The organism is Paenibacillus sp. sgz302114, from assembly GCF_056120345.1.
In genome coordinates, this window is record NZ_JBVYOI010000001.1 from 805,787 (window position 1) to 1,036,472 (window position 230,686).

Consider the following 230,686-nt stretch of genomic DNA (forward strand, 5'->3'; position numbering starts at 1 on the left):
GAAGATTTCGTCGACCATACACAGACGCTGTTTAAGAAGAAAGAGAGCTTTGCGGCAGCACAGGGCAAGGATGATAAACGGAACCCGGACGAAGGAATTAGAATTGATTTTCAACAGATCGCTAATTCTAAGCTTGGTTTAGATAAAGAAGCTTTCCAGGAGGCACTTGAAGCGGGTAAGTCGTTAGCTGACATTGCGAAAGAGAAGGGTATTGCGCTTCAGCCTTTGGTTGATGGGTTAACAAAGGAAATTAGTTATGAAATTCTAGCGAAAAACTCTAAAGATCTTACAGCTGATGAAAAGGAGAATGTGAAGAAAAAGGCCTCGATGGAAGCAGAGCGCGTCTTCACTACTCCGCTTAATAAAGAGCAAGAAGGAAAAAAACAGGGGATTGGCGAATTTAACATGCATGCTGCTTTAGAATTGATCGGCATAGACAAAGCAACTTTCTCTGAACAGGTTCAAGGTGGCAAGTCGTTTGCGGACATCGCAAAGGATCATGGCGTATCCCGTCAGCAGCTAATCGATACGCTAATATCAGACTTCACCGCCAAAATTGATTCAGTAAAAGCAGAAGGTGAAATTACACAAGAACAAGCAGATCAGAAGAAGCAAGCTGTACGGAAGGAAGTTGAAGATTTCGTTGATCATACACAGACGATGTTTAAAATAAAAGAAGAGAAGAAATAGTTTGGAACAAAGGCTGCCGGTGACGATCGCGATACTCTGGAGACATAAACTTCGTTGACCATCTGCCACCGCCATCGCCCGAGAAATTCGCCTTTTCACCTCCAAGAGATGAAAAGCCTCTCTCGGCACCCTGTTCCCACGCTGCAGCAATCACATAAGCCGCAAGAAGAAGCCGAGAGATCAACCCCTGATCTCTCGGCTTCTTCTCTTTAACGTCGTTTGCGAAGGACCTTCTTGTTCACCCAAGCGCTGCTGCTGCCAGGCTGCGGATTCCGCTCGCCCGCTTGATCGTTGATGCTGCGGTTGACAGCGATCTGTCCGCCTTGGGTCGCTGCGAATCCGACGTGGCGGTTGATCATGCCGCCGCTTTCCGCTTTTTGAATGATTTTGATCCGATGCCCGTAGTGAATCGAAATGTTATAGGTGATGTTGACTACTTTTTTGCAGAAACAACGGTGTGCTCTGCCCATCTCTCATCCTCCAATCCTATTTGCTCTACGATATGAATCTATGAGAGGAGGGACTTGTGCGCATGTCCGGCAAATAAAAAAGGACAGCCAGTTGCTGGCTTGTCCTCTTCGTCCAAATACTAAACTTCCATGTTAAACTGCCACAAAATGCCGAACTTATCTGTTGCTTGTCCATAAAGCTTGCTCCAGAAAGTCTCCTGCAGCGGCATAGTAGCTGTGCCATCGCCACTAATGCGATTGTAAACACGCGTAAGCTCTTCTGCGTCATTGATGACGAGTGCAAGCGTGATGTTATTGCCCATCGTGAGCGGCATTCCCGGGAAAGTATCAGAGAACATGAGGTCGCTGCCATAAGCATGGATGCGAGCGTGCATGATATGCTTTTCAGTTCCTGGTGGAAGCGGGTAATCCGGATGAGCCGGCACACTGTCGAAAGTTGCGAGGTTCGTTACTTCGACATTGAACACTTCAGCGTAGTATTCTACAGCTTCACGTGTGTTGCCTGGGAAATTGAGGTATGCACTGATTGCCATTACGATCACGCCTCCAAGGGTTAGTAGAATTTGGTACAGAAGTACCTCCAATAGTTTATCATGTCCGAAGCCAAAAGCAAATTTGGAATCAACAGGAAATCCCTCTTTCAGTTAGCTCTCCGCGGTTTCATCCAAGTCTTCATTGTAAGCAAGTATGCCACGTTTAAAATAATGCAGCTTCTCATCGTCGGTCGTTTCCATCAGGTTCTGAATGAGCAGCTCCACGCTCTCTTTGTAGCTATTGCTGTTATATAGCGCCATGGCGAGAAACACTTGGATCGCACGGTTATCCGGGAATTCCTGCCTTCCTAGTCGCAGCGTCTCGACCGCTTTATCGTACTGCCCCCAATACCGATAAGTGCTGCCGAGCCCCATCAGACACCGTTCCCGATCTGCACCGGATAGACCAAGTCGAAGCGCGGACTCGTAATAAGGAATGGCTGCTTTGCCAAGGCCGGAATTGTCATGCGCGATGCCAATCTGATAGTTGATTTCAGCATCCTCTGGATATTCGGCTAATAATGACATTAATTGCGTCCGAACTTCGCTTAGCAGCGCCTGATCCTGTTTTGCACGGCCTTCCTCACGCATTTCGATCCATTTAGCAAGCTCTACACTTCTCATACCTGCACCATCCTAAAGTTGATAAATAGACAACAAAGATGGACTCATTTTATCATAGCGCTTGGTATCCTTTGTATAAGTTTCCAGTAGAAATTCGTAAAGGGCTGGCAACATATTTTACAATCATTTTCGAAACGATATAATCATGATAGAATTACGTGAAAATCGCGCAAGCTGAGGGAGCCTATATGAAGAAGCCCATTTTTTATTCCATCATCGGAATTAGCTTGGCCGCCTTGGCCGTTACGCTCTATTCCATGTTTACGCTATATTCCAATGACCTTGGCATGTCGAACATTGCGGAGCCTGTGCTGACGTCATCCAAGCCGCATATCGTCATCATTTCTCAGGAGCAGGGCAGCTATATGATGAACGAAATCCAGCGTGGGGCTCGCGATGCAGCGGCGTCGCACGGCATGGCAATCGAATTCTGGGGAGTCTATCGCTCGAATGTGGAAGAGCTTATTAAGCAGGTCGATATTGCAATCGCTTCCAAAGTCGACGGCATTATTATCGAGGGCGCAGATCGGCCGGATTTTGTCCAGATGGTCAATAAGGCGATATTCAGCGGAATTCCTGTCGTGACGATCAATTCAGATTCGCCGGGGTCCTTACGCAAGTCGTATGTCGGCTCGGACCATTATCAAGAAGGCATTCTGATGGGGAAGCATATTGCTCAGAAGCTGGGCGGGCAAGGGACGGTAGGCATCATTACGAACACGGAAGCGTCGGATACGGATAAGCTGCGCCAGAGAGGCTTGCATGAAGCGTTGAAGAGCTATCCAGCCATCAAGCTCGTTACTTCTTCGAAGGACAATGAGAATGCGGCTGCGAATATGCAAACCTTTGATATCCTGAATCATTATCCGGCTGCAAAAGCATTCATTGGCTTGAAGGCGGAGTCAGGCAGAAGCATTGTGCAAGCAGGAGGGACCCGCTCGCGGTCAAGCCATTATCAAGTGTTTATGTTTGATGATTCGCCGCAGACGATGAAGTTGATTCAGGATAATATCGTCGAATCTGGCTTGTCGCAGCATTATGAAGAAATGGGCAAAATGAGCGTCGATCTCATTAAGCGCTGGCTCGACAGCGATCAGCTGCCGCTAAACAACAGTTATTTTACTCCAATCAGCGTCGTCGATTCGGCGGATGAAGGAGGCAGCAGATAGCTTATGAAGACGATCCGCAGCAAAATGATGCTTTTGTCGATTCTCATATGGATCATTATGGCGCTTATCTGGCTGTCTATGAGTGCATTCAACCAGAAGACTGTCGAGCAGTACAACCAGATTCTGCAGCGCTACTTGCTTATGAATCAAGCTTCCCAGCAGAGCCAGCAGACGCTCACTTCGTTGAACAATTACCGCATTACCCCGACAGAGGCCAATCTCAAGAGGTACGTGGACGATAATAATACATTATTTCATACCAAGTCCGAGCTGAGCTGGCTTCGCAATCCGAACAATGAGATGCAGCTGGATAACTTTCAGAATATGATCGAGAGCCAGTCTGAATCGATGGATCTCGTCGTTCGGTTCCAGAAAGATAATGACGAAGACTCGGTTGCCAAGAAATTCGATGAAGCATCGAACATTTCCAAATACATTTCCGAGACCACGCTGACGCTAATCAGCGGCGAGCAGAAGACCTATGATGCGTTTTACCGCAAAATCATTAAGCGCAGTAATGACTTGTTCCGAATGGGCTTTTGGACTCTCGCCCTCGTATCATTATTGCTGCTGCTGTTCTCTTTCCGATTCGTCAACAGCGTGACCCAACCGATTTTGAAGCTGACGCAGGCGTCGCGTGAGCTCTCTCGAGGCAATTTCCAGAAGCCAATTGAGATCAGCAATAACGACGATATGGCTTTTCTAGCCAGAACACTCGACAATATGCGGCTTAACATCGGTAATCTATTCGATGAAATCCAGAGCAAGGCGCAGCTGGAGTATGATCTGCACAAGCATAAGCTGATGCTGAAGGAAAGTGAATTGAAGAGTTTGCAGAGCCAGATTAATCCGCATTTTCTGTTCAATACGCTGAATATGCTTTCGAAGGAAGCATTTCTGGCAGGTGCAGACAAAACGAGTGAGCTGATCAGCTCGGTTGCCGGCATGCTTCGTTACAATTTGCGCAGAATGGACAGCAGGGTGTCGCTGCGCGATGAGGTTGAAGTGCTAGAGGAGTACTTGACGATTCAGAAAGCGCGATTCGATGACAGGCTGACGGTCATACGCGAGATCGATGAGGATGCGCTTGATATCGAGGTGCCAATCTTGATTTTGCAGCCGCTGGCGGAGAACGTATTTATATATGTAATTGAACCATCTGAGGAAGGCGGAACGTTGACACTGCGCGTGAAGCAGGAGCAGGATCAAGTCATCGTTCAAGTTGAAGATACCGGACAAGGCATGAGCTTGGAGCAAATTGAGAAGCTGCTATCGGAAGCGGAGAGCACCACTTACAAAGGGCACTCAACAGGGATCGGCATTCGCAACGTCCTGCATCGACTTCAGCTGTTCTATGGCGTTGATGATATTATTACGATTGAATCGAAGATCGGCGAAGGAACATGCATTACGCTTACGCTTCCGAGGGGGAAACAACAATGATACGCGTACTAATTGTAGATGATGAGCCGATTGAGCGAATTGCATTGCAAAAAATAATAACCGATGGACTCGCAGAGGTAGAGGTCGTTGGACAAGCTTCTAATGGCAGGGAAGCAATCGAGCAAACGAAGCTGCTAAAGCCTGACCTCATTACAATGGACATTAAGATGCCAGGATTAAGCGGGCTTGAAGCGATTCAGGGCATTAAAGCAGCTGGCATTCGCGCCAAATTCATAATGGTGACTGCATTCGATACGTTTGAGTTTGCCAGAGCCGCGCTGCAGCTCGGCGTTAGTGATTACTTGCTTAAGCCAAGCAAGAAAGCCGTCATTCTTGAAACGATCGGCAAAGTCGTTGACGAGATTAATGACGAGCGCAAGGAGCAGGAGCGCCAGCGACTAGAGTCGGAGCGATTGCGCAAAATGCTGCCGATTGTGGAGGCTGATATCGTATCTCAGCTATTGTTCGATGATGTGCAATCGGTTCATCTTCGCGAGAATATAGAGCTGCTTGGCGTGCCAGGATCAAAAGGCGGTTTCGTCGTCAATCTGCTGCTCTCGGATACGAAGAAGGGTGAAGGAGGGCCAGGCGATCTTGAGCAGTTATACGACACGATCATCGCTCAGCTGAATGATGCTTCGGTTCATTATTGGATCGGCAAGCTATCCGGTAAGCAAGTACCGATTATCGTGTTCGTGTCCGGCGAACTGTCTTACCGCAATCATGCGGTTGGAATTGGCCGGAAATTGGTGCAGCTCGTCCAGCGGCATAGCGACTTTGAGCCATTCGCCGGAATTGGCGGACTATGCATAGACATTGGCGACGCGATGCGCAAGTCGTATCATGAAGCGCTGCTTGCATCCGTTGATCTCGCCATGCCTGCGCGTTATTGTTTGTATGAGGATTTGCCTCAGCATGAAGAAGCCCCTGCCCGGATCGAGACGCTCGAGATGGAGAAGAATGTGCTGGAAGAAGTTCGGCGCGGCAGCTGGGAAGCAGCGGCTGACCAAGCCCTTCAAATGATCGATGCCTACGAAGGAGCTGGTGAGCAGCTCGGCATGGCACAGCAGCGCATCTTTGAGGTGCTGATCATCGTAACGCGGATGCTGCTTGAGATGGGCGTCGGTGTGGATACGCCCTATTATCCTAACCAAGCGGCAAGCTATGTGCAGTTGAAAGGCGAGACGCGGGCCATCATTAACCGGCTCGCCCAAACAGCCGCATCGCTGGAGGGCGAGATGGAGTCTGATCTCTTGCTTTCGCTGAAGCGCTACATTAAGGAGCATGCACACGAGGAATTATCGCTTGAGCGCATAGCGGCACATGTGGACCGTAATCCGTTCTACGTCAGCAAGCTGTTCAAAGAATATTTCGGCATGAATTATATTGATTATTTGACCGAATGCCGTGTAGAGACAGCGAAGCAATTGATGCAGGAAACAGATAAGAGCTTGAAGGAAATTACGTTCGACATCGGCTATAATGACCCGAATTATTTCAGCCGCGTATTCAGGAAGATCGTTGGCAGTACGCCAACCGATTACCGGAAGCAGCTGCTGCGGCCGGCCGCGAAGAAACAGAGCTAAGGAGCGATGATGCGTGTTGCCTAAACAGAAACTTCATAAAGTGATTGGCGCGGCTTCGATCATCGCGGCACTTGTGTTCCTTTCATCCTGCTCGCTGCTGAATTCGGATAATGGGAAGATCGGCGCAGCACTTAAACAGCCGGAGCGGCTGGAACATGTACGCACCTCAGGAGCTGACGATCAGCTCGTGATCGGGTTATCTATAGATACGCTTGAAGAGGAGCGGTGGGTGAAGGACCGCGACTTGTTCAAGTCTGCCGTTGAGGAGCTTGGCGCCAAGATCGATGTACGGGCGGCAAACGGGGACGACGCGAAGCAAATCGCGCAAGCGGAAAGCATGATCTCAAGCGGCGTCGACGTGCTCGTCGTTGTGCCGCATAATGCTGAAGCATGTGCCGCCATAGTTGCGAAGGCGCATCAAGCTGGCATCAAGGTCATTTCATACGACCGGCTTATACTGGATTCTGACGTCGACCTGTACATTTCCTTCGACAATGAGAAGGCGGGGGAATTGCAGGCCGAGGCCATCGTGAAGCAGGTGCCGAGGGGCAACTATGTCTTGATTGAAGGCGCGGATACGGACAATAACGCGCATATGTTCAAGCAAGGTCAGATGAACATCATTAAGCCGCTCGTCGAAAAAGGCGACATTAAGATCGTATATGACCAGTTCACGAAGGAATGGATTCCGGCGAATGCGAGAGCCAATATGGAGGTTGCGCTGACTGCGAATCAAGGCCATGTTGACGCGGTAATTGCAGCCAATGACGGCACGGCTGGCGGAGTCATTAACGCGCTCGCAGATCACCATCTAGCCGGCATGATCCCGGTTTCAGGGCAGGATGCCGAGCTTGCAGCAGCCCAGCGAATTGTGGAAGGGACGCAGACGATGACCGTTTACAAGCCGATACCGAAGCTGGCGGAAGCGGCAGCTGAGCTCGCGGTCAAGATGGCGAAGGGCGAGGAAGTGAACACCGATAGGAAGGTGTTTAACAAGAAGATTGACGTACCGGCCATTCTGCTCGAACCGATCGCGGTCGATTCGAACAACATGGAGGAGACGATCATTGCTGATGGCTTTCATAAGAAAGCAGACATTTACCGCAATGTGAAATAGATGCATCCAAAGACGCTTCAGCTTATTGCTGAGGCGTTTTTCTTTGCTGTTTATCCAATATCCGCTCTGCTCGTCCCAGAATCACAAAATAGTGTAGATAGACTAAAAAATGTGCTATTGTATAGCGCTTTCAACATGTTTAGCCGGTGCTATAGTTGGTTTGTAAGCGTTTTAGAAAAACCGAGAGGGGAAACAAACATGAAAAAAGGGTTCAAAGCAGTAGCGCTTCTAGTCGTTATCATGCTGTTCGCAGCAATTGTATCGGCATGTGGCAAAGACAACAAAGTAAGCGTAGGTATCGTACTTCCGACGAAGGATGAGCCGCGTTGGGTACAAGATGAGCAGCGCTTCAAAGACGCGCTCAAGGGCACGGATTACACAACTGACATTTTGTTCAGTCAAGGTTCCTCGGCGAAAGAGAAAGAAAACGTTGAGACACTTATCAATAAAGGCATTCAAGTATTGATCATTTGTCCTCAAGATGGCGACGCAGCAGCAGCAGCTGTAGAATCCGCGAAGAAAGCCGGCGTTAAAGTTATCTCCTACGACCGTTTGATCACAAAAACAGATGCTGTAGACTACTACGTTACATTCGATAGCGTTGCAGTAGGTAAAGCACAAGCGCAATACCTCGTTGACCACGCTAAAGGCAGCGGCGAGCCATTGTACCTGTACGCTGGCGCAGCTTCTGACAACAACGCATTCTTGTTCTTCCAAGGCGCATGGGAAGTTCTTCAACCGAAAATCGCTGACGGCACATTCAAAATCGCTAACTCCAGCGAAGCCGAAGCTCTGAAAGGCAACGCAACTCTGGAGCGCGACCAAATGAGCAAAATCATCGGTCAAATCACGACGAACTGGGATGCAAACGAAGCGAAGAACAAAGCACAAACTCACTTGACTGCAGCAGCAGCTGACATGAAAGGCGACGTTGCTATCCTTGCTCCTAACGATGGCACAGCTCGTTCGATCGCAGACGTATTCGGTTCCGACAAAGACGTGAAGAGCTTCGTCGTTTCTGGTCAAGATGCTGAGCAAGCTTCCATCCAATACGTAATCGACGGCAAACAATCGATGACAGTATTCAAAGATGTTCGTAACCTCGTTAAAGACGCAATGGGTATGGCGCTTTCGATCCTCGACGACAAAGCACCAGAAACAACAGGCGAATACGATAACGGCAAAATCAAAGTGCCAGCGAAACAAACAGATGTAATCGTTGTTGACAAAGACAACGTGAAATCGGCTCTGATTGATTCCGGCTACTACAAAGCTAGCGACTTCCAAGGTCTGTAATCCATAAAAGGCATTTCGGGGAATAGTGATAGGTCATCTATCACTATTCTTCGATTAATCATTCAGCAATGCCTAGCGACAGCGATGCCAAGTTCAAGCCTGAATGATTTAGTTAAGGAGTGCGAGAACATGAGTGACTATATATTAGAGATGAGAGGCATTTCCAAAGAATTTCCCGGCGTTAAAGCTCTTTCGAACGTAAGCTTCAAAGTGAAGAAGGGCGAAATTCATTTTTTGGTCGGCGAGAACGGTGCAGGTAAATCGACGCTGATGAAGGTGCTCTCGGGCGTATATCCGCACGGATCTTACGACGGAGATATCGTATTCGAAGGAAATGTACAAAGTTTTGCCAAGATCAACGATAGCGTAAAAACAGGTATTGCCATCATTTATCAAGAGCTTGCGCTTTTCCCTGATTTGACGGTATACGAGAATATTTTTGCAGGCAACGAAATTAAACGCGGTTCGTTCGTGGATTGGAATCACACCATTATGCGGGCGAAGGAAATGCTGCAAATGGTGAAGCTGGATGTGAACCCGGAGACGCTAATTAAGGATCTGGGCGTCGGCAAGCAGCAGCTTGTCGAAATTGCGAAGGCATTAACGAAAGATGTGAAGCTGCTCATCCTGGATGAGCCGACCGCAGCACTTAATGAAGATGACAGTGAAAACTTGCTGGAGCTTCTAAGGGAGCTTCGTAATCAAGGCATTACATGCATAATGATTTCGCACAAGCTGAAGGAAGTCATTGCGATTGCCGATAGTGCAACCGTACTGCGTGACGGACAAACGATCTGTACGCTTGACGCCTCCAAAGGCGAAATTACCGAAAATGCCATTATCAAAAACATGGTCGGTCGCGAGATCGAGGATATTTATCCGAAGCGGGCAAACAAGTTGTTTGGCAATCCAATTCTGGAGCTTCAGAATTGGTCGGCATACGATCCGAATCTCGGTCGCAGCGTCGTCAAAAACGTCAATTTGCATGTTAAACAAGGCGAAATCGTCGGTATTGCCGGCTTAATGGGCTCTGGAAGAACAGAACTTGCACAAAGTATCTTTGGTAATCCGAAGTCTTATAAATTGCAGGGAGACTTGCAGCTTGACGGCAAGAAGCGTACGTTCAAGCATCCGCAGGATGCAATCTCCGCAGGCATTGCTTATGTAACGGAAGACCGGAAGGGCGATGGCCTCTTCCTCATTCAAGACATTAAGAGCAACATCGTGGCAGCGAACCTGCATGGCATCGCTAAGAACGGCTTCATTAACCAGAATGAAGAAGTAAAGATTTCGAATGCATATAAACAATCGCTAAACATTAAGACGCCTTCGGTCGAACAGCTTGTCGGCAAGCTGAGCGGCGGTAACCAGCAGAAGGTATCGCTCGGCAAATGGCTGTTCGTCGGACCGAAGCTGCTTATCTTGGATGAGCCGACCCGCGGTATCGACGTAGGGGCAAAGTTCGAGATTTATACACTTATGAACAAGCTGATCGCAGAAGGCATGAGCATCATTATGATCTCGTCGGAGCTTGGCGAGGTGCTCGGAATGAGCGACCGGATCTACGTGATGGCGGAAGGCCGCATGACGGGCGAGCTGTCCATGGAAGAAGCGGATCAAGAGAAAATTATGCAACTTGCAACGCAATAGGGGGAACACACTGTGAATTTCTTTAACGAAGGAAAATCGTTGATCAAAGTAAATATTCGCGAATACGGCATGTATATCGCATTGTTCGTCATTATGCTGACGTTCTCCATTATGACGGACGGCTTGTTCATGTCATCACGGAACATCAGTAACCTGCTCGATGCGACCGGCTATATCGCGGTGCTTGCAGTCGGCATGACGCTCGTCATTGTCATTCGTCACATAGATTTATCGGTCGGGTTCATGGCGGGCTTTCTGGGCGCAATCGCTGCGATCTTCTTGACGCAGCTGGGTGTACCGTTCTACATTACGATTCCGATCATTCTCGTATTTGGCATTATTGTAGGCTTGTTAAACGGCTTCCTGGTCGCCCAGATCGGTATTCCATCCTTCGTTGCATCGCTCGCAGGGATGTTGATCTTCAGAGGCGCGCTGCTTATGGTGACAGAGAAAACAGGTACGATCATTATTAAAGACGATCACTTCAACGCGATCGGGAACGGCTTTATCCCATCGCTCGGCAAAGTGGCCGGACTGAACGTGCTCTCCTTGATCCTTGGCGCTGCGGCTATTCTGCTTTACATTTTCGTAGAAATTTCGAATCGGAAAAAGAAGCAGCAGTACAATTTCGAAGTCACATCGAACAATATTTTTGCTGTTAAGCTTGTATTTGTTTCCGCTATTATCGCTTATATCACATGGATTATCGCAGGCTACAACGGCTTCTCCTGGACAGTCGTTATTATGGTGCTCGTCGTTGTTGTTTATCAGATTCTATCCACGAAGACAGTGCTTGGGCGTCATATCTATGCGGTTGGCAGCAACCCGGAAGCGGCTCACCTGAGCGGTATCAGCGTTAAGAAAATTACGTACATCGTATTCGGTTCGATGGGTATGCTGTCTGCGCTTTCCGGTATTCTGTTTACGGCGCGTTTGCAATCTGCGACTACAACAGCAGGTACGCTGTTCGAGCTTGATGCGATTGCAGCAGCTTATGTCGGCGGTGTATCCGCGGCAGGCGGCGTTGGTAAAGTAACAGGCTCGATCATCGGTGCGATCGTTATGGCCTCGCTCTCCAGCGGTATGAACCTGCTCGGCGTTGGCATCTCTTATCAGTACATGATTCGTGGCGCGGTGCTTGCTGCCGCGGTTATTTTCGACGTCATGACGCGCAAAAAGAGAGGTTAATTCTTCACTTGTTCAATAGTTGCTTCAAACTGCCAGGAACCTCACGTTCCTGGCTTTTTTTGACCGTAAAATCGAATCCTCCTCATGCCGATATAGTAAGAATGAGCAATAACATATAACAGGATGCTATTGTCCGAACCTATAGGAGGATTAAATAAGAGCAATGAGGACGTTAGTACCGGATTATTACGAGAAATTTACGTGTATTGGTTCAGCCTGCGAGGATACCTGCTGCTCGGGGTGGAGTATTGCAATCGATGAGCAGACATTAAAAAAATATAAGCGCGTACCGAAGCAGCAAATAGATATTATGTCAGGCGTGAATGGGAAATCATTCAAGACCATTGAAGCGAACTGCCACTTCCTAACGGAAGAGAAGCTTTGCCGGATTCAAGCTACACTTGGCGAATCGTTTCTGTCGCATACCTGTGACAAGTTTCCAAGATCAGTCAATGTGGTTGAAGGTGTAAAAGAAGCTTCCGCAACGCTCGCTTGTCCGGAAATTGCACGGCTAGTGCTCTTTAACCCGAATGGTATCGATGTGAACTATACCGAAGAAGAGATTGCGCTTCCCATTGATAAACGATTCAAACCGGATCCCTATATGAACATCGTACGAGACCTCGTTCTAGGCATCTTGCAGGACCGTCGATATTCACTCGATGACCGGATGGTCATTCTTGCGATGTATTTCAATGATCTTGTGAAATATAAAGGACTCGAGGATGAGTTCTTGCATGGCGATTTCCGTGATGTGCTGCGTGATGTGAGCGGGGAACCGGCAAGCCAGTTCCAAATTGTCCGTGACATTCTTCACATCCTGAAGGACGAACAGAAGGAAGCTGCGCGATATAAAGCGTTGATCGCTTCGGTAGACGGATATTTAGGCGGCTCCAGCAGCAACTACGCAGAAGCCTATGCGGTGCACTACAAGCCATTCATGGAGTCTAATGCGCATATCCTTGAGAACTTCCTTGTCAATTATGCTTATCGCACAGTCGATTTCTCTAAGTCAATCGAATCGTTCTTCTTGATGACCGTCCTTTACGCGATGCTGAAATATCATCTCATTGGCAATGCTGGCGCTCACAAAGGGCTGACGAAAGAGCTTGTCGTCGAGACGATCCAGCCGTTCATGAAACGGTTCGAGCACCACCCGGGTACTGCGATGATTACAAGCTTCTTCAAGGAGAACGGTTACTTCTCGCTTGCTGACTTTATTCGATTAATTAAGAATGAAGGCGCCCGCGCCTAATTGAATTTGCATCGCCAGCTCCTTGAATAGAAGGGGCTGGCGTTTTTTTCATGGGGCTTGCAGCATTGACAATTTCTTCGGCTCTCAGTTACTGTAAAACGTGGAACGAATTCGGGTTGAGAGGGTGTAGTTGATCTTGGATAATGGCATAGCTGTCATTGTAGTTGAGAAAGAGACGGACGGGCAGTTGCGGCATATTGATGAGCGGATTTGGTCGACAGCGATGATTACATCTCTTGAGCATATCAATTTCATAACGATCGGCAATCAGGAATATAAGACGATTGAAGGCCGATTGAACTTGGATGTTGGAAAACTTGAAATTTTAGTCGTTGCTGTACGTAATGAATAGAGGCTATGGATTGCAACATGAGGAGGGGTAGTATTGAAATGGGATGAAGGTCAGGCCGAGTCGCTGCGGTCTAAGCTGTTTACGAGAGATGGCAAGCCGCTCCGGATCTTATCGACATCGCTTGGTCTTGCACTAATCGCAAATGCAGCATTCGGTGCGATGGCCTATGCAGAGGGGACTACGGCGGCAGAGCAGCCGAAGCTGGTGGAATTCTCAAATGAAGCCGTGAAGCAATATTTTGACCCGGCAGTGGATTGGAATTTGCCTATGCTTGAGGATGAGAACGCCGAGGAGCAGGGTGCCGATACTGCAACAGGAAGCGGCGGCAGTGGCGGAGTTGTGAGCGACGGAGGCGGAGGTGCTTCGAGCTCCGGGGATACGATTATTATTAACAACGGTTCACACTCGAGCTTCGGCTGGGACGATCTTATGTTATATCATTTGCTGTTCAACCAAGGTTCGTCGTATTCGACGTCGCGTTATTATACGACTCATACCACCTATACATCGGGTACGCACCAGCCTTACAAGCCGAAGACCTCTTATTCGAGCGACAGCTTTCAAAATAAACCGGTTTCCGGTTCCAGTGTGCGTCCGGTCACATCGAACAAGAGCGGTTCGGTTACGCGCCGGTCGAAGTCAACCTCGTCTTCGCCAGGCGGGATCGGCGGCAAGTCCAGTTCGATGAGCTCATCCGGCAGCAGCAGTTCTTCAAAAAGTTCTTCGCATTCTATTTTTGGAGGATTCGGTGGTTGATGACGGCTGCGAATCGGTTTGAAATTGTTGGTGTGCCGCATCCGGACCGCGCGTCTCGCGTCGCACAGCTGCGTGAGCTAGGGTTCAGTTGGGCGGACCTGGCGGAGGAGCCGTACTGGATTGATCAGATCGTCACGATGCCGCGTCCGTTGTTTGAAGAATTGGAGACAGCATCTGCGAAGCTGTGGCTGATTCTGGATAAGACCGCTCGCTATATTCATGGCAAGCCGGAATTTTATGAGCTGCTCGGCATTCCCGAGGTGTTATGGGATGCGCTGGATCTTCTTCCGATGCCGCAAGAAGGGTTCATTAGCCGGTATGCTCGGTTTGATTTTGCCATCTCGAATGAGGGAGCCATTAAACTGCTCGAACTGAACGCCGACACACCGACTGGTTATGTCGAAGCTTCAATTGCGACGCCTTGGCTCTGTGACGAAGCGGGCATCGCCTCACCGAATGTCGGAATGGCGCAGCGAGTGGCTGAGGCATGGGGCTTCGAACGCCCTGAAGCGGCAGCATGTGTAGGGTACGGAGAGCATATGGAGGATTCAGGCACCATCGAGGCACTTGTGAAGCATAGCGGCTTGTCGATGCGCTGCGTGGATTGTCTTGAGCTATGGGTAGACGAAGGTGTGCTGAAGGATGGCGAAGGTCGGGCGATTCGCAGCCTGTTCGCATTGTACCCGAAGGAATGGATGGCTGTGGACGATGGCGGAGAAGCGCTCGCGTACGCGATAGAGAGCGGCAAAGTGACTTTATATAACGGCATTCATAGCATATTGCTGCAATCAAAAGGGCTGCTTGCCACTGTTTGGGGTTTGTACGAATTAGGGCTTCTGTTCGACCATAAGGAGCGACAGGCTATTAGCCGATATATGCTGCCTGCTTATAACAATCCGGTCTTCGAAGGCAGCTTCGTCTCGAAGTCCATGTTCGGACGCGAGGGCGGTTCTGTCCGTCTGTTTAATCAAACAGGCGAGCTGGAGCTTGCAGATGTGGACGGTTACGATACGAGCGAGCTGTTCCCACTGATGTATCAGAAGCGGGCGGAGCTTGCACGCATCGAGACGGCAGTCGGCGAGCTGCATCTGCTTACTGGCATGTTTGTGATCAACGGAGTTCCTTGCGGTGTGCTTGGCCGTGCAGGCGGTCCGATAACGGGTAATACGAGTCATTTTGTGGCAATAGGGGTGAGGGAAGAATGAAGAAGGCTCGAAGGTTTGGGCTACGGCTATATGGGCTGACGCTGCTCGTGCTGCTTGCAGGGCTGCTGCTTGACGCATGTGCATCGGATCAGCAGTCTGTATTCAACGTTAGCGCTGATGATATGGCTACAGAGGATTCGGCTGCAACTGGCGCTATTCCATGGGATTATCGCATCGTGCAGGGCAAGGTTGGCGATTTGGTAGGCAGCGATATGGTTATTCTGCCGGATAATACATTGATGGCGAACGATAGCAACTATGGGACGGGCGATGATATTTGGACACTGCAGTATATGACCGCTGAAATGTCCTCAGGCGCGAGCGGAAGCAATTCGATTAAGCTGTCGGCGTGGAATCCGATCAAGTCGTTCAAGAGCGAAGCTAGCGCGAAGGAGGATCTCGCGAAGCTGAAGCTGTCTTTGCAGACTGAAGTACCGCTTGTAGGCGTATATAAGACGTCCTATCAAGGAAAAACGAGGGATTTTGCCGTCATTACGCTGCCTTCGGGCAATCAGCTCAAGCAGCCGATTGATGATAAACGATATGAGAAGCTGAAGAGCTTGAAGAATGTGATGATCAACGTTGAAGAAGTTCACGACTACCTCAATTATGATCTTGCATATGCCAAATTCAGGGGGTGGGCGTAATGACCGTCGTTATTAATCTTGTCGTAAGCGTAATTGCAATTATAGGGCTTCAGCTGGCGGGCATGCTGATCTTCAGCTGGATGACGCCGTTTAAGGATATGGACGAGCTGCGCAAGGGCAATGTGGCCGTCGGTCTTGCGCTTGGCGGCAAGTTCTTGGCAACAGCGATCATTCTTGGTGTCGCTGCCTACACGAACACGTCGATCTGGCATGTGATCATGTGGTTCGGGGTTGGATATGTTTGCCTTGTCGCAGCCTACTGGATATTCGAGCTGGTAACGCCGAACTTAAACATTGCCGAGCATTTGCAAAAAGGCAACGTAGCGGTTGGGACACTCTTGTTCTGCGTGTTCCTTGGCACGAGCTTTGCTGTGAGCAGCCTAATTATTTAGTTCGATCTTGGCGTAGAGTGGTACATAGCCGCCGGTTCCTTCGTGGAGCCGGCGGTTTGTCGTTGTGTATTTTTGGTGAAAGAGAGGCTTCCGTACAAGCGCACATCGTGGAATGCCATTTACTAGTAGGAGATGACATGTAAGGGATGGCTGCTTGGGTAACGGGAGGTGAGCGGCATGGGCGACAACGGCTCGATGAAAAATGAAGTGTTTCTGGATGCTTCATTTCACCATCGCAATTATAATTTCAAATGCTCCTGGACAGGTTCGTTAAGCTGTGATGGTTGCAGAGGCGTGACTGGTGCGACAGGGGCTACAGGGGAGACTGGTGGGACTGGTGCGACAGGAGCAACGGGACCGACAGGATCTACAGGTGCGACAGGAGCTACAGGTGCGACAGGAGCTACAGGGGGGACGGGCGCTACGGGAGCGACTGGACCGACCGGAGCAACAGGTGCAACAGGTGTGACAGGTATGACAGGTGCGACAGGAGCTACAGGAGCTACAGGAGCTACAGGAGTGACTGGACCGACCGGTGCCACGGGAGCGACAGGAAATACAGGTGTAACTGGACCGACCGGTGCAACGGGTCCGACTGGAGCAACAGGTGCAACGGGTGCAACAGGAGCAACAGGAGCAACGGGTACAACAGGTCCGACCGGACCAACCGGACCAACCGGATCGACAGGTGAAACTGGCGCGACTGGGCCGAATTTTGCGGCGACGGGGTTCTCTGCTTTCTTGTCGACGCTATCTATCTCAGCAAGCACACAGCTGACGAACTGGTCCGTTGCTAGCCCATACTACGGGCACGCGAACTTCAATGCAACGACTGGCAACTTCACCGTGCCCGCGACAGGCAGGTACACGATTCTCGCCACGATTAACTACGCGACTACAGCTGCGCTCTCTGTAAGCCTTGGCGCAGGTGTCAATCCAGCGTTTGCTGTGCAGCGGACATCACCCACGGCTACGACCTTGGTGAGCGGTCTTTTTCCAATTCTGAATGTGAACATCGTACTCTTGCTTACTCTTCGAGCGGTTCTCGGGAGCGGTGTCGTCACGTTGGCAGGCGAAGTCACGTTGAATGCCGGTGATGTCGTTGGGTTGTTCTATAACGCGAACGGGCTGACGGTAGCCATTAACATCGGAACCGGCGCAACGAATGGAGTGGTTTGGTCCATGCATGAGATCACTTGAGTGAAGTTGTGCCCATTTGCCTACAAAATCTTTTTTTCAACTGACCATGCTGGAGGCTGAGGCATTTAATATACTGACCATCATTACAAGGCTGCCGCGACAAGAGGGGGGAATTCTACACGATGCCATCGCCATACTAATCCATGAATCTGTTCATCAAACTTCCTGATCCTTCATATCCCCCAAAAACCAAAGAACCGACATGTGCCAAACCAAAGAAACCAAAATGCGTCAAGCCAAAGAAGCCATGCCAACTTCATCCGAGGAAACGGCGACTTCGCCCTGTTTTCCCCTGTCCCCCAAAAAATCCTCATCACTGCGTGCCCGTAAAGGAGATGCGTTCCATCTCCTATTGCCCGTCACCACCCCTACCACCAATCGTGCCTATTGATCCGGATCCGGTAAAGCCGGTGAACAACATTATCATCGACAAGGAGTGCTGCGGTTCAATTTTGATCCAAGGAATCCAGCCTGATTTTCAAATTTGGGAAAATGACTTAATAGCGATGATCAATCTCGTCCAAATTAGCTTTAGCTCCAGCGCTAGCAGCACACAGCCGCTCGAAGTGCTCATTGAAGGCAGCGAACAGAAAAAATTGACTGTTCCGCCAGGCAGTACAATCAACTATATTGGGCAGCGAGTCCACGCGGTTAATATCCCGTCGCAGGGCGATGATTTCACCTATGTAGAAGGGCGTTATGCCATCTCGATAAGCATTAAGCTATCGGTTTGAGAACATACGCCTTCTTTATTAGATTGTATAACGAACGGTAATGCAAAACTCTCCTTGAACCGGGTCAGTAGCCACTAGGTTAATTGTATTGAAGCGGCTCACGGTAAAGGTCGTGCTTCCATTGGGAGGGACGATAATCGTTTGAACAGGCGTGACTACACCAGTCAGCAAGAAGTTTATCGTCACCCCCACAGTGCCTGTTACGATTTTGACATAGCCGGTGCCTTTAATAATTTGGGCCAAGTTGTCGGAGTAGATGGTTTGAGTGCCAGCTGCTGCAAACTGCCAGTTAATACATACTTTGTCTTGAACAGCGATGCTCTCTGAACAGCAGCTAAGCGCAGAACTTGAATCACACATGGACGGATGCCTCCTTCATGAGCGTATTAGGTAATCGGGTAGCGTGCGGTAATGCAAAATTCACCCTGATAGGTCCCGGCATCCGTACCGGGTAGCGTCAATGTGATGGAAGCGAAACGCCGATAAGTAAAAGCGAGACTCGTTCCAGGCTCAATGGTAATCGGAGTAATCATCGGAGCGCCAGCACTGTTAAGTAGATTGAGCGTTATTGCTGCAGGGCCAACATCGTATTGCACATAGCCGGTTCCTATGAGGTTCTGATTCAAATTATTCGTGAAGACGATAACGGTAACATCAGCTGCAACGACTGTGCCGCTCCAAGGTGAGCAAACTTTATCTTGAACATAGTTCTTGTCGGAACAGCAGGTTAGTGCGCTTGCGCTGTTGGAACAGGACATAGTCAGATAACCTCCTATTTAGGTTCTGCACTATTTAATGCAAGACGTTGAGGGCTCGTATGGACAGTTGCCTTTTTGCAACCGAAATAATCGAAGTAAGTTCGTTCGCTCCTAGTTATTGGGGATAGAAGCTGCCTCGTCAAACCATGCTAAGAATAGTCTCTTGAACCAATTCTGCGCAAGAAGCGTGCGGTTATCATTAAGGGGGAGCTAGCTTGACTATGACGACAGAGCAGCGCATCACGCTGCATGGCTTTAACAATTTGACCAAGTCGCTCAGTTTCAATATGTACGATATTTGCTTTACAAAGACAAAGGAAGAGCGCGAGGCCTACATCAAGTACATTGACCAGCAATACAACGCGGATCGGCTAACTGCCATTCTCAAGTCTGTTGCGGATATTATCGGAGCTCATGTGCTCAATATCGCGAAGCAGGATTACGAACCGCAAGGCGCAAGCGTGACGATGCTCGTCTCGGAAGGGCCGATCGAGCAGGCGCCGGATGAATCGTTCGAAGAGTCGCCTGGCCCTTTGCCGAAGGCCGTTGCCATGCATCTGAACACAAGCCACATTACGGTACATACGTACCCGGAATACCATCCGGACGAAGGCATCAGTACCTTCCGTGCAGATATCGACGTATCCACTTGCGGGGAGATTTCGCCGCTTAAAGCGCTCAATTACCTCATTCACTCGTTCGACAATGATATCTTGACGATGGATTACCGAGTGCGCGGATTTACGCGCGATATTAATGGGTACAAGCTGTTTATCGATCACGATATCAGCTCGATCCAGAACTATATCCCGCATGAGATTCAAGATCTGTACCATATGATTGATGTCAACGTATATCAGGAAAATATTTTCCATACCAAATGCAAGCTCCGCGAATTCGATCTGAACAATTATTTGTTCGGGTATACGAAGGATACGCTCAGTAAGGAGGAGCAGCTGGAGATTGAGAAGAGCGTGAAGTGGGAGATGGATGAAATCTTCTATGGCAAAAATATGGTGTTCACCTAAAAAGCAAAAAGACCGTCAGCAAGGAGTTTGGTTAACTCCAATGCTGGCGGTCTCTTCTTGTTATGTTATGAAGCAGATTACTTCATAACTGCGCTCATGTGCGCTTCTGTAATGGACCAGTGAGAAGCTGTCCAATATTTGGCCTTATCCTTGATGAGGATAATTTGCGGAGACTCGTGCTTCACTGAGGTATCTTCAGCGATTTGGTTAGAAACCGGTCTTGACTCGATCACTTTAACGAGCACGAAATCAGTGTCGTCTTGTTCTGGGTTGTTGTTCAAGTAGTTCGAGAACTCGGTGAATGCATTCGCACTTACCGGGCAAGTTGTACTGTGCTTGAACACAACGAGCGGGCGCGAGCTAGAGCCTTCCAAAGCTGCGTCCCATTCTTCGACGGATGTCAGTTCTTTTAATGCTGGCATAGTGAGCAGTCTCCTAACTGTTATGAAATGAGTTACAGAATAACCATCCTTAACATCATATCATAACGGGGAGCTGCCAATCCACTTTGCACGGTGCAAGAAAGTCTTATTTCTGCTGAAGCAGCATCGTCCACAAGGACGCCTGTTCATAGCCAAGGCGCCATGCAGCGACACCTGCCAGATCATATTTCTTAGCGATGGCTAAGCGAACTTTGACCGAGTCTGCTGTCTCTGCCCAGAATACATGCGTGTAGCCGTCAGCGCCAGTGTACTTGTACTTACGCTGGCCTGAGATCGGATCGTAAGTGCCAACAGCGCCTGTTTCTTGAATTAGGCTTGGCAGATCTCCCATAAGCAGCGCGCGATTGCCTACCAGGTTGCCGCTCGCGTCAATGCTCCATTCACGCACGTAGAACGGTACGCCGAGCATCAGCTTGCTGCGCGGAACGCCATATGCGAGGAACTGTTTCACGCCTTCCTCAACCCAAGACAGTTCAGCGACTGAGCCGGCTTCACTGCTGCCTTTCCAGTGCTGATCATAGGCCATAATCATAATCATATCGACGATGCCTGCAAGTGCATTATGATCGTAGGCGGTCTTAGCATCCCATGCCAAGTCGCCGCGAGGAAGGTCGATCGAGACTGTAAGTCCTGCCGTGTGAGCCGCTTTCGTAAGAGAACGAATGAATTCGGTATACAGGGTGCGGTCACTGCCGGCCATCATTTCAAAATCAACGTTGACGCCAGAGACATGGAGAGACTTCAGCTTGTTAACGAGCGTGTTAATGAAATTGGCCTTCGCCGCTTCATTACGCAAGAATGCGCTGGTCAGCTTGCTGTCGAATTGGTTGCTGACGAGAGGAGTCACCTTAATGCCGGACGATGCTAATGAGGTCATTAGCGCTGGATCGGAGTAATCGCTCAGCGTGCCGTCTGCGCTAGCAAGCTCGAACCAAGAAGGAGAATCATAATCGAGCCCTTGCGTTTGGCTGATTTGATTCATAATGCTGTCTGTACGCGCTGTGCCGTTCCAGCCAAGAAGCTTCAGCTTCTTCGTATTGTCCCAGACGACGCGGGCATCGGCAGTGGTTACTTCCGTATTCGCATATTGGCTGGCGAATTGTACGGCTCCTTTACGCGTGTGGAAGGATCGGAGCAGCTTGTCGCCTTGTATGACACTCAGGTAAGGGATGTTCGTCCACCAAGTGAGACCGTCCTTAACGACTGATGCGCCGGACAAGGAATTCGCGACAGCGATTGCTTTCGTAATGCTGTAATAGGAACCGACGACACGACCCGATTGAGTCACATCAAAGCTCGGTTTATTCGTTTGGACGATTTGTCCCGTCTGCGTGTTAACGACGTTGCTGCCCGGAAGTGCAAGCGAAGCACGGATCGCATCTAGCAGGAAGCTGTATGTTTTGTCGGTGAGCGAAGCGCCGTCTTCGGCTTCAATGCTGTATACGGGAGCCGAGGAGCGCTGAACATTTTCTTGATAAACGGTTATATTGTCCCATACCCACTGATTGGTTGATAAATCGATAATATGTATGTTGCCGAATGCTTTAGCCGCTTTCTTGGCTTCAGCGAGCGTAGCGAAAGACCAGTTTGCTAATGTTTTGTCCCCTTGGTATAAACGGTAGGCAGGGTATTCACTTTGTACGAAGCCAGGCTTCTCCAAATCGCGGATCTGGGCGAACGGAACTTTGCTAGCAAACTGCTTCGCTTCAGTAAGAGTGGCAAACTCGCATCCTGGTGAGGAAACGCCGTTCTCGTACACTTTGTAATGGGGGAAGTTGTCCCAGATCCATTCACGGCCAATAATTTTCTCGACATGCGTATACGTGAATTTCTTGGCATACGCAACAGCACTTGCGCTCGTCGTAAACTCTTTGATCGCGATCTCGTTGTGATAGACGCGATACTTCGTCGTCTGATCGCTTGATGAGGCGGCGTCGACAGTAACAGCTGTCGTTGCAAGACCGGCCTGCAGCGCGATGACCAGCGCGAATACGAGCGGTTTCTTGATTCGAATAAGCATGGTAAAACGTAACACTCCTCTCTATTATCTATTCTATTAGACGTAGAAGAGAGAGAGAGGTTGCGCGGATTTCGACAAATCCCGATATTTTCCATAGAAAAAGCGGGTACAGAGTTCGCTCTGTACCCGCTTCAACCTAACATTGTGTGCGACTAGTCTTCGATATCCGCCCAGAATTCTTCATCTGCATCCAGTGTGATCTGGGAGCGGAACTTACGTATTTGATACTGCTTCCACAAATACTGCTCAATCGCTTCGAGCAAGTTTGCCTCAATTAAATATTGGCTTCGGCCATGTATCCAAACTTCCGCTGTATATCCGTATTGCTCTTCCCATGAAAGCTGTACTTCGACGTCTGTCGGCGAGACTCCGCGACGTTCAGCCATATGGAGGCAAACGGCATTAATGATCTCGTCCGTAAAGATTCTCATTCTTAGTACGGTCTCCTATGTTGTTCAGGATTCGTAGGTTTGCGGCGATTCTTGAAGTAATGGAATATGCCGCGTATCGCGACGATTAAGATATAGATCGCCAGCACGTTAATGATTAAGCCGAAGAAATCGCCTAGGAAGCCCATTCCTCCAAACATGCCGCCGAACAGCATACCCGCCAATCCGCCGATCATAAGACCCTTCATAAAGCTGCCGCCGCTGAAGAAACCGCGTTTCGCCGTCGTATTTGCTGCTGCGCCGGACTTCGTCGTGCCTGTTGTGCTTTTGTTCACATTATCTGCAGGCTTAGATGGGGTTTGCGTGTAGCTCTTCTTTGGTGACTTGAAGCCGCCGCCCCGTGGCTTAGCGTCTGCCGATCCTACGCTGAACGCAAAGAACAGTGCAAAAGCCATCAATAATAAAATCCCTTTTTTCATCTGTAGTTCTCCTCCTGGTAGTTTGCGATAGCTGAATATATTACCTTTCAGTTCAATTACGAATAATATAGTCAATGGTTTCAGAAATATGTCGCGAAGATTATCCGGAGATCGGCCACAGCTTCAGCAAGCATACTTATATGTATATGGTTTAAAGTATGGGGAATAACATGCTCTTTAATTCCTTTTACTTCACCAGGCGCTGAAATAATTGTAAAGCGAAAAAAGGAGGAACGCGAGGTTCCTCCTTTCTCTTAGCGCATAAGAATAGGGGTTACAGCACGCCGAAGGCAAATTCCGCATCAGGGTCCGGCGAGAAGCTATTGTAATCCCGGATTGAGTCGGCGCCTTTGCTCGTGTACGAGATCGTTCCGATCTTGCCCGAAACGAGTGACGGCACTTTCAACACGATCGTTTGCCCATCAAGGAAGCCATCCGTTGGGGTGATTGGTTTGCCATCCACTACGATGCTGAAGAAATTTGTTTCATCCGCATAGCCCTTGATTGGCTCGCTGAACGTAATCTTGATCGCCGTTCCTTGTGCAGCTACTTTCGTAATAGAAGGAATGGCATTATTCGCACTTGAAACAGTAAAGTTATAGACGCTGCTGCTGTCAAAGTCCTTTAGCGAGGCCCCTTGATCGTCCACGATCCGTCCATGATTCGAATCGTACTCCAACCGGTATCGCTGATTCGACTTCAAAGGATCCAGTCGGTCTGCGTTCAGGTATACTGTGATTGCCTTACGGTCAGGGGAAAGGAGGTAGCTCGCATTACCCTTTGCTTGAATGTCGATCTCATCTCCGCCGGATCCGCTGTACAGTGAGAAGCCTCCCGCGTCTTCAAGCTTAACGGGCTCGCCAAATTGAATCTCGAACGTGTAGCGGTCCGTCGATACGATCTTCGTGACAGCAGGGGCTTGATTGGACGTCGACGTTCCCGCAAACACAACTTGATAAGGATTGGAGCCGTCCTGCGTGCGGATGGCATTCCATCCTGCCGCGTCCTTGATGCTGTCCTTGAAGCGCAGGCGATACGTTTTGCCGGACTTCACTTCATCGTCTAGATAAAGCGTAATTTCGGTCATGATGCTGTTTGTGTCGTGTAGGCTATCCGAGATGACGTCGATCGTCGAACCGTCATCGCGAAGCAGAGTGAAGCCGGATGCGCTGACGTTGCGAACGGGTTCGCTGAAAGTGACCTTGATTGCCGTGCTGTTCACAGCCGACACTTGCGTAACGTAAGGTTCGTCGTTTCTTTTCTCCGTACCTGGGAATACTTTCTGATCCGCACCATCCTTGGTGACCAAACCAGGCAAATCAGAGATGCGGCCGGTATAGACATGCCCCGCGACGAACAGGGAAGGATTGCCCGATTGCTGAGTCCTCAGCTGAACCACAACCACGTTATCCGTACCGGACTTGCGGATAACGTATTCGCTCCACCCGCTCGCGTCAACAGTTCTGTTGTTGTCCTTCAGAATCGTCAAGTCGAGAGAGGAAACTTCAGAGTTGGATAGCGCACGGCTGAACGTCGCTTGAACGGTGTTCTGATTGACAATGTCGAGCTTCTGCAGCTCGATCGTTCCGGTCGTTTCGACATCGCTGCCGACGAATTGAATGCGAGTATCCGTGGCGATCGAGTTGCCGCTCAGATCCTTCACTTGATTGATGGTGACAGAATAGACCCCGCCTGGGGTCTGGGCGTTGGTCGTGAGCGTGACCGTCTTCTTCGCGTCGTCGTACACAGCGCTCTTGACAGTGCCGAGATTGCCGCTCAGCTTGTAGTTGCCCACACGGGTTGCCGTGTTTGCATCCAGACGCTCGCTAAACGTTAAGACCGCTTGGCGCGCTGCCGATTGAATACCGACAACGGTTGGAGGAGTTCGGTCGACATAACCGCCAAAGTACAGGTTCGTCGCTTTATCCATCACGTTGCCCGCCAGGTCTGAGACCCCTTGAATCGCCAAGGTATACAGCACGGCGTCCGTCTGCTTCGTCGTCGTGAGAATAACCTTATCGCCGTCAGGATCGGCAATGACGTTGGTTACTTTGAGATTATTGTTGATCGTGTAATTCGATACTTTCTTCGCCTGATCCGCGTTGACCTGCTCGCTGAACTGCACTTCGACGGTCGAATTGCTAAGCACGGTTACGGATTGGACAAATGGCTTATTGTGATCGTTCGTACCTTTGAAAACAATATCGCGCCGCGTGTTCATGACGTTGCCGGCCAAATCGGCGATATTGCGAATCGTCAGCGTGTATTCCTTGCCGTTCTCTTGTTCACCCGTGTATAGCGTTACTGTTTTGCCATCGCTGCCAAGAGTCGCGCGGGTGACGTGCAGATCGTTATTGATGCTGTAGTTGTTCAAGTTGCGAGCGTCGCTGGCATCGATCTTCTCGCTGAAGACAACCTGGACTGTCGAATTGTTCTGCCCAGCGACGGACACGACGGTCGGTTTCGAGCCGTCGAGATCATAGATGCCGTTGAAGTACAAGTCGCTCCGGGAAGTCATCGTGTTGCCCGATAGATCCTTCACGCCGGAAACAGACAGCCGGTAACGATAACCATCCTCTTGCGTGCTCGTCGTGATCGTGACCGTGCGGCGATCGTCAGATAATACATAGCTATAGAGATTAAGGTCGCCGGAAACGATGTCGTAGTTGTCCGAATCCTCTGCCGTGGAGCGGCTAACCTGCTCAGAGAACGTCAGCCGAATCGTCCGATCTCCCAAGCTCTCGACCTTGGTGATGGTAGGACGAGTGGTGTCGCCTGTGCCGCCCGTGCCGCCCGTGCCGCCGTTGTTATTCCAAATAGAGGAATAAAGCCAGCTCGTTCCGTCCACCGTTAGCGTGTAAATGACGTTCCCGTCTTGCGGCCCTGTCGAGATAATTACGATATTGCCATTCGAGGACAGAGTCGCTGTTTTGATTGCGATAACCGTGCCTTGATTGTCCTTTAGCGAGAAGCTGGACAGATTAACCGAGGTGACGGATTCCTTCAGGGTGACTTGAATAATATTGTTCGCCAGCGGTTGAACGGTACTCACTTGAAGTTTTTGTTGGTTTGACTGCTGATAAACGGCATAAGCGGCATCGACGAGCTGTCCGCGGGTAGCGGCTGCTTTGTAATTGCTCTGGTAGGAGATAAAGCCATGATCAAGCGCGCTTCTTACCGAACCCCTTGCCCAATCGGATACGATGCCAGTCACCTGAGAGCTGTCGCTTACGTAGCCATAGGCTCGAACCAGCACGACAGCCAGCTGCTCCACCGTTACGTTTGTTGCGGGAGAGAACTTGCGCGCAGCGGTTCCCGTCATGAGCCCCGCATTGTTCACAGCCTCGACTTCGTGATAGGACCATCTCGTCTTCAATACGTCGTCAAAGCTCGCCTTTACCGGATTGGTGTCCGATAGACCCCAGAGCCGATACAATACGGCAGCGAACTGCTCACGCGTCATCGATTGGTTTAGCCCAGCGCTTCCGTCCCCGAGTCCCATGAAGATTCCTTTGTCCTTCAGCACCTCGAACTTCTCTTGCGTGGAAAGCGACTCTGCACTTGCAGTGAATGCCGGAATCGCCAGCGCCAACAGCAGCCATACAATCAGTACTTTCCGTACTAGAGTCATTACTTAACCTCCTTTTTCGCGAGCTATGAAGACCCGCTGCGTTGAATAGTTAGACGCGGGGAGGTTACATATTGTTGCGACGACAAAATCTATTAGAAAATCTGTCGAAACTTGTGAATAAGCGCGTATTTACTAGAAATAGCAAAGAAAAAACCTTTTGCAAAGCGGTTTCAAATCTATTGTCTATTCATTTTATGAAACATTATGTATCGATTTGTTGAGATTTAGAGATTATGAATTTTTTTTTATTTTTTTAAAGTGAAGAAAGCGGTCTGAGCCTTCTCATGGTAGACAAGGATTTGGCTATTCTTGTTCTCAGCAACTAATCGACATATAATGAAGTGAATTGGAATGAGCAGCCTATCAGGAGGAATTCATTCTCTTTTTTCGGAAAGCGGGGAATAACGGTGGAGAAGAACTATCCAGCGGCGTACGAAGCGTATTTATACGAATTTCATGCAACGAGAGATTATTTCGAATGCCATGAGATTCTGGAAGAATATTGGAAGTCACTTCCCGGTGATCCGCTATGTGAAACGTGGGTCGGACTCATTCAGCTCGCGGTCGGCTCGTATCATCATCGAAGGAACAATTTTCGCGGTGCAATGCTCATGATGCGACAATCCGGGCTGCGACTCACGGCAGAGCGGCTTGATGCGCTTGGACTTCATGGCGATGCCGTGCGCGCGCTTATTATGAAGAGGATGACTGCAATTGAAGCTGGAGAGCCGTTCGCGGATATCAATTTACCTATAATAGATGAAATGCTTCTAACGAGATGCTTGCAAAAGGCTGAGCACGAAGGAGATCAATGGGCAGCTCCCAGCCGGGAAGCAGACGAGCTTATTCACCGCCACACGCTTCGCGACCGCAGCGATGTGATTGCAGCAAGAGCGGAGGCAGCAAGCCGAAGAAGGAAGCAGCCGCCGGCGAAATAATAAAAGCTTAGCTCCATTAAGAGGGAATCCTCTTGAGAAGCTAAGCTTTTTTAATGAGTTATTTCGTTTCTGCTGCTGTTTCGTAACCGTCCACGATAAGATCGAGCTTGCCGGTTCCCGGGTCAATAATGAGACCGTGTACCGGTGTGTTGACCGGTAGGAGCGGGTGATTCTTAATGATGCCGACGCTTCGCTCAACGCTATCCTGCACGTTGTCGAAGCCTGTCAGCCAGCGCTCAAGGTGCATGCCGGAGTTCGTCAGCGTACGAATCGTTTCATCCGTAACGCCACCTTCGTACATATGCTGAATGACCACGTCAGGATTGAGGCCAGTCATGCCGCAGCCATGGTGGCCGATGACGACAACTTCCTCAGCGCCGAGCTCATATACAGCGATCAGAATGCTCCGCATAATGTTGCCGAACGGCTGCGTCACGATTGCGCCTGCATTCTTAATGATTTTGGCATCGCCGTTCTTCAAATTGAGTGCCTTAGGCAGCAGCTCGATCAGACGCGTGTCCATACAAGTAACGATAACCATTTTCTTCTCAGGAAAACGACTCGTGCTGTATTTCTCATACTCGCGGTTCTCTACAAACTGTTCATTGAACTCCATTATCTCTTTAATATTGTTCACAGTAGTTCCTCCTCACTCATGTCCGAGTATCTAGTGATGTTAGTATGACTTTATTAACCGCATATTAGCGGTATAAATCTGACTGTCGCTCTTCAAGCTGAACGCATTTCTGTCCTCGTTGTAATCGACCTTTAATTTCGGCTCGAAAAACACTTCATAACGAGGCTCGTACCAAACGGAATATGGCGTGCCTTCGCCGAGAGTATCATCTGCAAGCGGAGTTTCAAGTACTTGCAGGGCAGGGACGCCGCTAACGACGCAGCCGCAGCCTTCCGTATCGTACAACAGCTTCAGATGCTTGGTGCCATCCCGCATGATCGGTTCAAGCTTAGCTGCAGCGGAAGGTGTAAATGTAATATGCAAGGGTAGGACTCCTTTCGCCAATGCTTGTATACTAAAGTGAAGATGATTAGGTTGATTATAAGGGTTGCAAAAAGTATGATCAAGTAGAAGCTGGTAAACGTTATGGAAAGGTGATGACAGTTTAATGACAATTTCGAACAAAGCGCTGGACTTATTCGTTGAACGAATCGCGCTCATTAAGAGTTATGAAGAGTCGCTGGGACTGCTTTATTGGGATTTGCGTACAGGAGCGCCGCGCAAGGGGATGGATGTCCGTTCGGAGGCGATCGGCAATTTGTCAGGTCAAATGTTCAAGCTTGCGACTGCGCCAGAGCTTGGCGAATGGCTGACAGAGCTGGAACAGCCGGCTGCATATGAAGGATTAAGCGAAATTCATCAGCGTCTGGTGAAAGAGACACGTAAGGATTACGACCGCAGCGTGAAGATCCCGCCGAAGCTGTACCAAGAATATGTCGTGCTTACTTCGCAAGCAGAGTCGATGTGGGAAGATGCGAAAGCAAACAGCGATTACGCGTCGTTCGAGCCGTACCTCGACAAAATCATTACATACACGAACCGATTCATCGACCTGTGGGGCGTGAAAGGCACTCGTTATGACACGCTGCTTGATATGTATGAGCCGGGAATGACTACGGAAGAGCTTGACCGAGTATTTGGCGGCTTGCGTGAGAAGCTTGTTCCTCTATCAGCTGCGATCGCGAATTCGCCACACCAGCCAGAGACAGGGTTCTTGAAGCAGCAGTATGCGAAGGAATCACAGAAGAAGTTCAGCCTGTTCATCCTCGAGCAGATGGGCTTCGACTTTACAGGCGGCCGGCTTGATGAGAGCGCGCATCCTTTTGCAACGGGCCTTAACCCAGGCGACGTGCGAATTACGACACGCTACTTGGCGGATGATGTGACGAGCGCATTGTTCGGTACGATCCACGAAGGCGGTCATGCGTTGTATGAGCAGAATATCAGCAAGGACCTGATTGGCACAACGCTTTGCACAGGGACGTCGATGGGTATCCATGAGTCACAATCTCGTTTCTGGGAAAATGTCATTGGACGCAGCACGGGCTTCTGGAAAAGGTACTTCGGAGATTTGCAGCAGCACTTCCCGAACCAGCTGGACGTGTCGGTTGAAGATTTCTACCGCGCAACGAATGTGGTACAGCCTTCCTTGATTCGTATCGAAGCAGATGAGCTGACATACAACCTGCACATTATCATTCGCTATGAGATTGAGAAGCTGATCTTTAATGAAGGTGTGAAAGCGTCCGAGCTGCCTGCGCTTTGGAATGCGAAGTATAAGGAATACCTTGGGATTGAGCCAGAGAACGACGGTGAAGGCGTACTCCAGGATGTGCACTGGTCGGGCGGTTCGTTCGGTTACTTCCCGTCGTATTCGCTTGGCAATATGTACGCTGCACAAATGACAGATACGCTGGAGCGTGAAATGCCGAACTTCTGGGAGCTCGTCGAGAGCGGCAACCTCATTCCGATCAAAGAATGGCTGACGGATAAGGTTTACCAATACGGCAAGCTGAGAACGCCATCGGAGCTCATTACGGGCATTACAGGCAAGCCGCTTGATCCGGATTATCTGTTCCGCTACCTGCAGAAGAAATATACCGACATCTATAAGTTGTAGAACCATCCATTGGCCGCCCCCCTCGTCGCAAGACGCAGGGGCGGTTTTGTTAACATATAAGAACATACGCTTGAGGAGTCGAATATGGGTATACGTGTAATCAAAACCGCTATCGCTGCACTTGCAGCACTTTATACAGGGCACTATCTGGGGCTTCAGCCACCGCTTGCTGCTGGCTTGCTTGCCATCATCGGCGTAGAAGTGACCGTAATGCGCGGTCTTCGCAATGCTTTGGCGAGGTTCTTGGCCTCCGTACTTGGACTATTTTTTGCTTCATTACTATTCGTGCTGCTCGGCTTTCACCTGTGGACAATCTCCATCTTCATTCTGGTCGCGTTTCCGATTCTTACGAGGTCTCGGCTGCTGAAGGAAGGCATCGTGACGAGCGCGGTCATCGTCTTCCACGTGTATGCGAAGGAAGAAGTGACGACGCATCTGATCGCAAATGAGATTATGCTGCTCATCACTGGGCTTGGCTGGGCACTCGTCGTGAACCTGCTCTATATGCCGAAAGAGGAGCATAAGTTAATAGAGCTTCGGCATGAGACAGAAGAGAAGTTCGGCGCAATCTTTATGAAAATGGCACAGACGTTGCGTCAACCGACGCTGATTTGGGACGGGGAAGAGCTGCTTGATGCCGGGAAAGCGATAGAAGAAGGTATTTATCGGGCGGACGTGAGCCGGGAGAATTTGATCTGGCGCGGTCTTCGAGGCGACTATGGCGTGAAGATGCATTGGTCGAATTACTTCGAGATGCGTCAGCAACAGCTCGATTCCGTCAGCCTCATGCTGACTCAGCTGGCTCATGTTTATGAGACATTGCCGCAAGGCGAGCTGGCAGCCGAGCTGTTCGAGGATCTAGCCGGCGATCTGAAATCAGATGTGTACGAAGGCAAGGTGGAAACGAAGCGGAAGCTGCTCGGGGAAAGGTTTCGCAGCATGCCGCTGCCAACAACCCGCGAAGAGTTCGAGATTCGGGCGGCAATCTGGCATCTGCTGCATGAGCTGGAGCACTATCTCTCCATTGCGAAGAGGCTGAAAAAGCAAAAAAACAGCCTCGAAGCTGCTGTGGTGGCCGATTAAGGCAGGATGCGGCAGAGCTGTGTGACTATGAAATCAACCTTTTAAAATATAGAAAGTAAAAATTTGTACATGTCAAAAAGAAATAGTCACCGTAGACGAATGTCCTGCATACACTTTAATTGAATGATTGTATGGAGGAGGTTAGATCGATGGCTTATGCAGATAAACAGCTTAAGGCTAGAGAAATTATTACCAAAGCTGTCTGCGGCAAAGGTCGTAAGTTTTCCACAGTAACTCATAACGTTACGCCGCCTCATCACCCAACGAGCATTTTGGGCGCATGGATTATAAACCATCAATATGAGGCGGTCCGCTCAGGAGACGGGATCGAAGTTATCGGTACTTACGATATCAACATTTGGTATTCTTACAACAAAAACTCGCAAACAGATGTAGCAAAAGAGACGCTCTCTTACGTGGAACACGTGCCGCTCTCCTATCTGGATCCGAAGCATCGGGCTTCGACCGAGGAAGTATCTGCGGAGTCAACGCAAGAGCCAAATTGCATCGAGGCGAATATTTCGTCTAGCGGCAATGGTGTCGTCATTCGCGTGGAGCGCGAATTCGCGGTCATTCTTGTTGCAGAGACGAAAGTATGGGTAGCCACTTTGCCAGGCGGATCGGATGACGGTAAGGATTATGAGTATGGCGATGACGGTGATTTTGAAGATTTGGATCCGGAGCTGCTCGACGACGAGCTGTAATTAGGCGATTACAGCGGTTGTAATGTAATGTATGCGAGGGCAGTGAAAGATTCGAGGGCGAGAGCCCTCTTTTTTTTCGAAAAATATGAGCTGCAGCGCTTGTTTGCAGGTGCTGCAGTGAAATGGAGTGGCTGCGCGTGGGAGGCAGCGTATGGGTTGTTAACGGGGCGGAGCGAATGCGGATCAGCGTTTCGGGTATGCTCGAGCAGGACAAGGGTGGGGACAGGAGCGAGGACAAGTTCGGCGACCAGGACAAAGGCAAGTATGAGGACAAGTTAAGGGGCAAGGTGCGAGTTAGTAACGGTAGCTCGCATGTTCCTGTTCATGGCGATGTCATCATAGTTGGCGAGAAAGGCAATGTGGGAGTTGGGAGCAAACAACGGCTTCATGTGCTGAACGAAGGCGCAAGCGAGTTTACAGCGGAATCGGATGATTCGGTACGCAGGCGGCTGAGGCGTGCAGGTGTTTCTGTGTGGAGCGCAAGTGCAAGTGAGAGCTGGCGTGCACGCAAAAGCAGAGGTACGAGCCCCAGCACAAGCGCGAATGCGTTCGAACAGCCGGTTGTGGCGCTCAGAAGCTTTCTTGTGTCATTGTTTCAGCTGCTGCCGATTGAGGCTCGGCGGCTCCCTTTACACGGAAGCAATGTCTTGATACGGGGGAGCGGGAGGAGTGAGCAGCTGAAAGAAGAGGATTCGCGATATCGTCCTCTAACCCGGCTTGCTGCTCGGGCGCTCTACGCTTGCGGGCTTGATTGCGGTTCGGTGCTCATCCATGCGGATGAGCATGGTCGATGTTATGTTGCTTCTGTGAGTCTCCCGCCTTCTCAGCAACTTCTAGATGCTGAGAGCATCTGGGGTAGAGCGGTTACAAAGCTAGCACAGCAGCTAGGAGCTGCTGGAACTGCCGGAACTGGAAGCGAGCAGGTGCAACAGGTGCTGCTTGGCGCTGATCCTGAATTTCTGCTGCTCTCGGAGAGCGGCAAAGTCGTCTCCGCCGCCCGATATCTGGAAGGCGGGCATGGTGCTGGCTGCGATTCGGTTCTCATCGGCGGGCAGATCAAGTACCCTGTCGCGGAGCTGCGCCCTGCGCCGGCGGATTCGCCGGCTGAGCTCGCACGGAACATTCAGAAGCTGCTGCAGCAGGCTGCAAAGCGCATACCAGATCAGCCCCCGCTGCGCTGGGCCGCAGGCGGAATGCCCGCCGCAGGCTTCTCGCTTGGCGGACATTTGCATTTGAGCGGCGTGCCGCTTACTGGTCGGCTGCTCCGCTTGCTGGACAGCTATATCGCATTTCCGCTTGCGATGATTGAATCGCCAGCGGAGCATGAGCGACGTCCGCGTTATGGCAGCCTTGGCGATTTCCGCCTGCAGCCGCATGGCGGCTTCGAGTACCGGACATTGCCGAGCTGGCTCGTGTCGCCACTTGCCGCGAAAGCCGCCTTCGCGCTGGCGCTGCTCTGCGCGCGAGAGAGCGATGCGCTCGAGGCATGCCCTGCGGCGGAGGAGCGGTACATCGACGCCTACTATGCAGGCGACCGCGGCGCGCTGCGCGGCTGCCTGAATGATCTCGCCGCGTCGATGGCGCAGACGGAGTCGTATCGCGACCTCGCTGTATGGATCGAGCCGCTTCTGGCTGCGATTCGATCGGGGAGAACGTGGGACACAGGGGCAGACATCCGTGTGAAATGGGGGATTTTGCGCGCCGAAGCTCACTGACCGTAACAATGCGAACAACCCGCATCCGGATGGATACGGGTTGTTCAGGTTATTCAGGTTGTCCGTATATGACGAGAAAGCAGGGGAGTAAGCTTCAAATATAGAAAATGAAACTTTGCTCGCAATCGTGGAAAGTGCAGAATGTTATGGATAAGATTGATGATCCGTATCGCGAATCCGATACAAGCTCATTAACCTGTCGATAGGCAGAGACACCGGCAGAGCGGCGGCGCGGTCCTGATACCAGTATGCCGTTGATGCGTACCAGTAGGGCTTGAGATGCTTTGCCTCCCAAGGATTTACGAAGGAGATTCTAAGATTCTCCTTGAAGGCGATTGCGTCGCGTTCGTGGAACCGGTACATGCTGATCATGGAACGAAGCGTGTCTTTGAGCGGTACGCCATGTAGCTCGCTGTGGAACTCGCCGTCGCGGAAGTACCATCCCCCATTAAAATAATCCTCAAGCCCCGTCCCCACAATCGTCGGCTTGCTGCTCTCCGTGTCAATAAAGATGTACTCGGGTGCCTCTAAGTAAGATAAGTAGTTTAGCTCCTCGCCTTGCATGGACAACGAGCAGCCGACATAATGGCCGTTACCTTTGATGTCGAGTATCGGCAGCGGATCGGGTCCGTTCAGACGGTTCGTCTGGAACAGGCAATGGAACCGGCCTTGTCCGGCTTGCGGCTCATCGTACTCCTCATAATTGGCGTTAAAGAAGACGTCGCACGGAATGCTCTCATGCAAATTTTCAAGCTCGATCCGAACTTTATTGTAGGGCATCGGGAAGTAGCAGTAGAAGCCGCCGCTCGACATCCCCAAGTAACGGGAAACATAATGGCGGAACTCGCAGTGGCCGATGCCGAAGAAATCACCGACTGGAGCTTCTACGGATGGATGCGGCTCGCCGTCCCAGTATATGCGTAGAATAAGCTTTTTTAGCGTGGACGGATCGTTCTCGGCAGACGTGTCCCAGTGCCTCCAGAACCAGCCCGGAAAAGTAAGCCACATTCGCGTAATCATCCCCGGTTTATCACTTTCGACCAGCGTCGCAGCTGGTGCGCCAGGCTCGATCCGTTTGGTCTTGCTCTTCGTATGCGGGTCGAATGTCGTGAACTGCGCAGCTCGGATATGGTGTTCAGCACAGATATTCCACTCCTTAATGGGTTCTAATTTAATGAAAGAAAAGATGAAACCGCTTACGATTGGCTTGATTATATAATGTGATGTATAAGTTGTAAACTGATAATCAGTAAACAAAATGATGCAAATAACTATTTTTGTATTTTTTGTTTAATTACACTCTGTGATGGCTGAGTATTCTCCAAGCGGTGGTGCTTTTCTGCTATAATAAAGGTCTGTTGTTTATCGCTCATATCTATAGGAGGATCGACATGACTGCATATACCCCCATGATTCAACAATATTTAGGCATAAAAGAGGGCGCGCAGGACGCGATTCTTTTTTTTCGCTTAGGTGATTTCTACGAGATGTTCTTTGACGATGCGATTAATGCGTCGCGAGAGCTTGAAATTACATTAACGGGCCGTGAAGGCGGCGGGGATAAGAAGATCCCAATGTGCGGCGTTCCCTATCATTCCGCTGACAATTACATTGCTCGATTAATTGAGAAAGGCTTTAAAGTCGCGATCTGCGAGCAAGTCGAAGACCCTTCGGCTGCAAAAGGCGTCGTCCGCCGCGAAATCATACGCGTCGTAACCCCTGGTACGGTTATGGAGACGAAGTCGCTCGCGGATAAAGCGAATAACTTCATTGTTGCTGCTGCGATTCAGGACGGCGTTTTTGGCGTGGCAGCCTGTGACCTTACGACAGGGGAGCTGTACGTGACTTCGTTCGCTGCAACGGCTGAGTCGCTCTACGATGAGGTGAATGTGTATCATCCGTCTGAGCTCGTCGGCGATGCGGAAGCGCTAGAGATGCTTCGACCGGCTGCTTCAGCATGGAATCGACCTGTATTGTTTACGGAACGGGTACCGATGGACAAAGCTAGACTCACCGAGCAGTTCAGCCAGCTTGCGCTGGACGCTCTAGCACCAGCAAGACATCGTGCCGTCAGCCTATTGATCGGATATCTCGATGAGACGCAGAAGCGCTCGCTCGGACATGTTCGGCGCATCTCGGTCTACGAACCGAATCAATATATGATTCTCGATCCGTTCACAAGACGGAATCTTGAGCTGACGGAAACTGTGCGTGACCGCAATAAGAAAGGCTCGCTCCTGTGGCTGCTTGATCGTACACGAACTTCGATGGGTGCACGGCTGCTTCGCCGCTGGATTGATAAGCCGCTCCTGTCAAAGGCTGCTATTGATGAACGGCTGGAAGCGGTGGACAAGCTGTACCACAGCTTTATTTTGCGCGAAGAGCTTCGCCATGAATTGAATGAAATCTATGACCTAGAACGGCTAGTTGGCCGGGTCGCATATGGCAGTGCGAATGGACGCGATCTTAATGCGCTTAAATCTTCGCTTCAGCATGTCCCAGCTCTGACGGCGCTTTGTAAGGATTCCGAGTCGGAAACACTGCGTAAGCTGGTCGAAGGCGTAGATGCTTGTGCTGATCTCGCAGAGATGATCGAGACTGTAATCGTTGAAGAGCCGCCGGTTTCCGTAAGAGAAGGCGGGCTGATCCGCGCTGGCTATGACAGCTACTTGGATGAGCTGCGCGAAGCGAGCGTGAATGGGAAGAAGTGGCTGGCGGAGCTGGAGCGGCGTGAGCGCGAGGCGACTGGCATCAAGTCGCTGAAGATTGGCTATAACAAGGTGTTTGGTTATTATCTCGAAGTGTCGAAGGCGAATATCGGGATGCTGCCGGAGGGCCGATATGAGCGGAAGCAGACGTTAACGAATGCAGAGCGCTACGTAACGCCGGAGCTGAAAGCGAAAGAGACGCTCATTCTCGAAGCAGAGGACAAAATGGTCGATCTCGAGTATGCCAAGTTCGTCGAGCTTCGCGAGCATCTGACCGCGCATCTGCACAGGCTTCAGAAGCTGGCGGAAGTTATCGCAGCACTTGACGTCTATCAGTCGCATGCAACAGTCAGCGGCGAGCAGCGCTATGTAAAGCCGAATGTGACCGAGGACTACAACTTCGTTGTGCGTGAAGGTCGCCATCCGGTTGTTGAAGCGGTGATGGAAGGCTCGGCATTTATTGCGAACGATACGACGCTCGTGAAGGATGATGGACGAGCTTCAATGCTTCTTATTACCGGCCCGAATATGGCGGGAAAGAGCACCTACATGCGCCAAGTGGCTTTAATCAGCATTATGGCGCAGATTGGCTGCTTCGTTCCTGCGAAGCATGCGGAGGTGCCGCTGATTGACCGCATCTTTACGCGGATCGGCGCAGCTGATGATCTCATCGGCGGGCAAAGCACGTTTATGGTTGAGATGAAAGACATTCAAGTGATGACGGAGAAAGCAACTGCACAAAGCTTGGTCATCATCGACGAGCTGGGCCGCGGTACATCGACCGGAGAAGGTATGGCGATTGCGCAAGCAGTCATCGAATTCGTCCATCACGAGGTTGGCTGTAAAGCACTTGTGTCGACGCATTTCCATGAGCTCTCTCATCTCAGCGAAACGCTGCCGCATCTGGCGAATGCCTGCATGGCGGTGCAGGAAACTGGCGACAATGTCACATTCCTGCGCAAGCTCGTTCCAGGAGCAGCGGGTAGCAGTTATGGTATCTACTGCGCGCAGCTCGCCGGTTTGCCTGGCAGCATTATCGATCGCGCCTATTCGCTTCTCGAACTGCACACTTCGCAGGAGGATGCGGCAGCGGTTGCGGCGGCAGCAGTTGCTTGGAAATCTCCTTCGCAGGCGCCGCACCAAGCTGCTGAGTCGGCTGCGAAGTATGTAGCGCCAACACTGGAGGAGGTACTTGCGACACCTGCAGCTGTATATGTAGTTGCACCTGAGCCTGTACCTGTACCACAAGAACCTGCCGAGCTGCCATCGTCGCTCCGTGCTGGCGGCGTCGTTCAGCTCTCGATCTTCGAAGAGCCTGTTGCGAGCGCTGACACCGGCAAGAACCGCAAAGGCAGCACTCGCGCAGAGCAAATTGCCGATCAGCTGCGCAAGCTCGATTTGTTTAATATGACACCCATGCAGGCGATGCAATTGTTGAATGATATGAAATTAAAGCTTCACGAGGACAAGTAGGAGGTGCTTCTTAGATGAGCAAAATCCGCATATTGGACGAGCAGCTTGCCAACCAGATCGCCGCTGGCGAGGTAGTGGAACGGCCGTCATCTGTAGTGAAGGAGCTTGTCGAGAACGCAGTCGATGCGGGGAGTACGACGATTGATATCGTCATTGAAGACGGCGGACTTGCACTCGTGCGCGTCACGGATAACGGCTCTGGCATTGAAGGAGACGATATCGAGACCGCGTTCTACCGTCACGCGACGAGCAAGCTCTCGTCCAGTAAAGATTTGTTCCGAATCGCGAGCCTCGGCTTCCGAGGCGAGGCTCTGCCGAGTATCGCGGCAGTTGCGCGAGTGGAATGCATATCCTCGCCGGATCAATCAGGACTTGGGCGCAAGCTGGTCATCGAAGGCGGAACGATTACCGCGAACGAGGAAACGAACGCGCCGCAAGGAACGGATATTAGTGTCCGCGAGCTGTTTTATAATACGCCTGCCAGGCTTAAGTATATGAAGACGATTCAGACGGAGATCGGGCACATCGCCGATTACGTCAACCGGCTGGCGCTTGCTCATCCTGGCATCGCATTCACGCTGAAGCATAACGGCAGCTTGCTGCTGCGTACGCTTGGGAGCGGAGATCGGCTTCAAGCTTTTGCTGCGATCTATGGTACAGCAACGGCGAAGGCGATGCTCCCAGTTGAAGGCGAGCATCCAGATTATGAGCTGCGCGGCTATATCTCGAAGCCGGAGCAGACGCGCTCGAACCGTAACGGCATCACGATTGTGGTCAATGGCCGCTACATCAAGAGCTTTATCATTAATCAAGCGATCATGCAGGCCTATCATACGTTGCTGCCGATCAACCGGTTCCCTCTCATCGTGTTGGAGCTGGGCATGCACCCGAGCTTGCTGGATGTGAACGTTCATCCCTCGAAGATGGAGGTCCGTTTCAGCAAGGAAGCGGAGCTGCGAGAGTTTATCGAAGAATGCGTGAAGCGCGCCCTCGGTAAGCAGCGCCACATCCCAGGTCCTGCGCAGCCTGCCGACCGTTCAAAGCCGGTCTATATACAGGACCGGATTTCATTCCATCAGCCTGAAGCGGGCTTTGGCAGCGGCGGAGCTGGTTCGGAGTCGGCAATAGTGACGCCAATGCAGCAGCCAGCACAATCGGTGCTGTCTTCGTCGCATTCAACTCCTTCATCTGCGAACGAGATTGCAGCGTCGGTACAACCTTCGTCGTCAACGCGACCAGCTGCTTCCGTCTCCGCGAGCGATATCGCAGCAGCGCTCCAAACCGCTGAGCAATCTTTTTCAGCACAGACGGATGAAGCGGCAAGCCGCCAAAGCCATACCGCTGCTCCTCAGCGTCCATCAACCGATTATTCGCCGCCAGCGCTAACGCCAACGCCAGCACGAGGTTCTTCGTACACGATCGGCAATGCTGCAGCAAGCAGCCGTGTAACGGCGAACGATTGGCAAACGCAATTGATGAACCGTCCCGCGGTACCTCGGGACGCAACAGAGCGGCTCTACGCGCCGCCTAGCGTTCAGCGCGAGGAGCCTGTCCTGCGGGAACCATCTGCTGCGCCAGTCTATTCGGCCGACAGCAGCAACAGCAGCAGTGGGACGCAGATGAATGACCGCGGTGACGCGCCAGTGTTCCCGGAGCTTTACTGGATCGGACAGCTGCACGGCACGTACATCATTGCGCAGAATGAGGAAGGGCTGTTCCTCATTGACCAGCATGCTGCGCATGAGCGAATTAATTACGAGTACTATTTTGACAAATTCTCAAGACCGGAGCAGGCTAGCCAGCAGCTGCTCGTACCGCTGACATTGGAATTTACAGCCGCCGAAGCGAATGCGCTGAAGAACAAATTGCATCACTTGGTTGAGGCGGGAGTAGAGCTCGAGCCGTTCGGCGCCCACACGTTCCTTGTGCGCTCTTATCCAGAGTGGCTGCCTGCGGGTGAAGAGCATAATGTCATCGAAGAGATGGCAGAATGGCTAATCAGTGAACGCGGTGCGGTCGATATCGGCAAGATGCGCGAGAAATCCGCCATTATGTGCTCCTGCAAAGCGTCTATCAAAGCGAATGACAGGCTAACGCGCGAGGAAGGCGAAGGGCTGTTGAAGCGGCTCGCTGCCTGCATTCAGCCTTATACATGTCCCCACGGCAGGCCGATCGTTGTCCATATGACAACCTATCAGCTGGAAAAAATGTTTAAGCGGGTGATGTCATGATCGTCACTACCCCGCACAAACCATCTCAAGAGCAGCTTGCCTACGCAGAGCGGATAGCAGCAGAACTAGGCGGTAGACTCGTTCCTCGCAAGCAAGATTCACTCACGCTCCTTCGGGAGAAGTATGGCGATAACCGCCTCCTTGTTGCAGATGAGAGTGGCTTGCGCTATTATGAGGAATCGGAGGAGCCGCTGTATTTTCATCCCAGTATGGCTTATGTTCGGGTGAAAAGAATGCGCAAGGGCGAGAGTGATCCACTCATGACGCTCACTGGCTGCGAGCCTGGCGATGCCGTTGTCGATTGTACGGCAGGACTTGGATCGGATTCAATCGTATTCTCTTATGCGGTTGGCGCAGAAGGAGCGGTTACAGCAATTGAGAGCGAGCCCATTCTGTACACCGTCGTTCGAGAAGGGCTGCAATCCTACCATACGGAGCACGCGGATGTGAACGAAGCATTCCGCCGAATCCAGCTTCGTAACATGAACCATCTCGAATATCTAAAGCAGCTGCCGGACAAGAGCGTCGATATCGTATATTTCGACCCGATGTTCCGCAAGCCGATGCACGATTCATCCGCACTTCAGCCGCTGCGAGGTCTCGCGAATAACGAGGCGCTCAGCGGACAATCGGTGCAGGAAGCGGTGCGCGTTGCTCGCAAAGCCGTCGTGCTCAAGGAGCATGCAGCAAGCAGTGAATTCGAGCGGCTGGGATTCAAACGCCAGCATATAAACAAAATTGCTTACGGAGTGATCCTGCCAACATGATTTCAGCATCAAATGAGAGCGGCAAACAAAGACTGCTCGTGCTCATCGGACCGACTGCGGTTGGTAAGACGAGAATGAGTCTTGATATTGCGAAAGCATGGAACGCCGAGATTATCTCAGGCGATTCCATTCAAGTGTACAAAGGAATGGATATCGGCACGGCGAAGATCAAGCCAGAGGAGCGGGAAGGCATTCCCCATCATCTAATTGATATTTGCGATCCTGAGCATCCGTTCTCGGTCGCGGAATTTCAAGAGCGCTGCGCGACTCTTATTCCGGACATTTCGAGCCGCGGCAAGCTGCCATTCATCGTTGGCGGTACTGGTCTCTATGTCGAGTCGGTCGCTTTCGGGTACGATTTCGCCGAGGTCGGCGGAGACGACGAATTCCGCGAGGAGATGCGCCTGTACGCTTTGTCCCATGGGGCAGAAGCGCTTCATGAGCGGCTTCGCGCGGTCGATCCGATAGCGGCGCACCGGCTTCATCCGAACGATCAGCGCCGTGTTATCCGAGCGCTCGAAGTACATCATCTAACTGGCGGTACCGTATCTGAGCAGCTAGAGGGACAGAAAAAAGAATCTCCTTTCGAACTGTGTATTATTGGTCTTACTATGGACCGCGCGGTTCTGTATGAGCGGATCAATCAGCGCGTCGATGCGATGATAGAAGAAGGGCTGGTTGATGAGGTGCGTGGGCTTCTCTCCAGAGGTGTTCCTTCGAATGCGGTATCCATGCATGGGCTCGGTTACAAAGAAATCGCTCTCTATTTGGAAGGGCATCTGACTCTTGAGGAAGCGGTTGAGATGCTGAAGCGGGACACGCGCAGGTTCGCTAAGCGGCAGCTATCGTGGTTCCGGCATATGAAAGATATCCATTGGATTGATAGTTCGGAAAACTTTAACAAGAATTTGAACTTGATTCATGCTATAATAGCAGGAAAGTTTAGGATGAATCTTGAATATACTTTTAACCAACCTTTTGACGATGGGGGTAAAATACAATGAACAAATCAATCAACATTCAGGATACATTTCTGAATCAACTTCGCAAAGACAGCGTGCCGGTAACTGTTTACCTGACGAATGGCTTCCAAATCCGCGGTGTCATTAAGGCGTTCGACAACTTTACGATCGTCATTGACAGCGAAGGCCGTCAGCAAATGGTGTACAAGCATGCGATCTCGACCTTTACCCCACAACGTAACGTTTCGCTCATGCAGATTCAAGACAACAACGAAGCTTAATAAGCTGTAAGTACGTTTTGAAACCTTTTTAAACCATGTTACGTTTAATTGGATAGCGGCAAGAAAGAGCAACCCTTGCGCTCATGCGGGGTTGTTTCTTTTTGTTACGGTTAGCGCTGTCGTAGTTTCAATCAGGACCGTTGCCGTTTACACATATAGGGTATAAATAGAGAGAGAGGATATCTCACGGATGAACTGGAGGGGACCTTACAGATGACTGAAGGACCACGCAGCACGAGGAGTAGTAAGGCGGAGAAGACCGGGAAGCCCGGCAAGAAAGGCAAGAAGCGCATCAATCGGCGCAAAGCAGCGATTTGGTTGTTCTTTACTGGCGCAATTGCTATTGTCTGTGGCATTATCGGGTATTTGTTAATTATTTTGAACGGTGAACGCATTCTCTCTGAGAATCAAGATAAATTCGTTCTTCCTGAAGCGTCCACGATTTATGATTCGCAAGGCAAAGAGGTAACGAAGCTCTATCAGGCAGGCGGCAATCGCGAGAACGTCGAGTTCGCGGAAATTCCAGAGCTGATGCGCGATGCTGTAATTGCGACAGAGGATAGGCGGTTCGAGGAGCACTCCGGTATCGATTTATATTCGATTGGCCGTGCCATTGTAAGAGATGTCGTAGCGCGCAGCGCTGTTGAAGGCGGCAGTACGATTACGCAGCAGCTTGCGAAGAACTTATTCCTGACGCAGGACAAAACCTTCTTCCGAAAAGCGACAGAAGCATCGATTGCAGTCGCGCTCGAGCATAAGAAGACGAAAGATGAGATTATTACGATGTACCTGAACCGGATTTATTTCGGCAAAGGGGTATACGGGATTAAATCTGCTGCAAAGTACTATTTTAATACTGATTTGAAAGACCTGCAGCTATGGCAAATGGCGACACTTGCGGGTATCCCGAAGGCACCGGGCAATTACAATCCGATTAACAACCCGGATAACTCGATGGAGCGTCGCGGCGTTGTTCTTCAGCTGATGCAAGACCAGGGCTATATTACGCAAGCGCAGATGGATGAAGCGAAGGCGGTTAAGTATGTGCCTGTAGAGCATGAGAAGACGGCGAGCGATACGTATCCGGCGTTCCTCGACTTCGTCATTAACGAAGCCGAGCGCGTCAGCGGGTTGACGGAAGAACAGCTGCGCAGCGGCGGTTATAACATCTATACGACGCTGAACACGCAGGCTCAATCCGCTGCTGAGAAGCAGTTCGAGGATGACGACAACTTCGAGAAGAGCGTCGATGATCAGCAAGAGCAGGCCGCGATGATTATTGTCGACCACCGAAATGGTGCGATACAAGGGCTTGTCGGCGGTCGGGATTATGTGAAGAAAGGGCTGAACCGTGTACTTGTGCCGCGTCAGCCAGGCTCTTCTTTTAAGCCAATCACGGTCTATGGCCCGGCTATTGATTCGGGTGACTGGTATCCGTGGTCAATCTTGCAGGATACGAAGACTTGCTATGGTTCGTACTGTCCGACAGATTCGAATAAAGTCAAATATGTCGGTCCGATCCAAATGAAGCAGTCGCTTAAGGAATCGCGTAACGCATCTGCAGTATGGCTGCTCAATGAAATCGGAGTGAAGACTGGACTGAGATTCGCGGAAAAAATGGGCTTTACTCTCGACAGCACGGAGGACCGCAACTTGGCGATTGGCCTCGGCGGTTTGACGCATGGGGTAACGCCATTCGAGATGGCGAAGGCCTACAGCGCTTTTGCGAACGATGGCAAGTCGGTTGATCCGCATTCCTTAATTAAGATTACGGATAAGGAGGGCGATTCGCTATACGAGTATAGCGAGCCGAAGTCGGAGCAGCTCATGAAGACGGAGACTGCCACCTACATGACGCAAATGATGCAGGCTGTTCTCGAAAAGGGCGGAACGGGCGTGAATGCCCGAATTGACCGTCCAGTAGCAGGTAAGACCGGTACGACGCAGAACGGTATCCCAGGTCTCGTAAATGGATATAACCGTGATGCCTGGTTCGCTGGTTATACGCCAGAATGGACGGCCGTCGTCTGGATGGGCTATGATCATACCGATAAGGATCATATGATCAAGAAGAGCAGCTCCCAAGCCGCAGCATTGTTCGGCAAAGTTATGCGGGATGCGATGAAGGGCGTGCCAAAAGGAAGCTTCGCGAAGCCAAGTGAAGATCAAGCGGAGAAGCCGCCGGTTGGCATTACGAACTTTAACGCCATCTACGACGAGCAAGCGGCCATCGTGAAGCTGGCTTGGTCACCGGTTGAAGGCACAGGCATGACGTACCGTATCTATCGCAAAGAAGCGAACGAGGCAGAATTCACGAAGCTGATGGATGCGCTTGATGCGACTGGTGTAGACGATATGAGCGTAATGCCAGGGATGAGCTATCAGTACTATGTCACAGCGTACGATCCTCAGAAGGAGATGGAAGGTACGCCATCTGAGACGCTCAAGGTCGATATTCCCGAGGTGGAGATTACCCCTCCTCCTGCGGAAGAAACGCCAGGCAATGGCAACGAAGGCAATCCAGGCAATGGCAACGGGGGAACACAGCCTGGTGAGACTCCTGGTAACGGAACCGAAACGCCGGGGAACGGCGGAGTGGAAACACCAGGAAATGGTGGGACGGAAACGCCTGGCAGTGGCGGTACAACGCCTGGCGGCGGTGGAAACAATGGACAGACGCCTGGCAATGGCGGACAGCCGGCTGAGCCAGGAACTGGAAGCGGCGGTGCTACCGGTACTAACAATGGTACGGGAACGGCTCCAGGCGCGAGTACGGATAACGGTGGCGGCAACACGACAGGCGGCGATCAGACTCAGCCTACGAATGACGGCACATTACCGGTTGACAGCCAACAAGGCCAGAACGTACAGAACGGCCAGAGCAGCGGCACGACCAATCAAACAACGACTACTAACCCTTAATAAGTGGGATATTTGGAGGCAATTCCGAACATGATGAACCGAACTGCGCTAGTACTCATTCTGTCAGCTATGCTAATTGTGGTAGCTGGATGCGGCAGTAAATCCGAAAATAACACGATTCAGAACAATCAAGGCACGGTTAGCGATACGACGAACAATTCGGCTGGAAATACTACCACAGGCGGATCTTCGAACTCGAATACAACAACACCGAAGCAATGGAAAAAGATGCCGGAGATGTCCATTGATACTGCGAAAACGTACAGTGCTGTATTCAAGACGAACAAAGGCGAGTTTACGGTCGACTTGTACGCGAAGGATGCGCCGCAAACCGTTAACAGCTTCGTCTTCCTATCTAAGGAAAAGTACTATGACGGCGTTCCGTTCCACCGCATCATTCAGAACTTCATGATTCAGAGCGGCGATCCAACGGGCACTGGAATGGGCGGTCCGGGCTATAACGTTCCAGACGAGTTCAATAACGGCTATAAGTTCGAGGATGGCACTCTTGCTATGGCGAACACAGGCCAGAAGAACACAGGCGGCAGCCAATTCTTTATCTGTACCGGGGCAGACGCAGATTTCTTGAATAAGCAGCCGAACTACACGATATTCGGTAAAGTAACCAAGGGGATGGATGTCGTGAAAGAAATCGCGGCGACGCCGGTTGGACCTGGTAATGGCGAGCAGACAGACAGCAAGCCGACAGAGGATGTCCATATCGAGACGATTTCCATTACGGAGAAATAAGCTTGAATCTAAGAGGGGGCAGCGGTTGCTGCTCTCCTTTTGCATTTTGAGGCAAGCAGGGCTTGGTTTATTTTACAGGTTCGCTGGAATATGGACGTTAAGTTGTGGTAAGCTTTTTTTAATAAGGGAAATCTACCCTTCTGCAGCGTTCTGACTAAGGTGTCAGTTCTGCAGGTGTGCTTCCGCGCCGAAAGTTTTGGCGCGATCCTAACGGAAAGGTCGTTCCGTATGAAACGAAAATTTTCTGACCGAGCCAATTGGCGCCGCATTTTGCGAAGAAGCTATACGTGCCTTGCGATGGACGCAGACGAGTTTAGAGGACTTGTAACGTTCTACCGCATTCATGAATTGCGTGAACCGCTTTGGAAAGAATACAACGGGCGCAGATTATGCCTCGCTGACCGCGGATATTTATGGATGCAGCACTTTCCCCGTGGCGAACATTTTGTAGTGACGACGATGTTTGATGATAAGAACCGGGTCGTTCAATGGTACATCGATATCTGTAAGACGCAAGGACTGACGGACCAACAGGTGCCGTGGTTTGACGATTTGTATCTGGATGTCGTAGTACTGCCGAGCGGAGAAGTGTTCCTGCTTGATGAGGATGAGCTTGAGGAAGCTGTAAGTCAAGGTACCGTAACGAACAAGGACGCTGCCCTAGCTCGCAAGACGGCGGGGAGGCTGTTGTCTACGATACGCAACGGACGATTCCGATACTTCACGCTCAGTCTCAAGCATCGCAAAGCACTTGCACAGAATGGAGAACTTAGCGAATCATGAAATCAGTCCCAGCTACAAAGAAGCCCAATAAGCGCAAAGTCCGCAGTCGGTACCGGATTATTCGGCTCCTGCTGCGGATTACCGCTTTCGGTGCAGCATTCGGTGTATTCTGGTGTGCCTATTTGCTTTACCTCATTAACAGCTACGATGCCCCGAAGACCATTCCGCAGGCTGACGCTGCTATCATTCTCGGCGCGGCATTGTGGTCTGACAAACCAAGCCCTGGACTTAAAGAACGGCTCGATTATGGCCTCGGTTTGTACAAGCAGGGGAAGGTCGCGCATTTTATATTGTCGGGTGGACATGATCATAACGGCTCTGCCTTATCGGAAGCGGAAGGGATGCGCGAGTATCTGACGGCGAAAGGCGTTCCGGTGGAAGCGATGGTGCTTGAAGAGGATTCACGCAGTACATACGAGAATTTGCTGTTCAGCAAACCGCTTGCGCGTAAGCAGGGGTGGAACCATTTGTTTATCGTGACGAATGACTTCCATGCGCCGCGTGCTCTGGACATTGCGCAGTACCTTGATTATCCGAGCGATGCGATGGCGCTTGGTTTCAAGTCGCAAGTGCTGTCAATCAGTTACAATTACTCGCGCGAGGTGCTTGCTTTCACGAAGTGGAAGCTTGATGAACTGCTGCTGCGAATGGGCGTCCAGTTGCCGAATTCCTTCTGACACAGACTCTGTAAGCCTGGCTTCGAAAACTGTTAATATGGCAGATATCACTAGAATACAATGGATTATACGTGCAGCTGATGCCGATGATCCAGCGAAGGATAGGTGATGAAGCAGATGGACGATCGAGTCGTATCAACAGGAGGGGGCGGCAGCGGCAGACCTTCGCGGCAAATTAATGTGGTGCTTCGCAGCAGTGAATCTTTTGCAGCATCGACGAGCAGCTCGGCGCAAGCGCTTGACAGCGAGCCGGTAACTGCGGCAAGACCATTGTCCGCGAATGATCCATACCTCGAAATCCAGCGGGAGCTTGACCCGATGGTCGGTTTGGACAATGTCAAACTGCTCATTTATGAGATTTATGCGCTGCTGCAGATTAGCCGAATGCGCTCAGACGCAGGGCTGTCAGGCGGCTCGCATGTGTACCATATGATTTTCACAGGCAATCCGGGGACAGGCAAGACTTCAATCGCGCGGATTGTAGCGAAGCTGTTTAACAAGATGGGCGTCCTCTCGAAAGGTCACATGATTGAAGTCGAACGAGCTGATCTGGTTGGCGAGTATATCGGTCATACCGCTCAGAAGACGCGTGATCTCGTGCGCAAAGCGCTTGGCGGCGTTCTGTTTGTGGACGAAGCGTACAGCTTGGCTAGAGGCGGCGAGAAGGATTTTGGCAAGGAAGCGATTGATACGCTTGTAAAGGCGATGGAGGATTATCGGAATCAGTTCGTTCTTATTTTGGCGGGTTACCCGCTTGAGATTGAGAATTTTCTAATGACGAATCCAGGCCTTCCTTCCAGGTTCCCGATCCAGATTGATTTTCCCGATTACTCCATTGACCAGCTCATTCAGATCGCGGAGCTCATGGCGAAGGATCGAGACTACACGCTTATGCCGCAGACGATATTCAAGCTGAGGCAGCATCTTATGCAAGAGAAAGCGATGTCGATGTTTTCTTTCAGCAACGCACGGTATGTGCGCAATATTATAGAGAAAGCGTTCAGGCATCAAGCCGTTCGCCTCTTGAATCAATACTCGAGCAGTTCCCCTGGGAAGCAGGAGCTGATGACTGTTCGACCGGAAGATTTGAAATGGGATAAGTAATAGGCATGTATAGAAGGAGTTGCATGGCAAGTATGCGGCAAAGTACGTACGATACAGAAAATGAGCTGAAGGATCGCGCGGTCCTCGTCAGTCTGATAACGCCAAATATAAAACGGGGTACTGGCGATCCTGAGCATTCCTTACAAGAGCTTGTCAGCTTGGCTGAGACGGCAGGCGTTGAAGTGCTCTCCACGTTGACGCAGAATAAAGAGTCGGTTGATACCAAATGGTTTATTGGCAAAGGGAAAGTCGAGGAGCTGCGAGCAGTCGCTGAAGAGCTAGGCGCAACGACGGCAATCTTCGATCAGGAGCTCTCTGGTGCGCAGGTGCGCAATCTGGAAGCGACGCTAGATCTGAAGATTATTGATCGGACGCAGCTCATCCTCGATATCTTCGCGCAGCGGGCTAAGACACGCGAGGGTATTATTCAAGTTGAGCTGGCACAGCTGAGCTATTTGCTCCCGAGGCTGTCTGGCCACGGCAAGAATCTGTCCCGTCTAGGCGGAGGGATCGGAACGAGAGGTCCCGGTGAAACGAAGCTGGAGACGGACCGCCGTCATATCCGCGATAGAATCTCTGATCTGAAGCATGTCCTCGACGAAGTTGTCCGCCATCGGACGCTGCACCGTGAACGCAGACGGAAGTCGGGCGTGCAGCAGGTTGCTCTGGTTGGCTATACGAATGCAGGCAAGTCAACATTGCTTCGCGAGCTCACAGCCGCGGACGTCTATGTCGAGAACCAATTGTTCGCAACGCTCGACCCGACATCAAGAACGCTGGAGCTGCCGAGCGGTAAAGAAGTAATACTTACGGATACGGTTGGATTTATTCAGAACTTGCCACATGACTTGGTAGCGGCTTTCCGGGCAACACTGGAAGAGGTGAACGAAGCAGATCTCGTTCTGCATGTCATCGATAGCTCATCCATTATGCGTGAGGAGCAAATTCGCGTTGTTGAGCGGATTCTCAGCGAGCTTGGGGCAGCAGGCAAGCCGACGCTAATGATCTATAACAAGATCGATATGTGCGAGGATGTTGACTCTGAGCTAATACCGGCGAACGGACAAGATACGCTCGTCATGAGCGCGTACAACACAGACGATTTGCTCCGTTTGAGACAGGCGATCCAAGATCGGATGACGGGGGATACGAAAACTTTTATGCTGCCGGCTGAACGCGGTGATTTGATCGCTCTTGCGTACCGAACAGGTGATGTCATCGAACAGACCGTTGATGGCGATTATATGCGACTGACCGTGCAGCTGAGCAAGCAAGAATACGAATTGCACGGGTATAAACTAGAAGCATTCGTAGAAATGGCATAACGAAGGAACTATTGAGGAGAGACATCTATCGTGAGGCAGCATGAAAGTGAAAGTTGGCTGGAATTAACCAAGTGGGCGGAGGCTGCGGAGACGCAGGCCGCCCCTGTTTTTCGTTCTATCGATGGGATCGCGGAGCGCAATCAGTGGAAAGTTATCGCTGCATTTCAGAAGCACAAAGTAAGTGATTTTCATTTTAATGGCTCGACTGGATATGGATACAATGATACAGGTAGAGAAGTTCTCGACCTCGTCTATGCGGATGTGATGGGGGCGGAAGCTGCATTAGTGCGTCCTCATTTTGTGTCAGGTACTCATACAATTAGCTGCGCTTTGTTCGGCTTGCTGCGCCCAGGGGACGAGCTTCTCTACATCACTGGCAAACCTTACGACACGCTGCATAAGGTCATTGGCAAGCCTGGTGACGGGCAAGGCTCACTGCAGGATTTTGGCATTCAGTATGGGGAAGTTGCGCCGCTATCGGATGGCTCGATTGATTGGGAGACGGTAGGGGCTCGCATAAATGAACGCACGAAGGTCATTGGTATTCAACGCTCTCGCGGCTATGACTGGCGTTCCTCGTACACGGTTGCTCAAATCGGAGACATGGTTAAGCGTGTCAAAGCGTTGAAACCGGATGTGTATGTGTTCGTCGATAACTGCTATGGGGAATTTACAGAGGAGCTTGAACCGACGGAAGTGGGCGTAGACTTAATGGCTGGCTCGCTGATCAAGAATCCAGGCGGTGGCTTGGCGCCAACAGGCGGTTATGTAGCCGGCACTCAGAAAGCGGTAGACTTAACCGCTTATCGGCTTACAGCGCCTGGTATTGGAGGCGAAGTTGGTGCAACGCTCGGTACGCTTCGGGCGATGTATCAAGGGTTGTTCTTGGCACCGCATCTTGTGGGACAAGCGCTTAAAGGAAGCGTGTTCGGCGCAGCGATGTTCGAGCTGCTAGGGTTCGAGAGTAATCCGCGCTATGATGCGCCGCGCACGGACCTCATTCAAGCGATCCGTTTCGACCGCGCGGAGCAACTGATCGCTTTCGTACAAGGCGTGCAGCGCGCTTCGGCGGTAGATGCGCATGTCGTGCCTGAGCCGTGGGACATGCCTGGTTATGAGCATCCTGTCATCATGGCGGCAGGTACGTTCATGCAAGGCGGCAGCTTGGAGTTATCTGCGGATGCGCCGATTCGTGAGCCTTACATTGCTTATATGCAAGGCGGTCTCACGTATGCCCATGTCAAATATGGTGTTCTGAATGCTTTAACTGTACTCGCTGAACGAGAATTAGTTGTAATTAAACCTCACACAACTTGACACGTTTTTGGCATGGCGGTACAATGTAAGTATATATCAGATACTGGAAGGTTGATGCGACATGGGTGACGAAATACGCAGAAATATGGCGCTTTTTCCAATCGGCATCGTGATGAAGTTGACCGACTTGACCGCTAGGCAAATCCGTTATTATGAGCAGCATGAATTGATTGTTCCGGCTCGGACAAGCGGGAACCAACGGCTATTCTCTTTCAACGACGTAGAGCGGCTGCTGGAGATCAAATCATTGATTGAGAAGGGCGTCAACATTGCAGGCATTAAGCAAGTGATGAATCCTGTTTCGAAGGAATCCGAAGACGCGACAGTCGTCAGCGAGCTGTCTGAAGTGAAGAGGCGCGAGCTGTCGGACGCGCAGCTGCACCGTTTGCTGAAGCAACAGCTGCTTGAGAAGAGACCGGGCAAAGCTTCGATGATTCAAGGTCAGCTGTCCCGTTTCTATAACAAGAAATAAAACAAACATTCGTCTAAGGAGATGATTTTGAGTGAGTTACACAAAAGATGACATCAGACGTATCACCCAGGAACAGAATGTCCGTTTTATTCGTCTTCAGTTTACCGACTTGCTTGGAACAATTAAGAATGTGGAAATTCCAGTCAGTCAGTTGGAAAAAGCACTCGATAACAAAATGATGTTCGACGGTTCTTCGATCGAAGGCTATGTACGGATTGAAGAATCCGATATGTACCTATACCCGGACCTTGACACTTGGGTTGTATTCCCTTGGGTAGCGGAAGATCGCATTGCTCGTTTGATCTGTGATGTATATATGCCAGACGGTACACCGTTCGCGGGCGATCCGCGCGGTATCTTGAAACGTTCGCTTAAAGAAGCTGAAGAGCTTGGCTTCACAGCGATGAATGTTGGTCCCGAGCCTGAGTTCTTCCTGTTCAAGACAGACGCGAAAGGCAATCCGACGACAGAACTGAACGACCAAGGCGGTTACTTCGACCTTGCTCCAATGGATCTTGGCGAGAACTGCCGCCGCGAGATCGTACTGACTCTGGAAGAGATGGGCTTCGAGATTGAAGCATCTCACCATGAAGTGGCGCCAGGCCAGCACGAAATCGACTTCAAATATGCGGATGCGATCAAAGCAGCTGACCAAATCCAGACGTTCAAGCTCGTCGTTAAGACGATTGCACGTCAGCATGGTTTGCATGCGACATTCATGCCTAAGCCGTTGTTCGGCGTAAACGGTTCCGGTATGCACTGTCACCAATCGCTGTTCCGTGGCAACGTGAACGCATTCTACGATGAGAGCGATAAGCTTGGTCTTAGCCAAACTGCTCGTTATTACATGGCTGGCGTACTTCGCCACGCTCGTGCGTTCGCAGCGATTACGAACCCTACCGTTAACTCGTACAAGCGTCTCGTACCTGGTTACGAAGCACCTTGTTATGTAGCTTGGTCTGCAAGTAACCGCAGCCCGATGATTCGTATTCCTGCTTCCCGCGGCCTAAGCACACGCATCGAAGTGCGCAGCCCGGATCCTGCAGCGAATCCTTACCTCGCGCTTGCTGTTATGTTGAAAGCCGGCCTTGATGGCATCAAGAATAAGATTGCTCTTCCAGCTCCTACAGACCGTAACATCTATGTGATGACGGACGAAGAGCGTATCGACGAAGGTATCCCAAGCTTGCCGGGCGATCTGAAAGAAGCATTGACGGAGCTGCTTCGCAGTGAAGTCATCTGTGATGCTCTTGGCGATCACGCGCTTGCACACTTCTATGAATTGAAAGAAATCGAGTGGGACATGTACCGCACGCAGATCCACGAGTGGGAACGCGATCAGTATTTGACACTGTTCTAGGAAACGCTATATACCCCTTGTTGCCTTTTGGCAGCAAGGGGTTTTTATTGTTGAGCGGGTATGCTTCGATCCGCTTCTCACCCGTGACCTCTGTCCCGCATACACTATATGTTAAGAGGGTATAGGAGAGAGAAGGCGACAGTGATGAACGGAAAAGCGGGAACGGACGCGCAATTTCGGTTAACAGGAGCGATACTTCGAAAGGTTGCGGGGATCATGATTCCGTTCTATCGCAAGATCGCGTGCAATTATTCATTCGCGCTGAGATGGTCGAAGGCTGTTCGTACGACGGATATTGATACGTTAGCGAAGATGTTCAAGTCAGTTGCGCCATCGGCAAAGCTGAGCAGCTTGTCATCCAACGGAATCGGGTATTTCTTTGATTTTGAATATCCGGATCCGATTATCCAATACTCATGCGGATTAACGATTCCGCCAGGCACAACGCAGTTTACGTTCTCTACGCCGGTTCATCGAATGATAGCTCGAGCGATTCTGCCATTCTATCGATCACTTCGTTCATCGAGCGCCTATGCTGCAGCCGTCGCGAGAGCGGTCAATAATCGTAACATCAAACGGCTGAGAAGGCTGGTTCGCCGGAAAGTGACGACTATAGCGCTCAAGCGAATTCTGATCGCATTCTCAGGCGTGGCATTGAACTTTAAGTACAAACGAAGTAAGTTTATGTATCAAAGCTTGTTATTTCGGGAGCTTGTAGGTTAACTGACATCCTACGGCAGAAAGAACAAGGTTGAAGTCCGAGTGCGAAGGCGAACGTTACCGCTCAAATTGTTAACGCGAATGGCCTGCCTCCAGCAGGCACGAGAACTCGAGGGAAAATAGAGAGTGTTGATTCAATCTGCCATTGTATTCTTGTTCTCTCAGCTCCGCCAAGCGCCGATTCCGGCAGTTTCCATAACTGAGTGTGCTGAATCTGCACTCTCATGACTTCAATCGGCCGATTTCCTTGCTGAGAGTGCGTATTACGCACTCTCAGCATCGCCAAGCTGCCAGTTGCGGCAGTTTCCTTACCTGAGAGTGCTGAATCCGCACTCTCAGAGCTTCAATCGACCCATTTTCATGCTGAGAGTGCGTATTACGCTCTCTCAGCATCGCCATTTGCCTAAGATCCTGAACAAAAAGAAAGGGCCATCCGAGGCGATGCTGCAGCACCTCGGATGGCCCTTTGTAATAAATAGAATTAGTGAATGTCCCTGAACAAGCCGATGACCTTGCCGAGAATGGATACGTTGCGAAGACGGATCGGTTCCATCGTTGAGTTCTCCGGTTGGAGGCGGATGTGATCCTTCTCCTTGTAGAACGTCTTCACCGTTGCTTCATCTTCTTCAGTCATTGCGACGACGATATCGCCGTTGTTAGCTGTTTGCTGTTGGCGCACGATGACATAGTCACCATTGTGGATGCCTGCTTCAATCATACTCTCACCAATAACATTAAGAATAAAGACAGTATCATCGCCGACTTTATCCGCTGGAAGAGGGAAATAGTCTTCGATGTTCTCAGTTGCGGTAATCGGGACGCCTGCGGTTACTTTACCGATGACAGGCACTTTGGATACTGCGAGCGGGAAAGGGATAATGTCGGCGTCGTCGCCGTCCAAAATCTCAATGGCGCGAGGCTTCGTCGGGTCGCGGCGAATAAGGCCTTTCTTCTCAAGACGGTCCAGATGACCGTGAACGGTCGAGCTGGAAGCAAGTCCAACAGCTTCGCCGATCTCACGTACAGAAGGCGGATAGCCTTTCTCGCGCACTTCTGTCTTAATGAATTCTAGTATCGCCTGTTGGCGGTTTGAAAGTTTCGACACCGGAATCACCCCAAAGTTTCATTTGTGTCAAATTATAGCACAGAACCGGAGTTCGTACAAACATAAGTTCTTGAAAACACAGGTTCGCGTATTTGTGCGAACAAATGTTCCAAAAACGCTTGACCACAAACAAACGTTCGTGTTATTCTTATTTCAACGACAACAGAACAAACGTTTGGGGTGCTGGAGAATGATGACAACGATATCTTCTTACTCAACTACTTATAAAGGAAACACGAGAAACAACCATGCAACAAAGCGTGTTTTGAATGATTCTTATAAGCAACGTCTTCTATTAAGACTAGCAGTTGCAGGATTACTGTTCGTACTGCTGTTCACTGGGCTGACATTGATGACGAGCTACGCTGGCAGCGAGCATCCTGCTGAACCGACTGCAATGGAGCAAGTGGTTGTGGTCGGAGCGGGCGACACGCTTTGGGAAATTGCTGGCAGAGTGCGCGAGGCGGGACAAGATATTCGTGAAGTGGTGTACAGCTTGAAGAAGCGGAACAATTTAACGAACAGCACACTGCAAGCTGGGCAGTCTTTAATTGTTCCTGCTGAATAACACTTATAATGGAATATATGAACTAGGTAGTTAAGCCTGAGCGCATGATTCGCTCAGGCTTCTTCTATCTCTGAAAGGACCTGTGTTACCTTGACAATGGCTCCTTATTAATGTCAAAGTAAAGGGTGACATGTTGACCTTAGGCAGGGAAAGGAGTGCAGTAGAAATGAACGCTATAGACAAAGTCATAGCCCGTATTAACGAGCTCTCTCGCAAAAACAAAACCATCGGTTTAACACCGGAGGAGCTTGTTGAACGAGACGAGCTACGCCGTCAATATCTAGACAACTTCAAAAGCAATTTCCGCAATCAACTGGATACCATTAAATGGGCGGAAGATGAAGAGGACGGAGAGAACGGCGGAGGTTCCATTAAGCACTAATGACTTCTATCATGTAGGAGGGGACGAGCATGGAATATCGGTTACTAGGCAGAAGCGGCCTAGCTGTGTCTGAGCTTTGTTTGGGAACGATGACGTTTGGCAATACAACTAGCGAGACAGATTCCATCAGTATGGTTCACCGGTTCATGGAGCAAGGCGGTAATTTCCTGGATACAGCCAATGTATATGTAGGCGGAATTTCAGAGGAGATTGTCGGACGAGCGATTAAGGACCGTCGTTCGGATGTTGTTCTGGCGACAAAGGTCAGATTCGCTACCTCTACCAATGCGAACGGCGTCGGAGTATCGAGAAAACATATTATGGATGCCGTCGAAGCAAGCTTGAAACGGCTCGATACTGACTACATAGATCTCTATCAAGTGCATGTATGGGATCATGCGACTCCAATAGAAGAAACATTGCGTGCGCTTGATGATCTTGTAACAGCAGGCAAGGTCCGATATATCGGTTGTTCGAACTTCTTTGCATGGCAGCTGATGAAGTCGCTTGCGGTTAGTGACTGGAACCGCTATGTTCGTTTTATCTCTATTCAACCACAATACAGTCTAGTCAGCCGTGAGATGGATCGCGAGATGATCTCTCTATGCCTCGAAGAGAATGTTGGTATTATTCCTTGGGCACCGCTTGGTGGCGGATTCTTAACCGGCCGCTATGGGGCAGAAGAGCCGACCAGCGGACGTCTGACATCCAAAGTAGGCGAGAGCTCTTGGGGGAATCGCGCGAACTCGAACAACTTCGCAGTGCTTGAAGCAGTTAAGCAGGCTGCGAAAGAGCTGGATAAGACACCTGCACAGGTCGCGCTTGCATGGCTGCTTCGTAGGGAAGGTATCACGTCGCCGATCTTCGGTGCGAGCACGCTTGCCCAATACGAAGAGAATATGGGTGCGATTGGCTGGTCGATGCCAGAGGCGGTATGGAAGCAGCTTGATGAGGTTAGTGCTTTGCCAAGCGAATATCCGAACCGCTTTATTGCAAAGTTCGCACGGCCGCTGTAACGAAAGAACAACATTAATTTGTGAATATGTTTTGTAGGAGGAGCATCCTTGTCAAGATCGTGGGAACGTAAAGTTCAGAAGAACCAAGCTCAAATTAACAAACAGCGGAAGAAGCGCGGTCAAAAACCACTTTTGTCCGCGACATCCAGCGTAGAAATGCTCGATACATTCAGAGGTCGCAGCTATCTAATGCCTGCGTTCCTGCTGCTGTTCATTTTATTCTATATCATCGTGACGATAACATCGGAGAACTTCAAGGATACAGGCTCTATGTTCTGGGTAACAATCGGCTGTTACGTCCTATTGGCGCTGCTCTTCATGTTCCGTCGTCCTTACCTAGCGATTGGCAAAGATTTTGTTCGTTCCCGCCGGTTTACAGGGGATCGTTCGATCTATGTGAACAACATTAAAGCGATCAATGTCCAGAAGGGCTATATCGTGATCGAGCAGCTCAAGGGCGGCAACTGGGTGTTCTCCCGTCTTATTAACCGATATCCAACTGAGCAGATGGCAGACCGCTTGCGTTCGTTTGCCGGACAGCATGAAATTCCTTTTACAGATAAATAAATAAACGAGAGTGGAGTGCAAATCATGGCTAAGCAAGCAGTTCTATTTGATCTAGATGATACGCTATTGTGGGATGACCGCAGCGTGCAAGAAGCGTTCGACGCAACTTGCGAGGCAGGAGCTGCCCAAAGCGGCGTAGATGCGAAGGCGCTTGAAGAAGCTGTGCGCCGCGAAGCGCGTGCGCTCTATGAATCGTATGAGACGTTCGCATTCACGAAAATGATCGGGATTAATCCGTTCGAAGGACTGTGGGCGAACTTCCTCGAAGGCGAGCAGAAGGAATTCCGCATGCTGCAGGAGCTCGCTCCAGGATACCGCCGCGATGCTTGGACGCGCGGACTTAAGTCACTCGGTATTGATAATCCGGAGCTCGGCGCACAGCTCGCAGAGCAATTCCCAGCGGAGCGCCGCAAGCGTCCTTACGTATACGAGGAGACGTTCGCGGTACTCGATCAGTTGAAAGGCAAATATAAGCTGCTGCTGCTAACGAACGGTTCTCCTGACCTGCAGCGCGAGAAGCTGGCCGGCGTACCTGCGATTGTTCCGTATTTCGACCACATCATCATCTCTGGCGAATTCGGCAAAGGGAAGCCTGCCGCAGAGATCTTCCACCATGCGCTTGAGCGTCTCGGCATCGAGCCGGAGAACGGCATTATGGTTGGAGATAAGCTGACGACAGATATTCTCGGCTCCAATACGATTGGCATGACATCCGTTTGGATCAACCGCCATGGCATGACTCGTACAGACGAAATCATTCCAGCTCATGAAATCAAACATCTCGAAGAATTGCTGCCGCTGCTTGTGTAATGAAGCTGCAGCCACCAAAAAAGAAGACCCGCCATCATGGCAGGTCTTCTTCTTTTCTTCGTTCATCATCCAACTGTTATGCAAAAGCAGGATCTTCGATATTCGTTGCAATCCAGCCATCTTTCTCGATAAAGAGGCGAACTGCGATAATTTCGCGGTTGTCCATAAGCGTGAAGAAATGCGCTCTGTTCTCAGGAACGGAGATGACGTCGCCAGCTTCCAGCTCAACGTCGAAGTAGCCTGTTTCTTCGTCACCTTTAATTATGAAGATGCCACGGCCGGATACAATACCGCGAATCTCATCTTCTGTATGCGTGTGGATCTGCTCGAATTTCTTCAGCAGCTCCTCGATGTTTGGAGTCGCGTCCGAGAGGGAGATGACATCCCAAATTTGGTAGCCGCGGCGTGCAGCGAGTTCGCGGATCTCTTCATCGTACGTAGACAGAATCGTTTGCTTCTCTTCGTCGGATAGTACGAATTTGTTATGAAGTTCAGCTGGCAGCTTGCTTGCTTCCCAATGCTCATACAACACTTCTTGGTTGTCTAGAAACGCACGGACGTTCTCTTCGCCGGAGATGCGTTCGTTCGTGTTGCGAATTCGAATTTCAGCCATCGCAATAATCCCTCTTTTCACAGTATCATACTTGCCAATACGATTAAGTATAGAACAATTTGGTTGCCCTGTCGACAGCGCGGACCCCATGCTTGCAAAAGGTTCTTTGCACTTACGGTGAATTCTGGTAGAGTAAAGGGAAATGATTTTTTTGGCGGAAAGGAAGACATCAATGACGAAACCGACGATTGAGGAAATGCTCGAAAGACGCATTCTTATACTAGATGGTGCAATGGGTACGATGATTCAACAGGCTGATCTCGGGCCGGATGATTTTGGCGGCGATGAGCTTGAAGGTTGTAACGAAATTCTCGTTCTCACGCGTCCTGATGTCATTCAAGGCATTCATGAGGCGTATTTGGAAGCTGGCGCGGATATTCTTGAAACAAACACGTTCGGTGCGACGGCTGTCGTACTGGCGGAATATGATATTCCGGAAAAAGCGCGGGAAATCAACCTTGCCGCTGCTAAGATCGCTCGTGCTGCAGCGGATAAGTTTACGACGGTGGACAAGCCTCGCTATGTTGCAGGCGCACTTGGTCCGACGACGAAGACGTTGTCTGTTACAGGCGGAGTTACGTTCGATCAGCTCGTAGAGGACTATTTTGAGCAATCTGTTGCACTTATTGAGGGCGGCGTTGATGCGCTTCTTCTTGAGACATCCCAAGATACGCTTAACGTAAAGGCGGGTACAATCGGCATTCATAAAGCGTTCGAAGCGACAGGCATTACGCTCCCGCTCATGATTTCGGGTACTATCGAACCGATGGGAACAACGCTTGCCGGCCAAAATATCGAGTCGTTCTACATCTCGCTGGAGCATATGAACCCGATCTCGATCGGTCTGAACTGTGCGACAGGTCCAGAGTTTATGCGCGATCATATCCGTTCACTCGCAGGCATTGCTCGTTCGGCAGTCAGCTGCTACCCGAATGCAGGCTTGCCGGATGAGAACGGCAATTACCATGAGTCGCCGGCTTCGCTCGCGAAGAAGATTGCTGACTTTGCTGAGCAAGGCTGGCTGAATATTGCCGGCGGCTGCTGCGGCACGACACCTGCACATATTCGCGCACTCGCGGAGACTCTCTCGAACTATGCGCCGCGTACGAAGATGGGCGAGCATCCACCTGCAGTTTCCGGTATTGAGACGGTATATATCGAAGAAGATAACCGTCCGATTATGATCGGTGAGCGGACGAATATTTCCGGTTCGCGTAAATTCAAACGTCTCATCAAAGAAGAGAAATTCGATGAAGCGTCTGAAATTGCTCGCGCGCAAGTGAAGAACGGCGCGCATGTCATCGACATCAATTTACAAGATACTGATATTGATGAAGCATATGCGGTTCATAAGTTCATTCCGGAAGTGGTAAAAAAGATTAAAGTGCCGCTCATGCTCGACTCCACATACGACCACATTATCGAGCTGGGCCTCAAATATTCGCAAGGTAAAGCGATCATTAACTCCATTAACCTTGAAGATGGCGAAACGAAGTTCGAGAAGATTTTGCCGCTCATTCATCGCTATGGCGCAGCGGTCGTCTGTATCCTGATTGACGAGCGCGGCCAAGCAGTATCGCGTGAAGCGAAGATGGAAGTGGCGTCTCGCTCGTATGAGCTGCTCACGGAGAAGTACGGGATGAACCCGGAAGATATTATTTTTGACCCGAATATGTTCCCGGTCGGCTCCGGCGATCCGCAGTACATCGGTTCTGCGGTTGAGACGATTGAAGGCATCAAGATGATCAAGGCGAAATATCCGAAGGCGAAGACAATTCTTGGCCTAAGCAACATCTCCTTTGGCTTGCCGGATGCAGGCCGCGAGGTGCTGAACTCCGTCTATTTGTACCACACGACCAAAGCAGGCCTTGATTACGCCATCGTAAACACAGAGAAGCTGGAGCGTTATGCATCCATTCCTGAGGAAGAGCGCCGTCTCGCGGAAGATCTCATTTTCAATACGAATGATGATACGCTCTCGGCATTCGTCGCAGCGTTCCGTGAGAAGAAGGTCGAGAAGAAGGAGAAAATATCCAATCTATCGCTCGAGGAGCGGCTTGCCTCTTATATCGTAGAAGGCACGAAGGAAGGGCTCTACCCGGATCTCGACGAAGCGCTGACCAAGTACGCGCCGCTTGATATTATTAACGGTCCGCTGATGCAAGGGATGAGTGAGGTCGGCCGTTTGTTCAATAATAATGAGCTGATCGTAGCTGAGGTGCTTCAGAGCGCCGAAGTCATGAAAGCTTCGGTTACGTATCTAGAGCCGCATATGGAGAAGGCTGATTCTGCTGTCAAAGGGAAGATTATTCTTGCGACGGTAAAAGGCGACGTGCATGATATCGGCAAAAACTTGGTTGAAATCATCTTGTCCAATAATGGCTATAAGATTATTAACCTTGGCATTAAAGTTGCTCCAGAGCAGCTCATCGAGGCTTACCGTAAGGAGCCAGCAGATGCGATTGGCTTGTCGGGTCTTCTTGTAAAATCGGCTCAGCAGATGGTGTTGACGGCACAGGATTTGCGCAATGCTGGCATCGATGCACCTATTCTTGTAGGTGGTGCAGCGCTCACGCGTAAATTCACCAAGAACCGAATTGGTCCTGAATATGATGGTCTTGTGCTGTACGCGAAGGATGCGATGGATGGACTTGATATCGCGAACAAGCTGATGAATCCAGATTCTCGCCGTGTTTATCAAGAAGAGATGGAAGCATTCAAAGCTTCCGGCGGTGCCGAAGAAGAAGAGAAGAAGCCGCTGCCTGAGCTGACACGTGCGGTGAAGTCTTCGATTAACCAGGATGCGCCAGTGTACATCCCGCCGGATACTGACCGTCATGTACTCCGAAACGTGCCTATTCCGCATATCGTGCCATACATCAATATGCAGATGCTGTTAGGTCACCATCTCGGATTAAAGGGCAATGTCGATCAATTGCTCGCTGAAGGCAATGAGAAGGCAGTTAACTTGAAGGAAACGGTTGACGGTTTGCTGGCAGACGCAGCGAAAGGGCTGCTTCAAGCTCACGGCATGTATCGCTTCTACCCGGCGCAGTCGTCGGGCAATGATATTATTATCTATGATCCGAAGCAGCCTGGCGTGGAGATTAAGCGCTTCTCGTTCCCAAGACAGCAGGTTGAGCCATACCTGTGTCTGGCGGATTACTTGAAATCGGTTGAGAGCGGCGTGATGGATTACGTCGGCTTCCTCGTCGTTACTGCCGGTGAAGGAGTCCGTGAGAAAGCAACGGAGCTGAAGGATAACGGCGACTACTTGCGTTCGCACGCACTGCAGTCCGTTGCGCTTGAAGTTGCGGAAGCGATGGCAGAGCGTGTCCATCATCTGATGCGTGATACCTGGGGCTACCCGGATCACCCGGAAATGACGATGAAGCAGCGCCACGGTGCCCGTTACCAAGGCATTCGCGTCTCGTTCGGCTATCCGGCTTGTCCGAACCTCGAAGATCAGCAGCCGCTGTTCGAGCTGATGCAGCCGGAAGATATCGGTATACAGCTGACGGAAGGCTTCATGATGGAGCCTGAAGCATCGGTATCGGCGATGGTGTTCGCACATCCGCAAGCTCAGTACTTCAACGTTGATAAAGCATAACGAATAGGAACGCATACCCACCCTCCGAAAAGCACGGTTGAATACCGTATTTCCGGAGGGTATTGTTATAGGTGATGATTGGAGGGATAGATAAGTGAAGCTTACGTTTCTCGGAACGAGTGCGGGTAGGCCGACAAAGTCACGCAATGTGACGTCGATCGCATTGTCGCTGCCCGAGCCGTTCTGCGGATTTTGGCTGTTTGATACAGGTGAAGGGACGCAGCATCGACTGCTAGCGAGCGGGCTGAAGCTGAACAAGCTGGAGCGGATCTTCATCACGCATCTGCATGGAGACCATCTATATGGCTTGCCGGGACTTCTTAGCAGTCGCTCCTATTTCGAAGGCGCGGGACCGCTGCAGGTGTATGGGCCGAAGGGTCTGAAGGCATATTTGGACGTTATCTTTCATCATAGTGGTGTGCATTTGGGCTATGAGCTTGAAGTTATTGAAGTACAGGAAGGTGTCGTCGCCGAGGATAGTCGCTTCATTATTGAAGCTGCCGCGCTCGAGCATCGCATGCCTTGCTTTGGCTATCGGATCACGGAGAAGTCGCAGCAGGGTCAGCTTAATCTGAGCTTGCTCGCTGAGCTTGGAGTGAAGCCTGGTCCAGAGTACGGCAAATTGAAGCGCGGTGAGGACATCATGCTTGAGGATGGACGTCATGTCTGTTCGGCAGAAGTGGTCGGACCGCCAATTGCCGGTCGGGTCATTACGATTCTTGGCGATACGAAGCCATGCGACAATGCGGTCGTACTGGCGCGCGGTGCTGATTTGCTCGTGCATGAGGCGACGTTTGCCGGCGGTATGGAAGAGAAGGCGGAGGCGTACGGGCACTCGACGATTCGCCAAGCAGCTGAGATTGCACAGAAGGCTGGCGCGAAGCGGCTTATCGTGACTCATTTCAGCTCGCGATTCGACGATGAAGCGGTTGCGGAGATGGTCGATGACGCGAAGCAGCTGTTCCTGAACATCGAGCCTGCGGCTGATTTTGCTGAGTTTATCGTGAAACGATAGCCGACTGCTGGGCACCACTGAGGCCATACTTACAAAATCATCATCATTCTCAAATCATCTCTTTACAGTCCGCTGTTACTCTAATTGCGATAGAGCATTATAGCGCAGACACGCGAAGGGATGATGGTGGATGGATACAGGAAGTCACCTCTTGTTTGGCGCCACATTGGCAGGACTTTCGCTCGTTGATCCGACAGTTGGTTCACATCCTGATCTGTTGTATGCGGTATTAGCCGCGACGCTGCTTGGCAGTCATGCTCCTGATTTTGATGCGGTAATGCGCTTAAAGGGCGGGTCGGCTTACATTCGCAACCATCGTGGATTGACCCATTCGCTTCCTGCACCTCTCGTCTGGGCGCCGTTCATCGGCTTACCCATTGCATGGCTCTTCGGGGTTCAGGAATGGAGCAGGATTGTCATCCTATGGGCGTTCATCGCAGTCTGCTTCCATATTACGCTCGATCTGTTTAACGCATATGGCGTGCAATGCCTGCGGCCATTCACCAGGCGATGGCTGCATCTCGATGTTCTCTGTCTATTCGATCCTTATCTATTCGGGATGCATACAGCCGCTGTGCTGCTCTGGATCACCGGCGCGACGCCGAATCCGGTGAGGATGTTTCTGCTCGTAAATGCCTTGACGCTGATTTACATGCTATGGCGGCTTCTGGTATCTCGTTCGGTAATCAGGAGCCTATGCGGAGCTTACCAAGTAAACCCGGAGCAAATCACATTAACACCAACTTTGTTCGGACTGTCATGGCAGTTTGTCATCGACAACAGTGATGATTTCATCAAAGGTAATCTGAACCGGAGCGCCATCCATGAAGAAGCGAGATTGTCCAAAAGAAGCCCAGAGAGACTTGCCGCTGCCGCTGAAGCGACAATCGACGTAGACGGCGTGCAAGCCTTTCATCATCTTGCCGCATGTATTCATGTGGACGTTGAGGAGCAAGCGGACGGCTACTTGGTGACCTGGAGCGATGTCCGTTTCTGGCACAAGAAGCATACGCCATTCACCGCCGCGGTGAGACTTGATCGTAATTTTAAGGTCATTCATGAACGAGTCGGATGGAACAAGAAGTTGTGGGAGCCGCCGTTTGTTTAATAGGAGAGCCGTCTTTGTTTGCCCGGAAGGGCAGTCGAGGACGGTTTTTTTGCTTTTTTTGCGAGACCGATTATATGAATTACTTCTATGCCCTTTTTTGGGGCTTTTACTGATAGGTATTGAAGGAGTATAATTACGAGAACAACCGTTCTATAGAAAAGAGTTGAAATTATGACCTTTAAAAAGAAAAACTTGACCGAGGTTATCCAAGAACTTAGGACAAATGAAAATATAGTAAATTGGCACGAAATCGAACCGCAGGAAGCGCGTTACAGGGAAATGCCAGAAGCTGTAGACCCCCGAATTAAAGCCGCTTTTGCCAAAAGAGGGATCGAACAGTTGTATTCCCACCAGTACACATCCTTTCAAGCAGTCGCAAAAGGCGAAAACATCGTAGCGGTCACGCCGACGGCTTCAGGCAAAACGATGTGCTACAACTTGCCCGTTCTGCAAGCGATCGCAAAGGACGAAACGAGCAGGGCGCTCTATCTCTTTCCGACCAAGGCACTTTCTCAGGATCAAAAAAGCGAACTAAATGAAATCATCGACGAAATAGGAATCGACATCAAAAGCTTCACCTATGACGGCGATACTTCGCCTGCTATTCGTCAGATCGTACGCAAGGCTGGACATATTGTCATCACAAACCCGGACATGCTGCATTCTGGGATATTGCCGCACCATACCAAATGGGTTAGCTTGTTTGAGAATCTAAAGTATGTCGTGATCGACGAGCTGCATACGTATAGAGGCGTTTTCGGGAGTCACGTTGCGAACGTGCTGCGCCGTCTTAAACGAATTTGCAGCTTTTATGGCAGCCATCCTACATTTATTTGTACATCTGCCACAATCGCGAACCCAAAGGAATTAGCGGAACAATTGACTGGGCAGCCAATGCGCCTAATTGACGATAACGGGGCGCCTAGAGGCAGGAAACATTTTGTTTTCTATAACCCGCCGATCGTAAATAAGGCACTTAACATTAGAAAAAGCGCGTCCGTTGAAGTGAATCATTTGGCGACGGAGTTTCTTAAAAACAAGATTCAAACGATCGTCTTTGCGAGGAGCCGCGTTCGCGTAGAGTTGATTCTCAGTCATCTGCAGGAATTGGTTAAAAATCAGATCGCATCTAAATCTATTCGAGGATATCGGGGCGGTTACTTGCCGAATCAGCGCAGAGAAATTGAGAAGGGATTAAGGGCCGGGGAAATCTTGGGCGTAGTAAGCACGAACGCATTAGAACTTGGTGTAGATATCGGCCAACTGCAGGTGTGCGTTATGAACGGCTACCCTGGAAGCGTGGCAAGCACTTGGCAGCAGGCAGGCCGAGCCGGGCGCCGTCACGGTGAAGCACTCATCATCATGGTAGCTAGTTCGACGCCGATAGACCAATATATCGTGAACAATCCAGATTACTTCTTCGAACGCAACCCGGAATCAGCTCGAATCAACCCCGAGAATCTTATCATCCTTGTGGATCATTTGCGGTGCGCCGCGTATGAATTGCCGTTCAAGCACAGCGAACAATTTGGGACGCTTGACGTAACGGACATCATGGACTATTTGGTAGAGGATCGGATCCTGCACAAGAACGGCGACACGTATTACTGGGCTAATCAATCTTTCCCGGCAAATAATATTGGCCTGCGTTCTGCTTCTCAGGAAAATGTAGTCATTGTAGACCAATCGAATGTAGCAGATGTGAAAATAATCGGAGAAATGGACCGCTTTAGCGCCATGACCTTGCTGCACGACGAGGCCATCTATTTGCACGAAGGGGTCCAATTCCAGGTCGAGAAGCTCGACTGGGACCACAAGAAAGCTTACGTTCGCGAAGTGGATGTAGAGTATTATACCGACGCTAACCTGGCTGTACAGCTTAAGGTACTGGAGATAGACCGAACCGCCAATCGGAATAAAGCCGCGCTTAATTATGGTGATGTTTCCATTAACGCCATACCTACTATATTTAAGAAAATCAAACTGACGACCGGAGAGAACATTGGGAGTGGTCCAATTCATCTTCCAGAAGAAGAATTGCATACGAGCGCAGCCTGGATGGAGCTTAAAGAAGTAGACCCTGAAATAGGGGTGAAGACTTTGGAACAGTTATTGCTAGGAATTGCAAACGTGCTGCGGCATATCGTGCCTGTAATGGTCATGTGCGATCGCAATGACATCCATGTCGTATCGCAAATTAAGGCGTCGCATTCCGGGCTTCCTACCGTGTTTCTTTACGATCATTACCCTGGTGGTATCGGACTGGCAGAAGAAGTGTATAAGCGCTTCGACGAAATTAAAGAAGCTGCAAAAAACCTTATCGGAAAATGCATATGTGAGGACGGGTGCCCGGCATGTATTGGAACGGAAATAAATGGAATCAATGGCAAGCGAAGAAGCATCCAGCTGCTAGCGCAGCTTTAAATCGTGCGTTTGCCATAAAGAAGAATACGAAGGGCCGTTACTGTCTAAGCGGCTGTCCGGCATGTGCCGGCTTACCAACATGAGCGGGCTGCGCGATAAGCTGCTGAGGATGCGCAGCAGTGCGGCTGCCCAAGCGGAACGGCTTGCGGGGATGGTCACGGAAGAGACGGTAAATTCGATTAATTCGATTAATTCGATTGAGTCGATGGAGTCGAATGTGAGTGAAGAGCTGCCGTCCTCCGTCCCTGCAGTTGATGAAGCAGCAACTGAGCTATCCGCTGACTGGGATGAGCTGAACGTTCGCATTGTCGAGTCGACCGAGGGAACCTTCCTTGTACGGGAGAGCCGTTACCCGCTGATGCACCGGCATGGCATTCATCAGCTCTCGGAGCTGGAGGAAACGCAGCTGCATCTGGACGTTTTCCGTAAGGAAGAGCAGCCGCAGCATGACTACACCAACCTGCTATTTCTCGACCTTGAGACGACGGGGCTAGGCGTGGGCACGGGGAATGTGCCCTTCATGGTTGGTCTGGCTTATTTGCAGGAAGATGTATTCGTCGTTGAGCAGATGTTGATTCGTCATCCCGCTGAGGAGCGGGCAATGATTGGCTACTTGTGCAATTTGCTGCCGAGCTTCACGCATCTCGTTACGTATAACGGCCGTACCTTCGATTGGCCTGTCCTTCATAATCGGTTCATATTAAACGGCTTCCGAACCTTCAAGTGGGAACCGATTCATGTTGATCTGCTGCATCCATCACGATCCATCTGGCGCAATACGCTCGTTTCCTGCAGGCTAAGCCATGTTGAAGAAGAGCGCCTTGGCATTACGCGTGAGGATGACGTGCCTGGATCGCAGGCACCGGCAATCTATTTTCAGTATCTCGCGGATGGGAAGCCGCAGCCGCTGCTTGGCGTATTCGAGCACAATGAATGCGATATGCTCTCGCTCGCCGTTCTCGCCATCCGGTTCGGACATTTGCTAAGCGGTGGACTAGGCAAGCAGGTCGCGCTGCCGAGTGAAGCCGAGGAGCTTCTTCGCACAGGACTTTGGCTCGAGCGGATGGGGAAGACAGAGCTTGCAGAGCCGTTATATGCATTGATGACCGATCATCCTCGAATCTCGCAAAAATGCTTGTGTATGCTGGCGGAGCGGGACAAGAAATGTGGAAATTGGGAGCGTGCTGTGTTATTGTGGCAGAAGGCTGTGCAAGATGCAGAAGCTGCCAATTGGCCGGATTATGAGGCTCATATCGAGCTAGCGATGTATTATGAGCATCGGACCAAGGAACTGCAGGCGGCGCTCTCGCTAGCAGAGGAAGCGCATTCGATCGCACTGCGTCGGCACGCTGTGCGTCGAGTTCAGAATAAGCAAAGAACGGAGCTTGAGCTGATTCGCAAGCGGATCGACCGATTACGCGGTAAACTGCTGAAATGGAACCGAATAGAACAAGCAGAATAGGAGTGGACGATTATGGGTGCTACGCACGCACTTCGCGGTCTGCTCATTGATTTGGACGGAACGCTTTATCATGGCGGCATTATGATTCCTGGTGCTGATGAGCTTATACAGATGCTCCGAGAGCAGGAGCTGAGCTATTTATTTGTAACGAATAATTCAACTGCAACGCCTGAGGTCGTTGCAGAGCGGCTGCAAGCGATGGGGATTCCCGCAAGTGCTGATGAGGTGTGCACCTCCGCGCAAGGGGCAGCAGCCTACATTGCGCAGCAGCAGCCGAATGCACGCGTACATGTCATTGGCGAATCGGGCTTGCGTGCAGCGCTCGAAGCTGCCGGATTGCAGCTTGTCGAAGACGAACCAGACATTGTCGTGCAAGGAATCGACCGGGAGCTGACATACGATAAGCTTGCCAAAGCGGTGCAATTCATTCGCAGCGGTGCGCAGTATATTCTTACGAACCCAGACCTGCTGCTTCCTTCCGAGCATGGTCTCATTCCAGGGGCAGGCTCCATATCTGCGCTCCTTCGCACTGCGACTGGCGTCACACCAACTGTGATCGGCAAGCCATCGTCGATATTGATGGATTTTGCTTTGCAGCGCATGGGGCTGGAGTCTGGAGAAGCGTGGGTAATCGGCGATAACCCGGCAACCGATATCGCTGCAGGGCATGCCGCAGGTTGCAGGTCGATCCTTGTTTTAACCGGGCTCGCAACTGGCGACAATTATAAAGAGCTGCTGACCGCAGCAGGCTGCGAAGCAGATGTCATCATTCATGACTTATATCAACTAAAGCAGTACATTCGTGATCAGCTGGCGAGTTCTTAATCGCCGATAGGAAGGAAGTTGTACGATGCCGGAATATCCGGAAATGGAACATTACCGCTCCATGCTGGCGGAACGCATATCAGGCCAGCCAATTTTGAAGGTCGCCGTCACCAGGGAAAAGTCGATTAACGTCCCCGTGGAGACATTCGAAGCGGAGCTGGTCGGCCGAACGGTGTGGTTCGTCGAGCGCCGCGGTAAGATGCTTCTCTTCCATCTCGATAACGGGAAACGGTTGCTCCTTCATCTCATGCTTGGCGGATTAATCCGTTATGAATCGAATATTCCGAATGATGATGGTACGATGCCAGAACGATCAGACCGCTCCGTTCAGGTCGCGATTAGCTTCCCGTTAGGCGATCTGTGCTTCAGCGGTCTCCGTCTCGGTTATTTGCATCTTCTCTCCGTGAAGGAAGCCAGCGCGAAGCTTGCTGATCTTGGGCCGGAGCCGTTCGACAAATGGCTTACATTGCCGAAGTTCGTCGAGCGATTCAAAGGCAAGCGCGGATCGCTGAAGACGGCGTTCGTCGAGCAGCGCGTCATTGCGGGAATCGGCAACTGCTATGCCGATGAGATCGCTTTTGTAGCTGGTGTTAAGCCATCTGCGCGCATTTCGGATATCGAGTCCGAAACTTGGGAGCGCATCTACAACGCCATGCATAGCACGCTTGAGCGGGCAGTAGGTTATGGCGGTTATATGGAGCTGCCGCTTACGAACAATGATACCGTGACTGGCGGCTATAATGAGCATTGCCTCGTCTATGATCGCGGCGGCGAGCCATGCGTCAACTGTGGAACGCCCATTACACAAGAAGAGCTAAATTCACGCAAAGTGTTCTATTGCAGCCAATGTCAGAAGGACAGGTGAGCAAGACGTATGCGACTCGGCTTTCATGTATCGACGAGGGGCGGTTACGTGCAGGCGGCGCGCAAAGTAAAACAGCTTGGCGCGAACGCATTTCAATATTTTCCGAAAAACCCGCGAAGTCTTGCTCTTAAGACGCCTGATTTGAACGATGCGCAGCGGTGTGCTGCATATTGCCGAGAACAAGGAATCGTCTCCATCGCGCACTCGCCATACTTGACGAACGTTGCGTCAGAAGACGCGGAGCTTCGAGCGAGGACGGTGCTGTCGCTGCTGAACGATCTCGAGATCGCGGAGGCATGCGGGTCGCTGGGAGTCGTCGTTCATTTCGGCGTGTACAAAGGTGCAGACCCATTGGAGGGTTATCGTAACGCAGTGCTGGCGCTTAGTGCAGTCACGTCACAATGGCAAGGCAGCGCGAAGCTGCTCATTGAGAACCAAGCTGGCGATTCGACATTCATGGGGACGACGATGGAGGAGCTGGCGCAAATCCGCAGCCTATCTATTGATTCGCACAAAATCGGCTTTTGCCTCGATACTTGTCATCTGTTCGCAAGCGGCGTTTGGGATGGGAGTCCGGATGCCGAATGGTTTCATAAAGCGAAGGAGCTTGGTGTGCTCGAGCATCTGACAGCTGTTCATCTGAACGATTCGGTCTATCCGAGCGGTGAGAAAAGAGATCGCCATGCGCGCATAGGTGAAGGTTATATCGGCGAAGCAGGGCTTGGTTGGCTTCTGAGGCATCCGCTTATGGCAGAGGTGCCTTTCGTGCTTGAGACACCAGCGGATTCTGATGGTACACATCGTCAGCAGCTTGAACGTATTCGGCGTCTGAGGGGAGTCGAGCAGGTTGATTAACGTTTATTTAGATGATTTTCGGCCGTGTCCAAAAGGATTCGTCCTTGCTAAGACGGCAGAGGAATGCAAGCTGCTGCTGGAGCATGAAGAAGTAGATATGCTAACGCTGGATTTCGATCTCGGATGGGGACAGCCAACCGGTTTAAGCGTCGTACAGTATATCGTCGACAGCGGCCGGTATCCGCGCTCTTGTTATTTTCATACTTCAAGTCCTGCTGGTCGTATGCAGATGATACATTTACTGACGCAGCATGCGCCATTACATATCCGTATTCATCACGGCCCGATGCCGGGGTGAGCGCGGCTCGAACATATGGGAGGGTAAATAGTGATTACGTTAAAAGACATAACGTTCCGTCGTGAGGAGCGTCAAATACTTAGTGGCATTAATCTTCAAGTGAATAAAGGCGAGCATTGGGTCATTCTCGGCCGCAATGGCTGCGGGAAGACGACGCTGCTTGAGATGATGACTGGCTATCAGTTCCCATCCTCGGGTACTGTAGATGTGCTTGGCAATCGCTTCGGCGAATGCGATGTACGGGAAGTGCGCAAGGAAATTGGCTACATTAGCCAATCCGTTCTAGAGAAGCTGACAATGCGTGACCCGGTATGGGAAGTAGTCGCAACAGGCGAGTACGCTTTCCTGCGTTTCTACCAAACAATCGACGAGGAGGTTCGTCAGAAGGCTCTTCGCCTACTGGATGAGGTTGGGATCCTGTATACGGCAGAGCAAACGCTGGCGACACTATCTCAAGGCGAACGCAAAAAAGTGCTGCTTGCTCGCGCGCTCATGTCGAATCCGAAGATTCTCATTATGGACGAGCCTTGCGCGGGACTTGATCTCTATGAACGCGAGAAGCTGTTGATTGATCTTGGCCATTTGAGCAAGCGTGACATTACTGTCGTTTATGTTACGCATCATATGGAGGAAATTATCCCGCTATTCACGCATGTTGCGCTCGTGCAGGACGGGAAGATTCTATCAGCGGGGCCGAAGAAAGAAGTGCTAAGTCCAGAATGGCTCAGCCGTGCATACGACTGGCCAGTTGAAGTAGAATGGGCGGATGACCGCCCGTGGATCCGGGCATTACCAGGAGGCATAATAAAGTGAGTCATTGGATAGGGACAGCGAACCACGGCTTTGCATCGCTTGCGATGGAAGAGCTGCGCCGGTTCGTTAATGGCATTAAATTCACCCAGCTAATCGCGGGGGAAGTATTCAAGATGGAAGTACCGCTTAGCCGCGAAGAGCTGCTCGACCTGCTGCAGAAGAATGAACCAGTCTTCCTGCGCCACATTCAGCACATCGAGCGCGCTCTGCCGATTCAAGGCAGTGCAGACGATCTGCAGGCGCTGTCTGAGCTGGTTCGCCACGCACGCTCGCGCGTAGCTGATCAAACTGTAGCGGTTCATCTCCGCCGCGTGGAGAAAACGCCGTTCATGTATTCCGCTGCCGATACGAAGTCGGTGCTGGATGCGGTCTTAATGGAAGTCGGCGCTGAGACAGTCATGCAGTCGCCTGACGTGATCCTGTCGATCTTTGCAGGAGCGGAGGAGCTCTATGTTGGCTGGGGTACACCGGCTGAACAGTTGTCTGATTGGCCTGGAGGCGCAGTGCGCTTTCAACGCGAAGAAGGGCAAATTTCCCGGGCGAAATTTAAGCTGCTCGAAGCAGAGCGTGCTTTCAAGCTATACTTTGAAACCTATAAGCAAGCTGTGGACATCGGCGCTGCACCTGGCGGCTGGACACAGCTGCTGCTTGAGCGTGGACTGCGCGTAACGTCCATCGACCCGGCTAATTTGCATCCGTCGCTTTCGGCTTACCCGAGGCTGACGGTGATGAAGAAGAATGCGTCGGATGTCAATTTTCCATCGGGAACGTTCGATCTTCTCGTCTGCGATATGAGCTGGAGCCCGATGCAAATGGCGAAGCTCGTACTTGAGAAGACAGACGCACTCTCGGATGGCGCGACAGCGATCATCACGCTGAAGCTGATGCATAAGAAGCCGCTGCAGACGATCCGTGATGTCGTTGCGAAGCTGGAAAGTGCGTTCGAGCTGAAGAAGGCGAAGCAATTGTTCCACAACCGCGACGAAATTACGTTATACTTGGTGAAGAAGTAGAAATAGAAGTAGCGTTACCATATGAAAATGGGAAAGCATCCCGATTGAACCGACTGCTCAGCAGTTGCTCTTTCGGGGTGCTTTTTTTGGTTAGTAATTTTTTTATGAATCAGGAGGGGTCGATATGGATCGGAATAAGCAAGTAACTCATAGTTATGAGCCTGGCGACATCATAGGAGGGCGCTACCTTGTAATTGGTCGTATTGGACGCGGAGGTATGGGGGAGGTGTATGCTGCTGAGGATATCCGTCTGCAGGGCAAGCTTCGAGCTGTGAAAATGAACCTTGTGAACCAAGATCATGCATCACGCAGTGCTGAAGAAGCAGGACTTCTCATGCGGCTGAACCATCCACATCTGCCGCTTATTATTGATTATTTTCCGCCAGATCAGCAAGGTCATGAGCTGTTAGTCATGGATTATATCGACGGCATGACCTTACAAGCTTATATGACTGAGCACGAAGGCATTATCCCTGCTGCCCGTGCTGCCGATATCGGCATCCAGCTGGCAGATGCGCTGCATTACCTGCATACTCGAAACCCGGCCATTATTCATCGTGACTTGAAGCCTACGAACGTTATGATAGATCGGAGCGGTTTCGTGCGTCTGATTGACTTTGGCATTGCGCGGGAATACAAGCCTGGGAAGGAACAGGACACTGTTCGGCTTGGAACGCCGGGCTTTGCCGCGCCTGAGCAGGAAGGAGAGCAGCAGAGTGATGTTCGGACGGACGTATTCGGCTTAGGAGCACTTCTTTATTACTTACTTAGTGGGGGGAGGAAAGTGGCAGTTGATGATGGTACGCGGAATTCAGGACCTCATCTGCTCCCTCATGTGCCGCAAGAACTAGCAGCAGTCATAAGCCGTATGATCGACCCGAATCCGAGCTTCCGGTACAGCAATGTCATGGAGGCGCAAAACGCGCTTACGAAATGTCTTCACGGACTGCCCGCAATAAGCGATGATGTCCACCATGAGAAGAGTAGGTCTTACCGGAAACAAAGCATCATGATTGCTTCGTTATCGCCTGGAGCAGGCGGGACCTTCATCGCATTGACACTTGCACACTTGCTTCAGGCACGCCAAATCCCATGTGCAGCGATTGAGCATCCCGAGCTCGAGCCAGAATGGCATGCGCTTCTAGCACAGCCTGCCAAGCAGCATCCTGTTGCGCTCACAGTACCCATATATCGCAGCTTCTACTCGTCAAGCTCGCGACTACTTCAATGGTTCATGCTTGAGCCAGCCATCATGCAGTCAAGTCTCGACTCTGCGATGCAATACAAGCTGCTAAGCGCCTCCATTTCAGCGCCAATTCGGATTACGGATGTCTCTAGTAGATGGACTTCACAATCATCGCGGACATCTGAGATGGAGCTCCAGTTGATCCAATGCGAGCTGCTTGTGTTCGTAGTTGATCCCGCGGTGTCCAAATGGACGCCTCATCGTATGAAAGCGGCCGAACGCATCAGCTATGAGCGTGATCAGGCAGGCAAAGAGACATACTGGCTTGCGAACAAAACGATGAAGTTCCGATATCGCGGCGAATGGATCAGCGCAATTCCGAAGAAGCCGCTCTGCGAAATCCCGCTGCTGCCAGCTGAAGAATGGGTGCAGCAGCAATGGTCAGGGTCATGGGCGACAGCGAATAGAAGCTGGCTTCCCAAGCTGGAACGTGCTTTAAACCCGCTCATAGCACGGATCGACAAGGCTCGCTAATGCTTGCAATGGCTCATCTGCTTCTTTATGATAGTGAAGAAGTCTACTACGAAGTGGGTGCGAACCAAGAATGAACGAACGCATTCTAGTCATCGAAGATGAGGACGGTATTGCCAGGGTCCTCCAATTAGAGCTGGAACATGAAGGTTATATAGTCGGTCGCGCTGCTAACGGCAGGAGTGGCTTGGAGCAAGCGACGAACGGCGAATGGGATATGCTGCTGCTTGATGTCATGCTGCCAGAGCTGAACGGTATTGAAGTGCTGCGCCGAATTCGCCAGTCCGGCAATCCGATTCCGATTATTTTGCTGACTGCGCGCGATACGATTCCTGATAAAGTAAGCGGCTTTGAGCATGGAGCTAACGATTATATTACGAAGCCATTCGCGATGGAGGAGCTGCTGGCGCGTGTCCGCAATCTGCTGCGAATTTTCCAAGCACAGCCGAAGGAAGCGGAGAGCCCCGATGTGCTTAAAGTGGCTGATCTGTCGATTGAGCTGCGCACACGCAAAGTGTATCGCAAAGATGTGCTGATCGAGCTCACCCCGCGGGAATTTGAGCTGCTCGTCTACTTGGCGGAGCATCGGAACGAGGAGAAGTCACGGGAAGATATTTTGTCCGAAGTATGGGGCTATGATTTCATCGGCGAGACCAATCTGGTTGACGTGTACATTCGATATTTGCGGCAGAAGATTGATAAAGGCTATCGACATAAGCTTATTCATACCGTGCGCGGCGTCGGCTACATGCTGAAGGAGCCGGATGCATGACGCTGCGAAGAAGGTTCACGTTCTTTACGATCTTTTGGCTTATTTTCATTCTGATCTTGTTTAATATTTTCGTTTATTTATTTGTGATCAAAATCACGATGAGAAGCGAAGATCAGCTGCTTACGAATAAAGTGAATATTCTGCTTGAGGATAGGCGAATTAGCGAACCGTCGCAGCTGTCGAACGCGGATCTGCTCAGAGATTACTACAATGTCGACGAGCTGATGCGCATCGTAAACAGCAGCGGCAAGATACTCAATTCGCAAGGGTCAGACCCTGAGCTGCTCGCGCTTAAGCCAGTGTTTACAAACAAGCATGATACGGGCATGTTCTTCATCGAAGGACGCAGAGTGCTCTATATGAAGGTGCCGCTCTACAAGAACAATGAAGTGATCGGTACGCTAGAGATTTACCGCAAGCTGCAGCTGCTAGACAGCTACTTGCAAGTGCTTGTTATCGCGCTGACGATTACGAGTATCGGCGCCATTCTATTCGCTATCTTCGGTACCTATTGGTTCACCTCCAGGCTCACGTCGCCAATACAGCATATGGTGCAGACGATGAGGGAGATCGACAGAAGCGGGAAGCTGCGGCAGATCGAGCTTGCGCAGCGCGATCAGTCTGCTGAGCTGCTGCAGCTGGCGCGGGCGTTTAATCAGATGATTAATCGCCTCGATCGGCAGTTTGAGCGGCAGAAGCAGTTCGTCGCAGACGCATCGCATGAGCTGAAGACGCCGCTTACGGTCATAAGCAGCTATGCCGGCATGTTGAAGCGATGGGGGCGCGATGACGCGAATATTCGCGATGAAGCGATTGAAGCGATCAGCAAGGAATCGCAGCGGCTGCAAAATTTGACGAAGTCCATGCTGCAGCTGGCTCACGCAGAGCAGGAAGATTGGCTAAACATCGAGAGCTTCAATCTCGTACAATTAGCGGACGAGACGGCAGATATGCTGCATTTGACGTTCCAGCGAATGATTCGTGTACATACGGGCAAGCAGGATGTCAGGCTGAATGGAGACAAGGACAAGATCCGCCAGCTCCTCGTCATTCTGCTCGATAATGCCATTAAATACAGTAAAGACGCGATCGATATTACGTTATCCGTGAACAAAGGTATCGTACGTTTGTCCGTATCGGACAAAGGGATTGGCATCCCTGAGGACGAAATATCGAATCTGTTCGAGCGTTTCTACCGCGTCGACGGCGCGAGAAGCCGGGCTACCGGGGGAGCAGGTCTTGGCTTATCTATCGCCAAACGCATTGTCGATATGCATGAAGGCAAGATCGACGTGTTCAGCAAGCCAGATCAAGGGACGACGATTTCGGTAGCGCTGCCGCAAAAGAAATAAACGAATAGGAGATGCGAAATGAGCAGTTTACGAGTATGTGCCGTGCAATACAAGCTTGCGGATATCGCCAGCTTCGATGAATTTGCCGCGCAATCTACACACTATGTGAGGAACGCATCCGAGTATGGCGTTCAGTTTGTTTTATTTCCGGAATTTTTCACGACGCAGCTTCTGTCTATTGGAGATGAACAAGGACGTCCGCTCCCGATCGAGCGGCTGCCAGAATTTACAGACCGCTATATCGCGCTGTTTCAGTCACTCGCAGCCGAATACAGCATGCATATCATTGGCGGTACTCATGTCATTGATGTTGGCGGCGGCAAGCTGAATAACTCTGCGCATCTATTCTATCCAAGCGGTCGCGTTGAGCGGCAAGCGAAGCTGCATATGACGCCGACCGAGCGTGATGAATGGAATATGCAACCCGGCGATGGGCTGCAAGTGTTTGATACGGAGTTTGGCACAATCGCGATGCTGACCTGTTATGATATCGAGTTTCCGGAGATCGTTCGGATGGCGAGAGCCAAAGGCGCGGACATTATTTTCTGCCCATCCTGTACGGATGACCGTCATGGCTTCTATCGTGTTCGCTACTGCTGCCATGCAAGAGCGGTTGAGAATCAAGTATACATCGTGACGACAGGTACAGTCGGCTCGCTGCGCAAAGTCGATTTCATGCGCGCGAACTTCGGACAAGCAGCCGTTATATCGCCTAATGACATTCCGTTCCCACCTGCAGGCATCATGACGGAAGGCATTATTAACGATGATATGCTCGTTGTCGCTGATCTCAATGTCCAGCTGCTTCACGATGTTCGCGCAGCCGGTTCTGTTACGACTTGGCGTGACCGCCGAATAGATCTGTACGGCGATTGGAAGTGAGCCTTAAAAGGGGGATTCATTCGCGAGATGCGTAAATCGTTAATCGTCTACTTGAACGGCAAGCCCATCGAGATTGTAATTCGCAATTACACGGCTGCCGATATGGAAGGCATGATTGAGATCCAGCGGGTCAGCTTCCCGCCGCCATTCCCATCCGAGCTGTGGTGGAATGAGGAGCAGCTCATGCAGCATATTGCGTTGTTTCCGGAAGGGGCAATATGCGCAGAAATGGACGGCAAGCTCATCGGATCGATGACTGCTCTACGAGTAAGCGACGAGCAGCTGCAAGCTGATCACAGCTGGGAGTCCATCACAAGCAGCGGTTATATTACGAACCACGATCCGCAAGGCTCTACGCTCTATGTCGTAGATCTGTGCGTCATTCCGGAGCTGCGCAAAGCCGGCATAGGCAAGTGGCTCATGCTCTCCATGTACGACGTTGTTGTTCACCTTCGGCTCACTCGTTTGCTGGGAGGCGGACGAATGCCAGGCTATCATAAAGTGATGGACGAAGTATCCGCAGAGCAATACCTGCAAGGGATTATCGAAGGGAAGTTCAATGATCCTGTTATCTCATTCTTACTTAGATGCGGCCGGATGCCGGTCGGTGTTGCGGACAATTATTTGGAAGATGATGAATCCTGCAACTATGCAGCTCTAATGGAATGGCGCAATCCTTTTATAACCTAATCTACCTAACCGAGAGGATGTACTGAACAATGGACTATATCCGTATCATATCCATTCATGATCCGCTGTTTGCCAGCATGCACAAGCTGCTTGAAACGGTTTTCCCTCCTGAAGAAGTATATGCCTATGAAAAATGGGAAGGTCCGCTGCAGGATGACAGCATCCATGTGTACGTAGCTGTACATGAGGGTGAAGTGGTCGGCACAACCGAATATCGTTACTATCCGAAGCTTCGCGTTGCTATGACGGATTTCACGATTATTGGTCGCCCAGGCCTTGGCATCGGCCGTTTCCTGATGAAGAACAGAAGCGCTGATCTGGCGCACTTGGCTGCAGCGAGCGAGACGGAGTCGCTCGGCATGTTCGCGGAGATTTATAACCCTGCGCTTGCGCAATCAGACTTCGGCGGCATCTACCCGATGAGCCCGTTTGTCCGTCGCGAGGTGCTATCGCATATCGGCTATATGCGGCTTGATTTCCCATATGTACATCCTTCATGGGAAGAGGACGGCGCGGCTGTCGGTGGCTTGGACTTCTGTTTCTTGCCACAGGACGAGGACAGAACGGAGCTCCCGGCCTCTCTCGTGACTGATTTTCTAACAACGTACTATTCTGCGCTGCCGATTAAGCCGGATGAATGGTATGCCATGATGGAGCAGCTTAAGACCAAGACAACAATCGCACTGCTTCCACTGTAGGCGGAGGCTTGTCTACTTAAAGGAGTGATCATCATGACCCTATCTATCACCTTCTGGGGAACAGGTGATTCTATGGGGGTTCCACGCGTTTATTGCTTTTGCGCTGTCTGTGAAGAAGCGAGAGGAAGCGGACTAAATCGCCGATTCCGCTCGCTCGTCCATTTGGCGGACGAAGAATTCGGCACCATGCTCATCGACTGCGGCCCGGATTGGCGCAGCCAGATGGAGGCGGCATCGCTTAAGCAAATCGATACGCTGCTGATTACGCATGCGCATTTCGACCACATTGGTGGACTGCCGGAGTGGGCGGATATGAATAGATGGCTTGGCCGAAGAGGACGGGCGTATGCGATGCCTGATGTCATTGAAGCGATTAAGCGCCAATTCCCATGGATACCGAACCAAATTGATTTTCTTCCGATTGACGGTTTGATGCAGTTTGGCGGCTGGGAAGTGCTTACTTGGCGCGTAAATCATGGCAAGAACGGACATGCTTATGCGTTCCGTTTCGACCATGCGGCTTCGGGGCGCGCTTTCGCGTATTGCTCGGATTCGATTGCGCTTCAAGGCGAGGAGCTGGTGCCGCTCGCCGGGCTGGATCTGCTTATCCTCGGAACGAGCTTCTACAAGGAACCGTTTCCGTTTGAGTCGAGGTCGGTGTACGATGTGATAGAGGCGCTAGAGCTCATTCAGGAGCTTGGGCCTAGCAGAACGATGCTGACGCATATGTCGCATGATATTGATCTCGCACATGATTATGAGCTGCCAGACGGTGTGACTTTTGCTCGGACTGGTATGACAGTTGTCGTATAATCATGGTGGTTAGGCGAATGTCCACTTGACTTCTGAGTGGCTGGAAAGTTATAGTGAAACTAACTTTATGCAGTAAGGGGAAATTTTAATGCGGGTTATGGTTCTTAACTTCTAAATTGGATAAGACTTGAAGCCTCAAGTGCTTCAAGCGGCGTTTGGCAGAAACAACTTTTGTAGTGATTTTCTAAATTTGCGGTTTATCCGTAGGTTTATTTCATCGCGAAGTTGTCATGCTTACGCCGACCAATGAGTTAAGAACATGACAATTTCCGCCTGCTGGACGGTAAATTAGCGTGCTCTTGGAGCACGCTTTTTTCATTGTATTCAATCTGCCTAGGCGCGGGTTGAGAGTCAATGGGGATTTTCCGTCAACATGAGACAGGGATGGGAAGCGTGATGCGCTACTCGTCCCTGTTTTTTTATGTCCACAATCTAATTGACGAAGGATGGATCATTAATCATGAATAACCGCACAATGACGAAATTAGAATTCGATAAAATTAAAGCGATGCTGCTATCCTATACGGTCTCGGGTCCGGGAAAAGCACTCGCAGTGAGGCATGAACCAAGCGCGCATGCAGGTCAGGTGAGTGCATGGCTGACGGAGACTACAGAGGCTGTTCGATTGCTCGCAACCGGAGCAAGCGTGCCGATCTCGGCGATGGAGGGGATGGAAGCTTTCATGGCGCTGCTCGGCAAAGGCAAAATCTACTCCGAGCTCGAGCTTGGCAATCTGGCCGTGTGGCTTACTTCAGTCGCGCAGATGAAGAGGTATATGGCAAGCAAGCAGATGACGGCACCAACGATAAGCAGCTATGCCGATTCGATGCATGACTGCCCAGAGCTATTGCAAGAACTAGACCGTTGTATCCGGCACGGTGTGCTAACTGATCAGGCGTCGCCTGAATTAGGCGATATTCGCAGACATCTAGCTGCTGCAGAGGATCGGATTGAGCGCAAGCTGAACCAGCTGCTTGGCAAATACAAGTCCGCGCTGCAAGATCCGCTAGTCAGCAAAAGAAATGGGCATTTCGTACTTCCCGTGAAACGCGAGCTGCGCAAGCAAGTTCCGGGAACGGTGTGGGACGAATCGGCAAGCGGTCAGACCTTGTTCATTGAGCCGGTCGATGTCGCCGATCTCCAAGTAGAGTGGCAGATGTGGAAATCAGAGGAGGAGCGGGAGCGTACGGCTATATTGTCTCAGCTTTCCGATCTCGCAGAGGAACAAGGCTATAAGCTGAAATGGAATGTTGAAGCGATGGCATCGTTTGATTTCATATTCGCAAGAGGGAAGCTGGGTCGCACATATAATGGAATTGCAGCAGCAATCGCTGAGAAGCCTTATGTGCGGCTCGTTGGAGCTCGCCATCCGCTTCTAGGCGAGAAGGCTGTGCCGCTAACAGTTGAAATCGGCGGTGATTGGCGCCAGCTTATTATCACTGGCCCCAATACCGGCGGCAAGACGGTCGCGCTCAAGACGATCGGATTGTTCGCGCTTATGACGCAGTCGGGCCTGCTGATTCCGGCACAGCCTGGTACTGAACTCGGCCTCTTCCAGTCGATTCAGGCCGATGTGGGCGACGGTCAGAGCATCGAGCAGTCGCTCAGCACGTTCTCCGCGCATATGGACTGTCTCAGCGAAATGCTTCGAAGTGCGAATGCAAGATCGCTTATTCTCCTCGATGAGCTTGCAGCCGGAACGGACCCGGGCGAAGGCATTGCGCTCGCCATTTCTGTTCTTGAAGAGCTGCTGCAGCGAGGCTCGCTCGTCGCGGCTACGACACATTTTAACGAGATTAAACGATTCGCCGCTCGCACGAAAGGCTGCACGAATGCACGGATGGCGTTCGATGCAGAGACGTTGAAGCCCATCTATCAGCTGGAAGTCGGCGAGGCAGGGGACAGTTATGCACTTGCCATTGCAAGACGGTTCGGCTTGCCGGAGAAGGTTGTTCAGCGTGCCGAAGAGCGGCTGAAGGCGACAGCGCGATCTGCTGCTGCCGTTGCTGCGGGGGAATCGACAGATGCCGAGGATGAGATTGCATTAGAGGGAAAAGAGTGGAAGCTTGCGCCTGAGCGAGAGAACAAAGCGAAGCGTCCGAAAGCGCAATCGAACGAGATGCCGCAAGAAGGGGGTAAGAAACCTTTTGAAGTCGGAGATTGTGTATGGATCTATCCGCTGAAGCGAACCGGAATCGTCTATCAGCCAGCCAATGAACGCGGAGATGTCATCGTTCAAGTGCAGAAGACGAAGATGACCTTCAATCGCAAACGGCTGTCGCTCTATATTCCAAGCAAGCAGCTATATCCCGAAGGAGAATACGATATGGATATCGTGTTCGAATCGAAGGAGAACCGCAAAGTGCGTCATCAAATGAAACGCAAATATGTGCCGGGGCTTGCGATTGTCACACCTTCGGACGAAAAGGAAGGCTAGCTGCAAACAAAACAGCCAGCTCCCACGCAGCAACGCGGCGGAACTGGCTGTTTTCCATTCGCATTTAGTCCCGGCTCTCAATGACAAGCAGCAGGCCTTCTCGCAGTTCAATCGAACCTTGTTCACCATGCAGCTTATTGCTAATTCCGAGCGATTGGCCGATTTCAAGTGTTGCCTCATGTAACGGATATTGAAATCCAGTTAACGTAATGCCAACTACTTGCTCCGTTAGAGGTAGGAGTGAAATGTAGGTATAGCCTTTGTTAAGGACATTAAGTACTCCCGTAGACGCTAGCTGGATACAGTTATGTTCGTCAATAATCGCGGCGGATACGCCTTGTTGCTGAGCCATTCGAAGCAAGTGCACATTCGCGAGCGAGTGATCGAAGCGAGTCCCGAGCGCGCCGACCATTACGATCTGCTGCGGATTTCGAGACAAAGCAAGACGCCATGCAAGCTCCGTATCGGTGTAATCTTTATCAATCGGATCGTAATCATGCGTTTCATCGCTCTTCTCGCGGATGAGTGCAAGCTGCGCTTGCGTCACTGAGTCGAAATCGCCAAGCGAGATATTCGGTTTAAACCCGTTCTCTGCGAGGAAGAACGCCCCAGCATCCGCACCGATCAATAGATCGCCATCTTCAATGAGATCGAGCGCCCATTTGCCCAGACGACCACCGGTAAAAATAACGATTCGTTTAAGCTCCATTTGCTCCATCTGCCAGCCTTTCGATATAGGATCTACATTACACTGATTTCGCTTTAGCCAGTATACTTCCGATTGCCCTGCGTTGACTACCTGATATTCGGTCATAATGAATGAAGGTAATGCTTGAAGTATACGAAGACCGCGGCTACAATGAGTAAGGATTATTAATCGGGGAGACACGCGGGGGCATCATGAGATGAATATTCAGATGGACATGGATATTTTCACGGTATTCAGCATTATAGGGACGATAGCGTTCGCCGTGAGTGGAGCCATCGTTGCGATGGAAGAAGAGTATGATATTTTGGGCGTTTATGTGCTTGGGCTAGTTACTGCTTTTGGCGGAGGGGTCATTCGAAATCTGCTCATAGGCGTTCCAATTCCGACGATTTGGACGCAGGGGATGCTGCTGAAGACAGCGGTCGTCGCTATGACAGTCGCATTTTTTCTACCAGTCAAATGGCTCAAGACGTGGAAAAAGAGCGAAGCGTTCTTCGATGCCATTGGGTTATCTGCCTTTGCTATTCAAGGGGCACTGTATGCAACGAATAAGTATCCACTTAGCGCCGTGATGGTGGCAGCGATGCTGACAGGGATTGGCGGCGGTATGATCCGCGATGTGCTGGCTGGCCGAAAGCCGCTTGTGCTGCGGGACGAGATCTATGCCGTGTGGGCAATGGCGGCAGGCGCAGTCATCAGCTTGGGGTGGTTCCATACACCGGCGCAGCTGCTTATCTTGTTCGTGATCGTCATTATTTTCCGCATGCTATCTGTTCACTATAACTGGCGTTTACCGCGCCGTTCGTTGAAATATGCGCTGGCTCAATCTGTTTATACCGATGAGAAGAAAGCCGCCGCTGCAAATCAAGAGCAAGCCGAAAGGAATCAACATGATTAAAGTATTGTTTGTATGTTTAGGCAACATTTGCCGCTCGCCTATGGCGGAAGCCGTATTTCGGCATCAATTGAAGGAAAAGCATCTGGAGGATCGCATTACAGCAGATTCGGCTGGAACAGGCGATTGGCATCTTGGCAAGCCGCCTCATGAAGGTACGAGGAAGCTGCTTGACGAGTACGGCATCTCATATACAGGCATGCGCGCAAGACAGGTGCTCATACAGGATTATCAATCGTTTGATTACATCATCTGTATGGACAGCAATAATGAGCGTGATGTGCGCCAGCTGTTCGGCAGCAAGTCGGACGGTCATGCGAAGGTGTTTAAGTTTATGGATTTACTGCCAGAGCAGGCGAGTAAAGATGTGCCTGACCCGTATTACACAGGTAATTTCGAAGAGGTGTACGGACTGGTGTCCGAAGGCTGCGCGAGGCTGATCGAGCGAATCGGTGCGGAGCAAAGCGAGCTTACATAGACGGCGAAGTAGATGTAGAAGAGGACCATATTCCCGAGCAGGGAGTACGGTCCTCTTTTATTTCGTTTTCGTACCCGTTCAAGCCTCTGCGTGCAAAAAAGCACGAAGAGCATCCGGGATATGCTGCTGCCAGAAGCCCCACACATGATCGCCATTGTGCTCGCTGTACGCGATTCGAGCTCCTTTGCGCTCAAAGATCGCTTTCATCTCGCGGTTTATTGCCACGAAGTCATAGACGGTGCCGGTATCGGATTTAAATGCTGTTTCTTGCAAGCCTACGATCATAAACAGCGATAGCTGGCTTAGATCAGGAGCAAGCTCGACGATTGCGCGTGAAGCGGGATAAAAGGCGCCAGACAAGGAAATAACTTGATCGAACAAATCCGGATAGGAGAGTGCGATATGCAGACTTACAGTTCCGCCCAGCGAATCGCCTGCAAGAATACGGGCATCCTTCTCCCGTCTAGCTGGATACTTGGACTCGATATATGGAATAAGTTCATCTCCGAAGAAAGCGACATAGCCGCTATGGCGAGCGCCATTCGGAGCATATTCTGCCGTACGGTTCGCGATGTCGACCTCGACGCCTACTATAATGAACGGTTCGATTCCTTCATCGAGAATAAGCTGGTTCGCTGTAGTAGCGATACGTCCGAAGTTGAAAAATTGTTCGCCGTCCTGACAGTAGACGACAGGGTAGCTGAGCAGCTCGTTATAGCCCGGCGGGAGATAGATGCGTAGATTCCGCTGTCCTTCCGGCAAATTTTGACTAGAAATAACATCCTTCACGATCGTTCTCTTCAAATAACGTGCATCAGTCATGAATAAAACTCCTTTGCGCTTGCATGGTTTGTACGTGTTGTGGGTAAACAAAAGGGAGGCGGTTCAATGCAGTTTTTACAAGTGTTTCCTATTCTGCCTCTGTTGTATTATCCTGTACTAGTACATTGATAGTTCTGTTACATATACAATTTAGCAGGCTGATAGATGAAATGTTGCAAAATACAACGGTTTATACAGTTTTATGCTTTGACCATTTCGGTTAAACAGGTTTATAATCATTCTATAACAGAGATACTCGTTTTTTCAAATATTCAACTGAGGTGAACAATATGAGCAAGCTGCCTTACGAAGTTCAGACGGAGCCTGTAACTCCACTTTCTGTTCTGTCCCCAGAAGGAGAAATCGTCAATGAGGCGATGATGCCGAATTTGTCGGATGAGCAATTGAAAGAAATTATGTATCGTATGGTTTTCACACGCACATGGGATGAGCGTGCAGTTAACTTGGGAAGACAAGGACGTCTTGGATTCTACGCTCCTGTTTCCGGACAAGAAGCATCTATGGTCGGTAGTGAGTATGCCCTGAATAAAGATGATTTCGTTTGCCCGGGCTACCGTGATATGCCACAGATCGTATGGCACGGACTTCCGCTCTATCAAGCATTCCTATACTCCCGCGGTCATCAGCACGGCGGTCAAATTCCAGCAGATGTGCATGTATTGATGCCGCAAATCATCATCGGCGCACAAATCCTGCACGCAACAGGCGTTGCAATGGCGTTCAAGAAAAAGGGCGAGAAGCGCGTAGCGATCACTTATACAGGTGACGGCGGCTCTTCCGAGGGCGATTTCTACGAAGGCATGAACTTTGCCGGCGTGTTCAAGCTCCCAGTCATTTATGTCGTACAAAATAACGGCTATGCGATCACAACTCCGTACGCGAAGCAAACTGGCGCATTGTCCGTAGCTCATAAAGCAGTGGCTGCAGGTATCCGCGGCATTCAAATCGACGGCATGGACGTACTTGCCGTTATTAAAGCAGTACAAGAAGCAGCAGAACGCGGCCGTAATGGCGAAGGCGCGACGCTGATCGAGATGCTGACTTACCGTTTCCGTCCGCATTCCATGGCGGATGACACTTCGAAGTACCGTACGAAGGACGAAGAAGCAGAGTGGGCGCTGAAAGATCCAATCACTCGTTTCGCGAAGTTCCTGGAGAAGAAAGGTCTTTGGACCGAGGAAGATACAGCTCGTGTGAAAGAAGAAGCGAAAGCGACTGTGAACGAGCACATCAAAAAGGCAGAACAAACAGAGAAAATGACAGTGAACGGCTTGATCGACTCCATGTTCGAACATACACCGGCACACCTGGAAGCGCAAAAAGCCGATTTTCAATAATGGGATGACAACGTAAAGCAAGCTAAGGAGGAACTCGCGACAATGGCTCAGATGAATATGAAAGAAGCGATCCGCGATGCAATGCGCGTGGAGCTGAAGAATGACCCGAACGTATACGTCTTCGGTGAAGACGTCGGTAAAGTCGGCGGCGTATTCCGTGCGACTGAAGGACTTCAAGGAGAGTTCGGCGAAGACCGCGTATTTGATACGCCGCTTGCTGAATCTGCAATCGCAGGTATGGCAGTAGGTATGGGGCTTCAAGGCTTCCGTCCAATAGCGGAAATCCAATTCGTCGGCTTCATCTATGAAGCGATGGACCAAATGTTTATCCAAGCAGCGCGTATGCGTTACCGCTCCGGCGGCCGTTACAACTCGCCAATCGTATTCCGTACGCCATTCGGCGGCGGAGTTAAAGCGGCTGAGCTGCATACGGATTCGCTCGAAGGCTTGGCAATCCAAACTCCTGGTATCAAAGTAATCGTGCCTTCCAACCCGTACGATGCGAAAGGTCTGCTTGTAGCGGCAATCCGCGACAACGACCCTGTATTCTTCATGGAGCACCTGAACTTGTATCATGCATTCCGTCAAGATGTGCCTGAAGAAGCGTACACAATCGAGATCGGCAAAGCGAACGTCGTTCGTGAAGGTTCCGATGTAACGATCATCGCTTACGGCCTGATGGTTCACACTGCGGTTAAAGCAGCTGAAGAGCTCGAGAAAAGCGGCGTGAAGGCTGAGGTTATCGACCTTCGTACATTGCTTCCGCTTGATATCGAGACAATCGTTACTTCGATTAAAAAAACAAACCGTGCGATCGTTGTGCAAGAAGCACAAAAAACGTCCGGCGCAGCAGCGGAAATCATTGCTCAAATCAACGAAAACGCGATTCTTCACCTGGAAGCGCCAGTACTACGCGTAGCTGGTCCAGATACGGTGTATCCGTTCGCGCAAGTTGAAGACGCTTGGCTGCCAAATCCGGCACGGATTGTTAAGGCTGTTAATCAAGTGATGAACTTTTAATCATAGACATCAGGTTGTGAAGGAGGTCACGGAACGTGGCGAAATTCGAATATCGTTTCCCAGAGCTCGGCGAAGGACTGCATGAAGGCGAAATCGTCAAAATGCACATTACGCCGGGTGCTACGGTAACGGATGAAGATATTATCATGGAAGTGCAGAATGACAAGGCGATCGTAGAAGTTCCTTGTCCTGTGAACGGCAAAGTGCTTGAAGTGCTCGTCAAGGACGGTCAAGTATGCCACGTCGGCGATATCGTAGCGATTATCGACGCGGAAGGCGAGCTTCCTGAGCAAGCGGCACCAGCCGGCGACAGCCATAGCAATGCCGCTCCTGCGGCTGCTGCTCCAGCAGCGGCACCTGCGCCAGCACAAGCAGCGGCTCCGGCTGCACCAGCAGCTCCGGCAGCAGCGGCGGCTCCTGCGAAAGCAGCGGGCGGTCTTGTACTTGCTACACCAAGCGTGCGCAAATACGCTCGTGAGAAAGGCGTAGATATTTCAACAGTTGCGGGCTCGGGCAAGAACGGCCGCATCACTCGCGAAGATATCAACGCATTCGCAGCTGGCGGCGGCTCTGCGGCACTTGCAGCAGCAGGCGCAGCGGTAGAAGCACCTGCAGCGAGCGAAGCGAAAGCAGCAGCTAGCGCGCCAGCAACTGTCGTTGTCGGCGATCGCGTAGAAGAGCGCGTACCGTTCAAAGGCATCCGCAAAGCAATTGCGAACGCAATGGTGAAGTCGATGTACACGGCGCCTCACGTTACAATCATGGACGAAGTTGATGTAACGGCGCTTGTTGAGCTTCGCACGAAAGCGAAGCCTCTTGCAGAGAAGAAAGGCGTTAAGCTGACTTACCTGCCATTCATCGTGAAAGCACTCGTAGCGGCATGCCGTCAGTTCCCGATCATGAACGCGATGCTCGATGAAGAGAAGCAAGAGATCGTCTACAAGAAGTTCTACAACATCGGTATCGCTACAGATACAGACAACGGCTTGATCGTTCCTGTTATCCACGATGCTGACCGTAAGAATGTGTGGATGGTTGCTGATTCCATTAAAGACTTGGCGACACGCGGCCGCGACGGCAAGCTGACGCCTGCTGAGATGAAGGGCAGCACAATCAGCATTACGAACATCGGATCCGCTGGCGGTATGTTCTTTACACCAGTTATCAACTTCCCTGAAGTTGCGATTCTGGGTACTGGCCGTATTTCCGAGAAGCCGGTTGTGAAGAATGGACAAATCGTCGCTGCATCCGTAATGGCTCTTTCCCTAAGTTTTGACCACCGTCTCATCGACGGCGCAACAGCTCAAAACTTCATGAACTACATTAAACAGCTGCTTGCTGATCCGCAATTACTTGTAATGGAGGTCTAAAACGATGGTAGTAGGAGATGCTTCTCTAGATATTGATTTGCTCGTTATCGGCGCAGGCCCTGGTGGCTATGTGGCAGCAATTCGCGCGGCACAGCTTGGTCAAAGCGTGCTCGTTGTAGATAAACAATATGTTGGCGGCGTGTGCTTGAACGTAGGCTGCATCCCATCCAAGGCGCTGATTTCCGCGTCGCACCAATATGAATCCATTGGCCACGCTTCTTCTTTCGGTATCACAGCATCCGATGTGAAAGTGGAATGGAGCAAAGTGCAGGAGTTCAAGAACGGCGTCGTTAAGAAATTGACTGGCGGCGTAGGCGCCCTGCTCAAAGCAAACAAAATCCAATTCTTCAGCGGCGAAGTGATGTTCATTAACGAGAACGAAGCTCGTGTATTCAATGAACAAGAAGCACCTCGTTACCGCTTCAAGAACTGCATCATCGCAACTGGCTCGCGTCCAATCGAGCTGAAAGCTTTCCCATACAGCGGCCGCATCGTGTCTTCGACAGAAGCGCTCAGCCTGCCTGAGATTCCGAAGAGCCTTGTCGTTATCGGCGGCGGCTACATCGGCGTAGAGCTTGGCCAAATGTACGCTCGCTTCGGCACACAAGTTACTGTAATTGAAGGCTCGGATTCGATCCTGCCTGGCTTCGACAGCGACATGTCTGCACTCGTAGCGAAGAAGCTGAAAGCGTCCAAAGCGGAAATCGTAACTGGCGCACAAGCGAAGAGCGCTGTTCAAACCGAGAACGATGTTACTGTAACCTATACCGTAAAAGGCGAAGATAAGACTGTAACAGCAGATTACCTGCTCGTAACGGTTGGCCGTCGTCCGAACACGGATGGTGAGCTTGGCCTTGATATGATCGGCGTTAAAATGACTGACCGTGGCATGATCGAGGTGGATGAGCAATGCCGCACTAGCATTCCGCACATCTTCGCAATCGGCGACATCGTTGCAGGCCCGGCGCTTGCGCACAAAGCGATGTACGAAGGTCGCGTTGCTGCTGAAGCGATTGCGGGACAACCAAGCAAGATCGACTACAAGTGCATTCCGCTTGTTGTCTTCTCCGATCCTGAGCTCTCTAGCGTAGGCTATAGCGAGAAGGAAGCGAAGGAGAAAGGCTACAACGTGAAGGTTGGCAAGTTCCCGTTCAACATCAACGGACGTGCATTGTCCCTTGGCGCGAACGAAGGCTTCGTGAAGATCATTGCAGATGCGGATAACGGTCTGGTGCTTGGTGCGCAAATCGCTGGTATCGAAGCATCTAACATGATCGCAGAGCTTGGCCTTGCAATTGAAATGGGCGCAACGCTTGAAGATATCGCCCTGACGATTCATGCTCACCCAACGCTTGGCGAGATCGTACTTGACGCAGCTGAAGTTGCGCTAGGTCACCCGATCCACGCGATCTCCAAATAATAAAGCTTCATTCGATACAAGAAGAGGTCACGCCGCAGCTCACTGCAGCGGGCCTCTTTTCTACATAAATCGCATTTCCTCTCATTCATTCTATAGCAAGGTGGTGCAGCTACTTGTCAACTGAAACAGGCAGCAAATTCACGAGTGAATCCAGATCGACGATGATGCAGCTTATTTTCCCGCTCGATACGAATTATCATGGCACGATGTTCGGCGGTAAGGTGATGGAGTACATGGACAAGATCGCAGCGATTGCAAGCATGCGCCATGCACGCGGTCCTGTCGTGACTGCATCGACGGACAGCCTTGATTTTGTTGCACCGATAAAGGTTGGCGATATGATTGATGTTGAAGCATTCGTAACCTGGACGCATAAGAGCTCGATGGAGATCTACGTGAAAGTACAAACGGAGAATGTGTATACAGGCGAGCGGAAAACGGCAGTCACTGCATTCTTCACCTTCGTTGCGCTTGATGAGAACGGGAAGCCGACCAGAGTCCCGGCAATCATCCCAGAGACCGAAGAAGAGAAGCAGCTTCATGCGTCTGCGCCTGATCGCTATTCCTTAAGAATGCAGCGAAAACAGGACAGACAAAAGGGCAAATAAATGGTATAATCTTGGGATAGGTATCGTTTAGAGGAAGGGGTTTGACGTCAAGTGAGAGCTTATTTAGACTTGCTTCGCGATGTGCTTGAGAACGGTGTAGAGAAAGAAGACCGGACGGGGACTGGAACGAAGTCCGTATTCGGGCGCCAGCTTCGGTTCGATTTAAGCAAAGGCTTTCCTCTCGTTACGACAAAGCGGGTGCATATGAAATCCATTATCCATGAGCTGCTCTGGTTCTTGAAAGGCGATACTAACGTACGCTATCTGCAGGAGAACGGCGTTCGGATTTGGAATGAATGGGCGGACGAGAACGGTGATCTCGGTCCTGTTTATGGCTCGCAGTGGCGTGCTTGGGAGACGCCTGATGGCCGCACAATTGATCAGATTGCGAATGTAGTCGACTCGATCAAGCGTAATCCGGATTCCCGCCGCCATATCGTTAGCGCATGGAACGTTTCGGAGATCGATAATATGAAGCTGCCGCCGTGCCACTTCGTATTCCAATTCTATGTTGCGAATGGCAAGCTGTCCTGCATGCTGACGATGCGCTCCTCGGATACATTCCTTGGCCTGCCGTTCAACATTGCACAGTATGCGCTTCTAACGCATATGATTGCACAGCAGTGTGATTTGGAAGTCGGCGAGTTTATTTATTCCGGCGCAGATGTTCATATTTACAGCAATCATATTGAACAGGTCGAGCTACAGCTCACACGTGAGCCGTTCCCATTGCCGACGCTTCATATTAAACGGAAGCCGGATTCAATCTTTGATTATGAATACGATGATTTCGAGATTGTAAACTATCAGCATCATCCGACGATCAAAGCAGAAGTTGCGATCTAAGAAGGGACTGAGCTCTCGAACATGACAATTACGATGATCGCCGCAATGGCACGAGGCAGGGTTATTGGCGTTAATAATGGAATGCCGTGGCATTTGCCTGCCGAAATGGCTCATTTCCGCCGTACGACTCTGGGCCGGACGGTCATTATGGGTCGGAAGACGTTTGAATCATTCGGATCGCGTCCGCTCCCGAAACGCCGAAACGTTATTTTGACGAGGGGGCATGATTTCAAGCCGGAAGGCTGTGAAGTTGTTCACTCGATTGAAGAAGCCCTTACGAAGTATGGCGCCGATTCTGCGAATAACGAAGAGCTGATGATTATAGGCGGGACGGAGATTTATAAGCAGTTCCTTCCCTATGCAGACAAGCTGCTGTTGACTGAGGTGGATGCGGATGTCGCGGGAGATGCGCATTTCCCGGAATTTTCCTTAGATGACTGGTCTGTTTCGAGCCGTGAGCCATATGCGAGTGATGAGAATAATGCATATGACTTCGAGATCGTAACCTATGTAAGGAATTGAAATGACGTACAATATGTGATAAAGTGCAAATGATTGTACGGAAAATCCATTTATAGAGATGAGCCTGCTTGCTACGATTATGAGAATAGTTAATCAGGTTTATAATGGGAAAGTTTGATATTGAATAATAGACTGATTCCCGATATAGTTTTAGAGAGATATGCAACATTCGGAATGGGAAAATGGATGGAGGAAAAGCAATCATGTCTACACCTACTGGATTTATGGACTACAAACGCGAGCTACCGGCAGATCGCGATCCGCTTGAACGGATTAAGGATTGGGAAGAATTTCATAAACATTTTAGCGATGATCAATTGAGAACCCAAGGCGCGCGCTGTATGGATTGCGGAACGCCTTATTGTCATACAGGCATGGAATTGTCGGGCGGAGCTTCCGGCTGTCCAGTGAATAACCTCATTCCGGAATGGAATAACTTGATCTATCGCGGCCTATGGCGCGAAGCGCTGGATCGTTTGCACAAGACGAACAATTTCCCTGAATTTACAGGTCGTGTTTGCCCGGCTCCGTGCGAAGGCTCTTGCACAATCGGCCTGATCGGCGATGCGGTTACTATTAAGACGATCGAACAGTCGATTATCGACAAAGGCTTCGAGGAAGGCTGGGTTGTACCACAGCCGCCGCTTATGCGTACAGGCAAGAAGGTTGCAGTTGTCGGCTCCGGTCCTGCTGGCATGGCTACTGCGGCACAGCTGAACAAAGCTGGCCATACAGTAACAGTGTACGAGCGTGCAGACCGCATTGGCGGCTTGCTGACATACGGTATTCCAACGATGAAGCTGGATAAGAAAGTCGTTCAGCGCCGCGTTGACCTGATGGAAGCGGAAGGTGTTAACTTCGTTACGAATGCTGAAGTCGGCGGCAACGTGCCTGCCGAGCAGCTGATGAATGAGTTCGATGCAATCGTTCTTTGCGGCGGTGCGACGAAAGCTCGCGAAGTGGATATTCCAGGCCGTGACCTGAATGGTGTTCATCTTGCTATGGACTACTTGAACGGTACAATTAAGAGCTACCTTGATTCCAATTTGGAAGATGGCAATTATATTTCGGCAAAAGATAAAGACGTCATCGTTATCGGCGGCGGCGACACAGGTACGGACTGCGTAGCAACAGCGCTTCGTCACGGCTGTAAGTCGGTTACACAATTCGGTACAGTAGGCAAAGCTCCGCTCGTTCGTGATAACGAGAAGAATCCTTGGCCGCAATTCCCGAACGTGTACACGCTTGATTACGCGCAAGAAGAGGCGAAAGCTCTGTATGGCTCTGATCCTCGCGCATTCTCCGTACTGACGAAGAAATTCGTAGGCGACGAGAATGGCAACTTGAAGGAATTGCATACCGTTCAAATCGAGCGTACAGTTGATCCTGAAACCGGCCGCAGAATCTATACCGAAATTCCAGGCACAGAGAAAGTATGGCCTGCTGATCTCGTTCTGATTGCAGTTGGCTTCGACGGACCTGAGCAAACTTTGGTTCAGAAGCTTGGTCTTGAAACAGACCGCCGTTCGAACGTGAAAGCGGCATACGGTCAATACAAGACTAGCGTAGACAAAGTATTCGCTGCAGGCGACATGCGCCGTGGACAAAGCTTGGTTGTTTGGGCAATCAACGAAGGCCGTGAAGCTGCTCGCGAAGTGGATCGCTACTTGATGGGAACAACGATGCTGCCGTAAGTACTTTCTTCGATGTTAACAAAAGCGCCTTCGGGCGCTTTTTCTTTCTTTTTAGCGAATAGATAAAGAGGAGTGTTGGTGGAGCATGATTCAATATGGAGCGGATACGATAACGCAGCTTCGATTTCTGTCATTTAAGCCGCGGTTAGAGCGCCGTGACAACCAGTGGGTTGACATCGTGATGCGCGCGGTGGTTGCTGAGGAGACGCCTGTGCCTGTTGGGTTGATCGATATGTCGATCTACGTCATTTGTACGCTGAGCGGCGCGATCGCGCAGATCGTTCCGCTTGACGAGGGTTGCGACTGCGAGTTTCAGTTTACATCAGACGAGAAGGAACAGATTCGCGCTTATATCGAGAGCGAAGAAATTCAATCTCAAATTGCGAAACTAGCACTCTCTTAACTCTAGCGGTTTGTGGTAAAATGTACCTGATTGTATTGCTGCGATCAGGAGGATGATGGCCACGTGACCGGACTAGCTGCAGGTGTGCTCACACGGACAGATATTCATAAGATCCGCCATTATGTTCAGTATAAATATGGCGACTTGCCAAGTGAGCGGCGTGCAGAGATCGTCGCTGACGCGATGCAGCGTGTTGTTCAGCGGCAATTGCCGGATTTCCCGGCTGGGTACAAACGTCAGATTAGCACAGAGCTGATAAGAAGCATGGCAACTGGCAAACAAATGCCTATTCAAGAGAAGCATATATTTGAAGCCTGTCTCTCGCTTTCATTCGAAGATGATCCGGAGCTTCTTGTAGCGTTGCAAGTGTGGACGGAGCGTTGTCTTGGCGTGAAGCTAGAGCGGGACGTATTCCGAGGCATTGTCGACGAGGCCAAGCATATCATATCCAATCCATTGCTTGAGATGGAAGCTTGGGATGCTGTTACTGGAGCGGTGGCTGCTAGAACTGAGAATAGCGGATTACTGGCTGAAGTGATCGAATTGACGAATACGCACACGATGAATACGGGGCTGAAGGGCAAATCCCGCCAATTTCTAATGATGGCAGTGCTGCTTGTCGCTGCTATCCTAAGCTACTATGCATCGTATTCGTTGCCGTTTTTTGATTCTGAGGCCAAGCAACCGATGAATCCGATCTCAGTTGAGATTAAGGCTAAGCAGCCAGAAATAAAGCAGCTGAAAGGCGGACTTCCGAAGGAGCTTCGATATATCGAGGTTGACCGAACGAAGCTCGTCCAATTTCTACGGAAGAAATCGTCACTTCTTGCAGAAGAACCGTACTTGAGCGCAATACTAAGCGCGGCGAAGGCGAATAATATTCACCCACTGCTGCTGTTTGCCATCACGGGGCAGGAGCAAGCTTATGTACCCAAAACCTCGAAGAATGCCCGCGATATCGCGAACAATCCGTTTAATGTGTTCCATAGCTGGCAGGAGTTTAATACAACAATCGCAGATTCGGCGAGAATCGCATGCAAAACCATTAACCGCATCAGTGCCGATCGTCCAGCAGATTACGACGCCTTCGAATGGCTGAATATGGAATATGCGGAGGATCCTAACTGGTCAAACGGCGTGAGCAGTATAATGGATACGATGGTTCGCCAAATTATGATTGAATGAACGGTAAAGAGGCGATTGTTTGAAGACATTAATTATTGCAGAGAAACCCGATATGGGACGGACAATTGCTGCTGTTGTAGAACCGCGAGCACAGAATAAACGGTCGTATCTGGAAGGCGAGAACTATATTATCACTTGGGCGATCGGACATTTAGTCAGTCTCGCTGAGCCGGATCAGTACGACCCGAAATATAAACGGTGGAATGCAGAGGACTTGCCGATCATTCCAGACCGTTTCAAGCTGTGGCCGAACGCGCGCACGAAGGATCAGTTGACGATGATCGCGGAGCTCTCAAAGCGCTGCGACCGTCTTGTCAATGCATGCGATGCGGGGCGAGAGGGACAGCTTATTTTTCATTTGATTAGGCAGTATTTGAAAATGCCGCAGCCGACGGACAGGCTGTGGATCTCCGACTTGACGCCGGAGACGATACGCCGCGGGTTCGATTCGCTGCGCAGCGATCAAGATTACGATCCGCTCACACGTGCTGCACGAGCGAGAAGTGAAGCGGATTGGCTCGTCGGCATGAATGCATCGAGAGCGTTCACGATTCGGCATAAGACGCTGCTCTCCGTCGGACGGGTTCAGACTCCGGTACTCGCGCTGCTGTATGATCGCCATAAAGAAATTACGGCTTTCGATAGCGAGACGTATTTTGTGGTACAGGCGACATTCAGCCAAGAGGACTTTAACTATAAAGGCGCCTGGCAGGGTGATCGGATAACGAAGCGTGAGCAAGCGGATCAGCTGGCAGCTAAGGTTGCGAACAAGCCGGCGAAGATCATTAGCTATACGGTGAATGAATCAAAGGAGTATCCGTACCGGTTGTACGATCTGACGCTGCTGCAGCGTGAAGCGAACGGGAGATTCGGCTACCCGGCGAAGAAGACGCTGGATATCGCGCAGGCGCTGTATGAGAAGCATAAGGTGATTACATATCCGCGGACGAGCTCCAACTATGTGACGGAAGAGAATATCCCAGTCATGGGCAATGTTCTTAACATGCTTAAACAAACTCCTTATGCAGATTTAGCTAATGGCGCGGATCGCAGCAGAGTGCATAAAGGGAACAAAGCCGTGTGTAATCCGGCAAAAGTAGAGGATCACCATGCGATTCTGCCGACGCCGAAGCGTCCAGGCGCTCTAAGCAAGGAAGAGCAGAATATTTATGACATGATCGTGCGACGTTTCCTATCGCATTACTATCCGCCTGCGGTATACAACAACCATGATGTACTGACTGAAGTCGAAGGTGAGCAGTTCCGTACACGAGCGAAGGAACAGCTCGAGGCTGGCTGGCGAGTTGTGCTTAGCGGCGCAGACGATGGAGATTCGGAGCCGAAGAACAAGAGCAAGGGCAAGAAGAAGTCTGACGACGGCGCAGACGATGGCGAGGATGAGCTTGTCGAGACGGATCGGCCTTTCTCTGCGAAGCCTGATGCTCCGGTCCATTGTGACGCTGCAGAGGCGCTGGAGAAAGCGACTAAGCCTCCGAAAGCATTCACGGAGGGAACGCTGCTCAAAGCGATGGAGAGCGCAGGCAAAGCGATTGAGGACGAAGAGCTGCGCGATGCGATGAAGCAGACGGGACTTGGTACGCCAGCGACGCGAGCTGCGACGATTGAGCGGCTGAAGCAGGTCGGATATATCACAACCGCAGGGAAGCGGCTAGATATTACGACGAAGGGCTGCGCTGCAATTGAGCTTATCCGAGGGGCTGGCGTCGAGCTGCTCGCTTCGCCGGAGATGACAGGCAGATGGGAGCAGCGGCTCCATCAGATCTCTCGAGGCGAAGCGTCCGATGAGCAGTTCATCGCGAAGGTGAAGCAGTTTGCCGAGATGATCGTCGGCAAAGTGAAGCTGCAGCGTCCAGCGGCGGCAAGCGTCTTCGCGGAGTCTGAGTCGGCGAGAGGCGGCTCGAAGAGCGCCAAAGGCAAGGGACGAGGCGCCGCGAAGACTAGCGAAGCAAGCGAGAAGAAGCCGCCGCGTTCGTCGAGTAAGGAGAAGGCGAGCAAAGCGACTGCTTCCGCACCTACAAGCCGGGCAGCGACAGCAGCTTCACCGAGCAGCGGACCGACAGTGATCGCGCCATGCCCTAGACCGGGATGTGGCGGCGAGATCGTCGAAGGCAAACGTGGCTACGGCTGCATGAAGTTCCGCGAAGGCTGCAAGTTTGTCATATGGAAGGAACACCAAGGCAAGAAGGTGACAGCGGCGATGGCGAAGGCACTTGCGGCGAACGGTGAGACACGTAAGTCGACGTTCAAGCTCGAAGACGTAGAGAGTGTTTCTGGGAAGCTGATTCTAATTAATTCGTCGACTGGCGACGTTCAATTTCAGCCTGCTCAATAGCAATTCTGGCATGGGGGAGAAACAATGACTCGTAACGTACTAATTGGCATCGACGGCGGGGGAACTACGACGAGGTTGCTAGCAGCGAAAATGAATGGCGATGTATTGGCTTATGTTGAAGAAGGCTGCTGCAATCCAGGCAAAGATCCGAATGCGAAACAACATGTGCAAAGTGGGATTAATCGTGTTCTGTCAGCTGCCAATGTTGGCCTCGATCAGGTTATTGCTATCGCGGCAGGCTTCGCAGGGTTAGACGAACCAAAGGATCACGAATGGGCAGCAGATTTCTTGAAGCTAGATGGCCTCGATTGCTCTAAAGTCATCGTGAACGATGCTGTAGTTGCGCATTCTGGCGCATTAAGGAATGAACCGGGCATCGTTGCAATATCCGGGACTGGCTCGATCATCTTCGCTATTAATGAGGCGGGCAGACAGATTCGCAATTATGATTTCCGTCACTATGCGCCTACAGCGTCAAGATTTCTAGCTTTTGACGCGGTCTATGAGATCATTGCTGGCAACGGAGTGGCTGAAGACGAACCATTCGTGCAAGAAGTCCTTCACTTCTGGGGGATAGAAGATGTTGCTGCGCTAAGTAAGTTTGGCAGCAACGGATTTGTTGCTGACGATGTCGAGCTTACACTCCAATTCGGCTTGATGGGGCCGCTTGTTACCGCCGCAGCAGCGAGTGGCAGTCCGCTCGCGCGAAAAGTATGCGATAACGCAGTCCAAGCGCTCGATACCGGAATAAGGCTTCTAGGCTCTTGCTTCGAAGCAGAGTCCATTAACGTCGCTTTCATCGGCAGCGTCATTCGTGATGATTATGTTCGCGCGCAGCTCACGCACGCTCTAGAGCGCATATCGAATCGCACTTACCATGTTGTAGAGCCGGTACTCTCTCCGGCATCGGGTGCCATACTGCTTGCTATGGAAGCAGTGGGTCAGACGGCGGATGAGAAGATGGTAACTAACTTGAGACAATACCGCTAGTCCATATACGAAATAAGGCTTGTCCCGATTACAGAGGAGCGTAATGCTCTAGTAATGGGACAAGCCTTATTTGTGCGCAATAGTAGTTGTGGCAACCGAACTAGCATCATTGCCGTGCATTAATTACCGCGCTGCTGCAAGTAGCTGTAGATGCTTGTTGGAACGTCGCGCAGCTGATTGAGCGTAATGAATGCGCCTTTCGGCTCTACGTCAATGCCCACGATATTGTACGCCCATTCGGCGTCAGCCTTCATATGAATGGCATTAATGCCGTTCGTAAGAGCAGGGATAACGTCCGTTCGGATGGAATTGCCGATCATCCACGTATCTGGACGATTGAAATTGCCTTCACGCAGAATGCTCTCCATCGCTTCAATGTTCTTCTTGGACCGAACGTAGATGCGAGGTCCGAAATACCGCTCAAGCTGCATTTGTTGAATCTTCCGCTGCTGGATAAGCAATTCACCGCCAGTATACAGATGAAGCTCATGCCCTCTTGAAGCAAGCTCCTCGAGTGTCTCCTCCATATGCGGATAAGGCTCTACGTCATGCTCATAAACGCTGCGACCAAGCTTCCAGAGCTGCTCCTCCTCGATCGGAGAGGTCCGTCTGCCGACAAGGTTGGAGAAATGACGATACGTATCAACGAACGACTGAGGGAAATGATCGCTCTTGAAGCCAACAACATGAACGCCTGCGATATCAATTTCCGTTTGTTTGTCGCGAATTTCAGCCACCGTAATGTTATATCCGCGGAACCAATCTGTCATTAGATCGGTGAACTGGTCAATAACGAAGTAAAAATATTTGTTGCAATAAATGAGGGTATCATCGAGATCGAATAAAATAGTTTGTTTCATCTTAGGCACGGCTCCTTCTCCAGATGACTTCGATGTAGATACAATCTACCGCATCTTGGGATTCGCCGTCAAATCGAATAGGATTGGAACAATTTACAAATACTGTAGCCGGAGGTGATTGAAGAGATGCCGACGAATCGAAACACGAAGAGTAAGAACCGCGATAGGGAGACTGGAATGAAACAATACTACACCAGTATTAGTCCGGAGAAACAAGCGAACAGACCGCCGAGCATGAACGGGATTAATAAGCAATTACCATAAACAAGCTGTAATCGGGAGGTCAGTCTCTATATGTACTCGCTAGCGAAGTCCGTTGCCCGCCGGCGAAGCCATATAGAGACTATTGTATACGTGCATCTAACGCAATTATTCAAGCATATTTATTAAGCTTTGCAGTCAGATCCTGCTTAATATAAGCGATCCGCTTGCGTACATAGAAATCATAACTAGCGCCTTTCAATTCACGTGGGCTGATGACCGATTCCGAACTGTTGTCAATAATGGTTAATGAGCCGTTAGAGAAAAATTTAAACGTCAAGTCTCTGAATGGGCGATGCGTCTCGATAAAACGATAATTTTCACAGTTGTTCATGATGGTCAGCCTCCTTATGATTGGACAGTAGTTTAGAACACTTGTTCTCATTCCCAGTATAGCAAACATTTGTTCGTATGGAAACTATTATTTTTTTCCCTTAAACTAGATTCATAGATTTGTACGAAATGTTAGATAGATGCAGCAGCAATCGCAATTATAAAGGAGCCCAATCATGATCAGAGTTAGTCAGTTAACGAAACAAATTCCCGGCGGGCCGAAAGTGCTGAAGGGAATCAGCTTTGATATAGAACCAGGTGAATTCATCGCCATCAAAGGTGCTAGCGGAAGCGGCAAATCCACGCTGCTTCGTTGCCTTGCCATGAGAGAGAGCTGGACAAGCGGAACTTACCATGTCAATGGCGTTGATATTCTCGCGAAAGGCATCTTAGGAAAAATGAAAATTCGCCGCGAGATGGCCTATCTCGAAGCGAAGCCGACGCTGATCCCGAACCGTTCTGCGCTGAAAAATGTGCTTATTGGCGCAGTAGGTCAGACGCCGTTCTGGCGCAGAATGACTGGCATGGTCCGCAATGATGATTATATGGGCGCTATGGATATGATCGAGAAAGTGGGTTTGCTCGAGAAAGCGCATCAGAAGGGCGATAAGCTCAGCGGCGGCGAGCAGCAGCGTGTCGCAATCGCCAGAGCGCTCGTGCATGGCGCGACGACGCTGCTTGCGGACGAGCCTGTAGCAGGACTTGATCCACATGCGGCGGAGCAGGTTCTCGCTGACTTGAAGCGGATGTGCAAGATCCAGCGGATCTCCGTCGTGGCTGTGATGCATCAAGGCGATTGGGCGGAACGGTTTGCCGACCGGATTATCGGACTGAACAACGGTGAGCTCGTGCTCGATATTAAAGGCAGAAGATTGACGGAACGGGAGAAAATGCTGCTGTGAGCCTCACATTGAACTTGCAAGCTAGCGGCATACAGCTCCGTCCTATCGAACAAGATGAGCTGGATGCTGCACACGAGCTGGAGCTGTCATGCTACACGCCTGAAGCGGCGGCCAGCCGCGAGGCGTTTACGTTCCGGCAGGCGAATTTCCCACAATACTTCTGGTCTGCTTGGAATAGCGACGAACAGCTTGTAGGTCTCGCGTGTGGAATACGCACCTCTGCCAGCAGCTGTGAGGAAGATGAAGTCAAAGGCGCGCATAATGCGGAGTCAGGCGGTCATCACCTCTGCGTGCTATCTGTGGCCGTATCGCAATCAGCTCGATTAAACGGCATCGGCAGGGCGCTAATGGAAGCGCTTCTCCGCCAAGCAGAGCTTGATAGGCTAGCTTCGGTTATCCTTATGTGCGAGGAGCATCTCATTCCTTTTTATGAAGGACTTGAGTTTCGCTATATCGGACCTTCCAAATCCGCGCATGGCGGAATAGCCTGGCATGAGATGAGCAGAATCATCGAGTAGGTAAATGGCATACAATGGAGCATTAACCTATATAGGCAGGTGTTCCATCATGGCATTTCAGTTTCCGGCTGTAATCCAGGCATCGCGGATTACGTTCCCCAAAGCAGAGCTTTGGGTTCCCGTAGTCAGCGGACTGCATAATGCGGCTGCGCGAAACAGCATAAACGGCAAGATCCGGCAAACCGTCCGCGAGCTCGTAGAGAATCAAGGCTCGCTATCTGATCCAAGAGCAGAGATGCAAGGTTACTTTGAAGTGAAGACGAACGAGAAGGACGTGCTCAGCCTGTCATTGTTTAATTATGCGTATACAGGCGGAGCGCATGGACTGACGCTTCAGGAGTCACTTACTTTCGATACGACAACTGGAAAGTCCTATTCGCTTGCTGAGCTGTTCAAGCCAGGGAGCAACTATGTGAATCGACTCTCGGATATCATTCGGACACAGATCGCAACGCGCCAAATTGCGACGCTCGATCCGTTCCAATCCATCCGGCCTGATCAGCCGTTTTATGTTGCCGACCGCTCTCTCGTCGTCTATTTTGCGCTCTATGAACTGACGCCGTATGCGTTTGGATTTCCGTATTTTCCGATTTCGGTGTATGATCTAAGTGACATTATTAATCCGAACGGTCCGCTTGGTCGGATGGACGTCAACAATTAACCACAGGGAGATTCCTATGATTTATGTTCTCATTCTTCTGCCAATTGCACTCATTCTCTTAGCCGGCAAAGCCAAGCAGAAGCAGCGGGAGAATAATAAGCCGGTCATTGAGCGAAGCCCGCTCGGCGACATCAATATGCAGCCCGTTCCGGCTCATAGGAATGCTCCATCAGTTCAACCTGCTCTCCATAGTGATGCGTCTAGCGGTGCTAAGCGTTCCGTGCTTATCGTAGATGATCAAATGGCGATTCGGATTTTGCTGCGGGAGCTCTTCGAGCAAGAAGGACTACAGGTGTACGAAGCGGCGAATGGTACGACGGCGATTGAAGCTGCGAGAAGATATAAGGTAGACTTCATTCTTCTCGATCTGAAAATGCCGGATATGGACGGAATCGAAGCGCTGCAGGAAATACGCCGGTTCAACCAAACGGTGCAAGTCGCGATGATTACCGCCTTCGGCGACCCAGACAAGCTCGACAAGGCAAGAGCGCTTGGTGTGAAATCTTTCTTTACAAAGCCGTTTGACATTGAGTACTTACGTAGTTACGTAGTAGAGAGTTTGCAGAGTGCATAGCACCATCTGACCGAATAATAAAGCAACGACCGCCGCAGGCTATGCTGGCGGTTTTTTTAATCTTTTACGCAAGTGCTGACATTTGGCGTCAGCTCATAGAGTCAATTAGGGGGTGGCATTCATGATATGGCTTGGTGTAGGGTTCGTATGCTTTATCGCTCTATGTGTCTTAGCCCTCTTCCTAGCAAGATCGGCTGAGCAGCAGCTAAAGCGGTCATTGCATCAATCGCTGCACAATCATTCAGCATATGTGCGCTACATGCAAGATAAGCATGACTTGAATGGGATGGGATATCCGCAGCAGCTCACCAGGCATATGGGCGGGTTTTCTTCCTTTGGCATGGTTTTCTCAACGATGGCATTAATCGGCGGTGCAGTAATGCTGCTTGGTCCGGCTATTGCGGCAGGAGGACCGATAACGGTTGGCTTCGGCTGGCCCATCCTTGCGTTATTCGGACTTGTAACGGCTTGTTCGCTCGCATCCTTCGCATCAGCGACGCCAACGGCAGGAGGGTGTTATCATTGGGCGCTGGCAGCAGGGGGGCGGAGGTTCGGGCTCTGGTCCGGGTGGCTGCATCTATTGGGCTCGCTTCTCATGCTTATGACTACGAATCTTTTGCTAGCTGACTGGATCTACGCCATTATGGTAGAATACCTTCATTATGCAGGCGGCACAGAATTGTTCTATATGTTGCTGCTCGCCATCTGCCTTGCGCAGGCACTCGTGAACGGGAGAGGGGTTCTCGCAATTGGGCGGCTCCTTGGCGGGAGTGCAATCCTCCAACTACTGCTTGTCGCGGCCATCATATCGTATCTATCTTATCTTGCATGGCCAGGTATCTATCCGATTCAGGTGCTTGCAGGAGATCGTAATATTTTTAGCAATGCGTCATCGCTTACGGCCTCAGACCCGGGATCCCATTCTCTAATACTCGGAATGCTGTTGCTTCAGCGGCTCTTTATTGGCTGCGAAAGCGCAGCTCAACTCACAGAAGAGACGAAAGATCCGCGCATTAACGCACCATGGGCTATTTTCTTCTCGACGGTTGTGACAGGCGTTCTCGGCTTCGTGCTATTCACATTTCTTCTGATGCATTATCCGCTCGGCGGTTCTGGAGGTTACAACACCTATTTCGAGATGACGAATTGGTTCGGTAGCATGTGGTCCAAATGGGGCTCGCTTCTACAGTTGGTCTTTTTAATGGGAATTGTCGCGGCGTGCTGGATGAATGGAACTGCAATTATGGCTTCAGCCTCGCGTAATCTATTTGCGCTTGCACGCGATGGGTCAACGCCTTGTGCCAAGTGGCTGGCGATCGTCTCTGTTCAATATCGGACGCCTGTGTACGCCGTCATAGTTGTATCTAGCTCTGCATGCTTGGCGATGCTTGGGATGAAAGCCGCTTCGCTAGGTATGACTTCGCAAACTGCTCTTGTCCAGCTGACGGCTTTGACGATTACACTGATCCATGCTGCTTATGCATTGCCTATTGCTGCAAGATTGAGAGATGACTTGCGCAATATCAGAACAGGCGGGCGGCGAGCGAAACGTCCTAGAGGGCCATGGCACCTGGGGAAATATAGGGGGGGCATTGATGTCACCGCCTTCTGTTGGCTGGGAGCTAGCAGCGGGATTGCTTTGTTTGAGCTGAGCACGGGCGTATTATTATGGTTCTGCGCGGCGCTGTTAGCGGGCTGCGGATGTATTGAGCTTAATCACCGTGCCATGATGAAGAAGCAGCCGGTGAAGATCGTAGGCTCCTCCAGATTTACGCGAACAACCATCGACGAATGTATTAGAATTGAAAGAAAATTCCCGCAACACTGAAAATAACTCGTGAGAAATGGTTCGGAAATATTCCGGAAATATTTCCTCATTTCCCGTTGATCATTTCCCGGGCAAGCGCACAAAGCAACAGGAAGAGATCGGTTTCGACAATCACATAATCGACGCAGGTGTCGAAATGAGGGATTTGAGTTTAATGGCATTAAATATTGCCATTTCTTTCATTTACGGCATATAATTCGGCTAAAGCTTGTGGTGAATCGGAGGAAAGCAACGTGGAACTTGGAACGGTGTTGTCAATAAATGTGGGAAATTTGCAGAAGATGCTGCATGGCTCCAAGGAAATAATTACAGGCATCAACAAATCAGCAGTCGGGAAATTTCCCATTGCATTGTCGCGGTTAGGGCTTGAAGGCGACGCCCAAGGCGACCTTGTCTACCACGGAGGAGAAGATAAGGCGGTATGCGTATATAGCGCAGAACATTTCCCATTCTGGGCAGGCAGATGGCAGCGGCCTGTAGAAGCAGGAGCGTTCGGCGAGAATTTCACTGTAACGCAGCTAACGGAAGCTGATCTCTGCATCGGCGATATTCTAAGCGTTGGAGAGGCAATCGTCCAGGTAAGTCAGCCGAGACAGCCATGCTACAAGCTCGGTATGAAGCACGGACTTCCGCAGCTTGCGCTTGAGGTGCAAGAGACAGGGTTTACAGGCTTTTATTTGCGCGTATTGAAGGAGGGCAACGTTCAAGCAGGGGACAAGCTGATTCTGCAGGAGCGCCATCCAGCTGATATAACCGTTACAGAAGCAAACCGTGTCATGCATAAGGATAAGAATGATCTCGCCGGAATCAACAGCTTGCTTGCCGTTCAAGAGCTGGCAGTAAGCTGGCAGCACCAGCTGAGCAAGTGGGAGGAGGCGCTTCGTGCTAATGGCTGAACAGCAGACGAAGGATGAATTCGCCGTTTATTTGGATGCCTATTCACTCGAAGCAGGCTGGCGTGCGGAGAAAGAAGAAAGCGGCATGAACAATACGACGCGAATAATTTATTCCGGCAACGATAAATACGTGCTGCGTGTCTATGATAATCATCAAGACCAAGCCATCGTTGCTCTCGAGCATCACTTCCTCGAACAGCTCCAGCATTCGGAGCTGCCGTTCGATGTGCCGGAGCCTGTGCAGAATGTGCACGGTGCTACTATTACGGTCGGTCCTAACGGCAAGCTAGCCGCCATGTTCCGCTACATTAGCGGTAGCCGGCCCACACCGGACTTGCCGGCCCATCTTCTAGGGCTAGGCAGGGCGGCAGGGGAGCTATCTCGCGCATTTGCGAGGTTGGAAACGGGCGTGCCCCGTGAGATAAAGTCGCAATACAAATCATATTATGAGCTGCACGAAACGTACGCGGATATAACCACAGCAAGGCTTGCGGAGTTATGCGATAGCACCGAGGCACTTGCGGAACAAGCCGATAAGCTCGAATATATTATGGAGCAGCTCGAACAGTTAATGACGTTAAGAAAACAGCTCTCAGAGCTGCCTCATCAATGGATTCATGGCGACATCGGGTACACGAATGCGCTTGCGGATGGCGAGCGGATCGTTGGTATACTTGATTTTGAATTTTGTTCGATTGATGCGCGGGCAATGGAGCTGGCTATTGTACTATCTGCGCTGCCGAATGAGCAGACCGATGAATCATTAAGGCGAATCGCGCTGTTCGTCCAAGGATACGGCGGAGCAGCACAGCTCACGGAAGCGGAAATACTGGTGCTGCCGTCGCTCATCAAGCTGCGGATGCTCGATATCTTTTTTCATTTTGCCGGCCGTCTGCTCGCAGGTCTCGATGAAGCGGGCGTTTGGCACGATCAGATCAACCGAGTCCATTTCGTCTGCGTGTGGGTTGACTTGCATCATGATGAGCTTCAAGCAATTTTACGTCAATATCTTTTAATATAAAGAAGAGCAGACAAACCCAATCATTTCATCCTTCATGAAGAAGCATGAACGATTGGGTTTTTGTCATATAGATAAGATTGCAGGCTTACCATACGGCTAGCAGGAGGGCATCTTTATGAAAAGTACAGCAGAGAAGCTCGGATATGGCCCGAATGAGAGAGTGCTTATCATTAATGCGGATGATTTCGGCTTATGCCACTCTACGAATAAAGGGATCCAAATGCTTCTCGACAACCGTGTCGTCTCCTCCGCTTCGCTGATGATGCCCTGCGGCTGGGCAAGGGAAGCGGCGCTATGGTGCGCCAGGCATTCGCAGATGGATGTCGGCGTTCATCTGACCACAACCAGCGAGTGGGACATCATGAAATGGGGACCCGTGTATAGAGGCGGATCAACGCAATCGCTTGTAACGAGCGAGGGATATTTTCACAGAGATGTCAAGACATTCGAACGCCGGGCAGATAGGCAGCAAGTGAAGCTGGAGCTGATTGCTCAAATCGAGATGGCCCTTCAGCTTGGTGTTAACGTGACGCACGCGGACAATCATATGGGCAGTCTGTATGGATTGCAAACAGGACGAGATTTCTTGAAAGATGTATTTGACGTATGTGCAGGCTTTGGTCTGCCCTTCCGGCTGCCGCGATTTCTACTTCTCGAGTCAGGTGACCCAGCTCCGCCTGAGCTTGCTGCACAAGCTATGAAGTTTGCGGAAGAAGCAGAAGCAAGCGGTGTTGTCGTGCTCGATTATTTGGTTGCGCTGCCGTTTCACTCGCCTAGTCCGCATGAGACATACGCACAGTTTAAAGCGCAGATGATCTCGCTCATTCAGCGTTTGAAGCCAGGCGTGACCGAGCTGTTTATTCACCCGGCACTCGTTACGGATGAGCTGACAGCTTTTCATTCGGATCCGCTTAGGCGCGGCATGGAGATGGAGATTTTTCGAGATTCCGACGTGCTGGAAGCGATGAGTGCCGAAAATATTATTCGTATTGGATGGCGGGAACTGCGTCATTATCAGCGGAGAAAAGGATAACCGGATGCCTGTTGTTCGGTTGTCCGCCTCTGGTAGGCAGGTGTCCTGTGCCATCCTTGTTTATGTAAACTGGACAAGCTGTACTAACACAGGCAAGAGCCTGTTTATGCTGTAATAGTCGTATCAAGGCGCTGTTTTGGAAAGAAACGCTATTCGGCTTTTACAACTAATGCTATACTGATAGTTGTGAATTTATAAATTATTCAGTCAATTCAGCAGTCAATTCAAGAGGGGAGTGGATCGAGTGTCGGTACTTCCAAAGCAGAATGACCTGGGATTCTTCGAAATTAGACTGGAATCGATCGGCGGATTGGGCGCGAACTTGGCTGGCAAAATGTTGGCTGAAGCAGGCGTTGTTGGAAGCGGATTCAATGGTGTGAGCTTTTCCTCGTATGGATCGGAGAAGAAAGGCTCGCCGGTTAAAGCGCATATTCGGTTCTGTGATTTGGATACGAATATCCGCGATACAACACCGGTCGAGCGGCCTCATATTGTCGGCGTGTTTCACGAGAACCTATCCAAAACAGTCAATGTCATCAGTGGAATCTACGAGGATAGTGTCGTACTGGTTAACTCTACGAAATTGCCTGAACAGCTGAAAGAGAAGATGAATTTGTCCGCTGGTACACTTGCCGTTGTTGATGCAACAGGGATCTCCCTCGAGGAGAACAATCGGGTTAACATGGCGATGCTGGGCGGCTTGTTCCGACTCTGCGACTTCTTGGATTTTGAACATATGAAAGGTATTATCCGCAAATCGCTTGAGAAGAAGTATCCGCAAGCGGTTGATCCTGCGCTGCGTACGTTCCAGCGGGGCTACGACGAGGTGAAGTTCCAGACGTTCACGCTTCCGGAAGGGGAACAGATGCCTGAGCCGCAGCGGTGGGATACTCCGACGCTCGGTTACGAGACGCAGCCGATCGGCGGGATGATCGTCAATCCCGGCAACAGCGTGCTGAAGGACCTCAGCATCTCTAGACAAGGGATGATGCCGCATTTTGACGATGAGAAATGTATACACTGCGCCGCATGCGATACCGCGTGCCCGGACTTCTGCTTCGTATGGGATGAGCAGCCGGATAAGAAGGGGCGTCCGCAGATGTTCCTGCAGGGAATCGATTACCAATATTGCAAAGGCTGCTTGAAATGCGTTGTCGCTTGTCCGACAGAAGCGCTCTCATCTCAGCGCGAGACGGACAGCTATGGAGAAGAGCACCGTGTACCGCACAGATTTGATTGGGCAAATGCGAATTAATGTCGTTGTAACTCTTACGTAAACGTCAAGAGAGGAGCGGATTAGCAATGGCCATCGAGATTAACAAAGAAGTGAGTCAAGGTACTGTCGAGCAGCGAATGGTGTACGAGTCAGGCAATGAAATGGCAGCGTATGCCGCGCATCAAATTAATTATCATGTGATGGGGTATTTCCCGATCTCGCCTTCAACGGAGGTCGCTCAGTTTCTGGATTTGATGAAAGCGAACGGTCAGCATGACATTAAGCTCATTCCGGCGGATGGCGAGCATGGCTCCGCAGGTATTTGCTACGGCGCATCTGCCGCTGGCGGACGCGTGTTCAACGCGACAAGTTCGAACGGCTATCTGTATATGCTGGAGCAGATGCCTGTGCAGTCGGGTACACGGTTCCCGATGGTTATGAACCTGGTGTGCCGTTCGGTATCCGGTCCGCTCGATATTCACGGCGACCATTCCGACCTCTACTACGCACTCAATACGGGCTGGCCGATTCTGATGTGCCGCGACCCGCAGGCTGTTTATGACATGAATATTATGGCGATTAAGCTGGCGGAAGATCCGGAGGTTAGGCTCCCGGTACTCGTTGCATCCGACGGCTATTTCACGTCCCATCAGAAGCGCCGCGTGCAGACATTCGCTCATCGCGCTGACGTTCATGCTTTTGTCGGCGAGCATTCTCCGGAAGGGTTCAAGCATGTGCTAGACCGTAACAATCCGGTCACGGTCGGCCCTTACATGAACGAGCCAGACTATATCAACAACTGCTTCCAGCAGTCTCAAGCGATGTACAGAGCGGGCAAAGTGTTCGATCGTATCCGCGAAGAATATGCGGTGCTGACAGGGCGCGATTATCCGATTCTCGATCAGTACCGGATGGAAGACGCTGAAGTGGCGGTATTCCTGATGAATTCCGCATCGGAAATAATTAAAGACGTTGTCGACCAATTGCGTGCTCGCGGCATTAAGGCAGGCTCGATTGCACCGAACATGATCCGTCCGTTCCCGGCTGAGCAGATTGCTGAAGCGCTTCGCGGCGTCAAAGCGGTCACCATCGGCGACCGCGCCGATTCATATGGCGCTCACGGCGGCAATATGACGAATGAAATCAAGGCTGCGCTGTTTACGCAAGGCGTGAAGGACACTCTTGTCATTAGCCGGATATTCGGCCTCGGCGGCAAAGACTTCTATGCGGAGGACGGTCATCATCTGTTCGAGCTGGCAATCGAAGCGGCGTCAACAGGTAAAGTCGCAGTTCCGTTCGATTATTGGGGCCACACGCCGGGCGATCCGGACAAAGCGCCGAAGCGCGTGCTTGAGCCGCTCGTATACGAGGATTTGAAGACGGGTCTTATTACCGTAGACCGCGATGAAACGACCGGCAAGCTGAAGGTGAAAGTGCCTCCGATTCGCCAGCTGATGAAGAAGCCGAAGCGGCTAGCTCCTGGCCATGGCGCATGTCCGGGCTGCGGCATCTTCTCCGGTCTCGAGCTGTTCTTCAAAGGCATCGAAGGCGACATTGTCGCGCTCTATCAAACCGGCTGCGCGATGGTTGTTACGACAGGCTTTCCGTATTCCTCTCACAAAGCGACGTATATCCATAACTTGTTCCAGAACGGTGCGGCAACGCTGTCTGGTGTCGTGGAGATGTTCTGGGAGCGCAAGCGCCGCGGCGAGATGGATCAGTACGGCCTCAAGGATGACTTCACGTTCGTCATGATTACAGGCGACGGCGGTATGGATATCGGTATGGGCCCTGCAATCGGCAGCGCGCTCCGCAATCATAAGATGATTATCCTCGAGTACGATAACGAGGGCTATATGAATACAGGTGCGCAGCTGTCCTACTCGACACCGCTCGGTCACCGCACGTCGACATCGAACGTCGGCAAGCATCAAGGCGGGAAGCTGTTCCACCACAAAGATACGGCGCAAATTATGGCGGCAACGAATATTCCGTACGTCTTCACAGGCTCGGAATCGCTGCCTCAGGATTTGCTTCGCAAGGCGGCGAAGGCGCAGTATTATGCGCAGAACGTCGGTCTTGTGTACGGTAAAATTCTTATCACTTGTCCGCTAAACTGGCTGTCCGAAGAGAAGATCGGTCAAACGCTCATTGACGAAGCTGTCAACTCCTGTTTCTTCCCGCTTTATGATGTGGAAGAGGGCGTGACAACCATCACGTACAATCCGGAGGAGAAGGGCAAGCGGATTCCGCTCGGCGATTGGCTGAAGAACATGGGCAAGACGAAGCATATGACCCGCCCGGAGTACGCGCCTGCGCTCAAGTCGTTCGAGGACGAAGTCGAGCGCCGCTGGCAGCGCCTCAAAGCGAAGCACGAGAACGAGTTTCTGTAAGTTAAGAGCGACCGATTGGTCGTAAATAAGGTTGTCGGAACAAGGCGCGGCGGCGAATAGGCGTCTGCGCCTTGTTTTATTCCAATAGGCTAGGTGGATGGAGCTAGAATGGCAATCGTGCTGAGGCATCGGATAACAGGGGAAATCGCATGCGGTATGCTGAGCAACGTTTATCAGTTTGTATATTACGGTGCGCTCTGGTGGGAAGATATGGAGAGTGCGGATTCGTTATTTGAAGAGGAGCTAGCAGGTGCTGGCTATGAGCAAGATTCGAACTGGGATCTGCTCGAGGTGAACGAAGCGCGTTTGAAAATATTCAATGTCAAGCTGAACAACGACCCAAGGCGCAAGCTGCTGCTTCAAAATGATGGGAGCATTACGCTGATAAAAGCTTAATTAGGAGCTTATACAAGAGGGGAGGCGCGAACATGCAGATGACGGATGATGCTGGCATTCAGCAATTAATGAACACGCAGACTGATGAGGACATTCAGTCCTTCGGTCGGCAGCTGCATGGCGGCGGGTTCACGGCGCTGCGCCGTTTTCTCGATGATTTCCGGGACTACCTGCGCCAGTATGAGGATGAGGCATCCGATCAAGCGGATGAATTGATTAGGCGTGCGAAGCTTGCGGTACCGGAGCCAGGCAGAACAAGCCCATCATGGACATATATTTGGACCGAGTTCGAAGGCATTATTCATACGAAACGTGATGTGTTTCAGTCCATTCCCAGAGGCCAGCGAGATGGAGAGTGGCAAGTGCTGCTGGATAATCCGCATTCGAACCAGAACATCGCCGTATATCCGGGGCTCACATTCATTGAAGCGGTCTATATGTTCGCTTACTTCCGAACGGGACTGACGAATAGCGAGTACATTAGGCTGCAGAAGATCGCCACAGTGATGACGTACACGGGTGCTGAGAGAGACGACGGACTGCAGCCGATTGAGAGCCTATAGCTGACCATGCATGAGCAATGTAAAAAGGCTTTGATTCCAGCTATCAGCGAGCGAACGCTGTGCGGATTCAAAGCCTCTTTGGTGTCTAAGATTGCAGCGGTGTGCGGCTTATGCCCTTCTGCTGCAAATGCGCCGCGATCTTCCGCCCGTGGAATCGGCCGGATTCGATGAAGATCTCGTTCGCTTCTCGTCTTGATGCGACGACTCCAGCTAAGTAGATGCCAGGCACGTTACTCTCCATCGTCTCATCGTTGAATGTTGGATAACCTTCTTCCTCAATTGTGACACCGAAGGAAGAGAGGAAGCCGCGGTCGGGGTGGAAGCCGGTGAGTGCAAGGACAAAGTCATTCTGCAGCTCATCTCGCTCATCCGTTTCATTGTTTGAAATGACGACATAGCGCGGATGAATCTCGACAACGCGTGAAGAGAATTTCATATGAATTCTTCCTTTGTTCACGAGACTTTCGAAGATCGGACGCACCCACGGCTTAATGCTCGAGGAGTACTGATCGCCGCGGTATACAACTGTGACCTTAGCTCCTGCCCGTTCCAGTTCAAGCGCCGCATCGATAGCAGAGTTGCTTCCACCGATAATCGCCACCTTCATACCGGTATAAGGATGCGCCTCGCGGAAGAAATGCGTTACTTTATCGGATTTCTCGCCAGGGATGCCAAGCTCATTCGGGTGATCGAAATAGCCGGTTGCGACGATAACAGAAGCAGCGCGATATTGAATAAGCTCGCCGGAGCGGTCATGGCTGTCTAGCTCGAAGCCGCCATCCTCCTGTGAACGGATTGCGGTCACCGTCTCGTAGGCGTTTATGCGAACGCCATGCCGCAGAGAGACATTACGATAATACGACAGTGCTTCCACGCGTGACGGCTTGTCATTCGCTGTTGTGAATGGGATACCCCCGATCTCGAGCAGCTCCGGCGTGCTGAAGAAGTGCATATACGTTGGATATTGGGAGATGGAATGGACGACATTGCGTTTCTCAATGATGAGCGGCGTTATGCCAATCGCCTGCAGCTCAATTGCAGCGGCAAGACCGCACGGACCAGCGCCAATAATGATAACCTGTTCAGCTTGCATAGTAGATGAATCAGCTCCAATACGGGTTCACTAAATTTTGAACAATCAAGCTCTATTTTAGCACAGCTGGCAGGTGATAGCTTGCTATAAAACAAGCATATGACTCTGTGTTGCATGAGTAGATATGTTGTATAATGAGCTAAGCTTGTATAAAGGGGGAGATGGAATGCGACGGCGATTTGTGATTGAAGCCGTAATGGTAGCAACCTATGGACAATTGCTTGTGCCAAGCCGGCCTGTCGATTTTGTCTTGCCATATTCGACGATAATGGAACTTTACGACATGAAGGACGGCGCAGAGCCGGTTATGGATGATCCGGAAGAAGATGCTCATGTGAAAAGCAAGATTAAAGAGCTGATCGCTTTCTTCGAGGATCCTTTCAACCGGAAGAAGATTGAGCGTGCGCTGCAGATGCCATGGCGTCAGAGCTCGCCGCTGCTGCTGAATGACCTCATTCAATTTACGGTTGTGCATGCCGTTGATAATGCGCAGTACGGGGAATATTTTGACCCGATTGAAACCGAGCTGCTGCTTACATCGCAGAAGCTGAGCATCCCGCTGCTATCCGATCAGTTTGAATTCCAGGATAAGCTGCTCGAAGCGGAAGTGCCGGTGCAGGTGTATGATATCGAGGATTACGAATTCGCAGTGGAGCAAGGGATAACCGCCGCTGATTTCGAAACGAGAAGCGATATATAGTGTGAGACAATGCTAAGGAGAAGCAGTGACGGCTGGTCGCTTTTTTGTATTTCTATGCCCATATGGAGAAAAAATAAATTTGTAAAAAGCCTCTTGCGCTTCGCGACAAAGGGATGATAAGATTTGGATGTTCCATTTTACGGAAAACTAACTAACGAAAGGAGGGCGATGGAGATGACAAACTTGTTCATTGTAGTGCAGCAATTCAAGCAGAATCAGCTCCATCGGCCCGACTTCTTACACAGAGTGCAGCAGCTGTAACCAGCGCTGCAACCGATTCTGTGTGTAAGGAGACTTTGAGCCATGTGGCTCAAAGTCTCCTTTTTTGTTACACGGAAATGTGTATTCGCCTATCGCGAAAGGCGAAGAAAGTTCGATTTTCGTTCCGGAGTCTATGCATGTCTGCATAAAGGGGGAAGCAAGACCATGAAAGTGTTATTAAGACTTATGAAATATATGCGCCCCAGCATGAGATGGGTAGTGATCTCAACGGCGCTCATGCTGCTTGGCACGCTGCTTGATCTCATTGCGCCTTGGATGCTGAAGCAGATATTCGATGAGGGCATCGGGAAGAGCAGCGCGAAGATCGTGCTCGCGTTTACACTGGGACTTATCGTATTGCAAATTGTGAAGAGCTCCGGCATGTTCTGGCAAGGTTATGCGCAGGAGCTTGTCGGCCAGAATGTCGTCTATTCGCTGCGAAGTCAGATGTACAATCACTTGCAGCGACTGTCCTTTACGTACTATGACAAAGCGCAGACGGGACAGCTTATGTCTCGGATGACAGGCGACATCGAGTCGGTAAAGAACTTTATCGGCTTCGGAGCAATGGCGATGTTCATGGGCATTGCGACTTTTGTCGGAACAATCGTGTTCATGCTCTTCATCCAATGGAAGGTTACGCTGCTCAGTATGGCAACCGTACCTTTGCTGCTCTTTGCGCTTTACCGGTTCAATAAAAAGGTCGGTCCGGCATGGGGCCAAATTCGGGAGCAAATGGGCAAGCTTACGACGACGCTGCAGGAGAACATCTCCGGTATAAGAGTCGTGAAAGCGTTCGCTCGTGAGAAAGTTGAGCAGAACAAGTTCGAATCGCGCAACGATCAGAACTTCGAGACGAACATGGACCGTGCCAGACTTGAAGCCAAAGCATTCCCGCTGATGAACTTCTACGGTGGCGTCGTATTCGTCACCATGGTATGGTTCAGCGCTTACTTCGTCGCGAAAGGTGAGATGTCGCTTGGCTCATTCATGGCATTCCAGTGGTATACATGGGGGATCATTTGGCCTCTCAATATGCTTGGCTGGCAGATCAACATTATGCAGCAAGCGCTCAAAGCAGCACCGCGCGTGTTCGAGGTGCTCGATACACCAGTCGACATTAGCTCGGAGACAAAGGATGCGCAAGATTCGAACCGCATCCGCGGCAACGTTACTTTCGACGGCGTATCGTTCCACTTCGCAGACCAGAATCCGGAGACGGATACGGGTATTCTGGAAGGAATCTCGCTTGGCGTGAAGCAAGGCGAAGTCATTGCAGTGCTTGGTTCTACAGGCTCTGGCAAAAGCTCGCTAATCGCGTTGTTGTCACGCTTCTATGATGTGAGCCAAGGCAGGCTGCTTATCGACGGCATTGATGTTCGCGACTACGAGCTGGAGGGACTTCGCCGCAAGATCGGCATCGTGCCGCAGGAGACGTTCCTGTTCTCGGCTACTATCCGCGAGAACATTGCATACGGCGTACCAGAAGCGACGCAGGAGCAGATACAATGGGCTGCGCGCAAAGCGCAAATTCATTCCTTCATTGAAACGATGCCATTCGGCTATGACACGATTATCGGCGAGCGCGGTGTAGGGCTATCCGGTGGTCAACGCCAGCGTGTCGCGCTTGCGCGCGCGATTCTGATGGACCCGCCGATCCTAGTGCTCGACGAAGCGACTGCAAGTGTCGATACGGCTACAGAGTCTGCGATTCATGAAGAGCTGCTCGAAGTTATGAAAGGACGCACAACTTTCATCATTGCACAACGGTTGTCTTCTGTGAAACGCGCAGACCGCATTATCGTGCTCGACGGCGGCAAAATCGTACAGCAAGGCACGCATCGCGAGTTGTTCGAGGAAGATGGATTCTTCCGCAATCTGTTCAAGCAGCAAGAGGCTGCATCGGCTAGATAACAAGCAACTTGCAACTTGATTAACTGCATTAAACAATAGAGATTAATGGCATAAAGGAGGGGGACGGCATGAGTCAAGTCGAATGGGATTCCGATGAAGATTTGGAAGAAAAGCCGTTTAACAGAGCGTACATGAAGCGGCTTATCCGCTATGTGCTGCCTTATCGTAAAGTGTTATCCATCGTTCTAGTAATTGTCCTATTGAACATGAGCCTAAGCTTAGCCGAGCCGCTTCTGCTTCGATATATTATCGATGAAGGCATCGTGAAGAAAGATTTCTTTGTCATCAATATGATCGGTTTGGCGCTGCTCTCGTTCAAAGGACTGGGTTGGCTGTTCGGCTTCTTGCACACAAGGATGATTAATTTCACCGGACAGCGCATTCTGTTTGATCTCAGGCAGCAATTGTTCAATCATCTTCAAACCCTATCATTTCGTTTCTTCGACGGACGACCTGCGGGGAAGATCATGTCCCGTATCACGAATGACACGAACGCGATCGGCGAGCTCATTAACGGTGGTTTGATCACGATGGTCATGGAGTTCACGCATCTTGTCGGGATCGTAGTCATCCTGCTGTGGATGGATTGGAAGCTGGCGCTGCTGTCCTTTGTGACACTACCGCTGCTCTACATCATCGTTGGCAAGATGCAGCCGAAGATTGAAGGCTCATGGACGCGTTCACGGAAAACAATGTCTGCAATTAACGGTAATTTGAATGAGACGATTCAAGGCATTCGCGTCATTCAGGCATTCTCGCGGCAGTCGGAGAACAACCGCCGATTCGAGGAGCTTAACGCCCGTAACAAGTTTGCTTTCATGCGTGCGGTGAAGCTGGAGTCGATGGTCTGGCCGTCGGTTGAGATGGTCGGTATGATCGGTACTTGCGTCGTGCTATGGTTCGGTGCGAAGCAGGTTATGGATAAAGAGCTGACGCTTGGCTTCATCATGGCCTTCATCAATTATCTATGGCGATTCTGGGGACCGCTCAGCGCGCTCTCCAAGGTGTACAGCCAAGTGTTGTCTGCGATGGCATCGGCGGAGCGGATCTTCGAAGTACTCGATTCCGAACCAGAGGTGAAGGATCGTTCGAATGCGAAGGCGATGAAGCAGATCAAAGGCGAAGTTGTATTCGAAAATGTTTCGTTCCGCTATGAAGCCGATAAGCCGGATGTGCTGAAGGGCATAAATTTGCGAATTAAGCCTGGCCAACGAGTTGCGTTAGTGGGTCCGACAGGAGCGGGTAAGAGTACGGTCGTAAACCTGCTCATGCGTTTCTACGATACGACAGGCGGTCGCATTCTGATCGACGGTCAAGACGTGAAGGATGTGACGCTTGAGTCGCTTCGCCGCCAAATGGGCATCGTGCTGCAGGATTCGTTTATATTCTCCGGTACGATTGAAGAGAACCTCCGTTATGGTAACGAGGATGCGACTGACGAAGCGCTGCGTCATGCAGCGGAGAGCGTCCGTGTCGACAAGTTTGCGTTTCAATTCGCAGACGGCTATCAGACGCAGGTGGAAGAGCGCGGCTCGAAGCTGTCGGTCGGTCAACGCCAATTGCTCGCATTCGGTCGAGTGCTGCTGTCTGATCCGCGTATTCTCATTCTGGATGAAGCAACTTCGAGTGTGGATACCGAAACGGAGCAGCATATCCAAGCAGCGCTTCAGACGATGCTGGAAGGCCGCACAGCGTTCATTATCGCGCACAGGCTGTCGACGATCAGGGATGCAGATGTCATCCTCGTCGTGAAAGATGGCCAGATTGAAGAGCAAGGCTCGCATGATGAGCTGATGAAACAAAGCGGCTTGTATCACAAGCTCTATATGACGCAATATGAGATGCAGCAATCGCTTGCGATGCAGACGGGTGCTTAATCTTAATGAAGATGAACCAGGCCTCTTATTCCTCTAAGGTGGGATAAGAGGTCTTTTTACGCGAATGATAGTGATAACAAAGGAGGTTGTCCGAGATGGCTGAGGAAGAAGTGTTAAAAGGAGGCAATGTGAATCACATTGTCCGCAAAGCGAACACCGTTCTCCGTCCTACAGGTTACTGGAGTCCTTACGTGCATGAGCTTCTCCAATACATTGAGCAACAAGGCTTTGAAGGTGCGCCCAAATTTATTGGACTCGATGACGCTGATCGCGAGATCTTGTCTTTTATCGCAGGAGAAGTACCAGGGAACGATTACCCGAAGCTTCAGCCTTACATGTGGTCGGATGATTCGCTCGCAGGTGTGGCGAGGCTGTTGCGCCAGTTTCATGATGCGACTATCGGATTCGCTTTTATAACGGGTGGCAAATGGCAGCTGAGCTATGCGGGCGGCAGCGAGCATGATGTCATCTGTCATAATGACGCAGCGCTCTATAATGTGGTGTTCCAGGAGGGGGCTCCTGTGGCTCTGATTGATTTTGACATGGCAGGTCCCGGTCCGCGAATGTGGGATATTGCGTATTCGCTCTACACATCGGTTCCGCTTGCTAGTTTCGCGCCGGTGCATGGAACTGGAGATACGATAGCCTACCAGTCCGAATTACATGCCGGTGAGCGCCGTAGACGAATACAATTGTTCTTCGATTCGTATGGAATCGCTCTCCATGTCTTGAATGAATTGAGAGACTGGATTATAGAGCGTTTGACTGCTGTATGTGATACATTGAGAAGCGGTGCCGCTGAAGGAAATGCTGCCTTTCAAAAAATGGTAGACGACGGCCACTTGGCGCATTATGAGAGCGAATTACGGTTCGTTAATGATCATTTCATAGATTGGAGCTAGCTGCAGGCGATGGGATCTATTCATTTAGTATGAGTTTGTTTCTATCCAATAAGGGTAAACTATATAAATGAATTGACATTAAGGCGCAAATTTAATAAGCTTACAAGGAATTTTCAAATCTACAAAGCGGGAGATTAAATATGAAATTCAACATGAAAATTAAAGATTTTGCAGCGGCAGATACAAATGTGGCAGCAGGATTATATCATTTTGTCGTTACGATGTCGGATAACACGCAGTGCCGACTGATCTTCTCGAAGAACCCGGATTGGAAGTTGATCGGTGTTAATCGCCTTCTGACTGTACCTTGCCCGATTTGCAGAAGAGATTACTACTGTAACTGCATGTCCAAATATGCAGAAGCGTTTGAGCGCGAAGTGCTTGATAAAGAGCTTATTTCATCCGTTCTTTAATGTTACAAGCCCGAATGGGCGAATAGCTGCTTGCTAGCGCGGTGGCTGTTCTGTTATGCTTATCACCAATAAGGGCACAGGCCGATGAAGAGTATCCAACTCGGAGGCGTTGCGTACAGCGTTTGGCTATTCTTGCGAATCATCACAATAGCTGAACACTCCAAGCATTCCGGTTCTCGCACCGTTATCTGCGAACTAAAGAGAGCTAACTTGTTTAGCTAATTTGGGTGGCACCGCGAACGCGTTCTTCGTCCCATGTCAGGGGACTGGAGGAGCGCGTTTTTTCGTTTATACAAAAATTGACGAGGAGTGTTCACCATGCTAGACATTAACGTAATTCGCCAGCAAGCAAATGAGTTCCAGGAGGCGGCAGATCAGAAGCGCATCAGGATTAATATTCGCGAGCTGCTCGCTATTGATGACCGCAGGCGGGAGTTGCTGCAGCTAACTGAATCGCTGCGCGCTGCGCGTAACCGTCGGTCGAAAGCGATTGAGGGTTTAATGCGTGAAGGGCGCAAAGCGGAAGCGCAGTCGGAGCGGGAGGAAGCTGCTGCCCAGCAGGAGCAATTGAAGCAATCGGAAGAGGAGTACCGCGAGGTTGTTGCCGCGTATGAAGCTCATATGCTGCTCGTACCGAACCTGATGTCGCCAGACACGCCGATTGGCAAGAGCGATGAGGATAATGTGGAAATCAGGCGAGTAGGCGCGGCGCCGGAGTTCGATTTCACGCCACGCAGCCATATCGAGCTCGGGCAACAGCATGAAATGATTGATTTGGCACGTGGCGTGAAGATCGGGGGTACGCGCCAATATGTACTGCGAAATTACGGGCTACAGCTCCATCGCGCCGTTCAGCAGTTGGCGCTTGATCTGCTTCTTGATAAGGGCTTCGAGGCGCTCGACGTACCTGTTCTCGTGAAAGAACAAACGCTTGTTGCAACGGGGTATTTTCCAGCGAATCGGGATCAGACCTACGCCGTTAACGGTGAAGACAAGTGGCTTGTCGGAACTTCGGAAGTGCCGCTGATTGCATATTTCAGCGATGAAGTGATTGATCTGACCGAGCCGAAGCGGCTTGCGGCGGTCACGCCATGCTACAGGAGCGAGGTTGGATCGGGGGGGCGCGATGTTCACGGGTTATACCGGGTGCATCAATTTGCGAAAGTCGAGCAGGTCGTATTGTGCCGCGCCGACTTGGCGGAATCGCTCGCGTGGCTGGAGAAGATGACGGCAAACAGCGAAGAGCTGCTGCAGCTGCTGGAGCTTCCTTACCGCGTCGTTGCGGTTTGCAGCGGCGATATGTCGCAGAAAAACTACAAACAGTACGATATTGAGACATGGATGCCAAGCCGCGGCAGCTATGGCGAGACGCATTCGGCGTCGCTTCTGCTTGATTTTCAGGCGAGACGCTCGAATATTAAGTACCGTGACGATGAAGGCAAGCTGCACTATGCCTATACGCTGAACAACACGATGATCGCGTCGCCGCGCATCCTCATACCGCTTCTAGAGAACCATCAGCGAGAAGATGGCTCGATCTACATTCCGCACGCACTTCGTCCCTATATGCGCGGGCTGGCCGAGCTTAGGGCCGTTCTGGAAGTCTAGGTCTAGCCTGCCTGTCTAATAGCGGGTATACTGGAATGGATAATCTTCCACGGAATGGGAAACGAGAGGGGAACAGCCTGTATGAGTTTGGGGAAAATCGCACACGCGGCAGATCGTATTCGTTCTAATGTCAGTAAAGTCATTGTCGGTAAAGAAGATATCGTAGATAAGCTCATTATTGCGATACTCACATCAGGTCATGTGCTTCTGGAGGATGTGCCGGGCACGGGCAAGACCTTGCTCGCCAAGGCGCTAGCGAAGTCGATTGATGGCGAGTTCAAGCGGATTCAATTTACGCCGGATTTGCTGCCGTCAGACTTGACTGGCATTCATTTCTATAATCAGAAGCTCTCGGAATTTGAATTCCGCCCGGGACCGCTCTTCGCCAATATCGTACTGGCAGACGAGATTAACCGTGCCACGCCCCGTACCCAATCGAGCTTGCTGGAGAGCATGGAGGAGCGTCAAGTGAGTATCGACGGCAAGACGCACCAGCTCGGCAAGCCGTTCCTTGTTATTGCAACGCAGAATCCGATTGAACAGCAGGGCACGTTCCCGCTGCCGGAAGCGCAGCTTGACCGTTTTCTATTCAAGTTGAAAATGGGCTATCCGACCAATGAGGAAGGCATCGCGATCATGAAGCGATTCATGGAGAACAGTCCGCTCGAACAGCTGGAGCCTGTCATTGGAGTCTCTGAACTTGAGGAAGCTAAAGCGATCTATACGAACGTGGCTGTCAGTGAAGAGCTGCTCAGCTATATGCTTGCGATTGTAGAAGCGACTCGCGTTCACCCGGATGCGGCGCTTGGAGCAAGTCCGCGAAGCTCGCAAGCGCTGCTGCGCGCATGCCAAGCTAGGGCGGCGATTGCAGGACGGCAATTCGTGCTTCCTGATGATGTGAAAGCGATGGCTGTTCCCGTGCTTGCGCATCGTATTGCGCTGCGAAGCGTTCAGCGTATGCGTGCATACGCGGCAGAGCATGTCATTCAAGCGATCCTGGCGGCGGTACCGGTGCCAGCAGACGCTCCGCTCGTCTCCCGTTCATAAGCGAAAAGGCGGGAGGAGGAGAGAGCGATGGGAATTCAATGGTATATATTAAGCACGCTGGTGGTCATTATGGTGCAGCGTTTTATTTTCAAATATCGGGCGATGCGCGGCGTTAGTTATACGCGTTCCTTCAGTGTGGCGACTTGCTTCGAAGGGGATCGCATTGAGATGTTGGAGCGGATTGCGAACCGTAAAATCATTCCAGTGCCATGGCTTCGCGTCGAATCGCAAATGCATGCCGGCTTGAAATTTGACAGCGATTCCAATTTTGATGTGAGTAAAGGGCAGTTCTATCAGAATCACCGGAGTTTGTTCAGTTTGATGGGCAATAAGCAGCTGACAAGGCGGCATACCGTGCAAGCGGTAACGCGCGGCTGCTACCGGATTTCCAGCGCGTCATTAACTTTTGGAGATTTGTTTGGCGCGTTCAGTGCTTATCAGTCTGTGCCGCTTGAGGTGGAACTGCTCGTCTACCCACAGCCTGCCGATCCTTCGCTAATCCAGCTTCCCTCGCGAAGCTGGCAGGGGGATATTACGGTGAAACGATGGATCGTCGAAGATCCATTCGCGATTAGCGGCGTTCGGGAATACCGGGCCGGCGACTCCCTCAAGTCGATTAACTGGAATGCGACCGCGCGTGCGGGATCGCTGCAGGTTCACCGCCGCGACTATACGGCGGACTACCGGCTGGTTGTGCTGCTGAACGTCGAGGATCATGAAGGCATGTGGGAGGTCGTGAACAATACGCCGCTCATCGAGGAAGGCATTCGGTATGCGGCGGCTGTTCTGCAATATGCGACGGAGCAGGGCATGGAGACAGCTTTTGCATGTAACGGTCATGAGCTTGATCAACCAGGGACTGTGATGTCCGTGGAACGAGGTAGTGGATCAGAACATCTGGTCCATCTGTACAATCAGCTGGCTAAGCTCGTCATCGTACGTGCGTTGCCATTCGATGCGATGATTGACAAACTTGCGGAACAGTGGGAAGAGCGCTACGATGTCGTTGTGATCTCGGCATTTATGAGCGAGAAGATTGAGAGTGCGATGCGTAAGCTTCGTGATAACGGTCATTCGGTCGATTGGCTTCCGGTTCGGGAACAAGAGGAGGCTGCAGGATGATAAATAGGCTTACGGGCACAAGACTGCTCCTACCGACTGCGTTAATAGAACTGCTCTTGCATTTGCCGCTTGTTCTGATTGTCTATGTTTATAGGCCAAGCTTTGCTCCTACGCTTACAGAAATGCTGCTGCTCCTATTCGTAGTCTACGTCATCGGCTATGGCGTGAATGCGATCATTCGGTTCGTCCGTGCGTTTCCGCGTGTGCTCGTTGCGGCAGTTATCGGCGGAGCGGGCGGCATAGCGTTATACGGCGTGAATTTCGATGGCATCTATACGGCACTTCTGCTTGCAGCAGCTGCGTACCGTGGCGGCAGATATGTGATTACGCCGGCGCTTAATCGCATGATGCCGCGGGAATTCGTACTCGGACTGATGTATTATTTCCTCTGCTCGATCGTGTTTAGCTTCAAGGCAGAGTTTGATCATTACCAAAATCTAGTTCTCGTCTGCGGGCTGTTCGCGCTCGTGGTGACCTTGTTCCAGACGAACAGAAGCAATGTGAATCGCGAGACTCTATCCGGCGCCGTGAAACCGGTGGTCGAGCCTACAGTAAGGCGCCATAACCGGATCTTTGTCGGTATCATCGCAGGTATTTCGGTCTTGATCGTCATCTCTTACCAGATGCAGGCGATCTTTAGCGCCATATACCGTTATTTTGAAGAGTTGTACCGGCAAATGCCGAAAGAAGACGTTAAGTCGCCGCTTCAGGCAGATGGCGGTCAAGATAAGTCGCCTTTTCCGACTGAGTTGCTGGGCAAGCCTACGAGAACGATGCCTCATTGGGTGGATATTTTACTTTATGTCATTGTCGGTATCGTGGTCTGCTTCATCCTATGGCTATTTCTGCGCCAGCTGAAGCATCTGCCAGAATGGCTCCGATCTCTTCAGCAGAAGCTGAAAGATCTGTTTAGCAGGGATAAAGGGAGCTCATCTAAAGGGTATGTCGACCAGGTGGAGCGAATTCAAAAATCTCGAAAGCTGAGCGAGCTATGGCGGGGACGGTCCAAGGAGCCTCGTGTCCGTTGGAAGGACTTGGTGGACAATGAAGCGCGAGTCCGGTACTTGTACCGGCGCTGGATCGGCAGCAGCGTGAAGAAAGGGTATGCGTTCAGACCGTCACTCACTCCTCTGGAGGTGGCGGCAGAACTGCAGTCCCAGAAACTGATCCATGCAGATACAGCTACGACAGAGCTTGTGCAAGCGTATCAGCAAGTTCGCTACGGTAGCGGGAAATTGTCGGATGAGCAAGTTGGCAGACTCGCCGACTCGATGGGGCGTACGGACGAAAAAAGCAAACGTTAGTGAAATGAACATATTTAACCAGCAGCTGGGCATCCTACTTGCGGACAACTTGAAAAGTGTCGCGAGGGAGGACTAGGGAATGAATATGCAAAATCAACCGCCTGGGAGCAGCCAGCAGCTCAGCTATGAGCAGTTTCAAGCACAGGTGAGGCAGCGTGAGCTGGAGCAGCAGCAGCAGGCTCAGCAAGCGCTGAAGCGTGTGGGGCTTGATCCAAAGTCTCAGCAGGTGCAGCAGGTGATCCAGCAGCTGCGCAGCATTGAGCAGGAGCTGCAGCAAGCGGAGAATCAGCTTCAGATGCAAATGGATGCACAGCGACGCCAAATTAAATTGATCCAGCAGAAAATCCAGCATACGGTGGCGCAATTCCAAGGCGCAAGTGCAAATTCGAATTCTTATATGCAATAATGAGTGACCGGTTTGAAATAGCCCTTCTCGCGATCCGTTCGGATCTAGGCGAGAGGGGCTTTATTTTAAGGTAATTTATGTAATGTTTGTGTTATGTAAATTAACATAAAAAGCTTGAAAATAAGCACGAATGGAACTAATATGTTATATAATATAACATTTACAACTGAGCTGCACGACGCGATGGACATGTCAGGATCATTCAGGGAGGGAGCCCAGCATGGATATGGTTTCGTTGCTCGCTGTATTGGACGGAATGGAAGAAGGAACAACGTCCCCGGTTCTCGCCACAATTGTCCGGACCACTGGACATTCGTACCGTAAGAAAGATGCCGCCATGCTGTTCCTGCCCGGTGGAACCAAGGCGGGAAGCATAAGTCCCGGATGCTTGGAGGATGATCTGCAAGCGAGAGTGGACTCGATTGCTTCTTCAGGGCTGCCGGAGCTTGTTACTTATAACATGAAACCGCATGAGGATGCGATTTGGGGAGAAGCGATTGGCTGCGGCGGTGAGATCACGGTTCTGCTGGAAGTGGTAAAGGGAGAGCTTCTACTCATACTGCAAGCAGCATCACAACTACTTCAAAACGGTAAACCAGCCCAGCTCCTGAGGAAGTGGCGAGGTCCATTCATCGACTATTCACTCAATCGAGGTCTTGTAAACATCGCGGGCCATGAGACAGCGGGATCTGAACACGCATCTCTTGATTCGAAGTGGATGCCACGGCCGAGATTGATCCTATTCGGCGCAGGTAATGATGCCGAGGCGATAGCGGCACTTGCAGAAAGTGCGGGATTTCACGTAATTACCGCCGATTGGCGCGAGGAGCGTCAGATATCGGGTCATAGCGTGATCGGGTCGCCGGCTGAGATTCAAGATTCGCTGAACATGGGGCGAGGCGATTACCTTATTATTTGCAGCCATCATCAACTGAAGGATCGTACGATGCTGGAACAAGCGCTGCCGCTTGGGCTTAGCTATATCGGCATTCTTGGCTCACGAGCGAGGGTCGCCATGCTGCTAGATGGTCTGACCGTAACAAGCAATGTATATGCCCCAGTCGGACTGTCGATTGGAGCTGACGGCCCGTTACAAATTGCGATTAGTATCGCCGCAGAACTTATTGCTGTTCATTCCCGATCCGTTCATGCGGCAGTGGAGAGGGAGGATATTTATGAGAATCGGCTGCATTTATTTGGCGGCGGGCTCGAGCAGGAGGATGGGCGAGCCGAAGCTGTCGCTGGAGCTGGCTCCGGGCATCACGGTTGGAGGCCAGGGCTTGCATGAGCTGCGCTATTGTGGCTTTCATCCGCTCACGGTAGTCGTACGCTCGGATGATCCGCTGCTCTGGCTGTGTGATCGTAATCGGAAGGATCGGATCGCCTCGCTTCCGAAATTTCGTATAACGCCGTGTAAGGACGCGGCTAATGGGATGTCTTATTCATTGCGAAGCGGACTCACAGCGCTGCTGCCTGAGAAGATGGATGCTGTGCTCGTCGCCCTCGCTGACCAGCCGTTTATTTCAGCGTCGCTGCTGAAACGACTTGTATATGTTTATCGCGAAGACCCCTCGGTGCACTATGTTGCAAGCGGCTACGGGGAGACAGTAGGGCCACCGCTTATTTTGAATAAATCGCTGTTTCCGCAGCTGCTGGAGCTGGATGGAGATCGCGGAGCTAGACATATTCTGAAATCGCCGGATTATGTCGGGAAAGTCGTTCGTTACGCCGCCGAGTGGACATTCATGGACATTGATACACGAGAGGAGCTTGGGGAGGCGCGCGAGCTCTGGTCGCAGCTGCAGATGAATGCGAAGTAGAGGAGGGATCGCCTGTGACAGCGCAAATGAACATGGCCGGGGAATACGCGATGGTCTGGCAACCTCACGATGCGGCAGAGGCATGGCGGCTGAAGCAGAGCTATGGCCCTGATTGCGAATATATCGCAGGCGGAACTTGGTTAGCGGTTCAATGGGAGAATGATTCGTCCGCGATGCCTCGCCATCTCATCGATCTTGCTTCAATCCCTGGCGTTAGAGGTATAGCGATGCAGGGACATGAGTTGATCATCGGTTCCTTAACGCCATTAAACGTATTGCGCAGCGATCCTCTGGTTGCGGGTGAGTATCCTTTAGTGACAGAGGCGATCAGGACGATTGCTGCGCCATCGATTCGCAATCTAGCTACAATTGGCGGCAATGTTGGCTCTAGGACAGGTGATCTGCTGCCTGCGCTCCTCCTCTATGAAGCCGAACTGCTCTGGCATGATGGTCATAGCACGCAATGGGAACCTGTCTCTGAATGGCTGGCGCAGTCAAAGGATGTCATTCGGCAGCAAGGGCGGATTTTGCTCCAGCTCAAGCTTAAGATGCAGCAGCCTTCTCCTCCTGTTGGTCAGGTGTTTGCCTACTATGAGAAGGTGGGGAGAAGGGAAGCATTCACGCCATCCGTCGTCACTTGCGGATTTGTAGCAGAACTAGAAGGTGCAGGCGCTTGTCGGGAGGTTAGCCGCATCCGAATTGCAGCTGGCGGCGGTCTCATGAAACCAGTGAGACTGCCGAAGTCGGAGGCGCTTCTCGTGGGGAAGACGCTGGAGCCGCAGCTTATGGAGCAGTTCTATGAACAGCTGGTAGATGAGATTGAGCCTGCTGGCGATCTCTTCGTATCCACAGCTTATCGGAAGCAGACTGCCGCTAATCTTATTGCCGCAGGACTATGGCAGAAGTGGCAACGTTCGGAGGGATGAACATGCTCTTAAACCGGGAATCCAGCAGCACGCGCTGGCGTACGAGACCGGACGGTCGTGGAAAAGTGACCGGGCAGCTATCCTATCTGACCGACCGGATAGCGCCCCATATGCTCATTGGCAGAGTTCTACGCAGTCCTCATCCGCATGCGCTCATCTTTGCGATCCATACGGAGAAGGCGGAGCGGTTGCCAGGCGTACATGCCGTTCTTACTTACAAGGATGTGCCGGGTCTGAACGGATTCGGCATTGCCATGCAGGATCAGCCCGTGCTCTGCTTCGACAAGGTGCGTTATGTCGGTGATGCCATAGCTGCTGTAGCAGCTGAAACCGCACTTTTAGCAGAGCGAGCGCTAGCGCTTATCGAAGTGGAATATGAGGTGCTGCCCGTTGTCGATGACCCGGCTTCTGCGCTTGCGCCGGACGCGCCGCAGCTCCACGCGAAAGGGAACGTGCTGCATCGAGCGGAATTCAAACGAGGAGATGTAGAGCAAGGGTTCGCTCGCTGTAAGCACATCGTTGAGGAAACCTATCGTTCGCCGCGCCAAATGCACACCTATATGGAGACCGAAGGCGGTCTGTTCGTCCCAGAGGAAGAAGGAAGGCTCACTGTATACGCGCCAACGCAGCATGGCTTCATGGATCGGCTGCAGCTCTCTCGAATTACGAAGCTGTCCGAGCAGGCGATTCGTATCGTCTCCAGCCCAATCGGCGGCTCCTTCGGTGGCAAAGACGAGCTGAATGTACAGCCGTATGGAGCGCTGCTAGCCCTTCACACGCAGAGGCCAGTCAAGCTCCACAATTCTCGCAAAGAATCGGTCCGAACCGGTCTGAAGCGCCATCCGATGACGATTAAGATGCGGACTGGAGTCGACGAAGCTGGCACGATTCTAGCTCATCAGGTCACCATTACGGCAGATACAGGTGCGTATGCGACACTTGGCGCTGAGGTGCTGAACTTCGCTACCGAGCATGTGCTTGGGCCTTATCGCTACGAGCATGTCGATATACAAAGCGTATCGGTCTATACGAATAACGGGATGTCCGGGGAATTTCGCGGCTTCGGCGGCAATCAGGCGCTCCTGGCGCTGGAGGGGCAGATGGATCGTCTTGCCGAGGTGAGCGGCATGGATCCGTGGGCTTTCCGCCTGCACAATATGCGAAGAGCAGACGATCCCGGCCCGTTCGGTCAGCCGATTGCGCCGACGAATGGCGCTCAGCTCGTATGGGATGCGCTCGCTTCATCGCCGATCTGGGCCGAGAAGCTGCGTCAACAGCAGAGCGGCCGAGCAGCAACGGAGGAGGAAGCGATTAATTCGCGGCTGCGCACAGGCATCGGCGCCGCCTTCATCATGCACGGCGCGGGGCTCGGCGCAGGCATCCCTGATCCGGCGGGCGGCAGGCTTGTCCTCGCCGAGGACGGGAAGATCGAAGCGCAATTCGGCTACGAAGAATGCGGGCAGGGACTGCTTGCGACACTTGAGCTGATGATGATGGAGCAATTCGGCTTCGCTGCCGAAGACCTCAGGCTTGTCATCGGCGACACGGACGCGGTGCCAGACAGCGGATCAACGACCGCGTCAAGGGCGACGACGATGATGTGGCAATCGCTGCAGCAGCTTCGGCCTTCTTTTGAACGGAGAATGCTTGAGGCGGCTGAAGCTCTAACCGGCCATCCTGCAGAAGAGCTGCGGCTAGGTGCTGGCGGCGTATGGCAGAAGCTAAAGCAGCCTGAGCAACAAGTGGGGGCGACAGCCAGCGATGGCGAGCTGGTCATTAGCTATAAGCAACTGGCAGCTCGTTCGCAGGCAGCAGGACAGATTCCGATTCGCGCTGAAACGAAGTTCGCTTATCCGACAACGTCCCTCAATCGTACTGGCGCGCATTACTTGTACACCTTCGCCGCTGTCGCAGTGAAAGTCGGGGTGGATACGTTAACGGGACGGGTTCATGTCCTTGACCAGTTTCATACAATCGCAGCCGGTCCGGTTATGAATCCTCAAGGGTACCTCGGGCAGATCGAAGGCGGCAGCATAATGGCGCTCGGTTACACCTTGACTGAAGAAGCGCTCATGCAAGGTGGGCATTATGTAACCCGAAACTTGGATACGTATCTCATTCCGACATTGAAAGATGCAAGCGGCCGGATTGCGGTGCAGCCGATTGAGCAATTGGCTGATGGTGACCTTTATGGTCCGCGAGGCATTGGAGAGATCGGCTCCGTCGGATTGGCTCCGGCGATCTTGTCGGCTGTTTACGACGCGGCCGGCAAGCGGCTGAGCCAGCTGCCAATCGACCCTCATTCACTCATCGAACAAACGAGATTTGCGTAAGAAAGGCGGTGGGGATCGCGATGAAGAAACAATCGGAGCTGCAGCATTTTACGCATTCAATGTTCAACTGTACCGTTAATGATGAACCGATCGCATTGCATGTACCTGCAAGCAAAAGATTGCTGACGATCCTCCGAGATGACTTGCTGCTTACCGGAACGAAAGTGGCATGCGAAATCGGCAGATGCGGAGCTTGCATGGTTCTCATTGACGGCAAACCGGTGAATGCTTGCTTAACGATGGCTTTTCAATGCGCGGGCAAGCGCATTACGACGATTGAAGGACTTGCAGGCGAAGGAGAGGAGCTTCATCCGGTACAGCAAGCTTTTCTCATGGAAGGCGGTTATCAGTGCGGTTATTGCACGCCAGGCATGATCATATCCGTCACAGCGCTGCTGGGGGAGAATCCAAATCCGACGGAGGCTGAAGTGGAGGAAGCGTTATCCGGCAACCTGTGCCGTTGCACCGGATATGGCGGGATACGGCGAGCTGTGCAGCATGCAATTGAACAAGGGAGGGATTCGACATGAACGACAGGCTTCAGCTGTGGCAGCTGAACACGATGAGCCGCGAACTGTTCACGCAGCAGCTCGGCGGGATATTTGAGCATTCGCCTTGGGTAGCGGAGAGGGCGTGGGGCATGAGGCCCTTTCATTCGTTATTGGAGCTGCATGAAGCCATGCTGCAAGTGGCGAAGGAAGCGCCGGAGGAGCAAGTGCTCGCCCTGCTGCGCGCACATCCCGGCCTCGCGGCTCGTATTCAGATGACTGCGTTCTCTGAAGAAGAACAGGCGGGAGCAGGGCTGCAAGAGCTGACGCCGGAGGAATTCAGCCGATTTACCAAACTGAATGCTGCTTACTTGCAGAAATTCGGGTTCCCATTCATTATCGCGGTCTACGGCAAAAGCAAGTCGGAAATTGCCGCAGCGATGGCAGTCCGGCTCGAACATTCGCAGGCTCAGGAGCGCAGGCAAGCGCTGCTTGAAATTCAACGCATCTCTTGGCTGCGCATCCAGCGGAGTATCGAAGAATAAAGAAGGGAGATGATCACATGCTGCAGCTACGAGATGGCCGTACGCTGTATTACGGCAAAGGCGATGTGCTCACTTACCGCACGTATGCGGCACCACTTGGAGTAAAGCCGATTCCAGAGTCGGCTTATATCGGAGAGTCCAATGTGATTTTTGCCCATAATGTGAAGTTCTCCGTAAGCAGCGAGCAGCTGCTCACTTCGTTCAGCAAAGGGGATAATTCACTCGTCGTAGCAACCGATTCGATGAAGAACTTCATCCTCCGGCAAGCTGCCAGGTATAGCGGCAGTACAACAGAAGGCTTCCTCGCGTTCGTCGGCGAAGCATTCCTCGATCAATACCCGCACATCAGCACCGTAGACATCCAGGCGGACAAAATCCATTTTGACACTGTACGCGCAGGGGGCCGCGAGAGCAGCGGGCTCGTCTTCAAACCATCGCATAACGAGCATGCGCATGCATCGCTTGTTATGAACCGCAGCGACCAGGGAGGCGAGATCGTATCGCATTTATCCGGCCTCGCTGACCTGCAGCTTATAAAAGTAAGCGGCAGTTCGTTCTACGGTTTTATTCGGGATGAATATACGACGTTGCCGGACAGCTACGATCGACCGCTGTTTATCTACTTGCACATGAACTGGCATTACACGGATATTGCTGACGCACTCGACAGCTCGAGAGGACGATACGTGCCGGCAGAGCAAGTCCGGGATCTTGCACAGCATATCTTCCATTCCATCGCATCACCATCCATACAATATCTCGTCTGCCAAATCGGGCTTCATCTGCTGACCCGTTTTCCGCAGCTGGCAGCAGTCCATTTCGAATCGAACAACCGAACGTGGGAAGCGATCCTTGGTAACGATCCGCATGCGCGTGCTTGCGTCTACACGGAACCGCGTCCTCCTTATGGGTTTCAAGGCTTCTCGCTCAAACGCTCCGATCTGACGAGCGGCGAATTTGAAATGGCGGACTGCGGTTCTGCTTCGCGCGCTTCGGTCAAGCCGCTGGCTTCACCATGAGAGGGCGGCTTACTACACATGTGCTGGATACGTCTCAAGGGAAGCCGGCTGTCGGCATGCGTATTGAGCTATGGGTACGTTCATCACTCGGCAGAGAACCGCAGCTGGTGAAGTGCGCTGTCACCAATGCTGACGGCCGCGTCGATGAGCCGCTGCTGAACAGCGGCGAGCTTCACATCGGTGAATACGAGCTGATCTTCGCGGTAGGGGAGTATTATGGACTTCGTGAAGCTGCGCCGTTTCTAAGCAGTGTCCCAGTCCGCTTCACCGTAACCGATTCGAATTCGAATTATCATATTCCGCTGCTCGTTGCACCTGGTGGATATAGCACCTACCGAGGCAGCTGAAGCAAACTTTGCATTCCAGCTGGCAGAGTGGTAGAATATTTTACCAACCAACCATGTAGGGAGCGTAAAACTTATGTCAGATCAGCCAATACCCTCGGTGCATCCGTACTATCAGCATGCGATTGAAGCGTTTAAGCTGCTGCCTGCCGCGACAGACGGGCTAGTTCAGCTGCAGAATGCTTTTGCAGCATCGAATGAAGATTTCCTCGCGATCGAGCTTAAACATATGATTGCAAGACTAAAAGAGATTAAAGAGCTGTTCTCCAGTGGGCCGCAAGGCTGATTCTGTCCCGGAACAGTCGGCTAAGAGCCTAACCCGCGTGTTCACACGGCGGGTTTTTTAGTGCGGATACACCTTGGCGAGAATTTCGCTTAGAGAGGAAAAAGCCTCTCTCAACGCTCGAAATGATGGGAATGGTGGTCCAAGAGCGGTAATAGCCTCTCTCAGAGCTGAAATTTGAAGCTAATAGCACAATCGAGGCGCAGATAGAGGAAAAAGCCTCTCTCAATCCGCGTATTGCTAGAAAAGTTAACTGAGAGAGGAAAAAGCCGCTTTGGCGCAGGAGACTGGAGAGAGCTTAGAGTCGGGGGTGCTGGCAGCTTGGCGGGCACTCGGACAAATGCCGATCTCGTTCGTGGAGAGCTCGAGAAGGGCGCTCTGCACCACACAGCAGCCAAGCGAAAGACTCATCAATCTACTAATTAGACCTAGTGTGTTGTCTCGTGCCTTTTACTCTAGTCGTTCATACGATGAAGGTATGGAAGAGTAGAGGAGGCGTCCCTATGCCGATCTTGGATACAGGGCTGCTCGTTAATCGGGAAGTACGGCGCACCGTATCGTTGACCATTCATGTCATGAATCGTGGCAGACAGCTAGCAACAGCTGGCATTCAGATTTATTCGGCAGTCTCGCCGCGCAGCAAGCAAAGCGAATCAATGGAAGGGGATGGGGAGAGCCTGCTTAGCGGGTACGGACAGATTCAAATGGAGCGTTCGACGCTCGTACAGCTTCAGCCAGAGCAAAAGGCATCATGTACGTTTATGATGGAGCATGACGTCAGTCATTTGCAGCTGTATGGGGTACGGATTACGACGACTGGGCTCGCTGCAGGGGAAGTCACAGCGTCGGTTGCGGAGCGAGATGAGGAAGGCGCGCTTATTGTGCAGCAGCAGGTTCCCGTCACCGGGGGTTATATGGATGAAATGATGCATGCCTATGTCGCGAATCATACGCAGCATTCCATTACGGTCATCCAAACGGCCACGCATACCCGTATTGCAACGATTCCTCTTCCGGCAGGCAGCAGTCCGAGAACGCTCGACTTCACGCCAGACGGACGCGAGGTATATGTCACCTGCCAAGGAGACAAAACGGTTCGTGTCATTGATACGCTAACCCACGAAGTAACCGGGGAGTACATGTTGCCGCAAGGAGCTGTGCCCATTGCTGTTGCGATTGCGAAGCATGCCCAGGTGGCGTACATTACGACGCTGGTCGAAGATTATTTGATCATCGTGGATACTGTAACAAGATCGCTCGTGAAGCTGGTGCCGCTGCCAAAAGGGAGTGATCCGGTTCAAATGGCTATTGCGCCAGATGGGAAGCGCGTGTATTGCTGCCTCATTAACAAAGCCTCGATTGCAGTTCTTGATACGGTGAAGCAAACGCTTCTGCCGATGATAAAGCTGCCGCATGGGGCAAAGCCGTCTTCTCTCGCTATTACACCTGACGGAACGTTTGCATATGTGACAGATGTACATCATGATCGTGTCTATGTGATCCGACTAAGCTCGAATACAATGGTGACGTCGATCAAGCTGGATGCAGGTGCAGATCCGCAGAAGATCGTCATCACACCGGACGGAGCGCTTGCTTATGTGGCAGCGCGTGGCGGGGATGAAGTGACGGTCATTAACCTGTCACGGAACGAGATCTTGACCAACATTGAGCTGCCAGGCGGCAGTAATGCGAGCGATGTGGCGATTACACCGGACGGGGCTAAAGTGTATGTGAGCATTCTCACCTTCGGATATGTCGCGGCGATTGAAGTAGCCAGCCAACTGCCCATTGCGATTCTGCCGACAGGAAGCTTCCCGTCAGGCGTTGCGATATCGCCAATCTTGCTCCACTAAGCAAAGTGTAAAAATAGCCGCAGAAATCGCGAGGTGCGTTCATGACATGCACCCGATATCTGCGGCTTAGTCTTCCTTAGAGGGGCAGCCATTCCAGCACGCGCTGGATTTGTTGATCCCAATAGCCCCATTCATGCTCGCCCGGTCCTTCTTCATAAGTGAGCGGCAAATTCAGCTGCTTCACATGATCCCGGAATCGGATGTTGTCCTCATAGAGGAAGTCTTCCGTGCCGCAGCATTGGTATAATAACGGTATAGGGGTGTCTGCTTGCGCTGCAAGCGTATCCGCTGCGAGGTACAGATTGTTCGGCAGCTCATTCACATAATTGTCCGTGCCGAAGATTAGCTTAGCTTCCTGCGGCATACGATCAATGAAGCTTGCCACATCGATACCACCGGACAGGCTGGCTGCCGCTGCATATTGCTCTGGCTTGTTCAGCGCCAGCTTGAGCGCGCCGTAGCCGCCCATAGACAAGCCTGCGACGAAGTTATCTTCTCTGCGGTCCGACAACGGGAAGAACGAACGAGCAATTGCCGGCAGCTCTTCGCTGATGAAGGTCCAATACTTGCCGCCGGATACCATATTGGCATAATAGCTGCGGTGGACGGCAGGCATGACGACCGCGATGCCAAGCGATGCGACATAGCGCTCGATCGAAGTGCGGCGAAGCCAGATCGAGTGGTCATCGGACAAGCCGTGCAGCAGATACAACGTCCGGTGCTTCGTCTGTGCAGCCGCTTTGGAGTCCATGCCGATCTGAGATGGGGCCGATTGCGGCAAAATAACGTTCATTGAAGTGGAGAGTCCGAGCGTTTCCGAGAAGAAATCACATTGAATAAGTGCCATAAGCGCCTCCTAGACAGGTATGTAATCGCGTGGATCTAATCTACTTAATTGTACACATAATACTAAAAAACTTAAACGAGCAAGCGAGGAACGTCCACAATGAAGCTGATTTCAATTGGCACCCCACGGGGCTTGCTGACCGACGAACTGCAAGAGCAGCTGCACGCTTGGAAAATACGAGATGTCGCCGTGCTGCAAAACGGCTCGCTGCTCTGGGAATGGCATGACAAAGGCGTAGATCGCATCGGCGCAGTTTACTCCTGTACGAAGAGCATCTTATCCGCGCTAATTGGAATTGCTCTAGAGCAAGGACTGATCGAAAGCGTCGAAACGCCAATCAGCCGCTATTTTCCGCAAATTGATCAAGCAGAGGATGAACGGAAACACGCGATAAGGATCAAGCATCTGCTTACCATGACTTCTGGGATTGAGTGGCCGGAATTTGATAAGCCATACTGGCAGATGAAGCGCACGGATGACCCGGTTTCATTCATTCTCTCTCAGCCGATGGAGCATGGGCCGGGAGATGCTTTTGCCTACAATTCTGGCGGCTCGCATCTGTTATCAGCGATATTGACGCAGGTGACTGGCATGTCCACCTATGATTTTGCCGATCGGATGCTGTTCAAGAAGCTCGCATTCCGGCGTCCAAGATGGAACAGCGATGCTTCAGGCATCTATGAAGGTGGAGTGGGGCTGCATTTGACCGTGGCGGATATGGCGAAGTTCGGTCAGCTCTACCTGCAGGGCGGTCACTGGGAAGGCGAGCGGGTGGTGCCAGAAGCGTGGGTAGCGGCATCAACTACGGCGCATCACAAAGGGTTCTCTCACTACGAGCCTCCGATATTCGGGGAGTACGGTTATCACTGGTGGGTTTCCTCGCAGGCACATAACGGAGTGATCGACTTCTTTTTCGCCAAAGGATATGGGGGTCAATATATTGCCGTTGTACCTTCCCTTAAGGTGGTGGCAGCGATACGCAAGGAACCAGAGGGCAAAAGCAGCGCGATCTATGCCAAACAACTTCTGCTCGAAGTCATCGTCCCATTCTGTTCATCTTCCGTTCATTAACCGGTGATAAGATTTCGCTCATAACACCAAAGGGGAAGGACAGGATGAGTCATGGAAGAGAAAGAAACGAAAGGAAATTGGAAGCAGCTGCTGCGGCTGATTGCGAGGACGAGGCCTTCGAAAGCATTGATTATATTTGCAATCATCATGAGCTTGGCGGGAACGGCTGTCTCGTTAATCATACCGCTGTTTACGAAAAATCTCGTTGACGGATTTTCGATAAGCAATCTGAGCTGGAAGCAGATCGCCGGCTTCGGCGGGATCTTTGTTCTGCAGGCGGTCGTCAGCGGCTTCTCCGGTTACATGCTTAACGTAGCGGGTCAGCGCATCGTCGCGAATTTGCGGGATCGTCTGTGGAAAAAGCTGCTTGTGCTTCCGATCCCTTTTTATGACAGCAATCGGACAGGGGAAACGATCAGCCGCATGACGAACGATACCGGCATTGTGAAGCAGCTGATCGCTGAGAATTTAACGAATTTCTTGTCCGGCATCATTAGCGTCATCGGATCTGTCATCGTCTTGTTCTATATGGATTGGCAGATGACCTCCGTCATGCTCGGCGTCATTCCGATTGCGGCGCTGTTCATGGCTCCGCTCGGCAGGCAGATGTATCTGATCTCCAAAGGGCTGCAGAAGGAGACGGCTTCGTTCACAACGACGCTTACGCAGGTGCTCTCGGAAGTGCGGCTTGTAAAGTCGATGAATGCGGAGCGCAGAGAATATGCAGCAGGCAGCAAATGGATCAAGAGCTTGTATAAATTCGGTGTCAGGGAAGCGAAAGTGCAGGCATTAATTGCGCCGCTCATGTATTTCGTTATGATGATGCTGCTCGTCGTCATTATCGGCTACGGCGGTATGCGCGTCGCCTCGGGTGCGCTTAGCGCAGGCGAACTCGTTGCCTTCATTCTATATTTGATTCAGATCGTAATGCCAATGACGCAAATTACGACGTTCTTCACCCAGTTCAAGAAGACGGTCGGCGCAACGGAAAGGATTAGCTCCATTCTAGATTCGCCAGAGGAAGATCACGAGCAAGGGAAGCCAGTTAGTAAGGCGGCGCAGCCAATCACGTTGAACAGCCTCGGCTTCGCTTACGGCAACGGTGAACCAGTGCTCACGAACCTTGATTTCCGCGTCGAACCAGGCACGGTGACAGCGATTGTTGGACCGAGCGGAGGCGGCAAAACAACGCTGTTCTCGCTGCTGGAACGTTACTACGAGCCTACGAGCGGCAGCATCGAATATGGTGGCGAAGCGATTCAAAGCTTCAATCTGCGGGAATGGCGAAGTCAGTTCGGGTATGTCTCACAGGAGAGTCCGCTAATTGCAGGCACGATCAAGGAGAATATTAGTTATGGCATCGAACACGACGTTAGCGATGAAGCTCTTATGAAGGCAGCCGAAATGGCTTATGCGCATACTTTCATCAGCGAGCTGCCGGAAGGTTATGATACGGAGGTTGGCGAGCGAGGTATCAAGCTGTCAGGCGGACAACGGCAGCGGATCGCAATTGCAAGAGCGTTGCTGCGTGATCCGAAGATACTCATGCTCGATGAAGCGACATCCGCTCTGGACAGCAAGTCCGAGGTCGTTGTGCAGGAGGCGTTGAAGAATCTGATGGCTGGCCGCACGACGCTCGTTATCGCGCATCGGCTGTCCACGGTCGTCGACGCGGACCAGATTATTTTTGTTGAGAAGGGCAAGCTTACGGGAAGCGGCACCCATGAGGAGCTGCTGGAAACGCACCCTCTTTACCGCGAGTTCGCGACACAACAATTACGCCTGCAAAGTGTAGAAATCGTAGAATAAGCGTAGTCACGGCGGACATGCAGCGTGTATAGTGGTAGCTGAAAACCAAATTATAACGGTAATAGACTTTAGGAGGAACAAACTCTTGCAAACGAAATTTTTGAAACCTCTATGGGGAATGGAAGGCACTTACCGCGAAATGTTTACCCGCATTCAAGCAGCAGGCTTTGACGGGGTTGAAACACCTATGCCGGATGCGGCTGAAGAATCGGAGTTTAAAGAGCTTCTTCAAGAGTTCGGTCTTGATTTCGTACCACAGATCTTCACAGGCGGCACTGATCATGCAGCAAGCTTCCAAGAGCAAGTGGAACGCGCTGTATCGTTCAAACCGTTGTTTGTGAACTCGCATAGCGCACGCGACTCGATGACATTCGAAGAGCAAATTGATTTCTTCACAAAAGCACTTGCAGTCGAGCGTTCGACTGGCCTTATGGTCGGTCACGAAACGCACCGCCAGCGCGCGATGTTTACGCCTTGGACGACAGCTCGTTTGCTCGAAGCGTTGCCTGAGCTGAAGCTGACGGCAGATTTCAGCCACTGGACATGCGTATGTGAATCGCATCTGGAAGACAATCAAGCGGATATCGCGCTTGCTGTATCCCGCACGCTGCACATCCACGCTCGTGTTGGCTATGCGGAAGGTCCACAAGTTCCAGACCCATCCGCGCCTGAATATGCAACTGAGGTTGCGTTGTTCGAGGGCTGGTGGAAGCAGATGATTCAAGCTCGTGCTGCGGGGGGCCAACAATTCGCTTACGTTGCACCAGAATTCGGCCCTCCAGGCTACCTGCACACACTACCGCACACGAATGTGCCGGTTGCGGACCTGTGGGAAGTGAACGACTGGATCTACAGACGTTTCCGTGAAAATGTGAAACAGTGGGTTTAATCGAATAATTCCATTCTCAATGATAATTATTATCACTGTTGGCTATACTACGGTATAGAGGGACAGGATGAGCCGCCTCTGACAAGGCGGCTCATTGTTTTTCTTACACAATATGAGCTTTTGCCGTAGGGACGGCGACATTCATCTGCACCTGAGAGCTTAAATTTTGGACTCGAATGTTTTGCAATCTGTTTCTTCTGAGTTTTTCGCTTGCTGTCCGCGGTTGCTGACGACATAGATGGACGAAGCATTGCAGTTATTGCCTGCAGCCCAGTACTTGCAGGAGTTCACTTCACACAGTACGTCTTTTGCCATAAGTAGATCACCTCCATTCTTAATTAGGATGGGCGTTTTGCCATGCCTTTTATACCCCATACGAGAAGTTTATTGCCGATGTCATATTGAAACAGCTATGATGGGAATAACTTTTTCGGGTAGAAAGGTAAGAGGCGGCAAGCGATGCGTACAATTGTAAAATGGGTGTTATACGGATTCATTGTTGGGATATTATCTGGTTTAGCATCTGCGCTGTTCTTAGCTGGGCTTGATGCTGTGACGGATGTGCGCGAAACGCATGCTTGGCTGTTGTTTCTGCTTCCGCTTGCAGGAGCGGCAGTCAGTTATGGGTATTTGAAGTGGGGCGGGGCTGCTTCGCGCGGTAACAATCTCATTGTAGAACAGATTCGTTCTGTGCAAGCAAACCTTGTAGAACGTGTTCCGCTGCGAATGGCGCCAATGATTTTGCTGGGCACATGGGTAACGCATCTATTCGGCGGATCGGCTGGACGTGAAGGGACGGCTGTTCAGATGGGGGGCAGTCTCGCGGATCTCGCTGCGCGATTTGTAAGAGCGGATGCAGTGGATCGGCGGATCTTATTGTTATGCGGCATAAGCGGCGGCTTCGGAGCTGTATTCGGAACTCCGCTCGCAGGTGCGGTGTTTGCACTTGAAGTGGTGACGATGGGAAGGCGAATTGCATATAGGGCGATCATCGCTGCGGTCATCTCAGCATTCGTGGGAGATTGGCTAACGCGCGCAGTTGGCATCAAGCATCTTTCGTACAGCATGGGCGGCATTCCGCCATTCTCGATGCCGCTGCTTCTGAAAGTAGCTGCAGCTGCGATCTGCTTCGGCCTGATGAGCTGGCTGTTCGTGATGGGAGTCAAGCAGATGAAGAGTGTCCTCAGCCGCATCGTTCCGCGTGCCTATGTAAGGAGCTTCATCGGCGGAGCTGTGGTGATCGCGCTTGTCTACATCGCGGGATCGCGGACCTATCTCGGGTTAAGCTTGCCCTTGCTCGTGCAATCGTTCCATGAGCAGCTGCCTTCTGTTGATTTCGTCTGGAAGAGCGTATTTACAGTCATTACGCTTGGCTCGGGCTTTCTGGGCGGAGAGGTGACACCGCTCTTCGTCATAGGCGCCGCGCTCGGAAATGCGCTTGCGCCTGCACTGCATCTAAGCGTTCCTTTCCTTGCAGGACTTGGCCTCATTGCCGTATTCGCTGGGGCAGCCAACACGCCGCTTGCTTGCATCGTTCTCGGCTATGAGCTGTTCGGCGGCGCAGGGATCGGCTATATGATCGTTGTCTGCCTCATCAGCTATATGTTCTCCGGCCACGCAGGCATATACGAATCACAGCTGCTCGGAGTGCCGAGGCCGCGCTTTCTCATTCGAGTGCCTGGCGCGGGGCTATGGCAGGGACGCGCAAACGCTAAAAAGAAGGGAAGAACCGCTCCTCATTAGAGCGTTTCTTCCCTTCTTGTCTTCTTGCATTAGACGCGGCGTGCTGTTGTATAGTGCTGGCTCCACCAACCGGAATTGAGGCTCGAGACTACGACGCCTGGCTTGCCGTACGTGTGCAGAATTTTGCCATTTCCGATATAGATTGCGACATGGTGAACAGGCTTATAGAAGAAGACCAGATCGCCAGCCTTCAAGTTGCTGCGGCTTACATATGAACCAACCTTGGATTGGCTGTAAGAGGAACGTGGCAGATTGATGCCATACTTCTTGTACACATATTTCGTAAACGAAGAACAGTCGAATACACGTGTTGTGCTTGTCGAAGCGCCGAATTTATAGGGTGTTCCCAAATATTTTTTACCTGTGCTGGTGATGCCCGATGCCGTAGCAGAAGAGGTTGCGTGTGCTGGTTTTGCTTGCAGTGCCACAGCGCCGCCCATTAATAATGAAAAACTAAGCGTTACGCTCAAAGCTAGCTTGCCCATTTTTGTCTTTTTCATAATTGTTCCCCCATTAGTTGTTTTTTCGGTAGGACAAAATGACCTAAAGCCACTATAGCACAAGAAAAAATCCCATCATTTACTTGGTAAGCGGATTCGTAAGCAATGACAAGGCTTTCAAGCGTAGTATGAGAATTCGATTAGAAAATCTTCATTGAGCGCATATTGACAGGCGCGATCGAATACTATCATGAAATGGTGTGAAAAGTTAGGCGGATAAAGGGGCGGCATGCGTGATGGATTACTTCTATTTCAGCAGCATTGCTGGTATTGTCGGCTTGTCCGGTTATTCCATCGTTCGTACGCGGCAGCGAAGCGCAAAGCTTAGCTGTATGGCGGGCATGATGATTGCGATGACGATTGCGATGATGGCAAGTGTCTCCGTCGGCACGATTATTGGTATCCTCTATCCGCATGATCTGACTTCGCCAACCGTGCTTGCCGTACTGCTCGGCATCGTTTGCGGTTATATGGCTGGAAAGCCGATCAGCGCGATGGCGGCGCTTGACGGTATGCTTGCAGGCATAATGGGCGGCATGATGGGCGCGATGTTGGGAGTCATGCTTGGCAGCCACCCTGAGATGATGGCCGTGTTCATTGACGTGATCTATCTGTTCATTCATGTCGTGCTTCAGCAGCTCATTCGCGAGGAGTCGCAAGGCGCAAGGGAAGAAACAGCGGCGAAGGTGAAGGAGTCGGTGCTGTTTCATCCGTATGTATTCGCTTTTGGCATCTTCATTCTGGCAGCTGTGTTTCTATATCAAATCTAAATCTAAGGGGCTTAGGCGTTTGTACCCGAATTAATGTCTCCCGGTCAAACACCCAATCCATCCGCACCTTCTGTACATAATTTAAAGAGTACTCAATACCCCAGGAGGTGCAATGCTCATGTCTGGTCATGTAGGTGGAGCTTTTACGAGTGCTGGCGTCATTCTCGTACTTTTCATTCTGCTCGTAATCGTAATTTGTGGCTGCGTTGGCGGAGTAGGCGGAGGTCACGGCGGCTATGGTCCTGGTAATATGCCAGGAAACGTCGCTGGTGTAGCAGGCCCAGGTCCTTACAAATACTAATATAACAACGTGGGGAAGGTGTCTCGCAGGCCATTTGTTGGCTTGTGGGATGCCTTTTTCTTTTGGAATATCAGAAAGTATAAATTTTTATTATTCTTTATACTCATCTGATACCTCCGCACAAAACGGTTTCGCCTATTTTGTAAGGCGAAGCCGTTTTTGCTTGCTCAGTTGTATACCCCTGGGTGGTATGATATAGTTCGAAGCAGAAGGAGGTGCGCGGAATGGAAAATAGGGAGGAAGCAGCTTGTGATAGCCATCAGCACTCGCATGCGGAGGGACACCGGAAGAGTGCGCATTCGGATGAGGTCAAGAATAAGCTCATTACGCGGCTTAATCGGATCGAAGGCCAGATACGCGGCGTGAAAGGGCTGATCGAGAAGGATACTTACTGCGATGATGTCCTCAATCAGATCGCCGCGGCGCAATCTGCGCTGAACAGCGTTGGCAAGCTGCTGCTGGAGCATCATATGAACAGCTGTGTGATTGATCGCATTCAGCAGGGGGATAACGATGTCGTGAAAGAGCTGCTGGTTACGATGAACAAGCTGATGAAGTAAAGTCCTGCGAGCATGGCATGTACATGTGCGTAGGATCATTTTTCGCGCCTATTGAAATACCCCCGTGGGGTATGTTAAGGTAGAAGTAAGATATACCCCTTAGAGGTATATGAAAGGTGAAAGGGATTGAGAGCATGGCGACGACGCAGAAGACGACGCTTCAAATTAGCGGCATGACCTGTGCTTCATGCGCAGCACGCATCGAACGAGGGCTGTCGCGCATGGACGGCGTTACGAGCGCTTCGGTTAATCTGACCATGGAAACGGCAAGCGTAGAATATAATCAAGCAGTTGTTGAGGTGGCAGCCGTCATCACGAAAGTGGAGGGGCTTGGATTCCACGCAGAGGTGAAGCGGGAATCGAAGTCGCCAGCAGAGATGCGCCAAGCGGACATCCGCAGGCTGCGCAATCGATTGTTCATCTCTGCAATCTTATCGCTGCCGCTGCTGCTTGCGATGGCGGGGCATTTGCCTTTCATTGCATCCGTTCGGCTTCCCGAGTGGCTGATGAATCCGTGGTTCCAGCTCGTGCTGGCAACGCCCGTACAATTCTATATCGGTGGACCGTTCTACATAGGAGCCTATAAAGCTGTTCGGGGACGAAGTGCGAATATGGACGTCCTTGTGGCGATGGGAACATCAGCCGCATACTTCTACAGCCTCTATGAAACGGTAGCATCCATCGGCGACGGCATGCATAGGTTGGAACTGTACTATGAAACAAGTGCGCTGCTTATTACGTTTCTGCTGCTCGGCAAGCTGCTGGAGGCGCTGGCAAAGGGGCGATCCTCGCGAGCAATCAGCGCGTTGATCGGTCTGCAAGCGAAGACGGCAACCGTCATTCGGGCAGGAGAAGAGCTTGTTGTTCCCGTGGAATCAGTCGTGCAAGGGGACATTGTCGTTGTTAAGCCCGGGGAGCGGATTGCCGTGGATGGCGTCGTTATAGATGGCAGCTCATCCGTAGATGAAGCGATGTTGACCGGCGAGAGCATACCGGTACAGAAGGTCGAAGGCGATTCGGTCATTGGCGCAACTGTGAATGGCACCGGCATGATGCGCATCCGTGCCACGAAAGTTGGCAAAGATACGGTGCTCGCGCAAATCATTCGGATCGTTGAGGAGGCGCAAGGGTCCAAAGCGCCGATCCAGCGCATAGCGGATGTGATCTCTAGCGTGTTCGTTCCGATTGTTATCGGCCTCGCGCTAATTACGTTCCTCGTCTGGCTGTTCTTCATCGAGCCTGGCGAGCTCGGCACAGCGCTTCGCGTGGCCATCGCTGTGCTCGTCATCGCTTGCCCGTGCGCGCTTGGACTGGCAACGCCGACCTCGATCATGGCAGGCTCCGGCAGAGCGGCTGAGCTTGGCATTCTGTTCAAGGGCGGCGAGCATCTCGAACGTGCCCATCGGATCGATGCGGTACTGCTCGATAAGACGGGCACGGTGACAGAGGGCAGGCCCTCGCTCACCAGTTACATGGTAGAGTCGGCATTTGAAGAGCGCAAGCTGCTCAGCTGGGTTCGCACAGCGGAGAGCAGCTCAGAGCATCCGCTCGCCAGCGCGATTGTGAGCGGCCTCGCAGAGCAAGGAATCGCGCTGGCGGGTGGCGGCGCTGAGCAGTTCCGAGCGGTGCCCGGCTACGGAATAGAAGCATTCGTTGATGGGCGTATGATCGTCATCGGCACGAGGCGATATCTTGCCTCGCATCAAGCAGAGGCTCCGGCATCGGCGCTCGCGCAGGTCGAACAGCTTGAAGCGAGCGGCCAGACCGTCGTGCTCGCCGCTGTTGACGGCGTCTATGCGGCAAGCTTGGCTGTCGCTGATACGGTGAAGCCGACTTCGCGAGCGGCAGTTGCGGCTTTGAAGCAGCTGGGGCTGAAGGTCATGCTCATCACCGGCGACAATGCGGCAACCGCTCATGCGATCGCGAAGCAAGCAGGGATTGATCAGGTGCTTGCCGAAGTGTTACCCGAAGGCAAGGCGGATCAAGTTAAAGCGCTGCAGCGGCAAGGCATGAAAGTCGCAATGGTTGGCGACGGCATTAACGACGCGCCAGCGCTCGCGACCGCGGACGTCGGGATGGCGATGGGAACAGGCACCGATGTGGCGATGGAGGCAGCAGACATTACGCTGATGCGAGGCGATCTGAACAGTATTTCGGAAGCCATCGCAATCAGCCGCAAGACGATGGTCAATATTAAGCAGAATTTATTTTGGGCGCTTGCCTATAACGCGATTGGTATTCCAATTGCGGCAGCGGGCTTGCTGGCGCCGTGGGTAGCTGGCGCAGCGATGGCGCTAAGCTCCGTATCCGTCGTACTCAGCTCGCTTCGGCTGCAGCGTTTCCAACGATAATTTTAGAAGAGGAGTTGTTACTCATGACAAGCACGATTCAAGTAAAGGGCATGTCCTGCCAGCACTGTGTGAATAGTATTGAAGGCGCGCTGAAGAAGAAAGACGTAAAGGCCAAAGTAGATCTTCCGGCAGGCCGCGTGACGGTTGAGTTCGAGGAAAGCCGGATTACGATGGCGCAAATTAAAGAGACGATTGAAGATCAGGGCTTCGACGTTGTATAAAGCTAGCAGCCAAGTCTGTGACAAGCGATACAGCGTTCCAGCTCGAAGCAGGAAAATGCAGGCTAATCCTACGCGGGATTAGCCTTTTTCGCAGTGAATATGCTATGATGAGGGCTTGATCATTGCAATTGGAGGCCTAATTTTCGTGAATCCATATCCTTTTGAATTTGACCCAAAACAGCCATTCGTGCAGCAAGCCAGTGACTGGATTGCTGACGTCTTCTATGAGCGGCTGCCAGAGGCGGGCTTTGAGCTTCGGGATGAACAAATTTATATGGCGTTTCAGCTGGAACGCGCGTATAACGAGAAACAGACGATTTTTGCAGAAGCAGGCGTAGGCACAGGCAAGACGTTCGTCTATTTGCTTTATGCCATTAATTATGCCAGATATACGCGTAAACCAGCGATTATTGCGTGTGCCGATGAATCGCTTATTGAACAGCTCGTGAAGGCTGAGGGCGACATTGCGAAGCTGGCACAGCATCTTGGCCTTACGATAGACGCAAGACTTGGGAAATCCATGAACCAGTACATCTGCTTGAACAAGCTGGATGAAGCTCGCGCAGGCTTCGAGGATACGGAGCTATACGACGAGATGTACAAGACGCTTCCTGACTTCGTGAGCAATCCTGGCACGATGAAAGCTTTCTACCCGTACGGAAACCGCAAAGACTACGCGCATCTGACAGATGAGCAATGGGCTGGCGCAGCGTGGGATGTATTCCAGGACTGCCTCGTGTGCAACCGGCGCCACCGCTGCGGACAGACGCTCTCTCGCGAGCACTACCGTAAAGCGGTGGACATCATCATTTGCTCGCATGATTTCTATATGGAGCATGTATGGACGTATGAAGCGCGGAAGCGGGAAGGTCAGATGCCTCTCTTGCCGGAGCATAGCTCTGTCGTGTTCGATGAAGGCCATTTGCTGGAGACTGCAGCTCAGAAGGCGCTCACGTATAAGCTGAAGCATCATGTGTTCGAGTCGATTATTATTCGGCTGCTGCAAGGTGAAATTCGCGAGGAGCTTGCGGTCGTCATTGACGAAGCGATCGATCAAAGCGAGCTTCTGTTCAAGCTGCTTGCTGAGAGCAGCCGTTCGGTTGTCGCATCTCATCGCAAAGAAGTCATCATGTCGGATGAGCTTCTGCGTGAAGTGGTTAAGTTCGGCTCTGTGCTCAGCGCGATTGAGGAAGAGCTAGTCTTCGAGAGTGGCATGTTCACGATCGATCCGTATCAGCTGACCATCGTTGAGGAGCATATCGAGATGCTCCAAATTGCTCTGAATCTGTTTAAGCAGCCGCAGGGCTTGATCTCCTGGGTGGAAGAAGATCATGAGGGCATCACGCTCGTCATTATGCCGAAGCTGGTGAAGGAAGTGCTGCGTGAGCGGGTATTTTCGAAAAATATGCCGATTGTCTTCTCTTCTGCAACGCTGTCGGTCGGCGGTTCTTTCGACTATATTGCTGAAAGTCTTGGCGTTCAAGACGCGTTATCATTCACAGTTGCATCACCGTACGATTACGAGCAGCAGATGAAGGCGTCAGTGGCTTTAACGGACGATGTGGCTCTGAAGCATAAGCTGACGCTTGAGAGATTACAGAAGTCAGAAGGACGAGCACTCATTCTGTTCCCTTCGAAAGAAGAGCTGCAGCAGTTCCGTACAGATATGGCGCATATTCCGGGCTATAGCCAGTATCGGTTCTTGTTCGAGGGTACATCGGAAATTAGCCATTTGATCTCCGCCTTCCAAAATGACGAGCCGAGCATTCTATGCGCGGTCACGCTCTGGGAAGGTCTGGATATACCAGGACCATCGCTGTCGCAAGTCATCATGTGGTCGCTGCCGTTTCCTCCGAACGATCCGGTATTTGCTGCGAAGCGCAGAGATGCCGAGCATCCTTTTGAAACTGTAGATATGCCATATATGCTGCTGCGACTCAAGCAGGGACTAGGCAGGTTGATTCGCGGACGCGATGATTCGGGCATCATTACAATCTATGGACAGAAGCTCGCCGACCCGCGCGTCATGGATCAAGTGAAACGGATTATGCCGGATGGCGTGGAGCTGCAACAGTTGTAAACACGCGGAATTGACATCTAGTAAAGCGAACTCTACAATTTGAGTTATGAGATAGAATAGGCCTAATAGATAAGGATGGGAGTAATAACGATGACGCAAGCGATGAACAAAACTGCGTACAAAAGCCAGCGTAAAGCTGAGCAGGAGCGTCTAGAGAAACAGCGGAAGCTAATGCGCAAGCTGATCTGGGCGACTGGAATTATCGTTTTATTAGGAATTGTTGCTGCACTTATTTTCACACCGAAGTCAGATCCGACTGCGTTCGAGTATGACAAGCTGCCTGTTCTTGGCCAAACGGATGCGCCAGTGAAAATCGTTGAATTCGGCGACTACAAATGCCCATCCTGCCAATATTTCAGCCAGCAAATTAAGCCGCAATTGCAGAAAGAATACATTGACACCGGCAAAGTGTCGTTCTACTTCATGAACTTCCCGTTCATCGGCGAAGACTCTCAGACTGCAGCGCTTGCCGCGCAGTCGGTATTCCATCAGAACAACGAAGCTTTCTGGAAATATTACGATCTCCTTTATAAAAATCAACAGGACGAGCGGACCGTTTGGGCGACTCCGGACTTCCTTGTGAAGCTGGCGAAGGACAATTCGCTTCCAATCGACTTTGACAAGCTGCAGTCGGACATCTCGAAAGCCACGTACGAGAAGGAAGTCAACGCTGACGCATCGACAGCGAGAGCGGCGAAGATTCAATCGACACCGACGCTGTTCATCAATGGCAAAGAGTTTAAAGGCGAGTTCTCCGACTATCCTTCGATCAAGAAGGCGATTGACGACGCACTTGCGGCAGGTACAACCAAATGACGTCCGAGTCGCGGGTATTCGCGTTCTTCAGCAGATATGCGCTCTACTTGGCGTGGGTTGTCTCCATTGTCGCAGTTGGCGGAAGTCTTTATCTCAGCGAAATTATGAAGTTCGTGCCATGCAATCTGTGCTGGTATCAACGGATCTTCATGTACCCGATTGTCATTCTTCTTGGTATTGCCAGCTACGGGAACGAACGCAAAATCATCAAATACGTGCTGCCGCTCTCGATCATCGGCGGAACGATCTCGCTGTATCATTACTTGGAGCAGCAAATTCCGGCTTTGGCGAAAATGCTTCCATGTACAGTCGGTGTGCCATGCAGCGAGGATTATCTGGATTGGTTCGGCGGTTATGTGACGATTCCATTCCTTGCGCTAATTGCTTTTGTTCTCATTTCGGCGCTTCTTATTAACGGAAGCAAGCATGAGGATGTTAGCGTGGGCGATGAAGAGGATGAAACGGAGTTTGAGTCTGCGGTGAACTGAATATTTTTTTGGGGCGGCCATGGTGGTCGCCCTTTTTTTTAGTTGGTTGGGGAAACGGCAAATTAGCTGCTTTGGTGGAGTCAGTGGTGCTGAGAGCATGCTACGTATTCTCTGCACAATAATCGGCCGATTGAAGCTCTCAGCGTGCAGATTCAGCACTCTCAGATAAGGAACCAGCCGTAATCGGCGACTTGGCGAAGCTGAGAGAGGAAAAAGCCTCTCTCGACTCGCGTATTGCTCAAAAAGTTAACCGAGAGCGGGAAAAGCCGCTATTGATGCTTGAGACGGGAGGGAAGGTGGACTGAACTGAACTGAGAGCCGGGTGTTGTTGGCGAATTGGCCACAGAAACGCAACGGCAGTCATTAAGGACTAAAGAATAACTCCTGATACAAATCCTGGACGCGATTTGCCTGAATATTGTAGCTTTTGAAGCCTTGATTCCTTGGAAAATGGGGATCAGGGCTTTATATTATGAACTTTACATGGACATTTGCCTATCCATTTGGTCCTGCTGGTCAATTTCTGCTATCATGTATGGATGGATATACTAAAAGTTAAATTTGTCTGATAACAGATATTTTCACAACATGAGCTGGAGGTAACCGGTCAAAATGACAGCAGAGAACAATAAACTGAAGTCACCGTGGGAGTCCTATTATGGGCCGAACATGGGGTACATTGAAGAAATGTACGAAAATTACCTGCGTAATCCTGAAGAAGCCGATCCTGCGTTTCGCGATCTCATCGCAAAATGGGGACCGCCAACGTCCGCAGCAGCAGTAAATGTGGCAGCACCGACTACTGTAATCGGCGTTTCCGGTTCAAATAATGTACGTGCGATGGACCCATCATTTTTGAAAAAGATCGTTGATGCCGGCAAGCTTGTGCGGAATATCCGCATGTACGGTCACCTTGCTGCAGACAATGATCCGCTTGGCATCGTTGCGCCGGCAGACACAAGGCTGCTTGAGCCAACCACGTTCAATCTGTCTTCTGACGATCTGGAAGCAATCCCGGCTTCGCTTATTTGGGAAGAAGCACCTGAGTCGATCCGCGACGGCAAGCAAGCGATCGCGCATTTGAAAGAGTCGTACACGAAGTCGTTCGGCTTTGAGTTCGGCCACATTCACGATCAAGACGAGCGTCTCTGGCTGCAGCGCCAAGCTGAGGTCGGCATGGCGAGCAAGCCAATGAGCGCGAAAGAGCGCATTGCACTTCTCGACCGTCTAATCCAAGTGGAACAGTTCGAGACTTTCCTGCACCGTGCATTTGTCGGGCAGAAACGGTTCTCCATCGAAGGTACAGATGCGCTTGTTCCGATTCTGGACGAGATCATCAGAGAGCTTGCGCATGAAGGTGCGCAGCACATAATGATGGGGATGGCGCACCGCGGCCGCCTGAACGTGCTTACACATGTTCTTGGCAAGTCGTACGAGGCGATTTTCTCCGAGTTCCACCACTCTCAGAACAAAGAGAAGGACCTGCTGCCATCCGAAGGCGCAATGGGCATTAACATCGGCTGGACTGGCGACGTGAAGTATCACCTTGGCGCACATCGCTCGGTGAAAGAGAATGAGACCGTTGAGACACGGATCTCGCTTGCAAACAATCCGAGTCACTTGGAATACGTGAATCCAATCGTTGAAGGCTATACACGTGCCGCACAAGACAATCGCAAAGAGCCTGGCTATCCGAAGCCGAACTTTGACAGCGCAGCTGCGATTCTTATGCACGGCGATGCTGCTTTTGCCGGTGAAGGCATTGTAGCGGAGACGCTCAACTTCAAGAAGCTCGCGGGCTACGAGAACGGCGGTACAATTCACATTATCGTAAATAACCGATTGGGCTTCACAACAGAAAGCCGCGATTCGCGTTCGACACATTACGCGAGCGACCTTGCGAAAGGCTACGAAATTCCAATCGTTCATGTTAGCGCCGATGATCCAGAGGCGTGTATTGCTGCGGCTCGAATCGCTTGTGAGTACCGCTTGAAATTCCACAAGGACTTCCTGATCGACATGATCGGTTATCGCCGTCACGGCCATAATGAGACGGACGATCCGGAAACAACGCAACCGCTTGTTTATCAGAAGCAGCGCAATCATCCGGTTGTTGCTCGCATCTATGGCGGCAAGCTGAAAGAGAAAGGCTTGTTGACCGATGAACAGATCGATGCAATGCGCCAGGAAGGGCTCTCCAGACTGCAAGCCGCGCTGGATGAAGTGAAGCAGAACGACAAGTCGTTCAAGCAGCCGCGTGTCGATGAAGCAAGCAAGCGTCGCAAGAAAGAGATTGTGACGAGCGTGCCGATGCGTAAGCTGAGCGCGATTAACGAGGAGCTCTTGAAGTGGCCAGAAGGCTTCAAAGTCAACGAAAAGCTGGAGCGGATCTTGAAACGCCGTGCGACTGCGCTTGATAAAGACGGCAAAGTAGATTGGGGTCTTGCGGAGGCGCTTGCGTTCGCGACGATTCTGTCCGATGGCACACCGATTCGTCTGAGCGGACAAGATTCCGAGCGTGCGACGTTTGCATTCCGTAACATCGTGCTGCATGACGTTGAGAACAACAATACGTTCTCGCCATTGCACAAGCTGCCGCAAGCGAACGCTTCGTTCGCGGTGCACAACAGCCCGCTGGCTGAAGCCTCCGTACTTGGCTTCGATTATGGATATAACGTGTTTTCACCGGAAACACTTGTTATTTGGGAGGCGCAGTATGGTGACTTTGCCAACTGTGCGCAAGTTATTATTGACCAATTCATTACAGCAGGCCGTGTAAAATGGTCGCAAAAGTCCGGTCTTATCATGCTTCTGCCGCATGGATACGAAGGACAAGGTCCAGAGCACTCCAGCGCGCGGTTTGAACGCTTCCTGCAGCTTGCTGCGGAAGATAACCTAACAATCGTGAACCTGACTTCGGCAGCGCAATATTTCCACCTGCTGCGTCGTCAAGCCGCGATTATTAACACGGATGAAGCGCGTCCGCTCATCGTGATGGCGCCTAAGAGCTTGATCCGTAACCCGTCTGTTGCTTCCGATCCGTCGGAATTTAGCGGCGGCGGCTTCAAGCAAGTGCTTGAACAGCCTGGTCTTGGCACGAAGCCGGAGCAAGTCGAGCGCCTGATCTTCTGTACAGGTAAAGTTGCGATCGACCTTGAGACAGGGCTTGAGCTGAAAGCAGGCCAAGCACCGGATCAATGGAACTGGCTGCACATCATTCGTCTGGAACAGCTCTATCCGTTCCCGAAAACAGATGTGGAGCAAATCATCAGACGCTTCCCGAACTTGAAGGAAGTGCTCTGGGTCCAAGAGGAGCCGCAAAACATGGGCGCTTGGAACTACGTCGAGCCGCGTATCCGCGCTCGCGTATCGAATCAAACGAATGTCCGCTACATTGGCCGTCCGAAACGGTCGAGCCCAGCGAGCGGCTTCCAATATGTTCATAACATGGAGCAGCAGCGGATTGTTAGTGTCGCGCTGAACCGCAGCACGTTAAACTAGTACATCATAGAACAGGAGAACAACAGCCATGAGTGAAGTAAAAGTACCCGAAATGGGCGAATCGATCGTAGAAGGCACGATCTCGAAGTGGCATGTCAAAGTAGGCGACAGCGTAAATGTCGGCGACGTGTTGGCAGAGCTTGAAACAGATAAAGTCAACATCGAAATTAGCGCAGAGCAAGCAGGCTCGGTTGAGCAGCTGCTTCGCGGCGAAGGTGAAACAGTAGCAGTAGGCGAGACGATCGCAATGATCGGCAGCGGTGCAGGTGCAGCAGCACCTACAGCAGCACCTGCTGCAGCGCCTGCTCCTGCAGCGGCAGCTCCAATCTCGCCATTCAATGATCCTGCAGCAGCACCTGCTCCAGCGGCACCGGTTGCTCCAGTTGCTGCGCCAGCAGCGGCTTCGACGCCTGCTGTTGACGTTGCAGCTACACCTGCAGCGCGCAAGCTCGCTAGAGAGCGCGGTATTGACCTCACTCAAGTACAAACGCTTGATCCGATGGGACGCGTCAACCAAGGAGATATTCAAGCACACGCTTCTGGCGCGAAAGCACCAGCGGCAGCGCCAAGCGCTGCTCCTGCGGCACCAGCGCCGGCTGCAGCCGCAGAGTTCGGCAAGCCTGTAGAACGCCGCAAAATGTCCCGCCGCCGCGTAACTATCGCTAAGCGTCTCGTAGAAGCGCAACAAACAGCTGCGATGCTGACAACGTTTAACGAAGTTGACATGACAGCGATTCTTGAAGTAAGAAAACGCCGTAAAGATGCCTTCAAAGAGAAGCATGACATCGGTCTTGGCTTCATGTCCTTCTTCACGAAAGCAGTTATCGGCGCGCTCAAAGCATTCCCGCTGCTGAACGCAGAAATTCAAGGCGAAGAAATCGTCGTGAAGCAGTTCTACGATATCGGTATTGCTGTCTCCGCGAAGGAAGGTCTCGTCGTTCCTGTCGTGCGTGATGCAGATCGCCTGAGCTTTGCTCAAATCGAGAAGTCGATTGCTGATCTGGCTGGCAAAGCGCGTTCGAACACGCTTGGGCTGAACGATCTGCAAGGCGGAACATTCACAATTACGAACGGCGGCGTATTCGGTTCCTTGCTGTCCACGCCAATTTTGAATGCGCCGCAAGTCGGCATCCTCGGTATGCACAAAATTCAAGTGCGTCCGGTTGCAATCGACGATACTCGTATGGAGAACCGTCCGATGATGTACATCGCACTCTCTTACGATCACCGTATCGTTGACGGCTCAGAGGCAGTGCGCTTCCTCGTAACGGTGAAAGCATTGCTCGAAGATCCAGAAGCGCTCCTTCTAGAGGGTTAAACCATCTATATGACTGAAACCTTACTTGCTCACGTTAGGACTTATGTCCCGATACGTCAGCTCGTAAGGTTTTTTCATTTGCGAATGTCACCTGTTCACCATAGAATAAGAGTAATACCGAACAAACGGAGGGGATACAGATGCAGATGAATGTTCGAAAAATGCGGCTGTTTGATTATGAGAATATCCACTCTAGCGATGATCGGGATGAGTATGAGAAGGATTATGCGCGCCTCATCCAGTCACCGGCTTTCCGGCGTCTGCAGGGCAAATCGCAAGTTTTTGGCGCTGGCTCAGGCGATTATTACCGGACCCGGCTGACTCATTCGCTTGAAGTGTCCCAGATCGCGCGAGAGGTGGCCCGCAAGCTAGGGAAGAGCTACGCGTTCCTGGCGAAGAAGGAGCATCCAGGCTTAATGCTCGACCCGGAGGTCGTTGAATGCGCATCGCTTGCGCATGACCTCGGCCATCCTCCTTTTGGCCATAAAGGGGAAGAAGTGCTTAATGAGCTGCTCCAAGCGGATTGCGGCTTGAAATACGAAGGGAATGCGCAGAACTATCGCATTCTCATGTTCTTGGAGAAACGCGCAGGAAGCGACAGCGGCCTTGATCTTACGGCTGCCGTCCTCCTGGCGATTAATAAATATCCGTTCTGCATCGAAGACCCGGGCAGGGTGAAAGGCGTTTACAGCATGGAGTGGGAAGGGATTCAATCGGTGCGTCAGAAGTGGGGGATGCCGGAAGGCTGCGCAACGTTAGAAGCGCAGCTGATGGACCTGTGCGACGACATCGCTTACTCCACGCATGACATCGAGGACGGCATTCGCGCTGGCAAGATCCAGATGAATACGAATTTGTTCGAGGATGACCGGCTTGTCGCGAACGTCATGCACGAGATTCAGAGCGACCCTGGCAACGAAGTGATGCGTTGGGATCAAGTCGATATGAAGCAAATGGTGAAGCAGGCGCTCCATCATTATTTGCAGCAATGGGAATCCATCTACGTGGAATGCGGCAGAGAGCCGTCGCGCACTCGGCGGGAAATGAAAGCACGGTGGGTGCGTAAATTTGTGAGCGGCGTGGGCATTATCGACGATGCCGCGACAGGCTGGAAGCGCGTGACGTTCATTCGCGACGGCGAGCAGGATATGGAGCTGCTGCGGACGATGGAGATTTTGAAGAAGCTGGCATGGGTGACGTTGATTAAGGATTTTCGCGTACAGCGGCTGCATAAGCGAAGCGAGATTATGATCACTCGGCTCTGGGACAGCTTCAAGCACCCGGACACAGGACGTCTTATTCTGCCGCCAGACTGGCTTGAGAGTTATGAAAGGCAGAAGGGCAAATGGCGGTGGGAGCGGATGGTGTCCGACTATATCGCAGGAATGACCGATGCGTATGCGGAGAAGGTATATGCGGAGTTCTATGCGAGCGGGTCAGGTACAAAATGGGGTTCATTATACGATAGAGATTAGCTGAAACTAACCAAGTCTTAATCTCCATAGTCTCTCTCTTACGGGCAAGGATGACGTTGGTTTCCGTCTCCTTGTCCACTTCTTTGAGTAACCACGGTTACATCAAAATTTGTAAAATGAATTAGGACTAGAAGGAATGGGAACGTAGTCGTAGAAATGAACATTTATTCCTAATTCGAGGGAGCTGCGTCAATGATGAGGCGCAATTATGCGGCAACGATATTATTTGATTTGGACGACGTGCTTGCCGACTTTTTAACTTTCTTGATTGAAAGGTACAATCTTCGCTACGACGATTCTCTAATGATCGACCATATCACGCAATGGGACCTAAGCAAGGTCGTTAAGAAGGAATGCGGTTTCCGAATTTATGACTTTTATCAAGAGCCGGGTTTGTTTCGCTATCTCAAGCCTAAGGAATATGCTGTGGTGGTTCTTGAACGGTTAATTGACGCCGGATTCGAAATCGTGATCGTATCCGATGCGCCGATCGGTCATTCGTATGACGATTTCCTGCAGGACAGCACCAAAATCACGAATCCTTCGGACGATAAACGAAAGTGGATTTCCGACCATTTGCCGATGATCGACAAGAACAACATCGTCTTTACGTCTCAGAAGTGGAGAATCATGGGCGATATTTTGGTCGATGACAGGCCGGATACGTTTAACAAGTTCCAGGATCTAGGAAGAAATGTGATTTTGATGGATCGGCCCTATAACCAGGAAATCGACACGGAACGGCGTGCGAGAAACCTTTTGGAAGCAGAGCAAATGATTTATTCGTATTTGAATATGAGCCAAATGAACCCAAAGGGAGTGCTTCGATGAACCCGCTTATCTCCGTCATCATACCTACATATAATCGACCCGGCGCGCTATGCGAATTGCTGGAGTGCTTATATCGCCAGACCTATAAACATTTAGAAGTCATTATTATCAACGACAATGGTGAAAATATCGATTTCGTGACCGGGTTATACCCGGAGTTGAACATCGTCGTCATTCATTTAGAAGAGAATGCTAAGCATGTTGTTGCCAGAAACGAAGGCATCCGCCGAGCAACGGGCGATTATATCCTGTTATGCGACGATGATGATTTGTTGGTATCGACGCATGCGGAGACGATGCTCGAGCAGATCGCCGATGTCGATCTGGTTTATTCAGATGCGGAAATCGTTGAATACGAATCGCATGGAAAAACAAGAATACCAGTGAATAGATCGCTGTTCGCCTATGATTCGGATCGGGAAGCGATGAGAAGCTTCTCGACTTTCGTGGCATCGGGCTGTTTATATCGCAAATATATCCATGATCAAATCGGCTTGTTCGACGAAGAAGTGTATCACTATTGGGATTGGGACTTTTACTTGCGGGTATCCGAGAAGCATGCGGTCAAACGCGTGCCGATCGCCGGGACGCTGTATTCGTTCGCGGCATCGGGGGATAATTTGTCCGGTTCACTGTCCGACATGGAGCCGTTCTTGAAATTATTATCCGAGAAGCACGATTTGGGCCCGCTGCCGACGAAAAATTTCTTTCTATTGTTGGAAGAGCCCGATGTCCGGAAGCGCAAAGCTGTGAGCAAGGTCGTATGGGACGGCGAACGGACGATCTCTCGGTGGGCGAATATTTCTTAAAGTGGGGGATGCGGTCGGATGATGGATTTTTCAATTCTGGTTAAGCCAGACGGACATTTGGATGAATCGAAAGTCGCCAAGACGGAAGAAATCAACAAACAAAAAAACGTCGACCGATTAAGCTTAACCCGTTTCTGGATCGACGACCAGCAAGGGTTAAGAAGCTATATCTTCAAACCGTCCAAGGAGATCAAGCCGATTCGATTCGAGCTTTGGCTGCAATCCGAAGTGCTTCCGCGGCTGGAAAACGTTCATTCTCCGAAATTGCTGGCGAGCAGAATCGACGAAGAGGCGAACGTGTTTTGGATGATTTTCGAAGACATGGGCCAGATTGAGCCGGTTTTCAATCATGAGGTAAGAGTCAAAGCAGCCAATAAAATGGCAAGCTGGCACAGCTTGCCGCTGGACATGATCCCTAAGCAGCAACAGAGCTTTATGCCGCTGATCGATGAAACGATGCAAGATTTGCTGGGTGAGCGGGCGACATATGCCGGGCTTCTGCAAAACGCGGGAATAGCGGCTGAACGAACGGACCGCTTCTTTCGTAAATTGATGGAGGTAAACGGTTCGTTTCCGGATGAACAGGTCGTTTGCCACGGGGATTACCATTGCTTGAATTTACTGGATCGCGGCGATGATTTGATCGTGCTGGACTGGGAATTCATTCAGATCAACTCTATCTACTGGGATTTTTATACGCTATTCGATATGGCTACGCCGCGGTACGAAATTCGGATAAACAAAGAAACCAGATTAGAGGCGCTCAATCAATATATCGATGTAAGAACCCGGTCAGGCTGGAACGCACCGCCGGATTTCGTATATCACTACCATTTGTACAGCCTCATATACTCCGCTTGGATTCTTCGCCTGCTGGTAAATGATCTGAAGGCAGACCGATTCGACCGCGAAGCATTGTTGCGCCAACGCCGGGAGATGACGGAAATCATCGGCGATTGCTTCGATGTGATATTCCCTGTGATTGCACATCCAAAGCATTAAATAAAGTAATCAATCGCATTACATAATAGCAGCCTACCGAATATACAACGGCAGGCTGCTTTGTGTTTGATTACGTAATCCGCTCGGGCAAGCTTAACTCTTATTAATAATATTAATCCCTAGTTTACCCATATCACGCGTTATTTGGTCCATCGTTTCCGAGCTCATACTCTTCCACCAAGACGTTCGAAACCAGTCGATCGTTTCTTTTCTCAGTTCTTCGTACTTCTTCTTCGTCTTTTCTAGAAGATGTTTCACTAACCGTTGATACGAATGTAAGGCAATCGTTAAAGCTAAAACAAGCATAAAATGGGAATTGCTCATAATGTGATCGACAAATTGAAGCACATCAGTCTCTTGGCCAACTCGTGCTATATTCAAGTAGATGAAGATGAGGAACAATGAGGTGAGTGCGAATGCAAAAACGGTGAGCGCTCGATACTCCGTTTTATATCGATCATACTTCTTTTTTCTATCGACAAGGGTATCGAGAATAGCAATTGCATCTTCAGAAATCTCGTTCCGCCACGACATCCTACATCCGCCCCAATATATAGGTTATAGTACATGCTATGCGGATAGAAATCGACTCATTCCAGAGAACGAATGTGATACGATAAGTGAAATCACGTTAGGAAGGCGGCTTAGCTGCATGGATAACTTTAACAATGCAAATACTGTGAAATGTACGGTAATCCGGCTCGGCGTGGTGATGGTCATTCATGAGCATTGCGTGGGTCTTCAGGTGAGCGGCAAGCTGATTGAGATCGCGCGGGACAAAATTGCGGACAACGCGGCGGTTGGCGATGAGGTGCGATGGGATGGGCAATTGTGGCGTGTTCACGAGAGCCGCTGAAGTCCAGTCAGCATCCCTAACAGGCGGATCATGAGAAAAGCTTAATCCCCTCTGCACCCTCTTATGCGCGAAGGATTACGAATCTTTCAGTAAGAGGTGATAAAGGGGATGGAACATATGGAATCGAAACGTTGTTTATTTTGCGATGAGCTCGTGCAAGTGAAGAGAAAGGGAACATGCGATTGGTATATCGGCTGCATTTGTGCGCCTGGTGGCGCCTATGGTCTGCGAGAGGGCAGCTTTGAGCCCTTCCGTCAGCTGTCCTATACGGAGAAGCGCAGCACGTTTCCGCTGATCTCTGCTTATATCCGCGAGCAGAATGATAATGAAGAAGCGGTCGTCCTCGATTTTGAAGACCGTATTCGTATTCTGCAATCGCCGGCGATCCCGGTTACAAGCGAGGATAAGGGCATACGCCTGCTTCGCTATCTGCACCGCCATACGAGCGGACCGAACGAGCCGCTTGTCATTAGCCAATTTGCACAAAGCTATAATTTGACTTATTCGCCGAATTTGCAAGAGTTCGTCTATATTACGGAGAAGCTTAAGGAAGAAGGCTTCATCGAACGCATTGGCTCGACGCTCAAGCTGACGGAGAAAGGCTGGGTTGAAGCAGCGGCGCACGCCACAGGCAAGGTGCTCAAGCAGTGCCTTGTTGTGCTAACAGGGGGCGAGGAGGAGGCGCGCGAATGGATGGATGCCATCTTCCCGAGGCTGATCCAGCTCGGCTATGCACCGAAATTGTATGAAGAAGATCGGAGTGCCAAGCTCGAGATGAAGCCGATTGAGTCCGTGCTGCAGCAGTTGGCGCGAGTGAAATTGCTCATTGCGGATGTATCGGAGGCGAGCGGGGAGCTGTGGCTTCGAATCGGATATGCGTATGGTTGCGAGGTTCCAGTCATTCTGACAAGCAGGGCAAACAGCGGGAATGAACTGCCAGCAGGCGTCAGACCGCAGCGCTATGAGGATATGAACGAGTTGACAGGGCTGCTGCAGAAACAGCTGTGCTAGTAAGCTTGAAAAGTAGAGCTGCATGAACTTTGGGGGTTGCTCCTGTTACGCTCATAGGCTACAATGATTTTATACAATTTAATTAGATACAAATTACTATGAACGTATTTCAGGAGGTGTCTGCACATGAGCATTTATGATTTCACGGTCCGGACGATTACTGGCGAAGAGCAATCGCTAGCGGCTTACAAAGGCAAGACGGTGCTGATTGTCAACACAGCGAGCGCATGCGGATTGACGCCTCACTACAAAGGGCTTCAGCACATCTATGACGCGTACAAGGCGGAAGGCGTCGTCGTACTCGGCTTCCCTTGCAACCAATTCGGCCTGCAAGAGCCTGGTACGAATGAAGAAATTGCATCTTTCTGCGATTTGAACTATTCGGTCACTTTCCCGATGTTCGCGAAGATTGATGTGAAGGGTGACGATGCTCATCCGTTGTACAAGTATTTGGTTGATGCGGTTCCGGCTCCATATCGCACTGGCGATATTGAATGGAACTTCGTGAAGTTTCTCGTGGACGCGAATGGCGAAGTCGTGAAGCAGTATTCTGCTCGGACAGAACCGTCGGCAATCGAGTCGGACATTCGCAGCTTGATCCACAACGGCAGCATCGGCGCAGCGCCGAACACGGTGAATGACTAAGCTTTAGCTAGACCATAGAACGTACAAGGGCGCCCTCTAGAGGGCGCTCTTTGATTTTTCAAGCCGTATCTTGCTGCGCAAAATCATTGCTCTGAGGTTGTTTCCTTGCGTCCGGTATGCATGATAAAGAATGCCGAAGAGCAGCCAACCGAAGCCCATAACCAGCGCTTCCTTGCTAAGAAGAGCGAAGAGCCATAAGATAATAATCGCGCCAAAGCCGGGGATGATCAGAAACTTTATCGTTTCGACTGTCGATCTTTGTCGCAATTTGATATAATAGTGCCCTATGACTGCTAAATTAACAAAGAAGAAAGCGGTCAACGCTCCAAAGTTAACGAATTTGACAGCTGCATCGAGCGAGATCACCAGGGCAAGCAGAGACACCATGCCGACAATCAAAATATTCACGATCGGCGTTTTCAGCTTGGGGTGTACATAAGCGAAACAACGACTTGGCAGAATAGATTCCCGGCCCATGACATACATCAATCTCGATACGCTGGAGACGGAAGAGATTCCTTGCGTAAAGATGGCGAATAAGAGCACAATGATGAAGACTGATCCGAGCGCTGCTCCGCCGACCGTTTGCACAATTTCGAGTCCTGCAGAATCAAGGTTTACGAATGCGATTGCTTTCGGTAATGCAAGCTGAGTCAGATAGGATGGCGTGATATATAATACGCTCGCAATTCCAATAATAATGCCGATTGCTCTTGGGATGTTCTTGTGTGCATCCTTCGTTTCTTCCGTCATCGTCGTGATGGAATCGAAGCCTAGGAATGAGAAGCAGATGATGGAGGCGCCTGTCAGTATCGTGGTGATGGGGACATGTGTTTGCAGAAGCGGCTCTAAAGCTGTTGTATGCATCGAAAAGTTTCGGATCAGCAGTATACAAAACAGCGCAATGAAGCACATTTGAAGAAGGACGAACAGCTTGGATAGATTCGCTGAGAAAGCAGCGCCTTTAATGTTGACGGCAGTCATGAGCAAATTGAGCCCGATCATCCACATATAAGCGGGAATGGCCGGGAATTGTGCATGCATGTAGATGCCAAACGTAAGGCACGCGATAATTGGCGAGAAGAGATAATCCAGCAGCAGCGCCCAGCCGACAAGAAACCCGAGATAGGGGTGAATTGCTTTATTCACGTAAGAATAAGCTGAGCCGGAAGAAGAATGAGCTCTCGCCATCATGCTATAGCTGTAAGCGGTGAACATAATGGCAACGAACGCGAACAGATAGGCTTGTGTCAGCATCCCTCCCGCAGCTTCGTACGCGATGCCGTAAATGGAGAAGTAAATCATTGGAGTCATCCAGGCTAGGCCTAGAAAAACAATGTGGTGAAGGGATAAATTTTGTTGAAGCTTCGCTTGTTCTTTCATAGGCAGCATTCCTTTGTTTGTACTCTCGGCCTGTTCTAGTTAGCTATTCTGTCATCAACATGTGATTAAAACTTACATGTTAGATAATATAACACGATTGGCTAAATGGTCAATCAAAAAAGTTGTGCATCATGAGAGCATGGGATGGAAAGGATGAACTACAAGTTGTCAATCACTGAAGAAGAGAAACCGAAGCTAATCGCGACAAAGATTTGGAAATGTAAAAATGCGGAGTGTAAAGCGTGGGTAAGAGAAGAATTTGCGAATAATGGTGAGCAAGCTTGTCCGATCTGTAAAGGTCCGATGCATCGCAGTATGAGGCACTTGCCAGCCGTTCAAAATAAAATTAAGAAGCCGCCGCGTAAGCCGAAGTCCGAGTTTGATATTTGATTGCAAGAAACAGCAAAAAGCCGCCAACTTGGCGGCTTTTCCTGTTTCCACTATTGTGGTCATTATTTGATGCCCATCGATTTTCTTGTTCGTTCACCTCGCGAATCATCTGATCAAGCCCTTTGACCTTGTAGCCATCCAGAATGGATTGCCAGATGACGTTTACGGGCAGCTTGCTGATCATTCGCTGCTGAAGAGCGGCATTCATTTCTCGAACTATGCAAACTTATTTAAGGAGCAGGATATCGGAAGGTACTTTTCGAATAGCGTTGTATACACAGTGACATTCCTGCATCGGAATCATCTTAGTTGCTCTTATTCAACATCGGTCGTTCGAACGAGCTTGGAGCATCTATGAGTCGCTCCCGCAGGCGTACTATGATAGCGATCGCATCCAAATCATTGTCGGTGCAGCCGCGCTGGAGCTCGGGCATGATGCGTTTATGGAGAAGCTGTTTGCAACGGATTTCGCAGTCATTCGCGAAGGGGAGACGCTGATCATTCAGCTCTGGTATGCGTATAACGCGAAGAAGCTGGCGATGCAGCGAGGCGTGGAGCTGACGCAGCAACTCATCGAAGAGGCGAAGCTGTTGTTTCCTCCGCCGACAGCGATTGATTTTCGTACGATGGGCTGATGTATGCGAGAGTAAGGGAACTAGTAAAGGCGATACAGCGTTCTGCTGTGTCGCCTTTGTTTGTATTAATACAGCAATCGCCACAAGTAGAACGTTGCGTATGCTTTCCAGTCGCCCCAATCGGCGGACAGTTCCTTGATCTCCGCGATGGACGGTTTATCGTCTCTGCCAAGCAGCAGCTTGAGCGCATTATGCAGTCCGACATCCGCGATCGGGAACGCCGCGGGCACGCGAAGGCAGCGCATGAGCACATAATTGGCGGTCCACGGGCCGATGCCGCGGATGCTCGTTAGCGCTTTTTCAATCTTCTCCAAATCGCCAAGCGTGAGCAGCTGCTGTTTGGACAACCGACCCTCTACCATCTCCTTGGCCGTGCCGATTAAGTATTCGGCCTTGCGCGTCGTTAGCTGCATCGGCGTTAAGTCCTCTACATGGAGGCGCGCGATGGTAGCGGGCGTAGGGAAAGTGAAGTAGCGTTTACCATCATAGTCTTTATAGGTGCCGTATCGTTCTACGAACCGCCGCTTGAGCGTGTACGCGAATGGCAAGTTGATTTGCTGTCCCATAATGCCCCAGCACATCGCTTCGAACAGATCGTCGATGCCGACAAGACGCAAGCCATAGAATGTCTTCGCGCAATCCCGAAGCAGATCATCCTGCTCGGCCAACTCGAAGAAGGGCGCAAGATCTCGATCCAAGTCGAACCAATCTCGAACAAAGGCTGCGGCTTCTGCGCGAATGTCTTCAGTGAGTTCGTTGTCGCCAGCTGCTTCAGAAGGGAATTCGAGCTTTATGCCGCCGTCCATAAGCGGTGACAGACGGATCAGAACGGGACCGGATGAAGTAGAGATCAGTCTGGTTACAATTCGGTTCTCCACATGAAACATGCACTCCTTTTCGGAGCGGCTTAAATAGTCAACCGTGCGGTCATAGCTGAACGCGGTCGGCGGAATTATCTGTATGAAATGATCTCCTATCGTCAGATGAAGCACCTCCTGGCCATATGCGGCTGTTTATAGAGAGTATCATACTTTTGAAGCTGAATGCTTTTCTAATCTTGCTGTTTCATCTGGCGCCGCTTTCATGCAGGCAGGTATGCGGGTATACTTGGCTAAGAGGTGAAGCGAACATGATGACCGATGAGCGCTGGAATGCGATCGTCAATTGTGATGCCGCCTATGACGGCCAATTCTTTTATGGAGTCACGACGACGGGCATCTTCTGCCGACCATCGTGCAAATCCAAAGCGCCGCGCCCAGGCCATGTGCGGCTATATGATTCAGCGGCGGACGCGCTGAATGACCGCTTCCGTCCGTGCAAACGATGCAAGCCTGACGGCATGCGATTGCAAGGTGAAGAGTGGGCGACAGCGATCAAGGAAGTGATCGAAGCTCGCTATCAGGAGCCGCTTACGCTGCCAGTGCTCGCGGAGCTAATGCATGTGAGCCCTTATCACATGCACCGGACGTTCAAGCGGATGATGGGCGAATCGCCAGCCGCACTGCTAAGCCGGACGCGGATCGCAGCCGCGAAGGAGCTGCTTCGCGCATCGGCGCTGCCGGTCCGGGAAGTTGCGGCGCAAGTCGGATTTCCGAACGCCGCGCATTTCGCGACGGTGTTTCAGAAGGCAGAAGGCTGCTCGCCGACTGCGTACAGACAGCAGCATTAATACTCACATGCTCACACGTTCATACGCGACGTTTTAGATAAATTACGGGATAGGTGATAACTTTGAGCAACATATATTGGACGATATTTCACCATGATGCTTGGCGGCTCTACGTGGCTGCGACAGACGAAGGACTTTGTTATGTCGGTTCGCCGAATGCGCCATTCGCTGAGCTAACCGCATGGGCGCAGAAGCGGTTTCCTGGACTCCCGCTTGAACAGAACGAGGCGGTCATGACTCCTTATTGCGAGGAGCTCCGTCAGTATTTGATGGGTCGGCTTCAGCAGTTCGGACAGCCCTTGCATCTGATCGGAACGCCGTTCCAAATGTCAGTATGGCAAGCGCTGCGGCATATTCCGCACGGGCGCATATGCTCATACTCGGATGTCGCCGCACAGCTCGGAAAAGAGAAAGCGGTTCGTGCCGTAGGCACGGCAATCGGGGCGAATCCGGTGCTCTTCGTCGTTCCATGTCACCGTGTTGTAGGCAAGGATGGCTCATTGACAGGCTATCGCGGAGGCATGGATGTGAAGGAAATGTTACTGAAGCTGGAAGGCGTGCTATAATAGAGTGATACCAGAGGTGTTTGCAGCGAAAGGATGACAGTATGATTACGATTACAGAGTTTGAGGTTAACAAAATTAAAGACCCGTTCGGCATCGTTATTGGCGATCGGTATGAGTTCCGACTGGATCTTGACATTGAAGAGGATGACGAGCTTTATACCGAGAGCGGCGTCTATGTCAGAGTTATCTTCCGCGTAGATGGCGACCAGTCTAGCGTAGTGAAGTATGAGCTTCACGAGCGGGGCAGCGGCAACTATCTTGACTTCGATCTGGAGGAAGAGGAAGAGCAGTTCATTGAAAGCTTCTGTAAAGAGAATTTCTCCAAATGGGATCAATAATCGAGAACAGCTGAGGAAGGCGAGACAAGCCTGATCGCAGCAGCTCATAAAGAAAGGACCTTTCGCGTAAGAAGCGAAAGGTCCTTTGTTTGTTAGGATGCGCTAATGATCTTCAATCTGCGTTCCTCGCGCTGCCCATCCGTCAGCTTCGGACAGTTGTAGCATTTGTCGCCGTTCTCTCGGCAGTAGAACATGCAGCAGCCGGAACGAATGATTAGCTTGCCGCCTTGCTGGTAAGGACTATCAATATAGCGAGGCTTATGTTCGAATGGATTGCGCCGACTGCCGAATAGCTCTCCGTTCAGCTGCTCTGTCAGCACGGATAGATATTGTCGGAACCGCGCAAGCGCCTCATCGTCAGACTCCTTATTCGCTAAGGAGCTAGAGAAGCTGAGCATTAGACTTCCAGCCTGATTCCAAATAATCCCCGGCTTGACGTTTCCAGCTGCGGCAATGCCTTGGACAGCAGGGGTAATTGTGCGCTCGAACAGCTTCGTAAGGGCATCGCGAACGAATGAATCGTGCGACTCCATGTCCGCAGGTAGCGGGGTTGTGATCACTTCGCGAATTCGGAAGCCGAAGCCTGCATACTCGCCTAGATCGTTGATTTGCATCTCGAGATTATCGAGAGACAAGTCGAGCGCAACGCCGTTTCTCGCCATAATGAGCATCATTCCAGCGCATAAGCGGAAGAGCGTAGTTCCAATGAGCGAGGCTGCAAGCTCGTAGCCAATCGATTTATAGATGCGTCCGGTAAACAGTAATGCTGCACGTATGGCATTTGGCTCAAGCAAGTCGCTAGCTGGCATGACGAAAGCTGGCGATTCAGAGCCTTCCGGCGATAGTTGTATGTAGAAAGACTCCAGTGCTTTGAAATCGATCAATGAATGATTCGTGGACATTCGCACACCTCTTTGATAATCGTTCTCAAGTAGCATGAATAGTAATTATAGAACGACTTCCTCGAGAGTGTCAACGCCTACTTGGTACGTCTTCCAGTGCTCCCAAGTGGACAGTCTGAGCTTGTGCCGCTTATAATGGAGGGATGTTATCGGATGGAAAGTTATTATGGAGTGTCATGAACGGGGCGTATCGCGGATGAAAAAGTTTAAGAAGTTCTATATCGAAATTACGAGCGTGTGCAATCTTGCTTGCTCTTTCTGTCCGCAGACGAAGCGGCAGGCTAATTTTATAAAGATAGACGCCTTTACGAAAATACTTGATGAGATTCGGCCTCATACCGAATTCATCTATTTCCACTTGAAGGGCGAGCCGCTGCTGCATCCAAAGATCGACGAGCTGCTGGATCTGAGTCACGAACGCGGCTTTAAGGTTAATATTACGTCGAACGGCACGCTGCTTCATAAGGCGAAGCACAAAATTCTCGGTAAGCCGGCGCTTCGGCAGATGAATTTCTCGTTGCACAGCTTTGATGGACACGAGGGCTCGGTCGATAAGGAAGGCTATGTCGGGAGCGTGCTTTCTTTTGCCAAAGAGGCAGTTGCGACCTCCAATATGCTCGTTTCCCTTAGGTTATGGAATTTGACTGAAGATAATACGACGAACATGGAACGCAGCCGCAATCAGGCCATTCTCGATCAGATTGAGCGTGAGTTTAACCTCGATTACAAGATCAAGGATCAGTTTAAACGGGGAAGCGGCGTCAAGATTGCCGATCGGATCTACGTGAATCATGATCATGAGTTTAAGTGGCCGGATTTGAAGGAGAAGGAAGACGAAGGAGTCGGCTTCTGCCACGGTCTGCGCAATCAAGCAGGCATTCTTGTAGACGGAACGGTGGTTCCTTGCTGCCTTGACGGTGAAGGCGTTATTAATCTCGGCAATATTCACGAGAAGCCGTTCGGCGAAATCATTGAAGGGGAGCGGGCGAACAAGCTTTACGACGGTTTCTCGCGCAGAGAAGTGGTCGAAGAGCTGTGCCGCAAGTGCGGATATCGCCAACGCTTCAGTATGTAACGGAAGGAAGGTAAGACGAACGCTCATGAGTTATTTACCGCTCGGGAACAGACGGGAGCTGCTCGCTCTTAACCAGAGCAATAAAGGGAGAATTCCGCTGTTTTATGTTGCAATCGTTGTTTTTGTTCTGAAAATGGCGCTGCTGCGTCATTTTCTATTTAGCGGCATTGAATGGAGCCGCGTAGCTGCAGACCTATCGGCTGTACTCGTCATATTGTCACTGGTAGAACTTATTACGCCTGCGCGGTTGAAGAAATACGCATACGGCGGCGTGAATTTAATCTATTCGCTGGTCTTATTCTCGTCATCTGTTTATTTCGAACATTTTGGCTCGGTGCCGACGTATACGGCGCTGTACGAGCTGCATCAAGTGACGAAGATCAAATCAAGCGTCGAGTCGACCATTCAGTACAGTCACTATCTCTTCTTCGCTGACATTGCGCTCACGGTTGTCATCTGGGTTGTCGCTAGCATTCTGCGTTCGCGCGGAAGACGTGGCACTAGCCGCAGAGCTTCAGGTGCATCGACAGCGCCGTTGTACCGTGTGGTGCTCACGGTTCTCTTTATCGTCAGCATCGCGTTATCCGCTCGGTTCATTCAGCTTGGAATGCCGATTCAGAACGAGTTGGTAGAAGCGGAGCAGGAAGGCTTCTTGAACTATCAAGTGTCTGCTGTCATCAAGGCGGAGCGGGATGATAGTATTGCGTCGGAAGGGAACACGGCTGATATTGTAAAAGAGGTGAACGACCTCCAAGCGACCTATCCGTACAAGGACAAGCCTCAGAACGGAACTCCAGCATATTTCGGGGCGGCTAAAGGGAAGAACGTCATCATCATCCAGATGGAGGCGTTCCAGAACTTTCCGATCCATCTAAAGCTTGGCGGTCAAGAGGTAACGCCTGTGCTCAATAAACTGGCTGGAGAGAGCCTGTATTTCACGCATCTATTCCAGCAGATCGGGCAAGGCAACACGTCTGATGCCGAGTTTATGTCGAATACGTCGATCTACCCTACGGCGAAGATCGCGATGTCGACCGGATATGGCGATCGGGTCATTCCAAGCCTGCCGAGATTGCTGCAGAAATTCGGTTATAACGCGAACACGTTCCACGTTAATGATGTGACGTTCTGGGACCGCAATAAGCTGTACGCGGCGCTGAACTTCGATCATTATTATGACAAGCCGAGCTATACGAACGATCACTTCAACAGCTTCGGAGCGTCAGATGAAGAGTTGTACCGGGTGGCGACGGAGAAGCTGGCTGCAGAAAAACAGCCGTTCTACGGGCAGCTCATTACGGTATCCAGCCACTTCCCGTTCGATGTGCCGGAGGATCGCGTGAAGATGGCGCTGCCGGATGAACTCAAGGGAACGCAGCTTGGCAGCTATCTGCTTGCTGTCAACTACACCGATTATGCCATTGGCACGCTCATTGATCGGCTGAAGGCAGACGGGATGTGGGACGATACGGTACTCGTGTTGTACGGCGATCATTTCGGCTTACAGCCGAATGACAACGATCCCGAGCAGGTGAGCAGATCGCTCGGTATCAAATATGATCCGAAGGTTAGCCGGTTCAATATTCCGCTCATCATTCATTTGCCAGGAGCGACAGAAGGCAAAGTGGTGGAGCAAGTTGGCGGCCAGCTCGACATTATGCCGACAGTAGCGAATTTGCTTGGCATCTCGCTGACGCAGGAGAAATTCACGGCGTTCGGGCATGACCTGATGAACATTGACCACAATGTATTCGGCATGCGCTATTACTTGCCGACAGGCTCATTCTTTAACAACGATATTCTATTCGTGCCGGGGCAAGGCTTCGATGACGGCACTGCTATTAATATGAAGACGTTAGAGCCGGTAACGGATCTGGCGCCGTACCGCAAGGATTACGACTATATCATGAAGCTGATGACGTTGTCGGATCGATATGTGAAGTCATTGCCTAAGCGGTGACGGTAATGGAATGGATATGCATCGAAATAAGCCTCTCTCGCGAGCTTGCGAGGGAGGCTTTTTGCATGGCATGAGAACAACCTAACGAACGTTAATGTGATATTATCTAACATAAGTGTTGACACTTCTTCAGTACACCCCCTATAATACGAATCAATAGCAGGTTTTAACAATTGCATATCGGTTCTCATGTCAGCTATTAGCCCATTGAGAACGACAAAGCTATCTAGGGTTCCGTTGATGAGTGATCGCGTTCATCAAGCTGGTCCGAGAGATAGTGTGCGGCGTACGAACGCTGCATAACACGGAAGGACAAAAGCCTGGGAGATCATCTCCTTGGCTTTTTTGTTTTATAGCCATTTATTCGTAGGGGGTCATGAGGATGACAACGGTATGGAGCAAGACGATGAATCCAGGGGACAAATGGTCCGGCACGATCGGCAAAGGACGGTTGCTGCGGTTTACGGCACTGCAAGACGACGCCAATCTGGCGATGATGTTATTTAACGCAAACGACTTGGCGGAGCGCTACAATATGCCGGATACGCTCAAAGCGCAATACACGGCGCATCTGACTCGCGGCCATGTGTTGATGAGCGACAACGGTCGCGCACTAGCGAGCATTGTCGAGGATGAGCTCGGTTGGCATGACACGATCAGCGGTTTGACGACTCGGGCCGGTACAGATGCCCAATATGGTACGACGAATTATCAGCAGCTTCGCAATGAATGGCTGCACAGCGGCTACGAGAATATGGTCGTTGAGCTTGTCCGCAGCGGACTTGCAGTTCGAGACCTTGGACCTGTAGTCAACCTGTTCGCCAAAGTGTACTGCGATGACGAAGGCCGAATGATCTATGACGCCAGCCATTGCAAGGAAGGCGCTACAGTGACACTTCGCACCGACATGGATGTACACATTGTCCTATCGAATACGCCGAATCCGCTCAATCCGACGACGAGCTATACGACCGCAGCAGTCCAGCTCGAGGTGTTAGAAGCTCCGCCCCTTGACCCGGCAACGGATTACTGCTACAACTTCCGCGGCGAGAACCGCAGGGCATTCGAGAATACAGCGGAATACCATCTGCTCTCAGGTCGATAGATTCGCAAAAATCGCCGCCATTATTCGAAGGAGGAATTTGAGATGACTGCATTTGTCCGATATGAAAGCAAGCTGCAAGCAGAAACAGCTATTATAGATGAAATTGTTCTGGCAGGGGATGGCTGGATGAGAGAATTGCAGCCAGGTCAGGTGATCCGCATCGTGGATCTGGAGGGCAACCAAGCAGCAGATACGTTGTTCTTCGATGCAGACAATCCCGACGATCATTACAGTGCCGTGGCTACAATCGCCGGTCAAGGCAATATCTACTTGACTACAGGCTCTGTGCTGCGAGCTGAATCCGGTAAAGAGCTGCTGCGAATCGTCGCCGATACATGCGGCAGACATGATACGGTTGGCGGTTCCTGTTCAGCGCAGAGCAATACGGTTCGCTATTCGCATGATAAGCTGCACATGCACAATTGCCGCGATACGTTCATGCTCCAGCTTGCGAAGCACGACGGAGGCTACAACTATTCGAAGCGCGATCTTGCGCCGAACGTGAACTTCTTCATGAATGTTCCCGTCACGCCGGAAGGTGGTCTACGCTTCGCAGACGGTGTATCCGCGCCAGGCTGCTATGTCGAGCTAGAGTCGCTGTGCCGTTCGATGGTGCTCATCAGCAACTGTCCGCAGCTCAACAATCCGTGCAACGCATATAATCCAACCCCAATTCGGGTACTGGTGTGGAATCCATAGCTTATTCGTCCTAAGTCCATAGAGAAGAGAATCCGGGAGGGAACCTTATGTTTACGAAAGTTCTAATCGCGAATCGCGGCGCAATCGCCGTTCGAATTGAACGTACGCTCCGCAAGCTTGGCATTCAATCAGTCGCTGTGTATACAACAGCCGACCAAGACAGCCTTCATGTCGACGGAGCTGATGAAGCCGTATGCATCGGTGCAGGAGCGGCGAAGGAAAGCTACCTCGATATGGAGCGTATTCTGCAAACGGCGATTGATACAGGGGCACAGGCGATCCACCCTGGATACGGCTTCCTAAGCGAAAATGCTTCCTTCGCACGAGCTTGCCGCGAGCGCGGTATCGTGTTCATCGGACCTGCGCCTGAGCAAATGGAGATGTTCGGCCTCAAGCATTCCGCTCGTGAAATTGCGGAGCGCGCCGGTGTGCCGATGCTGCCTGGAACTGCGCTTATTACAGATCTGGATGAGGCGATTGCAGAAGCGGAAGTCATTGGCTATCCGGTTATTCTGAAGAGCACTGCCGGCGGCGGCGGGATCGGGATGCGGGTATGCAATGACGGGGCTGCGCTTCGCGCGGCGTTCGATGGCGTGCGCCACTTGGCGGAGACGAACTTCAAGAACGGCGGTATTTTTCTGGAGAAATATATTGCGCGGGCACGTCATGTCGAGGTGCAAATCTTCGGCAACCGCTTCGGAGAAGTTGCTGCGCTAGGCGAGCGCGACTGCTCCATCCAGCGGCGCAATCAGAAGGTCATCGAAGAGAGTCCTGCACCGAGCCTATCTGAGGAAGTACGGCAAGCGATGTTCGCTTCAGCGAAGCGGCTGGCATCCGAGGTTGGCTACCGCAGTGCGGGAACGGTCGAGTATCTATACGATCCTGAAGAGTGCAAGTTCTACTTCCTTGAAGTGAATACGCGGCTTCAAGTGGAGCATGGCGTGACGGAAGAAGTGCTTGGCGTCGACCTCGTGGAATGGATGGTTCGCGAAGCGGCAGATGAGCTTACTTCCATTGAATCGCTTGTGCAGCCGGCGAAGGGGCATAGCATTCAAGCGCGGATCTATGCAGAGGATTGCTTGCAGAACTTCCGGCCGAGCGCTGGCAAAGTCGACAAAGCGAAGTTCACCGAGCATGCCCGTATTGAAACATGGATTCGCGATGGTATCACGGTGACGACACTGTACGATCCGATGCTGGCGAAGATTATCGTTCATGGGGAGAATCGACTGGATGCAATCGGCAAGCTCGTTCAGGCGCTCGATGACACCCGGCTCTATGGCATTACGACGAATCTGCAATATGTGAAGGCGCTGCTTGGCGAAGAGGAATGCTTGAGCGGCAATGTATATACACAGTTACTGAATGGCTTCGAGCCAGCCGAGCATGCGATTGAAGTTGTTGACGGAGGCGTACAGACGACGGTTCAGGATTTCCCTGGCCGGATCGGACACTGGGATGTCGGCGTGCCGCCTTGCGGTCCGATGGACCCGTTGTCCTTCCGTATCGGCAATAAGCTGCTTGGCAATGCAGATGATGCTTCTGGGCTAGAACTTACACTGCGCGGCGGCTCGTATCGGTTCCGGGATGACATGTGGATCTGCTTGACCGGAGCAGATATGGAAGCAACGCTGGATGATGTGAAGGCTCCGTTGTATCAGCCGATCTTTGTTCGAAAAGGTCAGCAGCTCAGCTACGGCGAAGCGGCCAGCGGCATGCGCAGCTACTTGCTTATCGGCGGCGGCCTCGATATGCCAAAGACGCTCGGCAGTTCAGCAACATTCACTTTAGGAGGTTTCGGCGGGCACGGAGGTCGCGCGCTGCGTGCCGGTGACGTGCTTGGCGTGAACCGGAGCGGCAGCAATCCGCCGTCGGATATTCAGCTGCATGAGCTGGACCGTCCGTCGATTACCCGCTCATGGACGATCGGAGTCGTCCCGGGTCCTCACTGCACGGGTGAGTATTTGAAACCTTCCTATTTGAAGGAGCTGGCGAATACACGCTATGAAGTGCATTTTAACAGCTCCCGTACCGGTGTTCGCCTTATCGGCCCTGCACCACACTGGGCTCGTGAAGATGGCGGTCAAGCAGGACTCCATCCGTCCAACATTCACGATAACGCGTATGCGGTCGGCACGCTGGATCTGACTGGTGACATGCCGATTCTGCTCGGCCCTGACGGCCCAAGCTTAGGCGGCTTCGTCTGCCCGGTAACGACAGCATCCGCCGAGTTCTGGAAGCTTGGCCAATTGAAGCCTGGAGACAGTGTTCGCTTCCAGCTGCTGACGCTGGAGGAGGCTGATCAGCTGCGCAAGCTTCAAGATCGCAATCTCGAAGCGATCGGTCTCGCTCAGTGGCACCGTCTGGTAACTGTAACACTGCCGCAGCCGGAGCGTGAGCCAGAGCCTTCATATCCGCTCCTTGCTCAGGAGACGGAGAATCGCCGCTTCCCGATAACGGTTCGCTGCAGCGGCGACGAGAATATCCTCGTGGAATATGGCGAGATGGAGCTTGACCTCTTGCTGCGGTTTCAAGTACATGCGCTCATGCAGGCAATCGAAGCGAGCGGTACGATTCCTGTCCTTGATTTGACACCAGGCATCCGATCTCTGCAAGTGCACATTGATCCATCGTTGACCAACGTGCTTGAAGCGTGCGAACGTATTCTCGAGCTCGATGGCAGCTTGCCGGAGCTTGCTTCAATTACGGTACCATCGCGGATCGTGCGTCTGCCGCTCTCATGGGATGACCCGGCGACACAGCTCGCCATAGATCGCTATCAGAAGAATGTCCGTCCGGACGCGCCGTGGTGCCCGAGCAACCTCGAGTTCATCCGCCGCATTAACGGGCTGGATAGTATTGATGAAGTGCAGAGTATCGTCTACGACGCAAACTACCTCGTACTTGGACTTGGTGATGTTTATCTAGGCGCGCCGGTCGCAACACCGGTTGATCCTCGTCATCGTCTTGTGACGACGAAGTACAATCCGGCGCGGACTTGGACGCCTGAGAATGCCGTAGGTATAGGCGGCGCTTACATGTGTATCTATGGGATGGAAGGTCCGGGCGGCTATCAATTCGTTGGACGTACCATTCAAATGTGGAACCACCTTAACCGCGAGTCGTCAAGCTTCGAGTCAGGAAAGCCGTGGCTGCTTCGCTTCTTCGATCAAATTCAGTTCTATCCGGTCAGTGCGGATGAACTGCTGCAATTGAGGGAGGATTTCACGCGCGGACGGTTTGAGGCAGATATTACGGAGACGACATTCCGTTTAGGTGATTATCTTGAATTTTTGAATTCGATCGAGGAAAGTGCGGAGGCGTTCCGCGAAGTGCAGCAAGCAGCATTCACGGCTGAACGCGAGAGCTGGAAGGCGCAAGGCTTGGCGGAGTATGTCTCCGAATCGGCTGATCTGGGCAAAGAAACTGCCGAAGATGAGCTGCCGGAAGGGACGATTGCTGTACGCTGCACGATGCCAGGCAGTGTGTGGAAGGTGCTTGTAGAGCCGGGCCAAGAAGTGAAGAAAGGCGAGACGCTCATTATTGAGGAAAGCATGAAGATGGAGTTCTCGCAGACGGCTCCTTGTGACGGCGTTGTTGCTTCCATCTTCGTAAAGCCAGGCGACGAGGTGCACGCCGGACAACTGATTGTTGGTCTGGTGAAAGAAACGGCAAGAGAGGTGACGCCAGTATGACAGCGACTGTGGAATGGCCAGAACATTTGACGATTGGCTGGCTTCGCGAGCAATATGCCGCGAAGCGGATTGCGCCGGCTGAAGTGGTGGCGGAAGTGATTCGCCGATCGTCTCGAGACGAAGCGATGAATATATGGATAACACCGCCTACTGCGGAGCTCATCCAGCCTTATCTGGATCGGCTCTCGCGTTTGGATGCGGCGAGCTCTCCGCTGTGGGGAATTCCCTTCGCCATTAAAGATAATATCGACCTGGCTGGTGTGCCTACGACTGCTGGCTGCGATGCTTTCGCCTATACACCGGATTCGAGCGCTGCCGTCGTTCAGCGGCTCATCGACGCAGGAGCAATTCCAATCGGCAAAACAAATCTCGACCAGTTCGCCACCGGGCTCGTCGGGACGCGCAGCCCGTATGGAGAGACGCATAATGCGCTCCGCGAGGAGCTCATAAGCGGTGGCTCCAGCTCCGGCTCCGCAGTTGCGGTTGCTCGCGGGCAAGCGGTATTCTCGCTTGGCACGGACACGGCCGGTTCCGGCCGTGTACCGGCTGCGCTGAACGGCTTGGTCGGCTATAAGCCGAGTCTTGGCGCATGGCCGACCAAAGGGGTCGTGCCCGCCTGCGCGAGCTTGGACTGCGTGACCGTATTCTCACACAGCTTGGATGACGCGCTTGCAGTTGATCTAATCGCACGCGGACCAGAGGCAACGGACCCTTGGTCGCGGAATATACCGCAGCCGTTGACGGGTCCGCTGCCTTCCAAACTGTGCGTGCCGAGCGAAGCGCCATCGTTCTATGGGCCGTTCGCATCGGCTTATCGCGAAGCATGGGATCTGGCGCTGGATCGTGTAAGAGGGCTCGGAATCCCTCTTGTCGAGGTCGAGCTTGAGCTGTTCAATGAAGCGGCGTCGATTCTGTATGGCGGCCCGTGGGTTGCAGAGCGATGGGCAGATCTCGGTGCTTTCGTTGAGGCGAACTCGAGCGATGTATTCCCAGTGACGGAGCAAGTGCTGCGCACTGGCGCGTCGCCTGCATATACGGCGGCATCTGTGTTCCAAGCGGCTCACCGGCTGCAAGCTTTGAGACTGGCGGCACATCGTCTTCTGGAAGATGCCGTGCTGGTCCTGCCGACTTGCGGCGGCACATGGTCGCGCGATGATGTGCGCGACAATCCGATTGCAACGAACAGCGATATGGGGCGGTACACGAATCATTGCAATTTGCTTGATCTGTGCGCTGTCGCTCTTCAAGCTGGAGAGGCGGATGCAGATTTGCCATTCGGCATTACGATGTTCGCAACTGCGGTGAATGAGACGCTGCTGTGCAGCGCGGCGAAGCGGTTTGTTGAAGCGGAAGAGTTCGCTAAGACGTCGACTGAAACGGTGGTTCTTGATGCCATTTCCGATGCAGTCGCCGAAGAGACTGAAGGAAGACAGCACGCTGCCGCCGCTTCCCCAACCGCCGAGACGATGCTCGTCGCCGTCTGCGGCCTGCATATGCGAGGCTTCCCGCTAGAGAAGCAAATGCAAGCGTGCGGAGCAGTATTCGTGCGCGAGACGGAGAGTGCGCCGAGATATAAGCTCGTTAAGCTGCCGACGACGCCTGCAAAGCCGGGTATGATAAAGCAGGAGCAGGGCGGATCTGCGATTACGCTTGAAGTGTGGGAGATGCCTGCAGCCTCGTTCGGAGCTTTCGTCGCAGGTATACCGGCGCCGCTTGGCATTGGCAAGGTTGAGCTTGCCGACGGGACGGAAGTGTCTGGTTTCATCTGTGAGGCTTACATTGCTAGTCAATCAGAAGATATTACTGCTGCCGGCTCCTGGCGTAATGTTGTACATCAATAGCGCACTGCATTCACAAGCCGTTTCCTGTCCAATCATGGCGGGGGCGGCTTGTTCTCGTTTGATGCAATCGGCGCTATAATAGGGGGATCAGGAAGGAGAGTATCTCTTGATTCGCAAATTGCTGATTTCTATTATTGTGTTCATTTTGCTCCTTGCAGGCGCTGGTGCATTTGCAATCTGGTACGTGAAACCAGAGGAAGACTTGAATTTAAACTACGACCCGGTTCCGATCGTGGACCGAGCGCTTAGGATGATCCGTCATCTGGATACGGAATTCGTGCTCTCCGAAGCAGATATCAATAACATTGGCAAAGCTTCAATCCGCTTGCATCCCGAGTACAGCCCGGACATTCGAATCACCGGAGCGAGATTTGAACTGCAGGAGAATAAGCTTGTTGCACATGTGAATGTGATGTATAAGAAGCGGATTCCGGCAGGACTTGTCATTACGTATGGGCTGCAGTGGAACGAGCCCAATGTCGTTGCTGTTGTCGAAGAGGCGAAGCTGAGGGGGATCACGCTGAAGAAGAGTGAGTTTGACAATATGGAAATTCCGCTTGGCAGCGAGCTGCCGAAGCTGGTACATATACAGAAGTTGGACGTACAGGGGAAAAGCGTGGTCATTACGATCCGCAAGCCGACGCTGCGGGAGCTGCGAAGCCTTCTTGCGCAAGAGCTGAAGAAGCAGGTCGGCTGGACGGATTAGTGAAAAAACGAAGACTAGCGGAGTTTAGGCATGAGCGGGCGCAGCGTGCGGATGAGGAACGTCGCTGCAATGGCTTTGACCATATCGCCGAATAGGAATGGATAACAACCGGACACCATTGCTTTCTGGAACGAATAGTTCGCTTTATAGGCAAGCCATGGTACGCCTCCGATGTAAGCAAGGACAACGCTGAATAAGACAAGGCTGATGAATAGCATGATGACTTGATTGCGGGACAAGGACTTGGTACGCGCGAACAAACGGTCGCTGGCAAGTCCGATCAACAGCGCGGATATTGGGAACATCCATATGTAGCCGCCGGTGAAGCCGAAGATCGTCGACAGTCCGCCATTGCCGTGCAGAAGTGGCAAGCCTGCGGCCGTTAACAAGACGACGATTGCGATGCTCCAGAAGCCGTAGCGAGCGCCGAGCAGACCGCCTGCGAGCATGATGGCGAAGGTCTGGAGCGTAATCGGTACGGAAGTGAAGCCAAGCGGTATGCTGACATAGCCGAAGGCGATGAAGAGCGCTGCGAACAGGGCGGTAAACACAATACCGCGAATCCAGTATGTAGTTTCACTTTGTTTGCTGGCTGAGATTGGGGTGTGGCCTGCTGTAGCTTTTGTCGATTCCATTGTCATTTCTCCTCTCCAATGTTAACCTTGTTATCTAGTTGCGGTTAACAATTAAAATGTATCACGTGAATTCAATTTTGGGAAGAGGGAGTTTTGTGATCTTGCAGGCATCAGAAAATAGCTTGGTTCTAACAGATGTTAATATTGAGCGTATTGTTGAATCTGGTGAGGTTTCCCCTCGTCTAGATCATATTGATTTCTCCATTGCACCGGGCGAGTGGGTGAACATTGTAGGGACGAACGGAAGCGGAAAGTCGACCTTGGCAAGACTTCTTGCAGGGTTAACAATTGACGGCGTTCACGGCTCGTGGAATCGAGGATTTGCTGGCAACCGGCCTATGCCCTATGTCATGCAGACCCCGGATTCTCAGCTGTTTGCCGAAACGCCAAGGCAAGAAATTCGCTTCGCGCTTGAGTGGCAGGGCATTGAAGCGGATGAGATTATACAGCGTACAGAGCTTGTTCTGGAGCATACGGGGCTGCTTGCGATTGCGGATGTTCCGTGGAATCGATTGTCCGGCGGGCAGCGCCAGCTCGCTGCTGTTGCGGCTGCTTCCGCGGCCAGCGCACCGCTCATCGTCTTCGATGAAGCGACTTCCATGCTGGACGATCAATCGTGCGCAGAGGTCTTGCGTCTCGCGAAGGCGCTGCACTTGCAAGGAACAGCAGTCGTGTGGGTGACGCAGCGGCTGCAGGAGCTTGGAGGCGGCTCGCGGGTTGTCGCAATGAGAGATGGGCACATCGTGTTCGATGGATTAGGGAGGCATTTTCTATTTGGCCCTCAAGAAGAAGAGCTTCATCCGAACTCCTTAACTCCCTGCCAAGCTTGTGGACTGCGACTGCCTTATTTGCCAGCGTTAGCGCTTGAGTTAGGACGGCAAGGAAAGCTTGCTCGGCCTTATCCCGAGACAGCGGCGGAATGGGAGCAGGTGCTTGCGCGGTTATGAACAATGCGATTGGGAACCGAGCTGATCTCACGGTTCAAGGATTGAAATTTACCCTTGCTGGGGTACATAGAGAGAGTGAACGATCAAACGTTGATTCGCCGTCTGCGGAACCAATCGTTCTATCGCAAGGAGAGATTACGGTACTTCTTGGCGCCAATGGTGTCGGCAAAACGAGGCTCATGGAGATCATCGCAGGCTTGCAGGGGCCAAGCGGGTTAGACATACGTTACGGAGATACGGAATTATGGACGGATTCAACGCGAACTTCGATCCTCCCGCGTATGACTCGCCGTGTAAGATTGACACGCAACCCGCAAGCGCTGCATGCATACAGTTATTCCTGCCAGTCGCCTGAAGAGCAGCTCTTCGCGCGATCGGTTAAGGATGAGCTGCTCTTCACGCTCCGGCCTTATTGCTTGCGCGAATCCGAGCAGCAGGAACGAATAGCCATTGCGCTCGCTGCCGTCGGCTGGGACGAGCCCTGGCTTGCGCGCGACCCGTATTTCATGAGCGGCGGTGAACGAAGAAGAACCGCGCTCGCTTGTCTCTTCGCGCCACCGGCAGGTTGGCTGCTGCTTGATGAACCGACCGCAGGACTTGATGCCGATGGTCAGGAGCAGCTTAGCAAGCAGTTGAAGCGCTTCGCGGCAGAGGGGCAAGGTGTGCTGCTGATCTCGCACGAGAGCGACTGGGCGCTGCAGCTGGCAGACCGAATCATGCTGATGAAACAGGACGGCAGCGCAGTGCTCTGCACGAGAGAGACGCTGCTGTCAGACCCTGAATTGCTGCTCGAGGCCGGAATGGACGTGCCTGACTGGCTGCGGATCGCGCACCGGCTGGATCGAATGGGAATTTCAAGCGAAGCTGTATGGAGTCCGGCTGAGCTTGCAGGCGCGCTTCCGCAGCTGCAAGCTCAGCCGCCGGCTTCCGGCAACGTGGCTGCTACGAGTCTGGAAGAAGCCACTACCGTTGCTTCGCTAACTGAACAAAAAAGCAGAGCGCCTTTTCAAGCACGAATCACAGCAGATAAGCCGTCACCGCTAGCCAAGTTTGATCCGCGCTCGGTATGGCTGACTTACATCCTGATGTCCGCGGCTATCCTAACGCAATCGACATGGCTCGGTGTCGGCGTGATGAGCATTCTTACTGCTATTTGTATCTATGCAGGTCGCATCCCGCTGAGACGCTGGAGAAGCGCGATTATCGCACTTGCTGTATTCACGCTTACACTGTCTATCTTCGCTGGTATAGGTCCAACTGGGCATGGTGGCTATTTTAGCGGTAGCCAGTTCTTGGAATCGCTGCAGTCGCTCGTTCGGCCTTTTATTGCCATGCTCCTCGGTCTAGGTCTGCCGCTAGCCGTCACGCCGCTGCGTCTGCGCAGGTCGCTCGAACAATTGCTTGGCATTTGGGGAAAGGTGCCGCTATGGGGAACCAAAATGATTTTAACCGTCACGCTCCTCCTGAGGTTTATTCCGGTTCTGTTATCGGAATGGGAGCGGTTCGGCCGTGTCACATTGGCGCGAGGCAAGCAGACTCGTCGATCCGGGCGCAGCGCGATCCGTCAGCTGCGGGAAACAGCCGTTCCGTTCATGCTCGCGTTATTTCGCCTCGGGGAACAGGTTTCGGATTCGCTTGAAAGCCGCGGTGTCGGTAAGAAGCGTCAACCGACCTTGCTGGTCACAGAGAAATGGAAGCTGCGAGATACACTGCTTGCGGTGTGCGGACTCGGCATTCTGCTCTTTATCCGTTTGTAGAAAATAGGATTTTGCCTCGGAATCAGCTATGATAGAGGTAATGTGATTTCATAAAGGAGTGCATGGTAAGCTATGGGTATACCGCTTAAACCGAATTTAGACCGGCATTATACGATTCAATTGCTCGAGCAGCTGCTTTCTACTCCTAGCCCAAGCGGCTTCTGCATGAAGATCATGCGCCTGATTCATGAGGAGGCGTCTAAGCTTGGGTATTCGCTCGAGTTTACGCCTAAGGGAAACGGCATCATTACGATTCCGGGCTCCGATCCGAGAGAAGATGAAGTGATCGCCTTAACCGCGCATGTCGATACGCTGGGAGCCATGGTTCGTTCCATCAAGAGCAATGGCACCATTCGGTTCACTCCGGTTGGCGGCTATGCGATGCATTCCGTTGAAGGTGAGTACTGCCTCATTCATACGCGGGATGGACGAGCTTATGATGGAACGGTCTTGACGACGAAGCCATCTGTTCATGTCTTCACGGATGCTCGCGATCTGAAGCGCGAAGAAGCGAATATGGAAATTCGTATTGACGAGACGGTCAAATCGAAGGACGATGTGCTGAAGCTTGGCATCGGCGTAGGTGACTTTATTTCGTGGGATGCTCGGACACGGGTGCTGCCGAGCGGGTTCATTAAGTCGCGGCATCTGGACGACAAAGCGAGCGTAGCTGCAATCTTCGGTCTGCTGAAATGGCTGAAGGATGAAGGGAAGCAGCCCGTTCGTACGGTCAAAATCATCATCTCGACGTATGAGGAAGTGGGCCACGGCAGCTCCTATATCCCGCATGATATTACGGAAATGATCGCTGTCGATATGGGTGCTATGGGCGATGACCTGTCCACAACCGAGTATGACGTGTCGATCTGTGCCAAAGATTCAACCGGTCCTTATGATTATTTAATGACTTCTGCGCTTATTGATCTTGCGAAGCGTGAAGAGCTTCCCTATGCGGTTGATATTTACCCGCATTACGGCTCGGATGCATCCGCGGCGATGCATGGAGGAAGCAACATTAAAGCGGCGCTGATCGGCCCTGGCGTGCATGCTTCCCACAGCATGGAACGCACGCATAGTCATGCAGTGATGAACACCGCAGCGCTGCTGCTGGCGTACATTATGGAGCCTCGCGCATAGCGGAAACTTCAATTTTGGAAAAATTACGAGTAGACAACTCAGAAACGATCATTATATGATGAATGACGGGTGAATAAAAATGACAACTAATAATGTAGACAATACGAATGAGACGGAATTGCCGACAATTCCGGAAGAAGAGTTAAAACAGCTCATTCAAGCCCTATTAGATAATGGGCTGAAAGCACTCCGTTTTAAGTTTGAAGAAGACGGAGTAGATGGACAAGTAATGATGCATGAAGTTTACGGACCGTTATTTGTGTTCAAAGTTGAACGACTAAATGGCCGTAATGTCGTATGTGGATTCTTCATGCGAGAACTACTGAATATATTCCAAAACAATGATGATCCGGCATTGTGGATGGCTTCTTTCTTCTTGGATCTGTTCGACAAGGGTGGCGATCAATTGCTTCCTAGCCCTCCGCAAACAGAAGATGAAGCTAAAGGAATTATTGATCACTATCTCGTTCCGTATTGCGCGAAAGCGATTCGCGAGGAGTTTCCTGACGAGCAAGTGTACGTTGATCTCGACTTGAACGAGCAGCACGGAGCCGTTCTGGAAGCAGGCTTCCCTGCGATTAGCGATGGCAACAATATCTGTGCATTGCCGCTTCATATTCTTATGGCGCATCATCTGCTTAACCGTGATCCGGCTGAACCGATTATTCAAGGCTTATACCGCATTCGCGAAGAGCATGGCTTGGAATAGTTCAATGTACGAACATAGGTAACAAAAAAAAGCCTGAGTAAGGCTTTTTTTTGTTGCGTTATTAAGCGCTCACAGGCTGCTGAGTGCTCTGCTCCACAACCGGCTGCTTCTCCGCACGCATGTAAAGGATAAGTCCAATGATGATAAAAGCTCCGCTGATGAGCTGGAACCCGCTTACCATTTCGCTAAACAGCATCATGCCCAGAAGGCTTGCTCCAACAGGCTCCGCCAGCACAGACATGGAAATCGTCGTCGGCTTGACGTACTTGAGCAGCCAGTTGAAGATCAGGTGGCCGAACACAGTCGGCACGATGGCGAGCAGCAGGAACACGATCCATTCGCGCTGCGCATAATCCGTCATCGAGATGCCCATCGTAACATTGTAGATGAAGAAGCAGATTGTCGTAATGCCGAACACGATACAGCTGTACAAGTACGACGAGACGCGCTTCATAATTTGTTTGGCAAGCAGCATATTTACGGATACAGCGAGTGCGCCAAGAAAGGACAGCATGTCGCCGAAGAATGCGCGCGACGACAATACAATATCGCCTGAACCGATGCCCATAGCGCCGACAAGCGCGATGATCATGCCGATAATGGCGAGTTTATTCGCTTTGTCACGGAACAGGAAGTACGCCCCTACCAAGACGAATACTGGCTCGAGCGCAAGTAGGATAGTGGAACTTGCAATGGATGTGTACGTCAGTGAGGCCATCCAGAGCAGGAAATGCAGTGCTAGGAAGATGCCGGCGAAGACAAGCATGAGCCAATCTTTTCTCGAAATATGCTTCACGGCACCAAACTGTTTGGTACCGAAAGGCAGCATGAGCACGAAGGTGAACAGCATTCGGTACATACCTTGGACAGATACAGGCGCGTGTGAGTAACGGACTAGTATCGGCGCGAATGAAATTGCAAGCATGCCGATTAGCAGCGGGATGACAGGAGAGACGGGCAGTTTGGATGATGTTGGTGCTAGCTTCAAATTCCAGTTTCCTTTCTTACACGGGATCATGCTTAATATCTATAAAACGACCTACATCATTATGCACCTTAAGCAGATTCGCTGCAATAGTGTGAAAAAGTCAAAATGTGTTCATTTGTCGAAACCAAATGATATCTGTTATGCTTTTGATATAGGCAAGCATCCCTGCAGGTAAAGGAGAGAGATGAAATGGGTGTACCGACAGGAGTTTGGATTTCGGCAGCGATTATCTTGATATTACTCACTTGGATAACGATTTGGGTGACGAACAAAGCGTATTCGAGGCGATGGGAAGATCACGGCATGGAGAATGAACAGAAGGACAAGCATTAATTGACTCGAAACCAAAAGGTGTCATATAATCAAAAGCGAAACCAAATGGGTTCGCTTTTTTTAAAATCGTTACTGAATCTGCCAATATGAAAGAGGAGACGAAGTCTACATGGAAACACAGAATTCACTTCCAGATATTAACCAAACACTTACATTCAAAGCACCGATTCTCAAAGTATGGGACGCTGTCTCGACCTCGAAGGGGCTTAGCGCCTGGTTCATGCCGAATGATCTCGAAGCGGTTGTCGGCCACGAGTTCAAGATTGATGCGGGTCCTTTCGGCATCCAGTCTTGCATTGTGAATGAGGTTGAAGCGCCAAATCGTATATCCTTCGGTTGGGGGAAGGATTGGACGATTACGTTCATACTGAAAGATCTTGCTGACAACCAGACTGAATGCACGCTCATTCATGCTGGCTGGAGAACAGACATTATCGAGCACGGTATGCCTCATGCCCTTATCCGCGATCGGATGAACGAAGGCTGGACAGGTCTGCACCGTGCGCTCGGCAATTACGTCGAAGCTTAATATGGCGCTGCCATCCGGGAAGCATGATGTCTTTCAAGCGATTGCGGACCCTACCCGCCGTGAGGTGCTAAAGCTTCTTGTTGATCATGAAATGCCTGTCACCGCGATTTCGGGCCATTTTACCATTACACGTACAGCGGTTTCCAAGCATCTGCGCATTCTGGCTGAAGCGGGGCTTGTAAAGGAACGGAAGGTCGGTCGCGAGACGCGTTACCGCCTTGAGACACAGCCTTTACAGGAACTTAAAAACTGGCTGAATTACTATGAACGGTACTGGGAGAATAAGCTTTCTGCGCTGCAAAGATTCGTCGAAGCCGAAGATGAACAGCAATAATTAGGAAACCCGCGATTTACGTATCGCGGGTTTTTCTGTTACGCTTAAAGGGAGAGGAGCGTGCCTGACATGAATCCGAATTTGAATGTTGAAACAGCCACGATTCAGTATATTGGCCAAGTTGGCGTCATTATCCGCCGCAATGGATTTACGGTTGCGATCGATCCTTATCTAACCGATTCAGTGGATCGTTTGGTTACAGAGCCGGCAAATTTTTGGAAGCGCAATTATCCGCCGCCGGTACAGCCTGACAGCTTAACAGACATTGACCTCATTCTCATCACGCATGAACATTTGGATCATATGGATCCTGAGACGCTTCTGGCGATTGCAGAAGCTTCGCCTCGCTGTAAGATTGCAACTCCCCGAATATGTGCACCGATGCTTCGCGAAGCGGGCATTGATGAACATCGCCTGGTGCAGCTCAAGCATGGCGCGCCAATGCTTTGCGAGGCTGGGCTCATTATTCGCCCGATACCGGCATGGCATGAAGCACGGGAAGTCGACAACGAAGGCTGGGACCGTTATTTGGGCTATATGCTCGAATGGGACGGGCTCACGATCTACCATGCAGGAGATACGCTCGTGACAGAACAGCTCATTACGATATTGAAGACGTTTGACATTGATGTAGGCATGCTGCCGATTAACGGAAGAGATCTGTTTCGGGATCGGGCAGGCGTCATAGGCAATATGAATGCGCGTGAAGCGGCGGCGCTCGCGTGGGAAGTGAAGATGGATATGGTCGTGCCGCTTCATTTCGATATGTACCCGAACAACAGTGAAGGCATCAGCGGATTTGTGGAGGAGCTGTACCAGAAGTACCGCGGACAGAAATATCATATTTTTCAGCCTGGAGAGACGTGGATGGTTTGCCGTCCCCGCCGTGTATAACGCTCTAACAATTTCGTAAATGGCGCAAAATGACTCATTTCCCGCTTGAATGCCACGTATATTGAATGTACGGCAATGGCTTGGCTGCTCGCAGATCATATGGAGAGAGGGAGCAAAGCAGATGGAACGGGGACCGATACTCATCCTTACCGGAGACTACGGCTCAGGTCATATTCAAGCTGCGGCGGCGCTGCGAAATGCGATAAAGGCGACTCATCCGGAGCTTGCCACTATGGTTATGGATTATATGGCGCAGGCGCACCCGCTTGTGCATCCGTTCAGCAAATATATGTATTTGAACGGCGTGCAATCGTTTCCTCGTACTTATGGTTATATATACAGTAAGACGCGCGGGCTGAATCGACTGTCCAGCAGCCTCAAGTATATGCACGGATTCGGCCTTGGCAAATTTCTTGCTATGCTGGATCGAGTGAAGCCTTCGGCCATCATTGCAACATTCCCGCTGGCGGCCGGCGCTGCTTCCCTCATGAAGGTAGGCGGTTATTGCCATGCTCCGCTCATTACCGTCATTACTGATTTCACAGACCACAGCTACTGGCTTCACCCGCAAACGGACCTTTATATCGTCGGCTCTCAGGAAGTCGCGCAGCGCTTAACAAGGGTTGGCGTCGATCCAGGCCGCATTGCGGTCACAGGCATTCCAATCCGTCCTGATTATAGCCGCTCCTACGACAAACAAGCGATTCGGGCTGAGCTCGGATTGCGAAGCGAGCTGCCGACTCTGCTTGTCATGGGCGGTGGCAACGGCCTGATGGGGCAGGAAGTGACGGAGTCGCTATGCAGCTGGGTGCAAAGTCATGAACGTCCGGATTTGCAGCTCATCATCGTTTGCGGGCATAATGATAAATTAAAGCAGCAGCTTAGCCGGCTTCGTGAGGTTTCGCGCGTGCCGCTAGTCGTCACTGGCTTCACGGATCGTATCCCGGAGCTGATGGCAGCTGCCGATATTCTCATTACGAAGTCGGGAGGGCTAACGTCCTCGGAGGCGCTTGCTTCGGGGCTGCCGATGCTGATTTACAAGCCGCTGCCAGGGCAGGAAATTGACAATGCGAACTTCCTGCGTCATTCCGGTGCGGCGATGCATCTATCCGGTCTTGATGAGCTGAAGCGCGCTGTCCAGATGCTGCTTAACAACCCAGCGCATTTGGAGACGATGCGTCGCCATGCCCTGCGCGTCAGCAAGCCTTACGCTGCTGAATCAGCAGCTCAAATCGCAGCAGCACTTGTCTATCAGACGAACAAAATAACCGTATAAGAGGAGTAGTGGCGATTTATGAAATATCGGAGACTTGGCAAGACGGATCTCAATGTATCCGTTATCGGTATCGGTACATGGCAATTTGGAGGCGAGTGGGGCCAGGATTATACGCAGGATGAAGCGGACGCGATTCTTGACCGTGCTGCAGACCTTGGCATTAACTTGATCGATACCGCGGAATGCTACGGTGATCATCTGTCGGAAGCGTTCATCGGTGATTATCTTTCACGCCGGAAGCGGGAAGACTGGATCGTCGCTACGAAATTCGGTCATCACTTCCATGAGCGTTTCACCCGGACGGATAAGTTCGCTCCGGAAGACATCGTGCAGCAGCTTGATGCCTCGCTGAAAGCGCTGCGGACAGACTACATAGATCTCTACCAATTCCACTCTGGCCCAGACGCTGTATTCGATAACGATGAGCTCTGGACGGTGCTCGATAAGCAGGTGGCTGCGGGCAAAATCAGACATCTCGGCACATCCATCGGCAGCAACAGCAACTCGCATCAAGTGGATGCCTCCACAAAGGTCGGTTCGAAGGTGATCCAAGTGGTATATAATCGTCTGGATCAAGCTCCTGAGAAAGACGTATTCCCCTCCTGCATCAGACAGGATCTTGGCGTATTGGCGCGAGTCCCGCTTGCAAGCGGTTATCTCAGCGGCAAGTACAAGCCGGGTGCTGTGTTCGACACGACTGATGTGCGTCATCGCCACGACCAGGAGAGCACGCTGCTCAAGCTGCAGGAAGTGGAGCGGATCGCGAAGGAAGAGGTGCCGTCAGGCGTTGATATGGCAGCATGGGCGCTTGCATGGTGCTTGAAGCATCCAGCCGTAACCGCAGTAATTCCAGGCTGCAAGAATCCAGCTCAGGTCGATTCCAACGCAAGCGTCGTTGCGCTGCTTGAAGATTCGCATCCGCAAGATATGAAGCAATAACACGCGAGGGGCTGCCTGTTGTGAAGCTGATCATTAGCTTCCAGGGGCAGCTTTCTTTTGTCCCATAAAATAATAATTGAAGTACAACCCGTCCAGATGGTACGTTTATAGTTGATTATCGCTTCATGTGAAAGGCTCCGGGAGGTTGACACTTATGCTGAAACTGCGCAGAACAAGCTGCTTCAGTGCATGTTTATTGTTGGTTATCCAATTATGTTTTCTTGCGTCGCCCTCGCATGCGGAAGGGCTAACAAATGACGAACCGAATATAATATCTGAATCAGCTGTACTCATGGATGCGAAGACGGGAACCGTCCTGTATGCTCAGAACGCGGATAAGGAACAATTTCCAGCAAGCATCACGAAGATTGTGACCGGCATTGTAGCCTTAGAGAATGAAAGCGCTTTATCGACTTTGGTAACCGTCTCCAAAGAAGCGCGCGGCGAAGACGGCACACGAATCTACTTGGCAGAAGGCGAGCAAGTGACGCTGGAGAAGCTGCTGTATGGAATGCTAATGAATTCGGGCAATGATGCAGCGACTGCGATTGCTGAATATATGGATGGTACGAAAGCGAAGTTCGCAGAGCGGATGAACGCTTGGGTGAGAGAGAAGGCTGGCGCGGAGCATACTCATTTTGTTAATCCGAGCGGCCTACCGGATAAGACACAGGTGACGACGGCGCGAGATATGGCCAACATCGCAAGGTATGCGATGCAGAACGAGAAGTTCCGCCAGATCGTCGCGACGAAGCGGGTGCCTTGGGTCGGCAAAGAATGGACGTCCACGCTTATCAACCATAACGAGCTGCTCAAGGACTATGAAGGCGCAACCGGGATCAAGAATGGCTATACCGAAGCGTCCGGTTTTACACTAGTTGCATCGGCAAAGCGGGATGGGATGGAGCTGATCGGTGTCCTTCTGAAGTCGCCTTCGAAGGCGGTTGTATATAAGGATATGCGCAATTTGCTCGACTATGGATTTGCGAATTATGAGCTTCAGCAAGTAATAAGCAGCGATCAAGCATATCCATTTATGAGCGAGGAGCCTGCGCATTTTATCGCGAGAGAGCCGATGTGGGCGGTGATGCGTAAAGGGGATAGGCCGAGCGTGGACGTGACGGAGGACGGCGATGTGATGGTGACCAGCTCGCTTGGTACGGTCAAGGCGGGTACGATGGAACCGGTGAAGCCGACGGCTGAATCGGTGATTGCGGAGTCGCCGGAAGTAACTGCAGAGACAGCCAGTACTGTAGTCGCTAAGTCGGCTGATGCGTCAACAGAGCCCACGCGCGGGCAGAAGCTGTCGATCTTTTTTGTATGGATGGGCTTGCTTGTATATTTGGCAATTCTCGCTTATGTTCGATTGAAGCGTCAGCAGCATGAGCGCGGGCGTGGATTATAAAGCTTAAGCTTTTCCATATTTGACAAAGAGGTAATTTGGTGTTCGGTGGCGTATATATTACATGTAACCGTATCCAAAACGAGGAGATGGGCGCGATGAGAATTGTGGTGGAACAGTCGGCTGCACGCTGGTATATGAGAGAGTTGGATTTAACTAGTGGCGATCATTTGCGGATATTCGTTCGGTTAGGTGGCAGCGGCAGCGTTCAACCTGGTTTTTCGCTCGGAGTAATGAAGGATACACCTCGAAATCCAGGCCTGCATCAGGTTGTGGAAGGGATTACGTTCTACATGGAAGAGGACAATTTGTGGTATCTGGAAGAGAAGGATTTGTACCTGCGGTTTAACGATCATGAAGATGATATTTTGATGGAAATCGGATAATAGGGTAAGGACGGATATAGTCGAACACAAATAGGACGGTGCGCCTCACTTGTTGTATCACTTTAGCGAAGACCCGAATATCACATTGTTTACGCCGAGACAGCTGGAATATCGGCTTGACGAACCGGCGATGGTGTGGGCAATTGACGCTTTCTATGCAGTACATTATTACTTTCCGCGAGATTGTCCGCGGATCTGTTTATGGTCTGTGGAAGGGACGGCTGCTGAAGACAGAGAGCGGTTCTTCGGTTTGTCTGGTACGGAGAGGTTAATGGCGATTGAATCTGCTTGGCTGGATCGAATGCGGACGACGGTGTTGTACCGGTATACGTTTGATGATGCAGATTTCGAGTTGTACGATGCGAATGCGGGTTACTACACGGCGAAGAAGGAAGTGAAGCCGCTCTCGGCCGAGCGGATGGATGATCTGCTTCAGTGGATTGTAGACGCTGGTGTGGAGCTTCGCGTTACGCCGAGTTTGCAGCAGCTACGAGATGCGGTGCTGACGTCGACGGTGAATTTTTCTATGATACGGATGAAGAATGCAATGTTGACGTGAGGGCAGGCTGCTATAGCTTGCCCTTCTGTTATTTGTCAGGCTATAATGATTCATCAACGTTTACAGGGCGTGAGTACGATGGATTTCAAGAAATATAAGACTTTCCAGGTTGTCGCCGATACGCTTAACTTAACGCGGGCGGCAGATCAGCTCGGTTACACGCAGCCAACCATTACGCTGCAGCTCCAGTCATTGGAGAGCGAGCTTGGCGTGACGTTGCTCGACCGGGTGGGGAAGAAAACGTATTTGACCCCTGCGGGCAAAGTAGTGAAGCAGTATGTAGATCAGACGTTTGCGCTCATGGATGAAATGGAAGCCGAGCTGCGCAAGCTTGATGACCCTCATGGTTTGCTCACCGTCGCGGCGCCTGAATTTTATTGCACGCAATATTTGTCGCTCATCCTCCATTCCTATATTTCGGAAAATCCGAAGGTAAAGCTGCAGCTGTTCTCCTGTGACAGCAACGATGCGATGAAGAAGGTCGCGGTGGGTGAAGCAGACTTGGCCATCATCGCAGGACCTTGCGATTCCCCGCAGATGGAAACGATGCCCCTTGGCAAAGAAGATCTCGTGCTCGTGACGACGAAGGAGCTCTTCGAGCAGCATGATACGCGGGAGCTGCTGGCGTCGTATCCGTTCATCACGTACAAGTCGGGTTCCAACATCCAGCGGCTGGTGAACGAGTGCTTGCAGGATTATGGCATCACGCCGGACAAGTACATCGAATGTGTGTCCGACGAGACGATCAAGCGGACCGTGATGTACCACACAGGCACAGCCCTTCTCGGATCGGCACTCGTCGAAGAAGAGCTTCGCAAAGGCACGCTCGCCGAGATTCACCGCTTCCCCGGTGTTATCGAAACGTCCATGGTCATCCTCAAAAAACGTGCCGACGAGCAAAATATCCGTTCCTTCTCCGAGATCGTGCAGCGGATTTGGAAGGAATGGGGATAGACGGCTTCGCGCAGCGGTAAGATTATGTTAAACCTCCAGTTCTCGCATGATTGCGGGGAGTGGAGGTTTTTTTTGCGTCTTCTTCAACTTACGTTCAGCCGGCGAGACCCTGCAACTTAAACTCTGAAGATTGTGGCGGACCAGCAAGTTGGGTGACTGTGGCGGACCTGCAACTTCGGCGAGAGGGAGGCGATGTGCACGGGTTCCGACCGTTTCTTGTAATCGTGTAATTTGAATTAGTTATCAGAGGTGATAACACGATTACAAATACGGACGCTACCGCTTCTCCACTCCGCACAGATGGGCCCATAATCGCATGTTGAGAAAGGGTTTTCCCGCTCTGAGGTAAGCTTGTTTCCTACACGTCACATAGTTGAAGTTCAGTCCAACTTCCATTCCTACAAAGTCGCACTCCTCTAAAGCAGTTCTCCCGCGATCCGAAGTCGAAGAGATGGGCATTCGTCAAAGTGGATTAAAGTTAATTCATTCAGAAACAACTATCCCCTCGAAAGCAGCACAAAGAGTGGAGAAGCGCCAGCGTCCGTATTTGCAATCGCAAGCTATCCGCAGGAAATAGTTCAAAGCTTACGATTATAAGAAACGGTCGGAACCCGTACTGCTGCCCTCCCACGCGCCGCGAGTTGAAGTTAACCTAACTAACTATTCCACAAAGCAGCACTCTCCTCGAGAGCAGCACAAGAGAGGGAAGCAGTGCGGAGTGGAGAAGCGCCAGCGTCCGTATTTGTAATCGTAAGATATCCTCCGGATATTGTTCAAAGCTTATGATTACAAGAAACGGTCGGAACCCGTACTGCTGCCCTCCCGCGCGCCGCGAGTAGAAGTTGCGCTTACAAGCTATTCTACATAACAGCAATCCCCTCGAAAGCAGCACAAAGTGGGAAGCGGTGCGGAGTGGAGAAGCGCCAGCGTCCGTATTTGCAATCGTAAGCTATCCGCAGGAAATAGTTCAAAGCTTACGATTACAAGAAACGGTCGGAACCCGCACTGCTGCCCTCCCGCGCGCCGCGAGTAGAAGTTGTTCTTACAAGCTATTCTACATAACAGCAATCCCCTCGAAAGCAGCACAAAGTGGGAAACGGTGCGGAGTGGAGAAGCGCCAGCGTCCGTATTTGCAATCGTAAGCTATCCGCAGGAAATAGTATAAAGCTTACGATTACAAGAAACGGTCGGAACCCGCACTGCTGCCCTCCCGCGCGTCGAGGTTGAACAACATGGTATAGCCTTTAACCGACTCGAAGCATAAGCATTTCCAATCGTAATCATTGATTTATTCAATTTTTTCGCGAAAACGGGCTATGTTACAATACATGTACACGAAAAGATGGAAGGAGTGCTGCACATGAACGCGGTGAAGAATAACAACATTTCCATTATTGGTGTACCGCTGCAATACGGCGCAGACCGTAAAGGTGTCGACCTCGGACCGGATGCGATCCGCGGCGCGAATTTGCATGAACGACTGAAAGCGCTTGGCTTTAACATAAATGATTTAGGCGACCTCGCTGTCCACCGTATGCTCACTGCTCCCCAAGAAGGCGAGAAGCTGAAGCATCTGGGCGAAATCGTACGCGTCAATCAGGAGCTGTGCGAACGCGTCGCGAGCGAAATGGGCAAAGGACAATTCCCGCTGGTGCTGGGCGGTGACCATAGCATTGCAATCGGAACGATCAAGGGCGTGCTGCAGCACGTGAAACGGCTCGGCGTTATCTGGTTTGACGCGCATACGGATGTGAATACGCACGAGACGACCCAGTCCGGCAACATTCACGGCATGTCGCTCGCTGCCGCCCTCGGCTACGGACATCCCGATCTCGTTAACATTGGCGGTGCGGAAAACAAGCTGCTTCCGGAAAATGTCGTCATTATCGGAGCGCGCTCGATCGATCCAGGCGAGCGTGCATTCCTTAAACAAAAAGGAATACGAGTGTTCACGATGCATGACATCGACCGCAATGGGATGAAGCAGGTGATGGAAGAGGCGATGGAGATCGTCACGAACGGAACCGATGGCGTACACCTGAGCCTCGACCTCGATGGAATGGACCCAGGCGTAGCGCCAGGTGTAGGTACTCCGGTGAACGGCGGCATGTCGTATAGGGAGAGCCATTTTGCGATGGAGCTGCTGTTTGAACGCAATATTCTTGTATCTGCGGAGTTTGTGGAAGTGAACCCGATGCTCGATCAGCATAATATTACAGCCGTTGCGGCGGTTGAATTGATCGGCTCTGTTTTTGGCGAACGTATCCTGTAGGTGCATACGATACAGGAGATAAGTATAGAGGAGAGTGGCAGTATGGAAACGACAACAAGCCGCATTATCGAGCAAACGGAGCGTTTCGGCGCGCATAACTATCATCCGCTGCCAATTGTCATTTCAAAGGCGGAAGGTGTGTGGGTCGAGGATCCGGAAGGCAACAAGTTCATGGATATGCTGAGCGCTTACTCGGCTCTTAACCATGGTCACCGCCATCCTCGTATTATCGCGGCGCTCAAGGAGCAAGCGGATAAAGTGACGCTCACTTCGCGTGCGTTCCATAACGACCAGCTCGGGCTGTTCTATGAGAAGCTGACGTCGCTGACGGGTAAAAGCATGATTTTGCCGATGAACACAGGCGCAGAAGCGGTAGAAACCGCTCTGAAGGCGGTTCGCCGCTGGGCTTACAGCGTGAAGCAGGTGCCTGAGAATCAAGCCGAGATTATCGTGTGCGAAGGCAACTTCCACGGACGGACAATTACGGTCACTTCGTTCTCCTCCTCGGATGAATACAAGCAAGGCTTCGGCCCATTTACACCAGGGTTCAAAATCATTCCTTACGGCGACATTGAAGCGCTCAAGGCCGCGATTACGCCAAACACGGCTGCTTTTCTGGTCGAGCCGATTCAAGGAGAAGCAGGCATCGTGATGCCGCCTGAGGGTTTCCTCTCTCATGCGTCAGAGCTATGCAAGGCGAACAATGTACTGCTCGTGGCGGATGAAATTCAAACCGGCTTCGGACGTACGGGCAAAATGTTCGCGAGCGACTGGGAATCCATCGTCCCTGACATGTACATCATGGGCAAAGCACTCGGCGGCGGCGTTTTCCCAATCTCGGCTGTAGCAGCGAATGAAGATATTCTCGGCGTGTTCAGTCCCGGCTCGCACGGATCCACGTTCGGCGGCAACCCGCTCGGCTGTGCGGTTGCGATTGCTGCGCTCGACGTGCTTCAGGACGAAGAACTGGTGAAGCGCTCGAATGAGCTAGGGAATTATTTTATCGAGCAATTGCGTCAAATTAACAGCCCTGCCATAAAAGAAGTTCGCGGCCGTGGCTTGTTCATCGGAGTTGAATTGCACGGAGAAGCACGTCCCTATTGCGAGAAGCTGAAAGAACTTGGTATTCTATGCAAAGAAACACATGAGACGACCATTCGCTTCGCGCCTCCGCTTACCATTTCGAAGGAGCAGCTCGATTGGGCGATCTTGCGCATTAAACAGCTTTTCTAAGTAGAGGACGGTGCAGAACATGACAGAATCGACAAACTCAGCAAACCGCACGAAGAAGCTAAGCTTAATTCATGTGCCATTCGGCCTTGGAGCCGGCCGTCCTGGGACGGAAGAAGGTCCGGAGAGCATGGTGCAGGTCGGCCTCATGAGGCAGCTTCGCAAAACCGCTTATGAAGTTGCAAGCGAGCATAAAGTGAAAGTACCCGCCCAACCAGCGGCAACAGCAGGAGATCATAACGGCGGTGTGAAGCATCTCGCTGAAGTGAAAGAGATGGCGACGCTCGTTGCGGAGCAGGTATCGCTTGAAGCGAGCAATGGGCATCTGCCGCTTGTGCTTGGCGGCGATCACAGCGTGACGATAGGCGCGCTCGCCGGTATGGCTGCGCAAGTGGGAAAGCTAGGCGTAATCTATTTCGATGCGCATCCTGGCCTGCAGACGGAAGAGTCTCATCCATTGGCTCGTATGGGCAGCATGTCGCTATCCGTTGTACTAGGCAAAGCAAAGTTGAAGCTGGCAGAGGTGAATCGTGATGTTCGCGAGGGAGCAATCGACAAAGCGAACGTTGTCCTGATCGGCGTGCGCGACGTGGAGCCGGAAGAGCGTGCAATCATTAAGGCTGAGGGCATTACCGTATTCTCCATGCATGAGATTGACCGTATGGGAATCGAGAAAGTAATCTCGAAAGCAATGGAAATCGCTGGTAACGGCACGGACGGCATTCATGTTAGCTTCTCCGCAGACTGTCTTGATCCGATTGAAGCGCCAGGTGTTGACATGCAGGTTCCGGGCGGTCTGACGTACCGGGAAGCGCATTTTGCGTGTGAGCTGCTCGCAGAAACGGGCCTCATTCGTTCCATCGACGTTGTCGAAGTGAACTCCAAGCTGGATGAGAGCAGACGGACAGCTCGTCTCGCTATTGGACTTATTGCATCGCTACTCGGGAAACGCATCCTGTAAAGAAAAGTGAAGCAAAGTGAATTAATGTAGGGTTAAAGTGAACAAAAAAGCCGTTACGGTGAAAATCCCGCATGGATGCGAGATGATCACTGTAACGGCTTTTTTGCTTGGCGCGAGCTGGCCGGCTATAAACGTTATTCCAGCCCGAATTCTTTCATCTTGTTGTATAGTGTTCCGCGTGAAACGCCAAGCAGCTTCGCTGCCGCGCTTTTATTGCCCGCGGTCTTCGCTAACGCATCATGAATGAGAGCTTGCTCATCTGCTTCAGCGGCAACAGCCGGGCGAAGCCTATTCTCGGCCATTGCCGACGCTGCGGCGAAGCTGGCATCGCTCAATTGCTGAAGCACTAAGCTAGGCTGCTTAGCTTGAAGGATTGGCGGCAGATGCTCGAGCGTAATCATATCGTCATCGCACAGAATGACACAACGCTCCAGTACATTACGCAGCTCGAGGATGTTGCCTGGCCAGCTGTAGTTCGAGAAGGCGAGCATCACTTCCGGCGATAGGGAAGGGAGCGGCTTCTGATATTGCAGCGAGAATTGCTTCAAGTACATCTGAATCATTGCCGGAATGTCTTCGATTCTCTCGCGCAGCGGCGGGATCGCAATGGAAACGACATTAAGCGCGTAATAGAGATCGGCGCGGAACGTGCCTTTCTCGACTTTAGCGACGAGATCCTGCGTCGATGCCGCAATAACTCGAGTGCGCAGCTCGATAGGTTTATTGCCTCCTGCACGCACAATGGTCTGCTGCGATAGATAATGATACAGCTTCGCTTGAAGCTCGAGCGACAGCCGGTCGATCTCATTCAAGAACAGCGTGCCATCTTTCGCGAGCTCCAGTTTGCCGGCTTGTCCAGCTTCGCTGCCGGTAAACGCGCCGCCTTGGAATCCGAATAGCTCGGTCTCGAGCAGTCCCATTGGCACCGTGCCGCAATTGGCGGAGAGGAACGCCTGCTCCGCGCGCGGGCTGGAGTTGTGAATGATCTGCGCGAGCTGCTCTTTGCCAACTCCGCTCTCGCCTATGAGCAGGACAGGAGTATCAGCAGCCGCGACCTTGCGTGCCCATTGAATGACGCGGAAGATGGCAGGACCTTTTCCTTTTACAAGCGAGAATAGCTCCGTATTCGCCGTTCGATGCTGATGGGCATAAGTATGGGCGCTTGTCAGTTCTTCATTCAACTTCACCAGCTGAGTTATGTCCTGCTCGGCCGCGATCCCGCCGATAATCGTCCCTTCCGCATCGCGAACAGGGGAGGCATTAATAAGCACATGCGTGTCCGAGCGGGGACGGTGATACGTGTTGCGAATGAGTCTTCCTTCATCAAGAATTTTGAGCACCATAAGCGTTTCTTTCTCGAAATGCTCTCCGATTCGCCGACCCAAGATATCCGCCTTAGGCAAGTGATAAATATCTTCTGCGACCGGATTCCAGCAAATCACCTCGCCGCTTCGATCCACGACAGTAACCGCCTCTGTAACCGTCTCTGCCAATGTGGAGAAATAGGCTGACCAACGCTGCTGTTCCTTCATACTGTGGCTCAGTAGCTTATTTAGCGGCACATAACCAACAATCGTATCACTGTTATCAGCCCTAATGACTAATGGACGATCGTTCTGCAATTGAAGCTCCGATTGCAAATCAGTGGAGCTGTTGCAGATCGTCGCGTAATAAGGGAAGTCCTTTAGCGCTTCCGCAGCATCAATGTCACGCTTCATGAAGCAGCGTTCAATAATGGGAAGCTCCTCTGGCAAAATGAGAATGCAGCGATCAGCGTGATCTGCAAGCTCGATAATTGCAGCGGATTTGTCCGTGAGCGCCTGAAGCACTTGTTCAATTGTTGCGTTAGTAGGAAGCATTATGAAAGTGGTGTACAAGTAGTGCTGTTCAATTTTGAACATAGATGTCCTCTCCGCTTGCTGTGATTTGCATCAAATTTAACATACCTTCAGCACCCAGATCAATCATTGTCTCATTAATCTGTCAATTTCGTTCTGAATAATTGTCCAATACAGTGGATAAACATGAATTTTGAACATATACTGTTCAAATTCAATCTTTTATTGTACAATTCAAGTAGAGAAATTGAACAACATTGTACAACTCCAACGGGGGCATAAAATATGGAAATGATGCTACGCAACATGTTTCAAGCGCTGGGCAAGAGCCGGTCGGCGAACCGCCTTGCCAAGAAATATGGACTGCGCTTTGGCGCAGCACGTTTCGTTGCAGGCGAGACGATTAAACAGTCGATCGAAGCCGTACGCAAATTAAATGACGATGGTCGCGTCGCAACGCTGGACCATCTCGGTGAATTTGTATTTAGTGAAGCGGAAGCAGCCGAGTCTGCAGACATGTGCATTCAGACGCTGGATGCAATCGCAAGCTCTGGCGTACGTTCAAACCTATCGCTTAAGATGACTTCGCTTGGCCTCGATATTAGCAAAGAGCTATGCGTGAGCAATATGAAGCGCATCCTGAACCGGGCTCAAACGCACAATAATTTCGTTCGTATCGACATGGAAGATTACGCGCATTGCCAAGTATCGCTGGATATTTACCGCGAGCTTCGCCAAGAATTCGATAACGTCGGCATCGTGATTCAAGCTTACTTGTTCCGCACGGAGCAAGACATTGCCGATCTGAACGAGCTAAATGCTAACCTTCGTCTTGTGAAAGGCGCATACAAGGAGTCGCCTGAGGTTGCTTTTCCAGAGAAGAAGGACGTCGATGAGAATCTTAAGAAGATCATCAAGCAGCACTTATTGAATGGCAATTATGCAGCTGTCGCTTCCCACGACGAGGCGATCATTAATTATACGAAGGCATTTGTGCAAGAGCATGGCATCGCAAAGGACCGTTTTGAGTTCCAGATGCTGTACGGCATTTGCGAAGAATTGCAGAAGCAGCTCACTGGCGAAGGCTACAAAGTGCGTGTCTATGTTCCTTATGGCGTCGATTGGTTCGGTTACTTCATGCGCCGCCTTGCGGAGCGTCCAGCCAATGTATGGTTCGTGCTTAAGAACATGTTCAAATAAAAATAACCGGATATACGAGAGGAGCCTTACCTTACTATGACAACAACACCTTACACGCAAGTGAAACCATATGCGAATGAGCCGTTTACGAACTTCACGCTCGAAGAGAACAAGCAAGCAATACAGGCAGCGATTGCAAAAGTAAAGACAGAGCTTGGACGAAACTACCCGCTTACGATCGGCGGCGAGAAGATCGAGACGGAAGCAAAAATCACATCGATTAACCCAGGTAATGTGGACGAAATTATCGGCTATGTGAGCAAAGCAGATCAGAAGCTGGCTGAGCAAGCGATGCAAGCTGCACTGGCAACTTTCGAGACTTGGAAGAAGGTTTCTGCTCGCGAGCGAGCGGAATATCTGTTCCAAGCTGCGAAGCTGATGCGTGAGCGCAAGCATGAATTCTCCGCACTCATGATGCTCGAATCCGGCAAGAACTATGTAGAGGCTGACGTTGATACAGCAGAAGCGATTGACTTCCTGGAGTTCTATGCACGTGAAGCCATTCGTCTGAGCAAAGTCGACGAAACGTTGCCGCTAGCGAAGATACCAGGCGAAGACAATCATGTCACTTACATTCCGCTTGGCGTAGGCGTTGTTATTCCGCCGTGGAATTTCCCGCTTGCGATCTGTGTCGGCATGACAGCAGCTGCAGTTGTTTCGGGCAACACAGTATTGCTGAAGCCGGCATCGACTACTCCGGTTATCGCTCATAAATTTATTGCACTGATGGAAGAGGTCGGCTTGCCAGCAGGTGTTATCAACTTCATTCCAGGCAGCGGTGCTGAAGTAGGAGACTACTTGACGACGCATCCGAAGACGCGCTTCATTAGCTTCACAGGTTCCAAGGAAATCGGTCTTCGCATTAACAAGCTTGCGGCAGACACGGTTCCAGGCCAAATCTGGATCAAGCGCGTTATCGCGGAGATGGGCGGCAAAGACGGTATCGTCGTTGACGAAACGGCAGATCTGGAAGCAGCGGCGACTGCTATCGTGGCAGCGGCATTCGGCTTCCAAGGCCAGAAGTGCTCTGCAGGCTCCCGTGCGATCATCGTTGAATCGGTATACAATCAAGTTGTTGAACGCGTAACGGAACTGACAAAGCAGCTCCAGGTTGGACCGCAGGAAGACAATTATGCAATTGGTGCGGTTATCGACAAAACGTCTTATGATCGTATCCTTGATTATATTGAAGTCGGCAAGCAAGAAGGTACGCTGCTTGCAGGCGGCGGCGCAGCAGAAGGCAATGGTTACTACATTCAGCCGACTGTCTTCGGCGATGTGAGCGGTAAGGCGCGCATCATGCAGGAGGAAATCTTCGGACCCGTTCTTGCGATTGCGAAAGCAAAGGATTGGCAAGAAGCGATTGAAATGTACAACGATACAGAGTTCGGTCTGACTGGCTCTTACTTCTCGACAGACGAAGAGCGCATCGAAGTGGCACTTGAGACTGTCCACTGCGGTAACCTGTACATTAACCGTAAGTGCACAGGCGCTCTCGTAGGCGTGCATCCGTTCGGCGGCTTCAATATGTCCGGTACGGACTCCAAAGCAGGCGGTTACGACTACTTGCTGCTCTTCTCACAAGCGAAATTGACTTCCCGCAAAATGTAATGAGCTTTGCGGCCCTCTACCTAGCTGGTTAGAGGGCCTTTTCTATGCACATCAATAGCTGGCACAGCACGTTCTTCACTTACCAAGGGGGATATCCAGATGCTAAAGGTCAAAGAAAATGTCGATGTACTCGCAAGAACACAGCAAGTCATTGAAACGGCGTTAACTAAGCTCGGTTTTGACAGCGCTTACTATGAGCTGCTGAAGGAACCGCTGCGACTTTTGACGGTTCGAATCCCAGTTAAGATGGACGATGGTAAAGTGAAAGTGTTTACCGGCTACCGCGCCCAGCACAACGACGCTGTTGGCCCGACGAAAGGCGGCGTTCGGTTCCACCCGGATGTCACAGTCGAAGAAGTGAAAGCGCTCTCGATGTGGATGAGCATCAAATGCGGCTTAACAAATTTACCATACGGCGGAGGCAAAGGAGGCATTCAGTGCGATCCGCGCACGATGTCACTTGGCGAGCTTGAACGGCTTAGCCGAGGGTACGTACGTGCGATCAGCCAGATCGTCGGCCCATCCAAGGATATTCCAGCGCCAGATGTGTTCACGAATGCACAGATTATGGCGTGGATGATGGACGAGTATAGCCGGATCCGCGAGTTCGATTCGCCAGGCTTCATCACAGGCAAGCCGCTAGTGCTTGGCGGATCGATTGGCCGCGAATCCTCGACGGCACAAGGCGTGAGCATCGTGCTGCATGAAGCGGCTGCCGTTCTCGGCATTCCGATTGGTGGCGCTCGCATTATCATTCAAGGCTTCGGCAACGCTGGCAGTTACTTGGCGAAGTTTCTTCATGACGCTGGCGCTCGGGTAGTGGGCATCTCAGATGCGGCGGGGGCGCTGTACAATCCGAATGGACTCGACATCGAATATTTGATGGACCGCAGAGATTCATTCGGCTGTGTGACGAACCTATTTCCGAACCGGATTACAAATGAGGAATTATTGATCCAAGATTGCGATATCCTAATTCCAGCAGCAATTGAGAACCAGATTACAGAAGATAACGCGTACCTGATTAAAGCGAAGCTGCTCGTTGAGGCTGCGAACGGACCGACGACACAAGCGGCAACGGAAATTTTGACAAAACGTGGTATTATGATTGTACCGGATGTGCTTGCGAGCGCAGGCGGCGTAGTCGTATCGTACTTTGAATGGGTGCAGAACAATCAAGGGTTCTATTGGAGCGAAGAAGAAGTGAACACGCGGCTAAAGAAAATTCTCGTCGATGCGTTCAATAACGTGTATCAAACTTCGCTTGAGAAGAAGACGGACATGCGTCTGTCGGCATATATGGTTGGACTGAAGCGCACAGCTGAAGCTATGAAATGGCGGGGGTGGGTATAAGATGGCAAAAACAAGTATCATCTTTCGACTAGAGCTGGATCATAAGAAAGTAACCTTCGCGGATGTTGCGGCAACGCTAAGTAAAGCCGGGGGCGACATCACGTCCATCGACGTCATTCGTCCAGGACATGATACTTCGACGCGCGACATTACGGTGGATCTGCCGGATAAGAACGAAGCAGCGGCGGTTGACGCGCTGCGCAATCTCGATGGTATTACCGTCATTAACGTTTCGGACCGTACGTTCCTCGTTCACTTAGGGGGCAAAATCACGATTCAGCCGACGCTTCCGATTAAGAATCGCGACGACTTGTCCAAAGTGTACACGCCTGGCGTGGCGAAGGTCTGCGCAGCGATTGCGGAGAATCAGAACAAAGCGTACTCGCTTACGATCAAGCGGAATACGGTTGCCGTCGTTACGGATGGCACAGCGGTGCTCGGTCTCGGTGACATTGGTCCGCATGCTGCGGCGCCAGTTATGGAAGGAAAAGCGATGCTGTTCAAGCAGCTAGCCGGTGTTGACGCATTCCCGATCTGTCTCGATACGAAGGATACGGAGGAGATTATTCGCACCATTAAGGCGATGAGCCCGATCTTCGGCGGCATCAATCTGGAGGATATCAGCTCCCCGCGCTGCTTCGAGATCGAGACCAGACTCGCGGATGAGTTGGACATCCCTGTCTTCCATGATGATCAGCACGGTACGGCGGTTGTCGTCATTGCAGGCTTGCTCAACGCGCTCAAAGTGGTCGGCAAGCGGATGGAGAACATTCGAGTCGTCGTCAACGGCATTGGCGCAGCTGGAGTCTCAATCTGTAAAATGCTTCTGCAAGCCGGCGTGAAGCGGCTCGTACCGGTTGATCGTGATGGAGCAATTGTCCGCGGCGGCAGCTACGATCATCATCCGATGTGGCAATGGCTTGCGGAACAGCCTCAGGTTGAAGCGCAAGCAGGGGATCTGAAGACCGTCATCGCGGATGCAGACGTCTTCATCGGTGTATCGCGCGGCCGCTTGCTGGGTGAAGAGGACGTGAAGAAGATGGCGCCGGGCAGCATCGTATTCGCGATGGCGAACCCAGAGCCGGAGATCTCGCCGGAAGAGGCGCTGCCTCATGTTGCTGTGTTTGCGACCGGACGCAGCGATTACCCGAACCAGATAAACAATGTGCTTGTGTTCCCGGGCTTATTCCGCGGAGCGCTTGACTGTCGTGCCCGCCGCATTAATGAGCCGATGAAGATGGCAGCTGCCCGCGCAATTGCTTCAGTCGTCTCCGGGAGCGAGCTGAATGAGCATTACATAATCCCGAGTATATTCAACGAGCAGGTCGTCGCCAATGTGCGCAAAGCGGTCATTGATGCCGCGATTCTAACGAATGTCGCACGCAGAACGCCGCCGGAGTTCCGATAGCTAATAGCACGAAAGGGCTTCCCATCATCACTTAGATGACGCTGGGAAGCCCTTTTTCTTTAGGACGCTCTGTCTGGTTAATCATGAAACTACGCTGCCCGAATGCTCTTACGATCATGAATCGCGGGATTGGCATGCTGAGAGCACACATATGATCTCTCGGCCAACTTTGGAAGCGATTCTGATACTGAGAGAGCGTATTTGATCTCTCAGCATCGCCAAGCTGCCGATTGCGGCGGGTTCCTTCTCTGAGAGTGCTGAATCTGAACTCTCAGAGCTTCAAGCTGCCGATTTTCGCGCTGAGAGAGCGTATTTGATCTCTTACCAAACTTTTTAGCGCGATTCTGATTGTACACATGCGTCTCATATAATGGATCTGATATCAACGAATGATAAGTTGATGCGTAAGGGGCTGTGGATCGATGGAATGGCAGGGCATTCATCACATCGCATTAGCGACCAAGGATTTAGAAGAGACGATCCGATTTTATACTGAAATGCTAGGTATGCAGTCGAGCCCTATCTTTCCGGCTAATCCGTTTCACGGGCGGCATGCTTTTATTCATCCAGGAGCTGCAGCAACAGCACTGGGACTCCATTTCTTCGAGGTTGCTGACGCTCAGATTCACACCCACCTCGAAGCGCTGCAGCGGCTCACCTTCATTCCCGGTGCATTGCAGCATATTGCTTTTGCGCTTGCAGATGAGGCTGCCGGATTGCTCATGCGTAATCAACTGGAAAGTCGCCAGATTGAGATGACTGCCTTGCTCAGCAACGGACCGACGCGAAGCTTCGGGTTTCTAGATAACAACGGCATTCAGCTGGAGGCTATCTGGCCTAAGACGCCGCAATGATCAGTTCAAAGGAGATGATTCCTGGCTATGCTCTGGAGTCATCTTTTTATTTCACTAAGCGGGCATTTTGCTAGCTATATCCTGCGATTAGGAATATTTCATTCCTTCGATGAGGTGACACATCATAGCCGAGCTATGTACACTTGATAAGTATGAAACAGATGAGAGACATCGTCCGGATTGATCGTGAACTGAATTGTACCCTTAGCATTGGCGCTCGGCACACTCCACGTTCCGCTCAAGTGATTGACATCCGTCATTCGAACACTGCTCGTATTGCTAGGAAAATCATATACATTTCCTTTATAAGCACGACTTACTTGACTGAATACGAGCTTATCGCCTTGTACTTTGCCTTGGATCGTATCTACATAGCCATAAACTATCTCGTCCCAGACGATTGTTCCGCTGAAAGTGCCTTTAACCGCATCATACTGATTAACGTGAGGTATAAGAAATCACCATATGCTTTGACGTTCTGGAGAGAGGCGCCGTAATTGCGTTTCCCCGACTTTAACGCCATTAATAAACTTACCGGTTACTTTTTTTTCCATTAGCATAATAGAGTGCTCCGTTGCCATCGATTATACCGTTCTTAAACTCGCCTACATACTTCTTCGCATCGCCCTTTGGATACGTCAATGTTCCCTTGCCATGCGGAACTCCGTTCACCAGCTGACCGGTTTTACCCTATCCATTATTTTCCAAATCGTGTGCATTTCGATTATATCAGATGAGTTCTAACTTTAGACTTTGGCAGTGATATGATTTAAAATCAAATCGTCAAATAATAAAGGAGAAATGCTTTTTAGGTCGAAAGATAACGATAACGGAATATGGATACAAAAAGGAGCAAGGAAGTGGAGCAAATGTTACGTGATAAACTATTAGCGAAGAAGCCCGGTATCATTTCTTACGGCATGACGCCCCCGAAAGCAACGAACACCACCGAGAAAATCGCGGAGATTGCGCAGAAGCAGTGTGAACGGCTCCGTGACCTGGAGCTTGATGCACTCATCCTTTATGATGTTCAGGAAGAGGCGGACCGGATTGAGCAGGAGCGCCCGTTTCCTTATTTGCAGACGGTTTCGCCGGATACATACAGCAAGCAGTATTTGAGCGAGCTTGATGTTCCCAAAATCATCTATAACTGTGTTGGCAATTATTCAGAGGGTGAATTTATAAAGTGGGCGACAAGTGACGCTGATCAGGACAAGTATTCCGTGTTTGTCGGCAGCAGCTCGAATAAACAGCAGGTGCATCTGGGGCTGAAGGATGCCTATCAGTTAAGCAAGCAGCACAACCGGAACCTAACTTTCGGAGGCGTCATCATCCCCGAACGGCATATGACGAAGCAGGACGAGCATCTACGGGTCGTGAGCAAAATGAAAAATGGCTGCGATTTCTTCGTCACTCAAGCGATCTACAACGTAGAGGCTTCGAAGAACTTCTTGTCCGATTACTATTACTATTGCAATGAGAACGGTATCGACATGGTTCCGATTCTGTTCAATCTGGCGCCTTGCGGCTCGACGAAAACGCTGGAGTTCATGAAGTGGCTCGGCATCAGCATTCCGAAATGGCTGGAGAATGACTTGAAATATTCGAGCGATGTACTTGATCAATCGATCCGTCATTGCCAAAAAATATTCGAAGAGATATTCGAATACGGTCTCGAGAAGGGCATTCCGATCGGCTGCAGTATCGAGAGTGTATCGACGCGTAAAGTCGAGATTGATGCTTCCGTACAGCTTGTGAAGAACATTAAGGCTGTACTGAATAAGAAGCTTAATCACACGGTTGTGAAGTAGGGACTGTCAGCAGCTAGAGCAGACACCACTGAAGCAGTACTTTTGGCCATATGCGCTGTTTATCGACAGTGAGCCGATTCAATTCACCTCAGGGAGCCAGCCGTTGCTTAACGATGGAACAGAGATCGTACCTTTTTCGCGTGATCTTTGAAAGACTTGGTTTGCAGGTGACGTGGGATGACGTATCGAAGCAAATTGTCGGAGTGGGCAAAGAATTTCGAATTGTCCTAACGATAGGTTCGAAGAACGCAACTGTTAATGGCGTTAATAAAAAATGTCAGTCGCCCCGAGGCTACGCAGTGGCACCGATGGTAAAGTTATTTGCGAAATACGGCTTTGACGTTAATGTGCAGCGCTCAGAGCTTGATCCGGGTATCCTGTACAGCGCAATATCGAACAATAGAATTAACATGGTTAAATATTTGCTTGAAAATGGTGCAGACCCGACTCTTGATTCCTTCATTGGCTCGCCGCTTGAAATTGCCAAACGCGACGCCTCGGATGAAATTATCCAGCTCATAGAGAGCTATTCGAACAAGGATGGCATCAACAAAGAGTGAATCAACAACAGCCGAATAATTCATAAGCTACGATAAAAGTAAAGCCGTCTTCAGGGGGACATGATTCTCCGAAGACGGCTTTTTTCATTAGCCAGTAGAAGGGCTATTCGGTACATGGCCTTTCTGGTTACGATTACGATCGGTAGATCCTGCGACGTCATTCTCGGCTTGGCTATCCTTCATCTCCATCGCCTGCATCTTCGCGCCATAAGGCTGGTTCTTCTTGCGGGACACGCTGCTTCCTCCCTTCACATGTGTCTATTCTTTGCTTAGACAAGCTATTCTAGATTGCCCAAACGACTGTAAATCCAACCCATATATTTGATAATCCGTCCGAATCGGAGAATTTATTGTCCAGATCAGCCATGAATTGAGCGGAAGAGAGACGTATGATGAGAATAGAAACCGTTTCCATGAGCAGTCCCAATACCATCCATGACGGAGGGAATGTATGAATGAGACGAAAGGCGTCGGTATTCTCGGCTTCGCGCACGGGCATGTCAACGTGTATTGTGAAGAATGGAAAAACGCAGAGTTAGGCGTTAAAGTAATCGCCGGCTGGGATCATGACGCTGCTAGGCTAGAGACCGCCAAAGGCAGTTTCGGCTTGGTAACGTATGAGAATGCAGCCGATTTGCTGGGTCGAGATGACATTGACGCTGTTGTCATTGGCGCAGAGACATCCAGACATGTCGATCTTGTCGAGCTGGCCGCATCACATGGCAAAGCGATTATTGTGCAGAAGCCAATCGCGCTGACCATGGCGGAAGCAGACCGGATCGTCCAAGCGGTTGAACGCCATCAAGTGCCGTTCACGCTTGCTTGGCAAATGCGCGTCGATCCGCAAAATGTACAGATGAAGGAATGGATCACGAGCGGCGAGCTCGGTCAAGTGTTCATGGTACGTCGCAGACATGGTCTGCCGATGGGGTTAAACGCTGATTTTGCAAACTCTTGGCATGTCGATCCGGCATTGAACCGCGATATTTGGGCGGATGATTCGTCGCACCCGATTGATTTCATCCATTGGTTGCTTGGTGAGCCTGAGAGCATCACTGCCGAGCTCGGATCGCTGTATAATCCGCGAATCCCGAATGACAATGGCATCGCGATCTTCCGTTATCCGAATGGACCGATTGCCGAAGTCAGCTGCTCGTTCACATGCAACGCAGCCCAGAATACGACAGAAATAATCGGCGAGCACGGTACGGTTGTACAGAACTACGGCGATGCAATCAGCTGTAATGTGCCAAGGCCGACGGATGGAGCAGGCTTGCTTAAATATACGGCATCCACCGGGGAGTGGTCGGCGAGCGAAATCGCCTCACCAGCCAGCCATGTTGCCCGGCTGCGAGGCTTGGCGAAACCACTGGCTGAGTTTTTGCACGGAAAACGGGAGCCGATTGCGACCGCAGAAGAAGGCCGAACATCACTGCGCATGGTACTCGCTACATATGTAGCTTCACAAGAAGGACGCCGCATTCAGTTGAGTGATGCGAAGATTGAAGCGGTATAAACCACATTCTGAGGAGGAAATAGAGATGGCAGTAAAGATCGGTATTGTTGGGATGAACGGAATCGGGAATCATCACGCCGTTTGTCATAAGGAAGATGAGTTGGCGGATCTGGTCGCAGTGTGCGACGTAGTGAAGGAGCGCGCCGATGCTGCAGCTGAGAAGTATGGGGTGAAGGCTTACTACAGCCTGAAAGACATGATCGAGAACGAACCGGACATTGAAGTCATTGACGTTACGACAGGCGGGATCGACAACGGCAGCTGGCACTTCGAGCCGGCGATGGAAGCGATCAGCTATGGCAAGCATGTGCTTGTCGAGAAACCGCTTTGCCACGATATTCGTGAGGCACGAGAACTGGTTGCCTACGCAGAGAAGAAGAAGGTTTATCTCGGCTGCAACCTGAATCACTATTTCACAGAGCCTGCCGCTAAGGGCAAGCAATACGTAGAGAACGGCGAAATCGGCGAGCTCGTCTACTGCCTGGCGAAAATGGGCTTCAATGGCGGGGAAGCGAACTACGGGCTTGCTGGCTCGGATAAAGTGAAAGGTCATCCGTACTTCCACATGAAGGCTTTCCTGACACATCCACTCAGCGTTATGCGCCACTTCTGCGGAGATATTACGCATATCCAGACGTTCTCTGACCGTCCAGGCTTCAGACGCAATGCGGGGGATGTTATGGCGTCGATCAACTCCATCCATGTCAAGTTCCAGAACGGCGGCGTCGGCTATCTGCTCAGCCAGCGCGGCGATGCGGTTTATGGTCTCGGCGGCTGGTGGAGCCTTGAAATGGCAGGCTCTAAAGGCACGTTCTGCATTGAGAACTGCGTGGAGAAAATCTCGTACTGGAAAGCAGAGAAAGGTGTGCCTGCAATCAGTACGCCGATTGTGCCAGAAGTAACGGATTACGGCACGACGGACTTCAACCGCACGTTCAACAACCGGCTGCATGCGTTCCTGGAGGACGTATCGAACAAAGTGCCGTTCGATCAGCTGCGTGCGAACGGGCGCGATGCGCTCGCTGTACTTGAATACACATTCGCGGTAATTGAGTCGTATGAGCGCGGAGGCGAGCTGGTTCGTCCTCATCCATTGCCGCCACTGCACGGCGACCCGTTATTCCTTAAATAATAATTGAACTTGAAGCATAGGAGGCTATCATTCCATGATTAAATTAGGCGTAAACTCGGTTCTTTTCAAAGAGTATGATTTCGCGCAAGCAGCTCGTTCCATCGCGGCATGTGGCTATGATGGTGTTGAAATTTCTGCAATACAAGGGATGTGCGAGCACCTTGATCTCAGCCGCTGGAGCGAGCAGAAGGAAGAGCTGCAGTCCATTATGCAGGAGAATGGCTTGAAGTTCCTGTCGATGGAGGTTGCGTCGCTTGATGAAGCGCGGCTCCGGCTTGCTTTTGAAGCGGCGGCTGCAATTGGCATCCCGGTCGTGAATATCGGCCCTGGCGGCAAGTCCGGCGTAGAAGAAGACTTGGCAGCCTCGATTGCCAACCTGACACGTTTATCCGAGATTGCCGATTCATACGGCGTAACGCTCTGCGTTAAGGCGCATGTTGGCAATGCGATCTACAACACGCCGACGACGCTTGCCGCGATGGAGCAGATTTCATCCTCGTCATTCGGCATTGACATGGACCCAAGCCATATTCACCGTTCTGGCGAGAATGCAGAAGAAGCTCTTCCGGCTGTAATTAACCGCGTTAAACATATTCATATCCGCGATTGCAAAGGGAGAGCGCAAGGCCCTGGTCCGATTGAGCTGCAAGCTTGCGGCAGAGGCGATATCGATCTCTACGGCTACTGTGAAGCAATGGTGCAGGGCAACTATGACGGTCCGGTCGTGTTGGAAGTAATCGGCGCGCAGCCATCGCACACGCTGGATCAAGTGACAGCCGTTGCGGCTGAATCGTACGGCTATTTGAATGCTTGCTTGAAAAAACTCGGCGCACGCTAGCGCAACCCAACCTAGGAGGCGAGAAACGAATGACCGCAAAAAAACCTAACGTTATCTTCTTCGGCATCGACAGCTTACGCCGTGACCATATGAGCAGCTATGGCTATGACCGTCTAACGACGCCATATCTCGATAAACTAGCTTCACAAGGGGTGCTGTTTGAGAAGCATTTCAGCCCTAGCATACCTACGACGCCGGCATACGCCTCGATGCTGACTGGCATGGACGTCTTCGGCACTGACGTTGTGGCACTACGCCATGAAGGACCTCTCGGCGGTCACGTACAGACGCTTGCTGAAGTGCTTGAATCAAACGGCTATAACACGACCTGTATCGGATTCACAGGTAATCCATCCTCGCGCGGCTTCCAGAACTACCTCAATTACGAGTCGTGGCTGCCAGATTCCGAGAGCGGACGTGCACCGAAAGCAGAGCTTCTGAATGATGTTGCGATTCCAGAGCTGGAGCGTCTTGCAGCGGAAGACAAACCGTTCTTCCTGTTCATGCGCCATATGGATCCGCACTCCCCGTATTTGCCTCCTGCTCCATTCGAGCGGATGTTCTACGGCAAGGACGAGAAGGACCCCTCGAATCAATCGATGGAGTCGGTATATAACTTTAAGCCATTCGGGGACTACATCGGCTCATGGATCCCGGAAGGGACAACAGACCATGAATATGTGACCGCGCAATATGACGGCGCGATTGCTTATATGGATATTACGATCCAGACGCTCTTCACGAAGATCGCAGACATGGGTCTCGAAGAAGATACGCTTATTGTCGTTACGTCCGACCACGGCGAGACGCTGTATGAGCATGATTGCTACTTCGATCACCATGGTCTGTACGATTGTACGCTCGTCGTTCCGCTCATTCTCAAATTCCCAGGACGCGTGCCATCCGGCCGCAGAGTGAGCGATGTCAGCCTGATCTCTGACATTATGCCAACGGTGCTTGATTTGCTGCAGATTGAGACCGATATAGCTTTTGACGGTCGCAAGCTGACGCCTGCAATCGCTGGAACAGCGGATGCGAGCACGCAGTTCAGCGAGTTTTATATTACGGAATGCACATGGATGCGCAAACACGGCTGGCGTACGCCGGAATGGAAGCTCATCTGCGCGCTTGAGCCGGATTTCCACTTCAAGCCTGAGATCGAGCTGTACAACCTGACGAAGGACCCGCTCGAGAATGTGAATGTCGCCGAGCAGGAACCAGAGGTTGTCGCGTTCCTGACGCAGCGTATGCATGATTATATCGCAAGACGTGAGGAGCAGACGGGCCGGACGAATCCGATCTATACGAACACGAATTGGCACGGACAGAACAAGATTTTCACCTCTTCCCAAGAAGCTTACGACTCGCTATATATCGGCTCGATTAACGTAGCGCGCTCCCTGCAATCGAAGGAGAAGGTTCAAGAAGAACAGAAAGAGCCGGTAGAGAGCAATGATTAGAGTTGCTGTCGTCGGTGTCAATCACATCGGCAAGATTCATTGCGGGGTGTATAAGCGGCACCCCGATACCGTACTTGCCGCGGTGTGCGACTTGATGCCTGAGCGTGCAGCGGCAGCGGGCCGCGAGCATGGTGTTCCGCACTATACGGATCTGGGCGTATTGCTCGAACGTGAAGCTGTTGATGTAGTCATTGTTGCAACAGCGGGCGTCGAGAAGGGCAGTCATCACTATGAACCCGTTATGATCGCAATTGAAGCAGGGAAATCGGTCTTCGTCGAGAAGCCGATTTCCAACAATATTGAAGAAGCGCGCCGAATGGTTGCGGCTGCCAGAGAGAAGGATATCAGGCTCGCATGCAATCTGAATCATCGCTTCACGCCTGCGGCTTATAAGGCGAAGGAGCTTATCGATGCCGGGAAGATCGGCACTGCGCTGTTCATCAACATGCGGCTGACGATACGCAACCCGCAGGAGGATACCGAGTGGCTGCACATGCGCGCTCTGCATCCTCATTCCATCGATGTGATGCGCTACTTCGGCGGTGACATCAAGCGGGTACAGTCCTTCATGACTAAAGCGCCTGATCGCAGCTCTTGGTCGACGGTGTCCATTAACATGGAATTCGCATCCGGTGCGGTCGGCCATCTTACTGGCAGCTACGATATGTCGATGCGCCATCCGATTGAGTTCTGCGAAGTGGCGGGCAATGCCGGACGGATTATCGTGGACAATGTGTATGAGAGCATGACATACTATCCGCATGAATCCGATGAGCTGACCGTCGTGCGCAATTCGCTGTTCGGCGGCATGAAAGGCTTCGACGATACGTTCGATCAACGCATTAACTGCTTCATCTCGGAGCTTAAAGCAGGCGTGAAGCCTGAAGAAATTACGGCGTCTGGCGCAGACGCACTCGCGGCGCAAGAAGTCATTGAAGCGGCAATACAATCGCATCAGCTTGGCGGCGTTCCAGTTACAGTCCCTGCATAGGGATGCAGATGGAGGGGGAGCAAGCATGAACAACACCTATGGCTCGGTATTATGGTTCACCGGATTATCCGGAGCAGGCAAAACAACGACAGCAATGAGCATAGAGAAGAAACTCCGCGAACGCGGACGGCGCGTCGAGCTGCTCGACGGCGATGAGCTGCGCACCACCGTGTGTAAAGGACTCGGCTTCAGCCGAGAAGACCGGATTGAGAATGTGAAACGAATCGCTTATATCGCGAATTTGCTCTCCCGCAACGGGGTTGATGTGCTGGTCTCAGCCATCAGCCCTTATAAGGAGATGCGCGATTACGCGAGGCAGAACATTCCGAATTATGTTGAGATTTATGTGAAATGTCCGCTTCATGTGTGCGAAATGCGCGATGTGAAGGGGTTATATGCGAAGGCGCGAGCAGGCGAGATTAAGCATTTTACAGGGATTACCGATCCTTATGAAGAACCGGAGAATCCAGAGCTTACGCTGCTCACGTCAAACGGAGCTCTCGAGCAGAACGTGCAAGCCGTGCTAGCTTTTCTGGAGCAAGCAGCGACATCATCGAGCATCATGAAAGGACTTAGTCTGAGATGAAGATCATTCTAGTTTCACTTGATACGCTTCGTGCCTCGAGGCTGAGCGGATATGGCTATGGGAAGATAACAAGTCCGCATCTGGACCAGATCGCGCGCGATGGGGTTCTGTTCGAGCGTGCCTACGCAGCAGATATTCCAACCGAAGTAGCCCATACGGGAGTGTTTACAGGCAAAATCGGCCTGACAACAGGCGTCATCTCCCACGGCTCCGATCTGACACATTTACCAAAGTCAGTCGAGTGGCTGCCAAACCTGCTTCGTTCAGCAGGCTTCACGACCGGCGCTGTCGATAATATGTATCAGCTAAAGGAATGGTTCGCCCGCGGTTACAACTATTACATCAACTCTGTCGGCGGCAACCGCTGGATCGATGGACGCAAGGTGAATGATCTGGCGCTGCCGTGGATTGAGCAGCATCAGGACGAATCGTTCTTCTTGTTCCTGCACTACTGGGATGCGCATACGCCGTATTTGCCGCCAGAATCTTATATCCCGCAGTTCTACGACGAATCGAAGGACCCGTTCGATCCTAGCAACAAGAGCATGGAGCCTGCATATAATCATGTAGCTTATCCATTCTTTAAACATCACCATTACGATCTCGTCGGTCAAGTTACAGACACGGACTACTACGATGCGCTGTACGATGCGGAGATTCGCTATCTGGATGATCGTCTGAAGGAGCTTGACGATCACCTTCACAAGCTCGGCATTCAAGAGGAGACGCTGCTCGTCCTGTTCGGAGATCACGGTGAAAGCTTAACTGAGCATGATATCTATTGGGATCACTGCGGACTCTATGAACAAACGGTGCATGTTCCAATTATTATGCGCTGGCCGGGCAGAATTGAAGGCGGCCGCAGAGTGCCAGGGCTCGTGCAGCAGGCGGATCTACTGCCGACGCTGCTAGATGCGGTTCGGCGTGAAGCACCAGCGGGCATTGACGTGAGCAAGCTCAAGGACCCAGCGGGACTCGACGGTATCAATTTGTGGCAGGCCATTGAAGGAGAAGCCGATGGGACGCACGAAACTATCTATTTGAGCGAGTGCGCATGGCAGGCGGCGAGGGGTATCCGAACGGGGCGGTATAAGTTTATCCGCACGTATGATTCAGGACCGTTCACACGTCCGCCGCGTGAGCTGTATGATTTAATTCTTGATCCAGAAGAAAAGGTAAACCTTGCAGAGTCAAACTCAGCGCTCGCCGATTCTTTGGAGCAGCAGCTAGATGGAGTGGTAAGCCGAAAGCTTGCTGGACGGCCGGACCCGATGGTGCAGCAGCTGCAAGAGCGAGGGCTTCCATTCAGACGCAGAATCGAGCAGATCCTTGCAGAGTCCGGCATGAGCTGGGAGGATTGGCAGCGCAATCCAGACCGCGAGAAGTTCGATCAAGCCACATTAGAACATAGCCGCGCCAAATCGCATTAGCTCTAGCATGACATTTTGTCGTAGGGGGTGGGTGTGAATGAAAGACATACTAAGCAGCAACCGTTATATGAAAGTCGAGTTTCCGTTCTGGATCACCCGCACCGTGCAGGGCTCAATTGCAGAACACGGCCATGAGTTTGTCGAGCTTGTCTATGTCGTTCGCGGCAAAGGCATGCACGTATTCCAAGGAACGCGCTATGAAGTTCATGCCGGGGACGTGTTTATCATTAATCCCGGAGAGACACATGCCTATGAGACCGAGAAGGACGAGCAGATGGAAATCATTAACTGCTTGTTCATGCCTTCTTTTATACCAGATGCCTTGCTCACCGAGCTTGAAATTACCGGTTCCATGGACTACTTCTATGTACATCCGTTTCTCGACCATGATGTGCGCTTTAACCACAGGCTTAACCTGCACGGACAGGATGCGTCCAATGTATTGACCTTGCTCGAAAATATGATCCGAGAAATCAACAACCGCTCGATCGGACATACAACGCTTATTCGCTTGCAGATGATTGAGCTGCTCATCCTGTTATCGCGCTTCTATACGATGATGCCCCAGCAGCGGATGCACCCGTCGCCGCGCCAGCTGGACCGCGAAATGACCGCGAAACGGATCTATGGATATCTCGAGCGAAACTATGAGAAGAAAATCACCCTGCAGTCGCTGTCACTGCTGTTTACGGCGAGTATTCGGCAGTTGAATCGGCTTATGCAGGAAGAATACAACCGCAGCGTGTTCGAGGCGCTGCATGAAATTCGGATAGAACGCGCCAAGCATCTGCTGCTGGAGACCGAGGAGAAGGTGATTGTTGTTGCGACGATGGTCGGCTATGAGGATCAATCGTTCTTCAACCGTCTATTCATGCGCCATGTCGGCTGCTCGCCGAAGCAGTATCGCGTTACGGGCTAGCGAAAGGGAGAGTGTGCATGCAACGGCAGCCTAACATTCTATTCATAACCGCCGATCAGCTGCGTTCTGATTGCGTCGGCTACAGCGGCAAATATCCGGTCCAAACGCCTAATCTCAACCGATTGGCTGCTCGGAGTACCGTGTTCCATCATGCGTATTCCCACTTTCCGGTATGCAGCCCGGCTAGGCAGTCGCTGCTGCATGGCAAGCGTCCAGAAACCTTCGGCGCGTTGTGGAACTATAATTCATTCCTGCCAGTTGGCTATCTTCAGCCGGATCAATATACATGGACGAAGCAGCTTGCTGATGCCGGCTACCGGTCTGCTTTTCTAGGCAAATGGGGAGTCAATCCCGAGTTTGGTCCTACTGCATTCGGTTATGAATCTTATGTGAGTGAAGGAGATTATCGAGCGTTCAGACAGAGCCGTTATCCGAACCTGACCTACACGAACGGGTTTTTTGGCGAAAATAATCCAGTTGCGCTGGCGGATTCGGAAACCCACTGGTATGCGGAGCGCGCAATCGAAACGATAGAGACGCTGAGTCAAGGAGATCGCCCTTGGCACATCGCGCTTCACTTTGCTGAGCCGCATCTGCCTTGCCGTCCATCGGAACCGTTCGCGGAGATGTATGATCCAGCGCAAGTGCCGGAGTGGGACGGCTTCCGCGATAATTTCGCAGGCAAGCCGTATATTCAAGCACAGCAGCTCGCCAGCTGGGGCGTGGAATCCTTCACTTGGGAAGATTGGGCACCGATCGTCGCCAGATATTACGGCATAATTAGCCAGCTGGACGATGCGATCGGGCGAGTGCTTGCCTCGCTTACGCGGCTTGGGCAGGAGGAGAATACGATCATCGTGTTCACGGCTGATCATGGCGACATGTGCGGCTCGCACGGGATGATGGATAAGCATTATATTCTATACGATGATGTCATTCGTGTACCGCTAATCATTTCGCTTCCATCGGAATCTTCGCAGGCTGTGGGGGCAGAGCGGGAACAGCTCGTTTACAACCTGCTCGACCTCGGACCAACATTGCTTGACCTTGCGGGGTTAGAGTATTCGACTGACAGCTTCCACGGAAAATCACTTGTGCCGCTGCTGCTTGCTGCGAATGCGCCGGATGATGCCGATTGGCGCGACCAAATCGTTGCTACTTACAACGGTCAACAGTTCGGGCTGTATACGCAGCGTATGATTCGGACGAAAGAATGGAAGTACGTTTGGAACTTGACGGATATTGATGAGTTGTATGATATGCAGAACGATCATGCTGAGCTGCGCAATGTGATTTCATTGCCAGAGCATCAAGATCGAATTGCCGAGCTTAGAGCAAGACTTTATGAACAGCTGAAGAAGGAAGAGGATCCCGTCATTTCGAATGAATGGACGAGACGTCAGCTGCTAAATGGAGCGAAACTTAATCAACGTGCATAACTCGCATATAGACGAAAGCTTCACGAAGACCATCCCCCGGATTGGTCTTTTTTTCATGGACGTAGGCGGACATCTATGTTAGATTATGTTACATATAAAATGTGGGGAGGCTTGTCGTATGCGTACGCTATGGAATGATCGCAAATCATGGGCTGGATACGCGTTCGTTATTCTTGCCTTGCACCTTGGCGGCATCGTTGGACTTGCTATTGCTGGCAGAAACGATCCATCCTTCTGGAGCCTTGGATTGCTAGCATACTCTCTTGGTCTTCGTCATGCGTTCGATGCGGATCACATCGCCGCGATTGATAATACGGTGCGTAAGCTCGTGCAGCAGAAGCGCAGCCCGCTAGGCGTTGGCTTCTATTTCTCGCTCGGTCATTCCTCAGTCGTATTCTTGATGGTGCTCGCTGTGGCATTTTCAGTCAAATGGATACAGCGGAAGATGCCGATGATGGAGGAGACGGGAAAGCTGATCGGAACTTCGGTGTCGGGAATCTTTCTTATTCTAATCGGCATTCTGAACTTAATTATTCTAAGCAATTTGTTTCAGCTATTCCGCAAAATGCAATCAGGCAGCTACATCAACGATCAGCTGGAGCAGCTGCTTGAAGCGAGAGGGCTGTTCTCGCGGATCTTCCGCCCGCTGCAGCGGTTCATTAGTCGCAGCTGGCATGTGTACCCGCTGGGGTTTCTATTCGGACTCGGCTTCGATACGGCAACCGAAGTCGGCTTGCTCGCTTTATCTGCCGGAGCGGCGAAGAGCGCAGTGCCGCTATTCGGCATCATTGCACTGCCTCTATTGTTCGCGGCGGGGATGAGCCTGCTCGATACCGCAGACGGCATGTTCATGACGAAGGCATATCGCTGGGCATTCCATACGCCGCTTCGCAAGCTGTTTTATAACGTGACAGTGACGAGCGTATCTGTCGTATCTGCACTGCTCATCGGCATTGTTGAGCTTCTGCAAATCATCTCCGAGCGGCTGGATTGGTCATCGCCATTCTTCAACTGGGTTGCAGCGATTGATCTCGGCGATCTCGGTTATGTTCTTGTCGCAATCTTCCTTGCCGCATGGCTCATCTCGGTCACGTTGTGGAAGACATTAAAGGTGGAGCAGCGGTACTAGAACGTACGCGAGGTTCTTGCTATAATGGTTGCAGATAATACGAGGTGATCTTATGGCGAAGAAGATGAAGAATAGAGTGGCGCAGCAGCATCAGGCTGCCGCTGCGAAAGAAGAGAAGCCGGCGACGCTTAAAGATATGCTGCGGCCGGAGATGCTGGAGAAGCTGAAAGCTGCTGGACAGGAGCTGAAGTCCGCAGAGGCAGCGCGCAAGGAAGAAGTGCGCAAGCAAGAAGAAGCAGCACGTGCTGCCGAGAAGAAACGGCAAGAGAACGACTTTGAATATTTGCTGAACAACAGCAAGATGGATTGGCGCTCGAATAAGAGCTAAGTTGGCAATGAAAGAAGCTTCCGGACTGGGTAAGATACCAGGCTCGGGAGCTTTTTTTGTAGCCAAATAGCTATACCTGTCCAATCTTTTTCCCTCTGGTAACATATGGTATACATAGAAGGGGGTGATCATTATGGTAGCTAGATTGTTAGATTCGAAGACATCTCAAAACGCAAGCTATGCCAACTCGATCGCTATTCCGATTACGGTCATTAATACGCCGAACTTGATCGCGCAACAAACACTTAACCTGTCCCAAGGTACCGCTGGTCTAACGCGGGTGGAATTCTCAGGTGTCGCTGCGGTTCAGCTGCCGCTGCTTCCTCTTGCAACGAACATTACGATATTCGTAACACGTGGCTTGACTTCCGCAGACATTAACGTGTTTTCCGCTTCGCAGAACTTGGACCTTAGTATACTCGGCCCGCAGTTGCTCGCATTCTCAGGTTCGGACTTCAACGCGCCTAATATTGCCAACCAGGCCTATTCGGTATTTATTCAATCCTCCGCGCTCGGCACAGTGCGGGTAGGTCCAGAGAGCTTCAACTTCACCGCATACTCAGACTAATGATTTCGAAGAGAGTGGTGCACAATCATTTTTCACATGCTATAATGGGGTATCTTGTAAGTACGTAGGAGGTATCCAATTAGACATCATGTGGACTTAATTCCCTTATCGTTCATGATTTTCGAACTGACGATTAGAGAAGCTCAGCCTGTGCGCTAGAGCGGAATTGGTTACGTATGTCTATAGGAGCTGACTCCTTATAAATCTCTATCCCATGCTATACGCATCGGTGTATTAGAGCTTTATTTACGTACATCTATTCCGTTCATTGTCAGCCGCAGGCGCGATCCTGCGGTTTTTTGTTTTTTCTAAACAACGAATCGCGCTGCCAAAGTCGCCCGAAGATCATCGCCCTGTCAGTTATTAAACTTTAACTAAAAGTGGTGATCCATATGACATTATTAACGATACGCGCATTAAAGAAGAGCTTTGGCGATACCGCCGTACTGAAGCAGGTCGATCTGGACCTGGCAGCGAGAGAACGCATTGGACTTGTCGGGATGAATGGAGCGGGCAAGACTACGCTTGCCAATCTCATATTCGGGACGCTGCAGCCGGATGAAGGGAAGCTGACGTACCACCAGGAGCAGCTGAAGATCGGCTATTTGCTCCAATCCACATCCTATACCGTAAATACATTCAGCAGCATGATTGGTGATGCAGAGCAATCCCGGGGAGGAGAGCAGTTTCTGCATATGACGAGCCATCTAGGTCTGCGGAAAGTGAAGGAATGGGATGGCGAACGGCTTGCTGGCCTAAGCGGCGGGGAGAAGACGAAGCTTGCTATTGCACATATTTGGGCATCGAGACCGGATATATTGCTGCTTGATGAGCCGACGAACCATCTTGATTTTCAAGGAGTCGATTGGCTGGTAGCGGAACTTGGGAAATATGCAGGCACGACGATTATTATCTCGCATGACCGTTACTTCCTCGATCAGACGGTTGATCGGATTATTGAGCTGGACGACGGCAAGTCGATCAACTTCACGGGCAACTATACGTTCTATCGCGAGGAGAAAGCACGGCGTTATCAGAGCCAACTACATCATTTCGAAGAACAGCAGAAGTACGAGCAGAAGATTGAAGCGGAGATTAACCGGCTCAAGAACTGGTCGGAGAAAGCGCACCGTGAAGCCGGGAAGAAAGGAAAGATGGCTGAGATGCGCACAGGTGTGAAAGAGTTTTATCGCAGCAAAGCGAAAGCGATGGATAAGCAGATTAAGTCGCGCCTCCATCGGCTGGAGAAGATTGATCTCGAAGGCGTGAAGAAGCCGAAGGAGGAAGCAAAGGTAGCTTTTGGCTGGGACAATCCGGAGAAACGTGGCCGGCGTATTGTGGAAGCATCTCGCATTAGCAAAGGCTACGGTGGTCGATCACTGTTCGGGGACAGCTCCTTCTACATGCAGCGTGGTGAGAAAATCGGGCTTATTGGGCCGAACGGCAGCGGCAAGACGACGCTTATTCAAATGCTGCTCGGCGAGAAAACGGTCGATAATGGCCAGCTGTGGCTCAGTCCAACCGCCAATGTCGCCTATTTGACGCAGGATGTTACCGATCTAAGCCAGCAGCAGACCGTACTCGAGCTGCTCGAGCAGACACATGAGCTTCGCAGCGATGTCGGCAAGTCGCGAACGCTGCTCGCGAATATGGGTTTTGATGCTTCCATGCTGCAGAAGCCCATTCACCAGCTTAGCCTTGGCGAGCGCACGCGAATAAAGCTGGCACAGCTTATTATGAAAGAACATGATTTGCTCATTCTTGATGAGCCTACGAATCATCTCGATCTTGCCAGCCGCGAGCAGCTGGAGGAAACGCTCGAAGACTATCAAGGAACGCTTATTATCGTCTCTCATGACCGCTATTTGATTGACCGAATTTGTTCGAAGCTGCTGCTGTTCCAAGACGGCAAGATCAAGCGAATCGAGAGCGGTTATGCGCAGTGGCGAGAGAGCGCAGCGAAACCGGGTGAATTCGCAGAAGCGACGAAGCTGCAGCTTGAGGAAGAGAAGCTTCTTATCGCGAACCGCATGACCTATCTGCTTGGTGAGCTGAGTAAGCTGAAGCCGACAGACGGCGGATACGCGCTGCTTGATGAGGAGTTCAAGCTGCTCGCTCAGCAGAAGCGGAATCTGTCAGCACGCTGAAACTTTTTGAAAAGCTGTCTCGTATGGAGCTGTAGAGGAGGCGGTAGCTTGAACAGTAACATGAAGCTGTATTTTCGCGATAATTTCTTTAATGCAGGACAGACGGAGATCATGAACGAGCAGAACGAACGTGTCGGTGAAGTCGATCTGCGCACCATGTTTGGTTCAGGACTCGACGTCTATGACGGCACCGGCAACCCAATCTACACCGGTAGTTTCCCGTTTCTATCTGGAAAATGGGCGATTACCGGGCCATCTGGCGAAGAGGTGGGACTGCTCCGTGCGCGGATGTCGTTTCTTTCCAAGAAGTTTGAATACGAGGCATACGGGCGCGGGGTATACGAGTTGATATCGCCGGCATTCTCCCAGGAATACGAGATCATTGATGAGAACGGCGCGCTCGCGGCTTCCTTCGCAAGGGTCAGCAGCTGGTTTGAGTCGCCGGCGTATTGCTTGGATAACTTCACGCAAACCGTTGTCAGCTATGAATGGATTACTGTCATTCTCGGAATGCATGAAATACAGAAGCGACAGAGGTAGTTCGTGAATATAATGAGGTAATGTTTGCAGCGTGAATGAATGACAACGTATTCAGCGCCGCATACTAATCGCGAGAAGGCTGTGCAGTCTGCCTCAGCTTCAGACAACAGGGCGGTGACGACATCATGCATGCAGATGTTACCTCGGAATGGGATGTATATTTATTAGCGGGCATAGGGTCAAGACGTACGATCTTTGCTGAATGCGTCAAGGAGCTGCAGCACCGGTTGACCGATAATGGAAAGATATCCGCGATACGCGAACTGTTCCCTTACGGCGATCATACGCACAACTTCTTCCAGCAGCTGCTTCAGGTACGTAAAGATTTGTACCGACTGCGAAGAGCGGTACAATTCGGAGCAAGAGCGGTAGCTGCTCAGGTGCGAAAGCTCTCTACTGGAAGACCGGTGATCTTCATCGGGCACAGTGGAGGCGGAGTTGCTGCATACCAGGCGGCTGTTATGCTGAGTGAAGAGGGGGCTATATCCGATTGGCGAGTCATTCAAGTCGGTTCACCGAAGCTTCCGATCCAACGGGAGCACAATCATAAGGTTCATTATGTAGTGGCGGTGAATGAGGACGGTGAATGCGCGGATTACATTACGCGGCTCGGCAGTTGGGGAGGCATTAGCCGGAACCGGCTCGGAATCTGGTACTGGAACCGTTCGAAGTATGCGCCGAAGCATGTCATTCCGCTTACGCTTGTCGGCGGTCATCAACATTATTTTCGCAGGGAAGCGCCTTATGTGCATCCGGAACGCGGAGCGAACCTCACAATTACTATCGATACGATATGGGACCGAGTACTGCGTGATATATGCTCGCCAGCTTCACGTGTGATATAAAACGAAAACGAAAACCGCGGACAATCAGGTCCGCGGTTTTTCGCTGTTATTCGATTGTTCAGCAGCTGCTTGTGATTGTGATTGTGATTGTGATTGTGATTGCGCTCTGCGAGGCTTCGCCATCTCTGCATCGAAATACGCTTCAAGCTCGACTACCTTCCGCGGGTCCTCGAGCGATATTTTGTCCGTAAGCACATGCTCTACGATCATTGCCCAAGTAGGCGTCACTTTCTGCTGCGCGATAATGCGAATGGCATTCTTCACGAGCTTGCGCTCTTTGGCATTGGAGTAGACGTCAACATACTGCTGGATTCGGCTGAAATCGAGCTCCTTGAACACGGCTCGGAAGATGTCGCCAGTCATTCGGGCATCCTCAAGCGCACGATGGGCGTTGTTGTCTTCTCCGCCTAGGCCGAGATCGAGCAGGGCAGCTTCGACGCTGACGTCATTCGAGACACCTTTGTAGCGTATGTAGCCTTTGAGCAGGTCGTAGTACTTTGCTTCAAGCCAATACGTATCGTCCATCTTATGCATCCGCGTATCGAACACGATCCGCTTCATATCTTCTCCGCCCCATGTAAGAATCAGGAAGTTCTCATGAGGTCCAAGCCAGCTCAGGAAATCAGTCATGACATTCGGAAAGCTGTCAGCAGCGTCAATGCCTTCCTGGGGTATGCCGGTTTTCTTCTTAATGAATTCATTCAATTTAGCAAAATAAACCGGTTTAATTAATGCCGTAAATTCATCGATTGGCTCGAGCGCTTCATTCAATCGCACAGCGCCAATCTCAATGACCTCCATCGGCAAATCGCTTGCAAATTTACGTCCGTTAAATTCAATATCTAGAATAATGTAGTCCACGTGGTGCCTCCGCTGTTACCTTAAATTCTCCTTACTTAAACAGTCTAACGCTGCTGCGCGCAAAGAGCAACATTGGCATTTCATTTGGATTTCATAGATAATGAGATTATTGATTTCAGGCTTCACGCCTATTGATGCGGAGGGACTTCGTGGTTACTTTTCTTCAGCTGAATACGATCTTTCTAAGCATGATTATGGAAGCCATTCCATTCATTCTGCTTGGTGTCATTGTGTCAGGACTTATTCAAACGTTTCTATCGGAACGATGGATCGCGCGGCTGCTTCCGCAGAATCGGTATCTCGCATCGCTGCTGGGCTGCGGTGTCGGACTTTTCTTTCCCGCCTGCGAGTGCGGGATCGTACCTATCACGAGGCGGCTAATACGCAAAGGCGTCCCGCTTCATGCAGGCATCGCGTTCATGCTGACTGGACCGATTATTAATCCGGTCGTCTTATTCGCGACCTACATCGCGTTCGGCAACGATTGGCGGATGGTGCTTATTCGCGGTGGCTCTGCCGTTGTTGTCGCTTATGTGACGGCGATTGTCATCTCGTATCTGTATCCGAAGCTTCCGATGAGGCTTCATGAAGCTGCCATTATGGAGACAGCTGCCGGATCTGGCGATGCTGCTTCTGCCCAGTTCGCACATGATGGAGTGCGCGAGCCGCTTCACCGTCGGTTGTACGATGTTATGCTGCACGCAATAGAGGAATTTTTCTCCGTGGGCAAATATTTGGTGCTTGGAGCATTCATCGCGGCTTCGATGCAGACGTTCATTCCAACTTCATCGCTTATGCACATGGGCAGCAATCCGGTGACAGCTTCGCTCGTCATGATTGGTCTTGCTTTCGTCATGTCGCTTTGCTCGGAGGCGGACGCCTTCATCGCGTCATCGTTCCGCAGCACGTTCTCGGTCGGAGCGTTGTCTGCTTTTCTCGTCTTCGGGCCTATGATTGACATTAAGAATACGCTTATGCTGCTTGGCGTGTTTAAAGGGCGTTTCGTAATCGTGCTCATTGCACTTGTCGTTGCGTGTACGTTAGGCACTTCATTGCTGGTAGGGAGGCTGTTCGGATGATTCGTCTCTATATTCTGGCGGGATTTTCTTGCTTATTTCTGATGATGCATTTGAACGGCAATTTGAACAAATACATTAACACGAAATATGCTTATCTGTCGGAGAGCGCAATTGTGCTGCTCGGCATATTGTTCGTCTTTGAGTTTGTTCGGTTGTATGTGCTTGAGAGGGAGGCGAATCGGCGCAAGACGAAAGAGCTTCTTGGAGGGGAGAAGAGCGGTGAGGGGGATGGGCATGGGCATGATCACGAGCATGTTGGACATGCACACCACCATGTGCACGATCACGAGCACCACGGTCATTCGCATGCGCATCACGATCATGACCATCATGGGCATTCCCATGACGAGCCGATCCGGTGGAAGAGGTATCTCGGCTATGGCATTCTCATTTTCCCGTTAATAACCGGCTTCTTCTTGCCCGTTCAGACACTCGACTCCAGCTTCGTGAAAGCGAAAGGCTTCTCATTCCCGAACTTCGACGCATCTGCGGACAACCCTGGCTTTCACCAGTTTCTGAAGCCGGACACAAGTGTTTTCTACGGCAAACAAGGCTATGCGAAGGTGTCCAAGCAGGAACTCGAAGAGTTCAAGCAGATGAAGAATGTAGAGCTGAATGACGTCAATTTTCTAAAGGGACTCGAATCGATCTACAACTTCCCGACTACGTTCACGGGTCGGACGGTCAGCTTCGATGGCTTCATCTATAAAGGCGAGCAGGTGGAGGGCAATCATTACTTCGTATTCCGTTTTGGTTTCATTCACTGTGTTGCAGATTCCGGCGTGTTCGGAATGCTCGTCAATTTCCCATCAGACGCCAGCTTCCATGACGATGATTGGGTTCATGTGTCCGGTAAGCTGAACTGGACGTTCTATCAACCGTTCAAGCAGACGATTCCCGAGCTGAACGTGACGAGTTGGAACGCGATTCCGAAGCCTAAAGATCCGTATGTGTACAGATAGAAGATGGCGTTCTGCTGACAAATCGCTCACAAATATTAAAGGCTCTTCACTCCCAGTGCTATGTTACATTCGCACTGGAGTGGAGAGCCTTCTTTTTAATATAATGCCGCTACTCATCATGTTCACAGCGCATAATTAAGATCGTTCGCATAAGCTAGCATGCGGCTGACAAGTACTAGCTCAACCGAATTGTCTGGAAACGGAATTTCTGAATTTAGATCGCTGACAAGGTTCACACCAGGCAGCGCTGTACGGTCGATGCCATAATAGCCCGGCTGCTTGTTCGATCCGCAGCCGATATCCAGTTTCATAATCAGGCCTCCTTACAGCGTTAGAGGCTAGTTATCCTCTTCACAACTAGTGTATGGATTAGCATGTAACCCAGTTAGTACGCTTGCCCAAAGCAACAGCAAAAACGTGCAGCACTTCTTTGGAAGAAGCGCTGCACGCGGAAGTTGAATTTTATGAAATTAGATAACGCGGCATGCTGTTTTGTACGTTTTGTCCCAGATGCTGCCTTTGAACGTTGAGATCGTTACGCCAATGCCAACACGATACGTTTGCAGCACTTTGCCGTTCCCCATGTAGAGGCTGACATGATTAATGATGCCGTCACGGTTCGTATCAGAGAAGATGAGATCGCCAGCCTTCAGATTGCTCTTGGACACAAACGTACCTGCGCGAGATTGATCACGCGAAGAACGTGGAAGCGTAATCCCATTCTTCTTGAATATGTACTGAGTGAACGAGGAGCAGTCAAAGGAGCTTGTGATGCCCGATTTGGCACCGAATTTATAAGGTACGCCTAGATAGTGTTTGCCAGTTGAAATAATATTATTTACGAGCCGCGTGTCCGAAGCCGTAGAAGCATGTGTCGTCTGTGGTTTGAGCAGCAATCCTCCTGAGCATGCGATTGCTGCAGTGAGCGTAACGCCGAGCAGCTTTTTACCGATCCGTGATTGCGTCATATTCATGTTGTTGATATCCTCCTGCTACTTAAAAAGTATGTATTTGGCTTATCCGATGTTGTGGTCTTGACTTGAGAACACTATAGCACGGCTATTCTTTCCACCACTTTCCAATGTGGACGGAAGTCCAGTGAATCCGCAGGATAGGCTGCCTTTGTTAGAATCTCGTGAGAAAAACTTCATGATAATGGCATTGACAATGAGAAAAAGCCAATCAGGACGCCCTGATTGGCTTTTTCGGTTCTACAAGTATGTTATTTATTAGTGCGGGAAATGAGTTTGAAATCATCATAGTGGAAGCCTGGTGCGACGACACAAGAAACGAAGACGGGCTCATCGCCGAGAGGCTTTGCTTTCTGCCATACGTTCGCAGGGACGAGTGCTTGTGGCCGCTGCCCCTTCGAAATATCAGGACCGACGATAATTTCCTCGGTCGTATGCGGATCTTGATCCGCACCGCCAAGCGATAGAAGCAGGGGACTGCCGGAATGCCAGAACCACAGCTCGTCCGACAGAACGACATGCCAATCTGACACTTCATCGGGATGCAGGACAAAATAGATCGATGTTGCTGCTGCGCGATTGCCGGAATAACGATCACCGAGAACGGATTGCGGAATTTCAAAGGATGCTTTCCAGAGCTCTTTGTACCAGCCGCCTTCTGGATGCGGCTTCAGATCCAGCTGCTCAACGAGCGGGGATAACTGTTTTGTAATCATCTGTATGCGTTTCTCCTTGTTGTCTGAATTTGTCTTATCTCTATTTCTTACCAACTCCATGTATCAATGTAGCCTACCGGCTCTAAGTTGTAAACGGCCATCAACCTCGAAAACAATCGAAGCGATGACCGTTTCGTGAACAGTTCGTGTTATTGAATAACGCCGCATGCGATGCGGTCGCCGGAATTGCCGGATGGATCGGTCTTATAATCGTCTGCCTGCGCATGGATGACTATTGCTGTGCCGCCTGTCTTCTTCAGCGAATTCGGCTGATTCGGCGCGAGCGTAACGATTTTCGTCTCAATATCGACTTTGACCGTACCGTCTGCGGCCACTTGAATGTTCGGCAAATCACCGACGTGGAAGCCTTTCGGATTGTTAAATCCGTGCTGTTTCGTCTGCGGGTTCAAATGAGCGCCTGCTGTTGTGAACTTCGGCCCTTCGCATTTCCCCGTTTCATGGAAGTGAATGCCGTGTATACCTGGCGGCAAGTTCTTCGCTTCAACATGAAGCCGCACCGCATCCTGATTCTGCGTTAACGTTGCGGTGCCAATCTCAGCACCAGCACCATTAACGATCTTCACGTTAACCGTCTCGCTGCTTGTATCCGCCGGAGCGGGATGTGCCTTCGCAGATGCGCCAACCGATAGACCAAACAGCATGAAGCAGAGCGCTGTCTTGCCCCATATGGAACTTGTCATTTTCATAATTGTCTTAGAATCCTCCTGCATGTTTCATGGTCTTAACGTTCCTTGATTATCATTTCCGTATTCCGGCTCCAACAAACATGGACAATTTGGATCGAAGACATACATGTTTTGTCGTATTTTTGGATTGGTAGGCGTTATGATTTGTGTTAGGTTAAGGGAGTGTCTTACATACTTATCCATCTCGGGAGGTTAAAGGGTAATGAGTAAAGTTCGTATTGGCATGATCGGTACTGGCGGTATCGCCAATTGGCATGCAAGACAGCTGCTGGAGCTGCCTGAGGCATCAATTGTCGCAATAGCAGATCCAAGCGAGCAGAACCGGATTAGATTCGTGGACGAGCATAAGCTCGATTCCGTAAGCGCTTACGCGGATTACAAAGAACTGCTGGCACATGCCGAGCTGGATGCAGTCGTGATCTGCTCGCCGCACACCCTTCATTACGAGCAAGCGACCGATGCACTGAACAGTGGACTGCATGTCATGATGGAGAAACCGATGGTTTGTTCGTCAGAAGAAGCAAAGCAACTCATCGAACTTTCGAATCAAGTGGGCAAAGTGATGCAGGTGTCGTATCAGCGTCATTTTCAACCAGAATTTCTATACATCAAAGAAGCGATTGAGAGCGGCGTAATCGGCAAGCTGACGTCGATTACCGCATCGCTGTATCAAGAATGGAGACAAGGAACACCAGGCTCATGGCGGCAAAATCCGGCGCTGTCCGGCGGCGGATTCCTGATGGATTCCGGCAGCCATATTATTGACGTTCTGTTATGGACGACAGGTCTGACTCCAGTAGAGGTGAAGCCGCAGCTGCATATGCACGGCTCGCCAGTCGAGATTGATACCTTCACTTCGATCAGGTTCGCTGAAGGCCCAGTCGCTGGACTGAATTTGGTCGGCTTCTCGCCATGCTGGCATGAGACATTCGTGTTCTGCGGCGAGAATGGCGGTATTTTCTATGACAATGGCAAGATTACGCTCCGCCGTCTGAATGAGCAGCCGATTGTGCCTGAGCTGCCACCTGCCGTAACGAATCAGGATAAGAGCTTCGTGGATGCGATACTCGGCCGTCACGAAGTGCTGGTTCCGGGCGAATTCGCTTTGAAAGTTACGAAGCTATCAGAAATGATTTACGAAGCAGCAGGTTATTCACCGCTTGGCGCTGCTCTCAAAGAGGAGGCAATATAGGGATGAACGTACAAATTGGAATGCGGATTCCGCCGAAGATTGGCGATGAGGGTATTCAGAAGACGGCAGCTTGGGCGGCTGAGGCAGGACTTGACGTGCTAGACGTATCGAACTTGACTGCCGAAGTGAAGGAAGCATGTTCTGCGGCAGGCATTGGCATTGGTTCGATAGACGCGCACTATACAGCTCAGCTGCTTAGCCGTGATGAGGCGAAGCGCGAGCAAGCGATTGAACTTCAAAAGAAGCAAATCAGCGGCATTGCTGAGCTTGGCGGCAAAGTGTTGTTCATGTGCCTCGTGCCGGAAGATCTTACGCTGCCTCGTCGTGAAGGCTTCGCGATCTTCAAAGATTCGTTCCCTGAAGTTGTGAAGCATGCGGAACAGAACGGCGTGTATATTGCGATCGAAGGCTGGCCTGGACCGGCTCCGCATTATCCGACCCTCGGCTGCACGCCGGAGATGTGGCGAGCGATGTTTGAAGCGATCCCATCGAAGCATTTTGGACTCAACTATGACCCATCGCATCTCGTGAGACTAGGCATCGACTACCTGCGCGCTCTTACGGAATTCGGCGAGCGCGTTAATCACGCTCACGGCAAGGATACAGAAATTCTGACGGATGAGCTCTACGAGTGCGGCGTATTGGAGGCTACCTTCGGCGAGAAGTACGACTTCTCGGAAGGCTCGTGGCGATATACGATTCCAGGCCGTGGCGCTGTAGAGTGGGGCAAGGTTGCGGTACGTCTTGACCGTCTCGGCTACAACGGCGCGGTTAGTATCGAGCTTGAGGATCACAGCTACTGGGGCTCGATTGAAGCGGAGCGTCAAGGCATCGTGAAGGCAGCACAGCATCTGAAGCAATATTTTAAATAAGCGTCAATTGAGTTTGCGGGTTAGCGGCAGGGATCAGGAGCGTGAAATGCGCTTCCCGGTCCCTGTTTTCTTTCTGTGCGAATTTCAAGTAAACTAACGAAGGAGGAGTGATGAATAGCGTGGAGGAACGGATATTTACAATGAGCGAAGCGAATGCGATGCTGCCGCAGCTGCAAGAGGATCTATTCAAGCTGCAGCTGCTAACTCAGCATTTTGAAGAGAAATATGAAGAATTACAGATACTTAAAGGGAAACGTGAGCAAGTTTTGCCGCAAGGAAGTACGGATTCCGACCCTTTCTTCGAGCTGGAAAGCCAGCTTGAATTTATGAGAATGGAGATTGATCTGGGCATAAGCAACTTCGAACGCAAGGGCGTCCTGCTCAAAATGATTAATCCGGGTCTCATTGATTTCCCATCTCTATTGAATGGTGAGAAAATTCTAATTTGTTGGAAGCAAGGAGAAACTCGAATCTCGCACTATCATGGCTGGAATGACGGTTTTATTGGACGCAAGCCGTATCCTGAGTGCTAATATCCGCCCATTTCGGAAGCCTGAAAGCTCAGGCTTCTTTTTTGTTCGTCAAAAGAAGCATGCGCATCGACAAAAGTACAAAATTTTCTCGCAGAAGGTTTGACATGCTTT

General features: G+C 51.3%; 222 protein-coding genes, 1 pseudogene and 1 riboswitch (1 of these 224 only partly in view). Of the genes and pseudogenes, 185 read left to right on the plus strand and 38 right to left on the minus strand.

Features of this window, described 5'->3' with window-relative positions; all coding sequences use genetic code 11:
* Positions 1 to 690: the 3' portion of a hypothetical protein gene (locus tag AC0LWF_RS03690; RefSeq protein ID WP_474650182.1), read on the plus strand. 723 nt of this gene lie to the left of the window's left edge; 690 of the gene's 1,413 nt are visible here — the last part of the coding sequence; its start codon lies beyond the left edge, outside the window; it ends in the stop codon at positions 688 to 690.
* 209 nt (positions 691 to 899) lie between these two features.
* Here the strand turns inward: AC0LWF_RS03690 and AC0LWF_RS03695 are convergent, their stop codons facing one another.
* The 3 genes from AC0LWF_RS03695 to AC0LWF_RS03705 all read right to left on the minus strand — a co-directional run bounded on the left by AC0LWF_RS03695 (position 900) and on the right by AC0LWF_RS03705 (position 2,317).
* Positions 900 to 1,160 carry a hypothetical protein gene (locus tag AC0LWF_RS03695; RefSeq protein ID WP_474650183.1) on the minus strand — a complete coding sequence of 87 codons (261 nt, stop codon included), beginning with the start codon at positions 1,158 to 1,160 and terminating at the stop codon, positions 900 to 902.
* Between the two features lie 119 nt (positions 1,161 to 1,279).
* Positions 1,280 to 1,693 (minus strand): VOC family protein, encoded by a 414-nt coding sequence (locus AC0LWF_RS03700; RefSeq protein WP_474650184.1) that lies wholly within the window; start codon positions 1,691 to 1,693, stop codon positions 1,280 to 1,282.
* Between the two features lie 111 nt (positions 1,694 to 1,804).
* Complete coding sequence (locus tag AC0LWF_RS03705; protein ID WP_474650185.1) at positions 1,805 to 2,317, minus strand: tetratricopeptide repeat protein; 513 nt, start codon at positions 2,315 to 2,317, stop codon at positions 1,805 to 1,807.
* Positions 2,318 to 2,505: 188 nt separating this feature from the next.
* Between AC0LWF_RS03705 and AC0LWF_RS03710 the strand changes: the two genes are divergently transcribed.
* The 15 genes from AC0LWF_RS03710 (at position 2,506) to AC0LWF_RS03780 (ending at position 18,307) form a co-directional block, all read left to right on the plus strand.
* Positions 2,506 to 3,486 (plus strand): substrate-binding domain-containing protein, encoded by a 981-nt coding sequence (locus tag AC0LWF_RS03710; RefSeq protein WP_474650186.1) that lies wholly within the window; start codon positions 2,506 to 2,508, stop codon positions 3,484 to 3,486.
* A gap of 3 nt (positions 3,487 to 3,489) precedes the next feature.
* Positions 3,490 to 4,929 (plus strand): sensor histidine kinase, encoded by a 1,440-nt coding sequence (locus AC0LWF_RS03715; RefSeq protein ID WP_474650188.1) that lies wholly within the window; start codon positions 3,490 to 3,492, stop codon positions 4,927 to 4,929.
* Complete coding sequence (locus AC0LWF_RS03720) at positions 4,926 to 6,515, plus strand: response regulator (RefSeq protein ID WP_474650189.1); 1,590 nt, start codon at positions 4,926 to 4,928, stop codon at positions 6,513 to 6,515. Before AC0LWF_RS03715 ends, AC0LWF_RS03720 begins: the two co-directional genes overlap by 4 nt.
* Before the next feature lie 16 nt (positions 6,516 to 6,531).
* Entirely contained in the window at positions 6,532 to 7,632 is a 1,101-nt protein-coding gene (xylF, locus tag AC0LWF_RS03725) for a D-xylose ABC transporter substrate-binding protein (protein WP_474650190.1), read from the plus strand.
* A 198-nt stretch (positions 7,633 to 7,830) separates the two neighbouring features.
* A complete protein-coding gene (locus tag AC0LWF_RS03730) occupies positions 7,831 to 8,928 on the plus strand; it encodes a sugar ABC transporter substrate-binding protein (protein WP_474650191.1) in 1,098 nt (365 codons plus the stop codon).
* 129 nt (positions 8,929 to 9,057) lie between these two features.
* The gene (locus AC0LWF_RS03735) at positions 9,058 to 10,578 is read left to right on the plus strand and encodes an ATP-binding cassette domain-containing protein (protein WP_474650192.1); all 1,521 of its coding nucleotides are present in this window, start codon (positions 9,058 to 9,060) and stop codon (positions 10,576 to 10,578) included.
* A 12-nt stretch (positions 10,579 to 10,590) separates the two neighbouring features.
* Positions 10,591 to 11,766 (plus strand): sugar ABC transporter permease, encoded by a 1,176-nt coding sequence (locus tag AC0LWF_RS03740; protein WP_474650193.1) that lies wholly within the window; start codon positions 10,591 to 10,593, stop codon positions 11,764 to 11,766.
* Between the two features lie 163 nt (positions 11,767 to 11,929).
* Positions 11,930 to 13,021, plus strand: a complete 1,092-nt coding sequence (gene fliB / locus AC0LWF_RS03745) for a flagellin lysine-N-methylase (protein ID WP_474650194.1) — start codon at positions 11,930 to 11,932, stop codon at positions 13,019 to 13,021.
* Positions 13,022 to 13,157: 136 nt separating this feature from the next.
* Positions 13,158 to 13,373 (plus strand): hypothetical protein, encoded by a 216-nt coding sequence (locus AC0LWF_RS03750; protein ID WP_474650195.1) that lies wholly within the window; start codon positions 13,158 to 13,160, stop codon positions 13,371 to 13,373.
* A gap of 33 nt (positions 13,374 to 13,406) precedes the next feature.
* Positions 13,407 to 14,129, plus strand: coding sequence for a hypothetical protein (locus tag AC0LWF_RS03755; RefSeq protein ID WP_474650196.1), 723 nt, complete (start codon positions 13,407 to 13,409; stop codon positions 14,127 to 14,129).
* Positions 14,129 to 15,334: a glutathionylspermidine synthase family protein gene (locus AC0LWF_RS03760; RefSeq protein ID WP_474650197.1), complete on the plus strand. Its 1,206-nt coding sequence runs from the start codon at positions 14,129 to 14,131 to the stop codon at positions 15,332 to 15,334. Before AC0LWF_RS03755 ends, AC0LWF_RS03760 begins: the two co-directional genes overlap by 1 nt.
* Entirely contained in the window at positions 15,331 to 15,981 is a 651-nt protein-coding gene (locus AC0LWF_RS03765; protein WP_474650198.1) for a signal peptide protein, read from the plus strand. The genes AC0LWF_RS03760 and AC0LWF_RS03765 overlap by 4 nt, the downstream gene beginning before the upstream one ends.
* Entirely contained in the window at positions 15,981 to 16,373 is a 393-nt protein-coding gene (locus tag AC0LWF_RS03770; protein ID WP_474650199.1) for a DUF350 domain-containing protein, read from the plus strand. The genes AC0LWF_RS03765 and AC0LWF_RS03770 overlap by 1 nt, the downstream gene beginning before the upstream one ends.
* A 177-nt stretch (positions 16,374 to 16,550) precedes the next feature.
* Positions 16,551 to 17,573 carry a BclA C-terminal domain-containing protein gene (locus tag AC0LWF_RS03775; RefSeq protein ID WP_474650200.1) on the plus strand — a complete coding sequence of 341 codons (1,023 nt, stop codon included), beginning with the start codon at positions 16,551 to 16,553 and terminating at the stop codon, positions 17,571 to 17,573.
* 410 nt (positions 17,574 to 17,983) lie between these two features.
* Complete coding sequence (locus AC0LWF_RS03780; protein WP_474650201.1) at positions 17,984 to 18,307, plus strand: S-Ena type endospore appendage; 324 nt, start codon at positions 17,984 to 17,986, stop codon at positions 18,305 to 18,307.
* Positions 18,308 to 18,325: 18 nt separating this feature from the next.
* Here AC0LWF_RS03780 and AC0LWF_RS03785 read toward each other — a convergent pair whose 3' ends face one another.
* Together AC0LWF_RS03785 and AC0LWF_RS03790 are read right to left on the minus strand one after the other, a co-directional pair.
* Positions 18,326 to 18,667 carry a DUF3992 domain-containing protein gene (locus AC0LWF_RS03785; protein WP_474650202.1) on the minus strand — a complete coding sequence of 114 codons (342 nt, stop codon included), beginning with the start codon at positions 18,665 to 18,667 and terminating at the stop codon, positions 18,326 to 18,328.
* Positions 18,668 to 18,693: 26 nt separating this feature from the next.
* Entirely contained in the window at positions 18,694 to 19,065 is a 372-nt protein-coding gene (locus AC0LWF_RS03790; protein WP_474650203.1) for a DUF3992 domain-containing protein, read from the minus strand.
* Positions 19,066 to 19,280: 215 nt separating this feature from the next.
* Between AC0LWF_RS03790 and speD the strand changes: the two genes are divergently transcribed.
* Entirely contained in the window at positions 19,281 to 20,093 is an 813-nt protein-coding gene (gene speD / locus AC0LWF_RS03795; protein WP_474650204.1) for an adenosylmethionine decarboxylase, read from the plus strand.
* Positions 20,094 to 20,170: 77 nt separating this feature from the next.
* On the opposite strand, the gene ytxJ is transcribed toward speD, so the two are convergent.
* The 5 genes from ytxJ to AC0LWF_RS03820 form a co-directional block, all read right to left on the minus strand.
* Positions 20,171 to 20,515: a bacillithiol system redox-active protein YtxJ gene (gene ytxJ / locus AC0LWF_RS03800; RefSeq protein ID WP_474650205.1), complete on the minus strand. Its 345-nt coding sequence runs from the start codon at positions 20,513 to 20,515 to the stop codon at positions 20,171 to 20,173.
* A gap of 106 nt (positions 20,516 to 20,621) precedes the next feature.
* Entirely contained in the window at positions 20,622 to 22,556 is a 1,935-nt protein-coding gene (locus tag AC0LWF_RS03805) for a glycosyl hydrolase family 18 protein (protein WP_474650206.1), read from the minus strand.
* 152 nt (positions 22,557 to 22,708) lie between these two features.
* Positions 22,709 to 22,987 (minus strand): YxcD family protein, encoded by a 279-nt coding sequence (locus AC0LWF_RS03810; RefSeq protein WP_474650207.1) that lies wholly within the window; start codon positions 22,985 to 22,987, stop codon positions 22,709 to 22,711.
* 2 nt (positions 22,988 to 22,989) lie between these two features.
* Complete coding sequence (locus AC0LWF_RS03815; RefSeq protein ID WP_474650208.1) at positions 22,990 to 23,424, minus strand: hypothetical protein; 435 nt, start codon at positions 23,422 to 23,424, stop codon at positions 22,990 to 22,992.
* Between the two features lie 274 nt (positions 23,425 to 23,698).
* Complete coding sequence (locus AC0LWF_RS03820) at positions 23,699 to 27,055, minus strand: Ig-like domain-containing domain (protein WP_474650209.1); 3,357 nt, start codon at positions 27,053 to 27,055, stop codon at positions 23,699 to 23,701.
* A gap of 407 nt (positions 27,056 to 27,462) precedes the next feature.
* Between AC0LWF_RS03820 and AC0LWF_RS03825 the strand changes: the two genes are divergently transcribed.
* On the plus strand, positions 27,463 to 27,993 hold the full coding sequence (locus AC0LWF_RS03825; RefSeq protein ID WP_474650210.1) for a DUF309 domain-containing protein: 531 nt from the start codon (positions 27,463 to 27,465) through the stop codon (positions 27,991 to 27,993).
* A 58-nt stretch (positions 27,994 to 28,051) separates the two neighbouring features.
* On the opposite strand, the gene AC0LWF_RS03830 is transcribed toward AC0LWF_RS03825, so the two are convergent.
* Positions 28,052 to 28,630, minus strand: a complete 579-nt coding sequence (locus tag AC0LWF_RS03830; RefSeq protein WP_474650211.1) for a beta-class carbonic anhydrase — start codon at positions 28,628 to 28,630, stop codon at positions 28,052 to 28,054.
* A 39-nt stretch (positions 28,631 to 28,669) separates the two neighbouring features.
* Entirely contained in the window at positions 28,670 to 28,993 is a 324-nt protein-coding gene (locus AC0LWF_RS03835) for an iron-sulfur cluster biosynthesis family protein (RefSeq protein ID WP_474650212.1), read from the minus strand.
* 124 nt (positions 28,994 to 29,117) lie between these two features.
* Here AC0LWF_RS03835 and AC0LWF_RS03840 point away from each other — a divergent pair, with 124 nt between their 5' ends.
* From AC0LWF_RS03840 to AC0LWF_RS03855, 4 genes are all read left to right on the plus strand, one after another.
* Positions 29,118 to 30,629, plus strand: coding sequence for a carboxypeptidase M32 (locus AC0LWF_RS03840; protein ID WP_474650213.1), 1,512 nt, complete (start codon positions 29,118 to 29,120; stop codon positions 30,627 to 30,629).
* Between the two features lie 84 nt (positions 30,630 to 30,713).
* On the plus strand, positions 30,714 to 31,712 hold the full coding sequence (locus tag AC0LWF_RS03845) for an aromatic acid exporter family protein (RefSeq protein WP_474650214.1): 999 nt from the start codon (positions 30,714 to 30,716) through the stop codon (positions 31,710 to 31,712).
* Between the two features lie 149 nt (positions 31,713 to 31,861).
* Entirely contained in the window at positions 31,862 to 32,416 is a 555-nt protein-coding gene (locus AC0LWF_RS03850; RefSeq protein WP_090573227.1) for an outer spore coat protein CotE, read from the plus strand.
* 122 nt (positions 32,417 to 32,538) lie between these two features.
* Positions 32,539 to 34,131 (plus strand): putative amidoligase domain-containing protein, encoded by a 1,593-nt coding sequence (locus AC0LWF_RS03855; protein WP_474650215.1) that lies wholly within the window; start codon positions 32,539 to 32,541, stop codon positions 34,129 to 34,131.
* Between the two features lie 144 nt (positions 34,132 to 34,275).
* Here the strand turns inward: AC0LWF_RS03855 and AC0LWF_RS03860 are convergent, their stop codons facing one another.
* Positions 34,276 to 35,388 (minus strand): glycoside hydrolase family 172 protein, encoded by a 1,113-nt coding sequence (locus tag AC0LWF_RS03860; RefSeq protein ID WP_488656649.1) that lies wholly within the window; start codon positions 35,386 to 35,388, stop codon positions 34,276 to 34,278.
* A gap of 134 nt (positions 35,389 to 35,522) precedes the next feature.
* On the opposite strand from AC0LWF_RS03860, the gene mutS reads away from it, so the two are divergent.
* The 15 genes from mutS to AC0LWF_RS03935 all read left to right on the plus strand — a co-directional run bounded on the left by mutS (position 35,523) and on the right by AC0LWF_RS03935 (position 53,986).
* Positions 35,523 to 38,312, plus strand: a complete 2,790-nt coding sequence (gene mutS / locus AC0LWF_RS03865; RefSeq protein ID WP_474650217.1) for a DNA mismatch repair protein MutS — start codon at positions 35,523 to 35,525, stop codon at positions 38,310 to 38,312.
* A 14-nt stretch (positions 38,313 to 38,326) separates the two neighbouring features.
* Positions 38,327 to 40,543, plus strand: a complete 2,217-nt coding sequence (gene mutL, locus AC0LWF_RS03870; protein ID WP_474650218.1) for a DNA mismatch repair endonuclease MutL — start codon at positions 38,327 to 38,329, stop codon at positions 40,541 to 40,543.
* On the plus strand, positions 40,540 to 41,310 hold the full coding sequence (locus tag AC0LWF_RS03875) for a class I SAM-dependent methyltransferase (protein ID WP_474650219.1): 771 nt from the start codon (positions 40,540 to 40,542) through the stop codon (positions 41,308 to 41,310). The genes mutL and AC0LWF_RS03875 overlap by 4 nt, the downstream gene beginning before the upstream one ends.
* Positions 41,307 to 42,314: a tRNA (adenosine(37)-N6)-dimethylallyltransferase MiaA gene (miaA, locus tag AC0LWF_RS03880; RefSeq protein ID WP_474650220.1), complete on the plus strand. Its 1,008-nt coding sequence runs from the start codon at positions 41,307 to 41,309 to the stop codon at positions 42,312 to 42,314. The genes AC0LWF_RS03875 and miaA overlap by 4 nt, the downstream gene beginning before the upstream one ends.
* Entirely contained in the window at positions 42,311 to 42,553 is a 243-nt protein-coding gene (gene hfq, locus AC0LWF_RS03885) for an RNA chaperone Hfq (protein WP_474650221.1), read from the plus strand. The genes miaA and hfq overlap by 4 nt, the downstream gene beginning before the upstream one ends.
* A 213-nt stretch (positions 42,554 to 42,766) precedes the next feature.
* Complete coding sequence (locus AC0LWF_RS03890) at positions 42,767 to 45,475, plus strand: transglycosylase domain-containing protein (RefSeq protein WP_474650222.1); 2,709 nt, start codon at positions 42,767 to 42,769, stop codon at positions 45,473 to 45,475.
* A 30-nt stretch (positions 45,476 to 45,505) separates the two neighbouring features.
* Positions 45,506 to 46,225 carry a peptidylprolyl isomerase gene (locus AC0LWF_RS03895; RefSeq protein ID WP_474650223.1) on the plus strand — a complete coding sequence of 240 codons (720 nt, stop codon included), beginning with the start codon at positions 45,506 to 45,508 and terminating at the stop codon, positions 46,223 to 46,225.
* A 228-nt stretch (positions 46,226 to 46,453) separates the two neighbouring features.
* Complete coding sequence (locus tag AC0LWF_RS03900; protein ID WP_474650224.1) at positions 46,454 to 47,008, plus strand: ribonuclease FAU-1 family protein; 555 nt, start codon at positions 46,454 to 46,456, stop codon at positions 47,006 to 47,008.
* Positions 47,005 to 47,685, plus strand: coding sequence for a YdcF family protein (locus tag AC0LWF_RS03905; RefSeq protein ID WP_474650225.1), 681 nt, complete (start codon positions 47,005 to 47,007; stop codon positions 47,683 to 47,685). Before AC0LWF_RS03900 ends, AC0LWF_RS03905 begins: the two co-directional genes overlap by 4 nt.
* A gap of 117 nt (positions 47,686 to 47,802) precedes the next feature.
* Positions 47,803 to 48,789: an AAA family ATPase gene (locus tag AC0LWF_RS03910; protein ID WP_474650226.1), complete on the plus strand. Its 987-nt coding sequence runs from the start codon at positions 47,803 to 47,805 to the stop codon at positions 48,787 to 48,789.
* A gap of 32 nt (positions 48,790 to 48,821) precedes the next feature.
* Positions 48,822 to 50,114 (plus strand): GTPase HflX, encoded by a 1,293-nt coding sequence (gene hflX / locus AC0LWF_RS03915; protein ID WP_474650227.1) that lies wholly within the window; start codon positions 48,822 to 48,824, stop codon positions 50,112 to 50,114.
* Positions 50,115 to 50,144: 30 nt separating this feature from the next.
* Entirely contained in the window at positions 50,145 to 51,431 is a 1,287-nt protein-coding gene (locus AC0LWF_RS03920) for a methionine gamma-lyase family protein (protein ID WP_474650228.1), read from the plus strand.
* Positions 51,432 to 51,492: 61 nt separating this feature from the next.
* Positions 51,493 to 51,903, plus strand: coding sequence for a MerR family transcriptional regulator (locus AC0LWF_RS03925; protein ID WP_090985346.1), 411 nt, complete (start codon positions 51,493 to 51,495; stop codon positions 51,901 to 51,903).
* Between the two features lie 31 nt (positions 51,904 to 51,934).
* The gene (gene glnA / locus AC0LWF_RS03930) at positions 51,935 to 53,263 is read left to right on the plus strand and encodes a type I glutamate--ammonia ligase (RefSeq protein WP_474650229.1); all 1,329 of its coding nucleotides are present in this window, start codon (positions 51,935 to 51,937) and stop codon (positions 53,261 to 53,263) included.
* A gap of 141 nt (positions 53,264 to 53,404) precedes the next feature.
* Entirely contained in the window at positions 53,405 to 53,986 is a 582-nt protein-coding gene (locus AC0LWF_RS03935) for a hypothetical protein (RefSeq protein WP_474650230.1), read from the plus strand.
* A gap of 478 nt (positions 53,987 to 54,464) precedes the next feature.
* On the opposite strand, the gene lexA is transcribed toward AC0LWF_RS03935, so the two are convergent.
* The gene (gene lexA / locus AC0LWF_RS03940; protein WP_474650231.1) at positions 54,465 to 55,088 is read right to left on the minus strand and encodes a transcriptional repressor LexA; all 624 of its coding nucleotides are present in this window, start codon (positions 55,086 to 55,088) and stop codon (positions 54,465 to 54,467) included.
* 190 nt (positions 55,089 to 55,278) lie between these two features.
* On the opposite strand from lexA, the gene AC0LWF_RS03945 reads away from it, so the two are divergent.
* From AC0LWF_RS03945 to AC0LWF_RS03965, 5 genes are all read left to right on the plus strand, one after another.
* On the plus strand, positions 55,279 to 55,656 hold the full coding sequence (locus AC0LWF_RS03945; protein ID WP_474650232.1) for a LysM peptidoglycan-binding domain-containing protein: 378 nt from the start codon (positions 55,279 to 55,281) through the stop codon (positions 55,654 to 55,656).
* 166 nt (positions 55,657 to 55,822) lie between these two features.
* The gene (locus AC0LWF_RS03950) at positions 55,823 to 56,038 is read left to right on the plus strand and encodes a DUF896 domain-containing protein (protein ID WP_474650233.1); all 216 of its coding nucleotides are present in this window, start codon (positions 55,823 to 55,825) and stop codon (positions 56,036 to 56,038) included.
* A 29-nt stretch (positions 56,039 to 56,067) separates the two neighbouring features.
* Positions 56,068 to 57,054, plus strand: a complete 987-nt coding sequence (locus AC0LWF_RS03955) for an aldo/keto reductase (protein WP_474650234.1) — start codon at positions 56,068 to 56,070, stop codon at positions 57,052 to 57,054.
* Positions 57,055 to 57,102: 48 nt separating this feature from the next.
* Complete coding sequence (locus AC0LWF_RS03960) at positions 57,103 to 57,621, plus strand: hypothetical protein (protein ID WP_474650235.1); 519 nt, start codon at positions 57,103 to 57,105, stop codon at positions 57,619 to 57,621.
* Positions 57,622 to 57,645: 24 nt separating this feature from the next.
* Positions 57,646 to 58,431 carry an HAD family hydrolase gene (locus AC0LWF_RS03965; RefSeq protein ID WP_474650236.1) on the plus strand — a complete coding sequence of 262 codons (786 nt, stop codon included), beginning with the start codon at positions 57,646 to 57,648 and terminating at the stop codon, positions 58,429 to 58,431.
* 76 nt (positions 58,432 to 58,507) lie between these two features.
* On the opposite strand, the gene AC0LWF_RS03970 is transcribed toward AC0LWF_RS03965, so the two are convergent.
* On the minus strand, positions 58,508 to 59,044 hold the full coding sequence (locus tag AC0LWF_RS03970; RefSeq protein WP_474650237.1) for an acireductone dioxygenase: 537 nt from the start codon (positions 59,042 to 59,044) through the stop codon (positions 58,508 to 58,510).
* A 172-nt stretch (positions 59,045 to 59,216) separates the two neighbouring features.
* Between AC0LWF_RS03970 and metH the strand changes: the two genes are divergently transcribed.
* The 19 genes from metH (at position 59,217) to AC0LWF_RS04065 (ending at position 82,693) form a co-directional block, all read left to right on the plus strand.
* Complete coding sequence (gene metH / locus AC0LWF_RS03975; protein WP_474650238.1) at positions 59,217 to 62,654, plus strand: methionine synthase; 3,438 nt, start codon at positions 59,217 to 59,219, stop codon at positions 62,652 to 62,654.
* Between the two features lie 94 nt (positions 62,655 to 62,748).
* Positions 62,749 to 63,669: a ribonuclease Z gene (rnz, locus tag AC0LWF_RS03980; protein ID WP_474650239.1), complete on the plus strand. Its 921-nt coding sequence runs from the start codon at positions 62,749 to 62,751 to the stop codon at positions 63,667 to 63,669.
* A 130-nt stretch (positions 63,670 to 63,799) separates the two neighbouring features.
* Positions 63,800 to 64,777, plus strand: coding sequence for a metal-dependent hydrolase (locus AC0LWF_RS03985; RefSeq protein ID WP_474650240.1), 978 nt, complete (start codon positions 63,800 to 63,802; stop codon positions 64,775 to 64,777).
* Between the two features lie 171 nt (positions 64,778 to 64,948).
* Complete coding sequence (locus AC0LWF_RS03990; RefSeq protein WP_474650241.1) at positions 64,949 to 67,201, plus strand: DEAD/DEAH box helicase; 2,253 nt, start codon at positions 64,949 to 64,951, stop codon at positions 67,199 to 67,201.
* Between the two features lie 61 nt (positions 67,202 to 67,262).
* Positions 67,263 to 68,663 carry a ribonuclease H-like domain-containing protein gene (locus AC0LWF_RS03995; protein ID WP_474650242.1) on the plus strand — a complete coding sequence of 467 codons (1,401 nt, stop codon included), beginning with the start codon at positions 67,263 to 67,265 and terminating at the stop codon, positions 68,661 to 68,663.
* A 12-nt stretch (positions 68,664 to 68,675) separates the two neighbouring features.
* Entirely contained in the window at positions 68,676 to 69,488 is an 813-nt protein-coding gene (locus AC0LWF_RS04000; protein ID WP_474650243.1) for a TIGR01457 family HAD-type hydrolase, read from the plus strand.
* A gap of 25 nt (positions 69,489 to 69,513) precedes the next feature.
* Entirely contained in the window at positions 69,514 to 70,353 is an 840-nt protein-coding gene (locus AC0LWF_RS04005) for an Fpg/Nei family DNA glycosylase (RefSeq protein ID WP_474650244.1), read from the plus strand.
* A 9-nt stretch (positions 70,354 to 70,362) separates the two neighbouring features.
* Positions 70,363 to 71,208: a deoxyribonuclease IV gene (locus tag AC0LWF_RS04010; RefSeq protein ID WP_474650245.1), complete on the plus strand. Its 846-nt coding sequence runs from the start codon at positions 70,363 to 70,365 to the stop codon at positions 71,206 to 71,208.
* A complete protein-coding gene (locus AC0LWF_RS04015) occupies positions 71,201 to 71,506 on the plus strand; it encodes a cyclic-phosphate processing receiver domain-containing protein (protein WP_474650246.1) in 306 nt (101 codons plus the stop codon). Before AC0LWF_RS04010 ends, AC0LWF_RS04015 begins: the two co-directional genes overlap by 8 nt.
* 30 nt (positions 71,507 to 71,536) lie before the next feature.
* Positions 71,537 to 72,319 carry an ABC transporter ATP-binding protein gene (locus AC0LWF_RS04020; RefSeq protein ID WP_474650247.1) on the plus strand — a complete coding sequence of 261 codons (783 nt, stop codon included), beginning with the start codon at positions 71,537 to 71,539 and terminating at the stop codon, positions 72,317 to 72,319.
* A complete protein-coding gene (locus AC0LWF_RS04025; protein WP_474650248.1) occupies positions 72,316 to 73,332 on the plus strand; it encodes an SAM-dependent methyltransferase in 1,017 nt (338 codons plus the stop codon). The genes AC0LWF_RS04020 and AC0LWF_RS04025 overlap by 4 nt, the downstream gene beginning before the upstream one ends.
* Before the next feature lie 124 nt (positions 73,333 to 73,456).
* Positions 73,457 to 75,052, plus strand: a complete 1,596-nt coding sequence (locus tag AC0LWF_RS04030; RefSeq protein ID WP_474650249.1) for a serine/threonine-protein kinase — start codon at positions 73,457 to 73,459, stop codon at positions 75,050 to 75,052.
* Between the two features lie 70 nt (positions 75,053 to 75,122).
* The gene (locus AC0LWF_RS04035) at positions 75,123 to 75,821 is read left to right on the plus strand and encodes a response regulator transcription factor (protein ID WP_474650250.1); all 699 of its coding nucleotides are present in this window, start codon (positions 75,123 to 75,125) and stop codon (positions 75,819 to 75,821) included.
* Positions 75,818 to 77,173, plus strand: coding sequence for a HAMP domain-containing sensor histidine kinase (locus tag AC0LWF_RS04040; RefSeq protein WP_474650251.1), 1,356 nt, complete (start codon positions 75,818 to 75,820; stop codon positions 77,171 to 77,173). The genes AC0LWF_RS04035 and AC0LWF_RS04040 overlap by 4 nt, the downstream gene beginning before the upstream one ends.
* 18 nt (positions 77,174 to 77,191) lie before the next feature.
* Positions 77,192 to 78,055: a carbon-nitrogen hydrolase family protein gene (locus AC0LWF_RS04045; protein ID WP_474650252.1), complete on the plus strand. Its 864-nt coding sequence runs from the start codon at positions 77,192 to 77,194 to the stop codon at positions 78,053 to 78,055.
* Between the two features lie 27 nt (positions 78,056 to 78,082).
* On the plus strand, positions 78,083 to 78,745 hold the full coding sequence (locus AC0LWF_RS04050) for a GNAT family N-acetyltransferase (protein ID WP_474650253.1): 663 nt from the start codon (positions 78,083 to 78,085) through the stop codon (positions 78,743 to 78,745).
* A gap of 29 nt (positions 78,746 to 78,774) precedes the next feature.
* Positions 78,775 to 79,443, plus strand: coding sequence for a GNAT family N-acetyltransferase (locus tag AC0LWF_RS04055; protein ID WP_474650254.1), 669 nt, complete (start codon positions 78,775 to 78,777; stop codon positions 79,441 to 79,443).
* 33 nt (positions 79,444 to 79,476) lie between these two features.
* Complete coding sequence (locus AC0LWF_RS04060) at positions 79,477 to 80,256, plus strand: MBL fold metallo-hydrolase (RefSeq protein ID WP_474650255.1); 780 nt, start codon at positions 79,477 to 79,479, stop codon at positions 80,254 to 80,256.
* Positions 80,257 to 80,716: 460 nt separating this feature from the next.
* Positions 80,717 to 82,693, plus strand: coding sequence for an endonuclease MutS2 (locus tag AC0LWF_RS04065; protein WP_474650256.1), 1,977 nt, complete (start codon positions 80,717 to 80,719; stop codon positions 82,691 to 82,693).
* A gap of 64 nt (positions 82,694 to 82,757) precedes the next feature.
* On the opposite strand, the gene AC0LWF_RS04070 is transcribed toward AC0LWF_RS04065, so the two are convergent.
* Positions 82,758 to 83,402 carry a thiamine diphosphokinase gene (locus AC0LWF_RS04070; protein WP_474650257.1) on the minus strand — a complete coding sequence of 215 codons (645 nt, stop codon included), beginning with the start codon at positions 83,400 to 83,402 and terminating at the stop codon, positions 82,758 to 82,760.
* 214 nt (positions 83,403 to 83,616) lie between these two features.
* Here AC0LWF_RS04070 and AC0LWF_RS04075 point away from each other — a divergent pair, with 214 nt between their 5' ends.
* Positions 83,617 to 84,300: a trimeric intracellular cation channel family protein gene (locus tag AC0LWF_RS04075; RefSeq protein WP_474650472.1), complete on the plus strand. Its 684-nt coding sequence runs from the start codon at positions 83,617 to 83,619 to the stop codon at positions 84,298 to 84,300.
* On the plus strand, positions 84,293 to 84,775 hold the full coding sequence (locus tag AC0LWF_RS04080) for a low molecular weight protein-tyrosine-phosphatase (RefSeq protein WP_474650258.1): 483 nt from the start codon (positions 84,293 to 84,295) through the stop codon (positions 84,773 to 84,775). Before AC0LWF_RS04075 ends, AC0LWF_RS04080 begins: the two co-directional genes overlap by 8 nt.
* 78 nt (positions 84,776 to 84,853) lie before the next feature.
* On the opposite strand, the gene AC0LWF_RS04085 is transcribed toward AC0LWF_RS04080, so the two are convergent.
* Positions 84,854 to 85,597, minus strand: a complete 744-nt coding sequence (locus tag AC0LWF_RS04085) for an alpha/beta hydrolase (protein ID WP_474650259.1) — start codon at positions 85,595 to 85,597, stop codon at positions 84,854 to 84,856.
* Positions 85,598 to 85,887: 290 nt separating this feature from the next.
* Between AC0LWF_RS04085 and pdhA the strand changes: the two genes are divergently transcribed.
* From pdhA to AC0LWF_RS04145, 12 genes are all read left to right on the plus strand, one after another.
* The gene (pdhA, locus tag AC0LWF_RS04090) at positions 85,888 to 86,955 is read left to right on the plus strand and encodes a pyruvate dehydrogenase (acetyl-transferring) E1 component subunit alpha (RefSeq protein ID WP_474650260.1); all 1,068 of its coding nucleotides are present in this window, start codon (positions 85,888 to 85,890) and stop codon (positions 86,953 to 86,955) included.
* A 42-nt stretch (positions 86,956 to 86,997) separates the two neighbouring features.
* Positions 86,998 to 87,975 carry an alpha-ketoacid dehydrogenase subunit beta gene (locus AC0LWF_RS04095; protein ID WP_474650261.1) on the plus strand — a complete coding sequence of 326 codons (978 nt, stop codon included), beginning with the start codon at positions 86,998 to 87,000 and terminating at the stop codon, positions 87,973 to 87,975.
* Between the two features lie 35 nt (positions 87,976 to 88,010).
* Complete coding sequence (locus tag AC0LWF_RS04100; protein WP_474650262.1) at positions 88,011 to 89,345, plus strand: dihydrolipoamide acetyltransferase family protein; 1,335 nt, start codon at positions 88,011 to 88,013, stop codon at positions 89,343 to 89,345.
* Between the two features lie 4 nt (positions 89,346 to 89,349).
* On the plus strand, positions 89,350 to 90,765 hold the full coding sequence (lpdA, locus tag AC0LWF_RS04105; RefSeq protein WP_474650263.1) for a dihydrolipoyl dehydrogenase: 1,416 nt from the start codon (positions 89,350 to 89,352) through the stop codon (positions 90,763 to 90,765).
* Between the two features lie 161 nt (positions 90,766 to 90,926).
* The gene (locus AC0LWF_RS04110; RefSeq protein WP_474650473.1) at positions 90,927 to 91,373 is read left to right on the plus strand and encodes an acyl-CoA thioesterase; all 447 of its coding nucleotides are present in this window, start codon (positions 90,927 to 90,929) and stop codon (positions 91,371 to 91,373) included.
* A gap of 51 nt (positions 91,374 to 91,424) precedes the next feature.
* Positions 91,425 to 92,219 carry a thymidylate synthase gene (locus tag AC0LWF_RS04115; RefSeq protein ID WP_474650264.1) on the plus strand — a complete coding sequence of 265 codons (795 nt, stop codon included), beginning with the start codon at positions 91,425 to 91,427 and terminating at the stop codon, positions 92,217 to 92,219.
* 21 nt (positions 92,220 to 92,240) lie between these two features.
* Positions 92,241 to 92,741: a dihydrofolate reductase gene (locus AC0LWF_RS04120; protein WP_474650265.1), complete on the plus strand. Its 501-nt coding sequence runs from the start codon at positions 92,241 to 92,243 to the stop codon at positions 92,739 to 92,741.
* Positions 92,742 to 92,944: 203 nt separating this feature from the next.
* Positions 92,945 to 94,435, plus strand: a complete 1,491-nt coding sequence (locus AC0LWF_RS04125; protein WP_474650266.1) for a glutamate synthase subunit beta — start codon at positions 92,945 to 92,947, stop codon at positions 94,433 to 94,435.
* Positions 94,436 to 94,520: 85 nt separating this feature from the next.
* The gene (locus AC0LWF_RS04130) at positions 94,521 to 94,838 is read left to right on the plus strand and encodes a hypothetical protein (protein ID WP_474650267.1); all 318 of its coding nucleotides are present in this window, start codon (positions 94,521 to 94,523) and stop codon (positions 94,836 to 94,838) included.
* A gap of 63 nt (positions 94,839 to 94,901) precedes the next feature.
* Entirely contained in the window at positions 94,902 to 96,023 is a 1,122-nt protein-coding gene (locus AC0LWF_RS04135) for a hypothetical protein (RefSeq protein WP_474650268.1), read from the plus strand.
* Positions 96,024 to 96,042: 19 nt separating this feature from the next.
* A complete protein-coding gene (locus tag AC0LWF_RS04140) occupies positions 96,043 to 98,376 on the plus strand; it encodes a DNA topoisomerase 3 (protein ID WP_474650269.1) in 2,334 nt (777 codons plus the stop codon).
* Between the two features lie 24 nt (positions 98,377 to 98,400).
* Positions 98,401 to 99,366: an N-acetylglucosamine kinase gene (locus AC0LWF_RS04145; protein WP_474650270.1), complete on the plus strand. Its 966-nt coding sequence runs from the start codon at positions 98,401 to 98,403 to the stop codon at positions 99,364 to 99,366.
* Between the two features lie 119 nt (positions 99,367 to 99,485).
* On the opposite strand, the gene AC0LWF_RS04150 is transcribed toward AC0LWF_RS04145, so the two are convergent.
* Positions 99,486 to 100,226, minus strand: coding sequence for an HAD family hydrolase (locus AC0LWF_RS04150; RefSeq protein WP_474650271.1), 741 nt, complete (start codon positions 100,224 to 100,226; stop codon positions 99,486 to 99,488).
* Between the two features lie 126 nt (positions 100,227 to 100,352).
* Here AC0LWF_RS04150 and AC0LWF_RS04155 point away from each other — a divergent pair, with 126 nt between their 5' ends.
* Positions 100,353 to 100,490 carry a hypothetical protein gene (locus AC0LWF_RS04155; protein WP_474650272.1) on the plus strand — a complete coding sequence of 46 codons (138 nt, stop codon included), beginning with the start codon at positions 100,353 to 100,355 and terminating at the stop codon, positions 100,488 to 100,490.
* Between the two features lie 109 nt (positions 100,491 to 100,599).
* Here the strand turns inward: AC0LWF_RS04155 and AC0LWF_RS04160 are convergent, their stop codons facing one another.
* Positions 100,600 to 100,821 (minus strand): hypothetical protein, encoded by a 222-nt coding sequence (locus AC0LWF_RS04160; protein WP_090573281.1) that lies wholly within the window; start codon positions 100,819 to 100,821, stop codon positions 100,600 to 100,602.
* A 175-nt stretch (positions 100,822 to 100,996) separates the two neighbouring features.
* Between AC0LWF_RS04160 and AC0LWF_RS04165 the strand changes: the two genes are divergently transcribed.
* The 12 genes from AC0LWF_RS04165 (at position 100,997) to AC0LWF_RS04220 (ending at position 112,821) form a co-directional block, all read left to right on the plus strand.
* Entirely contained in the window at positions 100,997 to 101,722 is a 726-nt protein-coding gene (locus AC0LWF_RS04165; protein ID WP_474650273.1) for a phosphonate ABC transporter ATP-binding protein, read from the plus strand.
* The gene (locus AC0LWF_RS04170; RefSeq protein WP_474650274.1) at positions 101,719 to 102,240 is read left to right on the plus strand and encodes a GNAT family N-acetyltransferase; all 522 of its coding nucleotides are present in this window, start codon (positions 101,719 to 101,721) and stop codon (positions 102,238 to 102,240) included. Before AC0LWF_RS04165 ends, AC0LWF_RS04170 begins: the two co-directional genes overlap by 4 nt.
* A 49-nt stretch (positions 102,241 to 102,289) precedes the next feature.
* Positions 102,290 to 102,901 (plus strand): DUF3298 and DUF4163 domain-containing protein, encoded by a 612-nt coding sequence (locus AC0LWF_RS04175; RefSeq protein ID WP_474650275.1) that lies wholly within the window; start codon positions 102,290 to 102,292, stop codon positions 102,899 to 102,901.
* Between the two features lie 16 nt (positions 102,902 to 102,917).
* Positions 102,918 to 103,475 carry a response regulator gene (locus tag AC0LWF_RS04180; protein ID WP_474650276.1) on the plus strand — a complete coding sequence of 186 codons (558 nt, stop codon included), beginning with the start codon at positions 102,918 to 102,920 and terminating at the stop codon, positions 103,473 to 103,475.
* Positions 103,476 to 103,596: 121 nt separating this feature from the next.
* Positions 103,597 to 105,303: an APC family permease gene (locus AC0LWF_RS04185; RefSeq protein WP_474650277.1), complete on the plus strand. Its 1,707-nt coding sequence runs from the start codon at positions 103,597 to 103,599 to the stop codon at positions 105,301 to 105,303.
* A 233-nt stretch (positions 105,304 to 105,536) separates the two neighbouring features.
* A complete protein-coding gene (locus AC0LWF_RS04190; RefSeq protein WP_474650278.1) occupies positions 105,537 to 106,199 on the plus strand; it encodes an MOSC domain-containing protein in 663 nt (220 codons plus the stop codon).
* Entirely contained in the window at positions 106,192 to 107,220 is a 1,029-nt protein-coding gene (locus tag AC0LWF_RS04195; protein WP_474650279.1) for a phosphotransferase, read from the plus strand. Before AC0LWF_RS04190 ends, AC0LWF_RS04195 begins: the two co-directional genes overlap by 8 nt.
* Before the next feature lie 115 nt (positions 107,221 to 107,335).
* Complete coding sequence (locus tag AC0LWF_RS04200) at positions 107,336 to 108,253, plus strand: polysaccharide deacetylase family protein (RefSeq protein ID WP_474650280.1); 918 nt, start codon at positions 107,336 to 107,338, stop codon at positions 108,251 to 108,253.
* A gap of 244 nt (positions 108,254 to 108,497) precedes the next feature.
* On the plus strand, positions 108,498 to 109,508 hold the full coding sequence (locus AC0LWF_RS04205) for a 2-oxoacid:acceptor oxidoreductase family protein (RefSeq protein WP_474650281.1): 1,011 nt from the start codon (positions 108,498 to 108,500) through the stop codon (positions 109,506 to 109,508).
* A 47-nt stretch (positions 109,509 to 109,555) separates the two neighbouring features.
* Complete coding sequence (locus AC0LWF_RS04210) at positions 109,556 to 111,862, plus strand: thiamine pyrophosphate-dependent enzyme (RefSeq protein WP_474650282.1); 2,307 nt, start codon at positions 109,556 to 109,558, stop codon at positions 111,860 to 111,862.
* A gap of 108 nt (positions 111,863 to 111,970) precedes the next feature.
* Positions 111,971 to 112,258: a hypothetical protein gene (locus tag AC0LWF_RS04215; RefSeq protein ID WP_474650283.1), complete on the plus strand. Its 288-nt coding sequence runs from the start codon at positions 111,971 to 111,973 to the stop codon at positions 112,256 to 112,258.
* A 32-nt stretch (positions 112,259 to 112,290) separates the two neighbouring features.
* Positions 112,291 to 112,821, plus strand: coding sequence for a hypothetical protein (locus AC0LWF_RS04220; RefSeq protein ID WP_474650284.1), 531 nt, complete (start codon positions 112,291 to 112,293; stop codon positions 112,819 to 112,821).
* An 85-nt stretch (positions 112,822 to 112,906) separates the two neighbouring features.
* Here AC0LWF_RS04220 and AC0LWF_RS04225 read toward each other — a convergent pair whose 3' ends face one another.
* Complete coding sequence (locus tag AC0LWF_RS04225) at positions 112,907 to 113,914, minus strand: YpdA family putative bacillithiol disulfide reductase (protein WP_474650285.1); 1,008 nt, start codon at positions 113,912 to 113,914, stop codon at positions 112,907 to 112,909.
* Between the two features lie 166 nt (positions 113,915 to 114,080).
* Between AC0LWF_RS04225 and AC0LWF_RS04230 the strand changes: the two genes are divergently transcribed.
* The 20 genes from AC0LWF_RS04230 (at position 114,081) to AC0LWF_RS04325 (ending at position 135,079) form a co-directional block, all read left to right on the plus strand.
* On the plus strand, positions 114,081 to 114,614 hold the full coding sequence (locus tag AC0LWF_RS04230; protein WP_474650286.1) for an ADP-heptose synthase: 534 nt from the start codon (positions 114,081 to 114,083) through the stop codon (positions 114,612 to 114,614).
* Between the two features lie 426 nt (positions 114,615 to 115,040).
* Positions 115,041 to 116,789 (plus strand): ABC transporter ATP-binding protein, encoded by a 1,749-nt coding sequence (locus tag AC0LWF_RS04235; protein WP_474650287.1) that lies wholly within the window; start codon positions 115,041 to 115,043, stop codon positions 116,787 to 116,789.
* Positions 116,790 to 116,857: 68 nt separating this feature from the next.
* Positions 116,858 to 118,666: an ABC transporter ATP-binding protein gene (locus AC0LWF_RS04240; RefSeq protein ID WP_474650288.1), complete on the plus strand. Its 1,809-nt coding sequence runs from the start codon at positions 116,858 to 116,860 to the stop codon at positions 118,664 to 118,666.
* 95 nt (positions 118,667 to 118,761) lie between these two features.
* Positions 118,762 to 119,568 carry a phosphotransferase gene (locus AC0LWF_RS04245; protein ID WP_474650289.1) on the plus strand — a complete coding sequence of 269 codons (807 nt, stop codon included), beginning with the start codon at positions 118,762 to 118,764 and terminating at the stop codon, positions 119,566 to 119,568.
* Between the two features lie 140 nt (positions 119,569 to 119,708).
* On the plus strand, positions 119,709 to 119,981 hold the full coding sequence (locus AC0LWF_RS04250; protein ID WP_474650290.1) for a hypothetical protein: 273 nt from the start codon (positions 119,709 to 119,711) through the stop codon (positions 119,979 to 119,981).
* A 318-nt stretch (positions 119,982 to 120,299) separates the two neighbouring features.
* On the plus strand, positions 120,300 to 121,589 hold the full coding sequence (gene serS, locus AC0LWF_RS04255) for a serine--tRNA ligase (RefSeq protein WP_474650291.1): 1,290 nt from the start codon (positions 120,300 to 120,302) through the stop codon (positions 121,587 to 121,589).
* 81 nt (positions 121,590 to 121,670) lie between these two features.
* Positions 121,671 to 122,636, plus strand: a complete 966-nt coding sequence (locus AC0LWF_RS04260; protein ID WP_474650292.1) for an AAA family ATPase — start codon at positions 121,671 to 121,673, stop codon at positions 122,634 to 122,636.
* Positions 122,637 to 122,663: 27 nt separating this feature from the next.
* The gene (locus AC0LWF_RS04265; RefSeq protein ID WP_474650293.1) at positions 122,664 to 123,758 is read left to right on the plus strand and encodes a DUF58 domain-containing protein; all 1,095 of its coding nucleotides are present in this window, start codon (positions 122,664 to 122,666) and stop codon (positions 123,756 to 123,758) included.
* Positions 123,755 to 125,062, plus strand: coding sequence for a DUF4129 domain-containing protein (locus AC0LWF_RS04270; RefSeq protein WP_474650294.1), 1,308 nt, complete (start codon positions 123,755 to 123,757; stop codon positions 125,060 to 125,062). The genes AC0LWF_RS04265 and AC0LWF_RS04270 overlap by 4 nt, the downstream gene beginning before the upstream one ends.
* A gap of 79 nt (positions 125,063 to 125,141) precedes the next feature.
* Positions 125,142 to 125,468, plus strand: a complete 327-nt coding sequence (locus AC0LWF_RS04275) for a hypothetical protein (protein WP_474650295.1) — start codon at positions 125,142 to 125,144, stop codon at positions 125,466 to 125,468.
* Positions 125,469 to 125,688: 220 nt separating this feature from the next.
* The gene (locus AC0LWF_RS04280; RefSeq protein ID WP_474650296.1) at positions 125,689 to 126,756 is read left to right on the plus strand and encodes an XdhC family protein; all 1,068 of its coding nucleotides are present in this window, start codon (positions 125,689 to 125,691) and stop codon (positions 126,754 to 126,756) included.
* Entirely contained in the window at positions 126,689 to 127,288 is a 600-nt protein-coding gene (locus AC0LWF_RS04285) for a nucleotidyltransferase family protein (RefSeq protein ID WP_474650297.1), read from the plus strand. The genes AC0LWF_RS04280 and AC0LWF_RS04285 overlap by 68 nt, the downstream gene beginning before the upstream one ends.
* A 14-nt stretch (positions 127,289 to 127,302) precedes the next feature.
* Positions 127,303 to 128,214 (plus strand): FAD binding domain-containing protein, encoded by a 912-nt coding sequence (locus tag AC0LWF_RS04290; RefSeq protein WP_474650298.1) that lies wholly within the window; start codon positions 127,303 to 127,305, stop codon positions 128,212 to 128,214.
* A 2-nt stretch (positions 128,215 to 128,216) separates the two neighbouring features.
* On the plus strand, positions 128,217 to 130,547 hold the full coding sequence (gene pucD, locus AC0LWF_RS04295) for a xanthine dehydrogenase subunit D (RefSeq protein WP_474650299.1): 2,331 nt from the start codon (positions 128,217 to 128,219) through the stop codon (positions 130,545 to 130,547).
* A gap of 20 nt (positions 130,548 to 130,567) precedes the next feature.
* A complete protein-coding gene (locus tag AC0LWF_RS04300; protein ID WP_474650300.1) occupies positions 130,568 to 131,077 on the plus strand; it encodes a (2Fe-2S)-binding protein in 510 nt (169 codons plus the stop codon).
* Complete coding sequence (uraD, locus tag AC0LWF_RS04305) at positions 131,074 to 131,580, plus strand: 2-oxo-4-hydroxy-4-carboxy-5-ureidoimidazoline decarboxylase (protein ID WP_474650301.1); 507 nt, start codon at positions 131,074 to 131,076, stop codon at positions 131,578 to 131,580. The genes AC0LWF_RS04300 and uraD overlap by 4 nt, the downstream gene beginning before the upstream one ends.
* 17 nt (positions 131,581 to 131,597) lie before the next feature.
* Positions 131,598 to 132,599 carry a factor-independent urate hydroxylase gene (gene pucL / locus AC0LWF_RS04310; RefSeq protein ID WP_474650302.1) on the plus strand — a complete coding sequence of 334 codons (1,002 nt, stop codon included), beginning with the start codon at positions 131,598 to 131,600 and terminating at the stop codon, positions 132,597 to 132,599.
* Positions 132,596 to 132,946, plus strand: coding sequence for a hydroxyisourate hydrolase (uraH, locus tag AC0LWF_RS04315; protein ID WP_474650303.1), 351 nt, complete (start codon positions 132,596 to 132,598; stop codon positions 132,944 to 132,946). The genes pucL and uraH overlap by 4 nt, the downstream gene beginning before the upstream one ends.
* A 73-nt stretch (positions 132,947 to 133,019) precedes the next feature.
* Positions 133,020 to 133,229: a hypothetical protein gene (locus tag AC0LWF_RS04320; protein WP_474650304.1), complete on the plus strand. Its 210-nt coding sequence runs from the start codon at positions 133,020 to 133,022 to the stop codon at positions 133,227 to 133,229.
* Between the two features lie 500 nt (positions 133,230 to 133,729).
* Positions 133,730 to 135,079, plus strand: coding sequence for a beta-propeller fold lactonase family protein (locus AC0LWF_RS04325; RefSeq protein WP_474650305.1), 1,350 nt, complete (start codon positions 133,730 to 133,732; stop codon positions 135,077 to 135,079).
* Positions 135,080 to 135,155: 76 nt separating this feature from the next.
* Here the strand turns inward: AC0LWF_RS04325 and AC0LWF_RS04330 are convergent, their stop codons facing one another.
* The gene (locus AC0LWF_RS04330) at positions 135,156 to 135,926 is read right to left on the minus strand and encodes an alpha/beta hydrolase (RefSeq protein WP_474650306.1); all 771 of its coding nucleotides are present in this window, start codon (positions 135,924 to 135,926) and stop codon (positions 135,156 to 135,158) included.
* Between the two features lie 99 nt (positions 135,927 to 136,025).
* On the opposite strand from AC0LWF_RS04330, the gene AC0LWF_RS04335 reads away from it, so the two are divergent.
* The 3 genes from AC0LWF_RS04335 (at position 136,026) to AC0LWF_RS04345 (ending at position 139,695) form a co-directional block, all read left to right on the plus strand.
* Positions 136,026 to 136,997, plus strand: coding sequence for a serine hydrolase domain-containing protein (locus AC0LWF_RS04335; protein ID WP_474650307.1), 972 nt, complete (start codon positions 136,026 to 136,028; stop codon positions 136,995 to 136,997).
* A 51-nt stretch (positions 136,998 to 137,048) separates the two neighbouring features.
* Positions 137,049 to 138,806, plus strand: a complete 1,758-nt coding sequence (locus tag AC0LWF_RS04340; RefSeq protein ID WP_474650308.1) for an ABC transporter ATP-binding protein — start codon at positions 137,049 to 137,051, stop codon at positions 138,804 to 138,806.
* An 85-nt stretch (positions 138,807 to 138,891) separates the two neighbouring features.
* Positions 138,892 to 139,695 carry a sugar phosphate isomerase/epimerase family protein gene (locus tag AC0LWF_RS04345; protein ID WP_474650309.1) on the plus strand — a complete coding sequence of 268 codons (804 nt, stop codon included), beginning with the start codon at positions 138,892 to 138,894 and terminating at the stop codon, positions 139,693 to 139,695.
* A gap of 159 nt (positions 139,696 to 139,854) precedes the next feature.
* On the opposite strand, the gene AC0LWF_RS04350 is transcribed toward AC0LWF_RS04345, so the two are convergent.
* Positions 139,855 to 140,010, minus strand: a complete 156-nt coding sequence (locus AC0LWF_RS04350; protein ID WP_474650310.1) for a DUF1540 domain-containing protein — start codon at positions 140,008 to 140,010, stop codon at positions 139,855 to 139,857.
* Between the two features lie 144 nt (positions 140,011 to 140,154).
* Here AC0LWF_RS04350 and AC0LWF_RS04355 point away from each other — a divergent pair, with 144 nt between their 5' ends.
* Entirely contained in the window at positions 140,155 to 141,438 is a 1,284-nt protein-coding gene (locus AC0LWF_RS04355; protein ID WP_474650311.1) for a voltage-gated chloride channel family protein, read from the plus strand.
* A gap of 29 nt (positions 141,439 to 141,467) precedes the next feature.
* Here the strand turns inward: AC0LWF_RS04355 and AC0LWF_RS04360 are convergent, their stop codons facing one another.
* Positions 141,468 to 141,938, minus strand: coding sequence for a C40 family peptidase (locus AC0LWF_RS04360; protein WP_474650312.1), 471 nt, complete (start codon positions 141,936 to 141,938; stop codon positions 141,468 to 141,470).
* A gap of 236 nt (positions 141,939 to 142,174) precedes the next feature.
* Here AC0LWF_RS04360 and AC0LWF_RS04365 point away from each other — a divergent pair, with 236 nt between their 5' ends.
* From AC0LWF_RS04365 to AC0LWF_RS04430, 14 genes are all read left to right on the plus strand, one after another.
* Entirely contained in the window at positions 142,175 to 142,708 is a 534-nt protein-coding gene (locus tag AC0LWF_RS04365) for a hypothetical protein (RefSeq protein ID WP_474650313.1), read from the plus strand.
* 118 nt (positions 142,709 to 142,826) lie between these two features.
* Positions 142,827 to 143,009, plus strand: a complete 183-nt coding sequence (locus tag AC0LWF_RS04370; RefSeq protein ID WP_090573318.1) for a hypothetical protein — start codon at positions 142,827 to 142,829, stop codon at positions 143,007 to 143,009.
* 224 nt (positions 143,010 to 143,233) lie between these two features.
* Positions 143,234 to 143,569: a metal-sensitive transcriptional regulator gene (locus AC0LWF_RS04375; protein ID WP_474650314.1), complete on the plus strand. Its 336-nt coding sequence runs from the start codon at positions 143,234 to 143,236 to the stop codon at positions 143,567 to 143,569.
* Between the two features lie 134 nt (positions 143,570 to 143,703).
* Positions 143,704 to 145,920, plus strand: coding sequence for a heavy metal translocating P-type ATPase (locus tag AC0LWF_RS04380; RefSeq protein ID WP_474650474.1), 2,217 nt, complete (start codon positions 143,704 to 143,706; stop codon positions 145,918 to 145,920).
* A 23-nt stretch (positions 145,921 to 145,943) separates the two neighbouring features.
* Entirely contained in the window at positions 145,944 to 146,141 is a 198-nt protein-coding gene (locus AC0LWF_RS04385) for a copper ion binding protein (protein ID WP_090573321.1), read from the plus strand.
* 145 nt (positions 146,142 to 146,286) lie between these two features.
* The gene (locus AC0LWF_RS04390; RefSeq protein WP_474650315.1) at positions 146,287 to 148,221 is read left to right on the plus strand and encodes an ATP-dependent DNA helicase; all 1,935 of its coding nucleotides are present in this window, start codon (positions 146,287 to 146,289) and stop codon (positions 148,219 to 148,221) included.
* A 90-nt stretch (positions 148,222 to 148,311) separates the two neighbouring features.
* The gene (locus AC0LWF_RS04395) at positions 148,312 to 149,037 is read left to right on the plus strand and encodes a thioredoxin domain-containing protein (RefSeq protein ID WP_474650316.1); all 726 of its coding nucleotides are present in this window, start codon (positions 148,312 to 148,314) and stop codon (positions 149,035 to 149,037) included.
* On the plus strand, positions 149,034 to 149,525 hold the full coding sequence (locus tag AC0LWF_RS04400; RefSeq protein ID WP_474650317.1) for a disulfide oxidoreductase: 492 nt from the start codon (positions 149,034 to 149,036) through the stop codon (positions 149,523 to 149,525). Before AC0LWF_RS04395 ends, AC0LWF_RS04400 begins: the two co-directional genes overlap by 4 nt.
* Positions 149,526 to 150,137: 612 nt before the next feature.
* On the plus strand, positions 150,138 to 153,026 hold the full coding sequence (locus AC0LWF_RS04405) for a 2-oxoglutarate dehydrogenase E1 component (protein ID WP_474650318.1): 2,889 nt from the start codon (positions 150,138 to 150,140) through the stop codon (positions 153,024 to 153,026).
* 28 nt (positions 153,027 to 153,054) lie between these two features.
* Positions 153,055 to 154,344 carry a 2-oxoglutarate dehydrogenase complex dihydrolipoyllysine-residue succinyltransferase gene (gene odhB, locus AC0LWF_RS04410; protein WP_474650319.1) on the plus strand — a complete coding sequence of 430 codons (1,290 nt, stop codon included), beginning with the start codon at positions 153,055 to 153,057 and terminating at the stop codon, positions 154,342 to 154,344.
* A gap of 146 nt (positions 154,345 to 154,490) precedes the next feature.
* A complete protein-coding gene (locus tag AC0LWF_RS04415) occupies positions 154,491 to 155,819 on the plus strand; it encodes a deoxyguanosinetriphosphate triphosphohydrolase family protein (protein WP_474650320.1) in 1,329 nt (442 codons plus the stop codon).
* Positions 155,820 to 156,011: 192 nt separating this feature from the next.
* On the plus strand, positions 156,012 to 156,650 hold the full coding sequence (locus AC0LWF_RS04420; RefSeq protein WP_474650321.1) for a 5' nucleotidase, NT5C type: 639 nt from the start codon (positions 156,012 to 156,014) through the stop codon (positions 156,648 to 156,650).
* Complete coding sequence (locus AC0LWF_RS04425; protein WP_474650322.1) at positions 156,647 to 157,459, plus strand: glycosyltransferase family 2 protein; 813 nt, start codon at positions 156,647 to 156,649, stop codon at positions 157,457 to 157,459. Before AC0LWF_RS04420 ends, AC0LWF_RS04425 begins: the two co-directional genes overlap by 4 nt.
* Positions 157,460 to 157,477: 18 nt before the next feature.
* Positions 157,478 to 158,461 carry a phosphotransferase gene (locus AC0LWF_RS04430; RefSeq protein WP_474650323.1) on the plus strand — a complete coding sequence of 328 codons (984 nt, stop codon included), beginning with the start codon at positions 157,478 to 157,480 and terminating at the stop codon, positions 158,459 to 158,461.
* 93 nt (positions 158,462 to 158,554) lie between these two features.
* On the opposite strand, the gene AC0LWF_RS04435 is transcribed toward AC0LWF_RS04430, so the two are convergent.
* Positions 158,555 to 158,995 carry a DUF2663 family protein gene (locus AC0LWF_RS04435; RefSeq protein ID WP_474650324.1) on the minus strand — a complete coding sequence of 147 codons (441 nt, stop codon included), beginning with the start codon at positions 158,993 to 158,995 and terminating at the stop codon, positions 158,555 to 158,557.
* Positions 158,996 to 159,113: 118 nt separating this feature from the next.
* Here AC0LWF_RS04435 and AC0LWF_RS04440 point away from each other — a divergent pair, with 118 nt between their 5' ends.
* The 3 genes from AC0LWF_RS04440 (at position 159,114) to AC0LWF_RS04450 (ending at position 160,973) form a co-directional block, all read left to right on the plus strand.
* Positions 159,114 to 159,317 carry a hypothetical protein gene (locus tag AC0LWF_RS04440; protein ID WP_474650325.1) on the plus strand — a complete coding sequence of 68 codons (204 nt, stop codon included), beginning with the start codon at positions 159,114 to 159,116 and terminating at the stop codon, positions 159,315 to 159,317.
* A gap of 117 nt (positions 159,318 to 159,434) precedes the next feature.
* Positions 159,435 to 160,328: a hypothetical protein gene (locus AC0LWF_RS04445; RefSeq protein WP_474650326.1), complete on the plus strand. Its 894-nt coding sequence runs from the start codon at positions 159,435 to 159,437 to the stop codon at positions 160,326 to 160,328.
* Between the two features lie 126 nt (positions 160,329 to 160,454).
* Positions 160,455 to 160,973, plus strand: a complete 519-nt coding sequence (locus tag AC0LWF_RS04450) for a glutathione peroxidase (RefSeq protein WP_474650327.1) — start codon at positions 160,455 to 160,457, stop codon at positions 160,971 to 160,973.
* A gap of 36 nt (positions 160,974 to 161,009) precedes the next feature.
* Here the strand turns inward: AC0LWF_RS04450 and AC0LWF_RS04455 are convergent, their stop codons facing one another.
* Positions 161,010 to 162,356 carry an APC family permease gene (locus tag AC0LWF_RS04455; protein WP_474650328.1) on the minus strand — a complete coding sequence of 449 codons (1,347 nt, stop codon included), beginning with the start codon at positions 162,354 to 162,356 and terminating at the stop codon, positions 161,010 to 161,012.
* A gap of 153 nt (positions 162,357 to 162,509) precedes the next feature.
* On the opposite strand from AC0LWF_RS04455, the gene AC0LWF_RS04460 reads away from it, so the two are divergent.
* Both AC0LWF_RS04460 and AC0LWF_RS04465 read left to right on the plus strand, forming a co-directional pair.
* On the plus strand, positions 162,510 to 162,746 hold the full coding sequence (locus AC0LWF_RS04460; RefSeq protein WP_474650329.1) for a cold-inducible protein YdjO-related protein: 237 nt from the start codon (positions 162,510 to 162,512) through the stop codon (positions 162,744 to 162,746).
* A 443-nt stretch (positions 162,747 to 163,189) separates the two neighbouring features.
* Positions 163,190 to 163,381, plus strand: a complete 192-nt coding sequence (locus AC0LWF_RS04465) for a hypothetical protein (protein ID WP_474650330.1) — start codon at positions 163,190 to 163,192, stop codon at positions 163,379 to 163,381.
* Positions 163,382 to 163,446: 65 nt separating this feature from the next.
* On the opposite strand, the gene AC0LWF_RS04470 is transcribed toward AC0LWF_RS04465, so the two are convergent.
* Positions 163,447 to 164,268, minus strand: coding sequence for a DNA-3-methyladenine glycosylase family protein (locus AC0LWF_RS04470; protein WP_474650331.1), 822 nt, complete (start codon positions 164,266 to 164,268; stop codon positions 163,447 to 163,449).
* A gap of 242 nt (positions 164,269 to 164,510) precedes the next feature.
* Here AC0LWF_RS04470 and AC0LWF_RS04475 point away from each other — a divergent pair, with 242 nt between their 5' ends.
* From AC0LWF_RS04475 to AC0LWF_RS04485, 3 genes are read left to right on the plus strand one after another with little or no spacing between them, the layout of a single operon-like run.
* Positions 164,511 to 165,050 (plus strand): bifunctional transcriptional activator/DNA repair enzyme AdaA, encoded by a 540-nt coding sequence (locus tag AC0LWF_RS04475; RefSeq protein ID WP_474650332.1) that lies wholly within the window; start codon positions 164,511 to 164,513, stop codon positions 165,048 to 165,050.
* Positions 165,051 to 165,103: 53 nt separating this feature from the next.
* Positions 165,104 to 165,616 carry a methylated-DNA--[protein]-cysteine S-methyltransferase gene (locus AC0LWF_RS04480; RefSeq protein ID WP_474650333.1) on the plus strand — a complete coding sequence of 171 codons (513 nt, stop codon included), beginning with the start codon at positions 165,104 to 165,106 and terminating at the stop codon, positions 165,614 to 165,616.
* A gap of 41 nt (positions 165,617 to 165,657) precedes the next feature.
* Positions 165,658 to 165,954, plus strand: coding sequence for a DUF6509 family protein (locus tag AC0LWF_RS04485; protein WP_474650334.1), 297 nt, complete (start codon positions 165,658 to 165,660; stop codon positions 165,952 to 165,954).
* Between the two features lie 92 nt (positions 165,955 to 166,046).
* Here the strand turns inward: AC0LWF_RS04485 and AC0LWF_RS04490 are convergent, their stop codons facing one another.
* Entirely contained in the window at positions 166,047 to 166,856 is an 810-nt protein-coding gene (locus AC0LWF_RS04490) for an IucA/IucC family C-terminal-domain containing protein (protein WP_474650335.1), read from the minus strand.
* Positions 166,857 to 167,052: 196 nt separating this feature from the next.
* Between AC0LWF_RS04490 and AC0LWF_RS04495 the strand changes: the two genes are divergently transcribed.
* The 7 genes from AC0LWF_RS04495 to AC0LWF_RS04525 all read left to right on the plus strand — a co-directional run bounded on the left by AC0LWF_RS04495 (position 167,053) and on the right by AC0LWF_RS04525 (position 177,937).
* The gene (locus tag AC0LWF_RS04495) at positions 167,053 to 167,931 is read left to right on the plus strand and encodes a radical SAM/SPASM domain-containing protein (protein WP_474650336.1); all 879 of its coding nucleotides are present in this window, start codon (positions 167,053 to 167,055) and stop codon (positions 167,929 to 167,931) included.
* A 25-nt stretch (positions 167,932 to 167,956) separates the two neighbouring features.
* Positions 167,957 to 169,891, plus strand: a complete 1,935-nt coding sequence (locus tag AC0LWF_RS04500) for an LTA synthase family protein (RefSeq protein WP_474650337.1) — start codon at positions 167,957 to 167,959, stop codon at positions 169,889 to 169,891.
* Positions 169,892 to 170,106: 215 nt separating this feature from the next.
* A riboswitch (guanidine-I (ykkC/yxkD leader) is annotated at positions 170,107 to 170,220 on the plus strand.
* A gap of 53 nt (positions 170,221 to 170,273) precedes the next feature.
* On the plus strand, positions 170,274 to 170,996 hold the full coding sequence (locus AC0LWF_RS04505) for an urea amidolyase associated protein UAAP1 (RefSeq protein WP_474650338.1): 723 nt from the start codon (positions 170,274 to 170,276) through the stop codon (positions 170,994 to 170,996).
* Between the two features lie 42 nt (positions 170,997 to 171,038).
* On the plus strand, positions 171,039 to 171,695 hold the full coding sequence (locus tag AC0LWF_RS04510) for an urea amidolyase associated protein UAAP2 (RefSeq protein ID WP_474650339.1): 657 nt from the start codon (positions 171,039 to 171,041) through the stop codon (positions 171,693 to 171,695).
* Positions 171,696 to 171,742: 47 nt separating this feature from the next.
* Positions 171,743 to 175,390 (plus strand): urea carboxylase, encoded by a 3,648-nt coding sequence (gene uca, locus AC0LWF_RS04515; protein WP_474650340.1) that lies wholly within the window; start codon positions 171,743 to 171,745, stop codon positions 175,388 to 175,390.
* Positions 175,387 to 177,231: an allophanate hydrolase gene (gene atzF / locus AC0LWF_RS04520; RefSeq protein ID WP_474650341.1), complete on the plus strand. Its 1,845-nt coding sequence runs from the start codon at positions 175,387 to 175,389 to the stop codon at positions 177,229 to 177,231. The genes uca and atzF overlap by 4 nt, the downstream gene beginning before the upstream one ends.
* A gap of 106 nt (positions 177,232 to 177,337) precedes the next feature.
* Positions 177,338 to 177,937: a hypothetical protein gene (locus AC0LWF_RS04525; protein WP_474650342.1), complete on the plus strand. Its 600-nt coding sequence runs from the start codon at positions 177,338 to 177,340 to the stop codon at positions 177,935 to 177,937.
* Positions 177,938 to 177,951: 14 nt separating this feature from the next.
* Here the strand turns inward: AC0LWF_RS04525 and AC0LWF_RS04530 are convergent, their stop codons facing one another.
* On the minus strand, positions 177,952 to 178,572 hold the full coding sequence (locus tag AC0LWF_RS04530; RefSeq protein ID WP_474650343.1) for a biotin transporter BioY: 621 nt from the start codon (positions 178,570 to 178,572) through the stop codon (positions 177,952 to 177,954).
* A 101-nt stretch (positions 178,573 to 178,673) separates the two neighbouring features.
* Here AC0LWF_RS04530 and AC0LWF_RS04535 point away from each other — a divergent pair, with 101 nt between their 5' ends.
* From AC0LWF_RS04535 to AC0LWF_RS04550, 4 genes are all read left to right on the plus strand, one after another.
* Entirely contained in the window at positions 178,674 to 179,519 is an 846-nt protein-coding gene (locus AC0LWF_RS04535) for an energy-coupling factor ABC transporter ATP-binding protein (RefSeq protein WP_474650344.1), read from the plus strand.
* Complete coding sequence (locus tag AC0LWF_RS04540) at positions 179,516 to 181,276, plus strand: ATP-binding cassette domain-containing protein (RefSeq protein WP_474650345.1); 1,761 nt, start codon at positions 179,516 to 179,518, stop codon at positions 181,274 to 181,276. Before AC0LWF_RS04535 ends, AC0LWF_RS04540 begins: the two co-directional genes overlap by 4 nt.
* A gap of 72 nt (positions 181,277 to 181,348) precedes the next feature.
* The gene (locus tag AC0LWF_RS04545) at positions 181,349 to 182,413 is read left to right on the plus strand and encodes a M42 family metallopeptidase (protein ID WP_474650346.1); all 1,065 of its coding nucleotides are present in this window, start codon (positions 181,349 to 181,351) and stop codon (positions 182,411 to 182,413) included.
* A gap of 79 nt (positions 182,414 to 182,492) precedes the next feature.
* Positions 182,493 to 183,122: a hypothetical protein gene (locus AC0LWF_RS04550; protein WP_474650347.1), complete on the plus strand. Its 630-nt coding sequence runs from the start codon at positions 182,493 to 182,495 to the stop codon at positions 183,120 to 183,122.
* A 61-nt stretch (positions 183,123 to 183,183) separates the two neighbouring features.
* Here the strand turns inward: AC0LWF_RS04550 and AC0LWF_RS04555 are convergent, their stop codons facing one another.
* The gene (locus tag AC0LWF_RS04555; protein ID WP_474650348.1) at positions 183,184 to 184,110 is read right to left on the minus strand and encodes a DMT family transporter; all 927 of its coding nucleotides are present in this window, start codon (positions 184,108 to 184,110) and stop codon (positions 183,184 to 183,186) included.
* Positions 184,111 to 184,299: 189 nt separating this feature from the next.
* Here AC0LWF_RS04555 and AC0LWF_RS04560 point away from each other — a divergent pair, with 189 nt between their 5' ends.
* The 13 genes from AC0LWF_RS04560 (at position 184,300) to rocF (AC0LWF_RS04620) (ending at position 196,179) form a co-directional block, all read left to right on the plus strand.
* Complete coding sequence (locus tag AC0LWF_RS04560; RefSeq protein WP_474650349.1) at positions 184,300 to 184,443, plus strand: hypothetical protein; 144 nt, start codon at positions 184,300 to 184,302, stop codon at positions 184,441 to 184,443.
* 109 nt (positions 184,444 to 184,552) lie between these two features.
* The gene (locus AC0LWF_RS04565) at positions 184,553 to 184,972 is read left to right on the plus strand and encodes an SRPBCC family protein (RefSeq protein ID WP_474650350.1); all 420 of its coding nucleotides are present in this window, start codon (positions 184,553 to 184,555) and stop codon (positions 184,970 to 184,972) included.
* A gap of 1 nt (position 184,973) precedes the next feature.
* Positions 184,974 to 185,306 (plus strand): ArsR/SmtB family transcription factor, encoded by a 333-nt coding sequence (locus AC0LWF_RS04570; protein ID WP_474650475.1) that lies wholly within the window; start codon positions 184,974 to 184,976, stop codon positions 185,304 to 185,306.
* A 69-nt stretch (positions 185,307 to 185,375) separates the two neighbouring features.
* Positions 185,376 to 186,200 (plus strand): MBL fold metallo-hydrolase, encoded by an 825-nt coding sequence (locus AC0LWF_RS04575; RefSeq protein ID WP_474650351.1) that lies wholly within the window; start codon positions 185,376 to 185,378, stop codon positions 186,198 to 186,200.
* Between the two features lie 121 nt (positions 186,201 to 186,321).
* Complete coding sequence (locus tag AC0LWF_RS04580) at positions 186,322 to 187,476, plus strand: MGDG synthase family glycosyltransferase (protein WP_474650352.1); 1,155 nt, start codon at positions 186,322 to 186,324, stop codon at positions 187,474 to 187,476.
* A gap of 18 nt (positions 187,477 to 187,494) precedes the next feature.
* On the plus strand, positions 187,495 to 188,415 hold the full coding sequence (locus AC0LWF_RS04585) for an aldo/keto reductase (RefSeq protein ID WP_474650353.1): 921 nt from the start codon (positions 187,495 to 187,497) through the stop codon (positions 188,413 to 188,415).
* 154 nt (positions 188,416 to 188,569) lie between these two features.
* A complete protein-coding gene (locus AC0LWF_RS04590; protein WP_474650354.1) occupies positions 188,570 to 189,820 on the plus strand; it encodes a D-alanyl-D-alanine carboxypeptidase family protein in 1,251 nt (416 codons plus the stop codon).
* 95 nt (positions 189,821 to 189,915) lie between these two features.
* Positions 189,916 to 190,203: a HesB/YadR/YfhF family protein gene (locus AC0LWF_RS04595; protein WP_090573549.1), complete on the plus strand. Its 288-nt coding sequence runs from the start codon at positions 189,916 to 189,918 to the stop codon at positions 190,201 to 190,203.
* Positions 190,204 to 190,252: 49 nt separating this feature from the next.
* A complete protein-coding gene (locus AC0LWF_RS04600; RefSeq protein ID WP_474650355.1) occupies positions 190,253 to 190,762 on the plus strand; it encodes a DUF6886 family protein in 510 nt (169 codons plus the stop codon).
* A 78-nt stretch (positions 190,763 to 190,840) separates the two neighbouring features.
* Positions 190,841 to 191,716 carry a LysR family transcriptional regulator gene (locus AC0LWF_RS04605; RefSeq protein ID WP_474650356.1) on the plus strand — a complete coding sequence of 292 codons (876 nt, stop codon included), beginning with the start codon at positions 190,841 to 190,843 and terminating at the stop codon, positions 191,714 to 191,716.
* Between the two features lie 1,360 nt (positions 191,717 to 193,076).
* Positions 193,077 to 193,988 (plus strand): arginase, encoded by a 912-nt coding sequence (rocF, locus tag AC0LWF_RS04610; RefSeq protein WP_474650357.1) that lies wholly within the window; start codon positions 193,077 to 193,079, stop codon positions 193,986 to 193,988.
* A 42-nt stretch (positions 193,989 to 194,030) separates the two neighbouring features.
* On the plus strand, positions 194,031 to 195,221 hold the full coding sequence (locus AC0LWF_RS04615; protein WP_474650358.1) for an ornithine--oxo-acid transaminase: 1,191 nt from the start codon (positions 194,031 to 194,033) through the stop codon (positions 195,219 to 195,221).
* 19 nt (positions 195,222 to 195,240) lie between these two features.
* Positions 195,241 to 196,179 (plus strand): arginase, encoded by a 939-nt coding sequence (gene rocF, locus AC0LWF_RS04620; RefSeq protein WP_474650359.1) that lies wholly within the window; start codon positions 195,241 to 195,243, stop codon positions 196,177 to 196,179.
* A gap of 134 nt (positions 196,180 to 196,313) precedes the next feature.
* Here rocF (AC0LWF_RS04620) and AC0LWF_RS04625 read toward each other — a convergent pair whose 3' ends face one another.
* Positions 196,314 to 198,080 carry a sigma-54 interaction domain-containing protein gene (locus AC0LWF_RS04625; RefSeq protein ID WP_474650360.1) on the minus strand — a complete coding sequence of 589 codons (1,767 nt, stop codon included), beginning with the start codon at positions 198,078 to 198,080 and terminating at the stop codon, positions 196,314 to 196,316.
* A 222-nt stretch (positions 198,081 to 198,302) separates the two neighbouring features.
* Here AC0LWF_RS04625 and AC0LWF_RS04630 point away from each other — a divergent pair, with 222 nt between their 5' ends.
* From AC0LWF_RS04630 to AC0LWF_RS04650, 5 genes are all read left to right on the plus strand, one after another.
* Positions 198,303 to 199,217, plus strand: coding sequence for a proline dehydrogenase family protein (locus AC0LWF_RS04630; RefSeq protein ID WP_474650361.1), 915 nt, complete (start codon positions 198,303 to 198,305; stop codon positions 199,215 to 199,217).
* Positions 199,218 to 199,253: 36 nt separating this feature from the next.
* The gene (gene pruA / locus AC0LWF_RS04635; protein ID WP_474650362.1) at positions 199,254 to 200,828 is read left to right on the plus strand and encodes an L-glutamate gamma-semialdehyde dehydrogenase; all 1,575 of its coding nucleotides are present in this window, start codon (positions 199,254 to 199,256) and stop codon (positions 200,826 to 200,828) included.
* A 99-nt stretch (positions 200,829 to 200,927) separates the two neighbouring features.
* The gene (locus AC0LWF_RS04640) at positions 200,928 to 202,181 is read left to right on the plus strand and encodes a Glu/Leu/Phe/Val family dehydrogenase (RefSeq protein WP_474650363.1); all 1,254 of its coding nucleotides are present in this window, start codon (positions 200,928 to 200,930) and stop codon (positions 202,179 to 202,181) included.
* Between the two features lies 1 nt (position 202,182).
* Positions 202,183 to 203,589, plus strand: coding sequence for an NAD-dependent malic enzyme (locus AC0LWF_RS04645; protein ID WP_474650364.1), 1,407 nt, complete (start codon positions 202,183 to 202,185; stop codon positions 203,587 to 203,589).
* 422 nt (positions 203,590 to 204,011) lie between these two features.
* Positions 204,012 to 204,443 (plus strand): VOC family protein, encoded by a 432-nt coding sequence (locus AC0LWF_RS04650; protein ID WP_474650365.1) that lies wholly within the window; start codon positions 204,012 to 204,014, stop codon positions 204,441 to 204,443.
* A gap of 531 nt (positions 204,444 to 204,974) precedes the next feature.
* Here the strand turns inward: AC0LWF_RS04650 and AC0LWF_RS04655 are convergent.
* Together AC0LWF_RS04655 and AC0LWF_RS04660 are read right to left on the minus strand one after the other, a co-directional pair.
* Entirely contained in the window at positions 204,975 to 205,085 is a 111-nt protein-coding gene (locus tag AC0LWF_RS04655; RefSeq protein WP_474650476.1) for a hypothetical protein, read from the minus strand.
* Positions 205,068 to 205,121, minus strand: a pseudogene (locus AC0LWF_RS04660) (hypothetical protein); the annotation flags it as partial. The pseudogene AC0LWF_RS04660 and the gene AC0LWF_RS04655, both read right to left, overlap by 18 nt.
* A gap of 191 nt (positions 205,122 to 205,312) precedes the next feature.
* Here AC0LWF_RS04660 and AC0LWF_RS04665 point away from each other — a divergent pair.
* Both AC0LWF_RS04665 and AC0LWF_RS04670 read left to right on the plus strand, forming a co-directional pair.
* Positions 205,313 to 206,254, plus strand: a complete 942-nt coding sequence (locus AC0LWF_RS04665; protein ID WP_474650366.1) for a methylenetetrahydrofolate reductase — start codon at positions 205,313 to 205,315, stop codon at positions 206,252 to 206,254.
* Between the two features lie 113 nt (positions 206,255 to 206,367).
* A complete protein-coding gene (locus AC0LWF_RS04670) occupies positions 206,368 to 206,814 on the plus strand; it encodes a stalk domain-containing protein (protein WP_474650367.1) in 447 nt (148 codons plus the stop codon).
* Between the two features lie 87 nt (positions 206,815 to 206,901).
* Here the strand turns inward: AC0LWF_RS04670 and AC0LWF_RS04675 are convergent, their stop codons facing one another.
* A complete protein-coding gene (locus AC0LWF_RS04675) occupies positions 206,902 to 207,048 on the minus strand; it encodes a hypothetical protein (RefSeq protein ID WP_177182413.1) in 147 nt (48 codons plus the stop codon).
* A gap of 217 nt (positions 207,049 to 207,265) precedes the next feature.
* On the opposite strand from AC0LWF_RS04675, the gene AC0LWF_RS04680 reads away from it, so the two are divergent.
* The 15 genes from AC0LWF_RS04680 to AC0LWF_RS04750 all read left to right on the plus strand — a co-directional run bounded on the left by AC0LWF_RS04680 (position 207,266) and on the right by AC0LWF_RS04750 (position 222,682).
* Positions 207,266 to 208,330: a Gfo/Idh/MocA family protein gene (locus tag AC0LWF_RS04680; protein ID WP_474650368.1), complete on the plus strand. Its 1,065-nt coding sequence runs from the start codon at positions 207,266 to 207,268 to the stop codon at positions 208,328 to 208,330.
* Positions 208,331 to 208,355: 25 nt separating this feature from the next.
* Positions 208,356 to 209,462 (plus strand): Gfo/Idh/MocA family protein, encoded by a 1,107-nt coding sequence (locus AC0LWF_RS04685; protein ID WP_474650369.1) that lies wholly within the window; start codon positions 208,356 to 208,358, stop codon positions 209,460 to 209,462.
* 34 nt (positions 209,463 to 209,496) lie between these two features.
* A complete protein-coding gene (locus tag AC0LWF_RS04690; protein WP_474650370.1) occupies positions 209,497 to 210,300 on the plus strand; it encodes a sugar phosphate isomerase/epimerase family protein in 804 nt (267 codons plus the stop codon).
* A 29-nt stretch (positions 210,301 to 210,329) separates the two neighbouring features.
* Entirely contained in the window at positions 210,330 to 211,760 is a 1,431-nt protein-coding gene (locus AC0LWF_RS04695; protein WP_474650371.1) for a sulfatase family protein, read from the plus strand.
* Positions 211,753 to 212,751 (plus strand): Gfo/Idh/MocA family protein, encoded by a 999-nt coding sequence (locus AC0LWF_RS04700; RefSeq protein ID WP_474650372.1) that lies wholly within the window; start codon positions 211,753 to 211,755, stop codon positions 212,749 to 212,751. The genes AC0LWF_RS04695 and AC0LWF_RS04700 overlap by 8 nt, the downstream gene beginning before the upstream one ends.
* Before the next feature lie 25 nt (positions 212,752 to 212,776).
* On the plus strand, positions 212,777 to 213,337 hold the full coding sequence (gene cysC, locus AC0LWF_RS04705; protein ID WP_474650373.1) for an adenylyl-sulfate kinase: 561 nt from the start codon (positions 212,777 to 212,779) through the stop codon (positions 213,335 to 213,337).
* Positions 213,334 to 214,767 carry a sulfatase family protein gene (locus tag AC0LWF_RS04710; RefSeq protein ID WP_474650374.1) on the plus strand — a complete coding sequence of 478 codons (1,434 nt, stop codon included), beginning with the start codon at positions 213,334 to 213,336 and terminating at the stop codon, positions 214,765 to 214,767. Before cysC ends, AC0LWF_RS04710 begins: the two co-directional genes overlap by 4 nt.
* 37 nt (positions 214,768 to 214,804) lie before the next feature.
* A complete protein-coding gene (locus tag AC0LWF_RS04715) occupies positions 214,805 to 215,686 on the plus strand; it encodes a helix-turn-helix domain-containing protein (RefSeq protein ID WP_474650375.1) in 882 nt (293 codons plus the stop codon).
* A gap of 17 nt (positions 215,687 to 215,703) precedes the next feature.
* Positions 215,704 to 217,125, plus strand: coding sequence for a sulfatase family protein (locus AC0LWF_RS04720; RefSeq protein WP_474650376.1), 1,422 nt, complete (start codon positions 215,704 to 215,706; stop codon positions 217,123 to 217,125).
* A gap of 118 nt (positions 217,126 to 217,243) precedes the next feature.
* Positions 217,244 to 218,254 (plus strand): HoxN/HupN/NixA family nickel/cobalt transporter, encoded by a 1,011-nt coding sequence (locus tag AC0LWF_RS04725; protein WP_474650377.1) that lies wholly within the window; start codon positions 217,244 to 217,246, stop codon positions 218,252 to 218,254.
* A gap of 52 nt (positions 218,255 to 218,306) precedes the next feature.
* Positions 218,307 to 218,582, plus strand: a complete 276-nt coding sequence (locus AC0LWF_RS04730; protein ID WP_474650378.1) for a YqkE family protein — start codon at positions 218,307 to 218,309, stop codon at positions 218,580 to 218,582.
* Between the two features lie 133 nt (positions 218,583 to 218,715).
* Entirely contained in the window at positions 218,716 to 219,150 is a 435-nt protein-coding gene (locus AC0LWF_RS04735) for a hypothetical protein (protein WP_474650379.1), read from the plus strand.
* A 392-nt stretch (positions 219,151 to 219,542) separates the two neighbouring features.
* Positions 219,543 to 221,297, plus strand: a complete 1,755-nt coding sequence (abc-f, locus tag AC0LWF_RS04740) for a ribosomal protection-like ABC-F family protein (protein ID WP_474650380.1) — start codon at positions 219,543 to 219,545, stop codon at positions 221,295 to 221,297.
* 48 nt (positions 221,298 to 221,345) lie between these two features.
* Positions 221,346 to 221,837, plus strand: coding sequence for an LURP-one-related family protein (locus tag AC0LWF_RS04745; protein ID WP_474650381.1), 492 nt, complete (start codon positions 221,346 to 221,348; stop codon positions 221,835 to 221,837).
* 125 nt (positions 221,838 to 221,962) lie between these two features.
* The gene (locus AC0LWF_RS04750) at positions 221,963 to 222,682 is read left to right on the plus strand and encodes a hypothetical protein (RefSeq protein WP_474650382.1); all 720 of its coding nucleotides are present in this window, start codon (positions 221,963 to 221,965) and stop codon (positions 222,680 to 222,682) included.
* A gap of 24 nt (positions 222,683 to 222,706) precedes the next feature.
* Here AC0LWF_RS04750 and AC0LWF_RS04755 read toward each other — a convergent pair whose 3' ends face one another.
* Entirely contained in the window at positions 222,707 to 223,543 is an 837-nt protein-coding gene (locus tag AC0LWF_RS04755) for a 3'-5' exonuclease (RefSeq protein WP_474650383.1), read from the minus strand.
* A gap of 134 nt (positions 223,544 to 223,677) precedes the next feature.
* On the opposite strand from AC0LWF_RS04755, the gene AC0LWF_RS04760 reads away from it, so the two are divergent.
* Together AC0LWF_RS04760 and AC0LWF_RS04765 are read left to right on the plus strand one after the other, a co-directional pair.
* A complete protein-coding gene (locus tag AC0LWF_RS04760) occupies positions 223,678 to 224,622 on the plus strand; it encodes a permease (protein ID WP_474650477.1) in 945 nt (314 codons plus the stop codon).
* A complete protein-coding gene (locus tag AC0LWF_RS04765; protein WP_474650384.1) occupies positions 224,619 to 225,584 on the plus strand; it encodes a TIGR03943 family putative permease subunit in 966 nt (321 codons plus the stop codon). Before AC0LWF_RS04760 ends, AC0LWF_RS04765 begins: the two co-directional genes overlap by 4 nt.
* Positions 225,585 to 225,706: 122 nt before the next feature.
* Here the strand turns inward: AC0LWF_RS04765 and AC0LWF_RS04770 are convergent, their stop codons facing one another.
* The 4 genes from AC0LWF_RS04770 to AC0LWF_RS04785 form a co-directional block, all read right to left on the minus strand.
* The gene (locus AC0LWF_RS04770; protein ID WP_474650385.1) at positions 225,707 to 225,895 is read right to left on the minus strand and encodes a class I SAM-dependent methyltransferase; all 189 of its coding nucleotides are present in this window, start codon (positions 225,893 to 225,895) and stop codon (positions 225,707 to 225,709) included.
* A 159-nt stretch (positions 225,896 to 226,054) separates the two neighbouring features.
* A complete protein-coding gene (locus tag AC0LWF_RS04775; RefSeq protein ID WP_474650386.1) occupies positions 226,055 to 226,558 on the minus strand; it encodes a C40 family peptidase in 504 nt (167 codons plus the stop codon).
* 248 nt (positions 226,559 to 226,806) lie between these two features.
* Positions 226,807 to 227,268, minus strand: a complete 462-nt coding sequence (locus AC0LWF_RS04780; protein ID WP_474650478.1) for a cupin domain-containing protein — start codon at positions 227,266 to 227,268, stop codon at positions 226,807 to 226,809.
* 152 nt (positions 227,269 to 227,420) lie between these two features.
* Positions 227,421 to 227,978 carry a superoxide dismutase family protein gene (locus tag AC0LWF_RS04785; protein ID WP_474650387.1) on the minus strand — a complete coding sequence of 186 codons (558 nt, stop codon included), beginning with the start codon at positions 227,976 to 227,978 and terminating at the stop codon, positions 227,421 to 227,423.
* A 202-nt stretch (positions 227,979 to 228,180) separates the two neighbouring features.
* On the opposite strand from AC0LWF_RS04785, the gene AC0LWF_RS04790 reads away from it, so the two are divergent.
* The 3 genes from AC0LWF_RS04790 to AC0LWF_RS04800 all read left to right on the plus strand — a co-directional run bounded on the left by AC0LWF_RS04790 (position 228,181) and on the right by AC0LWF_RS04800 (position 230,575).
* Positions 228,181 to 229,170, plus strand: coding sequence for a Gfo/Idh/MocA family protein (locus tag AC0LWF_RS04790; RefSeq protein ID WP_474650388.1), 990 nt, complete (start codon positions 228,181 to 228,183; stop codon positions 229,168 to 229,170).
* Positions 229,171 to 229,172: 2 nt separating this feature from the next.
* The gene (locus AC0LWF_RS04795) at positions 229,173 to 230,042 is read left to right on the plus strand and encodes a sugar phosphate isomerase/epimerase family protein (protein WP_474650389.1); all 870 of its coding nucleotides are present in this window, start codon (positions 229,173 to 229,175) and stop codon (positions 230,040 to 230,042) included.
* Positions 230,043 to 230,152: 110 nt separating this feature from the next.
* Positions 230,153 to 230,575, plus strand: a complete 423-nt coding sequence (locus AC0LWF_RS04800) for a DUF2203 domain-containing protein (RefSeq protein WP_474650390.1) — start codon at positions 230,153 to 230,155, stop codon at positions 230,573 to 230,575.
* Positions 230,576 to 230,686: the final 111 nt, after the last annotated feature.

Coding starts and splice junctions, on each gene's coding strand:
- AC0LWF_RS03695 (WP_474650183.1), bottom strand. CDS start 1,160: ATGGGCAGAGCACACCGTTGTTTCTGCAAAAAAGTAGTCAACATCACC.
- AC0LWF_RS03700 (WP_474650184.1), bottom strand. CDS start 1,693: ATGGCAATCAGTGCATACCTCAATTTCCCAGGCAACACACGTGAAGCT.
- AC0LWF_RS03705 (WP_474650185.1), bottom strand. CDS start 2,317: ATGAGAAGTGTAGAGCTTGCTAAATGGATCGAAATGCGTGAGGAAGGC.
- AC0LWF_RS03710 (WP_474650186.1), top strand. CDS start 2,506: ATGAAGAAGCCCATTTTTTATTCCATCATCGGAATTAGCTTGGCCGCC.
- AC0LWF_RS03715 (WP_474650188.1), top strand. CDS start 3,490: ATGAAGACGATCCGCAGCAAAATGATGCTTTTGTCGATTCTCATATGG.
- AC0LWF_RS03720 (WP_474650189.1), top strand. CDS start 4,926: ATGATACGCGTACTAATTGTAGATGATGAGCCGATTGAGCGAATTGCA.
- AC0LWF_RS03730 (WP_474650191.1), top strand. CDS start 7,831: ATGAAAAAAGGGTTCAAAGCAGTAGCGCTTCTAGTCGTTATCATGCTG.
- AC0LWF_RS03735 (WP_474650192.1), top strand. CDS start 9,058: ATGAGTGACTATATATTAGAGATGAGAGGCATTTCCAAAGAATTTCCC.
- fliB (WP_474650194.1), top strand. CDS start 11,930: ATGAGGACGTTAGTACCGGATTATTACGAGAAATTTACGTGTATTGGT.
- AC0LWF_RS03760 (WP_474650197.1), top strand. CDS start 14,129: ATGACGGCTGCGAATCGGTTTGAAATTGTTGGTGTGCCGCATCCGGAC.
- AC0LWF_RS03765 (WP_474650198.1), top strand. CDS start 15,331: ATGAAGAAGGCTCGAAGGTTTGGGCTACGGCTATATGGGCTGACGCTG.
- AC0LWF_RS03770 (WP_474650199.1), top strand. CDS start 15,981: ATGACCGTCGTTATTAATCTTGTCGTAAGCGTAATTGCAATTATAGGG.
- AC0LWF_RS03775 (WP_474650200.1), top strand. CDS start 16,551: ATGGGCGACAACGGCTCGATGAAAAATGAAGTGTTTCTGGATGCTTCA.
- AC0LWF_RS03785 (WP_474650202.1), bottom strand. CDS start 18,667: ATGTGTGATTCAAGTTCTGCGCTTAGCTGCTGTTCAGAGAGCATCGCT.
- AC0LWF_RS03790 (WP_474650203.1), bottom strand. CDS start 19,065: ATGTCCTGTTCCAACAGCGCAAGCGCACTAACCTGCTGTTCCGACAAG.
- ytxJ (WP_474650205.1), bottom strand. CDS start 20,515: ATGCCAGCATTAAAAGAACTGACATCCGTCGAAGAATGGGACGCAGCT.
- AC0LWF_RS03805 (WP_474650206.1), bottom strand. CDS start 22,556: ATGCTTATTCGAATCAAGAAACCGCTCGTATTCGCGCTGGTCATCGCG.
- AC0LWF_RS03810 (WP_474650207.1), bottom strand. CDS start 22,987: ATGAGAATCTTTACGGACGAGATCATTAATGCCGTTTGCCTCCATATG.
- AC0LWF_RS03815 (WP_474650208.1), bottom strand. CDS start 23,424: ATGAAAAAAGGGATTTTATTATTGATGGCTTTTGCACTGTTCTTTGCG.
- AC0LWF_RS03820 (WP_474650209.1), bottom strand. CDS start 27,055: ATGACTCTAGTACGGAAAGTACTGATTGTATGGCTGCTGTTGGCGCTG.
- AC0LWF_RS03840 (WP_474650213.1), top strand. CDS start 29,118: ATGACAATTTCGAACAAAGCGCTGGACTTATTCGTTGAACGAATCGCG.
- AC0LWF_RS03845 (WP_474650214.1), top strand. CDS start 30,714: ATGGGTATACGTGTAATCAAAACCGCTATCGCTGCACTTGCAGCACTT.
- AC0LWF_RS03850 (WP_090573227.1), top strand. CDS start 31,862: ATGGCTTATGCAGATAAACAGCTTAAGGCTAGAGAAATTATTACCAAA.
- AC0LWF_RS03855 (WP_474650215.1), top strand. CDS start 32,539: ATGGAGTGGCTGCGCGTGGGAGGCAGCGTATGGGTTGTTAACGGGGCG.
- mutS (WP_474650217.1), top strand. CDS start 35,523: ATGACTGCATATACCCCCATGATTCAACAATATTTAGGCATAAAAGAG.
- mutL (WP_474650218.1), top strand. CDS start 38,327: ATGAGCAAAATCCGCATATTGGACGAGCAGCTTGCCAACCAGATCGCC.
- AC0LWF_RS03875 (WP_474650219.1), top strand. CDS start 40,540: ATGATCGTCACTACCCCGCACAAACCATCTCAAGAGCAGCTTGCCTAC.
- miaA (WP_474650220.1), top strand. CDS start 41,307: ATGATTTCAGCATCAAATGAGAGCGGCAAACAAAGACTGCTCGTGCTC.
- hfq (WP_474650221.1), top strand. CDS start 42,311: ATGAACAAATCAATCAACATTCAGGATACATTTCTGAATCAACTTCGC.
- AC0LWF_RS03890 (WP_474650222.1), top strand. CDS start 42,767: ATGACTGAAGGACCACGCAGCACGAGGAGTAGTAAGGCGGAGAAGACC.
- AC0LWF_RS03895 (WP_474650223.1), top strand. CDS start 45,506: ATGATGAACCGAACTGCGCTAGTACTCATTCTGTCAGCTATGCTAATT.
- AC0LWF_RS03900 (WP_474650224.1), top strand. CDS start 46,454: ATGAAACGAAAATTTTCTGACCGAGCCAATTGGCGCCGCATTTTGCGA.
- AC0LWF_RS03905 (WP_474650225.1), top strand. CDS start 47,005: ATGAAATCAGTCCCAGCTACAAAGAAGCCCAATAAGCGCAAAGTCCGC.
- AC0LWF_RS03910 (WP_474650226.1), top strand. CDS start 47,803: ATGGACGATCGAGTCGTATCAACAGGAGGGGGCGGCAGCGGCAGACCT.
- hflX (WP_474650227.1), top strand. CDS start 48,822: ATGCGGCAAAGTACGTACGATACAGAAAATGAGCTGAAGGATCGCGCG.
- AC0LWF_RS03925 (WP_090985346.1), top strand. CDS start 51,493: ATGGGTGACGAAATACGCAGAAATATGGCGCTTTTTCCAATCGGCATC.
- AC0LWF_RS03945 (WP_474650232.1), top strand. CDS start 55,279: ATGATGACAACGATATCTTCTTACTCAACTACTTATAAAGGAAACACG.
- AC0LWF_RS03950 (WP_474650233.1), top strand. CDS start 55,823: ATGAACGCTATAGACAAAGTCATAGCCCGTATTAACGAGCTCTCTCGC.
- AC0LWF_RS03955 (WP_474650234.1), top strand. CDS start 56,068: ATGGAATATCGGTTACTAGGCAGAAGCGGCCTAGCTGTGTCTGAGCTT.
- AC0LWF_RS03965 (WP_474650236.1), top strand. CDS start 57,646: ATGGCTAAGCAAGCAGTTCTATTTGATCTAGATGATACGCTATTGTGG.
- AC0LWF_RS03970 (WP_474650237.1), bottom strand. CDS start 59,044: ATGGCTGAAATTCGAATTCGCAACACGAACGAACGCATCTCCGGCGAA.
- metH (WP_474650238.1), top strand. CDS start 59,217: ATGACGAAACCGACGATTGAGGAAATGCTCGAAAGACGCATTCTTATA.
- AC0LWF_RS03985 (WP_474650240.1), top strand. CDS start 63,800: ATGGATACAGGAAGTCACCTCTTGTTTGGCGCCACATTGGCAGGACTT.
- AC0LWF_RS03990 (WP_474650241.1), top strand. CDS start 64,949: ATGACCTTTAAAAAGAAAAACTTGACCGAGGTTATCCAAGAACTTAGG.
- AC0LWF_RS03995 (WP_474650242.1), top strand. CDS start 67,263: ATGTGCCGGCTTACCAACATGAGCGGGCTGCGCGATAAGCTGCTGAGG.
- AC0LWF_RS04000 (WP_474650243.1), top strand. CDS start 68,676: ATGGGTGCTACGCACGCACTTCGCGGTCTGCTCATTGATTTGGACGGA.
- AC0LWF_RS04005 (WP_474650244.1), top strand. CDS start 69,514: ATGCCGGAATATCCGGAAATGGAACATTACCGCTCCATGCTGGCGGAA.
- AC0LWF_RS04010 (WP_474650245.1), top strand. CDS start 70,363: ATGCGACTCGGCTTTCATGTATCGACGAGGGGCGGTTACGTGCAGGCG.
- AC0LWF_RS04030 (WP_474650249.1), top strand. CDS start 73,457: ATGGATCGGAATAAGCAAGTAACTCATAGTTATGAGCCTGGCGACATC.
- AC0LWF_RS04035 (WP_474650250.1), top strand. CDS start 75,123: ATGAACGAACGCATTCTAGTCATCGAAGATGAGGACGGTATTGCCAGG.
- AC0LWF_RS04040 (WP_474650251.1), top strand. CDS start 75,818: ATGACGCTGCGAAGAAGGTTCACGTTCTTTACGATCTTTTGGCTTATT.
- AC0LWF_RS04045 (WP_474650252.1), top strand. CDS start 77,192: ATGAGCAGTTTACGAGTATGTGCCGTGCAATACAAGCTTGCGGATATC.
- AC0LWF_RS04050 (WP_474650253.1), top strand. CDS start 78,083: ATGCGTAAATCGTTAATCGTCTACTTGAACGGCAAGCCCATCGAGATT.
- AC0LWF_RS04055 (WP_474650254.1), top strand. CDS start 78,775: ATGGACTATATCCGTATCATATCCATTCATGATCCGCTGTTTGCCAGC.
- AC0LWF_RS04060 (WP_474650255.1), top strand. CDS start 79,477: ATGACCCTATCTATCACCTTCTGGGGAACAGGTGATTCTATGGGGGTT.
- AC0LWF_RS04065 (WP_474650256.1), top strand. CDS start 80,717: ATGAATAACCGCACAATGACGAAATTAGAATTCGATAAAATTAAAGCG.
- AC0LWF_RS04070 (WP_474650257.1), bottom strand. CDS start 83,402: ATGGAGCTTAAACGAATCGTTATTTTTACCGGTGGTCGTCTGGGCAAA.
- AC0LWF_RS04075 (WP_474650472.1), top strand. CDS start 83,617: ATGGATATTTTCACGGTATTCAGCATTATAGGGACGATAGCGTTCGCC.
- AC0LWF_RS04080 (WP_474650258.1), top strand. CDS start 84,293: ATGATTAAAGTATTGTTTGTATGTTTAGGCAACATTTGCCGCTCGCCT.
- AC0LWF_RS04085 (WP_474650259.1), bottom strand. CDS start 85,597: ATGACTGATGCACGTTATTTGAAGAGAACGATCGTGAAGGATGTTATT.
- pdhA (WP_474650260.1), top strand. CDS start 85,888: ATGAGCAAGCTGCCTTACGAAGTTCAGACGGAGCCTGTAACTCCACTT.
- AC0LWF_RS04095 (WP_474650261.1), top strand. CDS start 86,998: ATGGCTCAGATGAATATGAAAGAAGCGATCCGCGATGCAATGCGCGTG.
- lpdA (WP_474650263.1), top strand. CDS start 89,350: ATGGTAGTAGGAGATGCTTCTCTAGATATTGATTTGCTCGTTATCGGC.
- AC0LWF_RS04110 (WP_474650473.1), top strand. CDS start 90,927: ATGATGCAGCTTATTTTCCCGCTCGATACGAATTATCATGGCACGATG.
- AC0LWF_RS04120 (WP_474650265.1), top strand. CDS start 92,241: ATGACAATTACGATGATCGCCGCAATGGCACGAGGCAGGGTTATTGGC.
- AC0LWF_RS04125 (WP_474650266.1), top strand. CDS start 92,945: ATGTCTACACCTACTGGATTTATGGACTACAAACGCGAGCTACCGGCA.
- AC0LWF_RS04130 (WP_474650267.1), top strand. CDS start 94,521: ATGATTCAATATGGAGCGGATACGATAACGCAGCTTCGATTTCTGTCA.
- AC0LWF_RS04145 (WP_474650270.1), top strand. CDS start 98,401: ATGACTCGTAACGTACTAATTGGCATCGACGGCGGGGGAACTACGACG.
- AC0LWF_RS04150 (WP_474650271.1), bottom strand. CDS start 100,226: ATGAAACAAACTATTTTATTCGATCTCGATGATACCCTCATTTATTGC.
- AC0LWF_RS04155 (WP_474650272.1), top strand. CDS start 100,353: ATGCCGACGAATCGAAACACGAAGAGTAAGAACCGCGATAGGGAGACT.
- AC0LWF_RS04160 (WP_090573281.1), bottom strand. CDS start 100,821: ATGAACAACTGTGAAAATTATCGTTTTATCGAGACGCATCGCCCATTC.
- AC0LWF_RS04165 (WP_474650273.1), top strand. CDS start 100,997: ATGATCAGAGTTAGTCAGTTAACGAAACAAATTCCCGGCGGGCCGAAA.
- AC0LWF_RS04175 (WP_474650275.1), top strand. CDS start 102,290: ATGGCATTTCAGTTTCCGGCTGTAATCCAGGCATCGCGGATTACGTTC.
- AC0LWF_RS04180 (WP_474650276.1), top strand. CDS start 102,918: ATGATTTATGTTCTCATTCTTCTGCCAATTGCACTCATTCTCTTAGCC.
- AC0LWF_RS04185 (WP_474650277.1), top strand. CDS start 103,597: ATGATATGGCTTGGTGTAGGGTTCGTATGCTTTATCGCTCTATGTGTC.
- AC0LWF_RS04195 (WP_474650279.1), top strand. CDS start 106,192: ATGGCTGAACAGCAGACGAAGGATGAATTCGCCGTTTATTTGGATGCC.
- AC0LWF_RS04200 (WP_474650280.1), top strand. CDS start 107,336: ATGAAAAGTACAGCAGAGAAGCTCGGATATGGCCCGAATGAGAGAGTG.
- AC0LWF_RS04210 (WP_474650282.1), top strand. CDS start 109,556: ATGGCCATCGAGATTAACAAAGAAGTGAGTCAAGGTACTGTCGAGCAG.
- AC0LWF_RS04215 (WP_474650283.1), top strand. CDS start 111,971: ATGGCAATCGTGCTGAGGCATCGGATAACAGGGGAAATCGCATGCGGT.
- AC0LWF_RS04220 (WP_474650284.1), top strand. CDS start 112,291: ATGCAGATGACGGATGATGCTGGCATTCAGCAATTAATGAACACGCAG.
- AC0LWF_RS04225 (WP_474650285.1), bottom strand. CDS start 113,914: ATGCAAGCTGAACAGGTTATCATTATTGGCGCTGGTCCGTGCGGTCTT.
- AC0LWF_RS04230 (WP_474650286.1), top strand. CDS start 114,081: ATGCGACGGCGATTTGTGATTGAAGCCGTAATGGTAGCAACCTATGGA.
- AC0LWF_RS04235 (WP_474650287.1), top strand. CDS start 115,041: ATGAAAGTGTTATTAAGACTTATGAAATATATGCGCCCCAGCATGAGA.
- AC0LWF_RS04240 (WP_474650288.1), top strand. CDS start 116,858: ATGAGTCAAGTCGAATGGGATTCCGATGAAGATTTGGAAGAAAAGCCG.
- AC0LWF_RS04245 (WP_474650289.1), top strand. CDS start 118,762: ATGGCTGAGGAAGAAGTGTTAAAAGGAGGCAATGTGAATCACATTGTC.
- AC0LWF_RS04250 (WP_474650290.1), top strand. CDS start 119,709: ATGAAATTCAACATGAAAATTAAAGATTTTGCAGCGGCAGATACAAAT.
- serS (WP_474650291.1), top strand. CDS start 120,300: ATGCTAGACATTAACGTAATTCGCCAGCAAGCAAATGAGTTCCAGGAG.
- AC0LWF_RS04260 (WP_474650292.1), top strand. CDS start 121,671: ATGAGTTTGGGGAAAATCGCACACGCGGCAGATCGTATTCGTTCTAAT.
- AC0LWF_RS04265 (WP_474650293.1), top strand. CDS start 122,664: ATGGGAATTCAATGGTATATATTAAGCACGCTGGTGGTCATTATGGTG.
- AC0LWF_RS04270 (WP_474650294.1), top strand. CDS start 123,755: ATGATAAATAGGCTTACGGGCACAAGACTGCTCCTACCGACTGCGTTA.
- AC0LWF_RS04275 (WP_474650295.1), top strand. CDS start 125,142: ATGAATATGCAAAATCAACCGCCTGGGAGCAGCCAGCAGCTCAGCTAT.
- AC0LWF_RS04280 (WP_474650296.1), top strand. CDS start 125,689: ATGGATATGGTTTCGTTGCTCGCTGTATTGGACGGAATGGAAGAAGGA.
- AC0LWF_RS04285 (WP_474650297.1), top strand. CDS start 126,689: ATGGGCGAGCCGAAGCTGTCGCTGGAGCTGGCTCCGGGCATCACGGTT.
- pucD (WP_474650299.1), top strand. CDS start 128,217: ATGCTCTTAAACCGGGAATCCAGCAGCACGCGCTGGCGTACGAGACCG.
- AC0LWF_RS04300 (WP_474650300.1), top strand. CDS start 130,568: ATGAAGAAACAATCGGAGCTGCAGCATTTTACGCATTCAATGTTCAAC.
- uraD (WP_474650301.1), top strand. CDS start 131,074: ATGAACGACAGGCTTCAGCTGTGGCAGCTGAACACGATGAGCCGCGAA.
- pucL (WP_474650302.1), top strand. CDS start 131,598: ATGCTGCAGCTACGAGATGGCCGTACGCTGTATTACGGCAAAGGCGAT.
- uraH (WP_474650303.1), top strand. CDS start 132,596: ATGAGAGGGCGGCTTACTACACATGTGCTGGATACGTCTCAAGGGAAG.
- AC0LWF_RS04320 (WP_474650304.1), top strand. CDS start 133,020: ATGTCAGATCAGCCAATACCCTCGGTGCATCCGTACTATCAGCATGCG.
- AC0LWF_RS04325 (WP_474650305.1), top strand. CDS start 133,730: ATGCCGATCTTGGATACAGGGCTGCTCGTTAATCGGGAAGTACGGCGC.
- AC0LWF_RS04330 (WP_474650306.1), bottom strand. CDS start 135,926: ATGGCACTTATTCAATGTGATTTCTTCTCGGAAACGCTCGGACTCTCC.
- AC0LWF_RS04335 (WP_474650307.1), top strand. CDS start 136,026: ATGAAGCTGATTTCAATTGGCACCCCACGGGGCTTGCTGACCGACGAA.
- AC0LWF_RS04340 (WP_474650308.1), top strand. CDS start 137,049: ATGGAAGAGAAAGAAACGAAAGGAAATTGGAAGCAGCTGCTGCGGCTG.
- AC0LWF_RS04350 (WP_474650310.1), bottom strand. CDS start 140,010: ATGGCAAAAGACGTACTGTGTGAAGTGAACTCCTGCAAGTACTGGGCT.
- AC0LWF_RS04355 (WP_474650311.1), top strand. CDS start 140,155: ATGCGTACAATTGTAAAATGGGTGTTATACGGATTCATTGTTGGGATA.
- AC0LWF_RS04360 (WP_474650312.1), bottom strand. CDS start 141,938: ATGAAAAAGACAAAAATGGGCAAGCTAGCTTTGAGCGTAACGCTTAGT.
- AC0LWF_RS04365 (WP_474650313.1), top strand. CDS start 142,175: ATGGATTACTTCTATTTCAGCAGCATTGCTGGTATTGTCGGCTTGTCC.
- AC0LWF_RS04370 (WP_090573318.1), top strand. CDS start 142,827: ATGTCTGGTCATGTAGGTGGAGCTTTTACGAGTGCTGGCGTCATTCTC.
- AC0LWF_RS04375 (WP_474650314.1), top strand. CDS start 143,234: ATGGAAAATAGGGAGGAAGCAGCTTGTGATAGCCATCAGCACTCGCAT.
- AC0LWF_RS04380 (WP_474650474.1), top strand. CDS start 143,704: ATGGCGACGACGCAGAAGACGACGCTTCAAATTAGCGGCATGACCTGT.
- AC0LWF_RS04385 (WP_090573321.1), top strand. CDS start 145,944: ATGACAAGCACGATTCAAGTAAAGGGCATGTCCTGCCAGCACTGTGTG.
- AC0LWF_RS04395 (WP_474650316.1), top strand. CDS start 148,312: ATGACGCAAGCGATGAACAAAACTGCGTACAAAAGCCAGCGTAAAGCT.
- AC0LWF_RS04400 (WP_474650317.1), top strand. CDS start 149,034: ATGACGTCCGAGTCGCGGGTATTCGCGTTCTTCAGCAGATATGCGCTC.
- AC0LWF_RS04405 (WP_474650318.1), top strand. CDS start 150,138: ATGACAGCAGAGAACAATAAACTGAAGTCACCGTGGGAGTCCTATTAT.
- odhB (WP_474650319.1), top strand. CDS start 153,055: ATGAGTGAAGTAAAAGTACCCGAAATGGGCGAATCGATCGTAGAAGGC.
- AC0LWF_RS04415 (WP_474650320.1), top strand. CDS start 154,491: ATGAATGTTCGAAAAATGCGGCTGTTTGATTATGAGAATATCCACTCT.
- AC0LWF_RS04420 (WP_474650321.1), top strand. CDS start 156,012: ATGATGAGGCGCAATTATGCGGCAACGATATTATTTGATTTGGACGAC.
- AC0LWF_RS04425 (WP_474650322.1), top strand. CDS start 156,647: ATGAACCCGCTTATCTCCGTCATCATACCTACATATAATCGACCCGGC.
- AC0LWF_RS04430 (WP_474650323.1), top strand. CDS start 157,478: ATGATGGATTTTTCAATTCTGGTTAAGCCAGACGGACATTTGGATGAA.
- AC0LWF_RS04435 (WP_474650324.1), bottom strand. CDS start 158,995: ATGTCGTGGCGGAACGAGATTTCTGAAGATGCAATTGCTATTCTCGAT.
- AC0LWF_RS04440 (WP_474650325.1), top strand. CDS start 159,114: ATGGATAACTTTAACAATGCAAATACTGTGAAATGTACGGTAATCCGG.
- AC0LWF_RS04445 (WP_474650326.1), top strand. CDS start 159,435: ATGGAATCGAAACGTTGTTTATTTTGCGATGAGCTCGTGCAAGTGAAG.
- AC0LWF_RS04450 (WP_474650327.1), top strand. CDS start 160,455: ATGAGCATTTATGATTTCACGGTCCGGACGATTACTGGCGAAGAGCAA.
- AC0LWF_RS04455 (WP_474650328.1), bottom strand. CDS start 162,356: ATGAAAGAACAAGCGAAGCTTCAACAAAATTTATCCCTTCACCACATT.
- AC0LWF_RS04460 (WP_474650329.1), top strand. CDS start 162,510: ATGAACTACAAGTTGTCAATCACTGAAGAAGAGAAACCGAAGCTAATC.
- AC0LWF_RS04465 (WP_474650330.1), top strand. CDS start 163,190: ATGGAGAAGCTGTTTGCAACGGATTTCGCAGTCATTCGCGAAGGGGAG.
- AC0LWF_RS04470 (WP_474650331.1), bottom strand. CDS start 164,268: ATGTTTCATGTGGAGAACCGAATTGTAACCAGACTGATCTCTACTTCA.
- AC0LWF_RS04475 (WP_474650332.1), top strand. CDS start 164,511: ATGATGACCGATGAGCGCTGGAATGCGATCGTCAATTGTGATGCCGCC.
- AC0LWF_RS04485 (WP_474650334.1), top strand. CDS start 165,658: ATGATTACGATTACAGAGTTTGAGGTTAACAAAATTAAAGACCCGTTC.
- AC0LWF_RS04490 (WP_474650335.1), bottom strand. CDS start 166,856: ATGTCCACGAATCATTCATTGATCGATTTCAAAGCACTGGAGTCTTTC.
- AC0LWF_RS04495 (WP_474650336.1), top strand. CDS start 167,053: ATGAAAAAGTTTAAGAAGTTCTATATCGAAATTACGAGCGTGTGCAAT.
- AC0LWF_RS04500 (WP_474650337.1), top strand. CDS start 167,957: ATGAGTTATTTACCGCTCGGGAACAGACGGGAGCTGCTCGCTCTTAAC.
- AC0LWF_RS04505 (WP_474650338.1), top strand. CDS start 170,274: ATGACAACGGTATGGAGCAAGACGATGAATCCAGGGGACAAATGGTCC.
- AC0LWF_RS04510 (WP_474650339.1), top strand. CDS start 171,039: ATGACTGCATTTGTCCGATATGAAAGCAAGCTGCAAGCAGAAACAGCT.
- uca (WP_474650340.1), top strand. CDS start 171,743: ATGTTTACGAAAGTTCTAATCGCGAATCGCGGCGCAATCGCCGTTCGA.
- atzF (WP_474650341.1), top strand. CDS start 175,387: ATGACAGCGACTGTGGAATGGCCAGAACATTTGACGATTGGCTGGCTT.
- AC0LWF_RS04530 (WP_474650343.1), bottom strand. CDS start 178,572: ATGGAATCGACAAAAGCTACAGCAGGCCACACCCCAATCTCAGCCAGC.
- AC0LWF_RS04540 (WP_474650345.1), top strand. CDS start 179,516: ATGAACAATGCGATTGGGAACCGAGCTGATCTCACGGTTCAAGGATTG.
- AC0LWF_RS04545 (WP_474650346.1), top strand. CDS start 181,349: ATGGGTATACCGCTTAAACCGAATTTAGACCGGCATTATACGATTCAA.
- AC0LWF_RS04550 (WP_474650347.1), top strand. CDS start 182,493: ATGACAACTAATAATGTAGACAATACGAATGAGACGGAATTGCCGACA.
- AC0LWF_RS04560 (WP_474650349.1), top strand. CDS start 184,300: ATGGGTGTACCGACAGGAGTTTGGATTTCGGCAGCGATTATCTTGATA.
- AC0LWF_RS04565 (WP_474650350.1), top strand. CDS start 184,553: ATGGAAACACAGAATTCACTTCCAGATATTAACCAAACACTTACATTC.
- AC0LWF_RS04570 (WP_474650475.1), top strand. CDS start 184,974: ATGGCGCTGCCATCCGGGAAGCATGATGTCTTTCAAGCGATTGCGGAC.
- AC0LWF_RS04575 (WP_474650351.1), top strand. CDS start 185,376: ATGAATCCGAATTTGAATGTTGAAACAGCCACGATTCAGTATATTGGC.
- AC0LWF_RS04580 (WP_474650352.1), top strand. CDS start 186,322: ATGGAACGGGGACCGATACTCATCCTTACCGGAGACTACGGCTCAGGT.
- AC0LWF_RS04585 (WP_474650353.1), top strand. CDS start 187,495: ATGAAATATCGGAGACTTGGCAAGACGGATCTCAATGTATCCGTTATC.
- AC0LWF_RS04590 (WP_474650354.1), top strand. CDS start 188,570: ATGCTGAAACTGCGCAGAACAAGCTGCTTCAGTGCATGTTTATTGTTG.
- AC0LWF_RS04595 (WP_090573549.1), top strand. CDS start 189,916: ATGAGAATTGTGGTGGAACAGTCGGCTGCACGCTGGTATATGAGAGAG.
- AC0LWF_RS04605 (WP_474650356.1), top strand. CDS start 190,841: ATGGATTTCAAGAAATATAAGACTTTCCAGGTTGTCGCCGATACGCTT.
- rocF (WP_474650357.1), top strand. CDS start 193,077: ATGAACGCGGTGAAGAATAACAACATTTCCATTATTGGTGTACCGCTG.
- AC0LWF_RS04615 (WP_474650358.1), top strand. CDS start 194,031: ATGGAAACGACAACAAGCCGCATTATCGAGCAAACGGAGCGTTTCGGC.
- rocF (WP_474650359.1), top strand. CDS start 195,241: ATGACAGAATCGACAAACTCAGCAAACCGCACGAAGAAGCTAAGCTTA.
- AC0LWF_RS04625 (WP_474650360.1), bottom strand. CDS start 198,080: ATGTTCAAAATTGAACAGCACTACTTGTACACCACTTTCATAATGCTT.
- AC0LWF_RS04630 (WP_474650361.1), top strand. CDS start 198,303: ATGGAAATGATGCTACGCAACATGTTTCAAGCGCTGGGCAAGAGCCGG.
- pruA (WP_474650362.1), top strand. CDS start 199,254: ATGACAACAACACCTTACACGCAAGTGAAACCATATGCGAATGAGCCG.
- AC0LWF_RS04640 (WP_474650363.1), top strand. CDS start 200,928: ATGCTAAAGGTCAAAGAAAATGTCGATGTACTCGCAAGAACACAGCAA.
- AC0LWF_RS04645 (WP_474650364.1), top strand. CDS start 202,183: ATGGCAAAAACAAGTATCATCTTTCGACTAGAGCTGGATCATAAGAAA.
- AC0LWF_RS04650 (WP_474650365.1), top strand. CDS start 204,012: ATGGAATGGCAGGGCATTCATCACATCGCATTAGCGACCAAGGATTTA.
- AC0LWF_RS04665 (WP_474650366.1), top strand. CDS start 205,313: ATGTTACGTGATAAACTATTAGCGAAGAAGCCCGGTATCATTTCTTAC.
- AC0LWF_RS04670 (WP_474650367.1), top strand. CDS start 206,368: ATGGAACAGAGATCGTACCTTTTTCGCGTGATCTTTGAAAGACTTGGT.
- AC0LWF_RS04680 (WP_474650368.1), top strand. CDS start 207,266: ATGAATGAGACGAAAGGCGTCGGTATTCTCGGCTTCGCGCACGGGCAT.
- AC0LWF_RS04685 (WP_474650369.1), top strand. CDS start 208,356: ATGGCAGTAAAGATCGGTATTGTTGGGATGAACGGAATCGGGAATCAT.
- AC0LWF_RS04690 (WP_474650370.1), top strand. CDS start 209,497: ATGATTAAATTAGGCGTAAACTCGGTTCTTTTCAAAGAGTATGATTTC.
- AC0LWF_RS04695 (WP_474650371.1), top strand. CDS start 210,330: ATGACCGCAAAAAAACCTAACGTTATCTTCTTCGGCATCGACAGCTTA.
- AC0LWF_RS04700 (WP_474650372.1), top strand. CDS start 211,753: ATGATTAGAGTTGCTGTCGTCGGTGTCAATCACATCGGCAAGATTCAT.
- cysC (WP_474650373.1), top strand. CDS start 212,777: ATGAACAACACCTATGGCTCGGTATTATGGTTCACCGGATTATCCGGA.
- AC0LWF_RS04710 (WP_474650374.1), top strand. CDS start 213,334: ATGAAGATCATTCTAGTTTCACTTGATACGCTTCGTGCCTCGAGGCTG.
- AC0LWF_RS04715 (WP_474650375.1), top strand. CDS start 214,805: ATGAAAGACATACTAAGCAGCAACCGTTATATGAAAGTCGAGTTTCCG.
- AC0LWF_RS04720 (WP_474650376.1), top strand. CDS start 215,704: ATGCAACGGCAGCCTAACATTCTATTCATAACCGCCGATCAGCTGCGT.
- AC0LWF_RS04725 (WP_474650377.1), top strand. CDS start 217,244: ATGCGTACGCTATGGAATGATCGCAAATCATGGGCTGGATACGCGTTC.
- AC0LWF_RS04730 (WP_474650378.1), top strand. CDS start 218,307: ATGGCGAAGAAGATGAAGAATAGAGTGGCGCAGCAGCATCAGGCTGCC.
- AC0LWF_RS04735 (WP_474650379.1), top strand. CDS start 218,716: ATGGTAGCTAGATTGTTAGATTCGAAGACATCTCAAAACGCAAGCTAT.
- abc-f (WP_474650380.1), top strand. CDS start 219,543: ATGACATTATTAACGATACGCGCATTAAAGAAGAGCTTTGGCGATACC.
- AC0LWF_RS04750 (WP_474650382.1), top strand. CDS start 221,963: ATGCATGCAGATGTTACCTCGGAATGGGATGTATATTTATTAGCGGGC.
- AC0LWF_RS04760 (WP_474650477.1), top strand. CDS start 223,678: ATGCGGAGGGACTTCGTGGTTACTTTTCTTCAGCTGAATACGATCTTT.
- AC0LWF_RS04765 (WP_474650384.1), top strand. CDS start 224,619: ATGATTCGTCTCTATATTCTGGCGGGATTTTCTTGCTTATTTCTGATG.
- AC0LWF_RS04770 (WP_474650385.1), bottom strand. CDS start 225,895: ATGAAACTGGATATCGGCTGCGGATCGAACAAGCAGCCGGGCTATTAT.
- AC0LWF_RS04775 (WP_474650386.1), bottom strand. CDS start 226,558: ATGAATATGACGCAATCACGGATCGGTAAAAAGCTGCTCGGCGTTACG.
- AC0LWF_RS04785 (WP_474650387.1), bottom strand. CDS start 227,978: ATGAAAATGACAAGTTCCATATGGGGCAAGACAGCGCTCTGCTTCATG.
- AC0LWF_RS04790 (WP_474650388.1), top strand. CDS start 228,181: ATGAGTAAAGTTCGTATTGGCATGATCGGTACTGGCGGTATCGCCAAT.
- AC0LWF_RS04795 (WP_474650389.1), top strand. CDS start 229,173: ATGAACGTACAAATTGGAATGCGGATTCCGCCGAAGATTGGCGATGAG.
- AC0LWF_RS04800 (WP_474650390.1), top strand. CDS start 230,153: ATGAATAGCGTGGAGGAACGGATATTTACAATGAGCGAAGCGAATGCG.